This is a genomic window from Marinobacter suaedae, assembly GCF_030519635.1.
In the GTDB taxonomy this organism is placed as follows: Bacteria; Pseudomonadota; Gammaproteobacteria; order Pseudomonadales; family Oleiphilaceae; genus Marinobacter; species Marinobacter suaedae.
The window spans coordinates 922,747-1,150,630 of sequence record NZ_JAUMIS010000001.1; the positions used below are offsets into that span (position 1 = coordinate 922,747).

The following is a 227,884-nucleotide window of genomic DNA, read 5'->3' on the forward strand; positions in this document are numbered from 1 at the left end:
CATCGCCGCCGGGCAGGTCTATGTGGACGGCGAGGTCTGCACGGATGCCGCTAGGGAGGTGTCACGTTTCGAGAGTGTGGTTGTCGGTGATCAAGTCATACAGCGGGCGGTTGCCGCCCACTATCTGATGCTGAACAAACCCGCCGGATACCTCAGTGCCACAAAGGACAAAACACATCCAACGGTGATGGAACTGGTACCCGGGGAGCTACGCCCCCACCTTCACATTGCCGGGCGCCTGGACCGGGCCTCTACCGGCCTGCTCATTATGACCAACGACGGCAACTGGTCTCGACGGCTGACAGAACCCGCCGTCAAGATACCCAAGGTCTACCGGGTAAAAACCCTCCAGCCCATTAGCAAGGAGACAGAACAACGGTTTGCGGAGGGCATATGGTTTTCCTGGGAAGGTCTCACAACCTCGCCCGCGGCAATAGAACAGCTAGCCCCCTGCGAGGCGCGAGTGACCATCTTTGAAGGACGCTACCACCAGGTAAAGCGAATGTTCCATGCCGTTGGCAACCGGGTCACCAGCCTGCACCGCGAACGTATTGGCGGTATCACCCTGCCGGCCCAACTGCCCCAGGGCGCCTACCAGAGCCTGACGCCGGCGCAGGTAGCGTCAGTACGGCGCCGTTAATTACGAAAACACTCCCAAATTCGGCCGCTACCATTCACTCGATGTGTGAGCACCCCATCTACCTCTCCGTGATTAGATAATCCATCACAAAGCCCTGCTCGTTCCCCACAAATATCGGTTTTTTCGACTAACAGAAGCCCGCTCGATGTAGATAGGATTGGAATTATTCGTACCCTATTCAGGAAACATAATCCATGAGAACTCTGCTTCTGACTTTTTTTGCTCTCACCCTTTCCACCCCATTCGCACTGGCGCGGGATGCAAAACCGCTACGAGTTGGAATGGACGTTCCCTACGCACCTTTTGGCGTGCGCGGTCCAGACGGTGTGCTGACAGGATTTGAAGTCGATCTGGGCAATGCCATGTGCCAGGAAGTCACTGGTCAGGACTGCGAGTGGGTAGTACAGGCATGGGACGGCATCATTCCGGGACTGCTTGCTCGAAAGTACGACCTCATTATTTCTTCCATGACCATAACCGCAGAGCGTCGCAACGCTGTGCTGTTCTCTGAGCCCTACTACGCTACCCCCTCAGCGTTCTTCACCCGGGCTTCGTCGGAGTTTGATCTAAGCAATACCAGCAACACTCGTATCGGCGTTCAGCGCGGAACCAACCAGGAACGCTATGTGGCGGAAATTCTTCCGGACGCAGAAGTTGTTCGCTACACCACGACAGACGACATGTACCTCGACCTGATTGGCGAGCGCCTCGACGCCGTTATGCTCGACGCTCCTGTCGGTATTCAATGGGCTGAGGACGACACCAAGGTCGTGCAGAGCGGCGACTTCATCAAGGAACCGGCACGGATTTTTGGTGAGGGTGTGGGCGTGGCCATGCGCAAGCGCGACAGAAAGCTAGCGGAACAGGTTAACGCTGCTCTCGACAAGCTGAAGAACAACGGTGTCTACGACGAGCTGATGGCGAAGTATTTTAGCTTCGATATCAAACTCTGACGTCGCTTTCTCCACCAAACAAGAAAAAGCCCCCGGTCTCGGGGGCTTTTTTGTTTCCTTTACTCGGCAAGACCAACTTACTCCAGCCTTGCTGAGGCCTCTGAACTTACTTGTTCATAATATGCGCCCGAATCCGCGCCGAGATGGCCTCGGAGAAGATCACGGTGAGCAAGATGGCCAGGATGATGAGAGACACCTGCGGCCAGGCCAGGGTGTTGAGGGAGGAAGACAGCTGCAGGCCAATACCGCCCGCACCCACCAGGCCCAGTACGGTGGAGTGACGAATATTCACATCCCACCGGAACACAGCCACCCCAACGAAAATCGCTTTCACCTGAGGCCACACCGCATAAGCCATCACCTGCAAGGGCGAGGCGCCCGTTGCCCTGATAGCCTCTACTGGCGTGGTGTCGATTTCTTCAATGGCTTCATAGATCAACTTTGCAAAGAAACCAATGGAACGAAGCGAGATGGCAACCACACCTGCCAGCACACCAGGCCCCAGAATGGCGACCGTCAGCAGAGCCCAGATCAGGGAATTGATCGAACGGGATGCAACGATGAACACCATGCATATCGGGCGAATGATGTAACGCGATGGGGTGGTGTTATTGGCCGTCAGGAAGGCCATGGGAACACCAAACAGGATCGCGATCCCGGTGCCGATGGTGGCGATATTGAAGGTATCCCACAGCGGCTCCCAGAGTTCGTTGATGTATTCCCAGCGCGGCGGCATCGCCCGCGTGAATATATCCTCGGCAATACGCGGCGCATCGAACACGAAGAACCAGGTGGTGGCCTCCGAGATGATCTGCCAGCAGAGTACAAACAGTACCAGCCCGGCCAGCCAGCCCGACCAGATCATCAGGCTGGTTTTCAGGTCATGGTGCTGCCATTTCTTGGTGTCATCACTTAAAAACTTTACCGCCATGTTTACTGCACCTTAACTCGTAGCCAACTGGAGGTGTATTCCGCCATCAAGACCAGCGCGATGATGATCAGGATGATCGCCGCCGCCGTGTCGAACTCGTAGCGGTCAAATGCGGTATTCAGGGTTGCCCCGATACCACCGGCCCCGACAATGCCCAGTACGGCCGATTCCCGGAAGTTGATATCCAGCCGGTACATCGACAGCCCGATGAATCTTGGAAAAACCTGCGGATGGATGCCGTACAACACCCACTGCGACCAACTTGCGCCGGTCGCGCGAATGGCTTCCGACTGGGACTTGCTGACATCCTCTATTCTTTCCGCCAGCAACTTGGCGAAGAAGCCGATCGTCGCGAACGCGAGAGTCAGGAAACCGGCAAACGGCCCGAAGCCAAAAATGGCCACCATCAGAATGGCAACAATGATTTCCTGCAAGGCCCGCGAGAGCGCAATGATGCCACGGCAAACCAGATAAACCGGCGTTGGAGCCAGGTTCTTTGCTGCGCCCAGGCCAATGGGAACGGAGATCAGAATGCCCACCACCGTTGAGGCAAAAGCCATCACCAGGCTTTCATAAATGCCCTCGTAGATATCATTCCAGCGAGTCGTAAAATCCGGCGACGAGAACGACAGAATGAACTCCTTGGCTCTGGGTAGACCATCGATCACCCGCGCCCAGTTCACTTCCATGCTGCCAAGAGACAACACCACATAGAGCGGCACACCGACCCAGACCAGCGCCCGAAGCCAGGTTCGCTTGATCATCGGTGGGCGACGCCACCTTTTCAATTGAACGGTATCAGTCATTCCTTCTCCACCGCGTATGCTTCTGGGGTCTCTGCTTCGGATACGCCTTCGTCGCCATCTTTCCGGACGGTGGCGGACCAGTCTTCTTCACCGTAGATTTCGGTAAGCACTTCCGGTGTCAGGCCTTCGGGCGGTCCGTCATAGGCCACCTGCCCTGCTTTCAGGCCAATCACCCGTTCCACAAACTGCTGGGCCAGGGCCACGTCGTGAATGTTGATGATGGCAGCAAGGTTGCGCTCGTGACACAGATCCTGAATCAGGCGCATCACCTGGCGGGCGGTTTTCGGATCGAGAGACGCGGTGGGTTCGTCCACCAGCAACAGACTGGGGTTCTGGATCAGGGCACGGGCGATACCGACCCGCTGGCGCTGACCGCCAGACAGGGCATCGGCTCGCTTATCTTCGTAGCCGGGCAAGCCTACTTTCTCCAGCAAACCGAACGCATCGTTCTCGGCTTCCGGACCAAACTTACGGAACAGGCTCCGCCAGAACCCGACATAACCCAGTCGACCGGACAGGATGTTTTCCATCACAGTCAGGCGTTCCACCAGGGCGTAATCCTGGAAAATCATGCCCATCTGGCGGCGCACCTGGCGCAGCTTTCGTGTGGGCATCGCGGTGATGTTCGTCCCGTTTAAACTGGCGGTGCCGGAGGTGGGGTCCACCAAACGGTTGATACAGCGGATCAAGGTCGATTTGCCTGCGCCGGATGGTCCAATCAGCGCGACGACCTGCCCTTTCTCAATGGTGAAACTGACGTCCTTCAGAGCGTAATCACCAGACGTATAGGCTTTGGACAACTTCTCAAGTTCGAGCACGAATTCATTCCCTAACAAACAGGCTTAACAGTGGAAAAACCGGGCAGCGGAACATCCGCTGCCCGTCGACCTCTTGGTAGCTCTTTATTTTTAAGAGCAGGAGTAGGAAACGTCGTTCGCGGCGTCGATCTTGCGAATCACATCCCAGTGTTCCTTGTAGGTAATGGGAACGAACTGAGCTTCGCCGTTACGGGAGAACTCCTCTTCCAACGTGGTGCCTTCCCATGGGAAGTTGAGGAATGCCTGCTGGATTTTCTCCTGCAGTTCCGGCTTCAGGTTATGTGCCACGCCATAGCTGGTGGTCGGGAACGTCTGAGATTTATAGATGGACACCAGCTGGTCATCAGTGACCACATCCCGGGACAGCATGCGCCCCAGTACAGAGTTAGCAACGGCGGCGGCCGGATAGTCCTGGTTGGCAACGCCCAGAATGGAGTTGTCGTGCTTACCGGAGTACACCGGCTCAAAGTCACGCTCAGGCAGCATGTCGTAGTCAGCCTTCAGGATGGCAGACGGAGCCTTGAAGCCAGAGTTGGAGGTCGGTGAGGTAAAGGCCATTTTCTTGCCTTTGATGTCCTCGATGGTTTCGATGCCGGAGCCCGGATAGGTCAGGATTTCCATCTCATATCCGTAACTGCCATCGTCACCGGCCATCATGGTGAACGGACGATAGCCTGCACAGTTGACCGCCAGAGGGTTGGAGCCAGTATTAAAGCCCGCGATGTGCAGTCGGCCAGAGCGCATGGCTTCGATTTCAGCCGCGTTGGACTGGACCGGGAAGAAAACAACTTCTTTGCCGGTTTGCTCTTCCAGATACGTCAGGAAGTCTGCCCAGGCTTCTTTATACACTGCCGGGTCTTCAACCGGAGTGTAGGCAAAAATCAGGGTTTCCGGATCCAGCCACTGGCTGGAATCAGTAGGGATATCCGCAATCAGGTCGTTGTCCGCATCGCAGTAGCGCGCATCCAGCGAGCCTTGATTGGAGCAAGCGGCGCTTACTGCGGTGCTGAACGTTGCCGCAACCCCGGCAAGTGCTACGGCTCTGGCAATTGTTTTTATTTTGCTCATCGCGTGTTCCTTCTCATTCCGTTGTTATTGGTCGTTATATAGAAGGCAGGATGTAGTCCGGCACGATCTCCGATTTAGAAATGTAGGTATCCACATCTTGCCCGGCATAACTGCCATGATCCGTTACCAGGGCAGTTTTAATTCCGGAGGCCTGTCCCCCGAGAATATCCGTATGCAGGGTATCCCCCAGCATAAGAATTCGATCCAACGGCAAAAGCGCGTTGTTTTTCCTTATCCTTTCGATGGCATAACTGAAGGTGTTGCCAAAGGGTTTGCCAAAGAATTCCACCGGACATTGGGTCTGGTCCAGCAGCTCATGGGCGTAATATCCCGGTTCCAGGGAAAAACGGCCCTCTCTTGGGGCTACAAGATCTGGATTACCCACATACACCGGCTTTGGATTTTGCTTGAGATGGGCGAGCAATTCGGCCTGAGCTGCGTCACTCCATTGCGCCGCACTTAAGAAGATATAGCCATCGGCTTGCAGGAACGGTTCGTTGCTGGACACCGCTTCCGCATCGCCCTCGCCGGAAATGGATTCGTACTGAAGATTTTTCGGGAAGTCCGCGAGATTACAGACGTTGATCACTCCCCACGAATTAATATCAGAGCCGGAAAAGATATCGGCGGCAACCAGGGAGTGAATCATCACTTCCCGACTGCTGATGATGTTCCCCGCCTCAACCTCAAAGCCAAGACGGCGAAACTTGGCCACCAGGGAATCTTTCTCGTAGCTGGCCGAGTTGGTCAGGATGTACAGGTCCTTCCCCATCGCTTGCAGCGACCGGAATCGTGAAGCGGCGCCCTCAATGGCTTGTTCACCAACGTTCAATACCCCAAACGCATCAAACAGAAAAGCATCAAATCGGGCTGATATTTCACCCAGATCGTTAACGTGTTCGGGTAACTTTGGCAATGGAGAGGACAGCAGGCCAGAAAGGGGCAGGCGCCAACGAATTTCTTCGTATCGATCGAAAATCGCTTGCGGGGTCATAAATCTACAACAAACCTTTTTTTATTTTTTTCAGGCGTTTAGCGCCTTCTATTATTATTTCTAGCCGTCATAAGCACGTGTACAAGTTCGTATGAAGGCCAACGAAAGTCAAGGAAAAACAGTGATTCGGATCACAGCCCCTATTGTGCTGGGGCGCAGTTGCTCAAGGCGCACCCCGCTGAACTCAGGAAACAACTTAGATCTGTCAAAACTCAATCAACTCCGAGAACAGTTTCTGCGCTCGTTTGTGGGCCACTCTTTGAAGATTTCTTTGTGTTTGCAGAACACAGCGCTTTGCAGTTCTCCAATTTTTTGTATCCAGAGCTATCTCATCTCGATGCGTTTTCAGATAATCCAGCAACACCGACTGATCGTTGGCCTGCCCCTGCACTTCCGTGACATCCCTGAGTTCTCGCACCCATTTCTTGAGTTCCTTACCCATCACCGGCCTCAGCGCCCGGGAGCAGTAAAACAGGTCTTTCGAACATTTCCGAAACCTATGAAAGTCTTCGATGTCGTCGGATTTACGCGCCTGCTTCTCAGCGCACCGGGCTTTCTTGAGGAGTCGCAGGAGTACTGGGGAGAGTTCTTTCGGGGCGCTGGGCAGGTTCCAGCTGCGGGAAGCGGTTCGCTCTGCCTCCACCTCCTGGGCCAACCTCAGAAAGAAATGTTCATCGCCAAGGTTTCTTCGAGCACGTTTTTTGTCTTTGTTCAGAATTCGAGTGACGTTCCTGAACGACTTGGCCTGCAGCTCGGGGTTTTCTTCGACCAAAAACCGCCAGGTCGTCAGGCGCACATCGGCATCGCGGGTGTCCCCAAGTTTCTTCGCCAGTTTGCGATAACGAACACGCCAATCGGCGTACGTGGCCTTGCCAAGCCAGGGCCGAAACAGTCGGAGCAGTGCCCGGATTTCTTTGGTGCGTTTACGGGCTTCATGCACACCGGTTTCCGGATCCCGGGTGGCATGCAGAAGTGACAAAGCAATGTCTTCGTGGACGGACTGGATGAGCCGCTTGAGCTGTTTGTTGAAGTTGCTGTCGCGGCTGAGTCGATAGCGCATGCCTCCTCCTGAGGCGTTACGTGCCCAGCGTTTTCGCAGCGATGATTGTTCCGAAAACGCGGTTTACAGCGACGACCTTACCGCCGCTGCCAGGTTCCATCGGGCTGGCACACCAGGGGCCCAATGACCGTACCTGTTGGGTAGGACTCGCCGTTGTACATGCAATCCGCTGCAGCCGCGGATGCGAAGAAGAAGCTGGCTAACAGAATCATTGTTTTCATTGGTCACCTCCAGTGCCATGAAAAACCATGGACACGCTTGTTGTGCTGTCATTAACGATTGCCTTGACCTGATACCCCAACGGCACCACGAACATGAGCGCCGATTTGATCTGGCCCGTCTCGTCACCCTCTCCGTAGAGCTTCTCAGCGGTATTGGTATTTATGGTGATCAGGGGAGCATTAACCTCTTCACCATCCTGGAAACAAATGAATGGATTTCGCGCGTACACCGACACCATCCTCTCCGCCATTTCCTTATTAGCCAGCACCAGATCATGGCCGATGTACTTGTGCTTGCCCGGCGAGCAGATCGAGGCATGGTTATCGGACAGCCGTGATGCGGGCACCACTGCGATCTCAACTGGCAGGCCAATCTGCCTGAAAATCCCCTCCTGATTGACCGCCGCATCCCTCAGACGAACAGCGGCCGGTGATTCAGGGTCCAGTTTGATGATTTCCAGGGCAGCACTTAGCGTGTGGATATTCCGGTAGGTATGGAACTGATGGTCAAAGGGACCCGCGCCATCAACCAGCAGGCCGATAATTTCTTCGGACACGTCATCCTGCGGGGAAAGGCGGCGGAGGTAGTCGACAAACTCGATGCTTTTGACGTTGTAGAGGTCGTAGTTCTCCCTCAGCGTCGCCCGAACAATGGCCGCGCGCTTCTCGTCTTCCATCACCTTGTCAATCAGTGTGGTTAGCTCGTATTCCTGCTCGGTAAAGGCAAGCTCGAAGGCATTGCCGCCCTTGGTGGTTACTTTCAGGCTGCCCGGAACTTGCTTATTGACCACCATGTACACAAAGAATGAGGCGAACAACAAGAACGCCACAACGATGATGCTGGTGTTGATTTTTACGCCTTCACTCACGAGTCCTCCCCGTGCAGCGTCTGGCCAGGTAAAACCGGAGGAACTCCCCAACGACAAGAGCGGATCTGATAACAGCTCAGGGCTCTATGGAAGGAATCGGGCGAGAGAGAGGCTCGGCGGCTCACCGAAACCCGCCCGCCGCCAGGCTGCATTCTTACTGATGATGTCTCCGCTTAATTTAGATCATCCTGCGGGGATCACAAGTTGGCGGGGGCCGCGCCGACGGGGTCTTTCCAGCGATCCAGGAGGGTTTTCAGCACGGGGATATCAAAATGTCGCTTGGTGGTGATGGCGTAGAAGTTTTCCATCACACCCTCAAGTACCGCGTATTTTTGCAAGGTGCCGTTCTTCAGTTCGTCCTGAACCACCACCTCCGGAACCACGGCGACGCCGCCGGAATCCCGCGCCAGCAGACGAAGCATGGCCATGTCGTCCACCTCTGCGTAGGGTTCGACCTCCACCCCCAGTTGCTGGCACAGCATGTCGAACTGGCTACGGATATTGCTGCTGGGGCCGGGCACCAGCAGGTTAACCTTGCTCAGATCCTCCGGGAACCGGAATTCCTCGCCTTCCGGACCCGCCGGCCCTACCAGGCAGACGTTGCGCTGGGCAATGCGCTGGCAGCGCCAGGGCGTCACCGAGTCGGTGGCAACCGGGCGGTTGGAGAGAATCAGATCCAGCTTGTGCACCTTCAACTGTTCCAGAAGTTCTTCCTGGCTGGCCGAATGAATCACCAGCTTGATCTGCGCCTCGCCCACCACCGGGCGCAGAAAATTTTCCTGAAAGTTCCGCGACAGTGTGGCGACAGCCCCGATGCGCAAACGCTGGACGCGTTCGAGCTTGCCACTCTCCACCGTGGCCAGCATTTCGCCGCCCAGGTTGAAGATGGTGTCTGCATAGGCAAGCACCAGATGGCCCGTTTCCGTCAGACGGAGCGCACGGCCATCCCGGATGAACAGGTCACGGCCCAGCCGCTCTTCCAGCTTCCGGATCTGTGAGGACAGTGCCGACTGGGAAACGTGCAGCTGTTTGGCGGCTCGCGTCAGATTTCCCTCTTTGGCAACCATCCGGAAGTAGTACAGATGGTGAAAGTTCAGACTTCTCATCTTTCAGTTCTCTTTTTAAGAACGTTTCATCCATTTATATATATTTTAAAAAACAACCAACAAGCAACAAAATATAGACAGTTAATCCCCAATCCCACCGAGGCACACAGACACCATGGAACACCTATCGAGCGGTTGGCTGCTCGCCGGCATCTACACAGTTGGATGTTTACTTGCGTTCTTATCCTCCCGAGGCGTCTGGCGCATTGCCCGGAACACCGCCCAGCTTGGACTGGCTGCCGCATTGGTCAGCGGTGGCTGGGGGTTACTGGAGTCAGGTGGCCGACTTTCAGGCACGCAGGATGCCCCGGGTCTGGTGATGACCGTTCTGGTTGCCTTGCTGGGCTGGGTAATCACCCGGTTTTCTTATCGCTACCTTCACGGTGAGCCCCGCCAGCCCCTGTTCGTGCGAGCGCTGTTGTTTACCCTGGCCTGTGCGGGGGTTCTGGTTACCAGCAACCACCTGGCGGTGATCGCTATTGCCTGGTGCGGTACCAGTGTGGGCCTGCACTACCTGCTCACCTTTTACCGGGAGCGCAAGGCCGCGCAAATCGTTGCCCACAAAAAGTTCATTGTCAGCCGACTGGCGGACCTGTCACTGCTGGTCGCACTGGGGCTAATTTACCAAAGCACCGGCACGCTCACGCTCGATGGCCTGAATGCCCACGCGGCCTCCATGCAGACCCTGCCGGCGGGGCTGCATGCTGCCGCCGTCCTGTTCGCACTGGCCGCCATTCTCAAGTCCGCCCAGTTGCCCCTGCACGGCTGGCTGATTCAGGTGATGGAAGCACCAACACCTGTGTCAGCGCTGCTCCACGCGGGTGTAGTAAACATCGGTGGCTTCGTACTGATTCGTCTGGCGGACCTCATCATCCTGGCGCCGATGGCACAGGCCATGCTCGTTGTCGTCGGTGGATTGACTGCGCTGCTCGCCGGCCTGGTGGTGATGACCCGTATCAGTATCAAGGTTCGGCTGGCCTGGTCGACCTGTGCCCAGATGGGCTTCATGCTGATGGAAATCGGTCTTGGGCTCTATGAACTGGCACTGCTGCACCTGCTTGCCCACTCCCTGTACAAGGCCTACGCCTTCCTGAGCTCCGGCGATACGGTGAACGAAGCACGTCGCAAGGATCTGTTCAGCGGGATGGGGCAAACCTCGTCCCTGCCCTGGCTGCTGGCAGCCCCCCTGATCACAGCCGTGTTGATTGCCAGCACCCTGCTGCTCTGGCAAGTGGTGTTGCCGACCATGCACATACCCATGGCCGCGCTGCTGATCGTTACCTTTGGACTGGCTCCCTTGCTCTGGCTGGAACATGGAAAAGGCACCCCCCACCTGCTGCTGGGCACCTTCCGGGTCGTAGGACTGACCCAGCTTTACATGGTCTGGCACCTGCTGTTTGCCGAACTGGCCCCGGCCTCCTCAGAACCTTCCATCCTGCTCACCGCCTGGGTGCTCGCCATGATCGGGGGCCTGTACGTGACCCAGATATGGCTGCGCTGTTTCCCCCGGGGCAAGTTCGCCGAACGGTTTTATCCGTGGGCCTACTGTGGGTTCTATCTGGATGAAAGCTTCACCCGCCTGACGTTCAAGCTGTGGCCGGCGCGCCTGAGCCCGGCGCAGGCTAAAACCTCGGTTAACCGTCATCCTGCACAACTGGGAGCCGTCAAATGAGCGCATCCGCCGTGGCACAAACCAGCATTCAGGCCGAGGTACGCGAAGCCATTCACAGCGCCTGCGACAGCATTGCGCCAACCTGGCCGCTGGACCGGATGATTGCCGTCAATCCGTACTGGCAACACGTGTCTGCCCCCTTCAGTCAGACTGCGGAAACGCTGGACCGGTTGGCCGGAGCACCGATGGCGATGTCACTGACTTACTACCGTGAGCGCTGGCAAGCCGGTACGATTGAACGCGCCCACCTGGCCCGGGCGATTGAGGAACACTCTGCGTCCGTGAGCGCCGGGCAGTTGATTGCCGCGCTGGATGATCAGGAACGGGAGCCAACACCGGCACCCTTGCTATGTGATGCCCTGGATCGACAACGGAACCTGCTCCATGAGCCCGCCTGGTGCGACACCATCACCCTCCAGATCGCACAGTTTTGCGCGGCCTATTTCGACCGGGAACAAGCCGACTGGCACCCCGATCAAACCGCCGAGCTCTACAGCGCCTGGCGCAAAACCCTGGGCAATGACCACAGTGTCGCCCTGCTGATGAAAGCATCGGACATTCCCCACAAAGCACGGCAACTGCCTGAAGACGCTGAAACCCTGATCCAGCAGGCACTGGAACAACTGGTACCTGACCCTGAGCAGTGGCAGCCCTACCTGCAGGCGGTGATCCTGCGAATCAGTGGCTGGGCCGCCGGATGCGCCTACCGACGCTGGCAGGCGCGGCTGGAGGGCAACGATGATCAGACCCTGGTGGACCTGCTCGCGATCCGCCTGAGCTGGGAAAGCCTGATTGACGACGGCAAACGCCACCCCGGTTCGGTGTTCAATCGCTGGCAAAGCGCCTGGCGCGAGCACTTTCAGGCGGAAGACCGCCCCGAACGGACTTGGCGACAACTCTGGCAACGGGCCCACGAGATCAGTTACCAGCAATCGCTGTTCCGCGACCTCGCGAACCATCGCCCGGCATCAACCCCACAGACCTCACCGGACGTTCAGGCGGTGTTCTGTATCGATGTCCGGTCCGAGGTGTTTCGCCGACACCTGGAAGCACAATCCGACCATATCCAGACGTTTGGCTTCGCCGGTTTCTTCGGGTTGCCCATCAGCTACCGCCCCCTCGGCACCGAGGCCCGGCGCCCCCAGTTGCCGGGATTGCTGGCACCGGCGCTGGAGATCACCGACACCTCCGGCGATTCCGCCGCTGATGAGCAGATCGCTCACCAGCGCCAGCAATCGCTGAAAAACCGCCTGAACTGGCGCGCGTTCACGTCGGTCCCGGCCTCCGCTTTTACGCTGGTGGAAACCCTCGGGCTTGGCTATGTGGGGAAACTGGTCAAGCGCAGCGCGCCCGCGGTGAGCGGCGCCAGAAAAAGGGACGGACTAGCGCTGAGTGCTGACCAGAGCGCCCGTCCGAGTCTGGTCACCGCCCTGGGCAGCGACCTGGAAGCCCAGGCAGACATCGCCACCCGTGTGCTCAAGGGCATGAATCTGACCCAGGACTTCGCGCCCCTGGTGTTGCTGGTTGGCCATGGCAGCCAGACGGAAAACAACCCGCAGCGTGCGGGCCTGGATTGCGGAGCCTGCTGCGGCCAGACCGGCGAGGTCAATGCCCGGGCACTGGCCGGTTTGCTGAACGACACGGAGGTGCGCCGCGCGCTCCGGGCGCAAGGGATCAACATACCCGGCACAACCTGGTTTATCGCCGCGTTGCACAACACCACCACCGATGAGGTGACAATGTTCGATACCGGCGACGTGCCGGGGGAACTGAGTGGTGCTCTGGATACGCTGGCCCAGCGGCTTGGACAGGCGGGCGAAGGCGCACGCCGGGAACGATCGCCCGCCCTTGGCCTGTCACACCTGCAGGAAAAACCCGACAAGCTGAAAAAGGCGATCAGGCTGCGCGCCATTGATTGGGCGCAAACACGCCCCGAGTGGGGCCTGGCGAACAACGCTGCGTTCGTGGTGGCCCCCCGGTCCCGCACCCGGGGGCTGTCATTGGATGGCCGCAGTTTCCTGCACGACTACAACCACCACAACGACCCGGAAGGCAAGTTGCTGGAGCAAATCATGACCGCTCCGATGATCGTCACCCACTGGATCAACATGCAGTATTACGCCTCCACGGTGGACAACCATCGCTATGGCAGCGGCAACAAAACCCTGCACAACGTGGTGGGTGGCCGCCTCGGTGTGTTCGAGGGTAACGGGGGTGATTTACGTATTGGCCTTGCCTGGCAATCGGTACACGACGGTGAACGTTTCCGGCACGAACCGCTTCGACTCACAGTGGTGATTGAGGCCCCGAGGGAATTCATTGAGCGGGTTATAAAAAGCCACGAGGTGGTGAGAAACCTCGTGGATAATCAATGGCTGTACCTGGCCCGCCTGGATGGGAATGGCGTTGAGGTTTATCAGCCGGACGATCAGACCGCTTGGCAACGCTTAAGTTAAGCCGGTTTATACCCGAGGACAGAGGTGTAGCAGTTCATGCCGAGGTAACTGAAACGCCGGGTGTCCTTGATACCCAGCCCCTCGGCTTCCATCAGCACCGGGTAGTTGTAGATCTCGTGCACCGCGTTGTCTGAGGCAAAGTAGAAGATGACAGCGGCGGTGTACCAGTACAGCTTCTGCGCAGCCCGCGCCAACAGGTTGCCACTGGGATAAGAGAAATCACCGATCACGAAGCTGCCACCCGGCTTCACGCAGCGCACCAGGTGACTGAGCAGTTTGCGCATGAAGTCTTCACCAAACACATTGAGGAAGAAATTGGCGATGACCATGTCATAACGCTCGAACTCCTCAAACTTCAGGATGTCAGCGTGTACCACCCGCACCTTGAGGTCATCGGGATGCTTGGCAAACGCAGCCTCCAGCTTCTTAAGCATGGTTTCCGAAATATCCACCACGGTTACGTCGGCGCCGATTTCGGCCGCTCGGATGGCGTCCTTCCCATGCCCGACACCGGCGATCAGAACCTTGTCGCCCGGCTGGACGTACTCGGGTGTCAGCATCGCCCGCTTGCAGTTGTGGATGGCTTCACCGCCATAGATGCTGCTAAGGAAATCGTAAAGAGGCCCAATGTATTTGTATTTATCGCGCATGAGACTTCCGTTGTCCGTTCATGAGGTTATCGAGTCTACGATCTCAGCGCGGATTGCGGAAGTTGGGACAAGAGCGTCGGTCCGAAAACCTGACGATGGTCACACCGCCACCATCGAATGACGCGCCATAGCAAGAATTGAGAGTTCCTGCCGGCTTTTGTCGATCACAAACCGGTACTCTCGAAGGCTCTCATTGATTATCGCAGCCAAAAAGGATTGGGCAGCCTCTCATGACAGCACCTTCGAGCGAGTCATCACAGCAACCCCCACAGAATTCCCTCACCCGCAAGGCGCTGGCAGGCAAGCGTATTCTGTTGACGGGGACTACCGGTTTTCTGGGCAAAGTCATACTCGAGAAGCTGATTCGGGACGTGCCTGATCTTGGCGGGTTGGTGCTGCTGATTCGAGGCAATCACAAATACCCCTGCGCCAAGGCCCGCTTTCACGCCGAGGTGGCCACTTCGTCCGTTTTCGACCGCCTGCGCGAGACCGACCCGGCACGCCTGCACGAATTTCTGGATCAACGCATCGAGTGCCTGGGCGGAGAGATCACCCAGCACCGCTTAGGCCTGGAAGACGATACCTATCAGGCGCTGGCCCAATCCGTCGACGTGATTATCAATTCAGCCGCATCCGTGAATTTCCGCGAAGCGCTGGACACCGCCATCACCATCAATGCCATGTGCCTGCATAACCTCGCGGATTTTGCCGAGGATGCCGGGCAGATTCCGGTTATCCAGATTTCCACCTGCTATGTAAACGGCTACAACCGCGGCAACATCGCAGAAAAAGTCGCCGCACCCACCTCAGGACTGATCCCCCGTGATGCCAATGGCCATTTCGCCGTGGAAAGTACCCTGGTGACGCTGCGACACAAATGCAATAACTTGAAGCGCCGCATCCAGGATCCGGAGGCCCTTGCCGAAGCCCTGACAGAACTTGGCCAGCACGAAGCCCACCGGTACGGCTGGGGCGACACTTACACGTTCACCAAATGGCTCGGCGAACAGATTCTCCTCAATCGTTTGAAGGGTAAAACCCTTACCATCGTTCGGCCGTCCGTCATCGAAAGCTGCCTGCAAGGCCCAAAGCCCGGCTGGATTGAGGGCGTTAAAGTGACCGACGCCATCTTGCTGGCCTATGCACGGGGCAAGGTGTCCCTGTTCCCGGGCCGCAAAGCCGGGGTTGTCGATATCATTCCAGCCGACCTGGTGGCCAATGCGACTATTCTGAGCGTTGCCGAAGCGCTACTGGAGCCCGGGCAATCCCGCATCTACCAGAGCTGCAGCGGCACCCAGAATCCCCTGATTGTCCGAGACTACGTACCCACCATCTGTGGCGAAGTGAAGGGCAACTGGCACAAGTACCCGCGCCTCACCCGCAAGGGTCCCAGAAAGAACATGAAACTGGTGAACAAGCATCTGTTCGTGGCCCTGATTCAGGTGCTGCGCGGATTGTTCACGCTCACAGATCGGTTGCGCCTGCGTACCGCCGATAACAAATCGAAGACACTCGAGGCCGTGGAGACCACCCTCAAACTGACGAAAATCTACAGCACCTACACCAGCCCAACCTACATCTTCAGCAGCGACCGGCTGATGGCGCTGGCCGCGCGTATGGGCGAGGCTGACAAGGCTCTGTTCCCGGTGGATGCCGCGCTCATCGACTGGAAGCGCTACTTCACCGAAATTCACGTGGCCGGGTTAAACCGATACGGCCTTGAAGACCGCAAAGTGACGATTCCAAAAGATGCGAAAGCCAGCAGTATGGCCGATGAAGAGGTGGCAGACACAACACCTGCCTGACAGCCTGAAAACGAGTTCCCTGAAACAATAAAAAGTGCGGTAACAAAATGGCGAAGGACAAGTACTGGTTAATGGGCCCGGTCTACGATGCGTTGAGCTGGGTCTTTGCGGGTAATTCCATCTACAAGTGCAAGTGCAGCATGCTGGATGCCCCTTGGCTGAAGCCGGGTGACAAAGTCCTGTTCGCAGGCGTCGGGCATGGCAAAGAGGCGATCTACGCTGCCGAGCGGGGCGCCAGGGTCACCGTGGTGGACCTGTCCGAAGCCATGCTCAACAAGTTCCGTAAAGCCGTGGAAAAAACAGGCAAGAACCTGGACATACGCATCATCCACGCCGACATATTCAAGGTGGAAGAATTTGGCGAGTACGACATGGTGACCGGCAACTTCTTTTTTAACCTGTTCCCGCGGGAGATGATTCCGGAGGTACTCGAACACCTCAAAAAGCTAGCTCGGAAAGACGGCTACATCGTCATCAGCGACTTCGCCTACCCCCAGGGCAACCCATTGGCCAAACTGTTCAAGAACGCCTACTGGTACACCGCCATCCTCATTTTCTGGGCGACCACCGGCGCGGCCATTCACCCGGTCTATGACTACCAGCACTACATGGAACAGGCCGGCCTGAAAATGCGCGACCTCAAGCACACACCCTTCCTGGGTATCGATGCTTACACGTCCATGCTGGGGCAGCGTCTGACCTGAGGCTCGCGGACGTTCTTCACGTACCTTTTCGGTACTTTCTCAAGCACAATGATCCCGTGTGCAAGTACCGCTAAGCTTCCATGCATGCCTGAGCAACGAGGAATGTCGCCCCATGCCCCGGAGCCAATCGCCAGCCAGCCTGACTGACGTGCTGAATCTTCTCCGGGCAAACACCCGGGGCCAGCAACAGGTTTCCATCGGCGATGTGCTGGATGCCGTGGGGCAGCGGTCGTTCGGGCCAGTGGTGTTGATCGCTGGCCTGCTGACCTTGGCGCCACTGGTTGGCGACCTGCCCGGTGTCCCTACCCTGCTCGGGCTTCTGGTACTGCTGACGCTCGGTCAACTGCCGTTTCAACAACAGAGCATCTGGATTCCCTCCCATCTATCCCGGCGCCAAATTGAGCGACATAAACTGACAAAGGGTCTGGACTGGATTGAAAAGCCGGCTCGCTTCATTGATCGCTGGACCAGCCAGCGACTGACATGGCTGGTGCGCGGGCCCGGCCGCTATCTGACGGCACTGATCTGCATGCTGGTTGCGGCTGCCTTGCCGGCCATGGAACTGGTGCCCTTCAGCGCCAATGGCGGCGGACTGGCGCTGACGCTTTTCGGTATCGCCCTGGTGGCCGACGATGGCCTGTTTGCCCTGCTCGGTATTCTGTTTACCGGCGGAACTCTGTGGATGGTTATTTCCGGCCTAATGGGTCTGTGAGACCAGCAAGGCAGCCCGGGATCAGCGACGGCTGTCCTGAAGGAATCCGTTCAGGGCTGTAATACCTTCCGAGACGATCGCTTCGGTTTCGGGCTGATGCTGCCCATAGCGAGTGAGACGAACGGCATACCACAGCAGGCTCAGGTATCGGTATACCACCCGCCCATGCTGAAGCCGCTCCAGATCAGGGGCCGTCACCGGCCGCCGTAAATAGCCTTCCAGAAACCGGGATTGCTGGTTTTCATCCAGGCAGTGTTCTTCGACAATCAACGCAATATCGAAGAAGGGATCCCCCATGGCGGCGTATTCCCAGTCGATGGCCCGCAGCGTCTCCCCCCGACTCAGTACCAGATTCCCGGCAACCAGATCATTGTGACAAAGGGTCCGTCGCACGCAGAGTGCTTCGGCAGCAGCAAGATGATCACTCACCCTGTCTCCGAGGCTGAGCAGGTCACCATAAACAGCGGCAGCAGGATCGATAGCCTGCCAGTAAGTGTCGGCTTTGTCCTGGCACTGGAGATGTGCCCGAACGGCAGGCAAGGCATGGATGTCTGCGGTGAGGTCGGCCAGCAAGTCCAGGTGCCTGGGGTCATCCGGCTGGCAGGTGTCGCCTTCGATAAATTCAGTGACCAGGTAACGATGCTGCGGATCGTTATGAACCACAGGCGCACACAGCTCGGCTCTGTTGGCACGGCCCAGCGCCTCGGCTTCTGCTGCACGGTCGATATCGAGAGCGGCGCTGTCACGGGCATTGAGGCGCAGTACCAGCCGACGGTCGCCAGCAGCCAGCAAGTAACTGCGGTTGGTCAGCCCGCCGGGCAGCGGGCGGATCACCCGGGGTTCGGGTGTGCTCCAGGTTGGCCAGTCTGCTGGCACAATGTCAGTTGAAGGCTGGGGCATGGCATCGCTTCAGGCAGAAATTCGAGGGTTACCGGCGCCCGGGAACAAAACGGAAGCCCGGGATCACGCCTTCTGGATTCTGCCTGAATGACTCAGGGAAGCACAGCAAACGGCTTAAAGCCGAAACCACCTTTGCTTGATGGCTTCGTAGTCGTCGTGAGAGATGAGGCCTTCCCTGGATAGCCGGCGCATTTCTGCGACGGCCAGCGGAATGCGCCCCTTGCCTTCGGGCAACTGATTCTGTCCCCGGAGAATGCCTTTGCACAATGCATCGACAAACGCGGTGACGTGCGCCTCATCATTGGTGAGCGCATCCACCCTGAACAGGACCACATCGCTGTTCAGCGCGGTGAACTCAAAGTAGTGGTTCCGCCAGCGCCACGCCAGCAACATCAGCACGAGCGCCAGTACGACCGGCGCCAGCAACCAGACTGGCGATGACGGCACCAGCGAGTAGATGGCAGCGGGAATCGTCAGCAGGCAGGCGGCCGCGAACCACAGTTTGAGCTGGTAGTTCTTCACTTCCCGGGGCTGTGGCTCCACAAATGTCAGGTCCAGAACCGTCTCAGGCAGTTCTTTCTTGCGGCGGTGGGTCGTGATGGCGAGGTAATGCCCGTTGAAACGCCGGAACAGGGTGCTGGTTTTCTTCCGCAGAAAGGTCTGCCGGAATTTGCCTTCTACTCGCCATTCTTCCCGGGGGGGAATTTCCCAGCCCTGACGCTGAAGGTCAAAGCTGGGGAGATTCAGGGAGTCCAGATTGATGGTATCTGCCTGCTCCGTCGCAACGTTCACTGTGTCTTTCCTTCCTGATCTTACGGCGTCGGGAACTCGAATTTGTCCGGGTCATTGTACATGTGGGCCCCGGAATCCAGCCACTCGGCAATCAGACGCAGTTCGGCATCGGTCAGCATGCCTTTGTGGCTCTGACGGATTGCGGCGGTTTCTGAGGTTTCCACTTCGTACGCATCGTCATCCGGATCGTTATCGAACAGGCTGAAGAAGCGGGCGCTGGCGATGGCGCCGCGGGCACTCATCAGACGACGGGTAAAGCAAATGCCCGGCTCCGGCAGTATGGTCAAATCCCCATCCACACCTTCCGGACATTCCGTGGCCAGGTTGGTCTCGTCCACCTCGACCCAGTCTCCGGTTGAGGTTTCCCGCAGGTAGTAGTCTGCCTCGAACAGTTCAACATAGGATTCGATAAAGCGCGGATCCCAGGAAGCATTGTTGCGACCAAGCCGAAGTCCGTTGCTGGCGCCACTGGAGCCACCACCTGCTGCGCAGGATTTAGTTTCTGCGGCCCGGTGGCAGTTCTGGCAAGAGTTGACGGAACCGTCGTTCGGATTGGTGCGGCACACCTCCCAGATCGGCTGGATGTGTTCCAGATAGTTGATGGTGGCCTTGCAGTCCGGTGTCCAATCGGTCAAGCACGACGGGTCATTCACCGGTGCCGGAGTATCCAGCTCTGCATAGGTGTTCTGGAACGCCAGGGAGTCATCGGGCGGATTGCTCCAGTAATCTTCATACCGCTGGGTGTCCGCTCCCGTAGAGACCAGAGTACCCAGGGAATTTACCAGCGCCTCGGCCATGGTGTCCTTCCAGTTCGCCGCCAGGATCTGCGGGTTAGCGTTCGGGAACGGCATGGCGTCGCCCGGTGCACCCGGGTTGGCGGATGCCAGTTCGACATCGGTCCGTGCGTGTGGAATGTCGATCTCGGGGTCGTGACAGCCGTAGCACTTCAACACCTGGCCATTTTCCAACAGCAGGGACTGGGGATGCTGGATCAGATAGTTGTAGTTGTAGTTGTCTTCGGCAATCAGGTTCACCCGCTTGCCATACTTGTTGACCACTTCGAAGGTAAAGCTGGTATCCGCCGGCACCTTGACCATCGCTGAGCCGTCTGGCTCTACCATGGAGTAAGACAGCACATCGTACAGGGCACGCTTATTGTCAGTACCCAACAGAGGCCACAGGTACAGATTCTCACGAACACCGTCGTTCGGGTTGTAGGTCTCGTCGGCAAGGATGGCCTGTTCCAGTTCAGGCGGAATCTCACGCTTGCCCAGTACGCGGATGAAGCGCTCGGAACGATCGTCCGGACGGGTCAATGAAGGATCACGACGGGTTTCGATACCCCCATCGAACTGCTCGGCCATGTCCGCACCGTCCAGATCGTAGATGCTGCGAATACTGAACACGGCGGTGTTTTCTTCCAGATTCAGATTGTGCTTGTCGCCGGTGTAGGGGCGGGCCAGTTCATTTTCATCCGCGATAACCACGTCGGTGTACAGGGCACGCTTGTAGCTGCGGACCACCGGCAAGCGGGTGTTCTGGTTCGGATCCAGCATCCAGATGCCGTACTGGGGCGCACTGAGGTTGTCTACGGTGGACGAGCCTTCACACACGTCAGTGATCGCATCTTGCTTGGTCAGACACTGGGACCAGCTGGCCAGCAGTCGACCAGAACCATCACCGTAAGGAGCCACGGCACTGTACCAGCCGGACGGAGACACCTGGTTGGGGTAGAAGTTGACCACCCCCGGCGTCATGGACTCTTCTGCCTCGCCCACTACGCTGTCGGCAACCGGCTGGCCGACCGCGAAGAAATTCTGGCTGTTGATGGTGACCACATCACCGCCGTAAATCGGGTTGTAGACGTGGCGCATCACCGTCAGCAGGTTGCCGTCATCCAGCGGGATCGGATCCATGTAGTGGATGAACGAGGCATCGCTGAACTCTTCATTGAGGCTACCGAAATAGCGGTGCACATTACCGCCGCTCGGGGTAATGCGGTAGAGACTGAGCACGTCTTCAACAAAGACACGCTCACCGGTATCACCCTCCAGAGACAGTACGCACTTATCCTGTTCGTTCCACTCTTTGGGCTCTTCCAGACCGGACGGGAAGCTGCTGCCATTGCCCTGACCAAAGCCGTTACCGTTGGTCTGCTGGTTGAAGTCCGGGTCGTCAATGTCGGCGGTGGTGCAGTCTTCGAGGGTTTCGTAGATGCGGCCAAAACGAATGAAGACGATCTGTCCGTCATTCATCGTGCTTGGCTCGATATCGTGGTATGCACCGAAGGTAATCTGAATCAGGTCGCTGCCATCGGGCTTGACCGAGTGCAGCAGGGACGCCGGTTCGTTGAAGTCTTCCAGGTATTCGCGAAGATCCAGCAGGCGCCAGTCACCCCGGGCATGTTGCCGGGAGGACGAGAAAATAATGGTGCCTTCGTTGGTGTAGGCCGGGTTGGTGTCATGGCCCAGGTTCGCCAGATCGTCGTCCGCAAGGATTCGACGGACCTTTCCGGTGGCGAAGGTGTATTCGTAGATATTCCAGCTGCTGTGGGCGGCGTTACCGGCCGGGCCATGGGCGGCAAAGACCATGCGCTCGCCATCCGGCGATACGTCCAGGTCTTTGACGTCATAACCACTGCTGCCGAAGTAACGGGTAAGCACATCGCGCTCTTCCGAGCTGAGCGCGATGCGGTCACGGACCATCAGCTGGGCACCCGGCTCGAAAGCATAGGGTGCGCGCGGGTCGAGGGGCGGTCGCTCATTGGCCGAAGACACTTCTCCCATCTCCGGATAGTCTCTCACCACATAGGCGAAAGGCTGATCCGCAAGGATATCCTGGTCATTACTGCTCAGCTCGCCCTCAAAGCAACCGCTCAGGCTTACCGATACCAGCCCGGCCAGCATCAGGCTGCTGACCTTACGTTGAATTGTCTTCATGATTCTCATCCCCTACTACCCGCACTACCGGGAACGTAAAGACCAGACGCTCAGCCTGGTCTTTCGGTTCCGTTATCCAGGCATAAAGTCAAACTTGTAATTCACCGGCGTTGCCGCGACATCCTCCGGACCGAAGGAAATCATCTGGATACGGGCCAGCAGTTTCAGCTCCAGCTTCTTGTCGCCCAGCTGACTTTCCACCAGCTTGATGCTGGAGATGCTGCCACTGGGTTCGATCACGATGTGGAACACGAACTTGCCTTTCAGGCTCGGATCGCTACGCAATGCACGGTTATACAGCGCGTAAATCGCACCTTTGTGTTGCTCGAATACACGACGGATGGATTCCATGTCGCGACCACCAGCCACGGTGGAGCTCTTGGAACCTCCGCCCGTACCGCCGCCTCCGGCACCGGTGCCTCCGCCGATCGGGCTTTCAACTGCGGTTGAACTGTGTGCCGCCAGCTGGGTACCGCTGCCGGAGTCGTTCATCACCGAGCTGCTCACGCCGCCACTGGTCTTGGTGGCCGAGGATGCACCCAGAACTGAACGTGCGGCCTTGGCGGCTGCCCCGGTCTTCACGTTGGTGTTCTTGGCCTGCAACTTGGCCACATCCAGTGAGCTGCGCAGGGACGCCAGTTCATTGGAGAACGCGGCGACGCCCATTTTGGAAACCTTTTCCCGGGCCTTTTTCACTTCTTTGGCCGGGGCCGGTTTCGGAGCTGCTTCTTTTTTCTGGGCTTCAGGCTTGGCTTCTTCCTGCTTGACCGGTTCGGGCGGCGGCGGTGGCGGAGCCACCTTGCGCTGCTCGATCAACACCTTGGCCAGGCTCGGCGGCACGCGCTCTTTTTCCTCCCGCTCGATTTCCGGAAGAGGCAGCCAGGGAAACACGACCAGGAGCAGGAGAAGCAGCAGCAATGCGCGCTTGAGTATGCGTTTGAAGCGGCTGTCTTCTTCACCAGTTGCGTCCCAGGGCAGCTCGAAGTCGTACGGTTGTGCTGTTATTGCTGTCATTCTTTCCCTCCGTCAGGCGCCGCTGGAACCGGAAACCCGGGACACAGCCATGGAGAGATCCCGGTAATCTGCCTTGGCACAGGTCAGCATCACCCGCTTCAGGAGCTCGTACGGAATTTCCTGGTCACCCAGAATGGTCACCGCCCGGCCGAGTGATTTCTCACGCTCGGTCAGCTCGGTGCGCTTAGCGGCCTGGAAGCGCAGTTCTTCCATCAACCCGTCGATCAGTCCGTTAGACGCAACCACCTCCTCGATGGTCGCAACCGGGCGACCGTCCACCAGGATGTCCTCCTCGGTGATGGTGACCACGGTGGTTTCCTTCGGACGCTCTTCCGCCGTGGAGTCCGGCAGTTCGACGTCGTTCACCTTCAGGATCTCGTTGCTGCCGGAGTTCAGCAGCAGGAAGAACACCAGGATGGTGAAGATGTCCATCAGGGACACCAGGTTCAGCTTGGCCGGCTTTGGAAACAGTTCGCGGTTACCCCGCAGGCCAAAGGATGTCAGTCGCTGGCTCATGACTTACCTCCCTTCTTCGGGGCATCACCCAGGGAGATGTCCGGGAACAGCTCGACTTCAACGGCCTCAGCCACGACGACGGTCTTGGCGGAACGAACAGTATCCATGGTGGAGACCAGGGACTGATAGCTCACGCCCGGCTCAGACATCAACAGAACGTCTTTCTTGGCGATGTTCTTGGCGTTGAGGCGGCGTTTGATTTCCTGCAGGACTTCCGACAGCTGATTGAAGTCGTGACGGGCGTCCTTCTCGTCGGTGGCTTCCTTCTTGGCAATGGTTTTCACCAGGTTGCCGCTGGGGTAGTACACCTCGATGCCCGATTCGCGAATCACCACTTCCAGTTGCCGGTTTTCTTCGGCACTGGCGGTCTGCGCCCCGGTCAGGTCCGGCAGGTTGAGCTCTAGAATGGAGATATGGTTGAACACCATACTCATCAGCAGAACCGGCACCAGTACGATCATGAGGTTCATGAACGCCGTGATGTCGATATCCGCCTCTTCCATTTCTCTTCGTTTGGAAAACATAACGAATTACCTGCTGCGATCAGGCGTCGCTTTCACGGGTGTTAACGAGGTTCCGGTTGTTACGGACGATGGTGTTCAGTGCCTTCACGCCGGCCATTTCGATGCTCTCGACGATTTCCAGGGTCTTGTTCTGCAGCAGAGAGTGGATCAGCAGCAGCGGAATCGCGGCGATCAGACCAAAGGCCGTGGTGTTCATGGCGACCGAGATGGACTGGGACAGCAGCGTGGCCTTGTCCGCCGGATCGGCGTTGGCAACCGCGGTAAACGCAGCGATCAGACCGATGATGGTGCCCAGCAGACCCAGCAGGGTGGATACGTTGGCCAGGATCGACAGGTAGTTGGTGCGCTTGGACAGACGGGGGATGTTTTCCATCACACCTTCCTGCATGGCGGCGTGGATGTCGTCACGACGGGGCGAGGAACGCATGGTGTCGATAGCCACGGCGATCAGGCGGCCAATGGCGGAGCTGTTGTCCTGGGCCACTTTTTCAGCCTCGTCGAACTTGTGTTCCTTCATCAGGGGCAGCAGCTCACCATAGGCACTCTTGTTGGCCATGTAAGCGCGCTTGAGGAAGAACCAGCGCTCAACGGCAATGGCCAGGCCGATCATCAGCACCAGCGCGATCGGGAACATGAACGCGCCACCTTCCTGGAAGAAAGAAACAATGCTTGTGTAAAAATTCATCTTGCTACTCCACACACGTCGCTAAAACGAGTTATTCGGTTTGGTTATTGGTTTACTTGGTCGAGCCGTCTGGCGCTTCCAGTGAAAGTTCGTCGTAGAACTTCATGGTTCTTGAGTGAATGTCCCGGTCCACTACCTCAAACACCCGGCCTGAGACCGAAGTGATTGATCGGTAGAGCCGCTCGGGTCCTTCCGGTGGCTTCCATGGAATGAAATAACTGACCGACGGCTGCTCTTTGTCCCCGACAAAGGTGCTCTCCAGGTCAATACCTTCCTGTCCCCAGACGCCTGCTGAGGCGGCCAGTGCGGCAGTGAAAGCGAGGAAACGAAAACGGACGTTGGCCATAGTGCTCTCCTACCCTTTCTCTTCCACAGGTTCTTCATTGGGTGCCGCATCCGCTGCGACCGGTTCGCCATCACTGCCTTCGGCGGCCGGTTCCTGCTTGGGCGGCGGAATATCGATGAAGCTGGTTTCAATGCCCGTGCGGCGACGAATCTCGATCAGCCAGTCCGCCACCTGCGGGTGGTCTCCCTTCACCAGGAACTCGTAGGCCTCGAAGTGCGGCTGAGCATTCACCGGCTGGTTCATGTACAGGTCGTACAGAATCGCCAGGTTCAGGTGCGCCTCGGGAAAATCCTTCCACAGTTTCAACGCCGACACGTAGGTGTCCCGCGATGCCTCGAAGTCGCCGTTGCGACGCTGGAGCAAGGCCAGCGACAGATAGGCGTTGACGTTCTCCGGGTTCACCTCGATCGCCGTGCGGTAGGACTTCTCCGCCCGCTCCAGGCGTTCGCCAATTTCCGCCAACTCACCCAGCTTGACCCAGGGGCCAGACAACTCCGGGTAATCCCGGGTGATGGCTTCGAAGGCCTTGCGAGCCATGCGGTTCTGTTCCTCCGCCATCAGCTTGCTGGCCGCCTGGAACCGGGCCACCGCTTCCGGTGCTACCGGAACGGACGCCTGGATGTAGGGGTTGGGTTCCGATTCATAGTCAATTTTGTTGCCGGCCACGTCATAGGCCTGCCGCGGCAGGTACTGGTGGCTGGGAGCCTCGCCCTGAACCTCGGGCACGGCCACCGGGGCGGTTTCCACCACGGTTTTCTCCGGCGCTTCCTGGGTCGGCTTGGGGCCGGTCATGGTGCCGAGCCCAGCACAACCGGACAGCAGGATCACCGACATGAGTGCGCCTGTGCGCAAGGGCTTAACGAATACCATCGCCATACGCCACCTGTACTTCTTGCTTGTCGAATCGAGCAGGATTCAGCTTGGCCATGGCGCCAAAGCTCCGCTCGATCCAGGGATTGAATTGCCCGCCCCAGGAGCGGTCGATGTTGGCCTGGTGGACCTCGATCGCCAGATCCTCGAAGGGGATCGCCTGCTCTTCCAGGATCAGCTCGTACTGCATGGCTTCCAGCTCGCTCAGACCCTTGGGCCGCGGCGCGTCCATCAACTCCCGGGCAAACTGGCCGTAGAGATCCGCAATATTGAACGTCGCCCGGCTGGTCTGCCCCTGTACCGCGTATTCGGCAGCCTTGTTGTAACGGTCCAGCGCGTTCTTCAGCTTTTCGTTCTTGCGCGGAATGCTTTTCTGCAGGGGATGACGCAGGCGAACCCGGTCAAACTCGATGCGCCAGTAGTCGCCGTACTCGTTGTTGGCCCAGGCCGCCAGCCACGCGGAGCGGCCAGTTTGCCAGTCTTCCGGTGCCTTGTTGTGGCCATCGATGACCCGGCGCAGCCAGTACAGATGACGATTCAGGTCATCCATGCGCTTATACAGGTAGGCCACGTGATAGCGGGCTTCCATTCGGGTATCGAACGGCTCTTCGTAGTCGAAGGCCCATTTCTTGAAGTACGCCAGCGCCTGCTCGTCTTCGCCGGACTTCTCGTACAGTTCGGCCGACAGGAACAGGGCATCGCGACGGATATCTGCTCGCTTGTCGTTGCGATAGATCCATTCGTATTCACGGGCCGCGTTCAGCCACTGCTCATCCTGTTCGTAGGCCCAGGCAATCTTGTTGGGCAGATCGGTTGCCAGCTTGTGGTTCGGGAACAGCTTGCGCAGCTCCTTCATTTCAGCCAGCGCCGGGTCCCAGTTTTCCAGGGTCAGCAGGTGGGTGGCGGCATCGAACTGGGCAATCACCCGAACCTCAGTGTTCGGCGCCACCGCCTTGATTCGAAGGAACTCGTCGACGGCACCGGCCATGTCGCCGGCCGCCAGTTTCTGCTCGCCCTGCTTGTAGATGGTGACCGCCATGCGCTCGGTGACTTCGGCGTATTGCTTGTCCGTGGTGTCGATGTAGCGCAACTGGTTGCGGTAACCATCCTCGGCCTCGGCCAGGCGACCCAGCTCGTACTGGCTGTGGGCAATCACCCCCCAGGCGGTGCGGTTCAGCTCGCGGTCCACATCGCCGGCACGGCTGACAATGGAGGTGGCCACTTCCAGGGCCTTCTCGTAACGACCGAGGGCGAAGAGTTCTTCCGAGGTCTTGGCCAGCACCGAACCGGAACGCTCGTCATCCCGGTAGGTCTGGACGAACTGCAACTGGCTGTCGACGCCCTTGCTGCGCCACTGGCGAAGCTGCTCGGAACTCTCGCCCACCGTCGCTTTCAGGCGATCCGCCTCTCTCTGGTAGGCGATGATGGCCGCGTAGCCGGCGTCGGGGCCGTACTTGGGATGCTTGAACTCGTAAGCACTGCGCTCGTAATGGGTGATGGCCGTCGGGTAGTCTTCCCCGTCGAAGGCGGCTTCGGCCCGCATGTAGACCATTTCCGGGATGCGCGGATCGTTCGGGAAGGTCTGCTCGTACTCGCCATAGAACTCCGACGCTTTCAGGAAGCTGGTGCGCTTTTCACCCTCGGCAGCTACACTCTTGGCCGCCGCTATCGCACCGTCCGCCAGCTCACGCTTCAGACGCTGACCGGTCGCGTGGTAATGGCGCGCCAGTTCGTCGATGTAGATCTTGAGATTGGGAATGACCTTGGCCTTCACGTCCGCCGGCTTGGTGTTCCAGAACTCGGAACGGATGCCGTAGTTGCGCACGTAGCTCTCTTTTTCCGGCAGCACCTGCTGGTTGAACTCGCCGTCCACGTAGGCACGGATCATGTCCGCATGCATTTCCGGCGCCCGTTCGGAATCCGGGTTTTGCATAACAAAGGCGCGGAACGACTGGGCGGAATCTTCATACCGCTCTTTTTCCAGGTAGTGCTTACCCAGGCTGGAATACAGGATCCAGGTGTACTTGGCCGCCTCCGGACGATTGGCGAACATGCTGTCGATCTTCGCCGCACCACCGGCGTAGGCCAGCCCCACGCTCATGATCCGCAGGGTGTCATCCACCAGCGAGCGGTTCACGTTATCCAGTTTCTCCACCTTGCCGTCTTCCGGCACCAGCCGGTCCAGCACCTTGGAGAAGTTCATCAGGCTGTTGTCGTAGTCCGACAATTTGTACTGCGCCCAGCCCAGCAGGTAGTAGGAGTTGTTCAGGAACGTGGACTCCTGCCCCAGCGCGACCACCGCCTTGTAGGCTTTTTCCGCCTGCTCGTACTCTTCATGACGGAAGTGGATATCCCCTTTTCGGAAGTACACTTCGGCCAGCCGGCCGGAATGGGGATGATCCTCGATGAACTGTTCCAGAACCGTCTTGGCTTCCTGGTCCCGGCCATCCAGGTCGTAGGCCTTGGCCAGCTGGTACATGGCTTCCGCGTTCTGCCTGGAATCCGGGTAGCGCTTGAGGAGTTCGTTGTACGCGGCAATCGCGTCCGGGAAATAACCGTTCTCGCCCGGCAGCACACCCAGCAGCTGGTTGTAGTCGCCCTCGAGCATGTACACACTGGCAATGCGGCGCTCAATCAGCTCACGGAGCTTCTGGTCCTCGATGGTTTTCAGAAGGTCCCGGTATTCTTCGCGCACGTCTTCGTGCATCACCCGTGGCAGGGGAATATCCGCCAGCGGTTCATAGTCCTTCTGCAGCTTGCCGATGGTGGTGCCGTCGTTAAAGCTTGCGCAGCCGCCCACCAGAAGACTCAGGAGAAGTACCTTAGATCGCATGGTCACCCTCCTCTTCGGACTGGGCAGACACGGCAGGCTCAGCATCGGTATCGTCGCTTTCCGCCGGGCCATCCAGGTACTGCAGGGAGCGGTCCAGAATACGCACCTTGGCCAACTGCGCCTCCACCTGGTATTGCTTCAGGCGCTCTTCGTGGATATCCAGCTCGGTGCCCACCAGGTTCAGCATCACATCCTCAAGGTGGGCAATCAGGCCATCGGTCTGAGTCATCTGCTCATCCACCTGGGACATCATGCGGCTGACCGCCATGCTGAACTGGTCACCTTCTGACACTGAATGGGCGCTGCGGAGGGCTTCCAGCATCTGCTCACCGCGGGCGATATCAAACGCCAGGTCTTCCATCTGCCACTGCAGTTTTTCCTTCGCCACCTCTGGCTGGCCGCTGACCCGGCTGGCCAGGTTCTGGTAGCTCTGGCGGGCCTCTTCCAGATAACGGGTCAGACGGGCCACACCCTGCTTATGGCTTTCGCCGTCGAGGCTGCCGTCACGGGCGGCCAGAATCACTTCGAAGTCGTCACGACGTTCCTGCCAGCGCTCCAGATTGTTGCGAATGGCGTACAGGTCCCGGAGGTCCTTCAGGACGGACTGGAAGGCGTGGTCTGACATCAGATCCACCAGAAAGGGCGACAGATGGTTCACCGACACCGACGGCGCGGAACCAAACCAGTCGCTCTCGCCCAGTACCTGATCCAGATTGCGGACGAACAGCTCCAGCACGTCCGCCCCCTTCAGGGAAGTACGGGCTTTTTGCAGCCATTCGAGAGCATCGCGGAACTTCTGATCGGCGTCGATGAAACCCTGGGCTGCGCGACCATTCAGGCCCATCTGCTCATAGACGTGAGGCTGGAGCAGAATGGCTTCCTGCACTTCCGGCAGGGCGATGGAACGGTCGGTCAGCACATCCAGAGGGCCCAGCGCATCCCGGAACGCACCGTCGTTAATGGCCATCCAGCTGGCGCCCAGCAGGCCCCGGTTGGAGTAGGCGCCACTGGTGCTGATCAGCGACAGCTGCAGACTGGCATTGGCCTGGTCATTCTGACCGGCGTACAGGTAGGACAGCGCCATGCGCGCCCGGTCTGACAGGCGACGCAGCTCTTCCGTGTCATCGTTCAGTTCGATGACCTTTTCAAGCGCCGAGATCGCACGCCCGGTTTCCTGCTGGCCGCCATAGGCAATCGCCAGGTTGAAGTAAAAGTAAGGCGCAAAGGGGCTGTCATCGTCGATGGTATCGGCGACCGATTCACCCGCCGAGAAGTAACCCAGCTTCACGTTTACCAGCGCGGCCAGGTAACGATACTCATCGTCCACGGCAGCCGGCAGACCACCCTGGACGCGCGCCAGGTTACGGGCCGCATCGTCCACATCGCCACGCAGGTACTGCATCTTGCCCAGGTAGAACCAGGCCCGGTTACGGGTTTCTTCGTCCAGGTTCTCGCGGGCGACACGGTTAAAAATGTTTTCAGCCTGGGAGTCCAGGCCGTAGGACAGGCTGATCCCGCCCTTCAGCAATTCCGGGTAGGTACCGTGGTTGACGATGCCACCGTGCTCTTCGGCCCAGGCGTATTCCACCAGCGCCTCGAAATAGTTCTGCTGGTAGAACTCAAACAGGATGGCGCCGTATTTCAGGTCCTGCACACTGGTCACCGGCGCAGCCACACTGGCCGGCAGGCACATGGAACCAATCACGATGCCGGCAATGGCTTGCCTGAAGGACTGTTGAGCGGCGCGCACTAGCTTCATCACTTACCACTCCCGAATGGCAAATTCAGGCTGCTGACGGGCCTCGGAGTCGGCGATGCTCAACTCCACGTACTTCGGCCCCTGCCCTTTGGTGAAACGCAGGCTGCTGCCACGCTTGTATTCGCGACCATTCGGACCCTGCCCGATGAAGAACGCAGACAGCGTATGCTCCCCGGCACTGACGTTACCCAGGTGCAAACGGTGCATGCCGCCCTTGGCCAGCGCGGTACGCTCTTCTTCGCTGTAAAGGTAGGAGGCCACGGTTTCGTTATTCAGGCGCAATTCCACACCTTCAAGACGGAAAAACTCGCCCACGTCCAAAGACAGGAACACGTGAAACCGGGTATTGGCCGGGAACAGCAGATCTTCCTCAAGCACGCGGAGATCCTTGTTCAGGGTCACCACAGACTGCTTCAGATCCTGAATTTCCCGCGACAGGTCATTAACGGCACGCTGGGCGCGCTCGCGGCTCTCGCGCACGGACATCGGCGTTTCCAGAATCTGTTCAAGCGGTGCAGCCGGCTTGGCCGCCTGCTCACCGTCCACGACGGACGATTCGGCCTCACTGGCGCTTGCCTGGCCACCCAACAAGGTACACAGGGCCAGCGCCAGGAGCGCGATCAACCCGCTTTTAGTCATTTTTTTCGGTCTGCTCGCAGACCCCTGCATTTGTAAACTCACCATCCTGCTCCCATGACAGCCCGCGTCCGGGCGGCACCGGTCAATAGCATTGAATATTCCGGGAAATAACCTTTGAGATACCGATTCTGCCCAGGGACTCTTGCGGTCCGACTTCTTCTTTGAGCCATCGACTTTGTTGGAATCGTTTCATTCGTAAAATTCTGCAAAATACGCTATCACATCTTCCTTGACGCTAAGGAGACATATTTCGCGTCAATTTTTCATTCTGTGACTGTCTTCCCGAAACGCAGAGTCCTCTATTGCCGAACGCCTGCCCAATCGCCACAGTTCCGACCCATATCTCACTTTTGTTAGCAAAAACATGTGTTTACAATTATTAACATTTGATTACCTTCAGCACTGAAGCCAGCTTCGACATTATGAAAGCAATCACAGACATGACTCTTAGGCTGACGCCTGTCCGGACATTTTCCCGTCATCTTCTCGTCGGGCTGATGCTGGCCACCCCCGTTGCCCCGGTCACGGCACAAACCGGGTTTGAAAACGAGGCCGCCGTGCTGGAAGTGGTGGATCCGTTTATCGAGCTGCACACCGCGCCCGGCCGGGGCTACCCGGTGTTCCACGTGATCGAGAAGGGTGAACAGGTTGAGCTGATCAAGCGCAAAACGAACTGGTACAAGGTTCGCTCTGCGGAAGGCGAAGAAGGCTGGACCAAGGCCGCCCAGCTGGGCCGTACCCTGCAGCCGACGGGACTGCCCGCCGACCTGCCCGAGGTCAGCCACGGCGAGTATCTGGAATCGAGCTGGCGGGTGGGCTTCACCACCGGCCTGTTTGAGGAATCCACCAGTTTCAGTTTGACCGTTGGTTACCGCCCACTGACCTGGGTTGGTGCGGAACTGGAAGCCGGCAAGATCTACAACCGGTCGGTGACCAGTGATTATTACAGCGCCAACCTGATCTTCGAGCCCATGAATCAGTGGGACATCACGCCCTACGCGGTAACCGGCATCTCCACATTTTCCTTCGATGCGCGGCAGAAAGTCCTGCTGAGCGATCTGGGTGATGCCGATGGGTTCAACGTTGGCGGCGGCCTCAGTTACTACATTGGCCGGAACTTCCTCGTACGTGCCGAGTACCGCATGTATTCGGTTTCATCAAATTCAGAAAGCACAGGTTTAAGTGAATGGAAATTCGGTCTGAACACGTTTTTCTAAGTGCCAGCCTGACGGCCCGCTCCGCGACCTCCGCCCTGCTCCTGGCAGGCGCCCTCGCCGCGCCGCAGCTGGCCACGGCACAGGACGCTGATGACAGCGCCAAACCCGCACCGGTCCAGGTCATCGCGCCGGAAGTGGAGCCTCGCAGCATTCGCGAAGCGGATATCGACGCAGAGTTTTTCGAGGTCGGCGCCTTTGCCGGCATGATGACCATCGACAACTTCAGCTCCGAACCGCTTGTGGGCGTGAGCGCGGCATTCCATGCCACGGAAGACTTCTTCCTGCAGTTCAATTACGGCTTCACCGAAGCGGGACTGACGTCCTTCGAGGAGCTGAGCGGTGCGGATGTCCGCCTGCTGACGGACGATGACCGGGAATACAGCTATTACGACTTCCTGGTGGGGTACAACATCTTCCCGGGCGAGGTGTTCTTCAGTGATTCGCTGACGTTCAACTCAGCGTTCTACCTGGTCGGCGGGGTTGGGAATACCGAGTTCGGTGGCGAAAGCAATTTCACCACCACCCTCGGCACCGGTTTCCGTGTGGTCCTGCTCGACTGGCTGACCGTGCACGTGGACTTCCGGGACCACATGTTCAAGAGCGACCTGATTCGTGAGTCGCAACTGACTCACAACATCGAACTGTCCTCCGGGTTCACCCTGTTCTTCTGAGCAGGTGAACCCGAAACGGGTATATCCTAACTACCCGCCTGTGTGCGCTGGCGCAGATCCACGAAAAACGAATCGGTTTCGGCCCGGATCTCTGTCAGCGCCTCATTCCAGTCTTCCCGATAGCGCTCAAAGGTTTCTTCGCTCAGGCGACTGAAGCGCTCGCCGGTGCGGGCCATTGCCCGACTGGCTTCGGCCAGGGAATCCATGGACGGATCATCCAGGGACTCGCTGTTGCCCTCCAGGTCCACTGCGGCTTCCTCAAGCAGGACCTTGTCGTCCCGCGGCATCTGGTCGTTATCTTCCAGTGCCTCGTTGATGGAGTCGGCCAGGTCTTCCATTGCGTTCTGCAGACTCTCACCGAAGTCTTCCATGGCTTCCTCGGCCTGCTGTTCAAGATCCCGGGTGTAGGCTTCAAACTCGGAGGCAAACTCATTCATGCTGGCCTCCAGATCGTTGGAGGACGAGGCAAAGCTGGCCTCCAGCTTGTCCCGGAGCTTGCCGAGCTCGCCCATCAGCTGCCCGAATGGCGACGGATTCATTATCGCCTCACGGGTGCGCCTGTAATCCACCTGCCAGCCCTCCTGCTGACGGACCAGGTAGGTCACCAGCTCCTGGGGATCAGCGTCCGGACCATCTTCAGACGGCAGGCGCGTCACGATCGTGGCCTCGACATCGTCGATCACCACCCGACCGAACGCCGGCGCCACGTCCGTCCAGTCCCGGTCAAAACCATCAAAGTCCTTGGTTTTATCCAATGTCGACAGCTCCGCCATCGAATCCACGTCGTTTTCAGCCACTGACTGCCAGAAGGCTTCGGCCACTTCCTGCGGCGTTTCCGGCCCACTGCAACCAGCAGTGACAACAAGCACGAGTGAAACAGCCAGACTCCGAAGCAGAGCAATTCCCATGATAACAATCCTCACATCTTTCGTTCGGGCGCATCATACCCTGCCTAGAGACGGCATGTCAGGCTTGGCAATTCCTCGTCAAACACCCGGCGGTTCTCGCGGTAGTCCACGGGCACTTCCAGTAACCGGACACCGCCGGCACTCAACGCGGCCCGCAACCGGGGCAACAGGTCTTCGGCCCGCTCTACGCGCTCGCCCGAGGCTCCATATGACCGGGCATAGGCGACGAAATCCGGATTGCCGTAATCCAGCCCAAAGGTTTCGAACCCCTCCTGGGCCTGTTTCCACTTGATCATGCCGTAGGCGCTGTCGTTGATGATCAGCACCACCAGGTTCAGCCCAAGGCGCACCGCCGTTTCCATTTCCTGGCTGTTCATCATGAACCCGCCATCGCCACAGACAGCCACCACCCGGCGATCCGGATACAGCATGGCCGCCATCATGGCGCTGGGCAGCCCGGCACCCATAGACGCCAGGGCGTTATCCAGCAGCACCGTGTTGTTATCATAGGCTGGGTAATTGCGGGCGAACCACAGCTTGTACATGCCGTTGTCCAGGGCAATGATGCCGTCCTCCGGCACGGCCTGCCGCACATCGCTGACAATGCGTTGTGGCAACAGCGGGAAACTGTCGTCGCCGGCCTTGTCCATCAAATGCTCGTCCACGGCCGACTTGACCCTCATAAGCCGGCTGAAGTCGTGCCCGCCACAACGACCACAATGTTCGGCCAGATATTCGACACTGTTGGCGATGTCGCCCACGACCTCGTGCTGGGGAAAGTACACCGCATCGACATTGGCGCCGGAGAAATTAACGTGAATAACCTTCTTGCCGCCGGGGTGCATGAAAAACGGGGGTTTCTCGACCAGGTCATGCCCCACGTTGATCACCAGATCGGCCTCGTCGATGGCACAGTGCACGAAGTCCCCTGAGGACAGCGCCGCATTCCCCAGATAGCGGGGGTGGCGCTCATCGATGACGCCCTTGCCCATCTGGGTGGTAAAAAACGGGATGTCGGTGGAGTTCACCAGATGCAGCAGCGCCCGGGAGACCCGCTTCCGATTGGCACCGGCACCGATCATGATCAACGGGTGGCGGGCTTCGCGCAGCATATCGCAGGCGATATCCAGGCTCTTGGTACTGGCGGTCGGCCGGCGGGCGTCACTGGCGGCAAAGATATGGTTGTCGTCATGGGGACGTTCGGCGGCGATATCCTCGGGCAGCTCCAGGTGCACGGCCCCGGGCCGCTCTTCCGCTGCCAGACGGAAGGCTTCACGAACTTTGGCGGGAATGGTGTTGGCGTTGCTGATCTGACGGGTGTATTTGGTGAGCGGTCGCATCAAATCCACCACATCCAGGATCTGGAACAACCCCTGTTTTGACGATTTGATTGGCTTTTGCCCGGTCACCATCATCATCGGCATCCCACCCAACTGCGCATAGGCGGCAGCCGTCACCAGGTTGGTGGCGCCGGGACCGAGCGTCGACAGACAGACGCCCACCTTACCGGTCAGCCGACCGTAGGTGGCCGCCATGAACCCCGCAGCCTGCTCGTGGCGATTGAGGATCAGCTGAATATCAGACGTGCGCAGGGCTTCGAGCAGGGCGAGGTTCTCTTCACCCGGAACCGCAAAAATGTACTCGACGCCCTCGGTTTCCAACGCCCGGACAAACAGCCTCGCCCCATCGGATTCCGAGATTGTGCGTTCGCTCTCCATGGCTCCCTCCCATCAACGGTGTATCGCCGGTCAGGCAGCATGGCCTGGCCGGCATTGGCTTATCCAAGTGTACGCCAGCACGGCGGTTTGGATGCCCCGGACACCGGATGGAAGCGCTACGAGCCCCTGGGTGGTTCTGCCTGCAATTCCTCCGACGGCAACCGGTCAGCACCCCAGGTGCGGTAGACCCGACCGACGACCCGCTGCAGTTCCTCGTCGGTAACATTGGCGGGCTCCCCCCGTTCCAGGGGATCGTAATGGAAGATGTACAGGCGGGAAGTGAATTGCTCGAAAGGTAACGACGATTCACCGAAGTGCTCGCCATGGCCAGCCGTGCTCACCTCGACATCGTTACCCCAGTGCTGGCCGCTGTCGTTGTTGGGGTTGAAGAAATACACCCGCATCTCGCCTTCAGGGTCCAGCGCTACGCGGAGGATAGTGATCGCATGCCAGCCGACAAACCGGGCCGCCCGGTCGGTCACGGCAACGCCCGCTGGCTGCGGATGCACCAGCGGCTGATTGCCGTTGTAGAACGGATGATAGCTGGCGTAGAAATGCCGGATAAAACCTTCCAGGTCATGCAGTTTTCCGGTCGCCACATCCACGTTGATGGCAAAGCCCCGGCCGGAAGCCCAGCCGTGGAATTCGGGATTCACCCACTGGTGGGGATCGCCTTGCCGATCCGCCACCATCCGACCCATTTCGGCATAGATCCGGTCCAGGTGGGGAACCACAATCAATGAAACGGGGTCCAGATCCAGGGTCACTTCCGAGGCCACGCCACCCAGGCTGTGGGCCGAGGAGACCGGGCGACCTTCGAAATGAATGATGACCTCGTTGTCGCGGGCCGCCCAGGCCACCATCTGCAACAGGTAGTCCGGGTCGTTGTAGGCCCACATGGACAGCGCCCGGGCCGACTGGCAGGTCGGGTTGTTTCCCTGCCCCACCCCCAGGGGCTGACCGAGCATGTTCAGCACGCCCTGAATCAACCAGACGCTGGGCGCTGGCTGATAACCAAAGGCCAGTTGCAGACGCTCCTTGGCAGGTTCGCACAAGGTCAGATTGAGCTGACGCCACAATCCCGGCGCCACCGGTGGCTGGTACAAAATGCCCCGCTCCAGCATCAGGGCGAGCCCGTAAATGCCCTGGGCGGTTTCCGGGAAGACCCCGTCCCGGATCAGCGCGTACACCAGTTCCTGATAGCAGATCAGGCAGTCCTTGCCGGTACTGGAAAGGCCCAGCGCCTCCGGTAGCACCGAGGTCTGGTGCTCCAGGGCAAAACGCAAAAAGGTGGCGTGATAAGGCGACACCAGGCCTGTGTCGTGCATGGATCGGGCAAAGCCGGTGGCCTCGTTCTGTAAGGCCTGGGCATCCAGGGTGGCCAGCCGCTGCTCGTAGACAACGGTGCCCGGATCTTCACTGCTGGCACGGGTTGGCCCGTACAGGCTGGAGATCAGCCGATCGGCGCCTCGTCCCGCACCACCCAGATCTACGTCTGGATCTGCCCGACAAAGGGCTATCTGGGTAATCATCCGGCGAACATCCTCCACCTGAATCGGCCGTTGCTGGAGAATCCGCCAGATTTCTTCAATCAAACTATCGAGCACGTGCTCATAGCCGATGTGCTCGGCCAGGTACTGGACCGCGGACTGGCTCACGACAGCCAGCCGCCCTTGCTTGCGCTCGGCCTCGCCCATCAGCCCAAAGAGAAGTCCCAGGTTAACCGCCAGCACCTGAGTCAGGTGATGACGTGCCTGCTCTGCAGAGACGGTGGGATGCAGGTAAAGCTCCCGGGCAATCGCCAGAAAGCGCAGCTCACTGATGACTTCGATGACCACTGTATCGGCGTTGGTACTGCCGAGTGACTGCGGGGTCAGTGAGGGCAACAGAATTTTGGGGTTCGCCCAGTCCGTGCCCTGATAAAGACCGGCATTTTCCAGGCGCTCAGAGCGTTCTTCAATGATCCGGCAGCCATCGGGCTGGAGCAGAACCCGGCGAGCGATATCAAGCAGGCGAGGAAGCTTGCCCGCTTTGGCAAACGGCCGACTCTGTTCCAGCGATTCAATCGCGTCGTCCAGCCGTTGTACCAGTTTATCGAGGTTGACCGCTGGCGATTCACCAGCGGAATGATGATCACTCAAATCTATTCCTCAGTCCGTGCGGCAACCTCACAAACGGTTGCCGCGCTCGCTGATTATACATAGAAATCGAGTTCTTCCTGATGCTTCAGCAAATCCCGCATCACATAGGGATCATCGCCGAAGAAATACACCAGTCCCCAATGCGTACCGAAAGCGGTTCGCTTGGTAACGGTTTCTTCCATCGGTGGCGTCAGCTCGTGGGACTCGAAATAGTCGTGATTTTCGGTTTCTTCCGGCATTTCGAGGCGGCTGACCACACGACGGCGTGGATACACACCGAAGCAGCCAGCATAACCCTTGGCATCTTCCACTTCTTTCGGGAAGAAGGCTTTGACTTCTTCCTCGGTGGTCTTCGGATCAAAGCACATGATCATGGCCTGGTAGGCGTTGAAGCCGTAGGCACGCTCAAGCAGCTCGAACACCTTGAACCCAGGCGGGCGATAGGCCACCTCACCGAAGTACATGGTGCCGTCGCTGGTGACGAAGTACTCCGGGTGAATCAGGCCAAAGTCGATATCAAAGGTCTTGATCAGCTTTTCGATCTCGCCCCGGATCTGTTCCCGGTACTTTTCGAGGTCCGGAGTGGCTGGCACGAACACGGAATAACCCAGCGTGACGTACTCCGAAATGTTCAGGAAGGCAATCTTGCCATTGTGAATCCAGGCCTCGACGGCAAATTCCCAGCCATCCAGGTGGGATTCCATCAGAACCGGAAATTCCTCCTCGGGGATGCTGTCGATTTCATCCGGCGTACGGATGACCCGGTGGCCGAGACAACCGGCCTTGTCGAAGGCCTTCAGGTGAATCGGATCGTTCGGGTCGCCATCCAGCTTGAGCAGGGTCTGGTTAACCCGCTTGAGGAAGCGAATCACGTCGTCCTTGTCGTGTGCCTCTTCGAAGATACCCACACGGATGCCCCCTAGCTGGGCCCGCCGCTTCATCAGCGCCTTGTCCCGCAGCAGCATGGCCTGGCCGAACAGGCGGGGCTTGTCCATCAGCACCGAGTTAATGGCCCCGGCCCACTCGACGGTTTCTTCGAACAGGGGAATGGCAACATCCACACCCATATCCTGGAGGGTCTGAGCGATTTCCACGGAGCGGTCGTTCAGACGCTCGAAATTCCAAGGCACATAGGGAATGTCGTGTTCTTTGCAGTATGCCTCAGCCCAATCCGGGGCGACCACTACGTAACGGCGGTCAAACTTGTCGGCCGCCTCAACCGCGTTGAGACTCCATCCCAGCAGTGCCACATACCCCTTTTCGGGGTTGTACTCGTGCTCACTCATTAGCTCCCTCCTTTGCTATTTGCTGTACTACAACCGTAACTCCTTGTTAGTAAATAGCAAACCCGAGACTCCCCAGAAAAAGAAAAAGCACCGGGACCACCGGCCGTCAGGCCAGAGTTCACGGTGCTTTCGCGACTGTTAGATCGATTGGGAATATCAGACCAGTTTCAGGGTAGACAGGGTCCGCTCCCTGACTTTAGTCAACAGTGGCTCATCATCCACCAGCGACTCGCCGTAGGAAGGCACCAGGGTTTTCATCCGCTGCTGCCACTCGGGCGACTTGATCTTTTCCGGGAAGCAACGTTCCAGCACATCGATCATTGCGTTGGCCGCTGTTGAGGCGCCTGGAGATGCACCCAGCAGCGCCGCCAGAGTACCGTCTTTGGCCGCCACGATTTCGGTACCGAACTCCAGCTTGCCCCGGCCGTCTTCATCCTGCTTGATGATCTGCACGCGCTGGCCCGCCATTTTCAGTTCCCAGTCGTCTTCGCTGGCGTCGGGGAAGAAGTTGCGCAGGGAGGCCACACGATCACTGTGGGACTGAAACACTTCGCCGATCAGGTACCGTGTCAGATCCATGTTGTTCTTGCTTACCGACAACATCGGGCGCAGGTTCGCCGCCCGTACCGACCCAAACAGGTCAAACATCGAACCCTGTTTCAGGAATCGGGTGGTGAAACCGGCAAACGGGCCGAACAACAAGGCTGGCTCGCCGTTGATGATGCGGGTATCCAGATGCGGCACCGACATGGGCGGAGCCCCGATGGGGGCTTTGCCGTACACCTTGGAGTCGTGCTGTTTCACGATGTCTGGTTTCTGGCACACCAGCCACTGACCACTGACCGGGAAACCACCATAGCCGCGAGCCTCTTTGATGCCGGACTTCTGCAGCAACGGCAGCGCACCACCGCCAGCCCCCAGAAACACAAACCCGGCTTCCAGCTTGGTCAGCTCACCGGTCTTCTGATTGCGCACACGGACTTTCCAGCGTCCGTTGTCCCGCTGATCCAGATAATGAACCGGACTGCTCAGCATCAGTTCGAAATTGGGCTGGCTCTGCAGATAGTCCACCATGCTGCGGGTCAGGGAACCGAAATCCACATCCGCGCCATACTCTACACGGGTGGCCGCAATCGGCTCTCCGGCCTGACGGTTTTTTACCACCAGTGGCATCCACTCGCCCAGCTCGTCGAGGGATTCGGTGTACTTCATGTCCCGGAACAGGTGATGCTTGCTCAGGCGCTCGAAACGGCGCTTGAGGAACTTAACCCCATCCTCGCCCCAGACAAAGCTCTGGTGAGGCGTGCGGTTAATAAACTTGTTTGGCTCGGGCAGCATGCCCTGCTCAACCAGGTACGACCAGAACTGGAGCGACACTTCGAACTGCGCGTTGATCTTCAGTGCACGATCGATGGCCACGTCGCCATCGCCGGTTTCCGGCGTGTAGTTCAGTTCGCAGTAGCCGGCGTGCCCGGTGCCTGCGTTGTTCCAGCCATCGGTGCTTTCATGGGCAACGTGGTCGAGACGCTCCACCATGACGATGTCCAGAGAGGGATCAAGCTGTCTAAGCATCATGCCGAGGGTGGCGCTCATGACACCACCACCGACCAGCACTACGTCTGCCTGTCTAGCGGCCATTGGTTTATACCCTAGCTTGTAATGAGCCTGTCGTGCTCCCCCACGATCAGCAGGGAAGCCTGTTGGAAGCCGGTCTTATGCGAGGTAAAAGCGCGGCCGTTTGCTTCCTGTTTTATACGCGGGCGCAATTATCCTGATTTTCGCTGCAAGAATAAAATGTGATTCGCGAACCCGTGCTTCACCAGTCCAATCTGGCCCTTGAATCAGCAGTCGGGTGGTACGCACACTGGTTTAGTGTGGGTCACGGCGCTACACTTCGCCCGCGTTCGCGTGCGGCCCGACAGCGACCGCCCATTAAGAATTCCGGACTGGATACTCGCCCGATGCCTGCATTTGAAATCGTGTTGATCGCCCTGGCGGTCCTGGCGCTACTTGGCGTCATATTTGAAGAAAAGCTTCATATCAACAAAGCCAAGGTCACACTATTTTTCGGCACACTGAGCTGGATCCTGTTGTTCAGCGCCAGTGACAGCGCTCTGGAAACGGATGCCATTGCCGCCGGACTCTCGGAAAGTATTGCCGAAATTGCCGGGCTCTGGCTGTTCCTGGTCGCCGCAATGACTTTTGTGGCCTACCTGAACAAGAAAGGCATGATCGAGAATCTGGTGTATCTGATCATGCCCGGCCAGGTTAGCGAGCGAAAACTCCTGTTCCTGACGGGGCTGTTTTGCTTCCTGTTTTCTTCTCTTGCCGACAACATCACCGCCACGCTCGTCTCGTGCACACTGATCCTGTCTCTGGACCTACCTCGCAAGAAACGCCTGCAGTTCACCACCCTGGTGGTGTTTGCCGTGAACTCCGGTGGCGTTGCCTTGATTACCGGCGATGTAACGACGCTGATGATTTTCCTGGCCGACAAGGTCGAAATCCTCACCTTGCTGACCCTGTCCCTGCCGGCGGCCATAACGGTTTTCCTGCTCGCCATATTCCTGTCCCGCGGGCTGGATGGCACCGTTACTCTGAAAGCCCACAAAACCCAGATCCGCCCCGTTGATGCCACCATCAGCGCCCTGTTCCTGTTGACGATTCTGGGCACCATTGCCGGCAATGCGCTGCTGGGCATTCCGCCGGTACTCACGTTCCTGTTTGGACTGTCGGTGATGTTCCTGGTGTCCCGCTTCATGAGCGACGATTCGGATCTGGACCCAATTCTGGAATACATCCGTATCATCGAGTTTGAAACGTTGCTGTTTTTCCTTGGCATCCTGCTACTGGTGGGCATGCTCAAGGAGATTCATGCGCTGAACTCGTTCGTCGCGATCTATGATGTACTACCGCCCCTGTATGCCAACTACCTGATGGGCATTTTCTCGGCGGTGATTGATAACGTGCCACTGACTGCAGCGCTGCTGAAGGCCGGCATTACCATGACCCCGGGTGAATGGATGGGGCTCACCTACGCCGTTGGTGTGGGCGGCTCGCTACTGATCATCGGCTCAGCCGCCGGTATTGTGGCCATGAGCAAAATCCCGGGGCTGACCTTCGGTGCCTACATGCGGTATCTTGCCCACCTTCTAGCGGCCTACACACTGGGGTACGCCGGGGTTTTCATGCTGGGAAAATTCATTCACTGAGGTCTTTCTATGTTAATGGCGATTGCCGCGGTTGCTTCCGGGCTGGTTCTGCTGGTCTGGAGCGCAGACAAATTCGTCGATGGGGCCGCCGCGACGGCCAAGCACCTGGGCATGCCTGCCCTGCTGATCGGGATGGTAATCATTGGTTTCGGCACTTCGGCCCCGGAACTGGCGGTATCGGCCATGGCCGCCGCCGATGGCAATCCGGGCCTGGCCCTAGGTAACGGCTATGGTTCCAATATCACCAACATTGCCCTGATTGTGGGCCTGACCGCTGTGATCGCGCCCATTGCCGTGCATTCCCAGGTGATCCGCAAGGAACTGCCGCTGCTGGTGGTACTGACCCTCATTGCCGGCGCACAGCTGATCGATGGTGAATTGTCTCGCCTGGATGGCTGGGTGCTGCTTGCGGTGTTTGCGGCAGTCATGGGCTGGTCGATTTTTCAGGGCCTGCGCAACAAGGCTGACCCAATGACCGGTGCGGGCGACGACGCCGAGGTCCCGGCCATGTCCATGAACAGCGCCATCGTGTGGCTGTTGATTGGCCTGGTTCTGCTGGTCGTCAGTTCCCGCCTGCTGGTCTGGGGCGCCGTGACGATTGCTCAGACGCTGGGCGTCAGTGATCTGATCATTGGCCTGACCATCGTGGCGATCGGCACCTCGCTGCCGGAACTCGCCTCGGCGATCGCCGCGGTACGCAAGAACGAGCACGACCTGATTCTCGGCAACATCCTCGGTTCCGGCATTTTCAACACCCTGGCCGTGGTTGGTCTGGCAGCGGCTATTGAGCCCCTGCAGGTAGACCCGGAAGTGCTTTATCGAGACTGGACGCTGATGTTGGCGCTGACCGTTGGCTTGCTATTGATGGGCTACGGCCTGATCAGCGGCAAGAAGGCCATCAGCCGGCCCAATGGCGCCATCCTTTTGCTGGTCTACGTGGCTTATACAGGCTACCTGCTCTCCACCGTGGTATCCGCCGCAACGGCGTAACCCACTACCAGGCGGAGCCCACGGTCAGTGGGCTTCGCCATCCCCCAGAAGAGTCTCAATCCGGTGGCGCACCTCTGCCATTACCTCCGGAAGTTCCTCCTTGGTTTTGCCCGCGGTATCCAGCGGCTCCCCCACCTGAACCTCCACCGACTGCCCGATGTTGATCTGCATGGTTCTGGCCGGCAACACCCGGTGGATGCCACGAATGGCGACCGGCACAATAACCGCCTGAGTATCCAGGGCGAGATGGAAACAGCCCTTCTTGAACGGAAGTAGCTGCCCATCCGGAGAGCGGGTGCCCTCGGGCGCCGCCCACAAAACGATGCCGCTTTCCATCATCTCCCGCGCCTTGTCCAGATCCTTCAGGGCCCGGGCGCGGTTGGACCGGTCTACCGACGGGAACTCCCCTGCCCGCATCGCCTGCCCCAGCAGGGGAATGGCGTAAAGCTCTTTCTTTGCCAGCATCCGGATGGAGCCAGGCAAAGACACGAAGGCCACGGGAATGTCGTAATGACTGGCGTGTGTAGACATGATGATGTAGCGCCGGCCATCGTTGAAATCAGGCACCTCACCCCGCACCGCCAGATTGGCCCTCACCAGACGCAACAGGGCGGCCGACCATTCCCGGCAATACTTGTCCACAATGGGACGGTGAAGTTTGCCGACCAGCGCTCGCAACAGAACAAGTAACGAATACAAAGCCGTCAGGCCAACGGAGCCCAGCACTACGCCTGCCCGGCGCAACAGTGTCGCCGACTCCGTCAGCGGGTTGAGTTTCAATCGAATCATTACATCCGCACCATCGAGTACCGCGTCCGGAATTGGCTGCCCGGACAGTTGGCCGGATTATACCCACTCGCTCCTGACGGGGATAACCCGCCTACAAACTGGACATTTTTTCACCAACTTCTATAAAGGTAATAAGGATATTACCCACCACGATAGGTCGTGGTGCCATCCCACCGTCCAACAAAAAAAGGCCCAAGGAGACGGAACATGAACAGGGACATCATGCCCCGACAAGCCCCGGCAACACCCGGGCTGGAAAACCCCCGCCGCCGCCAGATCCTGCTTGGCAGTGCCAGCGCTATGGCAGCCGTAACCCTTCTGGGGTTCACACCGCTGGCCCGCGCTGAAGAGCCAAAATCACTGCCCGATTACGCGGCCTGGAAAGAACGCAATGCGCTGATCGTCCACAGCGCCAACACCATGGAAACCCAGCGGGACGCCATTGGTCAGGGAGTGATTACCCCGAGCGACCGACTGTTCATCCGCAACAACCTGCCCACCCCACCCGAGGCCATTGTCGCCGACCGGGATGCCTGGGAAATCCAGGTTGAAGGTGTGAAAAACCCGGGCTCCATCACCATTGGCGAACTGAAAAAACTCGGCGTGACAACCGTTGCCTCGGTGCTGCAATGCTCCGGCAATGGCCGGGCCTTCTTTCCCCACGGTGCCGGAGGGACCCAGTGGTCCGTCGGTGCCGCTGGCTGTATCGCCTGGACCGGCGTGCCACTGAAAGATGTGGTGGAAGCCATGGGTGGCCCGGCCGACGGGGCCGAATACATCACCAGCACCGGAGGTGAGGAACTGCCCGAAGGCCTGGATCCAATGCAGGCCACGGTCGAGCGGTCCGTTCCCATGCGCGCCATGGAACAGGCTCTGCTGGCCTGGGGCATGAACGACGAAGACCTGCCCCTGACCCACGGAGGCCCGCTACGCATGGTCATCCCCGGGTTCTACGGCGTGAACAACGTCAAATACGTGAAAAAGGTGGCCCTCACCGAGGCGCAGACAAACGTGAAGATTCAGGCCTCCAGTTACCGGGTGCGGGATGTGGGCGTCAAAGGCTCCCCTGACCAGCCCTCCATGTGGGAAATGAACGTGAAGTCCTGGGTCACCTCCCCGCTGGAAAGCGCCGGCAAGGGACGCACCATGATTTACGGTGTGGCGCTGGGTGGCACGGTGGACCTCGACAAGGTGGAGGTGTCACTGGACGGCGGCGAGAACTGGCAGCAGGCGAGATTCCTGGGGCCGGATCTTGGCCCGTTCGCGTGGCGGCCATTTGTACTGGCGGCGGACCTGTCACCCGGTGAGTACCGGATTGTCAGCAAGGCCACGGACGTCGAGGGCAACAGCCAGCCCGAAGGCCGCACCGATAATGAACGCGGCTATGGCCACAATGGCTGGAGTGACCACGGGGTTACCCTTGTCGTCAGTTAACCATACCGGGCCGGCGTCCTGCCGGTCCGCTCTTACCCAACCAATCAGGGATATCTCTTCATGATCAAACACGCAGTCGGGCTGCTTATTGGCGCCCTTGTGACCATGAATGGAGTTGCCGACGAGCAGCTTGAACAGGGAAAAAAGATCTTCACCCAGGAAGCCAAGCCTTCCTGCACCGTTTGCCACACGCTGTCGGATGCGGGGTCGGCGGGCACCATCGGCCCCAATCTGGATGACCTTGCGCCGTCTATGGAACAGGTGCAAAACGCAGTTCGCAGTGGCGTCGGAGTGATGCCCGCCTTCGGTGAGTCACTGTCGGCGGAACAAATCGAAGCCGTCGCCCGCTATGTGGCCACGGTCACCGGCGGCGAATAAAAAAACGGGGCCTGCGCCCCGTTCTTTCCTTCCGGCCTTCAGGCCTTTTCGTTGAACACCATGGCAATGGAATTCAGGCAGTAGCGTTTGCCGGTCGGGGGCGGGCCATCCGGGAACACGTGGCCCAGGTGACTGTCGCAACGCACACAGCGAATTTCCGTGCGCACGCGTCCCAGGCTGGTGTCTTCCAGGTACCGGATGTGTTCCGGGTCGTAGGGCTGAAAGAAACTCGGCCAGCCAGTACCGGAATCAAACTTGGAATCGGAGCTGAACAACGGCAAATCGCAAAGGCGGCAGTGGTAGGCCCCCTCTTTCTTGTTGTCCAGCAGCGTTCCACAGAACGGATGCTCGGTACCGTGATCCAGCAGAACTTCCCGCTCCTCGGGAGTCAGATCGGCGGCTTTCTTCTCAATCTCGTCCGCTGTCAGCGGCGTCAGGTCGAAACCTGCTGCAGACACGGCCATGGTTACCTCCTCAGGCTGTGTGTTCGTCTCATTGGTCATTATCAGACTGCACGTATTCCGGTTTCAGCCGATCAGGGTAGTTAGCCACCAGCTTCTCAACCTTCGGCGCTGCAGCGGCCATCACGTAGGGCTGGTAAGGATTACGGGCAGCAAAATTCTGGTGGTACTCCTCCGCCGGATAGAAGGCGTCCAGCGGTTCTAGGCGGGTAACGATAGGCTCCGGATAGACCCCGGCCGCATCGAGCTGCCGAATGTACGCCTCGGTAACCTGTTTCTGCTCATCGGTCTCGTAAAACACCGCAGAACGGTACTGGGTGCCCCGGTCGTTGCCCTGACGGTTGAGCTGGGTGGGGTCGTGTGCAACCGAGAAAAATACTTTCAGCAACTCGCCAAAACTGACTTTGGACGGATCGTAGTGAACGTCAACCACCTCCGCGTGGCCACTGGTACCAGAACCCACCGCCTGGTAATTCGCGGTCTCGGCGCTGCCTCCCGCATACCCGGATTCGACACGGGTCACACCATTGATAGCGAGATATACCGCTTCAACACACCAGAAACAGCCACCCGCCAGCACCAGCCTCGCTTCACTGCCTTGCTGCGAAAGATCCTGTTCCGGATCCGGGAAACGGCTGCGGGGCACCTTGAGGCCCGGAATATCGCATGATGTCACGTTGAAATCCTCAATGATCGGAATGTATTAAGCCGGGGGCATAAAACACCCGGGAATGTCGCTAGTACGCTGCGAGTCTGACTGCGGCTCACGATGACGGTGCAAACATGAACAAATGGAACCGCCGGTTGATTACCGCGGGATGGCAACCATAATGACATAAAGGGTTTGCTGCAACGCAGTCACGCAGTCCCGCACGGCATATCAAGGAAAGAAGTATGACGGCACGGGCTCCCACTCCCAAGAATCATGACGAACTCCTGAGTTATCGCCTGAGTTTGCGACTTGGCCCTGTTCACGCCCGCCAGCGGCTGGGCATCGAGCAGGAAGCGGAGTCACGCATCTTTGACCGGGAACGCTGGTCATTCCATCTGGAAAATATCACCAACGCACCGGGGTTTATACGTTTCTGCCTTAAGCTGGTCGGGCTGCACCAGCGCGGCCAGAATAACAGCCGACAACTGCAAACGGTGCATAACGGATTCTCCCTGCCAGCACTGCCAGAGGCGTTCGAGGGATATCGTATTCTCCACCTGACCGATCTGCACGTGGACATGGACGAAGCCAACCTCCAGGCGGTCATCGACAAAATTACCCCGCTGGAGTACGACCTGTGTGTGCTGACCGGCGACTACCGTCGGCAGACCTGGGGCCCGGTCGACGATGCCCTGGCCGGAATGGCCAAACTGCGGGATGCCATAAAGGGGGATGCCTATGCGGTACTTGGCAACCACGACAGCGTACGCATGCTGCCCGGTCTGGAGGACATGGGCTATACCCTGTTGATGAACGAAATGGTTCCCCTTGAACGCAGCGGCCACCAAATCTACCTGGCGGGCGTGGATGATGCCCACTATTACAAGGTGCATAACCTGCAGCAGGCCGGCGACAAGATCCCCCCGGAAGGCACCAGCATTCTGCTCAGCCATACCCCGGAAATCTGGCGCGAGGCCGCCCACGCGGGCCACGACATCTTCCTGTGCGGGCATACCCATGGTGGTCAGATCTGCCTGCCCGGTGGTATTCCCGTCACCCTGGATTCCGACATTCCACGCCGTCTTGGCCGGGGGCTCTGGCGGGTAAATGGCATGCTGGGGTATACCTCGCCGGGGGCCGGTACATCGGTGGTCAATGTACGGCTCAACTGCCCTCCGGAAATTACCCTTCACACCCTGACGCGAGGCCCCCGTTAGCCCGACGCAATCAAGCCGGTCAGTGGGGATGGCGCCGAATCCCCAGCTGGTAAAGCAGGGGTGAAAACAGGATGTTCGCCACGGTGAAGATGAGCACCAGAACCACCAGCCCCCACCAGGTGGCCAGCCCCCAGAATACCGCCAATATCATGGGCAACAGGGACTCCGGCACCTGATCCAGCCCAACCGCCCGGGCGCTTGAATCGAGCCCCATTCGCCGCTTGGTAAAGCTGCTCAGCAGATCCCCCAGCAGTCCAAGCGCGCCGAATAACAGGCCGAACATAAACCCCAGACCCACGGCCCACGAGAACAGGGCGCAACTGAGGGAGCCCGCGGCCAGGCCACGCCACGTCTTGCTCTTACCCAGAACCCGGCGGCCATCAGACCAGAGCCGGCCACCGTCCACCGGCGCCGCCCATTTACGCCTGAACAGGCGTGCGGCAACAACCGGTGCTCCGTTTGCCAGCACCAGCATCACAAACAATTCCAGCAGTATTTTCAACAGGGAAAGCTCTCCATCAGCCTGGTCCATCAGCGCCTCAGGTAACCTCCTGGTGGGTCAGCTTCAACGGGTCCATCAATTGTTCGAGCCGCTCCCGGCTCAGGCCGCTGCGTTCTTCGGCCACATCGATTACTGGCCGGCCAGAGGCGTAGGCTTCCTTGGCAATATCAGCCGCCAGACTGTAGCCGATTTCCGGGTTAAGCGCGGTCACCAGCACCGGATTCCGGCCAACGCCTTCGTTGAGATTTTTCGCATTGACGGTGAACCCGTGGATGGCCTTATCAGCCAGTAAGTTGGAGGCGTTACTGAGCAGAGCAATCATGTCCAGCAGGTTGGCCGCAACCAGAGGCAGCATGACATTGAGCTGGAAATTCCCGGACTGACCGGCAATGGCTACCGTACTGTCCAGCCCCATGACCTGGGCCGCCGCCATGGCGACCGATTCCGGGATCACCGGGTTCACTTTGCCCGGCATGATGCTGCTACCCGGTTGCAGCGCAGGCAGGCTGATTTCCGCCAGACCGTGGATCGGCCCGCTGTTCATCCAGCGGAGATCATTGGCGATCTTGGTCAGCACGATGGCCACGCCTCGCAACTGGCCCGACAGGGCCACGGGCGCGTCCACCGCACTCTGGCCAACAAACTTGTGCTCCAGCTCGCGGAAGGAATAACCGGTGTTGGCTTTCAGGAAACGGATGAACTGCCCGGCAAATTCGGGGCCGGCATTGACGCCCGTCCCCACCGCTGTCCCGCCCTGGGGCACCGCCAGCAACTCGTCCATTGCCGTTTCAAGCCGTGCCTTGCACGCCAAGATCTGTTCGCGCCAGGTGCGCAGCTCCTGCCCGAGCGTCACCGGCATGGCATCCATCAGGTGGGTGCGACCGGTTTTTACCTGCTCCGCTAACCGGGATTCCTGTCCGTAAATGGCCCCACATAAATGGGTCAGGGCCGGAATCAGACGCTCCTGTACCGCCGTGGCAGCGCTGATGTGGATGGCGGTCGGGATGACATCGTTCGAGCTCTGGCTCATGTTGACGTGATCGTTGGGATGGATGTTCATCCCCTGCTGTTGACGGATGATGGCCGCCACCACCTCGTTCACGTTCATATTGGTGCTGGTACCGGACCCCGTCTGGTACCGGTCCACCGGGAACTGGTCCGCGTACTCCCCCTCGATCAGCGTCTGGCAGGCGGACACAATGGCATCCCGCTGCTCGTTTTCCAGCAGCCCCAAACTGGCGTTGGCTTCGGCCGCCGCCCATTTGATGTGCGCCACGGCCGCGATGAAGCCTGCCGGCATGGCCAGGCCGCTGACCGGGAAGTTCTCGACGGCACGCTGGGTCTGCGCACCCCAGAGTGCGTCCACGGGCACCTGAACATCACCCAGGCTATCGGTTTCTATCCGAAATTGGCTCATGATTCCTGTACTCCTGACTGTCGGTCCCTGTTTGTCCCTCGAAAATCATGATCGTCAGCGTCAGTCGGTGTGTGAATTCAGTCGGACATGATCGCAAATGCCGGTTACGTTGCCGAACTCCAGGATCAGCGTGTGTACCGTGTTGGTGTAGGTGTCGTGCAGATGAAACTTGAAACGATGCTGTTTTTCCCCTTGAAGGTAGGCGTCGTATTCGCGCACAAGTTCCCGGACGTCGCCGCCCTCATTGCGGGTCCAGGTCGCGTTAAACGGCCCCAAGACAGCCCCACCGGCCAGACAGATGGTCACCTCGTGATTGGTCAGTCTGGTATCCTGGCCACTCATGGTCACTCTCCCCTTTTGCTTTTGTCGTGTCACGGGTTAAGTGTAGCCGCTGCCGGCCGGCATGCACTTGCCAACCATACGGAAGATCTCGTTTTTTCCGAACATAAAGCCTCCTCCCGCCGCGTATTGAATCCGATCATGCAATGTAGACAATGAATAAACGAAGACGTGCAGTCACGAACGGTTGCCGTTAACCTGCACACTGCCATCCTCTAGCCCTACCGATGGTTGTTTATGAGCGAGGAAGTCATGACCGATGCACCGCTGATACGAGTCCGTGCCATGACGGCCGTGCCGGACGTTATCCGCGAGCTGGGCGCCGACCCGGAACCTTTCCTTGCCGGTTTTCATCTGCGCGAAGAGATGATCGACGACCCCAAACAAATGATGCCCTACCTCAACCTGATCCAGATGATGGAGCAGGCGGCCGAGGAGTTTGGCTGCCCGGACTTTGGTCTGAGGGTCGGTCTCAAACAGGGCATGACCGTACTTGGCCCCATCGCCGTGATTGCCCAGAACTCGTCCACAGTCGAAGAAGCCCTGAACCATGTTATCCAGTACATCGGTTACCACAGTCCGGCCGTCCTCCTGCGCTTACAGCCCCAGGAAGAGACCAAGGCGCGTAGTCTGCAGTTCGATATTGCGCTGACCGAGGGGCAGCAACGGGCACAGACCGTCGAGATGAGCCTGGTGCTGGCGATCCAGGTGCTCAGGGTCCTGATCGGGAGGGATTTCGTCCCTCGCCACGTGCGCTTTCGCCATAAACTCATCAGCCCCACGGCCCGCTACCGGACCATTTTCGCCGGTCCCGTCAGCTTCGGGGAACCGGTCAATGCCATTGCCATCGCCAATATCGATCTCACCCGCCCCATCCGGCAGAGCGACCCAGCACTGCTCAACGCCATGGAGGAGTTTGTCCGGCAGAAGCTGGCCCAGCAACGATCCACGCTCCGTGAGAACGTCCGATCCCTGGTCATTTCGCTTCTGCCTCTGGAACGGCGCTGCACCATTACCCTGATTGCTCGCCACCTGGCGGTCAGCGAACGCACGCTGCAACGCCGGCTCAAGAAGGAAGACATCGTATTCGAAGAACTGGTGGACGATGTTCGCAGGGAGCTGGCCGAAGACTACTTGCGGGAACGGAGTATGAGCATGAACCAGGTTGCAGGCCTGCTGGGTTACGGTCAGCAGAGCTCGTTCAATCGTGCCTGCTCGCGATGGTTTGGGCAGTCACCGAAGGTGATTCGTGCGCAGTTGCTGGCGTCTCACTGAGTACTGACTCGCCCCGCCCAGAACCCTGCCTTTATTTTACCCTTGGTACAATTTACGAGAAAAATGTCGTGAAAAGCTAAAACCAAGCGTGTCGCCATGAGCCAACATGGAAACTGAACGTTAATAACAAAACGACAACCACCAACAGGAGCGAACCTATGCTTCCCGTGACTGTTCAGGACAATGATACTCTTCTGACAATCAACTCCAACGACGCCCCCGTCTACAAAGATATCCTGGTGCCAGGGCTGGATGTTCAGCCGCTGTATCTGGATCCGACCAAGGGCATCTGGGCACTGCGCGTGTTCTTCCACCCGGGCGTAAAACTGCCGACCCATTACCACACCGGTTCCGTGCATTTCTGGACCCTGTCCGGCCGTTGGAACTATGTGGAACACCCGGACCAGCCGCAGACTGCAGGCAGCTACCTGTTTGAACCGGGCGGCAGCATCCATACCTTCAGCGTGCCGGAGGACAACACCGAAGTCACCGAAACCGTGATGATTGTCGAAGGCGCCAACGTGAACTTCGATGACAACGGCGAGTACCATAGCATCCTCGATGCCAGCTCAATCATGCTGCTGATTGAAGAGTGCATCAAAGAGCGCGGTCTGGACCCCTCCAGCTACATCACTACCGCCAGCGCCAACCATGCGGACAAGATGTCCCGCTGAGGAAGCCTGCCAGCAGGGGGCACTATCTGCCCCCTCATCCTATCTTTATCCTATTGCCAGCAGCCCCGCAAACTGGTTGCATGGCATCGCTGAAGGGCGCTCTGATGCTGCGGCCTAACACCCACGTAGCAATGAGGGCGGAAACGAGAACTGGTTGCTGAATTGGAGAAACGAGCACAATGCAACAACAACCCTGGCTCCAGCACTACCCAGATAATGTCCCCCATACCATCAACCCTGACGAATTCAGTTCCGTGCAGGCGCTGTTCAAACAGGCGGTGGAAAAATTCCCCGATCACATTGCACTTGAGTGCTTTGGCCTCACGCTGACCTACCAGCAGCTGGATGCAGTTTCAGACACGCTTGCCACAGCGATGCAGAAAGAGCTCGGCATCGCCAAGGGCGACCGTGTTGCGGTGATGCTGCCCAACCTGTTCGCCTACCCGATTTCGTTACTGGCGATCCTCAAAACCGGTGCTATCCAGGTCAACGTGAATCCCCTTTACACGCCAAGGGAACTGGAACACCAGCTCAACGACTCCGGCGCAGAACATATCATCATATACACCGGGTCTACTCCGGCCCTGGCCGATATCCGCGACAAGACTTCGATTCGCAACGTAATCACCGTTGGCCCCGGGGATGGTTCCGGTCACGACATCCCTGCGCCGCCCGTGGCGGAGAATCTGGGTGAGCACGTCGCGCTGACCGAGTTACTGGCTCGCCACGATGGCGAAAAGCCCGATATCGTTGAGCTCCACGGCGAGGACGTACTTTTCCTGCAGTACACCGGCGGGACGACCGGCCCCTCCAAGGGCGCCACCCTGACCCACCGCAACCTGGTGGCCAACACGTTGCAGTTCAAAGCCTTCGTTCCGGATGCCAACGAACCCGGCAAGGAGTGCGTGGTGCTATCGCTGCCGATGTACCACATCTTCGGACTGATGATTTACGTGGCGTACGCTGCCATCGGGGCCAAGGCCATTCTGATTCCGAATCCGCGCGACATGGATGCCTACATTGGTGCCATCAAGAATGCAGGTTTCACGGTGATTGGCGGCGTGAATACCCTGTTTGCCGGCATGACCATGCATCCGGAATTCAAGAACGTCGATTTTTCCCGCTACAAGGTGGCCTTCGGCGGTGGTTCCAAGATTTTCCCGAGCACCTCCGAGCGCTGGCACGCGGTGACCGGCTCCCACATTATCGAAGGCTTTGGTCTGTCCGAGACGGCTCCGATCCTGACCCTGAACCTGATGAGCAACAACGAGTTCACCGGAACTGTGGGCTACCCGGTACCCTCCACCGACGTGAAGATCCTCGGCCCGGACGACCAACCGCTCCCTCCGGGCGAGCCCGGTGAGATTTGCGCCAAGGGCCCACAGGTCATGAAGGGGTATTGGAACCGGGAACAGGCAACCGCTGAGGTCTTCACACCGGACGGATACTTCCGCACCGGCGACGTTGCAGTGATGCACGAGGACGGCAAATTCGAGATCGTCGACCGCAAGAAAGACATGCTCATCGTGTCGGGCTTCAACGTCTACCCGAACGAAGTGGAAGGCGTGGTGTGCGAGATGGACAGCGTTGCTGAAGCCGCCGTGGTTGGCGCTCCTGATGAAAAAACCGGAGAACGGGTCAAGCTCTTCGTCTCACCGTCCGGTAAGGGCGAGCTGGACGAAGACGCCATTATCGAGCACTGCCGGGCCAACCTGGCGGCCTACAAGGTACCCAAGGAAGTCGTCGTGTTGGACGAAATCCCCAAGTCCAACGTTGGCAAGATCCTGCGCCGGAACCTGCGCTGATCCTCACACAAAAGTACGGGGCCCCAATGCTGTTCATTGGTGGCCCCAACATCTCTTAAAAAATAAGAATCCACTGCTATGACAGAAACATCTGTGCCGAAAGGCAAAGACGGACAAACCCCTGAACTACCAAAAAAAGTCTTCATCACCGGCGCCAACGGTTTTATCGGCCGCAAACTTTATGACCGCTACAAAGGGCTGGGTTGCGAGGTTGCCGGCATGGACCTGCATTCGGACGAATCCCGAAATGTGGTGCCCGGTGACCTGACCGAACCCGACACCTGGCAGGATCACGCTCAGGGCTGCGATCTGTTCATCAATACCGCCGCCATGGTTTCTTTGGCAGCGGACTGGGACGACTACACTCGGGTATCCCTGGCCGGTGTTCGCAATGCCCTGGATGTCGCCATCCGCGGCGGCGCCAAGCGCTTCGTTCATTTCTCGTCGATTGCCGCCATGGGTTACGACTACCCACCCGGAGCCGATGAAACCGCGCCTGTGGTTATTGGCGAACAGTACCGCTACGGCGTAGCAAAGGGAGCCTCCGAACACGCGGTGCTGGCGGCTCATGCCGCCGGAGAAATCGACTGCACCATCATCCGCCCCGGAGATGTCTACGGCCCAGGCTCGCGCCCATGGCTGCTGGAGCCTCTTAAAATGGCCAAGGCCGGGCAACTGATCCTGCCTGATCAGGGCAAAGGCATTCACACCCCGGTCTATATCGATGATCTGGTGGATGGCACGGTACTGGCGGCTGGCTTGCCAAACGGCAGCGGGCGTATATTCATCCTGTGGGGCGACGAGCCCATCACCTGCCGGGAGTTCTTCTCCAACCACTGGGCCTGGGCCGGTCGCAAAGGCGCACCACCCAGCCTTCCGCTGGCAGCGGCTTTGAAACTGACGTCCAGCATCTGGTGGCTGAATAAGAAGATCCGGCGCAAAGATGAAGTGACGCCGGATACCATGCTGATGTTCTCCCGCAAGGGAGGCTACACCATGACAAACGCCCGCAAGCATTTAGGGTTCGAGCCCAAGGTGAAACTGCAAGAAGGTCTCAAGCGATCGGAAGCATGGCTTAGAGAAATCGGTGAACTACAGTAAATCAACAAATCAACTGGCACGCACGATTACGCGGTAGCCGTGCGGCCAAACCGGAAATCAGACAGGAGACCGACCATGCGCGGAGCCGTCGTAGAAAACAGTAAACTGAAAGTTGCGGACGTACCGGAGCCCACCCCGAAAGAAAACGAACTGCTGGTCAAGTCCATGGTGTGCGGCATCTGCGGCACTGACCTGCACTGCGTCCACCACGCCAACGACATGGCCGAAGCCACACGCCAGATCATTGGCCAGCCACTGGTGGACATCAGCCAGCCCATATCCCTGGGCCACGAATTTGTCGGTGAAGTCCTTGAGAGCAATGCCCCAGGAACCTCGTTCAAGCCCGGCGACCGGGTAGTGTCTTTACCATTCCTGATGCGCGAAGAGGGCATGGCGTTTATTGGCTCCGGCACGCCCAATCTGCCCGGCGGTTTTTCAGAGCGCCTGCTACTGGACAGCCGGCTGACCATGAAAGTGCCGAACGGCCTGGACCCGGACATTGCCTCCCTGACCGAGCCCATGGCGGTCGCCCTGCACGCAGTGAATCGAGGCGAACCCACCCAGAACCACGTTCCCCTGGTCATCGGCTGCGGCCCTATTGGCCTGGCGGTGATTGCCGTACTGAAGATGAAGAACATCGGCCCGATTGTGGCGTCGGACTTCTCTGCAGCGCGCCGCGAACTTGCCAAGCAAGTGGGTGCCGATGTGGTAGTCAACCCGGCTGAACAATCACCCTATGAGAGCTGGCAGGAAGCGGCCAAAGCCAGTTCCGCCGACCAGGCGGGACCATTCTCGCCGCTGTTCGGCGGCGCGGACCTGCGGCCATCACTGATTTTCGAATGCGTTGGCATTCCCGGTCTGATCCAGAACGTCTGTGCCGGTGCGCCCTACGGTGCAAGAGTGGTGGTTGTGGGATTGTGCATGGAGCCAGACAACATGGTGCCGGCCTTCCCGATCCTGAAAGAGCTGGATCTGCGCTTTGCCAGTTTCTATACACCGGAGGAGTTTGGTGCGACCCTGCACCACCTCGCCGAGGGCGAACTGGAAGCCAGCAGCCTGATCTCAGATACCGTAGGGCTGGATGACATTGAATCGGCCTTTGAGCGGCTCGGAAAGCCTGAAAAGGACATCAAGATCCTGGTCAAACCTTCGGAATAACCCTGCCTGCCGGCTCCCACCCCCGGGAGCCGGCCTACTCCTACTGGTGCGCAGGCACCAGCTTCCGGCCCAGACCGATCAATACTGCCCCGAAACCGTACATCATGATGCTGTAGATCACAGCGGGCACCGACATGTCGCTGGATTCCAGCAGGGTCAGGGTCACCATCAGCGCGATCGTACCGTTCTTGATACCCAGCTCGATGGCCACCGCCAGGGACTCCCGCTGGGACAAACCGGCGAGGCGGCTCAGTCCAAGCCCCACGATCAGGCCCGCCAGATTGAGCAGGAAAGCGGCAGGACCGGCCTGGGAGATCAGGGTCGGCAGTCGATCCCTGGCACCCCAGAGAATCACCACGATCAACGCCAGCAACACCACACCCCCAAAGATACTGACAATGCTCTCGGCTTTCTGGGCCGCCTGCGGTGCCCGGGTGCGTATAATCATTCCGAGGGCCACTGGCAGCAGGACGATCACCACCAGCATGGCAATGGTCTTACCCGCTGGGAGGGTAATGTCGGCGCCCTCTCCCATGTAGGTCTGCAACGCAAAGTTGGTGAACAGCGGCAGGGTCAGGATGGTAATCAGGCTGGCCGAGACCGTCAGCAGTATCGACAGAGCGATATTGGCCCGGGCCAGCAGTGCAAACAGGTTGGAGGTAGTCCCGCCCGGGCAGGCGGCAATAATCACCAGCCCCACTGCCAGGGCCGGGGCCAGACCCAACATCTGGGCAATGGCAAAAGCCGCCAGCGGCATCACCAGGATCTGGGCGGCAGTGCCCACCAGAATGCTTTTCGGGTTGCGGGTCACCTGGCCAAAATCCCGCAGGGTCAGAGTCAGTCCAATACCGACCATGATGATGAACAGGGAAACGGGCAAGCCAATCGAGATAAGTGGACTGGATTCCACGGGGATACTCCGGACATTGTTGTTTTTGATGCAGGCATCCAGCGCCGATGGTTTTAATAAATTTTTCGGGGCGGGGCGAGGAAAGGCCGTGCTGCGTTGCCGGTCAGTCTAATGCAAAGACCGCCAACAAAATGTAAACATTTTTACAGTCTTTAGTGAAGCGCGAGACTAGCGGTTGCGTTGAGAGGCAACGAATGTGGAATACTGGTCAAGCTCTCGCAGGCAGTCTTCAAGGAAATCATCCGGGTCACTCAGCACTGCCTCATCCGCCACGACGCCAAATTGCACCTGCCCGGCGTAACTGATGATACTCACCCCCAAGCCGATGCTGCCGGCCTGTGGCACCCAGAACATCTGTTCCCTGATCCGACAGCCGGCGATATAACGGGGTTCCGGCGTACCAGGCACATTGGATACCACCGCGCTGGCTTTGCGGTAGAACACCTCGGCAACAGGGTCGCGCCAGGGCTCCGGAATCACCGAGGCGCTGGCGGCCAGCCCCCAAGCAATGCCCGGTTGCCAGCTTTTCTTCAGGCGCCGGGTTTCATGCTTGATCCGGAACAGCCGCTCCAGGGCGCTTTCACCATCCACCGGCAGCGGCACGAACACGGTGCCAAAATAATTCCCCAGCATGCCGGGTTCCGGCTGCAACTCCTCCGGCAAACGGTCGCGAATATCCACCGGCACGGCTGCGTGCAGGGTGGCATCATCCAGCTCTTCCTCTGTCAGCCCCAGCCGGGAACGCACGGCAGCGGCCACGCAACTGAGCAACACATCGTTAATGGTGACATTGGTGGCCCTGGCCACCGACCGGAAGTGATCCAGTGGCAAGGGCTCGGACCATCGGCAATGGCGACGGCCAAGCAGGTCGCGCCGCAGATCCGACGGGGTATCCTCCGGCTCTGCCAGGAACTCGCTGACTTCATGCACCAGCTTGAGCCCCTGCTGGGCGGTTCTTTCCAGCAGACGTGCGGCCTGCTGGTACTGACTTGTCTGCCCCGCTACCCCGGCCCCGACCTGTTCGCTCGACACCGCTGTTTTCTCCCCGGCCACCAGCCGATCCAACCAGGCTTTGGCGGCATCGGCCCAACGCCCCAGCTCCGGCATTTCCGGCGCGCCATAAATGGCCGGGTGCTGAAGTGGCGAGGGAGGACACAGGCTGTTGAAGAGACCAAGCAAGGAGATCCCATCGGCGTAACAGTGATGCATGCGCAGTAGCAGAACCGCGCCGCCCTCGGCCCTGGGGGCCAGCCAGAATTTCCAGAGGGGACGATACAGGGTCAGCGGCTGATTGAGTCGGGCGGAAACCCAGTCTTGCAGTTGATCCGGGGTAAAACGATCGATCACCACATCCAGATGGTGCTTCAGGTCAAATACCGGGTCAGCTTCCCAGTGCCAGACCGATGAGCGTTTGACCGGCCGATAACGGAAGCGCTCCCACGCCATCCAGTACACTCTCAGGAACTCGCGTAGCCTGGGGGCAGTCAAACCATCAACCCGCATCATGACGGTGATGGTCATCGGATTTTCAGGTCGTTCCAGGGCCAACCAGGCCGAATCGGCAGGCTGCATCAAATGCGAATGCTTGTGGCTCAAACCTGGAATTCCCCGGACAAGTGAAAGATAGCGAGTGCGTTACGGACACTGCATTGTGCCAGACGCCAGACATAGTACAACGGCTCCATAAGCTGCTGATGCACAAGCTTACAGAACGCTACACGTTAATAACCGTTAAATTCTTTACGGAAAACAGGCTACAGTGAGAAGGTAATCACTGCCGAAAAGAGTCATCGATTGGCTGGGGTGCAGCGTAAGTAAGGTTCCCAGCGTCAATAACAGTGTGACCGGTTCGGAGTACAACAGGGCCACCAGCAGGTTCCAACACCAATAACAGACCGACTCGCAGGCTGGACAGGAGCACTGATTATGAAAGCGAGCCATGTTCGCAAACTGATCAAGCCGATCGACAGCGCCTACTCGGAAATGTTTTCCGGCAAAGTTTTCCGCGTTGGCAAAGGGGCTGTGTCCGTCCGCAATCACAGCGGCCGGGCGGAACAGACAGTCATTGGCGTACATGGCTTCCTTGAAAACCACTGCTACTTCACCCAAGCCTACGAAGGTCCCACCACCGAACTGATCCTGCTGACCTGCAGCAATTACCATATACCGGTCAATGGCGTAACGCCGGAAAAACCGGACTGGTCGGTGCCCATCAAGCGACTGGAAGGCACCATCGAATACGATGCCGCCATTCTCAACCAGGCCCTGGCCAACCTACCCTCCACCCGGAACATTCGCATCCACGGCCATTCCCGTGGCGGCGCAGTGATACTGGAAGCGATCAAACAGTGGCCGGAACTCTACGATGAGGTCGAGGTGGTGCTGGAAGCTCCGGTACTGCCGGAAGGCAAGCTGCACGCGCTGGTCACCACCCTGCTCGAACCCGTCAGTCATGGCATGTGGCCCTGGGTGGTTCGTTTGATCAACAGCGCACCCTCATCGGCTTATGGCCAGACCTTCTTCGGCAAGATGAACCCGCGCAAGAAACAGCTGCTCAGCAGCCTGTTCTCGGCCACCAAGGACCACCTGACCATCGTCCGCAACATTGAAAACATCATGGACTGGATGGCACGCACAGACACCAGTGTCTACAGCCATGTACGTCATGGCACCTTCCTGATCCCCGCCGTAGACCGCATCCTGGACCGCAATGCCATGCTGGCCAGCGCCCGCAAGAGTCCCACCACCATGAGGATTGTGGAAACCGAAGCACCCAGTCACTTCATCACGCTGGACAGCAAGGACTGGATACCCGGCTTCGACACCCTGCCGGCCGCCAGCCAGGCATAAGGTGCCTCCGGCGCCCTGCTTCGTTACACTGGCGTCGTTTAAAGGAAGGAAGTAACGGAGCAGAAGCACATGTATCGTCAGCGCCTTGTCGACACCGAGGTTTCATCGGATGGCGCCCGCCGTCTTCAGCGGCTGCTGATCGATTATCACGACTTCCGCCAGCACAAGAAGCAACACCCGTTGCTGGACGACACCTACCGCGTCACCGACTGGCAGGCCCAGCGCCTGAAAGCCACTCATCAGGACCTCTACGAACACCCGGGCTACCACATCGGCCTGGAATTTCTGCTGACCGACCTCTACGCCCCCACCTCCATGACTCAGCGGGATGACAACATCGACCGGGTGTTTCCCAAGATGGTGAAATGGCTACCGGAACGCCAGCTCGATACCCTCGCCGGTCTAGTGGAACTCAACCTTGTCACCCAGCAACTGGACCTGGAATTGACTGAGTACCTGACAGCCCACGACATGCTGGCAACTGACCTATCCGCAGAAGCGTATTGCGAGGCCTACCGCCTGAGCCGGCAACCGGAACTGAGGGAGCGCCAGATTGACCTGGTTGAAGACGTTGGCCTGCAGCTGGAACGCTATGTGCGCAATCGCACCCTCGGCTGGCTGCTCTCAATCGGCAAGACGCCTGCCGAGATGGCCGGTCTGGAGGACCTTCACAGTTTCCTGCATCGGGGATACAGCGCCTTTCGGCAGATGGACAACGTCGAAATCCTGATACGGCGACTGGTGAGGCGGGAAACCCGGGTGATGGAGAATATCCTGCAGGGTCACCCGGACCCGTTCACGCTACCGGGCGACCTGTGAGAGCAGAAGCCTGGTAAAGAATCAGACCTGAATAATCTGATCGAGCTGGGAGTTAATCTCCTGTTCGATCTTGTGCTTGAACGGTCGCAACAGCATGCCGAGTTCCAGGTGCACGTGCAGGTCCGACGGGCTGATGTTCAGGTGCCCTTTCACACCACTGCGCTTGAACTCCATCACATCGCCGTCCCACCGGTAATTGACGTCAAACTGCTGGGACAAATCCTGCGCCAGGGTTTCCGCCACTTCTCGGGCGTGTTCCCGATCCAGGGCGTGCGGACGATGAACGTCGATAACGGACATAGGTCGAATTTCTCTCGCAAAATAGGGGGAATGTAAGTGTAAGGCCGGTTTAAGCTTGTAGCCACCCCCTCAGCCGTTAGAATACGGGGTTTGGAAATCTGACAGGATAGTTTTCATGAGTGAGCAGCAACCGCAAGGCAATCAGGCCCAGACCTCCGAGGAACCGAACGACCTCACCCACTTTGGCTACAGCAATGTGCCCAAGAACCAGAAAGCGGGCCGCGTTGCCGAGGTCTTCCACAGCGTTGCCGGCAAGTACGATCTCATGAATGACCTGATGTCCATGGGCATCCACCGGCTGTGGAAGCGCTTTACCATCGAACTGTCCGGAGTTCGCCCGGGCCACCAGGTACTGGACATTGCCGGAGGCACCGGCGACCTGACCATGAAGTTCTCCGATCTGGTGGGCTCCACCGGCAAGGTGGTGCTGGCAGACATCAACGCCTCCATGCTGCAGGTCGGGCGCAGCCGCCTTACCGATCGGGGTTACGCCGGCAACATCGAGTATGTTCAGGCCGACGCAGAGCACCTGCCATTCCCGGACAACACCTTCAACGCCGTGTCGATCGCCTTTGGCCTGCGTAACGTCACCGACAAGGACCAGGCCCTGCGGGACATGGCCCGGGTGCTCAAGCCTGGCGGCAAGCTGATGATCCTGGAGTTTTCCAAGCCCAGTAATCCGCTGTTGAGCAAGGTGTACGACGCCTACTCGTTCAATGCCCTGCCGCTGATGGGCCAGATGATTGCCGGCGACAGCGAAAGCTACAAGTACCTGGCGGAGTCCATCCGCATGCACCCGGACCAGGACACCCTGAAAGGCATGATGGAAACCGCCGGCCTGGTGAACTGCAAGTATTACAACATGACCGGCGGCATCGTTGCCCTGCACGTGGGAATCAAGCCCTGATGTTTCCCGGCCCTACTCTGCTCAGTGCCATAACGGCCATCATTGAGGGCGGACTGAACCACACCCTGGAGCTGGACCCGGCTGGCCGACAGGGGCTGCTGGATGCCCTAACAGCGCCGGTGAACATTCATGTCACCGCCCCCGTGCCCCTGACTTATTCCCTGTCTCGTGTTGGGGAACGCGTGAGTGTGAGCAGCCAGCCGGCAGAGCAGCCGGCCCTGAGCATCAGCGGCAAGCCCATTGCGTTCGCCGCTTTGGCCATTGGTGACGACAAGGTGTTCGGCGATGGCCGGCTTGGCGTCGATGGCGACATGGGGCTGGCCCATCAGATTCAGCGCGCCATCCACCAGCTAAATCCGGACTGGGAAGCGGCCATGGCCCGGTATCTGGGCGATGTACCGGCTCACTTTCTGGGCACACGCATTCGCAGTGCCGTCAGCTGGAGCCAAAACGCCGTCAGCGCACTGAACGCCAATATTGAAGAATACCTGCACGAGGAAAGCCGCAGCCTGCCCGGACGACGTGAACTGGAAGCCACCTTCGGGGACATCGACCAGTTGCACCTGCGCACCGAACGCCTGGAAGCAAGACTGAACCACCTCGAGAACCGAGCCGACACCGACGAACCGGAGAACCCGTGACCCGCCTGCAACGCCTGTTCCGAATTGCCTGGGTATTCTGCCGCTACCGGCTGGATACGTTTTTGCCCCTGGCGGAACTTCCTGCACCGCTCAAGATTGTGTTTCTTCTGGCGCCCTGGCACCTGTTCCCCAAGCCCAAACTGAGCCGTGGCGACCGTCTTCGTCTGGCGCTGGAAGAGCTCGGGCCGGTGTTCGTCAAGTTCGGACAGATTCTCTCCACCCGGCGCGATCTTTTGCCGGACGACATGGCCGAGTCCCTGAAACACTTGCAAGACCGGGTTCCGCCGTTCTCCAGTGACGTCGCCCGGGAGATTATCGAATCCTCCCTCGGTGCGCCGGTGTCGGAGCTGTTTCTTGAGTTCACGGCGGACCCGCTCGCCTCGGCTTCGGTCGCCCAGGTGCACGGTGCCACCCTGCCCTCCGGCCAGCGGGTCGTGGTGAAGGTTCTGCGCCCCGGTATCGAAAAGGTGATCCGCCAGGATCTGGCGCTCATGTACCTGATGGCAGGGCTGCTGGAAAAATACTGGTCCGAAGGCAAACGGCTGCATCCGGTCGATGTGGTCGCCGATTACGACAGCACTATCCACGACGAACTGGATCTGCAGCGCGAGGCCGCCAACGCCAGCCAGTTACGGCGCAATTTCGAGAATTCGTCACTGATCTATATCCCGGCCATCGACTGGGATTACACCCGCAAATCTGTGCTGGTCATGGAGCGCATCCACGGCATTCCCATTGCCGATGTGCCTGCCCTGAAGGCGGCGGGTGTCGACATGAAAGTACTGGCGGAAAAAGGCGTAGAAATCTTCTTTACCCAGGTCTTCCGGGACAGTTTCTTCCACGCCGACATGCATCCGGGCAATATTTTCGTGGACACCACCAATCCGGCAGATCCCAAGTACATCGCCATCGATTTCGGCATCGTGGGCACCCTGGCACCGGACGACCAGAGCTACCTTGCCCGCAACCTGCTGGCCTTCTTCCGTCGGGATTACCGTCAGGTGGCGCAACTGCACATTCAATCCGGCTGGGTACCGCCGGATACCCGGGTAAACGAGTTTGAAGCCGCCATCCGCACCGTGTGCGAACCCATCTTTGAACGGCCGCTGAAGGACATCTCCTTCGGACATTTCCTGTTGCGCCTGTTCCAGACCGCCCGCCGGTTCAACATGGAAGTGCAGCCCCAGCTGGTACTGCTGCAGAAAACCCTGCTGAACGTGGAAGGCCTGGGTCGCCAGCTGTATCCGGACCTGGACCTGTGGAGTACCGCACAGCCTTTCCTGGAAGACTGGATGCGTAAACGCATTGGTCCATCCGGCCTGTTCAAATCCCTGCAGAGCCACCTGCCGTCCTGGCTGGAGCAATCGCCGGAAATGCCGCAACTGGTGCACGACGCGCTGCTTCAGCTGCGCCAGGCGGGGCCCACCGAGCAACAGAATCAGGCTACACTGGAGCTACTCCGGGAACAGCAAAAGCGCACCGATCGCCGATGGCGACGGGGGTTGACAGCCTCCGCGCTGGTTGCCGCCGCGGTCCTGGTTTCCCTGCCCGAAGCCCGCATCTGGGTAGAACAGGCACCGCCCTGGAGCTGGGGCCTGCTGGCGGCAGCAGGATTGGTCATTCTGCGTGGCAGCCGCTAACTCATTGGCTCAGGATTCATGGAAATGAAAGATTCACCCGATAACGTCAACACCACTGACTGGCTGGACGCGATCCGCTGGAACGACGACGGACTGGTCCCGGCCATTGCCCAGGACGCCGAAACCGGTGACATCCTGATGATGGCCTGGATGAACCGCGAATCCCTGCGCCTGACCGCAGAGGAAGGCCAGGCGATCTACTGGTCCCGTTCCCGGGCCAGGCTCTGGCGCAAAGGCGAGAGTTCCGGCCACCAGCAGCTGGTAAAAGACATCCGGCTGGACTGCGACGAAGACGTCATCCTGCTGAAAGTGGAACAGAAAGGCGGCATCGCCTGTCACACTGGTCGTAAGAGCTGTTTTTATCGCACCCTTGAAGGCGACCAGTGGATCAGCGTGGAGCCGGTGATCAAGGATCCCGATGCCATTTACGGTAAATTATAAGGAGCACAGACGTTGAGTGACGTACTGGAACGACTGGCTGAGGTGCTGGAGCAACGCAAGGCTGCCAACCCGGACACTTCCTATGTAGCCAGCCTGCACGCCAAGGGTCTGAACAAGATCCTTGAGAAGGTGGGCGAAGAGTGTACAGAAACCCTGCTGGCCGCCAAGGACGCCGAGCAGTCCGGCGACACCTCGGAGCTGGTTTATGAAACTGCAGACCTGTGGTTCCACAGCCTGGTCATGCTGTCCAACCTCGGCCTCGGGCCACAGGATATTCTCGAAGAACTGGCCCGACGCTTTGACCTGTCGGGACTGGAAGAAAAGGCCGCGCGGAAAAGTCAGTAATTACATGCGTGTTATCAGCCCATCTATCTGATAACGTGCCATAATAAAAAGCAGAAACCAAAAAGCGAGGGTCCCGTGATGGGTATCAGTATCTGGCAACTCCTTATCGTACTTGGCATCGTTATCCTGCTGTTCGGAACCAAGAAACTGCGCAACATCGGAAGCGATCTCGGTGGCGCCATTCGTGGATTCAAGAAGTCCATGAATGACGAAGAGAGCAAACCTTCCGAGAAGGACGCCATCGAAGAGAGCGCCCAGCCGCAGCAGCAGGCCAAAGCGGAAGAAAAGCCACGGGACCAGTCCCACAGCTGAGACCACGCTGAATGTTCGATATTGGCTTTCTCGAGCTGATCATTTGCGCGGTCATTGCCCTGCTCATTCTGGGTCCCGAGCGCCTGCCCACTGCGGCACGAGCCGCCGGACGATGGGTCGGTGCTGCGCGCCGCATGGTCGGCCAGTTCACATCGGAACTGGACCGGCAGCTGAAGGCGGATGAACTGCGCGAAGAACTTCGCAAGGCGGGCGATGTGGGTCTTGGCGATGTGCAGAAAACGGTGCGCGATGCCCTGAATGAGGCCAAACAATACGAACACATGATCCTGCCGGACAGTGAGATCGAAGCCCCCAGCTCAGCACCGGCAACCCGCCGGACCAGTGGCGAAACACCGGAAAACCCGCTAGCACCACCCGCGAGCCAAGGGACGCCATCCCCGGACACCAGCAAACCTTCAGAGCCGGCCAAAGAACCTTCTGCGGGCCGGAAGTCAGGATCGTCGGATAAGCATTCATGACAGCCAAGCCAGAGGGCAAGCACCCCCCTGAACAATCGGAAATGCCACTCGTTGAGCACCTGCTGGAGTTGCGCGGCCGCCTCCTGAAAATGACGCTCGCCGTGGTGATTTGTTTTGCAGCGATCTACCCGTTTGCCAACCCCCTCTACCTGTGGATCTCCGACCCTCTGAGGGAATTGCTGCCGGTCGGCCAGACCATGATTGCCACGGATGTCACCTCGCCCTTCTTCGCACCGCTGAAACTGGCACTGGTTCTGTCGGTATTCGTCGCCATTCCGTTCATCCTCTATCAGATCTGGAGTTTCGTGGCACCCGGTCTCTATGCCCACGAAAAGCGGCTGGCCTTCCCGTTGCTGTTTACCTCGGTCATCCTGTTCTACGCCGGAGCCGCGTTTGCCTACTACGTGGTGTTCCCTCTGGTGTTCGGATTCTTCACGGCGATCGGGCCCGACGGAATTGTGGAGCTACCCGATATCAGCAGTTATCTCAATTTCGTCCTGAAAATGTTCTTTGCCTTCGGGGTGGCGTTTGAAATACCGGTGGCCACCGTGCTGTTGATTCTCACGGGCGCCACCACGCCGGAAAGCCTCGCGGCCAAGCGTCCCTACGTGGTTGTCGGCTGCTTCATCATCGGCATGCTGCTGACCCCGCCCGACATCATTTCCCAGACGCTGCTGGCCGTGCCCATGTGGATACTGTTCGAGTTCGGTATTCTCTTTGGGCGGCTCGCCAAACGCGAGGTCAACGAACCGCAGCCGGATGAGTCCAGCGGTCAATGAACCTGGCATTACTGTTTGACGAGGATTTCACGGCGTCTGATCGGGTGAAACTGACCGGTCGTCGCCTTGCTCACCTGCACTCGGTGATCAAGGTCAAAGCCGGTGACCAGATAGCGGTTGGAAGGGTAGACGGCGCCATGGGCACCGGTGAAGTGATCCGCCTGTCGGACACCGAAGCCGAACTGACCGTCACCCTGGACCAATCGCCGCCCCCACCCTTGCCGCTGACCCTGGTTCTCGCCATGCCCCGGCCCAAGATGTTTCGACGGGTGTTGCAAACCTGCGCCAGCCTGGGTGTGAAAGACCTCTGGCTGATCAACAGCTACAAGGTGGAAAAGAGCTTCTGGCAAACCCCCTGGCTGTCCGAACAGAGCCTTCTGGACAACCTCACATTAGGGCTGGAACAGGCCAAGGACACGGTCATGCCGCGGGTGCATATCCGCAAGCTCTTCAAACCCTTTGTGGAGGATGAATTACCCGCCCTGCTGGCTGGCAAACGAGCCCTCGTGGCCCACCCGGGCACCGAAGTACCCTGCCCGACACACCTGCCGGAGGCCGCTGTCCTCTGCGTGGGGCCCGAAGGGGGCTTCACCCCCTACGAAGTCGGAAAACTGGAAGAAGCCGGCTGCCAGGCTGTTCATCTGGGCCGGCGAATTCTGCGCGTTGAAACCGCAGTACCGGTGCTGGTCAGCCGACTGTTCGACGCCTGTCTCTAGTTCAGGCCGAGCGCGCTGCCCAGAGTTTCTGCAGCGGGGTAATCACGGCCACCAGAATCGCCCCGGCAATCAGACCAAACAGCCCATCCCCCAAGGTCGGAAGAATGGCGCCCAGTAGGCCACCAAACCCTTCGGCGAAGTGGTGAATGGCGTCATACACCGGCGGCAAACCGTGGGTCAGAATGCCACCGCCTACCAGGAACATGGCGATGGTGCCGAGGATGGAGAGGGTTTTCATCATGTAGGGTGCCAGCCAGAGGATGCCTCGACCTATTGCCTGGGTGAATGCGCCCTCTTTCTGACTCAAATAAAGACCACCATCATCCAGCTTCACGATGCCAGCCACCAAGCCGTAAACGCCAACGGTAATCATGATGGCCACCACCGTCAGCACCGCGAACTGCATGCCGATCGTCTGATCGGTGACAGTACCCAGGGTAATGGCAATGATCTCGGCGGACAGGATGAAATCCGTCCGGATGGCGCCTTTGACTTTGTCCTGCTCCAGAGCCCTCATGTCGACTTCGGGATTTTTCAGCGCCTCGTGAAGATCCTTCTTGTGGGCCGCATCCTCTTCCCGATGAAGAAACTTGTGCGCAATTTTCTCGAAGCCCTCGAAGCACAGGAAAGCGCCACCAAGCATCAACAGAGGCGTCACCAACCAGGGCACGAAGAAACTGATCGCCAGTGCTGCCGGCACCAGGATCGCCTTGTTCTTCATGGAGCCCTTGGCCACCGCCCATACCACCGGCAGCTCACGGGCCGGTTTCACCCCCGCGACCTGCTGGGCGTTAAGGGCCAGGTCGTCGCCCAGCACCCCGGCGGTTTTCTTGGTAGCTGTTTTGGTCATCAGGGCGACATCGTCAAGCACCGTGGCGATGTCATCAATCAGTACGAGCAGACTGCTTGCAGCCATAGTTGAACATCCTTAACAGCAGAGGGGTTAAGTGTGCTAGCGACTCAGTCCCATGGCCTCAGCCGCAATCCGATGTTTGATCGGACCCAGTGTGTCCAACCACCGCATCCCGGCGTTTCGCAGCCAGCGCAGGGGCAGCTCATCCCGCGCAAATAATTGTTTGAAGCCTTCCATAGCGGTCATCATGGCCAGATTGTCGGCCTTCCGGCGGCGCTGATAACGCGCCAGAACCAGAGCCTCGTCCGGGCTCAGGCCAGCCCTTCTGGCGCCGGACAGTTCCTCCAGCAAAACCCGGACATCGCTGTAACCAAGATTAGCACCCTGGCCAGCCAACGGATGGATAGTGTGGGCGGCATCGCCAACCAGCACCACCCCGACAGCCACGTAGTCTTTCGCATGGCGTTGACGCAGGGGAAAACTGAAGCGCCGGGAAATATCCTCCACGGCACCCAACTCCCGTTCAATGGCGTCCTCGAGCTCGGCACGGAATGCGCCATCATCGAGGGCCATCAGACGGCGGGCCTCGGCCGTATCCTGGGACCAGACGATAGAGCAGTAGTGATCGTCCCCGGATTCCGTCAGCAGGGGCAGGAACGCCAGCGGCCCCGTCGGCGAGAAGCGCTGCCAGGCCGTAAATCGATGGCTTTGGGTGGTCCGGACCGTGCAGACGATGGCTTCCTGCCCGTAATCCCATTCGCGGGTCGGCAGCCCGGCCCATTGGCGCAGCCTGGAATTGCCGCCATCGGCCGCCACCACCAGTTTTGACTCAAGGCAGCTTCCATCCGCCAGGGTAAGGCGACGAACGTCTCCCTGCTGGGAAAACGCGGTCACCGAAGTGCCATCCACTATCTCAACCGTGCTGTTTTCCAGCGCCCTGAACAGGGCACTGACGACATGGCGATTTTCGACAATCGTGCCGAGGGCCGGCGCATGCAGTTCCGCGGCATCAAAGTTGATCCGTCCGGTACCATCGCCGTCCCAGACCGTCATCTGCCGGTAGCCGCAATGCCGGGTCGACTGCACCGTCGACCAAACACCCAGGTTTTCCAGTAATCTCTGGCTGGCGGCCGAAATAGCACTCACCCGGGGCTCAAACCCCTCGACGCCGCTTGCCGGCTCAGGGGGACTGATCAGGAATTTACGCTCGCTGGTTTCCACCATCCCTACCTGCCACCCCTGCCGTGACAGCCCGAGCGCCAACGCGGAACCGATCATCCCGCCGCCGACCACCACAATATCCAGGCTCCGGGTCTCACTCATTCCCTGCAGACTCCCCTTCCGCAAAAGCACCCTGGCCGCTGATCAAAGGTTTTCGCCCTCCTATGCCCATGGCGCGCCGGGCAAACCAGCGTTTGGCCCCCGGCAAAAGATCCAGCCCCACAAGTCCGGCATCCCGGGCAGCTGCCAGCGGAGCGGGAGCCTGCCCGAAGATACGAATCAACGAATCGGAAAAACGAACGGTTTGCTGCCAGTCCTGGTGGTGCGCCTGCTGATAGCCGCCGAGTACGCCCAGATCGCCCAGCGAACGCCCCTGCTGAATCGCCGAGCGGAATTGTTCCACCAGCGTCATCAGGCCTCGCAGGGCCAGGTTGAATCCCTGTCCCGCGACTGGGTGCAGGGTATGGGCTGCATTGCCCACCAGGGCCACGCCGGGCCGAACGGGTTCTGCCACGGTGGTCAGCTTGAGGGGGTAGTGGCTGAGCTCGCCCATCCGGGTGAATCGCCCGAGGCGCCAGCCGAACCGATCCTGCAACCGCTGGCATCGACATTCGCTATCCAGCTTAATAAGCGCTTGCAATGCCTGGTCGGTGAGTGTCCAGACCAGCGCGGATTGATTACCGGGACGATCGGGTGCGCCACCGGGTAACAACGCCATGGGGCCGGCGTCGGTAAATCGCTCAAAGGCGGTGAACTGGTGACTGTCACTGGTGGACACGTTGGCGATCAGTGCGTTCTGTCCATAGTCTTCGTGCCGTGCCTGGAAGCCCAGAGATTCCCTCAGGCCGGAACGCCCGCCATCGGCTACCACCAGACACTGCGCCGACATCTGAGCCACCTTGTCGCCGGTTTTCACCGCCACGGAAACGCCATACGGCTGCGGTGTCATTCCCAGCACTTCTGCCGGCGCTTTCCACTGGACAGCTGTGGCCTGCAATTCACGCATCAGGCTCAAGCCCATCCAGCGGTTGTCAGCCACGTAGCCCAGCGCCGGCTGGCCATGATCCTCTGCGCTCAGGCGGGTGGCACCGAATCGGCCCCGGTCAGACACATGAATCCGCCGAATCGGTGTAGCGTGTTCGGATAAGCGGTCCCACAGCCCAAGCTCCTCGAAAATCAGGCGAGAGCCCCAGGCCAGTGCCGTGGAACGGGCATCGTAACTGGGCTGGTAATCCTCTGGCAGGGCATCGGTGGATAACGGGAAGGCTTCCACCACCGTCACCTTCAGAGACGGCAGCACCCGAGACAGGGCGAGGGCCAGGGTTGCCCCCGCGAGGCCACCACCGGCAATGATTACGTCCGTATCCAAACGGTCCACAGGGTCAGTCCGCCATCAGTGCTTCAATCTCGGTGATGGTTTTGGGTACCCCGTCGGTCAGAACACGGCACCCATCCTTAGTCACCACCACATCGTCTTCAATCCGAATCCCGATACCACGCCATTTCTCATCCACATCGGTATTGTCCGGCGCAATATACAGACCAGGCTCGACCGTCAGCACCATCCCCGGCTCGAGCTGGCGCCAGGCATCACCCACTTTGTAGTCGCCCACGTCGTGAACGTCCATGCCCAGCCAGTGGCCTGTACGGTGCATAAAGAAGGGCTTGTAGGCTTCCCCGGCAATGGCTTCCTCCACCGTTCCGCTGAGCAGGCCCAGGTCAATCAGGCCCTGGGTCAGCACCCGCAAGGCGGCTTCGTGTGAGTGGTTCCAGTGGTTTCCGGGGCGCACCGCATCGATGGCCTCGTACTGGGCTGCCAGCACCACCTCGTAGAGTGCCCGCTGTTCCGGACTGAACTTGCCGCTGACCGGAAAAGTGCGGGTAATATCCGAGGCATAGCACTGGTATTCGCAACCGGCATCAATCAGCACCAGGTCACCCTCTTTCAGGGGCGCGCGGTTTTCAATGTAATGCAGGATGCAGGCGTTGGGACCACCGCCGACGATCGAAGGATAGGCGGTGGAACGGGCGCCATGTTCCATGAACGTATGGATCAGCTCAGCTTCCAGGTGATATTCGAAACCACCCTTGCGGGCCCGTTTCATGGCACGACAGTGGGCCTCGGCACTGATTTCTCCCGCCTTGGCCATTACCTTGATCTCGTTGGCGCTCTTGAACAGACGCAGGTCGTGCAGGAAGTGCTCCAGGGACACAAACTCACCGGGAGGATGGGCCCCGGTCCGTACTTTCGCCCGCAGGCTCTTCACCCAGTCCATCACCCGGGTGTCGAACTGATGATCCTTGCCCAGCGGATAATAGATCCGGCTCCTGCCTTCCAGCATGCCCGGCAGGATGTCATCGATATCGGAAATCGGAAACGCATCGTCCATACCAAAGCGCTCGATGGCGCCTTCGGGGCCAGCGAGGAAACCATCCCACAATTCCTTTTCCGGGTTCCGCTCCTTGCAGAACAGGACGGACTCGCCGTGCTCACGCCCCGGAATCAGCACCAGCACCGCGTCAGGTTCGTCAAACCCGGTCAGGTAGAAGAAATCGCTGTCCTGCCGATACGGATGCAGGACGTCCCGGTTGCGCACCCGCTCAGGCGCGGCGGGCAAAATGGCAATGCTGTCCGGCGCCATAACGTCCATCAGCTTACGACGGCGCGCGGCAAACTCCTTGACGGGAACAATGGATGACATAGGGTCTCCAGTGATGATGAACGGGGATCAGTGCAGGGTCGGGGAACCGGACTCCGGTTTCGGCGGCGCGTTGAACTCGGTGAACACCGCCAGCGCGCCCAACCGGACGTACTCGGTGATTTCCAGCAATTGCTGCTCGCTTTCCTCGTCGGCTTCTTCGTCTTCGGCCAACTGGCTGATCGCCACCATATCCTCGATCAGCTCACGAATTTCATCCGGTGCCTCCCCCAGGGAGGCGCCGGCGGTAAGCGCCATACCTTCGAGGAAACCCCGCACCCAGGCAATCAGCGCTTCAAGCCGCTGTTCAATGGCGTAGTCGTCGTCTGGCAGCAGGGGGTGGAAACTCATGTCCGCGGAGCTCAGCAGCGCCAGCGCCTGCTGGTAAGCCTTGTTCATGAACGGTGCGAGGTCTTCGGAATCCTCGACGGCCTGTTCCGGCAAGCCCATGTGCTCGCAGACCATCGCCAGCCAGTCTGCCTCCTGGATTCGCGAGCCTGTGGCCAGGCGACCGCACAGGGCTCCGTGCAACTCGGAGGGATGACTGAAGGCCTGGTGCGCCGTAAATACGTTTGCCCAGCGCTCAAATTCGGCCGCGCGGGCGGCACCGGAAGTATCGGTTTCTGACATGAACCAAGACAATCCTGTGTTGTTGAATGGTGGCTCTATCCTAGCATTCACGGGCCTTTAAAACACGAACCGCTTGCGTTTATCTCCGCCCCATGCAAAATGTTATAACATTGCAAAAGCAACCGAGATCCATCGATGAAACGACCAGCACCATCCCGTTTTCTAGCCACTTTTTGCGTGACCACCATCCTCGGCTCTGGCACGGCGATGGCAGCCTCCGAAGCGCCCCATGTTCATGGGCATGGCACGCTTCAATTCGTCATTGAAAACTCGCAGGTGGACATTGTGTTCTCGTCGCCGGCAGGCAATCTGCTCGGCTTTGAGCACACCGCCCACACCGAGGAAGAGAAAACGGTTGTCCGCGTGGTAACGGAGTGGCTGAGCGCCACCCCATTGCTCAACACCCCGAGTGGTACCTGCACCCTGAAGGCATCTGAGCCGGATGTAGACTCATACGCCGGGCACCAGTATCACGATGGTGAACACAGTGACATCCAGGTCAGCCAGACACTCGACTGCCCGGGTACGGGTAACGCCCCGGAACTGACAACGCCGCTGCTCAAGCAGTATCCGGGGCTGGAAGAACTGGATGTCATGTGGGTAACGCCCACAGGGCAAGGGGGCACGGTGCTGACCGATCCTCAGCAGAGCATCCGCCTGAACTGAACCCCTGATTTACTGCTGGTAGAGGGTGACGGACTCAGCTTCGATGGAGTAAGCGGAGGTACCCAGATCGTTTTCAGTGCGGTCGATCACCAGTTTGCCTTCCACCCAGACGGCATCGTACAGGGCTTGCAGCTTGAACCCCTCCGGGTAACGAACGTGGATGATCTGGTTGGGCGGGGGTGGCGGCACATGAATACAGGCGCCATAGTACGGAACCAGGAAGAACTCGAGGATCTTCATGTCGTTGGTGGTTTTCAGGGGTACGACGAAACCGGGAATACGCCCTTCGGTGTTATTCATCTCCGGCACGACCCGGCCAGTCATGATCTCATCCGGCAGCAATGCCGGGCCATCGCCCTCGTGCTCTACCTCTGGCAGATTTTCCAGCAATGCCAGATCCTCGGCGGGCATCAGTTCCAGCCAGTCAATTTCCGGGACTTCGGCGCGGCTTGCCGACGGCAGCCCAAGACCAAAAGCCAGCAACAAGGCCACAATGATAAACGTCTGGTTTTTTGGCATCCGGAATAAAAACACGGCAATCTCCACAATGCGAAGGACAACTCGATAACACGATCGTCCCTATCATATACGAGGCGAACACGCTCGAACATGAAGATCAGGACACAGCCAGACCCTCAACCGGCAAGTGACACGGAAATCCTGGCCATTCAGACCCGATCACTGGAATTCCAGTGGCAGCCCCGACAAAAGCCTCTGGCGTTCCCTGACATCCACCTGCTGGCTGGCGAGCATCTGTTTCTGCATGGACCAAGCGGCGCTGGAAAGAGCACCTTTCTGAGCCTGTTGTCCGGCATGCTGGCGCCCGTCACTGGCAGCGTCACGATACTGGGAACCGAGCTATCCGCTTTGCCGGCCAGTGCCCGGGACCGTTTTCGGGCCAACCACCTGGGAGTGATTTTCCAGCAGTTCAATCTGGTGCCTTACCTGACCGTGCTGGCCAACGTCACATTGCCCTGCTCGCTCTCGAAGCTGCGCAGCAAGGCCACAGCGCCAAACACGGACGAAGAGGCGCACCGATTACTTTCAGCCCTAGCCATTCCCGAAGGCCTGTGGCACCGAAAGGTCACCCAGCTCAGCATTGGCCAGCAGCAACGGGTCGCGGCCGCACGGGCCCTGATTGGCGCTCCGGGTGTCATCCTGGCCGACGAGCCCACATCGGCCCTGGACACCGACAACCGCGACCGTTTCCTGGAATTGCTTCTGAACCTGGCCGACAAACGCAACACCTCGGTCCTGTTTGTCAGCCACGACCATCGGCTCGCCAGCCATTTTCACCATCGGGTAGAGCTGTCCGGAGGCCACGCATGAACATTCGCCTGACGCTATCGCTGGCCCTGGCCAGCCTGTGGCATCGGCGCCGGGTACTGGCACTGGTGTGTCTGACACTGACCCTGAGCATCTCGCTGCTGCTGGGCATCCAGTATTTGCGCACCGAAGTCCGGCACTCCTTCACCAGCACCGTCAGCGGCACGGATCTCATTATCGGTGCGCGAAGCGGCCAACTGAACCTGTTGCTGTACACCGTGTTCCATATCGGCGACCCCACCAACAATGTGAGTTGGGACACCTTCCAGAGCCTTGAGGACGACGCCCGCATTGACTGGCTGATCCCCATTTCTCTTGGAGATTCCTATCGGGGCTACCGCGTTGTGGGCACCGACGCCCGCTTCCTGGAGCATTTCCAGTACGGCCAGGGCACCGCTCTGGAGCTTGGCGAGGGGCGCTGGTTTGAGGGCGTGTTCGAAGTGGTTCTGGGCGCCCGGGTCGCCCGGGAATTCGGACACGCCACCGGGGATAGCATCGTGCTGTCCCATGGCGCCGGACGAACCAGTTTCTCCAACCACGAACAAACACCGTTCACAGTGTCCGGCATTCTGGAAAGCACCGGAACGCCAGTGGACCAGGCAGTCTACGTCAGCCTGGCCGGCATCGAAGCCATGCATGTGGGGTGGGAGTCCGGCGTCGCCATCCCGGGGCGCACCCTCACGCCGGATCAGGCATCCGAGCGGGACCTGACTCCCTCGAACCTCTCGGCAGCATACGCGGGCCTGAAACAGCGCCTGCTGACATTCCAGGTTCAGCGCGACATCAACCAGTTCAACCGGGAGCCTCTATCGGCCATCCTGCCGGGCGTGGCACTCAGCGAGCTTTGGCGACTGATGGGGCAGTTCGAAAACGTGCTCCTGGCCATCACCGGACTGGTAATTATCACCAGCTTTATCGGACTGGTGGCCGTTCTGCTCTCGATTCAGGCGCAGCGCGCCCATGAAATCTCGATTCTGAGGGCCACCGGAGCATCCCCCCGCCTCATTGCCGCACTCCAGGTTTTCGAGTGCGTCGTGCTGGGTCTTGTTGCCTGCGCCCTCGCCCTGGCGCTCAGCGCCCTGCTGGCGTCAGCCCTTGGCCCCTGGTTACAGAGCCAATACGGCCTGCAGATTCGCCTGCGCCCACTGAACACGTCCGAATGGATGCTGCTGGCTGCCGTTCCGGTGGTCGCGGGGCTGGTTGGGCTCATTCCGGCGCTTGGAGCCTGGTTTCGAAGCCGCTCGATCACACTGGGAAGTGCACCTGGCGAGTGACGGGAGTCACGGCGCCAAGTCTTTAACCTTCCTGTAAATTGACCGACTTAGCGTACCAACTTATAGTTAGTTGCATCCTCAACAACAATGCTGGACGTATAATGGAACAGTCCGATGTACAAGCATTAGCGGACAAGCTGGACAAGCTGATTGAACACTGCCAGAAACTGGAGCAAGACAACGCTGCCCTGCGACAGCTTCAGGACGACTGGAATCGGGAGCGAGCCCAACTGATGCAGAAGAATGATCTTGCCAAGAACAAGATCGAAGCCATGATTGGCCGCCTGCGGGCGCTGGAGCACCACTGATGTCTCAGGAACCCACCACCGTTGAGGTCAAAATTCTCGACAAGGAATACCTCGTCGCCTGCCCGGAAGAAGAACAAGACGCGCTGACCCGGGCTGCCAAGCATCTGGACAAGAAAATGCGTGAAATCCGCGCCAGCGGCAAGGTATTCGGTACCGAGCGCATTGCGGTCATGGCGGCGCTCAACATCACCCACGAGCTGCTTGAACAGGACAGCATGTCCGGGGCTACCAAATCCATTCTCGAGTCCATGGACAGCAAACTCGACAGCGCGCTCGGCAAGCCTTCCGAATAACCGCCAATAGTTTGTGTGCATCGAGGCTTCCCGAAACAGCTATTGCATCAAGCCCGGGGGCTACCCGTATAATGATCCCAACTTCCTGGGCTGTTCGACGGGTCGGATACGTCCTCGAGCCGATGCGCACTACCCAGGTGGCTACTTCAGGGCATTGTGAGCACGTCCCCACAAGGGGAAAGCCTAATATGTCACAGCGGCCACCGACCTTGAACTTTGGGTTCAAGGGCCACATCCGACAACGGCAGCCCGGGAAGCTTATTTTTCAACCAGTTAATCAAAAGCGGTTATTTACGGCCTGCACTCAACACTGAACTGGCACAAAAGGTAGGGTTCAGTGCGTCAAAGCCAGCGGTAGATCTCAGCGCCAGCACCTCTCTCGTGCACAACAAGTCGCCTCAAGAAACCTAACAGTTGAGTTTTGGGATCTGGTAGCCACAGCAAACGGAACTTCTAACGGCTTAGATCCAAATGCCCAACTTCCTCCAATGGGAGCATGACTTGAATTTCGGCGCGCTGGGCTTTCTCAATAACGTCCGATCCCATTTTCCCTTGAGAGACCCAAGCCAACATCTTTAACTCAGTATCCAGGGGAACTCTCCCCAAGGGCAGCTGATAGAACATGAAGGTAGCCGCCTCCTTTGCATTGTATCCTTCCTCAAGTGCCATGCTTTGAACGCACCTTCGGAACGATAAATCAATCTTCGCCGGATCAATGCCAAGAGCTTTTAATGCAGCGTTAAAGCCGAATGTCATGCGAATACTTGCAAACATATATTCCTCTCTAACGTACTTCTTTCTTATTCTCTACCGTGTTCTATTAAACTAAAAATAGCTCACACTATTGATCAGGAGCTTTTAGCGGGATCACGCTCCGATTTATGTTTCAAATTTATGAAACAAATCACAAACAACGACTGGAAAACCGATCCTGAAGACACTTTGAAGCGTCACAATCAGCCAATCCCTGAACCTTGCATTCAGGGGCAACCGAATCAGAGCAGCCCCGGAAGCTTTATTTTGACTCACCTCACCACGCCCCAACCGTTTGACGATCATCCGGACAAGCCAAACCGCGCCCAGTTGCGCAAGTCTTTGCGCCGTCAGCGACGCTCCCTGACCGCCAACGCCCAGCGGGATGCCGCCAACAACTTGGCCCTTAACCTGCTGACCCATCCCGACCTGATTCGGGCAAAACACATTGCGATATATCTGCCCAACGATGGCGAGATAGACCCGCGCATATTCATGCAAATGGCTCACCGGAGGCAGGGACAGTTTTACCTGCCAGTTTTGCATCCGATTCACGATGGCAAACTGAGTTTCATGCGATTTGATGAACAGACGAAACTGTTTCCGAACCGGTTTGGCATACCGGAACCGACGTTTCAGCCGCAGATGACCCGGCCCGTCTGGGCCCTGGATGCGGTTCTGTTTCCACTGGTGGGATTCGATGCCAAAGGCGGCCGCCTTGGCATGGGTGGAGGGTTCTACGACCGGACCTTTGCCTTCAGCCGCTTACGACCGGCAATGGCTCCGAAGCTGATTGGATTGGCTCACGAGTTCCAGCGCGTTGACCGACTGCCCATCGAACCCTGGGACATTCCCCTGCACGGCGTGGTCACCGACCAACAACGTTACCGATTCAGGCGATCCTCGACAGACTGAAGTGTCACTGGTCCCAGGCCCGCCTGCGCGGTTGATGCCTTTTCGGAAAACTCGATGGATGTGAAGCCACTGATAACCAGCCCTACGGCAAAGATCAGCACAATGGCCTTGATGATGTCAGGCTTGGCGCCCATGGTGCGTGCTTCCTTCAGATTTTTGTGATTAGAATTATCTGAAAAACAGTAAGCTACAGAAACTTCTCAGAATTAAAACAAAGATTAACACGTATCTTCACATTGGCAATTCTTGGCGGGTTACAGAGCGGTAATTTTTTGACTACCCCCCTGCCCCGCCTGACGCCACTTACCCCTTACCGTTGCCAGCGCCCAGGAACAGCCGGTAGGCATCGTTATCGGTCATGTTTTCGTAGCGGAATCCAACCTTGTCGAGCATCTTCTCGAAATCGGACACTTCATCAGCCGCCACCTGAGCACCCAGCAGCACTCGACTGTAGGCCGCTCCGTGATTGCGGTAATGGAACATGGAGATGTTCCAGCGGGTACCCAGAGAACTGAGGAATTTCATCAGCGCGCCCGGGCGCTCGGGAAACTCGAACTGGAATACCTGCTCTTCGCCAATATTCGGCGCATGGCCGCCCACCATATGGCGGATGTGCTGCTTGGCTAGGTCACTATCGGTGAGGTCAATAACGCCGTAGCCCGTTTCCCGCAGGTCATGAACCAGTTCCTCACGACCATGGCCACCCGCCTCAATCTGCACGCCAACAAAGATGGTTGCTTCCGCAGAGTCCGAATAACGGTAGTTGAACTCGGTGATGTTGCGCTTGTGCAGCGCGTTGATAAACGTTTTGAACGCTCCCGGCTTTTCCGGAATGGTGACCGCCAGAATGGCCTCGCGCTTCTCGCCCACCTCGGTGCGCTCGGACACGTACCGCAGGCGATCAAAGTTCATGTTGGCACCACTGAGAGTGGCAATCAGATTCTCGCCTTCGATCTGTTCACGCTCGATGTATTTCTTGATACCGGCGACACCCAACGCTCCGGCAGGTTCGGCAATGGAGCGGGTGTCCTCAAACACGTCCTTGATGGCTGCGCAGATTTCATCTGTGGACACGGTGATAACTTCATCCACGTGATCCTTGCAGATCTCCCACGGGTATTCGCCGATCTGCTTCACCGCCACGCCGTCGGCGAAGATGCCCACTTCGTCCAGCACCACCCGTTCGCCCGCCTGCATGGCCGCTTGCAGGCAGTTGGAATCCTCCGGCTCCACACCGATGACTTTCACCTCGGGACGCAGATACTTGATGTAGGCCGCCATGCCTGCAATCAGACCGCCACCACCGACACAGATAAAGATCGCGTGAATTGGCTTGCTGAACTGCCACATGATCTCCATGGCCACAGTGCCCTGCCCGGCAATCACATCGGGATCATCGTAGGGCGGGATATAGGTGTAGCCGTGTTTTTGCAACAGCTCCTGGGCGTGGGCTGCGGCCTCATCGAAAGCGTCGCCCTTGAGCACCACCTTGGCGCCATGATCACGTACCGACCGCACCTTGATTTCCGGCGTGGTCTGGGGCATCACAATCACCGCCTTGATGCCCAGTTTCTTGGCCGCCAGCGCCACGCCCTGGGCATGGTTACCAGCCGAGGCACAGATCACCCCCCGCGCCTTCTGCTCCTCTGACAACTGGGCAATCCGGTTGTAGGCGCCGCGAATCTTGAAAGAAAACACCGGCTGAAGGTCTTCGCGCTTGAGAAAAATATTGTTCGCAAAGCGCTTGGACAAACTACGAGCTTCCGTCAGGGGTGTCTCGTTGGCAACATCATAAACCCGCGCATCGAGAATCTTCTTGATATAGCGTTGCGGCATAACAGTTCCGGTTCGGCGTAAGTGATTGTAAAAACGCACAGTGTAGAAAGTTTGCACCACAGCCGTCTATAAGCTGGGCGCCCCGAACGGCTATAATGTCGCCAAACTCACATTGAATTGCCGCCGGAGTTCAAAATGACCCAGGACGAACTGAAGAAAGCCGTGGCCCAGGCCGCCGTGGATTACATTGCCCCCAAGCTGGACAGCGACAGTATTGTTGGCGTGGGCACTGGCAGCACCGCAAACTTTTTTATCGATCTTCTGGCGGAACACAAAACCGATTTTGATGGCGCCGTTGCCAGCTCCGAGGCCACAGCAGAACGCCTGAAAAGCCACGGCATTCCGGTCTACGACCTGAACAGTGCCGGCACGCTGGAGTTTTACGTGGATGGCGCCGACGAAGCCAACGAACGCCTGGAACTGATCAAGGGCGGCGGCGCCGCCCTGACCCGTGAAAAAATCGTGGCGGCCGTCGCCAAAACCTTCATCTGCATCGCCGACGAATCCAAAATGGTAGGCGTCCTCGGCGCTTTCCCACTCCCGGTGGAAGTCATCCCCATGGCTCGCAGCCATGTCGGGCGTGAAATCGTCAAACTCGGCGGCGACCCGGTGTACCGGGAAGGCGTCGTCACCGACAACGGCAACATCATCATCGATGTCCACAACATGGATCTGTCCCGCCCGCTGGACATGGAAGAAAAGATCAACAACATCGTTGGCGTGGTCACCAACGGCCTGTTCGCCCTTCGACCCGCCGACCTGCTGTTGCTCGGCACCACCGAGGGAGTAAAGACCATCACGGTTGAGAGCTAACTCCATCTATGTTCAAAAAGCCGGCTGGTGCGCCGGTTTTTTTGGCCCCAAACACCAGACCAAGCGCTTGCTTGGCTCATCACTTTAAGCAACACTCCCTGCATAAACACATCAACGAGGGACCGTCACCGTGGCCGAATACTTCAACGAGCTCCATGAGCAAGCTCGCCTGAGCACTCGAAAATTCATCGCCACCGAAGTACTGCCCTACATCGATGAGTGGGAAGAGGCCGGGGAATTTCCCCGCGAGCTTTACCAGAGGGCCGGCAATGCAGGCCTGCTGGGCATTGGCTATCCGGAAGAATTTGGCGGGAGCGGTGAGAATGATCTTTTTCTGCGAGTAGCCGTTTCGGAGGAACTGATGCGCTCCACCTCCGGTGGCCTGGTGGCCAGCCTCGGCTCCCTGGACATTGCCCTGCCACCGGTCGTTAAATGGGCCCAGCCTGGCGTTCGTGAACAGGTGGTTCCGCCCGTACTCCGGGGTGAAAAAATCGCCGCGCTGGCCATCACCGAACCTGGCGGAGGATCAGACGTGGCCAATCTGAAAACCCGAGCCGTGCGGGATGGCGATCACTTCGTCGTCAATGGCAGCAAAACCTTCATCACCAGCGGCTTGCGGGCTGACCACTACACCGTGGCTGTACGCACTGGCGAGCCGGGTCACGGCGGTATCAGCCTGTTGTTGATCGACCGAGACACCCCGGGCTTTTCTACCGGAAAGAAGCTGCGCAAGATGGGATGGTGGGCAAGCGATACGGCAGAACTGTTTTTCGAGGATTGCCGGGTACCCGCGGACCGGCTGATCGGTGCCGAGAATACCGGCTTCATCGCCATCATGAGCAACTTTCTGGCCGAACGCCTGAGCCTGTCGGTGATGGCGTACATGACCGCCCAGCTGGCCTACGAAGCAGCCCTGGACTATGCCGGCCAGCGCCAGGCTTTTGGCCGAAACCTGAGCGGCTTCCAGGTCACCCGCCACAAGCTGGTGGATATGGCAACACAGATCGATGTGGCCCGGGAATACACCTATCGCTGCGCTGCTTTGATGCAGGCCGGCAAGAACCCGATCAAGCAGGTGGCCATGGCCAAGAACTTTGCGGTCGAGGTGTGCGAAAACGTCACCCGGGAGGCTGTGCAGGTATTCGGCGGCATGGGTTACATGCGGGAATCGGTGGTCGAGCGCCTGTACCGGGATGCCAAGATCCTGTCCATTGGCGGCGGCACCACCGAAATTATGAAGGAACTGATAGCCAAGCAGCTCAGGCTTTAGGGCTGCGCCCGACGGTTTGGTTTCGAACTTCCTGAGACTGCCGTATAATTACCGGCCTCAATTTTACAGCAGTCACATTCAAGACTTACACGCCAGGAAGGATTAACTATGCAATTCGCAAACATCCCTGCAGGCAAGAACCCGCCTGAAGATATCTACGTTGCCATTGAAATCCCGGCCAACAGCTCCCCCGTCAAGTACGAGCTGGACAAGGACATGGGCGCCCTGCTGGTCGACCGTTTCATGGCCACGCCGATGTTCTACCCGGCCAACTACGGCTTCATCCCGCACACCCTGGCCGACGACGGCGACCCGCTCGACGTACTGGTTGTTACTCCGTACCCGGTTCAGGCCGGTTCCGTGATCCGCTGCCGTCCGGTCGGCGTTCTGAACATGGAAGACGAAGCCGGTGGCGACGCCAAGCTGGTTGCCGTTCCTCACGACAAGCTGACCACCACCTACCACGACATCAAGGAAATCGACGATCTGCCGGAACTGCTGCGCAACCAGATCCAGCACTTCTTCGAAAACTACAAAACCCTTGAGCCGGGCAAGTGGGTCAAGGTGCAGGGCTGGGACAACGCCGCCGCTGCCAAGAAGGCCATTGAGGACTCAATCAAGGCCTACAACGGCTGATCGGGCCGCACTCGGCACAAAAAAACCGGGCATCTGCCCGGTTTTTTCATACCTGTTTATTCGCTTCGTCAGCCCCGGGACAGCAAGTCACGCATATCACTGATCGCTGCGTTGGCCCGGGATAGGTAGGCCGCCATGGTCAGGGAATGATTCGCCAGCACGCCGAAGCCACTGCCATTCAGCACGACCGGGCTCCACATGGAGCTGTTGGCGCCCTCCAACTCGATGATTACCTGCTTTACGCTCGCCATGGCATTCTTGTCTCGCAGGACCTTACGAAAGTCCACCTCTATAGCCCGGAAGATGTGCAACAACGCCCAGGCACTGCCGCGGGCTTCGTAGAACACATCGTCGATCTCGGTCCAGGGGGTTTGTACCGACATGCCACCCACTTCCTCTTCCAGCGGATTCTCATCGGACACATTGGCTACGGCATCGGACACCGAGGCCTTACCGATGCTCTCACCCAGGGTGCGTGACAGGCTGCCCAGACGGGTTTCCAGGTCCGCCAGCCAGTTGCTCAGGTTATCCGCCCGGGCGAAGAACTGGGCATCCGCCTGCTGGGGATCGGACAGGCGATTCAGGTAGCGTTTGAGCGCCCGGATACCACGACGGTACTCGGCTTCTGTCGAGGGAATCGCCCAGCTACCAGCATTGAAGTGGAACTGGGGCTCGGCAATGCTCAGGTCGCGGTCTTCCGCGGACTGGCTCTGGGACCGGCTAATGTCCTTGCGCATGGCCCGCGAAAAATCACGCAACTGCACCAGGGCACCGTATTCCCAATTCGGCATGTTATCGAGCCAGAGCCCGGGGGGGAAAATATCGTTATAAATGTAGCCGCCGGGTTTATCCAGAAGCGTTTCTGCGATGCGGATCAGGGTGGCCGTGGTAGCGAAACCGGTGATCGGTTCGCGATCCATGCTGTTGGCCAGAGACCGGGTGTGCTCGCGCACCGAGAAGGTATCCGGCTCACTGCTCCAGAACATGCCCAGGACAATGGTCACCAGCAGATACACCACCAGGACAATCATGACGAATTTTCCGAACACGCTGCCTCCGCCGGCGTAATCCTGAACGTCGTTTTTCTTGTCCCTGAAATACTGTCTGATTTTGCCCGGCATAAACTGCGATTCCCCTATCGATTAGTTGTCGGCAACAAACGGTCGTCCCAGATGGTAACCCATGGCTCCGTCGATACCCAATTCAGTGAGTACCGAGTACTCTGCGGCAGTTTCCACACCGGTGGCAAACACTTTCACACCACGGCTATGGGCAATGGAGAGCACCGATTCCACATAGAAGCGATTATCGTCATGGGTGTCGATATCGTGGACGAAGGTGTTGTCGATGCGCAACGCCTGCACGGGCAGGTTCCTCAGGTAACTGAAGGGCACGCCGCCCACACCGAAGCGGTCCACCAGCACCGGCACACCGAGGCGAACCAGTGCCTTCACCAGAATGCCCGCCTCGGTGCGGTGATGGTGAATGGTATGCTCGGAGATACCCACCCACAGGTTGACGCGCTCTTCACCGGCGTCTGACAGCATCGACAGTAAGTTATCCCGAAAAGCCTCACTCGCCACGGACGCGCCGCCCAGCGAAATAGCCAGACCGCGCCCCGGCTCCCTCGCCAGATGGGTGAGCACCTTCCCGACCACCTGACGGTCAATATCGGCGATCAGGCCGAAACGCTCTGCCAGGGGCACGAAGGCACTGGCCTTCAGGGCGACCTCAGGCCCGTCGAGGCGGGAGAATACCTGGTAATACACGGGCTCCGCCTGACCTTCGCTGATCATTGGCTGCATCCACAGGACCAGACTCTGCTCACGAATGGCCTGACTGATGATGGCCCGCCAGGTCTCCAGATTGTGGTGCCCTTCGCTGTCTGGCCCGGACAGCACACAACCGGTGTCGCCTCGCTCCTGCGCCGCCCGCAGCGCCTCATCCGCCGAGGCCAGCATCTCGCGAATGCCCCGCTCTACTCCGGTCGGTGCCACCCCGGCATGAACCGCCACGTCCATGGGCGTGGCGAGATCGGCATAGAGTCCGTCCAGTTGCCTGAGCAGCTCACCACACCAGATTTTCGCATCGGCAGGCAGTACACCGGGTATGTAGATCGAGAACTCGGCACCGTTGCGCCGGCCGGCAAAGGAACCCGCGTGCGCGGCCACAAAGGCACCGATGGACTTCGCCATGGATGACAGCAGGCGATTGGCCTCGTTACGGCCAAAGGTCTGGTTATACTCCGAAAAACCCGCCAACTGCAGCAACACCAGGACACCCGGAGCCGAGCGTTCCTCCGATTCCACTTCGGTTTTCAGGCGCTGATCAAAAGCCCGCTGGCTGGACAACCCGGTGATGGGGTCTTCGTTATTGACCCGGCGCAAATGGGCGATCAGCTTGCCCTGTCCATCGAACAACCGACCGAGGTCGTCCGTCATCTGGTTCATGGCCGAGGTCACCTGATTAAGCTCGCGGGTAGACTGGGCAGTGACCCGATTTCGGAAATTCCTCTGACTCAGGGCCTTGGCATGCTGTTCCAGTGCACGCAAAGGCCTGAGCGCACGGGTAAGCAGTAAAAACAATACCAACAGGCCGAGGCCGCCAATCACCAGGGTTCCGATGACCAACCCCAGGGTGATGCGCCACAAGTCCTGGTAGGCCCTTTGCGGGTTACTGACCACCTCCACCGTGCCCAGCCGGCTCCAGCCCTGCACCACCTCGGCCTGTCCCGGCGTCAGATCCAGGTCTGCCAGTGACTGGAACCAGCCTGGCGTGGGCATTTCTGACATAGGCAGGACGCGACCGGCGATTTCCTCACCGTTGAGATCCAGGTAGCGCACCGACTGGTAGTGGCCACTGTCAAACACAGCGTCGATCAGTGACGCTGAAGCCACCGGATCCCGACCGTCGATGGCGTTGGAAAGCGACAACCCAACGGCTGTGGCGCCATCCTGGGCATGCTCAGCTAACTGCTCCGACACATAGGAACGGAAGTAGCCGAAGCTGGACACAAAGCCAACAGCAAGTACCAGCAGCAGCAAGGCGCCAGTAAATAGCAGAAGGATGACGCGCAGGGAAACAGCCCCACGCTGCGTTTGATGACTGGGAGCCCGGTTAACCACCATTCATGAATACTCTGGCTGATTGAGGGCCAGCCGACCGGCAGAAATGTGACTTACTCCGGGCGGTTGACAAAGATTTACACAGAACAACCTGCGCCCACATAAGTAAACACTATAGACTCTGAACAAAGGACTGACGGGGAAAATTGTCCGAGTGGGAGTGGACAAGGACCTAATAAAAAAGAAATAGGCCGGAACACAATGAACGACGAGAGCCAGAAAGAAAAACTCAGGCAGCATTTCGCGCGACGTGTGACAACACAGGCAAGGGTTGTTCTGGATACCTGGCAGAAAATTCACTCGGACCTGAAAGGATCCGGCGCCCATCGTTCGGACTTCTTCGCAGCCACCGACAAGCTGGTGCGGTATGCACAGCGCTTCGAAATGGCGAACCATGCCGAGTCCGGCACCCGAATCCTCGATCTGATCCGGACCTGGCCCGAGGAGACAACCCTCGACGACACCCTGAGCCAGACGCTCCATGACGCCATTGAAAACCTCTCCCGCAGCACACTTCGTCGCACCGATCACGGCAACACCCAGCCCCCCCGTCAGTTCCGGCGCACCCCGGTCTACATTGCGCTGGCCAGCGAAGATCTGTCGGGCCGGCTGGTACGCCAGCTGGAATTCTTCGGTTTCCGGGCGGCCGCCTTTACCGATCCCGAAAAACTGATCGAAGCCTGCGGGCTGCATAAACCGGAAACCATCCTGATGGATGTAAACTTTGGCGGCGAGGCCAATGCGGGACTGCCCACCATCGAGCACCTTCAGGAGCGTCACGAGACGCCCATTCCAGTCATTTTTGTCAGCGACGAGGACGGCAGTATCGAGACCCGCCTGCGGGCTTCCCGCTGTGGCGGTGAAGAGTTCTTCTATCCCGCCGTCGACCCGGGCCAGCTGATCGAGAAAATCGAAACCTATACCTACGGCAATACGACAGAGCCCTATCGGGTGCTGGTGCTGGATGACTCCCGGGCCCAGGCCAAATACATGGAAACGGTGCTGACCAAAGCCGGCATGAATCCGCACGTTATTACCGACCCGATGCAGATCATGCATGCCCTGGAGGAGTTCTCCCCCGAGATCATCATCCTGGACATGTATATGCCGGGCTGCACCGGCATGGAAATCGCCCGGGTGATCCGCCAGCAGGACAAGCTGCACAGCGTACCGATTATTTACCTGTCCGCCGAGGACGACGTCAGCAAGCAGTTACATGCCATGAGCCTCGGCGGCGACGACTTCCTGACCAAGCCGATCGATCCCAAGCACCTGATCGCCACCATCCATAACCGGGGCCGCCGCGCACGCTCACTGCTGGCGCTGATGATTCGAGACAGCCTGACCGGCCTGTTCAATCACACCCACACCCTGCAACTGCTGGATCAGGAAATCAGCAAGGCCAAGCAGAAACAACACACCCTGTGCTTTGCCATGATCGACATCGATTACTTCAAGAAGATCAACGACACCTTCGGCCACCCGATTGGTGATCGGGTCCTGCGCAGCCTTTCGATGTTCCTTAAGCAGCGACTGCGCAAAACCGACCACATCGGCCGTTACGGTGGCGAGGAATTTGCCATCATCCTGCCGGATACCCGGCCCAGCGATGCCCGCAACATCCTCAACGAAATCCGGGAACGCTTTTCCGAACTGCATCAGCCGGCCGGTGAACGGGAGTTCAACGTGACCTTCAGCTGTGGCATAGCCCAATGGCGAGAAGAAAACTCTCAGGCGTTGTGCGAGCGGGCCGACCAGGCCCTTTACGCTTCCAAGGATCAGGGTCGTAACTGCGTCACCCTCGCCGAAGACTGACCATTCCGCGGCCGGGCTCACCTCCCTGCGTCCGGCGCCCCCCACAGCTATGAAACCAACGTCGTATGGATGCCGGGCCGGCACTTGCCGACAATAGGCACCGCTGGGGCTAACCAGATCCGGCCGCACCCGGTCTGGTTCGCTTCGGGCTACGACCAATTGCCCATTCGAAAACCGCCAAAAAGCATTGATCTGAGCCGAAAAACTGCTCACCATTACAGGAAAATGTCGCGAAATTCCGTGATCCTGCAAAACTTACTAAGGCGCCTCACTCCATGTCGACTATCCTTGTACTCCATGGCCCGAATCTGAACATGCTCGGCACCCGCGAGCCGGAGGTTTATGGACATGAGACCCTGGGCGACATTGACAATCGCCTGCGAGAAGCCGCCTCGGCGCAGGGACACCATCTGCTTCACCTGCAATCCAACGCCGAGTACGAACTGATTGACCGAATTCATGAGGCCAAGGCGGAAGGGGTGGATTACATCATCATCAACCCGGCCGCCTTCACCCATACCAGCGTCGCCCTGCGCGACGCCTTGCTGGCGTCTGGTATTCCTTTCATTGAGGTGCATTTATCCAATGTTCATGCACGGGAAGCCTTTCGCCACCACTCGTATTTTTCAGATATCGCAGACGGCGTTATCTGCGGCCTGGGCAGCCAAGGCTACGATCTGGCCTTGCAGGCTGCCCTGAAACGACTTCACTGATAGAACAGATATAACGGGATCGGAATAACCATGGATATTCGTAAAGTAAAAAAACTGATTGAGCTGCTCGAAGAGTCCGATGTCGAGGAGCTGGAGATTCACGAGGGAGATGACTCCGTTCGCATCTCCCGCCGTCGCGAACAGACTGGCGGCACCCAGTACGTAAGCCATTACGCGCCGGCTGCGCCCCAGCAGTTTGCTGCTCCGGACCCTGCGCCGGCACCGTCGTCAAGCCAGGAAGCTGAGGCGCCGGCCCAACCCAGCGGCCACAGCGTGAAATCGCCGATGGTGGGTACCTTCTACCGGGCACCGTCCCCCACCGCCACCCCGTTTGTGGAAGTGGGCCAGACTGTGAAAGCCGGCGAGGTCATCTGCATTGTGGAAGCAATGAAAATGATGAACCAGATTGAAGCCGACAAGAGCGGTACCATCACGGACATCCTGGTCGAAAACGGCCAGCCGGTTGAATACGACCAGCCACTGGTTGTCATTTCCTGAATTCGGTGAACCTTTCCCATGGCTATGCTAGAAAAAGTTCTGATCGCCAACCGGGGTGAAATTGCCCTGCGCATCCTGCGAGCCTGCAAGGAACTGGGCATCAAGACCGTTGCCGTACACTCCCAGGTTGACCGCGACCTGATGCATGTCCGGCTGGCAGACGAATCGGTCTGTATCGGCCCGAACAATCCGCTGGACAGCTACCTGAACATTCCGTCCATCATCAGTGCGGCGGAAGTGACGGACTCCGTTGGTATCCATCCCGGTTACGGGTTCCTGGCGGAAAACGCCGACTTTGCCGAACAGGTTGAGAAGAGCGGTTTCCGCTTCATCGGCCCGAAGGCTGAAACCATTCGCCTGATGGGCAACAAGGTGTCGGCCATCAACGCCATGATCAAGGCCGGCGTACCCACCGTTCCCGGCTCTGACGGCCCGATCACCGATGACCACGAGCGCACCCTGCGCATCGCCCGTGAAATTGGTTATCCGATCATGATCAAGGCCGCCGCCGGTGGCGGTGGTCGGGGCATGCAGGTAGTGCACTCCGAGGCAACCCTGCTCAAGTCCATCCAGATTACCCAGAGTGAGGCCCGAAACGCCTTCGGTGACCCCACCGTGTACCTGGAAAAATTCCTGGAGCATCCCCGCCACGTGGAGGTGCAGGTGCTCGCCGACATGCACGGCAACTGCATTCACCTGGGTGACCGGGACTGCTCCATGCAGCGCCGGAACCAGAAGGTGATTGAGGAGGCCCCGGCCCCCAACATCAACCAGGAATCCCGGGCCCGCACCCTTAAGGCCTGCGTGGATGCGTGCAAGGAAATTGGTTACGTCGGTGCAGGTACCTTTGAATTCCTGTACCAGGATGGCGAGTTCTACTTCATTGAAATGAACACCCGGGTTCAGGTGGAGCACCCGGTGTCCGAGATGGTCACCGGCGTGGATATCGTGCGCGAACAGCTGCGTATCGCCAGTGGTTTGCCCCTGCAGTACAGCCAGGAGGACATCCGCATCTCCGGCCATGCCATGGAGTGCCGGATCAACGCCGAAGACCCGAAGTCCTTCGTGCCCAGCCCCGGCAAGGTCAAGCACTACCACGCCCCCGGCGGCTATGGCGTGCGGGTCGATTCGCATCTGTACAGCGGCTACACAGTACCGCCCTACTACGACTCCCTGATTGCTAAACTCATTACCTGGGGAGACGACCGGGAAATCGCCCGTCGCCGTATGAAGAACGCGCTGGACGAACTGGTGGTGGAAGGCATTAAGACCAATCAGCCGCTACACCGCCGACTGGTACGCGACGGTGGCTTCAAGCAGGTAGACTTTACCATTCACCACCTGGAAAAACTGATGCGGGAATAATCGCCCCATCGCCAACAGCAGGACCCACTATGCCCTGGATACAACTCCAGATCCCTGCGACCCCGGAGGACGCGGACCAGCTTGAAGACGTGCTCATGGAGATGGGCGCTGACGCCGTCTCCATGGAGGACGCCGCCGACCAGCCCCTTTACGAACCGGATCCCGGCACCACCCCGCTGTGGAGCCAGACGGTCGTCAAGGGGCTGTTCCAGTCTGACCGGGACATCGATCAGTTGTGTGCGGACGTCCGGGATGCCTGGCATCAGGCCACCCAGCAGAGCTTGCCGGATATCGAGGTCAGCCTGATCAAGGACCAGGACTGGGAACGCGCCTGGATGGATGATTTTCAGCCTCTGCAGTTCGGTCAGCGACTGTGGATTGTGCCAAGCTGGCATCAACCACCCGATCCTGAGGCGGCCAACCTGATGCTGGACCCGGGCCTGGCCTTCGGCACCGGCACTCATCCGACCACCGCCCTGTGCCTGGAATGGCTGGACGGCCAGGATGTGCTGGGCAAGCAAGTGACCGACTACGGCTGCGGTTCTGGCATTCTGGGCTTGGCCGCCCTGCTGCTGGGCGCGGACCATGTCGTTGGAGTGGATACCGATCCCCAGGCCCTGGAGGCCAGTCGCGACAACGCCCGGCGCAACAGCGTAGAAGACAGTCGTCTGGACCTGTATTTGCCGGAAAACGAGCCCGATACCCAGGCCGACCTTATGCTGGCCAATATTCTGGCCCAGCCGCTTATTGGCCTGGCCTCCCATCTAGCCAAACTCACCAAGCCCGGCGGCCAACTGGTGCTGTCTGGCATTTTGTCGAATCAGGCCCGTGAGGTCATGGAAGCTTATGAGCCCTGGTTCATCATGGACGAGCCCGAGCAGCGGGAAGAATGGATACGCCTCACAGGACGCCGCCACGACGGGTGACGCAAGGCACGAGAACCTCTAAACTGCCAATTTTGTAGTTAAGTGCCTTTCAGGACGGAAGAATGAGCCAGAGCAGTCTGCAAACCCAGTGCCCCAAATGCGAGACACGATTCCGGGTAACCGAGGACCAACTCAGCGTTGCCAGGGGCAAGGTTCGTTGCGGAAACTGCATGTCGGTGTTCAACGCCATTGAGCATCAGGTAGTGCCAGAGGGCTCGGTGAGCAAGCCACAGACCGAAGCGCCAAAAGCGGAGCAGCCTGGAAAATTTTCCACGGAAGAAGAATTTGTCTTCGCCGACAACCCGGACGAAGACGCCACCGAAGGCCATTACACCGGAAGCACGCTGAGCTTTTCCGACGATGAACTGAGCGACAGCTTCCGCACCATCGACGAAAAACCTTCCAGCACCTTCACAGACATCGACCACGAAGACTCGAACGAAAATATCGATGAAAGCTGGGCCGAGGCGATGCTCAACGAGCTCGGCGATGCCGAACCGGAAGCCCCTCGAAAGCCCACCAAAAGGGAACCCGCCGCCCGGGCCGAGGTACCCCCGAAGCCAGCACCGGAACCCATTGCCCCTGAGCCTGCCAGGACATCTGCGCCCGAGGACACGCCCACGGAGCCGCCTGCCAACGAGCAAACGCCAGCTCCGACCGCACCGCCAACCGAATCCGGTTTTGATTTGATGGACGACACCACGACCTTCCGTGCCACCGACCAGGAAGACCGTCTTGGCGAACCCATGTCCGCCTCCGTCCCATTCAGTGACCTGCGCCGTGAGCCGGTCTCGGTGCCCAGCAGTGGCGGCGGACGGCTGCGCACCTTCCTCTGGAGTCTTGTGGTTCTGGCACTGCTCGGCGTCCTGGTCGCCCAGGTCACCTGGTTCCAGTTCGATCGCCTGTCCGCCATTCCCGAATTACGCCCCTTCTACGAAAAAGGCTGCGAACTGGCAGGATGCGAACTCGAACCGCTGGTCAATGTGGGCGCCATTCAGAGCCGGAAACTGGTGGTCAAAACCAATCCGGAAAACAGGACCCAGCTGCTGGTGGACGCAGTTATCATCAACCGGGCCAAGTTTGAACAGCCGTTCCCGGCCATCGCCCTCACTTTCTCCAACCTGAACGGCGATGTGGTGGCCCAGAGCATCTTTACACCCGAAGAATACCTGGCAGGCGAAGGCCGAAGTCTGGAAGCCATGCCGACCAACACACCGGTTCGCATTGCCATTTCCATTCGCGACCCGGGCAAAGATGCGGTCAACTACAACATTATCTTCCGCCCCCACACACCCTGAGCGGCTAGCAAGTATTTACCCGCAAGTAAATACGGGCCGCCGCTCAGAAGAACAAAAGTCAAACAAAAAGCACGAAAAATAATCACCTTTTTCACCGTCAGGCCCCTTCAATCAGGCCGGCCCCGACGGTATCATTAGCGCCCTTCGGTTCTTGGTCGATCACTAATTGAACAACCATTAAATATCCGAAATTTGCTTAACCCGCTGTGACACGGACTCAGATCATGCTGCCGACGGCAAAAATCGGGCCGTACACCTTGCCCAATCCGCTCATTGTTGCACCGATGGCCGGTGTGACCGACCGTCCCTTCCGGCTTCTGTGCCGGAGGATGGGAGCAGGCCTAGCGGTCTCCGAGATGGTCATAGCGGACAGCAAACTCTGGCATACCCGCAAGTCCAAGTTTCGTCTGAATCATACGGGCGAACCGGAGCCACGGTCGGTTCAGATCGCGGGTGGCGATCCGGAGATGCTCGCCACCGCAGCCAGGAAGAACGCCGAGCTCGGCGCCCAGATAATCGACATCAATATGGGCTGCCCTGCAAAGAAGGTGTGTAACAAGGCAGCAGGCTCTGCACTGATGAGGGATGAAAAACTGGTCGGAGAAATCCTGACCGCCGTCGTCAATGCGGTTGATATTCCGGTCACGCTGAAAATGCGCACCGGCTGGAATCACGATCATCGCAATGCGCCAACAATTGCCCGCATGGCGGAAGAGGCAGGCATTCAGGCCCTGGCGATCCACGGTCGCACCCGTGCCGACAAATACAACGGTGACGCGGAGTACGACACCATTGCCGAGGTGAAAGCCCAGGTCGATATTCCGGTGTTTGCCAACGGCGATATCGACTCCCCGGAAAAAGCCCGGCACGTACTCCAGTACACCGGTGCCGATGGCCTGCTGATCGGCCGGGCAGCACAGGGCAGGCCCTGGATCTTCCGGGAAATCCTGCATTTCCTGGAAACCGGAAAGCACCTGCCCGCACCACCGATGGACGAAGTGGAGCAGATCCTGGCGGAGCATCTGGATGCATTGCACGGTTTCTATGGCGAAACCATGGGCGTGCGGATTGCCAGAAAGCATGTGGGCTGGTACCTGCAGACCCACGAGCAGGGCGAACAGTTTCGCAGACGCTTCAACGCGATCGATTGCGCGCTGGAGCAGAGAGACAGTATTCAACAGTACTTTGAAGATTTACGAAATGGAGAGGTATTCGCAGCATGACCGCTGAGACTTTGGCTTCTGAAAACCTGAACACTCAGGTTAACGATGATATCCATCAGCTGAAAACGCTGAATGGCGGCGGCAACCATGTCACCCTGCGTGACAGCGTCGAAGTTGCGCTGAAAAACTACTTCGCGCAGCTGGACGGCGCACCGGTAACCGACGTCTACCAGCTGGTGTTGTCCGAAGTGGAAGCGCCCCTGCTGGAGCAGGTGATGAAGTACACCCGTAACAACCAGACCAAGGCGTCAGTGATGCTGGGATTGAACCGCGGCACTCTGCGGAAGAAACTCAAGCAGTACGGTCTGCTATAATCCCGACACCCGTTTTAATAAGGGCCTCCCGGACACACTTCGCGAGGCCCTTATTCGTTCATCCCGCAGCAAAAAGAAAGTGACACATGGCAAATCAGGTTAACACCCCGATCCGTCGCGCACTGATCAGCGTGAGTGACAAAACCGGCATCGTCGACTTCGGCCGCGCCCTCACCGAACTCGGCGTCGAACTGCTTTCCACCGGCGGCACCTTCCGCCTCCTGAAAGAAAACAACGTTCCGGTCACCGAAGTTTCCGACTACACAGGCTTCCCCGAGATGATGGACGGCCGGGTCAAAACCCTGCATCCGAAGATTCACGGTGGCATCCTGGGCCGGCGCGGCACCGACGACAGTGTGATGGCCGAACACGGTATCAACGCCATCGACATGGTCGTGGTCAACCTGTACCCGTTCGAAGAAACGGTGGCCAACCCGGACTGTGACCTTCCTACGGCCATCGAGAACATCGACATCGGCGGGCCAACCATGGTCCGTGCTGCCGCCAAGAACCACAACGACGTTGCTATCGTGGTAAACGCGTCCGACTACAGCAGCGTGCTGAAAGAGCTGAAAGACAACGGCGGTGAACTGACCTATCGCACCCGTTTTGATCTGGCCGTGAAGGCGTTCGAGCACACCGCCGGTTACGATGGCGCCATTGCCAACTACCTGGGCGGACGTACGGCCGACAACGAGACTCCCGATTTCCCCCGCACCTTCAACACTCAGTTCGTGAAAGTGCAGGACATGCGTTACGGCGAGAACCCGCACCAGCGGGCGGCTTTTTACGCCGAACGCAACCCTAAGGAAGCCTGTGTTGCGACCGCCAAGCAGCTGCAGGGCAAAGAGCTTTCCTACAACAACGTGGCCGATACCGACGCCGCGCTGGAGTGCGTCAAGCCATTTGCCGATCCTGCCTGTGTCATCGTCAAGCACGCCAACCCCTGTGGTGTCGCCATTGGCGCGGATATCCGTCAGGCCTACGACCTGGCCTTCGCCACCGACCCCACTTCCGCGTTCGGCGGCATCATTGCCTTTAACCGGGAGCTGGACGCCGAAACGGCCAGCGCCATCATCGAGCGTCAGTTCGTCGAAGTGATCATTGCGCCAACCGTCAGCGCTGAAGCCGCCGAACTGGTGTCAGCCAAGAAAAACGTGCGCTTGCTGGCCTGCGGCGAGTTCAATGGCGAGCGTATCCAGAGCATGGACTACAAGCGAGTGACCGGCGGCCTGCTGGTTCAGGATCGGGATCTGGGCATGGTGGCCATGGAAGACGTCAAGGTGGTCACCGAGCGCCAGCCGTCCGAAGAAGAGCTGAACGACCTGCTGTTTGCCTGGGAAGTGGCCAAGTACGTCAAGTCCAACGCCATCGTGTATGCCAAGGCCGGCCGCACCATTGGCATTGGCGCAGGCCAGATGAGCCGCGTCTACAGTGCCCGCATCGCCGGCATCAAGGCCGCCGATGAGGGCCTGGAAGTGAAAGGCTCCGTGATGTCCTCCGATGCCTTCTTCCCGTTCCGCGATGGCATTGATGCCGCCGCCGAAGCGGGCATTACCGCGGTCATCCAGCCGGGTGGCTCCATGCGCGACCAGGAAGTGATCGATGCGGCCAATGAGCACGGCATTGCCATGGTATTCACCGGCATGCGCCATTTCCGCCACTGATTCGGATTTCGCAAAAGGATTATGAGCATGAACGTACTTGTTATTGGCAGCGGCGGTCGTGAACACGCCCTGGCCTGGAAAGCCGCCCAGTGCCCGGACGCCGAACGCGTCTTTGTAGCGCCCGGGAATGCCGGCACCGCTCGTGAACCGGGTCTGGAAAACGTGGCCATCGACGTGATGGACCTGGACGGCCTGGCCAACTTCGCTGCAGCCAACAACGTTGGCCTGACCATTGTGGGCCCGGAAGCGCCACTGGTTGCCGGCATCGTCGACAAATTTGAAGAGCGAGGCCTGCGAGTGTTCGGCCCAAGTGCGGGCGCGGCACAGCTGGAAGGTTCCAAGGCCTTCACCAAGGACTTCCTGGCAAGACACAGCATTCCCACCGCAGCTTACGCTAACTTCACCGATGTGGACCAGGCGCTGGCCTACGTCCGTGAACAAGGCGCCCCGATTGTCGTCAAGGCCGACGGCCTGGCCGCCGGCAAAGGCGTTATCGTGGCGATGACCCTGGAAGAAGCTGAAGACGCCATTCGCGACATGCTGTCGGGCAATAGCTTTGGTGACGCTGGCAGCCGCGTGGTGATCGAGGAATTCCTCGACGGCGAGGAAGCCAGTTTCATCGTTATGGTGGATGGCGAGAATGTCCTGCCCATGGCGACCTCCCAGGACCACAAACGTGTCGGTGATGGCGATACCGGCCCCAATACCGGAGGCATGGGTGCCTACTCTCCTGCGCCTGTGGTCACCGCCGACATCCATAAGCGGATCATGGACGACGTGATCTACCCTACCGTGCGTGGCATGGCCGCCGAAGGGCATCCCTACAAGGGGTTCCTGTACGCCGGCCTGATGATCGACGCGTCCGGTGCGCCAAAGGTGATCGAATTCAACTGCCGTTTTGGTGACCCGGAAACCCAGCCCATCATGCTGCGTATGCGCTCCGACCTGGTCGATCTGTGCAACGCTGCGATTGATGGCAAGCTGGACCAGTGCAGCTCCGACTGGGACGAGCGCGCCTCTGTAGGCATTGTTCTGGCCGCCGGCGGCTACCCCGGCAGCTACAACAAGGGTGACGCCATCAGCGGCCTGCCACAGGCCGAAACCGAAGGCGAAAAGGTGTTCCATGCAGGCACCAAGCTGGACGGCGAACAGGTCGTGACCGCCGGCGGACGGGTACTGTGCGCCACCGCACTGGGCAACACCGTCACCGAAGCCCAGCAGCGGGCCTACAAGCTCGCCGAATCCATTTGCTGGGACGGCGTGTTCTACCGCAAGGACATTGCATATCGGGCCATCGCCCGTGAGCAGGCCTGATACAGCACACGAAATCAAAGCCCGGTCATTGACCGGGCTTTTTTATGGGATACAGTCTGTGATCACACCGGCATCGCCGTCTCGTGATTGATCAGGAGTTGTTCTTATGCCCCGAAAAACCGGCTTCAAGGTTGCCCTGTTAATACTCTCCATGCTGTGGCTGAGCGCCTGCTCCCGGCACAGCATGTACGAGACTGCGATTGGCCTGGAGCGTTCCGGTGCCGGGCTGCAGGTCAAGACCGTGGAGGTCGGGGACTGGCAAATAGCCTATCTGGCTAACAAGGAACCAACCGATGGCGACACCGTGGTGATGGTTCACGGTTTCGGCGCCGACAAGGACAACTGGACCCGCCTGGCCAGGGAGCTGACCGACGACTTCAACGTTTACGCCATCGACCTGCCCGGCCACGGTGACAGCAGCAAGCCGATGGACCTGGGTTACAGCCTGGCCCAGCAGACGGAACATCTGGCCCGCATTCTCGACGCCCTGGCCCTGAACCAGTACCACATGATGGGCAACTCCATGGGTGGCGCCATCACCGCCCTGTATTCGTCCCGTTACCCGGACCGCATCAAGTCCGCCATGCTGCTCAACCCGGCAGGCATCATGGAATACGAATCGGAACTGGTGGACCTGGTTGTCGCCGGTGACAACCCGCTGATTCCAAGCAAACAGGGCGACTTTGAGCGTCTGATCGACTTTGCCCTCGAGGAAAAGCCGTTCATCCCCTGGCCAGTGCTCGGTGTGGTGGAAGAAAAAAAGATCGCTAACCGGGAAATCAACGAAGTGATTTTCGAAGCCATCCGTGACAGTGGCTTCCAGAACGAGTTCCGCCAGCGCATCCAAGGTATACAGGCCCCGACCCTCGTGGTGTGGGGTAAAGAGGATCGGGTCATCAACTACCGTAACGGCGATCTGTTCGTGTCACTGATCGACAACGCCCGGCTGGAAATCATGGAAGACATTGGCCACGCACCAATGATCGAAGCACCCGAACGCTCCGCAGAGCTTTTCAGGGAACTGGCCGACGCGTCGGATTAACCGACGCTCCGGAATAAATTCCGGCGGATTCCACGTTAATCGACTACAACGGGGGCGCGAAAAAGGATAGCCTTGCACTCGTAACCCCGTGATTACAGAAAGAATCCGCCAATGCCTGAAGCTCTCTGGATATCCTTTGCCTTTGTTCTTGGCCTGATGGTGAAAACCGTCGGACTCCCTCCTCTGGTAGGCTATCTGGCTGCCGGCTTCCTGCTGAGTGGACTTGGCTCGGTCACCGACCTGACAATCGAGTCCACACACGCACTGGAAGAATTCGCTCACATTGGCGTTCTGCTACTGCTCTTTACTGTCGGTCTCAAGCTCAAGCTCCGGTCCATTTTCAGCCCGGAAGTCATTGGTGGCAGCCTGCTGCACTTCGCAATTACCTGCACGGTTTTCACTCCGGGGCTGTACCTGCTGATGGACCTGTCCTGGTCCACCGCCCTGCTGCTGGCCATCGCCCTGTCGTTCTCCTCCACGGTGCTGGCGGCCAAGGTTCTGGAATCAAAGCGCGAACTGAGGGCGTTTCATGGTCGGGTCGCCATCGGCATCCTGATCATGCAGGATCTGATTGCCCTGGCGGTGATGAGTTTCGCTGCCGGCCAGACACCATCCCAGTGGGCGTTGATTGTGTTTGGCCTGCCCCTGTTGCGACCGGTGCTGTTCCGCTTGCTCGACGCCAGTGGTCACGACGAATTGCTGGTGCTGCTGGGCCTGTTGCTGGCCCTGGTCCTTGGTGGCTACGGATTTGACATGGTGGGTCTGAGCTCCGAACTTGGCGCCCTGGTGTTCGGGGCCATGCTGGCCAAACACCCCCGTTCTCAGGAGCTGTCCAAGTCGCTGTGGAGCGTGAAAGAGATGTTCCTGGTGGGCTTTTTCCTGCAAATTGGTATCGGCGGACTACCGGATGCCGATTCCCTGATGTTCGCGGTGATTGCTGGGCTGGTGCTGCCCCTCAAAGGGATACTGTTCTTTTTCCTGCTACTCGCCTTCCGGCTACGAGCGCGCAGTGCGTTTCTCTCGTCACTGGCGCTGACCAACTACAGCGAATTCGGTTTGATCGTCGCCAGCGTGGCTCTGCCCGAATGGCTGGTCCCACTGGCGATCTCGGTGTCCATTTCGTTTGCCATCTCTGCGCCACTGAACCGGTTTGCTCACCCGATCTTCGAGCGTTATGGCAACCGGCTCACCCCGTTTGAAGGCAAACAGCATCATCCGGATGAACAGCCGATTTCTCTGGGCACCACCCGGGTCCTGATCATGGGAATGGGCCGGACCGGCACCGCCGCTTATGACTGGATAGCCAGGCACGAGACCGAACTGATGGGGCTGGACTCGGACCCGGCAAAAGCGCAGAAGCATCAGAAGCGGGGTCGCAATGTGGTCTTTGCCGATGCGGAAGATGCCTCCTTCTGGAGTGGGCTGCACATGCCATCCGTGCACTCGGTGATCCTCGCGCTCGGGGATATCGAAGCCAAGCTGGTCGCCGCCCGCATGCTCAGAAAACTCGGCTTCCGGGGCTACATTGTGGCGCACACCATGTACGACGACGAAGCCAAGGCGATTCGTGAAGCCGGTGCCAATGACGCCTACCTGACCATGAGCGAAACGGGCGTGGCTCTGGGCAGCCACATCATCACGCGCCAGGAACAGAAAGAAAGCTGACGCCCGGTTACCGGGCGCAGGTTCGGAAGCCGGTGTAGACGTCGTTGCGCAGCGGCAAATAGGCCTGCCGATAGGTGCCACGAATCAGGCACGAAGAGGTAGCGCAACTGCCTCCCCGGCTCACCTTGTGATCCCCGAACTGCAAGGTGGACATGAACGGATACATATCCACCTTGAAGCCGTCGTAAGGCAGAAACTGGTTGCTGGTCCACTCCCAGACACTACCGATCATCTGTCTGCAACCGAATGGACTGTCGGATTCCGGATAATCAAACACCGGGTTTTGCCCCATGCAAAGGGCGTCCAGATCCGCCAGATGCTTATCGGGATACTCGTTGCCCCACGGAAAACGGCGGAAGGTCTCACCCGGTCGATTGGCCAGGGCGGCCACTTCCCATTCGAATTCCGTTGGCAGGCGCCTGCCCGCCCATTGGCAGTAGGCCTCCGCTTCCCAGTAAGTCAGGTGCTTCGCAGGCGCATCCAGGTTCAGCGGTTGCCAGCGGTCAAACACCCGCTCCTGCCAGGCGTTGTCGTGCCAGCGCCAGTACAGCGGGTGCAATGGTGCCCGTGGCATGGGTTCGGTGCTGCCATGGACCAGTGCAACGTCCACCTCGGTCTCAAGCCACTTGCGACCGCCAAACGACCACAAGCCGGGCTTGCGGTAACCGCCATCTTCCACAAAGGCCAGATACTCCCCGCTGGACACCGGTTGCCGGGCGATCGCAAAGGCGTCCATTTCGACTTCGAACCTCGGCTTCTCGTTGTCAAAAGCAAAGTCTTCCATTGGGTATCGGGGCGAGGCATCTGGCATGCCAATCACCCAGCGTCCGGCGGGAATCTCAGCATCGCCGGGGACCGGAGCGCCTGGCGCAGGACGCTCAAACGTCGCGTCCGGAGTCGCAGGATAACCAACCGTCTGGCGACACCAGGTCATGGATTCGATATGCATGTTCTGGTGGAACACCGAATATCGGTTCAGGTACAAGGCCTGGTTATCCAGCGGCGTTGAACGGATGCGCTCGGCCACCCGGTAGTAAATCGTGTCAAAGTAGGCAAGAGTTTGTTCCCGCCCCGGGAAAAACTCCCGATTCCAGCGGTCCCGGTGCTCGATGTGAAAGGAATCCCACAAATCATCCATGGAAGGGTCAACACTGGGTGTGCCGTCGAGCAGGTTGAACACGAACACTTCGTAAAAGAACGCGGAATGTCCCATCTCCCACAGCGGTGGGTTCACTCCGGGATGGTACGGAACATCCAGTTTTTCATCAGGCAGTGAGGTAATCAGCGCCCGCGTGCGCTGCCGGGAGCGTTCAAGATCGGCCAGTAACGTGTTGCGCCAGGTTTCCACCGCATCGATCGCGTTCATCTCACCCATAGATCACCAGACTCCTTCGGTTTTCCCCAGCATAGCAGAAGGTCCGGTTCACAAACGTCAGCAGTAAAACGTCAAGATTCTTTACGACTTTACGAACGGCGTTTTGGATCGGCCTTGCCAACCAGTTGAAACAAAGCCACATTGAAAGATTGGCACACAATGTGACTCCCGTCACAAATCCGGGGTGCGACAGGATCGAAGCCCGGGATCTGGAAGCTCACCTTCCAGCGCATCGCCCCACCAGGTGAATTGGGCATATTCTGTTCAGTTGGCAGTCCCGTTTCCCCATGGGTCAAACTTTGGAGGTTTGGCATGTCGGAAAAGAGACCGCTTGTCTGGCTGTCAGCGGCAAACGGAAGTACTACGCTGCGCCGGGCATTGGACGCCCACTGGCACATCACAGGCTATAGCTTGCAGGACCCTGTTCCGATCATGATGTCGGTACCTGAGGATACCCGTGTTGGCATTCTCGATCTCACCAACCTTCCTCCCGAGGCGGCTCTGGCAGCGGAACAGTGGCTGGAAGCACTGAGCCTTGATGTATGGGTAGGCATTGTCGCCCACCGCCCCGTTAGCGGCATGCCCGCGGCCCAGCTGATCGCCCGCTACTGTTCCGATTTCCACACCACACCCGTGCATGTGGACCGGCTCAATACGGTGCTCGGTCATTTATGGGGCATGGCATCCATTCGTGCATCCGCACCAGATCCGGTCGGAGACAACTACCACGCCCTCGCGATGGAGGGCGATTCGGAAACCATTCGAAAAATACGCGGTTTACTGAGACGGTTTGCGGTAACGCCTGATCCCGTGCTGATTACCGGGGAAAGCGGATCAGGCAAATACGCGGCGGCCCGGTTTCTTCACCAGACCTCCCCCCGTGCGGCCGGCCCGCTCATCAACGTCAACTGTGCCGCACTGCCAGACACCCTCGCCCGGAGCGAACTGTTTGGCGTTGAAAGCTACTCCTCGCAAGACGACGTGGAAACCATCCAACCGGGTCGTATTGAGCAGGCCAATGGCGGATCGCTGGTGCTGTCGTCTATCGATGAACTGGACGACAACCAGCAGTCGGCCCTCCTGGGATTCTTGCAGGAGGGTCAGATTGAGCGGGTTGGCAGCACAACGCCGATTCCCATCAACTGCCGAATCATCACCACCGCGACCCGTCCACTGCGAGCTCTGGTAGACAGCGGTCAATTCCGCAGCGATGTCTACTACCGGCTCGGGGGGCTGGAGATTCGCATGCCCCCGCTGCGGGATCGCCGGGAGGATATTCCCGCCATTGCCAGCGCTCTGCTGGCAGCAACGGCGAACCGTCAGAAGCCCAAGCAGCTGAGCTTGGCCGCCATCGAGTGCCTGGTCAAACACAATTGGCCTGGCAACTTCCGGGAACTGCAGAACCGGCTGCGCCAAGCCTCGCTGCTGTGCGATAAGGGCACCATTGAACCCGAGGATTTGGGCTTGGATGAAGGGGGTACTGATGCCACCCAGATGGCGAGCACCAATCTCAGTCTGGAAGAGTTTCGTGCCCGAGCCGACCGGCAAGCGCTGTCTTGCAGTCTGGCGTTAGCCCACCACAACATCTCTGCCGCGGCACGAATTCTGAAAATCTCCCGGGTATCCTTTTACCGCCTGATGGAAAAGTACAACCAGGGCCATCACGCAGATCCCTGATCTTCTCTGCACCGCTTTAACAGCGCCCGTTTTCAGTGCCCCGTCACAGTTTCCCGTAAAATTGCACAATTTGACACTTAACCATCGGAAAAGTCTGTTAATTTCGGTCCATCCACAGCACCACCGAAAGGAACCGACATGTCCGTTGATCGCTACCAGATCCTGTTTTCCGGCCAGATTCTGGACGGCTTTGAGGAAAACCAGGTTAAAGCCAACCTGCAGGAGCTGTTCAGAGCCACCGAGGCTCGCATTGAACGCCTGTTTCTGCCCACCGCCACACCGGTCATCAAGTCTGACCTAAACCATCAGGACGCTGAGATCTATTACCAGAAGCTGACCCGCGCAGGCGCCAACGTCCGGATTTCAGCCCAACCGAGAGCGGCAGCCAAGCCGGTGGTCGATTCTGAAGCCAACGCCCCAGCAACCGCAGATACTCCACCTCCGGCCACCCCCAATGCAGGTCGGGAACAACCGGGAGACGATGACCGTCGCCGTGCGGGCCTGGAGTTCACCGGTAAGGGTGGCGAATACTTCGGCATCTGGATCGTCAACATACTGCTGACCATCCTCACCCTCGGTATTTATTCCGCCTGGGCCACCGTTCGCAACAATCAGTACTTTTATGGCAACACCCAGTTGGATGGTGCGAGCTTTCAGTACCTGGCCAGCCCGATCACCATTTTGAAGGGACGCCTGATTGCCCTGGCAGTCCTGATTGCCTATGTGGCCATCACTAACCTCGTTCCGGAAGCAGCCATCCTGTTCGTTGCGGTATTCCTGGTCGCAACGCCCTGGATCATGATTCGCTCCCTGCGTTTCAATGCCATCAACAGCGCCTACCGGAACATTCGTTTCGATTTTGTGGGTAGCTATGGCCAGGCGTTCATGGTCACTTTCGTGTGGCCGCTGCTGAATCTGGTCTGCCTGCTTCTGCTGACCCCGCTGGTGCTGAAGAAGACTCACCAGTTCATCGCCGATAACAGCCGTTATGGCACAACCGCCTTTGAACTCCAGGCCACCACCAAGGCCTATTACCGGTTCTTCGGCATGGCCCTGCTGATGGTTCTCGGTTTTGCTGCTGCAGCATTCGGACTGATGCAGGTTGGTCAGGAAATCCTGGCAACGCTGGTTGCCGTCGCAGGCTACATCGCTCTGATTGGCTATTTCATGGCCGGTGTGACCAATCTTTTCCTGGGTTCCACCACTCTGGCCGACCATCAGTTCGAATCTGAGTTGAGTCCGGGCAAGATGGTCTGGATCTATGCCAGCAACGTTATCCTGATCGTGCTGACGCTGGGCCTGTTCACGCCCTGGGCGAAGGTCCGGATGGCACGCTACCGCGCCAACTGTTCAGCGATGTGGATTGCCGGCGACCTCGATCACTTCAACGCCGCTGAACAGAACCGGACCAGCGCCGTAGGCCAGGAACTGGGAGACGCCTTTGATGTCGCCTTCTCCGCTGTCTGAGCTGGCGATTGAGGGCCAGTACTACACCGGCCAGAACTCCCGTCGCCAGAGCGCAGTCCTGTGCTCTGGCGACGGAGTGGTAGAGCTGAAAACCGACATTGAACAGCGGATTCTTACCTGGCAGGACCTGACCATCTCCCCAAGAGTGGGTAACACGCCACGCTACCTTCACCTCCCGGACGATGGTGTTTTCGAAACCACCGACAACGACGGTGTCGACCAGCTTAGCCGGCAATCCTCCGGCAGCGTTTTTTCGCGACTGGTGCACCGCCTTGAACGCAACCTCGGACTGATTCTGATTGCGGCAGTGGTGACCGTCGCTGTCGCCGGCCTGACGCTCACCTACGGCGTCCCTCTGGCCTCCAAAACCATCGCCTACAGTCTGCCAGACAAGGTGGCACAAACAGTCGGCGAAACCGCGCTGCAGTCGCTGGACGACACCTGGTTCGAACCCTCGACCCTGTCACAACCGCGCAAACAGGCCCTGCTCCAGCACTTCGCGCCGTATCTGGGCACGGCAGGAGGTCAGGAGCTTGCCGTTGAATTCCGTGATGCGCCATTGCTTGGTGCCAATGCCCTCGCGCTGCCCGATGGCACGCTGGTGTTTACCGACGACCTGATCGCCCTGGCTGAACAGGACGACGAGCTGGTGGCCATAGTGGCCCATGAGATCGGCCATATCGAGCATCGCCATGGCATGCAGGGGATGGTGCAGTCATCGCTGTTGTTCTGGCTGATGGTGATGATGACCGGAGACCTGTCAGCGTTCTCCGACCCCACCCTGGCGCTTCCCGCCTTCCTGATGAGTCTGTCGTATTCAAGGGACATGGAGCAGCAGGCCGATGACTATGCGCTGGAAACCCTGCTCAGTCACGACCTGGATCCGATGCTGTTCGCCAACATCATGGCCCGTCTGACGGAAGAGGATCTCACCGAAGAAGAAACCGATGAGAGCACCTTCCTGCTCGAGGTGATGCTGTCGAGCCACCCGATCTCGAGGGAGCGCATCGAACAATTCAGGAACGCCTCCGAGGCGTGGCTCGGGACCCGTGACTGAAAGCTCTCCAGAAGGGTAAAAGAGCCCTAGCCAGGGCGGTTCGGCGGTATGGAATAGGTGCCCGTCGCCTGAGCAACGGGCTCACTCAAGCCGTCGGAATAGATCAGCACATCGCCGACGGCGAGCGCCTTCCCCACCTTGATCAACCGGCATTCCGCAATAATGTCACGATCTGCGGCCGGCCTACGGAGGAAATTGACATTCAGGTTTGTGGTCACCGCCAGTGCCACCAGGCCTATCTCGCCCAGAATCGCCACGTACAGGGCCACATCCGCCATGGCCATCAGAACCGGACCGGACACAGTGCCGCCGGGCCGGAGATGATCGAAGTTAATCTGCTTGCGGACCGTGGCCGATTTGTTGCCCACAGACTCGATCACAAAGTCCGCCTGAGGAAACTCGTTACGGAAAAATTCCCTGAGTTCTTCGGTCGTTACCATCATCTCTCCTGCACGCTAATGGGACCTTCGGATCGCAGGCCACACTCACCTGGCGGTTTCTGCCTTGATCCAGGCAATGAAACTTTGAACAAGCATTGTTCGGGCGGCTCTCTCCGAGGCGATGATATCGTAGCCGATACTCGTTTCCACCACGTCCGTAAAGGGCCGAACCAGAAGACCTGCAGACACCAGGTCTCGCATAATCGGCAGGCTGCCAAGCACCACTCCCTGCCCCGCGATGGCGGCCTGGACGGCCAGGTTATAGTCGCTGAAACTGATTCCCCGGCGCGCATCAATACGTTCAACACCCAGTTGGCTGAGCCAGGACTGCCAACTGACGCAGTCCCGGGTCGCCGTCGCCCAGGTCAGGGCCGAGGTATCCCAGTGAATCAATGTGGCACGGGACAGGTCTGTTAACTGTTTCAAGCCATCCGGCCCCCTGGTCAATGACGGGCTACAAAACGCGCAGAGTGTTTCGTCAAATAGCCGATGGGCCACCATGCCCTTCTGCGGCGCCGCTCCGAAACGTATCGCCACATCAGCCACGCCCGCCTCCAGGTCCGCGAGGCGCAACGACGAGTCAATCAGCACATCCACATCGGCGTGCAGCGCCCGAAAACGTTCAAGCCGGGGCACCAGCCAGGCAGTGGCAAAAGAGGGTTCGGCCGAAATAATCAGTCGCCGGGGCTGCCTGTATCCACGAATCTGACCAACCGCATCCTCAATCTGCTGGAAGCCAGCGGCCAGAGCCTCCAGCCCTGCCCGACCTGCCGGTGTTACCTTCAGTCCACGGCCACTACGTTCCACCAGTGCAATACCCAGGTGCTCTTCCAGCTTCCGGACGAGCTGCTTCACAGCAGCCGGGGTCACATGGAGTTCCTCGGCCGCTTGAGCAAAACTCAAGTGGCGACAGGTGGTTTCAAAGGCGCGGAGCGCGTTGAGGGAGGGTAGCGGCTGACTCATTAGAAGTTAGATTAGCTAACCCCTCGGGGTAGATCAAATGAATTGCATAGACTAAAAAGATAAGCAAAATAACGCCGCTCGCGTGCTCACGCGTTAGAAAAGGTTTTCCTCTCCGGGACACCGTCCGAGCTGTCATCGTTAGCCGGCCTGCGGCCTGTGGAAGACCACCGTCTGGCTCCCCTGAATTGCGAGGCCTGTCTTATGAACGATGATCACCACACCCTACTTGCCTCCGCCATCGTCCTGTTTACCGGCGTACTCTGGGGTATCTACTGGTTACCGGTTCGAGCCCTCGGTGACATGGGGCTGACCGGTGCCTGGGGCACCGCCGCCATTACGGTGGCAACCGTTCTACTGCTGTTACCCATTGCGATTCGGCACCGTCGTCAGCTGAGGCAAACTCATCCCATCGCCCTTGTCTCCATTGCTGCGGGGGGAGCCGCCTTTGCCCTCTACTCCGTGGGCTTCATGTATGGGCGGGTCGCAATCATTATCCTGCTCTGGTTCCTGAGTCCGGTCTGGAGCACACTGATCGGCCGCTATGTAATGGGCTGGCCAACACCCCGGCTACGGATTGTTGCCATCGTGTTGGGCCTGATGGGTCTGTTGATAATGCTCGGGGCTGACGGAGGACTACCCTTACCCCAGGGTATTGGTGAGTGGATGGCGCTGATCGCCGGCATCCTGTGGTCATTCTCGACCACCGGCATTCGCGTGAAATCCAACATTGAGGCCATGCCCGCGACCTTTATCTTTGCCGTGGGTGCGGCCATAACAGCGCTGGTTCTGGCCCCGATACTGGAGCCGGTTCCAACCCTAACCAGCACCGAGGCTCCAGCTATTGCCGGGCTGGCACTGGTCACAGGGGGGCTCTGGTGGGGTCTTAATCTGGTGGCATTGATGTGGGCAACGGCCCGGCTGGAGCCGGCTCGAGTGTGCATCCTGTTGATGTCAGAGGTGCTTTTTGGTGCATTGTCCGCAGCCGTTCTGGCGGGAGAAACCCTGCATCCGGCCGAAGTGATTGGCGGCGTGATTGTGTTGATTGCCGGGCTTCTGGAAGTCCTTCCGGTTCGCCCCAAGGTTAACCACAAACCGGGCCTGTAAGCGGCCCGGTTACAGGTAACCACTCCGCACTACCGGTTTTTCAGAGCGCTCAAACCGCGCCAGTCCTCCAGATCCTGCTCCGGCTTTTCGGCGCGAAAGCGCGCGTAAAGATCGATGCCAGCCTGATCTTCCAGAATATCCACCTGAACGCCTTTTTCCCGTAGCAGCGCTTCCGTGCCAGAAGCATTCGTCACATCGCCGACCACAGCCCGATGGAATCCGCGCATATGAATGAGTGTCGCGCACACATCACAGGGGCTCAACGTACTGAATATCGTGGTGTTGCTGAAATCGATGCGTCCCGCATCCCGAATAGCAGAGGTTTCCCCATGATTGTACGGGTGCCCTTCCTGGACAAGGGTATTGTGCCCCTTACCCAGAATCTGGTTGGTATCCTTATCAACGATGACTGCGCCAATCGGGCAACCTCCTTCGTCATAACTCTTTTGCGCAAGCATCACAGCGATCCGCATGAAGTCCGCATCGGTAAGCGTTCGCGCAAAGTCACTATCCATCAACACAGGCAAACTCTTGGTCGGCATGTGGGCAATCGCCCTCAGTGCCTGTTCCGATTTCTGGGATTGCCTGCCGAGAAGGGTTTTCATAGGTCCGGGCCATCAATCATGAAGGGGTAGTATAGAAGGAGTTATCCGATCACCGCTGCCTCTTCGCCTTCATCGTGCGCTTCGCGATCAGAATGGCGTTGAGCACATAAAACGCGCTCCCTGACAGGATCAGGTGAAGAGCATACTGATCAGCCATTTCAGCATAACCACCAAATACCGGCTGAATGTCTTTAACAGGCATAAAAAACGCAAACATGCCAAAGCCCAGAAGTAGGGTCCCCAGCAGGGAAAAGAAATGAAAACTCACTGGAACGGAACGCTCTTGTGGCAATGTGTATTTTTCTTCCATGGTTACTCCAAGTTCAGTCAATAAATCAGATGAATACCCACACTAATAAGGCCCAGAGTGGTGTTTAAACAGATCGGAAGTTTTCGTTAAGCGATAAACATCTAAGCCCTACTCCCTCTCGCCTGCATGCCTACATCTTCCACAAAACGGGACATATGACGGGAGAACCAGGGCACAAAATTCGAGAGTTTTGTAGTGTTTTGCGCTCCAAGGGCCCTGTGACGTCTCACAAATTTTTACGCGCACCGGTCTCTGACGCAGCCCTCAACCTCCCAGACACAAAAAAAGCCCCATCAAACGATGGGGCTTTTCGGGGGCTTCCCGATCACTCCGGAAGCGACAACCCAGAACCGTCGATTAGCCGAACTGGTTCATGGTGTTGTCTTTACCACCAGCCTTCAGAGCCGCTTCACCAGCGAAGAACTCTTTGTGGTCGTCACCGATGTTGGAACCAGCCATGTCCCGGTGCTTAACGGTGGCGATACCCTGACGGATTTCCTTACGCTGTACGGCTGCGGCAAACAGGCCAGCCAACAGTACATGAGGCAGGATATGGGGAACGACCGACCCTTTCCAGGCCAGCATGGGCCCGAGAGCACCGGGACGATCATGACAAATAAAGCCAGGCAGCGTGAGCGGCATGTTAACACTGCTTGGAGATCTGAGGGTCAGATGATAGGTATGGCCGAAAACGACATCTGACTGGCCAAACCTATGTTAGATGGATTCAAAATGGAATGGGCCAGCGACGACAGCGACCAATCCTACACCAACGAAAATCCATTGCTAGCAATAGCGCAGCTGTTGATATCAGCGACAGGGAATGCAACCACATTTTGCCGCTGTTTATGCCAGACAACGGACTCATTCAGTCTTGAGCGAATAGGATATATCCACTGCTTGCGAAATATCCTTGCCGACAGGGGCATGAGCAATCACCCAGTCAACCAGCTCCTGAATTTCTTCCCGAGGGGCATTTTTAGCTCGAATATCAAAACTGACTCGCATTTCAGAAGACCCCGGAGATATCCCCTCATCCAGAAACATTCCACGACCGTCAGACATGGCATCAACTCTCACGGCTATCGAATCCAGATCAATCCCACATCGGGCAGCTCTCATCGCCAACAACGTAGCATCACAGCTGGCAATTGCAGCCCGCATCAACCATCCCGGCGAATTACAGGTGGCAGTACCACCGACCTCTTCGGGCATGTCGGTATAAACAAATCTGCCGTCTGGCGATTGAATACGGCACTTGAGCCCATCCTCAACCACTGCCGTGGCACAAACATCGGGCTCTGGTCCGGTTCTGGTCCTCATGTAGGTTTCGACGTTCTCAACTGCTTTTCCAATGTGCTGGGTAGTCATCGTTGTCTCACGAAGTAAGTTTTCGTTGTTTCGCACAGAGTCTGGGCAAACCCGGGAAATCCTCACTGGCGTTGCCCTCGCTATAAGCACTTCCGACGAGCAAAACTGCCTTCTCAGTATGGACCACCCCTGTCGAAGCGCCCGCCTCGAAACCACTTGTCAGGATCAAACATGAGGAAACACATTGGGGCATCGTCCTGCTGGATCATTGTTTCGTTGTGAGACCGAAACTCCAGGATTTCCAGAGTGAGCACCCGAAATTCGAAGCACAGTTGACGCCCACACTATTCTGGCCCTTACAAGCACAAAAAAAGCCCCATCAAACGATGGGGCTTTTTGGGGCCTCCGGATCACTCCGGAAGCGACAACTCAGAACCGTCGATTAGCCGAACTGGTTCATGGTGTTGTCTTTACCACCAGCCTTCAGAGCCGCTTCACCAGCGAAGAACTCTTTGTGGTCGTCACCGATGTTGGAACCAGCCATGTCCTGGTGCTTAACGGTGGCGATACCCTGACGGATTTCCTTACGCTGTACGCCTGCAACGTAGGCCAGCATGCCTTCGTCACCGAAGTAGCCCTTGGCCAGGTTGTCGGTAGACAGGGCCGCAGTGTGGTAAGTCGGCAGAGTGATCAGGTGGTGGAAGATACCCGCTTCGCGAGATCCGTCACGCTGGAAGTTCTGACACCACTCGTCGGCCAGCTGGCCCAGTTCGGTGTTGTCGTACTCTTCGCTCATCAGCTTGGCGCGGTCGTAAGCAGATACGTCCTTGCCTTCTTCCTGCCATGCGTCGAATACCTGCTGACGGAAGTTCAGGGTCCAGTTGAAGGACGGGCTGTTGTTGTACACCAGCTTGGCATCGGGCACCACTTCACGGATGCGGTTAACCATGCTGGCGATCTGGCCAACGTGAGGCTTCTCAGTCTCGATCCACAGCAGGTCAGCGCCGTTCTGCAGGCTGGCGATACAGTCCATAACAACACGGTCTTCACCAGAGCCCGGCTTGAACTGGAACAGGCCAGAAGGCAGACGCTTCGGCTTAACCAGCTTGCCGTTTTGCTTGATAACAACGTCGCCGTTGGCAATGTCGTCAGCGCTTTCAATAACGTCGCCGTCGATAAAGCTGTTGTACTGGTCGCCCAGGTCGCCCGGCTCGTTGGTTACAGCGATCTGCTTGGTCAGGCCAGCACCCAGGGAGTCGGTACGAGCAACGATAACACCGTCGTCCACACCCAGCTCCAGGAACGCCAGACGAACAGCGTTGATCTTGGCCAGGAAGTCAGCGTGAGGAACGGTTACTTTACCGTCCTGGTGGCCACACTGCTTCTCGTCAGAAACCTGGTTCTCCAGCTGGATGCAGCAGGCACCGGCTTCGATCATTTGCTTGGCCAGCAGGTAAGTCGCTTCGGCGTTACCGAAACCAGCGTCGATGTCGGCAATGATCGGCACAACGTGGGTTTCGTGGTTGTCGATCTGAGCTTCGATTTCCTTGGCCTTGGCGTCGTCACCGGCTTGCTCAGCTTCGTCCAGAGCGCGGAACAGGTGGTTCAGTTCCCAGGCGTCAGCCTGACGCAGGAAGGTGTACAGCTCTTCGATCAGGCCAGAAACGGCAGTCTTCTCGTGCATGGACTGGTCAGGCAGGGGACCGAATTCTGAACGCAGGGCGGCTACCATCCAACCGGACAGGTACAGGTAACGACGCTTGGTGCTGCCGAAATGCTTCTTGATGGAGATCAGCTTCTGCTGACCGATGAAGCCGTGCCAGCATCCCAGAGACTGGGTGTACTGGGAAGTGTCCTTGTCGTAGGCTGCCATGTCTTCGCGCATGATCTTGGCGGTGTACTTGGCGATGTCCAGACCAGTCTTGAACTTGTTCTGGGCGCGCATACGAGCGGCGTGCTTCGGGTTGATGGCGTTCCAGGTCGGGTTCTGCTGAACCAGGGAAGCGATGTGGTCTACATCTTGTGCAAACGGCATGGTTTCGATCCTTTCTAGATGATGTACCGATAAGGTCTGGAGAAGCAGATGCTGCTCCTGCCAACGGGTCGGTTTCTACGTACCCCGATGGCGATGGGGCTACTTTAGTGGTTTCATTTTTATAATTGAAATTTATATGATCTATTTCCAGCATTTTTTTGGTGAATGGCAAACCATCACCGCATAGCAGTGCTCACGGAATGAACAGGCGGAGTCATTCGAAAGGACCAAGGGTTCAAAAAGATCATTCAGTTAGGCACAGGACCACGAGTTTGTCGGCCTCCTGAAGATCCAGAAAATGCTGCCTCGGCGGATTGAGAATCAGGTGGCGGCCTTGTTCATCGGGCCGAGCCCGAAACACGCCAAGAGCGATTTCCCCACCCTCGGCCAGCATTTTCTCCAGATGGTGAAAATCGACACTGTCCGGCAACGGGTAATCGGCCGGGTCCCGGAACTGGATCTCGGCCCCTCCGGCCGTATAGAGTTCATCCAGAACAACCCTGAGCTCCCGACGCAGCGCCACCTGGGCCAGCACATGGGACAATATCACCGGGCTCACCAGCATTTCCGCGGGGCTGCCATCCAGAAGGTGTCGGTTGGCGGGATCACTGAGCTCCAAAATCACCTGAGGTCTGTGCGCCGACGCCGAAAGAACATCTTCCAGCTGCAGATAACCGACCATGGCTCTGGCGTCCGCCTCTTCCCCGGAAGGCAGGCGATCACTGCTCAGCAGAATCACAGAGTCGTATATCGATGGCTCCAACTGCCGCAGCTCCCCTTCGAGCATGTAATCGGCCTCGATATGCCGACAGATCACTGGCGGTGTCCCGCTGTATCTCCGAATAGCCAGCTCCCTTTCCTCAGCTGGAACCACCGACACACAGGTCAAATGAAAGCCAGCACACGGATAACTGGCCAGCTCTGACACCAGGCTGGGAACCCGTCGATTCCACCCGAGAACCAGGATGCGTCGGGGTTCAGAGCTTCGCTCCAGCGTCACCGCTCGGGGTTCCTGCAGCCGGACAGCCGCCATACGTTGGCGTTCTGGACTGGCCTCGGTGTCCGCATAGTCCCGGGCCATCAGGATGACACGGTCGTCAGTGTCGACGCGGGTATCCGAGGATGCTACAAGCTGAACATGCCATTCGTGGTGGTTATGCTTGAGTACACCAAGCACAATGGCGCTTGGCCTGGCGGCAGCAATCTCAGCCAGAGTAAGGCCGGCCATCGACTCGCCCCCTCGAACGAATATTTCGTTACCGCTTCCAGCGGTCAGGAGCTCGTTGTAGACCTCGGAAAGGCCCGGGTGAAGAAGGTTCTGAGCCATCAAACGGCTGATGGTGGCATCACCGGCAACCACTTCCGCAGCACCCGGGTAGGCCCGCTCAATCACAGCCCGTTTGCGGATATCCTGGATTTCCGCCACCACGAAGGGCAAGGGGGAGCGGGACTGGCGTGCCAACGCTGCTATCGACAATAACGCCTTGACCGTTTCAACGTCAGAAGTCACCAGATGGCTGACAGAATCATTGGGCGCGCTGGGCAGAATCACCACCGACGCATCCAGACAGGCCACCCGGTTCAGGGCCTCGGGCTGGATCGCTGTGCCCGAGCGCAGGATCACCCTACGCACACGGCGACCGATGCCCGGCTGGTTTCGAAGTTCGATCAACTGATCTGCCGAAGCTTCTTCCGACAGCACCACAAGATTAAGCCGCTGGGTTTCGTGTTTTTCGAGAAAACGCTTCATGCGACCGGAGGAGGCCAGCAACTCGGACACCAGCGGCAGGCTCTGGCGGCTCATTCCCAGAACCACCAGATGGTTCTTCAGTGTCACCGGTGTCAGGCCACGTTCCAGATCGGCCATCTTGGCGATCAACCAGCGGGTGAGAATGGCCACCAGGGTGCCCATAAACACCACATAGCCGCTGATGGTCAGCAGAGTCGAAACAACCCGCTGCCAATTGCCGACGTCATCGCCCAGATAACCCGGGTCGGTGAGACGAAGGAACGCCCACCAGATGGCCGAGCCTACGCTATCGAACGCCCCTCCAACAGGCAGGACCAGCAAGCCGCCCACCAGCGATATCAGGGCGATAAACAGGGCGACCACCATTAGTTGAAAGCCAGCGCCTTTGACCAGTTGGCGTTCTATTACAAACTTGAGTCGATCAAGAATCCTCAACGGCTGCATCGCTGCCCCTTTCCAGCAAACTGAATGACATCAGCTTATCCGATACCCGGATGATTTCACGAAACTTTTTCTTGCCAAAGTCTCATTTTGACGGGTTGCCGTATACTGCCTGTATGAAAACATCCTTCTCCGCCCTGTTTCTGATCGCTCACCTGCTCGGCACACTTGGCTGCTCAACCATGAAAACCTCTTCAAACCCGGCTCTCCCGCACGACACGCTCTACGATGCCAGTGTGTTCGATGCGTCTACCGCAACTGCGCTGTCGATCGAACAACTGGCGCAGCAACTGAAAGACACCGACGTCGTCGTGGTTGGCGAGTACCACGGCCACCAGGGAGCCCACCTGCTGCAATCCCGCCTGCAGGTGGCGTTGCACAGCCAGCGGCCGGAACAGGTGTTGACCATGGAGCAGTTCAACCTGGATCACCAGGCCGATGTCGATCGTTACCTGAGGGGGGGAACCGGCGAAACAGAGATGATCGAAGATACCGATGCCTGGCCAAACTACCGGGCGTCCTATCGCCCGCTGGTTGAGTTCGCACGTCAACACAGCATCCCGGTTGTCGCGGCCAACGCGCCAGCCGATGTGGTTCGCTGCGTGGGCAGGAGAGGCGCCGACTATCTGCAAACCCTGTCCTCAGAGGCCCGCATGCAACTACCGGAGACACCTTTCGCCGACACGGAGGGCTACCGTGAGAAATTCCTGGAGGCGATAGGCCACAGCCACGGGGAGTCCTCTGGCGAGATGAGTGCCCGCATGCAGAACACCTATCGCGCGCAGCTCCTTCGCGACAACACCATGGCCATGCAAATCCGTCAGGCCCGGGAGCAACACCCCGGGCATCAGGTACTGCATGTCACCGGCACGTTTCACAGTGAGGACCGCCTTGGCACCGTCGGCCTGCTCGAAGCCATGGCTCCGGATGTGTCAGTCGCCGTTATTTCGCCGGTGTTCCGTGCTGAAAATGGAACGGAGCCAGATATGAAGGAACACGGCAGGAAAGGCGACTACCTGTATCTCATCCACCCCCTGCCGCCGGAGTTCCGTGATTCGGAGCGGGAAAAAAAGGCCATGCGGGCACGATTCAACCGCAGTGCTGATACCGAGTGCGATTGATTCGGAATCTAGCCGGCAGGCACCAGTCCCGCCTGGGAAAACGCGTGTCGAAAGGTGCGGTAATCACCTGATCTGAACAGTACCAGCCGAACCTGTTTGACGCTCTTCAGGCGGGGAAGCGTATCAGCGATGGCCTGCGCCGTGACCTCGGCGGCCTCCCGCAGCGGATAACCAAACACGCCGGTGGAAATGGCCGGGAAAGCCACCGAGGACAGGCTGTTCTGCTCCGCCAGCATCAGCGCCTCCCGGTAGCAGGAGGCCAATAATTGGTCCGATGGCTCATCCACACCATACACAGGCCCCAGGCAATGGATGACGTGACGGTTGGGCAGTGCATGGGCCGAACTGATCACCGCCTGCCCACACCGGATCGGCGCCAGTGGGCGGCACTCCTGCGCCAGTCCCGGTCCGGCAGCGGAGTGAATCGCACCCGCCACCCCGGCACCGGGCATGAGCTGGGCATTCGCCGCATTCACGATGGCATCCATGTCCGGCTGATCCGCAATATTCCCTTGCACACATTCGACAGTCACCTGACTCATGGCAACGCCTCCTCGGTGCTTGAAATCACCGGCAAACCAACGCCGTTTGATGTGATTACTGGGTCTGGACCATTTCGTCGGTAACCTGGTAATCACCGTTCAGCCAACGCACCACCTCTCTGGCCGCCGGATGCTCGAATCCCTCGTAGCGGGTCTTCAGCGATCGCTTTTTCTCATCGCTGATTCGACCCAGGCCAGCATCCTGCAGCACCAGCAAGTCGGCGTGAATCTGATCTGCCAGCTCCAGGCCCAGCACTTCCCGTGCTGCGTGGCGGAAGGAATGCACGTACTGGTAGTCGGGCCCCAGACGATAGGATTCCGCCAGGGTGATGGCCGGTATCTGGCTCAGTGTGGGCTGCAAGGCCGGATTGATGCCGTGGCCATGAAGGTAGGCCGCGTTGGCCGCCGGCCGGCCGGTAAAACCACGCAGGTGCAGATGACGGGACATCCGATCGCCATCGTTGACCGGGTAGTTGTCCCACAGCACCGGCTTGCGCCCGAGCAGGTCACCCACCTTGCGAAGATGGCCCGGCGTAATCTCCCGGGAACAGACTTCTTCGCCGGTCCAGAACACATCGATGTCATGGTCCAACAGGCGGCCGAAGTTATGAAGGTAATCCGAAGGCCGGTCCCCGAATACCCGGTCCAGTACCGGGTCGTCCGAGTAATAGCTGGGGCACACGCTGAGGCGCTGAACCGACACCTGGTCCCGCACCCAGTGAACAATATCCGCCTGGGTCTGGGCCAGGTCTGGCGTGTCAGCGCGCATGTCGTCGAACAAAATGGCGAGTTCTTCGATACCGATGTGCTCCAGCCAGATCAGTTTCTGGGCCAGTGCCTCCCGGGCAGCATCGTCGAAGTGATTGAAGATCTCATAGGGGCTCAACCCAACGCCAAAGCGGACGCCCTGTTCCCGACAGGTCCGGGCAAAATGTTTCAGCTCCGCCCGGGCTTCTGGCGGATGGGGTTCCTGCCAGCGCCGGCGCAGGAACGGATCCGCCTTGGGAGCGTACAGATAAAACCCATAGCCATGGGGTGCCAGGGCCTGTACCAGATGGCGCCGATCCTTCCAACTCCAGAGCGGCCCGTAGAACCCCTCGATCACGCCCAGTGTGATACTCATGGCTACACCTCCTTGTATGAATTGGCGTGGAAACCGGGCCACGCCGACAGCTGCGGACAATAACATCGGCCAAGGTTAGGGCCTGTCACCAAAGCCGGCTATTATAGCCACAGGCCCCGGGAATTATTTATGACCGCATTCACTCAACGACTTGCCAGCCTTGATGCCCTGCGGGGGCTGGCCGCACTGGCGGTGGTGCTGTTTCACTACCTGCCCTATTACCACACGCTCTACGGCCATTCCTTCAATTTATCAGACAACAGCGAATGGCTGCTAAGCTTTGGCCGTTACGGGGTCCACGTGTTTTTCATTATCAGTGGCTTCGTTATTTTCATGACCCTTGAAAAGACCAGCCACGCTCGCTGGTTTGGCCTGGCACGCGCGTTTCGACTGTTACCGGCCCTGTGGGCTGGCATTGCACTCACCTACCTGTCGGTCCAGTGGCTGGGTCCTGAAGATCGGGCCGTCAGCTTTGGCACCGCACTGCTGAACACCACCCTGATGCACGAATACCTGGGGGCCGAACATGTAGATGGCGCCTACTGGAGCCTGGTGATCGAGGTAACCTTCTACGGCTGGATGGCACTGTTGTTCTTCGGCCTGCGCAGCTGGCATCAACTCAGAACCCTGCTGACGCTCTGGGTCGCCATCAGCTACGCTGGCGTAATCTGGTGGAAACAGATTCCCGAGCCACTGGAACTCCTGATCAAAGACCTGCTGTTCGTCAAATACGCTCCGCTGTTTGTCACCGGCATGCTGATCTACCGCCGCTACCGTCACGGTTCGGGCAGCCATTGGGACACGCTCCTGCTGTTGATGAGTATCGGCCATGGGCTGGTTGCCTACAAATCGCCCTATAACATCTTTGTCCTGCTCTGCCTCGGGCTGTTTACCCTGGCCGTATTCGGGTGGGCCAACTGGCTGGCCAACCGTCCGCTGCTCTGGCTGGGCAGTCTCTCCTACAGCCTCTATCTGCTGCACCAGAACATCGGCTATGGCGTTATGGACCTGAGCTACGCGTCCGGACTGCCCGGCTGGCTGGGGGTGGTGCTGGCGTTGACCACGGCCCTTACGCTGGCAGCACTGGTGCACTACACCATTGAAAAACCCGCCCTTTCAGCTTTCCGCCGCTGGCGACGCCGAAGCGAGAAGCCGACGGCATCCGTCCTGACGGAATGACGTGCCTCAAACGCAGTCGTTCCGATTGTTGTCTAGACTGTCTGTCATCGCCAATGGTCACCCCGTTGCCCGGACAACACCCGCTGTAGGAGCCCACCATGGAAATAAAAACCTATGAGGAGCTGATTGACTGGACGCGCCAGCTGCATGCCCACCTGGCAAGAAGCCTTCAGGCATCGGCCGAGAAAGCCACGGATGAACGAGCCCGCGCCCTGCTGGATTACATCAGCACCCATGAAGCCAAGCTGGAACAGGCAGTGGCTGAATTCGAGAAACAGGCCGACCCCAAGGCCATGCATACCCGGCTGTACGATTACGCGAATCACAAGCCCATTGAATCCCACCGGACCATTGATACCCACTACGCCGAGCTGGGCTTCTCCGACATCGAACGGGAAGTCTTTGATTTTCATGACCAGGTTATGGAACTGTATGACACCTTGATCGGCAAGGCAGAAATCCCCGAGGCCAAAGCCCTGCTGGAAGACCTCAAGGCCCTGGAAGAGCACGAGGCCATGCGCCTTGCCCGCCAGATCGGTAGCGCTGATGACCTGTAGCCGCCTAAGACCAAGGTCGTAAACCGCCCTCTTTTGATTCAGTTTTCCTACTACAATTGCTAACTTGAAGGCCCGACAAGCGCTGGCTCTTTCCCAACGGAATGGGCTTATAAATAAAACGAGAAGAGGTAAGAAGAGCAATGAAGATTCGTTCTGTTCTTTCCGCGGCCGTGCTGGCCGTGAGCACTGTGTTCGCGTCCACGCAGGCCCTCGCACAGGAAAAATTCACTCTGCGTCTGGCAGAAACCTGGGGCCCGAACTTCCCGATTTTCGGCGAAGCCACCAAGAACATGGCCGAGATGGCCGAAAAGATGTCCGATGGCCGCTTGCGCATCCGCATCGATTCCTCCAACAAGCACAAGGCTCCGTTCGGCGTCTTCGACATGGTCAAGGCCGGTCAGTACGACATGGGCCACTCGGCGTCCTACTACTGGAAAGGCAAGGTGCCCAACACCCTGTTCTTTACTAGCATGCCATTCGGCATGACCGCACAGGAGCAGTACGCCTGGTTCTACTACGGCGATGGCATGGAGCTGATGCAGGAAGTGTATGAGCCCCATAACCTGATGTCCTTCCCGGGTGGTAACACCGGCATCCAGATGGGCGGCTGGTTCCGCAAGGAAATCAACTCCGTTGACGACCTGCAGGGCCTGAAAATGCGTATTCCGGGCTTTGCCGGCGAAGTCTTCGCCGAAGTGGGCGTCAGCCCCACCAACATCGCCCCGGGCGAGCTGTACACCGCGCTCGAGCGTAACACCATCGACGCCGTTGAATGGGTAGGTCCGGCTCTGGACCTGCGTCTGGGCTTCCAGCAAATCGCCGACTACTACTACACAGGCTGGCACGAGCCTGCCACCGAACTGCAATTCCTGGTGAACAAGAAGACCTGGGAAAAGCTGCCGGCTGACCTGCAGGAGATCCTGCGTATCTCCATGCGTACCGCCGCCTACGACATGCTGATCCAATCCCAGCATGAAAATGCCAAGGCCTGGGCCACCATCAAAGAAGAGCATCCGGAGCTGCAGGTCAAGCAGTTCCCGGAAGAGGTGTTTGAAGCCATGTACAAGGCTAACCAGAAGCTTCTGAAAGAAGCGGCTGAAGGTGACGAACTGGCTTCCCGGATTGTTGCCTCCCAGGAGGAATATTTGGAGAAGTCCCGCGCTTACACGGATATTTCCGAGCGCGCATACCTCAACACCATGGCTGAAGTCGAGTAAGATTAAGGCCATCAAGGAGCCGGGATCGCTCGCCGAGTGATCCCGGTTTTGTTGTTTATGGGGAGTCGATCGACGACGACCAGATAGCAAAACGCACCAAACCGCGAGGCGGAGGGTTTTTGATGCGGTGGATAATTAAACTCGACGAAGGCCTCGGCCGTTTATCCACATTCTGTGGGTGGATTGCCTGTATTGCCATGATCCTGATGACGGCCAACGTGTTTTACGATGTGGTCGCCCGATACCTGTTTAACTCGGTTTCCATCGGAATGCAGGAAATGGAGTGGCACCTGTATTCGGTTGTCTTCCTGTTGGGTATCCCCTACGCCCTGCGGGCCGACGGCCATGTTCGGGTGGACGTGTTCTACGCCAGATGGGGTAACAAGGCCAAGGCCTGGGTCAACCTGATCGGCGCCGTCATTTTTGTGCTGCCCTTTGCTTACCTGATCGGCACCTACGGTTACGAGTTCGCCCTGGACTCCTACAAGATGGGCGAAAGCAGTGGCGACCCCGGTGGCCTGCCGCATCGCTTCATCATCAAAGCGGTTATTCCTTTTTCTGCCTTTTTCATCGCCACCGCCGGCCTGGGCATGATCACCCTCGCTCTGCGGGTTATGTCCGGTGAGAAAAGCTACGAAGTCGAGCACAGCGCAGGAGGCCTGGCATGATCGGAATCATCATGTTCGGCGTGGCCCTGGTCATGCTGATGCTGGGCTTCCCGGTAGCCTTTACCTTTGGCGGCGTGGCCCTGTTCTTTGGTGTCTTCGCCGAGGGCATGGATCTGTTTGCCTTCATGCCCTTCCGCATCATGAGCGTCATGCAGAACACCGTACTGATGGCCGTGCCCCTGTTCATTTTCATGGGCGTGGTGCTGCAGCGTACCCGACTGGCTGAACAGCTGCTGACCTCCATGGGCCGGTTATTTGGCGGGCTCCCCGGTGGCCTGGCCATCTCCACCATCCTGGTAGGAGCCCTGCTGGCGGCATCCACCGGTGTGGTCGGCGCCAGTGTCGTCGCCATGGGCCTGATTTCCCTGCCGGTAATGCTGGCTCACAAATACGACAAGCGCCTGAGCACAGGCACCATCTGCGCCTCCGGCACTCTGGGGCAAATCGTGCCGCCATCCATCATCCTGATCATTCTGGGGGATGTGCTGGGCCTGCCCGTGGGCGACCTGTTCAAGGCGGCCGTCTGGCCCGGCGTGGTGCTGATCGGCCTGTACATCATCTACATCCTGATCCTTACCCGGCTCAAGCCGGAAACCGCGCCGGCCATGCCCGAAGACCCCACCCGCTCCCGCAAGCAGGAAATCGTCTCTGCCCTGCTGGCGATCATTCCGCCTCTGGCACTGATCATTGTGGTGCTGGGTTCCATCTTCAGCGGCATCGCCACGCCGACCGAGTCTTCGGCCCTGGGCGGCGTTGGTGCGATCATCCTGGCGATCATCTACCGCCAGTTTTCGTTCAAGATGGTGTGGGACAGTGCCAAGGATACGGTGAAGGTCACAGCGATGGTGTTCGCCATCCTGATCGGGGCGACGGCTTTCTCCATGGTGTTCAGCTACACCGGTGGTGACTACATCCTGGAAGACTGGCTGCACGCGCTGCCGGGCGAGCAGTGGGGCTTCATCATCCTGGCCATGCTGGTCATCCTGGTGCTGGGTTTCTTCATCGACTTCGTGGAGATTTCCTTCATCATCGTGCCAATCCTGGCACCGGTGGCCGAAGCCATGGGCATCAACATGCTGTGGTTCGCCATCCTGATTGCCATGAACCTGCAAACCAGCTTCCTGACCCCACCCTTCGGGTTCTCGCTGTTCTACCTGAAAGGGGTGGCCCCACCGGAAGTACGAACGGTGGACATCTACCGGGGCATTATTCCGTTTATTGCCATACAGATACTGGTCCTGGCACTGATCGTGATCTTCCCTGAATGGTTCGGGATGAGTTCGACCTACTGACGCCAACCGGAACCGGGCTCCTGGAGCCCGGTTTTTTTTGGCCTTGAGCACCCTGCCCTTGCACTACCGGCATTCCTTTCTGGCCTCTTCCAACCTGACAAAACTGGACCTTTTTCTATACTTAACTTAGACATGGCGATTCTCAGACCCGTAGTCGGGACAAGCCCTTACGCAGTGTCCTCCGCCAGCACGGCGTTGAGATCAGGAAGGGAGAAATGGATTTATGACCGAGAATACCGCTCAGAAAACCGAGCAGACGAGATCGACAGGCAAGACCCACGTGCTGACCCTGCCCACCGAGGCGAGCAACGCTGATCGCCAGCCCCATACGTACGAACGCTGGCTGGTTGCCAAGCTCATGCGTATGGCGGGCTCGCCGCCCATCCGCTTCCGGCTGTGGAATGGCGATGTGATCGAGCCCGAGAAGGCCGAGGCCCAGTTCGTCATCCATTTAAAAGATCCCAAAGCCCTCTACTCCCTGGTGGCCAATCCCAACCTGGCATTTGGCGACCTGTACAGCGCAGGCCGACTGGACGTGGAAGGCGATTTGCCCGAATTAATGGAAGCCCTGTACCGTTCGGTACACCGGGCCAAACAACAGTGGCCACGCTGGCTGGATGCCGTGTGGCGCAACCACAACCCGCGCTCCACCGGCATCAGTGAAGCCAAGGAAAACATTCATCACCACTACGACCTGGGCAACGAGTTTTACCGCCTTTGGCTGGACCAGGCCGCCATGCAGTACACCTGCGCCTACTACGAGAAACCGGACCTGACACTGGAACAGGCTCAGCTGGCCAAGCTGGAACATGTATGCCGGAAACTGCGCCTGAAACCCGGCATGACCGTCGTGGAGGCCGGTTGCGGCTGGGGTGGTCTGGCTCGTTACATGGCCCGCCACTATGGCGTGAAGGTGTACTCCTATAACATCTCCAGGGCGCAACTGGCTTATGCCCGCGAGGAATCGCGCCGGCAGGGACTGGATCATCTGGTGACCTACGTCGAGGACGATTACCGGAACATTGCGGGCGAATACGATGCCTTCGTCTCCATCGGCATGCTGGAACACGTTGGTAAGGACAACTTTCCCGCCCTGGCCGAGCTGATCAAACGCAGCCTGAAGCCGGGGGGGCTGGCACTGCTGCACAGCATCGGCCGAAACCGCCCCATGCTGATGAACGCCTGGATCGAGAAACGCATCTTTCCCGGCGCCTACCCGCCGAGCATCGGCGAGTTCATGTCCATTTGCGAACACTCGGATTTCTCCGTACTGGATGTGGAGAACCTTCGGTTGCATTACGCCCAGACGCTTAGGCACTGGATGGAACGCTTTACCGAGAATCAGGCCCGGGTCACTGACATGTACGACGCCCATTTCACCCGGGCCTGGCAGATGTACCTGGCCGGCTCCATCGCCGCCTTCCGGGCGGGTTCCCTGCAATTGTTTCAGGTGGTGTTTACCCACGGTGACAACAATCAGCTGCCGCAAAACCGGTGTGACATTTACAGCTCGCCTGCCGCGCCGGAGGATGTCTGATGGAGTACTACGACCTGATCATCGTGGGTGCGGGCCCCGCGGGCTCCACCCTTGCCCATCGGTTGAAAAACACCGGCAAGCGGGTGCTGATCATCGACAAACAGACTTTTCCCCGGGACAAGACCTGTGCCGGCTGGGTCACCCCGGCGGTCTTTGAATCCCTGGACATCGACCTGAACGATTACCGGAAGGGCCGGACCCTGCAGCCTATCCAACGATTCCGCATTGGCATGATGGGGCAACCGGCGGTGGAAAATGACCACCACAAAGTGGTCAGCTACGGCATCCGGCGGTGTGAATTCGATGCGTACCTGCTCGACCGGGTGGCGGCTCCGAAAGCACTTGGCACACCGGTCAAATCGATTGAACGCCAGTCTGGCAATTGGGTGATCAACAACTCCTGGGAAGCGCCCCTGCTGATTGGTGCCGGCGGTCATTTCTGCCCGGTCGCCCGTTTGCTGGGTGAGGGCCCCGGCAGCCATGAGACCATCGTCGCCGCCAAAGAAGTCGAGTTCGAAATGACCCACGAGCAGGCCGAGAAGTGCCAGGCCCGGGGCGACACGCCGGAACTCTGGTTTTGTAAAGACCTCAAGGGCTACGCCTGGGTATTCCGTAAGGGCAACTACCTGAACATCGGACTGGGCCGGGAGGATAACCAGAAGCTGACCGACCACCTGGAAAGTTTTGTTGAAGAAATGAAAGCCTCCGGACGCATACCGAACGACCTCCCCGGCCGCTTTAAAGGCCACGCCTACCTTCTGTACGCCCACGCCGAACGCCCGCTGGTGGACGACGGCATTATGCTGATTGGTGATTCCGCCGGACTGGCCTACACCCAGAGCGGTGAGGGCATCCGCCCTGCCATTGAGTCCGCCATGATGGCCGCTGACGTCATACGCGATGCCTCGGACTACTCGGCGGCGTCCCTGCAGGTTTACGGCGACGCCATCGCCGAGCGGTTTGGCACCCGGGCCACCGACATGGAACCTGTCTGGCAAGTACCGGACTGGGTCAAAATGCCCCTGGCCAGCGCGCTGATGCGCTCACACTGGTTCACTCGCAAGGTGGTAACGGAGAAATGGTTCCTGCACCAGGAAACACCGCCGCTGAAACGGGCAGTGTGATCTCCTCCCGCAATCAACGTAAAAAAAGGCGGCCCCATGGCCGCCTTTTTGTTAGATCATTGGATCGTAGGTATTACTGGCCTAGATAACTGCGATACATCCACACGGTTTTTTCCTGCTGGGAAATGTAATCACTCATCAGAGCGACGGTACCTTCATCTTCCGCCTCGCCGGCAAGACTGAGCAGATCGCGTTGTTTGGCAATCAGCGTCGCAAAACTCTCTGCGATGTAGCCGACCGCCTCCTTGCCGTTCGACACGTCTTTGCGCTCGGGAACGGCTGACGCCTGGATGTAATCACTGTAAGCGTGGGCCGGTGTGTGCCCGAGCGTCAACACCCGCTCTGCGATCTCATCGATCTTCAGCAGCAAATCGGTGTAGAGCTCTTCAAACTTCACGTGCAGTTCGAAGAAGTTATCCCCTTTGATGTTCCAGTGATAACCGCGCACGTTCATATAGAAGATCTGATAGTTCGCCAGCAGATCGTTCAGGGCCTCTGTCAAACCGGCTGTTTTGTCCGTATCCAATCCGATGAAATTCTTGGTCATGGTTGGCTCCTTCTGTTTTCCGCTGAATCAATGACCCTCACATTACGGACCCAAGGCTTGTTGAGCCAGTGAAGTTAGCCAATCCAAAGAATAGCTTAACCCTATTGCAAACGCGCTTTAAATAGATTTATTGGTACTTTTATCAGAATCATCAGACGCCGGGACCACACTCCATGCAACCTTCTGCCGGCTCCTGTCCGATACTCAGGTTGCGGTTCAGCTGCTTCAAAGCGGTCCTTAAACCCTCCTCCACCACCGGATGGTAGAACGGCATCTCGAGCATCTCACTGACCGTTAATCGCCGTTGCACGGACCACGCCAGCAGATGGGCCATATGCTCGGCCGCCGGTGCAAACAGCTCAGCGCCCAGAAACTGTCCGGTTCCCTGCCGGGCGTACACCCGCAGCAAGCCCCAGTTCTTGCCCATGATCAGGCTCCGGCCCTGGTCTTCAAACGACACTTCCCCTACCGCAAAACAGCCTTTGCACTCCTCATCCACCTCATCCAGCGTCAGCCCCACGGAGGCAATCTGGGGATCGGTAAACACAATCGCCAGCGGCGTGCGGCGGAGCCCGGCGCGCACCTCCGGATAGGCAGCGGCATTGTCCCCGGCAATACGTCCTTCATCAGCGGCCTCGTGCAACAGCGGCTTCAGCTGGTTGGCATCGCCGGCGATGAAGATATGACTGTCGCCACACCGCATGGTGTAGCGATCAAAACTTGGTACCCCGCTGTCCTCCAGATCAACACCAGCGTTCTGGATATCCAACCCATCCACATTGGGCTGCCGCCCGGTAGCCGCCAGCACGTAGTCAAAGGTTTCGGTAATCTGGCCCTGTTCCGGATGCCGGTAAGTGATGGCGACCCCATCGCCTGTGCGTTCCAGGTGTTTTACGTCCGCATCGGGGTCGAGAGGAAATTCTTGATTGAAGGTTTCCAGGGCGTAGTCCCGGATCGCATCATCCCGGATCGGTCCGACCGCGCCACCGATGCCAAACATGCGCACCCGAACCCCAAGCCGGCTTAACGCCTGGCCCAGTTCCAGCCCGATCACGCCCGGGCCAAACACCGCGACGGAGTCCGGCAAATCCTGCCATTCAAAGATATTGTCATTGATCACCAGACGGTCCCGGGCTTCCTCGAGCATTTTGGGAACCGCTGACCGGGACCCGGTGGCGATAATGATCCGCTCGGCCTGGATTTCCAGATCAGACGTACGGTCACGTTCCACCATCAACCGATGTGGATCCACGAACCGGGCATGGCCCAGCACCCGATGCTCCTTCGGCAGCTTCTCGACCGAGCGGATCACGCCCTCCACAAACTGATCCCGCTCCCGGCGAACCCGGCTCATAACCGCTTGCCCGTCGATGCGAACCTGTCCGGCCGTGACACCAAAGAGCGAGGCATTCGCCATCTGATGCGCGCTATCAGCGGCGGCGATCAACAGCTTGCTGGGCATACACCCCACCCGGGCGCAGGTAGTACCGTACTGGTCCGCCTCGATCATCACCACCCGGTCGGTTACCTTTCGCACACGCTGGTAGGCCACCAGGCCAGCCGTGCCCGAGCCAATAATCGCGACATCCACATCACGCTTTTCCATCCAATACTCTCCTTGCCGGTGATCCGGTAACGGGATGCTGGTCGGCAACCCGGGTGTCTTTTCAGTATAGAAGCCGTTGCAACCCATCCGGAGATCCGGGGCGGACACGCCCGGCGAATTGGCTTAAGCTGTCGCCCTGCTAAAACGACGGCCAGAGGAGATGGAAACGGCGTGCAAAACTATTGGGCGGAATTCGTGACGGTAGCCGTGGTGCACTTGCTGGCAGTGGCCAGCCCGGGGCCGGATTTTGCCGTGATGCTGAGGCAGGCGCTGAGCCAGAGCCGCAGCAACGCCCTGCTAACGGCTGCGGGAATTGGCTTGGGCATTCTGGTGCACGTAAGCTATTCGCTGCTGGGAATAGGGCTGCTGATACAACAGTCGGTATGGTTGTTTAATGTGCTCAAGGTCGTCGGCGCCCTCTACCTCACCTGGATCGCCCTTCAATGCCTGAAGGCCAGGGCTGGCGATGTGCAACTGGAAAGCGCAACGGGACGCGGACAGACCGGCTTCGCGGCGTTTCGGCTGGGGTTCCTGACCAACACCCTCAACCCCAAAGCGACCCTGTTTTTTGTATCCCTGTTTTCCGTGGTGATCAGTCCGGATACCCCGGTGCTGATGCAGGCCGGCTACGGTCTATACATGGCGCTGGCCACAGGCCTGTGGTTTTCCCTGGTGGCGGTTTGCTTCACCATGCCCAGGGTGCGACAGCAGTTCACGCGCTTCGGCCACTGGCTCGACCGCCTCATGGGTGGCGTGCTCCTGCTGCTTGCCGGGCAGCTCCTGCTGGCTACAGTGAGCGGATCAGAGACTCCGTCTGCGCCCAGCCCAGACACGGATCGGTAATCGAGCAGCCGTAGATCAGGTCCTCGCCATCGTTCTGGCGGCCTGGCTCGAGGAAGCTTTCCAGCATCAAACCCCGAATATGGCGCAGTCCGTTACGCTGCTGGTCCATCACCTGCCGGGCAATATCCACCTGACGCTCGGCCTGCTTGCAGGCGTTGTCATGACTGCAATCGACCATGACCGACGTCAGCAGTTCGTGTTCGGCAAGATTGGCCGCAGCCGCAGCAATACTGTCAGCATCGTAGTTGGTGATGCCCCGACCGCCCCGCAACACCAGATGGGTGTCCGGGTTGCCACTGGTGCTGATCATGGCTGGCGCACCGGTGGCGGATACGCCCATATGATGATGGGGATGCGCCGCCGATTTCATGGCGTTGATGGCAACACTGACCCCGCCATCGGTTCCGTTCTTGAAGCCCACGGGCATTGGCAAGCCGCTGACCATTTCACGGTGTACCTGGGATTCTGTGGTGCGGGCACCGATGGCCGTCCAGCTCACCAGATCACCCAGGTAATCCATAGCGAAGGGACTCAGTGCTTCGGTGGCGAGTGGTAAGCCCATGGCAGACAGGTTACACAGCAGCCGGCGGGACCGCACCAGACCACTGTGTATATCACCGCTGCCGGTGCGCTCAGGATCGTACAGCAGACCTTTCCAGCCAACACTGGTACGGGGCTTTTCCAGGTAGGCCCGCATCACGATAAGGAAGCGGTCACTTACCTCGTCCGCCAGGCGCTTGAGCTTTTCACCGTATTCCAGCGCCGCCACTTCGTCGTGAATGGAGCAAGGCCCGACCACCAGCAAGGTACGGTGATCATCGCCCCGAAGGATGTTTCGAATCGCCGACCGATGCTTCGCAATCCGTTGCGCCACGCCAGCTTCCAGTGGCATGGCCGCCCGCAGGGCTTCCGGTGTCGGCAGTGCAGTTTCCGTGCGCCGTCCTTTCATGGCTTCAAACGCTACCTCGTTCAGTACCTCGGTGCTTGGCGGCATGTTCATGTCAGTGGTCCCATTTCCCTGTGTCAGAATCAAAAAAGCCCCGGCTGGGCTACCAGTCGGGGCTTTTTGAATCCGGTGGCAGCCTGGTTTGTCTGCCGGGCTGCCTTCCTCGTTGTTCGTTTGATGAAGATCTTACGGGCGGCCCGGGCTCTGGCTAAAATAAAAGCCATAACCAAACCACCAAGAAAACACAGCAGCGCCTGCCGCCTTCAGGTTTTCACCGAAAGCGCTCAGAACGTTCAATTGACAGGTAGCGTGTGTCGTCTTCATGCTGATCAATATATACCCTGCATTTCGGGCTTGGCAACCCCGAAAGCCCAAAGATCCGAATTCGTCGACCAAAGACGGGACCGCTCATGACTGATGTTCAAAACGTTCGCCTATGGAACCGGCCTTCGATTCTGACCCTGGCCACCGCCCTGCTGCTCGCACTCTCCCTGACGGGAAACACGGCTCAGGCGCAAACAGACACACGAATCTACGACGTACAGAATCGCGCTGCTGAAGACATCGCAAGCCAGATCCGTGATCTCTACCAGGACACATCCATGACCGTCACCGCAAGGGGGCAGCGGCTCGTGGTTCGGGGGGACAGGCAGATTCTGGAGGAAGTTGGCACACTGGTCACCGTGCTGGACGTGGCGCCGGTTCAACTGAGAGTGACGGTTCGATCCAGGGAGGATATTGGCGGTAAACGCTCCGGCGCGGGAGTCTCCGGCTCCTCCAACCAGCTGACACTGAATGCCGAACGCAAGGTCATCAGCACCAGCAGCTCCCGTCAGCGAAGCCTGATTGTGCAGGACGGTCAGTCCGCCCACATCACCTCCGGCCAGGTCCGTACCCTGCCCTTCTCCATTCAGGGCGGGCGCAACCCGGCGGCCATACTGGAACGGGTTGAGACCCGCAGCGGTTTCCTGGTCAGCCCGCAGATGATTTCCGACCAGGCGATTGAGTTGAACATTATGTCGTTCGAGGAAGACCCCGCGGCCCTACCGGGCTACGACACCGAAGCGGTGGTTACCATGCGGCGGGTAGAGCCCGGCCAATGGGTGTCACTGGGCAGCACATCAACCCAAACGAGCAATCGGCAATCCGGCATAACGTACAGTGTGAATGGCAATCAGGCCCAGTCCATGAGCTACGAAGTGAAAGTAGATATCCTGCCCTGACGGTCAGGCATGAAGTTCATGCAGAAGCACGTCCCGGGCCTCGTTGATCTTGGCCGCTAAATAGTCGTTTCCGCCGCGGTCCGGGTGGAGCTTCTGTATCAGCCGGCGGTGGGCAGCAACGATCTCGTCCTCGCCACAACCAGGGGCGACGCCAAGAACCTCGCAAGCCTCCGACCGGGTCATCATCGAACGGTCAACCGGACCCTGTTGCCGGCCCTGCCTGGGGCCATGACTACCCGGCCCCAGATGTTCTTTGACGCGGGGCACCAGCGACAGCAACCCCGGCAGTTTGCGCAATAAGGGAATAAGTGCTGCGACGGCGGCAGTTAACACGTGCACCCTGCCGGTCAGCACCATAAACAGCAGCAGCGCCCCACCAGCCACCAACGCGATTTTCCAGACAGCGTCCTTTTTCTTCTCCGGGCTGAGCGCCCCCCACTTCTTGAGGATAACGAAGGCGGCGGCCGTCAGTGCGATGCCCAGAATCCAGTGCATGGTCAATCCCTTGGAAACAAACAGATGCTTATTGTGTCACTTGAAGATGCCACGGTTCCAGCACAAAGCCAATCGCACAACCAATCCATCCGTACTGGTCTGTACGTAATGGGGCGGGCAATCGAGTGACAAAACCAGGCCCGTTTTGTAGGATGCTACCCTTTTCAGGGCAGATGCCAGTCAGCAAAGACCTTGAGGTGGTTGCGGTTACCAGGCCGTGACAGCGCCGGTCTGTTGATTGGCCTGAACTCTTAACCAGACTGAACTCCGTTTTTCAGGACCCGTCATTATGCGCACAGCTTCCCGCTTCGTGATCGTACTCATTTTTCTCGGTGCCGTTCTCGGTGGCATCTTTGGCTACAAGTTTTACCAGTTCGGCCAGTTCAAGGAGATGATGAGCAAGCCGCAGCCGCCGGTTCAGATTTCCGCGGTTGACGCGACAAAGGAATTCTGGACTCCGGCCATCAAAGCCGTTGGCAGCATCGAGGCGGTGAATGGTGTTCAGGTGGCCAACGAGGTGCCGGGTGTTATTCAGTCCATCAATTTTGAATCCGGCGACTCCGTCAAACAGGGCGACGTCCTGATCCGACTGAACACCGACATCGATGAAGCGGCGCTGAGAACCCGTCGTGCAGAGGCGGAGCTGGCCGCTCAGGAATTCAAGCGCGTGTCGGACCTGCTACCCAAGCGGGCAGTATCCCAGTCCCAGTATGACGAAGCCAAGGCCAACTTTGACGCAGCCCGGGCCAGGGTTAACGAAGCCGAGGCCACGCTGAGCAAGAAGGTGATTCGCGCTCCGTTCGACGGCACCCTCGGCATTCGCATGGTGGACCAGGGCGAATACATCGCCACCGGCACGCCGATTGTCGAGGTCAACATGCTGGCCCCGATCTACGTGGATTACACACTGTCTGAAAAGAACCTGCCGGAAGTGGCCACCGGCTACCCGGTGGTTGCCACCGTAGCAGCGGTACCGGACCAGCAGTTTGCCGGTGAAGTCAGCGCCATTAACACCTCGGTGAACCCGGAAACCCGTACAGTGCGTATCCGCGCCACCCTGAGCAACGACGGCAACCAGCTGCGCCCGGGCATGTTCGCCACCGTGATGACCCGCCAGCCGAAAGACGACGAAGTGATTACCGTGCCTCGTACTGCGGTGTCCTACAACACCTACGGTGACTTTGTCTTTGTGGTGGAGGAAAACGGCGAGGGCACTCTGGTGGTGAACCGTCGGACCGTGGACACCGGTGAGACCCGAGAAGGCCGTGTCGCGGTTCTGTCCGGCCTGGAAGAAGGCGAGACTGTGGTGTCCAAGGGTCTGCTCCGCCTGCGCGCCGGCCAGTCGGTGGAAATTCAGCAGGAGGCGGATGCCGCCACGGAGGCCACTGACTGATGAAATTCACCGACATATTTATCCACCGTCCAGTATTGTCGACGGTGGTCAGCCTGTTGATCCTGCTGCTCGGTGCCCGGGCCGCATTGGAAATGGAAATCCGCCAGTACCCGGAGCTGGAAAGCACTACAGTGACGGTGACCACCGCCTATCCTGGCGCCAGCTCGGATCTGGTCAAGGGATTCATCACTACACCGCTGCAGCAGGCCATTGCCGAGGCCAGTGGCATTGATTACCTGACCTCGACCAGCTCCCAGGGCGTTTCCACCATCGAAGCAAATATGGTGCTGAACTACGATGCCAACGATGCGCTGGCGGAAATCCAGGCCAAGGTGGCCAGTCAGCGCAACGTGCTGCCTGCCGAAGCCCAGGATCCGGTGATCACCTCCACCACTGGCAATTCCACGGCCCTGATGTACATCGCCTTTTACAGCGAAGAGCTGGCCGTACCGCAGATCACCGATTACCTCACCCGGGTGGTTCAGCCCCGCTTGCAGGCACTGTCCGGCGTGGGCAAGGCCGACCTGATCGGCCGCAAGTACGCGCTGCGAGTCTGGCTGGATCCGGAGCGGTTGGCCGCGGTGGACATGACCCCACCGGAAGTGGCCGCCAAACTGCGGGCCAACAACTACCAGGCAGGCGTCGGCAACACCAAAGGCAAGTACACGGAAATCGCCCTGACCAGCGACACCGATGTCGCCGATCCGGATCAGTTCCGCCAGCTGGTAGTGAAGCAGTCCGGCGGCACCCAGATCCGCCTGCAGGACATTGCCCGGGTGGAACTGGGCTCGGAATCCTATGATCAGCTCGCGCTTTATAAGGGCCAGCCCGCTACGTACGTGGCTATCGAACTGGCCCCCGGCGCCAACCCACTGACCGTCGCCGGACTGGTGAAAGATACCCTGCCGGACATTGAGAGCCAGCTGCCTTCAGGCCTGAAAGTACGCCTGTCTTACGATGCCTCCGAGTTTATTGACGACTCCATCAACGAGGTAATCAAGACGCTGCTGGAAGCCATGGTTATTGTGTTGGTGGTGGTGTTTCTGTGCCTGGGTTCAATCCGGGCGGCCATCGTTCCCTCTGTGGCGGTTCCCCTGTCGCTGATCGGGGGCGCCTTCGTCATGTTGCTGCTTGGTTTCTCCCTGAACCTGCTGACTCTGCTATCCATGGTGCTGGCCATCGGGCTGGTGGTGGACGACGCCATCATCATGGTGGAAAACGTGCACCGGCACATCGAGCAGGGAGCCTCCCGCTTCGATGCAGCGATTCAGGGCGCACGGGAAATGGCCGTTCCCATTATTGCAATGACCACCACCCTGGTGGCGGTCTATGCCCCGATTGGTTTCATGGGCGGCCTCGTCGGTTCCCTGTTCACCGAGTTTGCCTTTACCCTCGCCGGTGCGGTGGTCATTTCCGGTATCGTAGCGCTGACTCTCTCACCCATGCTGTCCGGCAAGGTGCTCAAGCCTCACGGCGAATCCGGCAAGTTCGAGCAGGTAGTCGAACGCTCCTTCAACGGCCTCGCCAACGGCTACAAGAAAGCGCTTGGTTCCATGATGGAAACCAAGTCGGTGGTGGTGTTCTTCGCCCTGGTCGTCCTGGCATCGATCTACTTCATGGCGATGATGAGCAAGAGTGAACTGGCCCCCACCGAAGACCAGAGCATTTTGTTCTATCAGGGCCTCGGTCCTCAGACAGCAACCCTGGATTACTTGCAGGAACACGGTGATGAGATGCAGGATCGTATGTCCAAGCTACCGGGGTACAGCGAGGACTTCATGATCATCGGCTTTACCGGACCGAATGCCGTGTTCGGTGGTTACAAGCTCGAGCCCTGGAGTCAACGAGAGGTCTCGCAGTTCGAGGTTCAGCCCATGCTGGATGCCGAACTTAAGAAAGTAACGGGGCTGCAGACGGCCGTGTTCCCGCGCCCCTCCCTGCCGGGTGCGGGCGGCGGCCTGCCGTTCCAGTTCGTGATCACCACCGGCAACGATTATGCCCAGCTCGATCAGGTGGCCAGTGAAATGCTCGGCGAGGCGATGGGCAGTGGCAACTTCATGTTCCTGCGCAAGTCGATCAACTTCGACCGTCCCGTCACCCGTATTCATGTGGACCGGGACCGGGTCGCGGACCTTGGCCTGTCCATGCAGGATGTCGGTCAGGTACTTTCCAGCATGCTTGGCGGCGGCTACATCAACCGCTTCAGCATGGAAGGTCGCTCTTATCAGGTGATTCCTCAGGTGGAGCAAAGCTTCCGTCTGGACGAACAGGCCCTGAACGACTACTACGTACGAGCCGATTCGGGCGAACTGGTTCCGCTCGGCAGCGTGGTCAGCTTCAACCGGGACATCGAACCCTCGAGCCGAACCCAGCTGAACCAGCAGAACTCGGTCACCCTCGAAGGCGTGGTTATGCCGGGCGTGGCAGCCGGTGACGCCATGGCGTTCATGGAAAGCACCGCAGCGGAAGTTCTGCCCCAGGGCTTCACTTACGATTACACCGGCCAGAGCCGCCAGTTGGCGAATCAGGGCAGCGCCCTGGTGGTGACCTTCTTCCTGTCACTGCTGGTCATCTACCTGGTGCTGGCCGCCCAGTTCGAAAGCTGGCGTGATCCGTTCATCATCCTGGTGTCGGTCCCCATGTCGGTGGCGGGCGCCATGGCCTTTATCGTGCTCGGCTTTACCAGCATGAACATCTACAGCCAGGTAGGTTTGATCACCCTGATCGGGGTGGTTTCCAAGAACGGCATCCTGATCGTTGAGTTCGCCAACAAGCTGCAGATTGAGCAGGGCCTCAGCAAAACCAAGGCCGTGGTGGAAGCGGCAGCCATCCGGCTGCGTCCGATCATCATGACCTCACTGGCGCTGATCTTCGCCATGATCCCGCTGCTGATCGCCATCGGCCCCGGAGCGGAGAGCCGGTTTGCCATCGGCCTTACCATCAGCGCGGGCCTTGGCATAGGTACCCTGTTCACCATCTTCGTGCTGCCAGCGTTCTACATACTGCTGGCCCGGGACCACAGCAAAACGGCTCACTGATCAAGGTCGAACTAAAAGCCCGGTCACTGCAAAGTGCACCGGGCTTTTTTTCAGCATTCAGAAAAGGACAAGCACCTTTCTACCCTCTGGCCAATAAGTTAGGCTGTTATCGCATCCTCCCATGCATTACTGAGAGCAAGCCAACGTCGTGACTCTGGGTTCCCTATTCTGGCTTTTCCTGGCCGGCTTTGCCGTCTGGTACTGGTGGCGGGCCAAGGCCATCAAGGATTTTGTCCTGCAAGCCGCACATCGATACTGCAAGAGTATGGATGTGATGCTGCTGGACGATGCCGTCTACCTGCGTGGCTTGTGGTTCAAGCGGGACGACAACGGTCGTATCCGGGTCTGGCGCCGTTTCCTGTTCGACTTTACCTCCACCGGCGAAGAGCGCTACACCGGTCGGGTCATCATGCTCGGCCAGCGCATCCTGCACATGGAACTGGACCCCCACCGCTTTTCCTGAGCCCTCCCCCAAATGGGCGATACCCGCCTCTCCCCCATCGGCGAATACTTGATCCCGCATTAAAGACCGATGGCTGCATGGGCAGCCGTTACAAAAACAACAGGAGTCAATTATGCGTTCCCGTATGACCGCAGCGATTACGCTGGGGCTCGTATTGCTGTCAGCCTCATTCTTTTCACACGCAAGCTATACCAACACCCGCTACCCCATCGTGCTTGTCCACGGCGTTACCGGATTCGACACCATCGGCGGCCTGATCAACTATTTCCACACCATTCCCTGGAACCTGAGACGCAGCGGTGCCACCGTGCATAACGCCAGCGTCTCGTTCGTCAACAGCAGTGAGAAGCGCGGCCAGCAACTGGCCAGTTTCGTCAACAGTCTTGGCTACTCCAAGGTCAACCTGATGGCACACAGCCAGGGCGCGCCCACCTCCCGGGTCACCGCCTCGCTGATTCCTCACAAGATCGCCTCCATCACCTCCATCAACGGGGTGAACAAGGGTTCCAAGGTAGCCGACGTAATTCGCGGCATCATTCCACCTGGCAGTTATGTGGAGGGTGGCGCGGATGCCATTGCCCGCGCCCTGGGCGACATTGTGAACGAGCTGTCCGACGCCAATAACCCGCAGGATGGTGTTGCTGCGCTGGAAACCCTGACCACACGAGGTACCACCGCGCTGAACGACGCTCTTGGCTGGAAAGGCGTGAACAAATCCTCTTGCTCCGGCACGTCCGAAGACGTCTGGATCAACGGCAACAAGATCAAGTTCTTCTCCTGGACCGGCCGGGGCATCTGGACCAACATTCTGGACGTTTCCGACCCGTTCCTTGGCATCACCTCCAAGGCTTTCGGCAGTGAGCCCAGCGATGGTCTGGTTGGCGTCTGCGCAACCATGATGGGCCGTGTCATCGGCACCCATTACGACATGAACCACGTGGATGCCATCAACCATATCCTGGGCAATCGTTCGATCTGGGTAAACCCGGTCTCCCTGTACCGCAACCAGGCTAATCGTCTGAAAAACCGCGGCCTGTAATTCGAGGTAGGCATGAGACATCGTCCGTTGTTAAACCGTCGATGGCTCTCCGGCATCGCACTGTCAGCCCTGGTGGCTGGCAGTGCCATGTGGTTCCACCTGTCGGAGACCCGTACCGAAGTTCCGTTCGAACCGGGCGTCACCCGTGAGGTTCCCCAACCGGCGACCACCCCAGCCAAGTCAGCGCCGGAAACGCTGGAAGCCTGGCTGGGGAATCCCGACAAGTTTGCCGACGTGGTGGCAGCACGCACCCCGGCATCCCTGGGGCCCAGGCCCTTCGCCACCTCTCTTGAGGGTACCGAAATCGATGGCGCCCTGAAGGCTGACCACAACGGCGAACTGATCGTCGATCTCGAAACCCGGGATTTTTTCGACTACTTCATGAGTACCGTCGGAGAGGTGCCGCCGGAGGTTGCCCTGGAACAGGTCCGTGCACTTGCCTACAACAACTTGCCGGAATCAGCCGCCAGGCAGGCGATGGCAATACTGGATCAGTACCTGCATTTCAAAGAACAGGCGGTACTGATGCAGCAAAGGCCGCTCGACCCATCACGACAGAGTGATCCTGCCTACCAACGGGAGATGCTGCAGCAGGCGTTTGCCGAACTCAGGCAACTGAGGCAATCCATTTTCAGTCCGGATGTTCGTCAGGCCTTCTTTGGCCTGGAGGAAGCGTATGGCGAATACACCCTGGCAACGATCGACCTCGCCAGCCGCGAGGACCTCGGTACCGAAGCCAAAGCGGCGCTCGCCACCTGGCACCGGAACCAGTTACCGGAACCCCTGCGTGTCACCGAACAGGAAATGCTGGCAAGCCAGCAGGAAAATCTGCAGCGCATGGACATCATCGAAAGCTCGGTGTCCGCGGAATCCGCAGGTCAGCAACTGCTGGAGCGCGGCATGTCGCCGGTCGCTGCCGCCGAAGTGACCTCTTACCTGAACGAACGGGATGCGTTTGAAAAGCGCTTTGACCAGTTCAAGATCGCACTGTCTCAACTGGAGACCTCTGGCCTCGCCCCGGAAGATGAGGCCAGCCAGACCGAGGAACTGATTCAGCGTCACTTCCCGGACCAGAAGCTTCAGACCTGGGCCAGGCTCCAGATTTTGAGCAGTAATTGATCAGAATGTGCACCCACTCCCGCCCAAGGTTCGACGGCCAGCGTACACTGACAAGGCCAGGGACAGGGCAGGCACACGTGGACACGCAGGTTATTCGATCTCAGCAGGCAGCGGGCTTCCGCCGCCTGCACTTCAGTCAGGAACTGGAACCCCGGTATCAGGAGTTCCGCGCTTCCGTGGTTCGTGACCGGGCCAGGCTGGTGTCTGCCGCTGGCCTGATGCTGTTCTCGTCCTTCATCCTCGCCGATCTGTTGCTCCTTCCTGCCGAGCTGGCAAGCGTCACTATCGCTATCCGGCTGTGGCTGACACTGCCAACGATTACGGTGGTCTGGTGGCTGTCCTTCTGCCAGAAGCCGGCCAACATCCTGTTCGAACATCTTTACACCCTGGCCTATCTCATCGGCGGGCTGAGCGTTGTGGCCATTATTGCCGCGGCCCGGGTCCGGGACTTTCCCCTGCCCTACGAGGGTATGCTGCTGATACTGATGTTCGGCTACTTCGCCATGGGCCTGCCGTTTTTCGCGGTGTCCATTGCCTCGGCCCTCATCATCGCCGCCTATGTTGCCGCGGAGTTAGCCACCGGGCATCCCGTCACGCCCCTGCTGGTCAACCTGTTTTTCATCCTGACCGCCAACACCATTGGCATGGTGGGTTCCTGGCTGAGCGAATATCGGCACCGCGCCCACTTCCTCGACCAGAAGCTGATCGAGTTACTGCACCAGAGTGCAAAAGAAGAGAGCGAGCAAAAGGGACGATTGATTTCCGTGGCCAGCCACGACCTGCGGCAGCCGCTGAATGTCATCGCATTGATGCTGGACAATCTCTCACAGGCCCGACTGTCGGCCACTCACCTGTCCCTGATCCAGCGGCTTCAGCGCACTGTGGGGCATTTCCGCCAGCTGCTGAGCAACGTGCTCGACGTTTCCAGGCTGCATGAAGGCATGGTTTGTCCCCAGAACGAAGGTTTCACACTTACCCCGCTGATCGGACAACTGATCGACCTGACCGTGGATCAGGCAGCGATCCACCGAATAACCCTGGAGCAGGACACCATCCCGGCCAACCTGAGGGTCCATGCCGATCCGGATCTGCTGCTGCGGGTCCTGCAGAATCTGGTATTCAATGCCATTGATCACAGCGGGGGCCGTAATATACGTGTCTCTGCCAATCAGCGCGGCGATACGGTGCGGATAGAGATCAGCGATGATGGCGGCGGGCTGGATGACCGAATCAAACCGGACGTATTCAAACCCTACATCCGTGGCGAACATGGGCCGGACCACCCCGCCGGACTGGGTCTCGGACTGGCCATTGTGCAACAGCTGACACAGATGATGGGAGGGCGCTGCGGCGTTCGTTCATACCCTACCCAGGGCAGCAGCTTCTGGGTGGAACTGGCGGTCGCACCACCCCCTGACGAAACGGCGGCGACCGCCGATGCGGCGGGTGACGTGCCCCTCAGATCCAACCCATCTGCCGTGCCTGATTAACACACTCGGTTCGGTTGTGAACGCCCATGAGGGTAAAGATGGCCTTCAGGTGGGTTTTAACCGTGTGCTCGGTCAGATTCAGGCTCTGGCAAATTCGCTTGTTCGGAAACCCCTGCGCCAGCAAAAACAACACTTGCGTCTGACGAGGCGTAAGACCATGGACCTGATCCGTCGTCCGAGCACGGCCCGGGAAATAATCGGCTCCCTGACTGATACTCCGGCACATGGCGACCAGTGCCGTTCGGCCCGCCGACTTGGGCACAAACCCTCGCGCTCCGGCCGCCCTGGCAGCCCGGACCGTGGTTTCATCCTCGGAACTGGAAATGACCACCACCGGTACATCCAGCCCACGAGCCACAACCCGTGGCAACAACATCAGGCCGGTTTCCCCCTGTAGGGAAACATCCAGCAACACCAAGTCGACAGCCTGGCTTGATAAAACGTTTACCGCCTCGTCGACGGAGCTGGCTGTAGATACCGCACCCGTCAGGCCGGCCTGTTTCATCAGGCCACCCAGCCCCTGGGAAAACAACGAGTGATCATCAACAATCAGAACCCGGCCCAATGGCAGGCCCGGCCCAATCCCCGGGTTCCCTTTGGGTTGGGTTTCGGCCATGGAGTGTCTCATGATACCTCCGCATATTGTGATTGTTAGATACTGCGGACCACCCACTATAGGCCAGCACCGTGTTTATCACCCGGAGCCATTTAACACTTTTTGACAATTCATCAAGCAACCCGTCATGACGAGTGTCAGCCCTTGGATACCGACCAAAGTCTCACTCGAAATACGGCAACCACGTACCCCGGCCTTGCTAACAAGCGGCGCTTGGTTTCATATACTGATTCGGTCACTTTTTCACCACAGGCTGGGAATATGGATATCCACACCGAACATCGCTATGCCATTAACCTGAATGTCCGGGGCATTCAGCCGTCTTCCACCCTTCGCATCAATGAACTGAGCAACCACCTGAAGGCGGAGGGCAAGGACATCATCAAGCTGGGCCTGGGGCAGTCGCCCTTCCCGGTACCCGAACGGGTAGTCAGGGCACTGCAGGACCACGCACAGGAAAAGGACTACCTGCCAGTTAAAGGACTGAAGGGCCTACGCCAAGCGATTTCCGGATACATCAACCGGAAAGCCAAACTCAGCAGTAGCTGGGAGGACGTACTCATTGGCCCGGGCTCCAAGGAGCTGCTGTTCATCCTGCAGCTGGCCTACTACGGTGACCTGCTCATTCCCCGGCCAAGCTGGGTCTCCTATGCCCCGCAAGCGCGGATCATTGGCCGCTCCGTGCACTGGCTGCCAACCCACGCCGAGAACAACTGGCAACTGACCGCTGAAGAACTGGATATCATCTGCCGGGATGACCCCACACGCCCCCGCATCCTGATTCTCAATTACCCGTCCAATCCCACGGGCTGCACCTACACGGAAGAACAGCTACTGGCGATTGCCAACGTAGCCCGCAAGTACCGGCTGATTCTGCTGTCGGACGAAATCTACGGTGAGGTGCATTTCGAGGGCAAACACAAATCCATCGCCCGCTATTACCCCGAGGGCACCATCATCAGCACCGGCCTGAGCAAGTGGGCAGGGGCTGGTGGCTGGCGCCTGGGCACCTTCATCTTCCCGCCCGAGCTGCGGCCACTGCTGGACGCCATGGCCATTATTGCCAGCGAGACGTTCACCTCCACCAGCGCCCCTATCCAGTACGCCGCCATTCCGGCGTTCGAGGGCGGCGATGACATCGAGGAATACCTGGTTCAGTCGCGACGGGTGCTCAAGGTGATCGGGGAGTATGTGCATCGAAGACTCTCTGACATGGGCGCCGAGGTTCAGAAACCCGAGGGTGCCTTCTACCTGTTCCCGAACTTTTCCAGCTTCCGGGAGATCCTCGCCAAACGGGACATCAAGACCAGCCAGGCCTTTTGTCAGGCGCTGCTTGAAAGCACCGGCGTGGCGACTCTGCCCGCCAGTGATTTCGGCTTCGTGCCCGATCATCTGGGGGCCCGGCTGGCGTTCGTCGACTTTGACGGCGCACAGGCACTGACCATGGCAGCGTCCGAGTTTGGCGATTACGAGCTGAACGATGAATTCGTCCAGAAAGCCTGCCCGCGCATCGTCATGGCCATGGACAAAATGGAGCACTGGCTGGGCAGCCTCTGACCCGCCCGTGCTAGACTGGTGCCCTCAATTTGACTGCATTCTGGGGGCACCGTGACCAACCCGACATCCGTCACCGAGATCACCGATTTCGCCGAAACCATCGCCCGGGAAGCGGGTGAGCTGATTGTTCGTGAACGGGAACAGAATACCCTGCGCACGGATTACAAGGCACAAACGGAACTGGTGACCCACGCGGATGTGCTGGCGGATCAGCTTATCACCGACGCCATCCGGAAACGTTTTCCCGGGCACAGGATTCTGTCCGAGGAAACCATGCCGGACCTGAGCCAGGCCGAGCATCTGGACACGCCGCTGTGGATCGTCGACCCCATTGACGGCACTGTTAACTACGCCTACGGACACCCCCAGGTGGGGGTGTCGATAGCCTATGCGGAAATGGGGCGGGTTCAGGCGGGTGTGGTGCATGCGCCCTTCGCTGGCGAGACCTTCCGGGGTACACGCGGCGATGGCGCGACACTGAACGGCAAAGTTATACAGCACAGTGGCGCGACCGAACTGCGCCAGTCTCTGTTTGCCACTGGCTTTCCCTACACCAAGGACAACCTTGAGCCATTGGTCAAACGGCTGGATGCGATGATTCACCAGTGTCGGGATCTGCGCCGGATTGGCTCAGCGGCACTGGATATCTGCTGGGTGGCGTGTGGCCGACTGGATATCTACTACGAAAACGTCAGCCCCTGGGACTTTGCCGCTGCCCGCCTGATCGCGCTGGAGGCGGGAGCAACCGCAGGGCATTTCAGCGACGTTCCGGACGGCTACCCGGCAGACCTGTGGGGACGGGATATCCTGATCTCCGCCCCTGACATCTGGCAGGGCGCGCGCGAATTGCTAAGATCCGCGTCCGGTTACGCGTAGGCCGGTTGTTCCCAGACACTGTCGACCATCAGGCCCCAGCTCTCGTCCAGATCAGCCGATGGTAGGCGGCTGAAGGATGAGCGGATAAAGCGCTGGATTTTACCTTCGACAAACACCAGCACGAACTCGGCACCCCGTGCCGGACTGGTCCGGGGCCGAATGCCCTGGCGAATCTCGCCTTCCTTCAGAACCTGCCGGACCTGGGTTTCGAGGCGCTCGAAGAACTGGGATGCCCGTTTGCGTAGGGCCTCGTTCTCGCCCATCAGGGCATCACCGGTCAGCACGCAGCACAGGCCCGGATTCCGCTCGGCAAACACCAGGACCAGATGCACCAGCTGCTGCAGACGCACGGCAACATCGTCCTGCTCCTGCAGAATCGTCTGGCAACGGGTAAACACTGCCTCTTCCGCGAATTCGATCAACGCCTCGAACATCTTTCGCTTGCTGGGAAAGTGCCGGTACAGCGCGGCCTCGGTAACGCCAACGGATTTGGCCAGGCCAGCGGTGGTAATGCGGGCGCCCGGGTCGTTTTCTAGCAACTCCACCAGGGCGTGAAGAATCGCCTCGCGGCGACTGGTTTTTTGGTCGGTCATGACAGGACTGCAGTGCTCTGTTGTTCGTTGGCCGAGCCGACTCAGCAGCCGGCCCAGAAATTCTTATGAGGGGAATTGTGCACCAGATCAGAAAAAGGTGCCATCAATGGGCGACGATGCACTGGCATAGAGTTTCTTGGGCATGCGCCCGGCAAGGTAAGCTTCCCGTCCTGCATCAATGGCATAGCGCATGGCACGGGCCATCCGGACGGGATCTTTGGCCTGGGCAATAGCGGTATTCATCAATACCCCATCACACCCCAGTTCCATGGCAATGGTCGCATCCGAGGCCGTTCCCACGCCCGCATCCACCAGCACCGGCACCCGGGCATTCTCGACGATCAGGCGAATATTGTAACGGTTCTGGATACCCAGCCCCGAGCCAATGGGGGCGCCCAGCGGCATGATAGCGACACACCCCATTTCTTCCAGCCGCTTGGCCAGCAATGGATCATCGGAGCAATAGACCATGACCTTGAAGCCATCGTTCACCAGCGCTTCGGCCGCCAGCAGGGTTTCCGTCATGTCCGGATACAGGGTTTTCTCTTCCCCCAGCACTTCCAGTTTGACCAGGTCATGGCCATCCAGCAGTTCACGGGCCAGTTTGCAGGTACGAACGGCGTCTTTTGCGGTGTAGCAGCCGGCGGTATTGGGCAAGATGGTGTATCGGGCCGGCGAGATCACATCCAGCAGGTTGGGTTCGTCCGGGTTCTGGCCAAGGTTGGCCCGTCGCACGGCCACGGTAACAATGTCTGCTCCACTGGCTTCGATGGCCTGTCCGGTTTCGGTCAGGTCCCGGTACTTTCCGGTACCCACCAGGAGCCGGGAAGCGAACGTCTGGCCGGCAATGCGCAACGGATTGTCTTCAGGCAACGTATTCGATTGGGATTCACTCATAACCTTCCTTGCGTCTTCGAATGTATTGAGGGGCACTGCATGTGGGAAAGAGCTCAGGAATCAGCCGCCACCAATAGCCTGGACCACCTCCACCCGGTCGCCCTCGCTGAGGGTAAAATCACCATGTTGGCTACGCGGCACGATGTCCTCGTTAACCTCCACAGCCAGACGTTTTCCGGCGAGCGCCATCTGTTCTATCAGCGTCGAGACGGTCGCGCGGGAAGGTAGCTCCATCGATTCGCCATTCACGTGTACCAGCATCCGGTTTACCTCGTCGCCATCGTATCCAGCCAGCGGCTGAACCATCACGGTGCCCGGCGTAACGCCGCCACAATAATCAGTGCCCAGCCGGCCATCAAGCAAACCCCGCCCAGGGGAGTTACCGGGCCAACCCAGCGCATGTCGGTCAGCACCAGCAAATACAAACTGCCGCTAAACATCAGGATGCCCGTCAGAAACAAACCTGCGGCCATCATCAGCAAACGCCGGCTCAATCCGTTGGCCGACAGCAGCGCGACCAGCACCAGCGCAATGGCATGGTAGAACTGGTAAGTGACTGCGGTGTCGAATACCTCAAGCCCACGTCCTTCGAGTACCCCCCGCAGGGCATGGGCACCCATGGCGCCGGCAATGACCGACAACAGCGCCAGAAATGCGCCCAACACCAAAGGCAAACGCATCAGACGAGGGTTGTCGGCGGCCACAGGTTCAGCAGTCACAGTGCAGCTTCTCGCCGGTATCCAGATTCATGATGGTCAGGGCCCCGCCCCAGACACAGCCCGTGTCCAGGCCGATGAAGCGATCCTGCCCGGTCTCTCCTTCCAGCGCCGCCCAGTGACCAAACACGATCCGGACGTCGTCCTCCCGGGGGAACTCGAACCAGGGGGCATAGCCTTCGGGGGCGGTGTCGACACCCTCCTTGGAACTCAGTTCCAGCGCGCCGTGCTCGTCGATAAAACGCATTCGGGTGAAATAGTTGGTGACAACCCGCCAGCGCTCGGCACCCTCAAGCTTCTTGCTCCACCGGTCCGGCTCGTTACCGTACATGTGTGTGAAATACTCTTCGGCTTGCCTGCTCCGAATCACCGACTCCACCTCTTGCGCCAACGATACCGCCTGTTTGACGCTCCAGATATGGGGAATACCGGCATGGGCCATTACCAGGTTTCGTTTCTTGTCGTGGATACACAGCCGTTGTTGCCGGAGCCAATCCACCAGCCTGTCATGGTCGGGGGCGTCAAGAATGTCAGCAAAGGTATCTTTCTTGCGGGGCTGATGGCCGCCGATGGCAACCGCCAGCAGATGCAGATCGTGATTACCCAGCACCACCTGGGCGGACTCACCCATCTGCTCGATAAATCGCAGGGTTTCCAGGGACGACGGCCCGCGGTTAATCAGGTCCCCGGCCACCCAGAGCCGGTCCCGGGACGGCGAGAAAGACACCTTGTCCAACACTTCCCGAAGCCGGTCATAGCAGCCCTGAATGTCGCCAATGGCGTAGTCAGTCATTACTTACATCCGATACGTCTTCACTATCGCCTTTGTGTTCAGCCAGAAAGTCGGCAATACGCACATAATCCGCCAGTGTGAGGTTCTCCGGACGCAGCCCGTCATTGATGCCCATGCCCTGGAGCTGCTCGGCGGTCACCAGGCCACCCAGGGCCTTGCGCAGGGTCTTGCGGCGGGCGTTAAAGGCGGTGCGGACCACGGCCTGCAGCACCGTGAGGTCTGTGGCCGGATGAGGCAAGGTTTCATGGGGCACCAGCCGGACAATGGCGGAATCCACTTTCGGCGCCGGTCGGAAGGCCCCTGGCCCCACTTCGAACAGTGGCTGAACCTTGCAGAAATACTGGGCCATGATACCCAGCCGGCCATAGTTGTTATCGCCGGGTATCGCCGCCAGCCGCTGTACCACTTCCTTTTGCAGCATGAAATGCATGTCTTTCACCACGCCGGCCTGCTCAAGCAAATGGAAAATCAAGGGCGTGGAGATGTTGTACGGCAGGTTGCCGACGATCCGAAGCGGCTTGCCATCCCGAACCAGCTGGCTGAAATCGAACTTCAGCGCGTCGGCTTCGTGGATACGGAACTCCGGGTAATTGAAAAACTTGGTGCGAAGTACCGGGATCAGGTCGCGATCCAGCTCCACCACCTGCAGGGACGGATTGACCGCCAGAATCTCCTCGGTCAGGGCGCCCAGCCCGGGCCCGATCTCCACCATGGTGTCGTCGGGTTTGGGGTTGATCGACCGGACGATGCGTTCGATCACCCCGGGGTCATGGAGGAAGTTCTGGCCAAACCGTTTTCTGGCCTGGTGGCCGCCTTTGTTACTCACGAATCCAATCCTCGGTTCACGTTTTTTCGGCTTCGGGCCATGTGGGCGCCAACACGGATGGCGGTGTGCAGGCTGCCGGCATCGGCCTTGCCAGTCCCGGCCAGATCCAGTGCGGTACCGTGGTCCACCGACGTCCTGACAATGGGCAGGCCGAGGGTGACATTCACCGCGCGGCCAAAACCCTGGTACTTCAGCACGGGCAGGCCCTGGTCGTGGTACATCGCCAACGCCGCATCGGCCTGGTCCAGCCAGTGGGGCGTGAACAAAGTATCCGCCGGCAACGGCCCGATCAGCTTCAGACCCTCGGAACGCAGACGCTCCAGAGTAGGTTCGATGGTATCCAGCTCTTCGCGACCGAGGTGTCCGCCCTCACCCGCATGGGGATTCAGACCAGCCACCAGGATGCGCGGCTGTTCGATGCCGAAGAAGGTTCTAAGATCGGCATCAAGGATTCGGGCCACCTGTATCAGCCGCTCCGGGGTAATGGCCGCAGGCACATCCTTGAGCGGCAGGTGAGTCGTCACCAGCGCCACCCTGAGGTCGTCGGTAGCCAGCATCATCACCACCCGCTCCACACCACACAGTTCCTGCAGGAACTCGGTGTGGCCACTGAACTCGATACCTGCCTCGTTGATCACACCTTTGTGCACTGGCGCCGTCACCATGCCGTCGAACTCACCCTTCAGGCAGCCGCGGGCTGCAGTCTCCAGGGTTTCCAGTACATAAGCGCTGTTGGCGGGATCCAGTTTGCCGGCATCGACAGAGTGGCAACCGGCAATATCCAGCACCGACAGACTGCCGGCAGCCTGGGAGGGCGCATCACCTGGCGCCCAGTCATGCCAATTGACCGTCACACCCAGCAAACGAGCGCGGGCAGCCAGCAGTTCTTTGCTGGCCACCACCACAAGCCCTGCCTCACGGGGCTCGGCCGCAAGCTGCAGGCAAAGCTCCGGGCCTATGCCACCGGGCTCGCCGGCGGTCAGCGCCAGGGTCACAGGATCAGTCATGATTCGCGGCCGGCTTCCTCAGCAGTATCGTTATCAGCGTACTCACCCTTGAACTCGATAAAGGCCTCGTCCTGGATTTCTCTCAACCAGTTCTGCAGTTCGGCCTCGAACTTGCGACGATAGATCGCCTGACGCGCTTCGGACTGGCGCATTTCGCCACTCACATCCTTCTGACGGCGTTCCTGAACCTGAAGAATGTGCCATCCGAACTGGGACCGGAATGGCCCCTTCAGTTCACCGATGTTGGCTTCCAGCATGGCCTGCTCAAACTCGGGAACCATCTGCCCGCGGCTCACCCAGTCCAGATTTCCGCCATCGGAGCCTGAGACCGGATCGTCCGAAAATTCCCTGGCCAGCTCCGCAAAGTCGGCGCCCTGCTCCAGTCGACGGTACAGGTCGCGAATTTTGGCTTCAGCCTGAGCGTCCGTCACCGCCTCGGATGGACGAATCAGGATGTGGCGCGTCTTGTGTTGTTCTACCAGCTGCGCCTGATCACCACCGCGACGGTCCAACACCATCACCAGGTAAAAACCGCTGTTGTTCTCAAGGACTCGGGAAGGAACACCCACCGACAGGTCCGGTACCACCGGCGCAATCAGGGAGGGCAACTGGCTCTCTGTCCGCCAGCCCATATCACCACCCTCAAGGGCGTTGCTGGCATCGGATTCCGCCACGGCAACCTCACGGAAATCCCGTCCGTCGATAATCTCCTCGCGCAGGGCCTCGGCCTTGGTCCGGGCTTCGGCCACGGACTCCTCACTGCCCGGATCTTCCGCTTCAATCAGGATATAGGCCAGACGGTACTCGGCACTGCTCTCACCCCGACTTTCCAGGGCGGCCAGGTAATTGTCGACTTCCCGGTCCGTGACCCGCACCCGATTGCCCACCCGGCGCTGCTGGACGCGGCTGATCAGCATCTCGGTGCGAATCTGGTCCCGGGCCTGGCGAAAAGTCACACCTTCGGTGGCCAGTTGCTGTTCGAACTGGTCCATGCTCATGCCATTGCGGCGCATGATGTTGGCCATGGTTTCGTTCAGTTCGTTGTCGCTGATGCGCATGCCCATTCTGTCGGCCATCTGTAACTGAATGGACTCGACAATCAGCTGGTCCAGCACCCGACTCTCGAGCACCTCCCGTGGCGGCAGACCGGTGCCCTGAGCCTGCAGGCGGCTGACAATGGTGCCGATTCGATTTTCCAGCTCGGTCTGGAGGACCACGTCGTCATCCACGATAGCAACCACTTGATCCAACAGCTTGCGCTCTGCCTGTGCATACACACTCAGCGAGGTCAGCGCGATCAGCAATAATGTTTGGACAACGTGGCGAACAGTCGCCTTCATAGACACCTCTTGTAAATAATGAACTGCGGGCGGAATACCCGGTTTAGTCATGACGGGAATCAGGGAGTTCCAAACCGGCGACGTTCCCGCTCATCAAACCCGTATATGGCATCGGCGATGTTGCTGGAAGCACCTCCGGTGCCGCCCAGCCCCTTGAGCTGAATCTGGAACAACAGACGCGTATCCAGTTCGCGATCGTCGGTCAGGTAATTCTGGTGCACCACCTGGAAGCTCCAGCAACAGTTGTTGTACTCCAGGCCAGCCAGCGATCCGACGGTGCGATCCAGCCTGGAGTCATACACCCAGCGGCCGATCAGACTAACACGATCTGTGACCGGAACAACCGCCGCCAGATCGGACTGTTCAATCTCGCTCTTGCGATAGGTGTGCCCCACACTGGCCAGGTACCGGTAGTCGTCGGAATAATAGACAAGCTGGCTGCGGCCTTCTTCGGTTTCACCGGTTTCAGCATCCCAGAGGCCGGAGGAACGTATCTCGAGATTATCCACCGGATACACGGCCAGCTCGCCGGCCAAGGGTGACCGACTGCGAGTCGCATCGCCCTGGCCGAATAACGTGACCTCGCGGTCCCGGAAATACTGGACCTGACCAATGCTGAACCGGGCCCGCTCGGCCCCCGTCATCAGGTCGTTGAAGCGACTGGTGAGTGCGACAGTCAGCTGATTGGCGTCACCAACCCGGTCGCCGCCGGTGAAGCGGTCCGGCCGGAACAACTGATCGAAGCGGAAGGTCTGCAGGTCGGTATCGAAGTCCGGGATGTCGTTCTGGTCAGCATCGGCATCGGCCCAGGCGTAATACAGACGCGGCTCGAGGCTCTGGTTGTACGGCGTACCAAACAGGCTGGACCGGCGGTCGAAGTAAAGACCGCTGTCCCACTCGGCGATGGGCACGGTACGGTCGAAACTGCTGTCACCCAGCGTGTAATCCTCCAGGTCGTAACGGGTGTAGTCCACGCTGACCGAGGGCCGGGCAAAGCCCCAGATCGCGCGCATGGGCACCGCCAGCTCCGGCACCGCGCGAATGCGTTGTCCGTTCGCCCGGTCCAGCCCGGCGAGGTTCTCGTTTTCCCGTTCGAACCAGGTGTACTGACTCTCCAAACCGGCCTCCAGCCAGCCGATATCCCGGACCGTGCCGTACAGCACATCCGGCAGTTGGGCATAGGGTTTGTCCACATCGGTAATGCGGTCGGCGATGGTCTGATAATCGCTGAGGTACGCATCAAAATACTGAACCCGGTCCCGATAGCGGAAGCCGCCACGGCGCTCAAGATGGGTGGCCTGATTGATGTCCAGACTCCGGTTCAGGTCACTCAGATAATCCTCGTCGCTGACCACCGAGTAGTCACCATAACCAACCCAGCCGCTGCTGAACCGGGCCCGTGTGGTGGCATCCAGAGCCCAGCGCCCCCCCCCTTCCCCCGGGTTCTCCTGCTTGAAATAGGAGTCATTGCCGATGTAACCGACCTGCAGGGTGGTTTGCCCCAGCGAAGTCAGGTAACGGCCTTCCACCTCGGTAAACAGGCCCCGGCCGTGAATGTACTGGGGTGTCAGGGTGGCATCGTAATGGGGGGCCAGGTTCAGGTAATAAGGCAGCGCGATGAATCCACCGCTGTCGGCGCTCGACGAGCCAAACTGGGGGTACAGGAAACCGGTCTTGCGACGGTCATCGATAGGAAAGCTGGCCCAGGGCCAGTAGAACACCGGCACATCCAGCACCTCCAGGCGCAGATGCTTTGCCGTGCCGAAGCCTTCGGCCCGATCCAGCTCGATGTCCGACGCCACAATCGCCCAGTCATTCTGGCCCGGACCGCAGGTGGTAAGCATGCCATCCTGAATCAGTACCAGATTATTGCTGAGCCGGGTAAGGCTACCGGCGCTGCCCCGCATTTCCTGTTCGTGGAGAAGGAAGGTGGCGGTATTCAGATCGAATTGCCCGGAGTCCACATCGTACCGGGCCGAGTCACCGGTCATCAGGAAGCCTTCACCCCGGCTGACCAGGCCGCCATCCACCGACACCGTACCTTCGGTCTGGCTGTATCGCGCCTGGGAGCCCTGCACCTCAAAGCTGCCCTGCCGTACCCGAACATCGCCTTCCAGGTAGAGCGTCTGGTCAATCTCATAACGCGCACTCAAACCGCTGGCCTGCAGCGGTTGGCCACTGTTGTCCACGCGCCCCTGCGGGGTATCCGTCACCGCGCCCGACGGCAGATAGCCGCCCTCGCAAAACACTGGCAGTTCCGCACGAACGGATTCCGGCAATTCGGCCCTCGGCCGCCAGTCAATTTCTGCCGCCGACGATGACGTTTGTTCCTGCGCCAGGGCAACCGACACTCCGCCCAGCGCAGCCAGCGCAAGGCTCCCTAACCGGGACACTGAGGTCAGCAGACGGCGTTGTGAGGTTGGCACAGTAACAGGTCCCTGTTGCAGAAAAGTGGGCCGGGTAAGAAATTCAGGCGCCTAGTTTACACGGGCCCTGAAGGCTTGTTAACGGAAACACCACCACTTGTGTATCGCCGTATTCCGCATGGTGTACCTGCCACCTGACGCGACTGGTCAGCGTCCGGCCGGTCTGCTAACTTTCGCTGACAGCGATTCGCCAACACTTCAGGATAGCAGTCCCCACCATGGATTCCCGTCTGCAGATGCTGACCGACTGGGTCAGACAGTTTTCCGGCCTTGAGCAGGCCGAAGCCGAGCCGGTTTCCGGCGATGCCAGTTTTCGCCGTTACTTCCGGGTTCATCGCCGCGGGGAGGCAGGGCAGTCCACGCCCCTGATCGTCATGGACGCACCGCCTGAACACGAGGATTGCGTACCGTTCGTGACACTGGCCCGGCACTGGCACCAGCATGGTGTTGGTGTGCCCGATATTCTGCAGGAGGACCTGGACCTGGGCTTCCTGCTGCTGGAGGACCTGGGCGACGACCTGATGCTCGGCCAGCTCAACGAACAGACCGCCGACCGGCTTTATCGGGGTGCGCTGACCGAACTGGTGGACATCCAGCGGCTCAAGTCACCGAAAACCTACCCTCTGCCCCGATACGACGAAGCCTTGCTGGATCGTGAAATGGCCCTGTTTCCGGACTGGCTGCTGGAGCAATATCTGGGGCTCTCGCTGGGCAACAGTGAACGCGCCCTGCTGGACACCACCTTTGCCTTTCTGCGGGAAAGTGCCCTTGCCCAGCCCGAGGTAACCGTGCATCGGGACTACCACTCCCGCAACCTGCTGGTTCGCCCCGGCACCGACCGCCCTGGCGTCATCGATTTTCAGGATGCCGTCACCGGCCCGATCACGTACGACGCGGTCTCTCTGTTAAAAGATTGCTATATCCAGTGGCCCGAAGAAAACATCTGCGACTGGCTGGAGATCTTCCGCACTCAAAGTGCCGATGCTGGCCTGCACCGGGCGGATCCGGAGACCTTCCGTCAATGGTTTGAGCTCATGGGTATGCAGCGCCACCTCAAAGCCGCCGGCATTTTCGCCCGCCTGTGCATCCGTGACGGCAAGCAGGGCTACCTGGGCGACATCCCCCGAACCGTGGGTTACCTGAAGACCGCCAGCAGTCGCCAGCCTGCGCTCCGGCACTTCCATGAATGGCTGGTAGACAAGGTGATCCCGGCGATCGAGCAACGCATTGCCCCGCTGCCGGAGCAGCCATGAGAGCCATCGTCCTGGCTGCGGGCAAGGGCGAACGGATGCGACCGTTAACCCTGACCACCCCCAAGCCCCTGCTGGAAGCCGGCGGCAAACCGCTGATCGTCCACCATCTGGAGCACCTTCAACGGGCAGGCTTCCGGGACGTGGTCATCAACCACGCATGGCTGGGTTCAAAAATCGAGCAGGCACTCGGTAACGGTGAACAGTTTGGCCTGCAACTTCATTACTCCCGCGAGGGCGAACCGCTGGAAACCGCCGGTGGCATTGCCCGGGCACTGCCCATGCTGACAGACGAACACAACGAGTGGTTTCTGGTGGTGAACGGCGATGTGTGGAGCGACTTTGAATTCGCCCGCCTGAGCCCGCCTGCACAGGGCGATGCCCTGCTGGTGATGACCGACAACCCCGACCACCATCCCGACGGGGACTTTCACCTTGGCGAAGACGGTCTACTGGTTGAAGATAAGTCGCCGAAACTGACATATACTGGCATCAGCCTGCTGCATCGGCGACTGTTCGATGGCCTGGACGACCAGTCCGGCAAACTGGGACCCGTGTTGCGCCAGGCGATGAACAATAAACGTGTACACGGCCTCTACCATTCGGGAAAATGGGTGGACGTTGGCACCCCGGAACGACTCAGGGAACTGGACGAACAACTCCAGCACAGGGAGCTTTAAGGAATGGAGGAAAGCCCGCAGCAGCCGGCCCTGCCGCGCCGCCTGGAGGCGGAATTTACCAGTCTGTTGCGGGAGCTGTCCGCCTGCGGGCACCAGACCACCACACTGCTGGAACGAGTCGGCCTGCCTTTCTGGTGCCGTCAGTCACTATTCTTTTTTCTCGGTTACATTGCCAAATCCGAAGGCCGGGTGACCGAAGCCGACATCACCTACGCCGAGGGACTGATCAAGGCGCTCCGCCTGTCTCGGCGCCAGCGCCGGAAAGCCATAGGCTGGTTTCAGGACGGAAAAGCCGTTGAGGATCTGCCTGCGCGAAGCGGCCTTGCCGTGCGGATCACCCGACGACTGATGCCGGTGCCCGCGCTCATTACAGCCTTCTGTCTTTGCCATGCCTCGCAACTGAAGGGCCGCCCCACCCGAGCCCGCCGTTACCGCTGTGAAGACGCCATTGACCAGATGGGCCTGCCCGTTATCGTCAGCGACGACATCTTTGACAGCTACGCCCGCAAGATCTGGATTCGCCACGCCGAAAACCTGGCCCCACCGGTCAGTTACGAACAGGCCTGCAATCTTCTGGGCGTAACCCGGCGGGACTCACTGCCCATTATCAAACGCGCCTACAAAAAGAAGGTGTCAGGCTGCCATCCTGACAAATTGTCACAACAAGGTGTCACTCCCGAAGAAGCCGAACTGGCGAAACAACGCTTGCTGACCTATCAACAGGCCTGGGAACTGGTCAAGCGCCGTCATCGTATTGCCAGGTGAACGGCGCTTTTTGCCCATCCGGCACTGAGAAATCACCGGGCATGCTGTTAAACTAAGCCGCGATTTCACATGGCATGGACGGCCGACCACTGATTCTGAACGGATTCGCGCACACAGTTATCGAGAGAGCCTTCATGAACCCATATCTCATCGCACCATCTATCCTGTCTGCCGATTTCGCCCGACTCGGAGAAGAGGTTGATCACGTTCTCGCGGCCGGCGCGGATATCGTTCATTTCGATGTCATGGACAACCACTACGTCCCCAACCTGACCATCGGCCCCATGGTGTGCGAGGCCCTGCGCAAGCACGGCGTTACCGCCCCCATCGATGTACACCTGATGGTCTCCCCGGTCGACGACCTGATCCGCATGTTCATTGATGCTGGCGCCACTTACATCACCTTCCACCCGGAAGCCAGCAACCACATCGACCGCTCCCTCCAGCTGATCCGTGACGGTGGCTGCAAGGCAGGACTGGTGTTCAACCCGGCCACACCACTGCATTACATGGACCACGTCATGGACAAGCTCGACATGGTGTTGCTGATGTCCGTCAACCCGGGCTTTGGCGGGCAGAAGTTCATTCCGGGCACCCTGGACAAACTGCGGGAAGCGCGCCGACGAATCGATGAGAGCAACTTCAACATCCGTCTGGAAATCGATGGCGGGGTGAAAACCGACAACATCCGTGAGATTGCCGAAGCCGGCGCAGACACCTTTGTCGCCGGCTCGGCAATCTTCAACACCGATGACTACAAAGCCACCATCGATGCCATGCGCCAGGAACTGGAGCAGGCCCGCGGGAGCCTTGCCTGATGAGTCTGTCTGGCCTGTTCAACCCCCGGTGGCCCGGTGTCGCCCTGTTTGATCTGGACGGAACTCTGGTCGACAGCGCACCAGACCTGACCGCCGCCGTCGACCAGATGCTGGCACATTTGGGTCGGTCTCCCGCCGGCATTGACCGTGTCCGCCAGTGGGTGGGGCTGGGCTCACCGATCCTGGTTCGCCGGGCTCTGGCCGGCGACATTAACTGGGAACCGCCCCGGCCCAAAGACGATGCCCTGTTCAACGATGCACTGAACATTTTCTACCACTGCTATGGGCAGATAAACGGCCAGCACGCCAAGGTCTACGAGGGTGTTGAGTCCTGCATCTACAGGCTCAAGGAACATGGCTGTCGACTGGGCGTGGTCACCAACAAGCCAGAGCAGTTTGTGTCACCTCTCCTGAAACGACTGAGACTTGACCACCATTTCGACATCCAGATCGGTGGCGACACCCTGCCCCAGAAGAAGCCCCATCCATCGCCCCTGCTCCATGCGATGAAAGTGCTCGGCGGCACCCGGGGCACCACGGTGATGGTGGGCGATTCGGCCGCGGACGTGTCGGCGGCGCAGGCTGCAGGCATCCCCTGCGTGGCGGTTCGATACGGGTACAATTTCGGCAAGCCGGTGGACTCGCTGGGCGCCGACGCTGTTGTTGATTCACTGGCCGAGCTTTTGTAAGCTCCCGAGACACTTACACTGACCTTCTGATCTGGGAGATTCCTGCCGTGCAGGGACTGAAGCTGACAGCGAGGCGAGGCGTTCTGACCTCCCGCGCAACACGATGGTGGCGATGGCGCAACGGCTGATGAAAGCCCTGCGGCAGACCGGCACGCGCCCGTCTGTTGCGCACTCACCCGGCAGGCACCGGCACAGGCCGACCCGCCAAGGAAAGCAGTTCAGACTCCAGGAAACCCGATCATGACACCCGAGCAGTTTGCCAAGCTCACACAAGACGGCTTTAACCGCATTCCCGTTCACCGCGAAGTCCTCGCGGACCTCGACACACCACTGAGTACCTACCTGAAACTGGCCAGCGGCCCCTACTCCTACCTGTTCGAATCCGTTCAGGGCGGTGAAAAGTGGGGCCGTTACTCGATCATCGGCCTGCCCAGCCAGGAAGTGCTGAAAGTGTTTGATCAGCGGATTGAAGTGCGCCGGTACGGTGAGCTGGTGGAAGAAGCGGAAGTCGAGGATCCACTGGCTTTTGTCGAGCAATACCAGGCTCGGTTCCGGGCACCGGATCTGGACCACCTGCCCCGATTCAATGGTGGCCTGGTGGGCTACTTTGGCTACGACACCGTTCGCTATATCGAAAAGCGGCTTCGCCAGACCTGTCCGCCGGACAAGATCGGCACGCCGGACATCCTGCTGATGGTGTCTGATGAAATCGTCGTATTCGATAACCTGCGGGGCAAACTGCACCTGATCGTGCACGCCGATCCCGCCATTGAGGGCGCCTTCGAACACGCCCAGGCTCGCATCAACGAACTGGAAAACCGCCTGCATCGCCAGACCTCTGACGCACCGCGTACCCCCGAGCACCTGCGCGGCAAGGCTGTGGATGAGAGCGACTTTGTGTCCGGCTTCAGTCAGGAAAAATTCGAAGCCGCCGTGGGCAAAATCAAGGAATACGTGCTGGATGGCGATGTCATGCAGACCGTCATCTCCCAACGCATGTCCATCCCCTTCGAGGCACCACCACTGAACCTGTACCGCTCGCTTCGGGTGCTGAATCCGTCACCGTACATGTACTTCCTCGACCTGGAAGACTTCCACATCGTCGGCTCCTCGCCGGAGATCCTAGCCCGGGTCGAAGACGACGAAGTCACCGTGCGGCCCATTGCCGGCACTCGCAAGCGCGGCGCCACCGACGCCGAAGACAAAGCCCTGGAATCTGAGCTGTTGGCGGACCCGAAAGAGATCGCCGAGCACCTGATGCTGATTGATCTGGGGCGTAACGATGCCGGGCGCGTGTCGGAAACCGGCACCGTCAAGCTAACCGACAAGATGATCGTCGAACGCTATTCCCACGTGATGCACATCGTCTCCAATGTGACTGGCCGATTGAAGGAAGGCACCAGTTGCCTGGACGTACTGCGGGCGACCCTGCCGGCCGGCACCCTCAGTGGCGCACCGAAGATCCGCGCCATGGAGATCATTGACGAGCTGGAACCGGTCAAGCGGGGCGTTTACGGCGGTGCTGTCGGCTACCTGTCGTTCAACGGCAACATGGACACCGCCATTGCCATCCGCACCGCGGTGATCAAGGACAACACCCTGCACATTCAGGCAGGGGCCGGCGTGGTGGCGGATTCCGTGCCCCGCCTTGAGTGGAAGGAAACCATGAACAAAGGTCGCGCCATTTTCCGCGCAGTCGCCATGACCTACAACGATTTCGACCACTGAGGCGGAGGAAAGATTATGTTGCTGATGATCGATAACTACGATTCCTTCACCTACAACGTGGTGCAGTACCTGGCGGAACTGGGCGCGGACGTGCAGGTATACCGGAACGACGAAATCACCATCGAAGAAATCGAAGCCCTGGCGCCGGAGCGTCTGGTAATTTCACCGGGACCCTGTACGCCCAACGAGGCGGGCATTTCCATGGAGGCCATCCGTCACTTTGCAGGCAAGCTGCCGATTCTGGGTATCTGCCTGGGGCACCAGTCCATCGGACAGGTGTTTGGCGGTGACGTCATCCGTGCCGGCAAGGTCATGCACGGCAAGGTGTCCCCGGTGTATCACCAGGACACCGGCGTGTTCCGTGGCCTGAACAACCCGCTGCAGGCCACCCGCTACCACAGCCTGGTGATCGACAAGAACACCCTGCCCGACTGCCTGGAAGTGACCGCCTGGACCCGCCACGACGACGGCTCCGTCGAGGAAATCATGGGTGTGCGACACAAGACCCTGCCCATTGAAGGGGTGCAGTTCCACCCCGAATCCATCATGACCGAACAGGGACACGAATTGCTGCGCAACTTCCTGCGAAGCTGAACCTGACCATCAAGAGGCCGCAACACATGGATATGAAACAAGCACTCAATCGGATCGCCTCAAACCTGGACCTGTCCCGGGACGAAATGAAACAGGTGATGCGCGTTGTCATGCAGGGGGAAGCCACCGACGCCCAGATTGGCGCCTTCCTGATGGGGCTGCGCATGAAGAGCGAGACCATCGACGAAATCACCGGGGCCACCGAAGTGATGCGCGAGCTGGCCACCGGCGTTGACGTCAGCGCCGAGCCGCTGATCGATATCGTCGGCACCGGCGGCGATGGCGCCAACCTGTTCAACGTGTCCTCGGCTGCCGCGTTTGTCGTTGCTGCGGCAGGCGGTCACGTGGCCAAGCACGGTAACCGGGGCGTGTCGTCCAGCAGCGGCAGCGCCGACCTGATCGAGAAGGCCGGCATCAACCTGAACATGACGCCGGAACAGGTGGCCCGCGCCATCGAGGAAATCGGTGTCGGCTTCATGTTTGCTCCGGCCCACCACGGCGCCATGAAGCACGCCATCGGCCCGCGCAAGGAAATGGGCTGCCGGACCATCTTTAACATCCTCGGCCCAATGACCAACCCGGCCGGGGTCAAGCGCCAGCTGCTGGGTGTATTCACCCGCGAACTCTGCCGCCCGATGGCAGAGGTTCTTCAGCGCCTCGGTTCCGAGCACATCATGGTGGTGTGCGCCCGGGATGGCCTGGACGAAATCAGCCTGGCCAGCCCGACGTATGTGGCCGAACTGAAAGACGGCGAAATCATCGAATACGAAATCACCCCGGAAGATCTGGGCATCCAGAGCCAGTCACTGGTAGGGCTCAGTGTGGATTCGGCCGAGGAATCCCTGAAACTGATCCGTGCCGCTTTCGGCCGCGGCCACGACGACATGGCCGAAAAGGCCCGCGACATGATCGCCCTGAACGCCGGTGCTGCTATTTATGTGGCTGGTTTGGCGGACACCCCGAAAGCGGGCGTGGACATGGCCCTGGACGCCATAGGTTCCGGCCTGGCGGCGAGCAAGATGTCCGAGCTGGCTGATTTTTCCAAGTGTTTTTGAGCGACAGCTGACATGACCGACCGACACAACGACCGTACCCCCACCATCCTGCGCAAGATCGTCGAGCGCAAATGGGAGGAAATCGCCGAGCGTAAACCCCGGGCATCGCTGGAAGATCTAAAAGCTCGTTCCGGAGACCAGCCACCAGCCCGCGGGTTCGCAGCTGCCATGGCACAGCGCATCGGTGAGCGTCAGCCGGCGGTCATTGCTGAAATCAAAAAAGCGTCCCCCAGCAAAGGCGTACTCCGGGATCCGTTTGAGCCTGCCCCCATTGCGGAGAGCTACGAGCAAGGCGGCGCCACCTGCCTGTCCGTGCTGACCGACAGGGACTTTTTCCAGGGCAGTGAAGACTACCTGCAGGCCGCACGCGCTGCCTGTTCATTACCGGTCATCCGCAAGGACTTCATGGTGGCGCCCTATCAGGTCTACGAAAGCCGGGCCATCGGCGCCGACTGCATCCTGCTGATCGCCGCCTGCCTGACCAAAGACCAGATGCAGGAACTGGAAGGCATCGCCCACGAGATCGGGCTGGACGTGCTGGTGGAAGTCCACAACGACGAAGAAATGGACGACGCCCTGACCCTCACCACTCCATTGGTGGGTATCAACAACCGCAACCTGCACACCTTCGAGGTGTCACTGGACACCACTTACACATTGCACGAGCGGATTGGTTCTGAGCGACTGGCGGTCACCGAAAGCGGCATCATGACCCGCGAAGACGTCGTGGCCATGACTGACAGAGGGATTTACGGTTTCCTGGTGGGCGAATCGTTTATGCGGGCCCAAGAGCCCGGACAGAAACTAAAAGAACTGTTTTTCCCGGCAGACTGAAAACCATAGTCTGCACAAGCCAGAGGGTCAGGCCTTCGAAATCGTACTGCGCCAAGGATGGCGCAGTCGAGCGTACAAGGATGTATTCACAGCGTATTTTCGAAGACCTGACCCTCTGGCGTTACCTCGATTCTTTAATTACACAGTGCCTAGCCAACCTCAACTCTCCGGCTCCGCCAACGCCTCCTGCAACAATGCCAACAAATGCTCCGGCATACCCTCTGCCAGCGTCAAAGCTGCCTCATGGCCCCGCGGTGACATTTTGCCCCAGGTCCGGCGCACAATCCGTAGCCATTTCTCCCGATCGTAGTCCGCCTTCTCCTCGTAGAAACCGGCGAAATACTTCTCCAGAAACACCATGCACGCCACGTCCTCCAGCAACTGGGTGTCCGCATCCTTGCGCAGTTCCCGCTTGGTCAGAATGGTTTCCACCCGCTCACACTCGGCGGCGTCATAGCCGCACTCGGCCATAATCTCCGCCGCCCGCTGGCCATGCATGCGACCACAGGCCTGACGCCACTGGTAATAGGCTTTGCGCCCTTCCGGGTAGTCACTGCGCGGCATGGTCCAGCGCTCAATGTGCTGGGCCCGGCAGGCAATCTGCATGCGCTCCGACGGGTTGGGCTCCAGGGCAAACAGCCAGCGGGTCATATGCTCACTGTAAGCCAGCTCACGTGGCACCGCCTCGCCATCCAGCAATTCCTCGTTGGGGTCTGCCCGGTTGGCTCTGTCGATTTTTTCCAATGCACAGGTCAGTTGTGCCGAGGCGGTCATGCCTTACTCCTGGTCGTTCGCTGTTTGGATATGTAAGCCCGGATTTACCGGGTCACCATGGTCTGGGCATGCTTGATCAGTTCATCCGGCTTCTTCGGCCGTTCGGGGCGGTGAATCCCTCTCTGGCAACCCGGACGCTCATAGAGCTCGTCCATCCAGCGCTTCAGATGTGCCAAGCCGTCGATGGAGACCCCGGACCAGTTGTAGGTCCGCACCCAGCACCAGTTGGCAAAGTCAGCGATGGTAACTTCGTCTCCCGCCAGATACGGGGATTCTGCCAGCCGGGTGTCCAACACCTCAAACAGGCGCCGGCACTCGTGGTGGTAACGATCGATGGCCGCCGGTATTTTCTCCGGAAAATACCGGTAAAACACATTCGCCTGCCCCATCATCGGACCAACGCCGCCCATCTGGAACATCAGCCACTGCAATGCCCGTGAACGCACCTTTGGGTCAGCCGGGTAAAACTGGCCGTATTTTTCGGCCAGATAAATCATGATGGCCCCGGACTCGAATACCACAAAGTCGTCGTTATCCCGATCCACAATCACCGGGATCCGACCATTCGGATTCATAGCCAGGAATTCTGGTGTCTTCTGATCGCCCTTGGACAGATCAACCGGAATCAGGTTGTACTCAACCCCTAACTCCTCGAGCAAAACAGACACCTTGTAGCCGTTCGGCGTGGGTGCGGTATACAGATCAATCACAGCGTCCTCCTGTGGACAACTCAACATCAAACCTGGGCGGATGGTCGTGCGCTGATACGCTCATACCAGGCCTGGAGATTCGTTTGCTCGGGCTTGATACGGACCCTGATCACCCGGGCAAAGGCAACGGTGACAAAAGCATTGATATCGGCGGCTGTGAACCGGTCCAAACAGATGTACTCTTTTCCCTCAAGCTGGTCGTTCAGAAACGCCATGAACTTCTCAACCTGCTGCACACACTCCGCACCCCATTCCTTGACGGGATTCATTCGATCCTTGAAGTAACCGGTACTGTGCTGGAAGCCCATGCCGGTAGGCAGGAAGAAAAACAGCTCAATCCAGCGCAGCCACTGTTCCAGATGGGCCTTTTCCAGGGGGGTGTCACCCAGCAAGCTGGGAGCATCGGGGTAGGCCTCTTCAAAGTAGCGGCAGATGGCCATGGTTTCGGCGATGCAGGAGCCATCGTCCAGCTCCATGACCGGGACTTTCTTCATCGGGTTACGGGCGACATATTCCGGGGTCAGGTTTTCGCCTTTTTCGATATCCACCTGAATGAACTCGGCCTGATCCAGCAGACCTTTTTCCGCCATGAACATGCGAACGCGGCGGGGATTCGGTGCGGTACTGGTTTCGAATATTTTCATTGTTTTTGACTCCATTCCGGGCAGGTATCTGATGGACAGACGTTCAAATCAGGCTTGAGCCTGCCGGGAACCAGCGGGCGCGTCAAGCGGGGGAAAACGGCCCCGTGGCCCCCGAATCTTTTACATTTCAAAAAATCTTTAGGGTTGTAACTTTTTTCAGGTTCTCTATCCTGAAGAGTGAACATTCAAAACGGGATCAAAGACTTGAGCGAACAATCCTGGTTTCTCACAAGACGTCTTCCCCTGATCGGTTCCGATCACAGTCCCGTAATTTCCCTACACCTCAACATAAATTCAAGAGTGACAGGAGAAGTCATGCGTAAACTTACATCTGCTGTATTGCTATGCGCCGCTGCTGCACCGTCTATGGCACAAGCCAACGAGTGTGGCCAGGTTTCCATTACCGAAATGAACTGGGCTTCCGCCTCGGTGGTAACCAACGTGGCAAAATTCATCATGGAACAAGGCTATGGCTGCGACGTCGCCGTGGTTCCGTCTGACACTGTGCCTGCCGTCACCTCTGTTGCGGAAAACGGAGAGCCGGACATCGTCACCGAGCTGTGGCTGAACTCTGCTGGTGAGGCGTATACCCGTCTTGAAGATGCCGGCAAAGTAGAGCGACTGAGCGAGGTTCTGTCTCCCGGTGGAGTCGAGGGCTGGTGGATCCCGACCTACCTGGTGGAAAAGCACCCGGAACTGAAAACCATCGAAGGCATCATGGCCAATCCAGAGCTGGTTGACGCGCAGTTCAACAACTGCCCGGACGGCTGGGGCTGCCGTATCGTCAACGACAACCTGGTTGAAGCCCTGGACCTGGAAGCTTCCGGTATCGAAGTGTTCAACCACGGCTCTGGTGAAACCCTGGCGTCCTCCATGGCCGCTGCGGTACAGGACGGAGAACCCTGGTTCGGCTACTACTGGGGCCCGACCGTTCCGCTGGGCAAGTTCGACATGACCCGCGTAGATCTGGGTGAGTACGATGCCGACGCGCATCTTGCCAACCAGAGCAAAGACAACGAAAACCCGAAAGTGTCTGACTTCCCGGCTGCGCCGGTTCTGACCTCCGTCACCACTGACTTCCGCGAGCGGGAGCCGGCGGTTGCTGACATGCTCAGCAAAATGACCTTCAAGACCGACACCATGAGCGCTGTCCTGGCCTGGAAGAGCGAAAACAACGCTTCCGCCGAGGAAGCCGCGGTGTACTTCCTGAGCAACAACACCGATACCTGGAAGGAGTGGCTGAACGATTCAGCCCAACAGAAGCTTGCCTCGATTCTGGGCAACTAATCCTTCCACTCCAAGACAGGGCCTCTAACGGCCCTGTCTGCTTCCAAGCGATCCCATTGATGCTTACCTGGCGACTCTCACGCGCAGGAAACGGATAGATCATGGCTACTTACGATTTTGTTTTTTCATCACTGGGTCTGGATGACTGGTGTTCTGCGGGCAAGAGTGAAGGCCCCATGTCCATGGCGGACCTGTTATCCAAGGCCAATGGTGGCAAGCAGGAGGACACGTCGATCTGGGACCTGCCGTTCCCCTCCATGGACGCCTTGAACGAAGCTTGCCCCGCGTTCCCCCAATCCCGGGAACTGACCAAAGGGCTGGAGCAAGGCTTCCTCGACATCAAGGACAGCCTCAGCGTTGTACTCGACCCCATTACCCAACCACTGAGCTGGGCACTGGATGGCACCCTGTATGCCATGCTCAGCGCGCCCTGGTGGATTGTGATTCCCCTGTTGCTCGCCGTGGTGTTTGTGGTCAGTAAATCCTGGAAGCTGGTCACCTTCGTTGCGATCAGTTTTTTCACCCTGGCGTTTATTGATTACTACGAATACGCCATGCAGACCCTGGCCATCATATTCGTCTGCGCCTTCATATGTGTGTTACTTGGGGTGCCGATCGGTATCGCCATGTCCCGAAGCGACACGCTGCAGCGCATGACCATACCGATACTCGACATGCTGCAGACCCTGCCGCCCTTCGTGTACCTGATTCCGCTGATCTTCCTGTTCAGCGTGACCGAGTCCAAGCTGTATGGCATTGCCATCATCCTGTACGCCATCGTTCCGGTTATCCGCCTGACCAACCTCGGGATACGACTGGTGGACAAGGATGTGATTGAGGCCGCCGATGCCTTCGGTATGACCCCGCGACAGAAACTGTTCAAGGTACAGATCCCTCTCGCACTGCCGAACATCATGGCAGGGGTAAACCAGACCATCATGATGAGCCTGGCCATGGTGGTGATTGCCTCACTGGTATCGGCACCGGGTCTGGGTGTACTGGTACTGCGAGGCATCCGCAATCTTGAGTTGGGTGTAGGCCTGGTTTCCGGCCTCGGCATCGTAGCGCTGGCCGTCATTCTCGACCGCGTCACCAAGGCATCTCTTGCGCGCATCAATGCCGCCCAGAAGCAGTAAGGATCGAGACATGGCAAACAACATCAAGATTTCCATCAAGAATCTGTACAAGATCTTCGGTCCGACACCGGACGTGGGACTGGAATACGTCAAGCGCGGCATGGACAAGAACGACCTGCTGGAGAAGCAGAATCACGTGCTTGGCCTGAAAGACATCAACGTGGACATGCGAGAGGGCGAGATCACCGTGATCATGGGGCTGTCCGGCTCCGGCAAGTCCACGCTGATCCGCCACCTGAACCGCCTGATCGAACCCACGGCTGGCGAAATCCGGTTCGACGGCGAGGATGTGCTGGACTACGGCGAGGAAGACCTGCGCAAGCTCCGCCGCGAGCGCATGTCCATGGTATTCCAGAAGTTCGCCCTGCTGCCCCACCGCACGGTTCTGGAGAACGCCGGCATGGCCATGGACGTTCGTGGTTTCAAGACGGCGGACTTCGAGAGCGAGGCCCGCAAGTGGCTGGCCCGGGTCGGTCTGGAAGGCAACGAAAACCAGTACCCCCACCAGTTGTCTGGCGGTATGCAGCAGCGGGTCGGCATCGCCCGTGCCCTGGTGTCCAACGCGCCGGTGATGCTGATGGACGAGGCCTTCTCGGCGCTGGACCCGCTGATCCGCTCGGACATGCAGGACCTGCTGCTGGAATTGCAGGAAGAGTTGCAAAAAACCATCGTGTTCATCACCCACGACCTGGATGAGGCCCTCAAGCTGGCTGACCACCTGGTCATACTGAAGGATGGCGAAGTAGTCCAGCAGGGCGACCCGCAGGATATCCTGCTGAATCCGAACGATCCTTACATCGTCGACTTCATCAGTGACATCAACCGCGCCCGCGTACTGCGGACCCGGTCGGTGATGACCGAAGGCGTCGATGACAGCCTGCAATTCGCCGGGGATGTGTCTGACCAGGACAATCTGGAAACCGTGCTTTCCCGCTCCGGCGGCGATACTTCGCTGACTTTCCGGGTCATGCGAGAGAATGAACCGGTGGGTACCCTGGACATGAAAGCTCTGACCAGGGCCTTGGTGCCAACCGAAGCCTCCAGCGAACGGGAAAAGCGCTCAGCCTGAGTGCTTTCCCCGAACAAAAGCCCCCGACGTTCCGGCGCCGGGGCTTTTTTATGTATTCAGCCCGGGGGATCCGGCGCTATCGAAGCTGGCTGTCTTTGCTGCCTCTGCGATTGATGCCCCCGGCGCGGGTATCCTGCTTTTCATGGGCCGACTGGCAGTCTATGCACAACCGGACGCCGGGAATCGCCTTGCGCCGGGCCTCCGGAATCGGGGCGTCACATTCATCGCACTGCGTGGCGCTCTCGCCCCCGGCCAACTGACGGCGTGCGCGCTCAATCTCGTCTTCAACGCTTGCGTCGATCTGCTCCTGAACCGCGCCATCACGCGACCATCCGCCAGCCATAGTTCCCCCATACTCTGGATGCCTGTATCCATTAAAAGGTAGCATCCAGATGCGAATGCACCGGAGTTAACGCTGCCGTCATCAGGAGACATCATGTCGTATACCAGCCACTACACACCCGAAACCCTGAGCCGTGACGAGCTGGACCAGAGTTCTGGCCCCATGGTGATCGAGTTCGGAGCTAACTGGTGCGGGATCTGCCGGGGTGCGCAGGCGGCGATCAAGGCGGCCTTGGACAATCACCCCGACGTTCCGCATGTAAAGGTTGAAGATGGCAAAGGCCGCAGATTGGGGCGGACGTTTGGCGTTCAACTGTGGCCGTCGCTGATTTTTTTGAAGGATGGTGAAGAAATGGCGCGGGTCGTCCGCCCGGAAAGCAGCGGCGACATCGAACGTGCACTGCTAAAAATTTAGTGCTGCTGCCAGAATGACTGGCCCCTGGCCAAAACCTGGCGGCAGTCAGTCAAAACCTCCGTTTGCCTTTGCAGGAGTAACAGCGGCCTCATCACTCGCCGGCCCGATCAACCTGGTCGGAGGGAAATGCCTTGATCACGTCCCCTTCCGGGGTCGCCAGCAGGAGTTCGCCAAAACGCCCGATCCGAATGGAGGATGCCCGACTCAGGAGCTCCAGGAAGCGTTCTTCCTGCAACATGAGCTCCGGGGAACAGGCCATTCGTGAGCTGGCCATCTGACTGAAGCTCACACCACCTTCCTGATCCATCAGGTAGGTTCCGGAATACCGATTACAGGAAGCCGTGCCGGCTACCCGGTTACCGTTCAAAAAGCTGATGCTCATGCGCGAACGATTGATGATGTCAGCACCCGCCAGCTTACCCACCACCCATTCAGCCCCCATATACAAGCGTTCTGGATTGCCGCCACAGCCCACGTAGATGTCCTCGTCCACCGACAACCACACCTGATTGGGATACTGGGCACCCGACATAGAGTCCTGACAAACCTGCCGGGTCACCGTCAGCTTCACGTTCATGCCTGCGCCGGCCGCGATGAACTGGCGACCGTATCGATCCGTTTTGTCCAGCTTGGCGGGCAAGCGCAGTGTGGTGTCCCGCTCAAATGGCCGGTTGAGGATTAACTCGGCCCCGATCACCCGGGCCTGCCAATAGGGCTCATTGCCCACGGCCCGGAACGGCATCTCTATGGCCCCCGGGGGGAGGCATTCCGGATATTGCTGGCCTCGAATGGTCAGCAAGGCGGTATCGCCGGTGCGCAGGAAGCGGGTACTTTCGTTGCCCGGGGCCACGAACAGTTCGCCCGCATCGCTTTCGGCGGGCTTCACGAGCAGCTGGTTGTCCTGATACACAATAGTGAGCAGTGGATTCTCATCGTTCGACAGAACCGTGATATCCAGCTGACCACAGGCGTAGCCTTCTTCCACCTTGATCTCGGGTTCCGGCGAGCTCTGGCAGGCAGACAACAACAGGCCAACCATGGCGAGAAAGGGAAACGCCCGAAGGCCTGGTAGGTGCATAATCGGATTCCTTGATGTCGAAGCCATTGGAAACAGTGTAAGACCCATACCCGCGGCAAGCCATTTGTTCGACGCTGGCGATACTACCGGTCGGGGCCTTCTTATCTTCCGGCAAGCCGATTAAGCTAGTACCAAAGCATCAGGAGGTTACCCATGGCTATCAAGCTGTACCAGTTCGCCATTTCCCATTACTGCGAAAAAGTCCGCTGGGCACTGGACTTTAAGGGTCTCAAGTACCAGACCGTTACGCTCCTGCCCGGCCAGCACATCAAGACCATCCGGCAGTTGACCGGGGGGAAGACCTCCTCGGTACCGGTATTGGAGCACGATGGCCATGTTGTGCAGGACTCCCCGAAGATTCTGGACTACCTGGATGAAACCTTTCCAGACAATCCACTGACCCCAGCCGATCCGGAGCTCAGGGAACAGGCGCTGGCCTGGGAGCAGCGGCTGGACGCCGAGGCAGGCCCGGCCGTACGCTGCTATGCCTACCACCATTTCCTGAAGCGCCCGAAAGTGGTCATCCCGATGCTCGCCGCCGGTACCCCCTTCTACAACCGCTATCTGCTGAGCCTGATCTTCAGTCGGGTGGAGGAGATGATGCGCCAGTGGATGAAGATCAACGAGAAAACCTCAGAACAGTCTCGACTGGTCATGGAACAACTGCTGACGGACCTGACGGAAGCCTATCAGAACAGCCCGTTCCTCGTGGGCGACAGCTTCACCCGTGCAGACCTGACGGCTTCGGCCATGTTTTCCCCCATGTTCCAGCCAGCTGCTTTCCCGGTGCCCTGGCCCAAGCCCGAGAAGATTCCGGCGGATGTCTCCGGCTGGCTGAACCAATGGCAGCAGCAGCTCCAGGTACTGTCCAACCTGTACGAACGGAATCGCCAGGCCGGGTAAACCCGCCCGGGTGTCGCAAACCGCCACCGGCTGTGTCGGAAAACGACAACGCAGCCGGAGCGTGTCCGTGCCAGAATAACACCACATAATAAGAGTAAAACGGATACACCCCATGGCCATCACCGACATGTTGCTGGCTGTCCTTGAGGACAGCGGACTGATGCCTCTCTGGCAGATGGTTGCCCCCTGGCTTGCCCTGGACGAACGCCAGTTGATCTTTGTGATCGCGACACCGGTGTTCATCGCCATCACCCTGTGGGAATACCTGCGCATACGGCATAATCCGGCGCTGATGGACGGGCGCGAGGCCATACGCAATTTTGCCCTGGGCGCCGGCTACCAGACCACGGAACTACTGTTCGCCGGGCTGATTGCCTTTCCGGTCTATGCCCTGTGCTATCACTACCGCTTGTTTGACCTCGAATTGAACGCGCTGACGGCGTTTCTGACCTTTATCGGCGTGGAATTCTGCTTTTACTGGATGCACCGGACCAGTCACCGGGTGCGCTGGTTCTGGGCGGCGCACATTGTCCACCACTCCTCGGAGCGCATGAACTTTTCCACCGCCATGCGCCAGAACGCCACCAATATTTTCAACGGCAACTGGCTTTTCTACCTGCCCCTGGCTCTGCTGGGCTTCAATCCGGTCTGGATAGGCGTGGCCTACGCCCTGTCGCTGGTCTACCAGTTCTTCATCCACACCACCCTGGTTGGACAGTTGCCGGGCTGGATTGAACTGATCTTCAATACGCCAAGCCACCATCGGGTCCATCACGGCCGAAATCGGGGCTATATTGACCGCAACTTTGGCGGCGTACTGATCATCTGGGACCGTCTCTTTGGCACCTTTACTGCCGAGGACAGCCAGGAGGCGCCAACATACGGCGTCACTACACCGCCCCCGTCCAACAACCTGCTGGTTCTGTGGACTCACGAATACGTCGACCTGTTCCGTGACATGGCTCAGCCGGGAAGATTAATGTTAAGGATCAAACACCTATGGAAACCGCCGGAATGGAAACGCCCGGCTTCGCCAAACTCAGGGACCGCCCATGCACGAACACCCGTTAACACTGACCAGTGAGGACGATCACCTCATCAAAGGCACGACCTTTACCCCCGATCGCCCTCAAGCCGTTCTGGTCATTGCCCACGGCATGGCTGAACACAATGGACGATACGCGGATTTTGCCCGCTGGCTGGGCCAGCACGGAATTGCGGCAATTACCTTCAATCACCGGGGCCACGGCCCGGACTGCTCACCGAAAGATCTGGGACATTACAGCGACCGGGACGGCTGGCACAAGGTAACGGACGACTTGCACCGGGTGCTGACCCATGCCCGGCAGCAGTTTCCGGGAATACCGGTCATCCTGCTGGGACACAGCATGGGCTCGTTCATCGCCCAAAGCTGCCTTCAGCAGCACGGCAATGCGGCGGATGCCCTGATCCTGAGCGCCACCAACCGGATCAACAAGCCCGAACTACTGGCCTACCGGACACTGATCATCGGGCTGAAGAAGGTGTTCGGCAAACGCCATCAAAGCCCGATACTGGCCAACCTGTCCTTCGGTCGCTTCAACAAGCGCTTTGTTCCGGCCCGAACGGACGCGGATTGGCTTAGCCGTGACCCAGACCAGGTGGATGCCTATCTGGCCGACCCCCTGTGTGGCTTTAATTGCACCAACGGCCTGTGGCACGACCTGGTTCAGGGCATGCTGTCTATCAACCCCAGAGCCTGGCGCAAGGATCTGCCGGTGCACCTGTTTGCCGGCACCGACGACCCGGTGGCAGAGATGGGCAAAGGGGTCACCCGGCATTTTCGGACCATTCGCAATGCAGGGGTAAAACGGGTTACCTTCCGGTTGTTCAATGGCGGCCGACACGAAATGCTGAACGAAACCAATGTGGAAGAAGTTCGCGAGTACATCCTGGCACTGTGCCAGTCTCACCTGCCCAAGGAGGCTCCCGAAAAACAGACCACAGCACCGACAGCCTGATCCGCAACAGCGCCCTATGATGTCTTTCCTTGCCGCCGATGAAGAGCGCCCCCGCCCGGCTGGAGGATGAGGGTGGCGGTGTGGATGCAGATAAAGTCAGTGGCGATTGTGGCTTAGGTGGAGAAAGGAAAGGGAGGTCTGGGAGCACGCCGTGCGTAATGGGAACAGCCCGGCGAATGATGCCGGCCAGCTCCCTTCCCGGAGCCAGCCTTGCGCCATGCAGAAAGAGCGGTTAGCGGGTGCCGAACACCACCATGGTTTTACCTTTGACTCGAACCAGCCCCTGGTCTTCCAGGGTTTTCAGAACCCGACCAACCATCTCGCGGGAACAACCCACGATACGGCCGATTTCCTGCCGGGTGATTTTGATCTGCATGCCGTCGGGGTGAGTCATGGCATCTGGTTCCTTGCACAGATCCAGCAGGGTGCGGGCCACTCGTCCGGTCACGTCGAGGAACGCCAGGTCGCCCACTTTGCGAGTGGTCTGGCGCAGACGCGATGCCATCTGTTCGCCGATAAAGTAAAGGACGCGGGGATCCTGCTGAGCGATTTCCCGGAACTTGGTGTAGGAGATCTCTGCGACCTCACACTCAGTCTTGGCCTTAACCCAGGCACTGCGGGAATCCAACTTATCGAACAGCCCCATCTCGCCAAAGAAGTCTCCGGCGTTGAGGTAGGCCATAATCATTTCCCGGCCATCATCATCCTCAATGATAACGGTGACCGACCCCTTGACGATGTAAAACAGCGAATCGCTTTTGTCACCTGCGTAGATAATGGTGCTCTTCGCCGGATAACGACGACGGTGACACTGAGAGAGGAAGTAGTCGAGATGCTTGGTCTTCTGCTCAACCGGCTTGATGATAGTGGCCATAATGCGAGCTGTGCCTCCTGAATGCGGGCGCTTCCCAATGGTTATTGTTTATCCCGCCTTCCATGCGGGTTCATTACATTTCGTTCAAAATCACGCACACTTATAGCAAGAAGGCCCACACTGAGCAACAGCAAAACCACTACAACATGTGCTCGCAAGCCCGTCCATTGGCTGTTCGCACCGTTGGTCTGTGCTAGCATCCCGCCAAACCCTGGCAGTACTGGTCTTGCACCGGTATTTTACTGATTGATCATGGAGTGTTTTCGATGAAAGCAACTGTTGACTGGGCGGGTAACGTCAGTTTCAAGGCCACCAGTGGCACCGGACACGAGGTCCAGATGGACGGACCACCAAACGATGGCGGTCAGAATCTTGGTCCCCGTCCGATGGAAATGCTGCTGATGGGCGTGGGCGGCTGCTCTTCCTACGATGTGGTCACCATCCTGAAAAAGAGCCGTCAGGATGTCACCGCCTGCCACACCGAACTGGAAGCCGAGCGTGTCGATGCCGTGCCGGCCATTTTCACCAAGATTCACCTTCACTTTGTGGTCACTGGCCGGGGCCTGAAGGAAAACCAGGTCAAGCGCGCAGTCAGCCTGTCTGCCGAGAAATATTGCTCCGCCTCCATCCTGATGGAAAAGGCGGGTGTGGAGATCACCCACAGCTACGAGATCCGCGAGGCGGAATAACCGCCCAAACAACCATCTTACGGCCGGGCGGCGCTCTGTCTGCGAGCACGCCTCCCGGCACCACGTCAAAATGTTCACTTTCGGTACTATTCACGCCCGATGGCTGTGTGCATAATACGCAGCCTCTAAGCCGACCTGATCAAAAGACGTACAGCTTGATCAGGGACGGCCTCGGCAGGGCTCCGGCGAGCTTACTGTTGTCATTCAATCTTTTGCACGGAGGGGGCTGAACATGGAAAACAAACTTCAGCTACACGGGTTCAACAACCTGACCAAATCCCTGAGTTTCAATATTTACGATATTTGCTACGCCCAGACCGAAGAGCAGCGCGAAGCCTATATCGATTATATCGACGAGATGTACAACGCCGAGCGTCTGACCCAGATTCTGACTGACGTGGTCAAGATCATTGGAGCCAATGTACTGAACATTGCGCGCCAGGACTACGACCCCCACGGCGCCTCCGTGACCATGCTGATCGCCGAACATGAGCTGACCAGTCCCGGCGAACGGGATAATGAAGAATCACCAGGCCCCTTGCCTGACGCCATCGTGGCGCATCTGGACAAAAGCCACGTAACGGTTCACACCTATCCGGAAAGCCACCCGCACGACGGCGTCAGCACGTTCCGCGCTGACATCGATGTATCCACCTGTGGCCTGATTTCACCCCTCAAGGTGCTCAACTACCTGATCCACAGCTTCGATTCCGATGTAGTCACCGTCGATTACCGGGTACGCGGCTTTACCCGGGACGTGGACGGCACCAAGCACTACATTGATCACGACATCAACTCGATCCAGAACTACCTGACCGAAGATACCCGGAACGCCTATCAGATGATCGATGTGAACGTGTATCAGGAAAACCTGTTCCACACAAAGATGATGCTGAAGGAGTTCAACCTTGAGAACTACCTGTTCGGTTTGAAGCCCAGCGACCTGGATCCGGAAGAAGCGCGGTCCATTGAAGATCGCCTGCGTACTGAAATGCTGGAAATTTTTTACTCCCGCAATCTGGGTTAATCGTCCCGGCGGGCGGGTCACCTCCAGACCCGCCCAATCATTCAATTATTTTGAATATTCCTGCCAGTTTTCTCCGTTTTATACCATCGTCCAGAGCGCGTTAAATAGCCTCATATCCTGTCATTCTCACTTGGGAGAACGCATATGAGCCACACCATTCTTGTTGTTACCGCCAGCATGTTTGGCAAGCAAGGCCAGTCATCTCAACTGGTTTCCCGCACACTGGAAAGCTTGAAGGACAACTATCCGGACGCCGAAGTAAACTATCGGGACCTCGCCAGCGAACCCGTACCGCATCTGGATGCAGAACGGTTTCAGTCCTTCCTGACGCCGGAAGAGGATCTCAACGCGGAGCAGAAAGCAGCCCTGAACCACTCAAACGAACTGATTGATGAACTGAAGCAGGCCGATGTCGTTGTGCTTGGCGTTCCCATGTACAACTTCGGCATTCCGTCAGTGCTAAAGGCTTACTTCGACCACATAGCCCGGGCCGGAATTACCTTCCGCTACACGGAGAACGGCCCTGAGGGATTGCTTGAGGATCGTCCGGTTTACATTCTGGCGGCCCGTGGCGGCATGTATGCCAACACACCGAACGACAGCCAGACTCCTTATCTGCGTTCGTTCCTCAATTTCCTTGGCCTGAAGGACCTCCACTTCGTTTATGCCGAAGGGCTGAACATGGGCGACGACCAAAAGCAAAACGCGCTGGAGGAAGCCCACGAACGTATCGAGGCCGTCACGGTCTGACAATACATCTATGGAGGACAGCGTATGACCAGTCGTACCGTGCAAAGAGTCATTCCAGCCCTGGAAACCTCCGATGGCGCCGGCGTTCGCATCAAGCGTTCGCTGGGCCAACACCCGAGCGTGCGGCTGGACCCCTACCTGATGCTGGATGAGTTCGGCTCCGACCAGCCCCAGGACTACATCGCCGGCTTCCCGGCGCACCCGCACCGGGGCTTTGAAACGGTCACCTATATGATTGAGGGGCACATGCTCCATGAAGATCATCTGGGCAACCGCGGCCATCTGCGTAACGGTGGCGTGCAGTGGATGACGGCGGGCCGGGGCATCGTGCACTCGGAAATGCCGCAACAGGAATCCGGCCTGATGCGGGGCTTCCAGCTCTGGCTCAATCTGCCTTCGTCCGAGAAGATGCAGCCAGCGGGATATCGGGATATCCAGCCTGAGGACATTCCGCAGATCCACCAGAAGGGCGCAACGCTGAAGCTGATTGCAGGCTCCCTGAATCTGGCGGAGTCCACGCTCGAAGGCGCCGTTTCAGGTGGCTCAACACGCCCCCTGTATGCAGATGTGCAGCTTGAGGCGGGCGCCGACATCCGTATTCCGGTTCAGGCTGGCCATAACGCCGTGGTCTACCTCTACGAGGGCGGGGCCTCGGTCGTAGCGGACAGCGAGAGCAAATCGTTACAGGGCTCTGCCGCCAGCGTGCTGACGGACGGCGACGAGGTGCACCTGCGGGCGGGAGACCAGCCAGCGAGACTGCTGGTGATTGCTGGCAAGCCCATCGGCGAGCCGATCGTGCAGTACGGTCCGTTCGTGATGAACACCCGCGAAGAGATCGAACAGGCCCTGCAAGACTATCGGGATGGACGCCTGACGGCCTAGGCGAAAGGCTTTCCGGCAATCAGCCGCTGTACCATGGGCCTGACCATCAGGTCCATGGCCAGCGGCATCTTTGTACCCGGAATCACCATGGTGTCGTGGCGGGATAAAGTGCTGCCGGGAATAACCTGCAGCAGGTAAGGCAAGTCCACTTCCGAGGGATCACGGATGTGGATCACCAGCAGGCTTTCATCCTCGGTCGGCACATCCCGAACCACAAACGGATTGGAGGTATCCACCAGCGGAATTCGCTGGAAGTTGATGTGGGTATGGGAGAACTGCGGCACGATATCGTGCACGTAGTCATCCATCCGGTTAATGATGGTCTCCACCACCGCATCCTGGCTGTAGCCCCGCTTGTGGGTGTCCCGGTGGATTTTCTGGATCCACTCCAGATTGACGATCGGCACCACGCCAATCAGCAGGTCGACGTACTGGGCGATGTTGTAGCTCTCGGTTACAACCCCACCATGCAATCCCTCGTAGAACAGCAAGTCCGTGTCTGCCGGCAGGGACCCCCAGGGGGTAAAGGTGCCCGGTTTGTGTCCCAGCTCCATCAGCTCCCTGTCTTCATCATGCACGTACTGCCGATAACGTCCGTTGCCGGTGTGAGCGTAGTCGTAAAACAGGGCTTCGAGCTTATCGATGTGATTGGCCGCCAGCGCGAAGTGGTTGCGCTCACCGAACTGCCCCTTGGCCGCCAGTCGCGCCATTTGCTCCCGGTTGTACCGATGGAAGCTGTCACCGGTCACCATGGCGGCAGTCAGGCCTTCGCTGGCAAACATTCGGCTGAAAATCTGGCCTGTGGTTGTGGTTCCAGCTCCGGATGAACCGGTTACCGCGATAATCGGGTGGCGTTTGGACATAATTCCTTGGTCCGAAGGTCAGGTCAGGCTCTCCAGTAGCCTTGGCTTTTCGATGGCGAAACCCTGAGCGTAGTCCACACCCAGCTGGGTCAGGATATCCAGTACCTCGCGGGATTCCACCTGGGCGGCAATCACCTCGCGCCCCATGTAATGCGCCATATCCACCATGGATTTCACCATGGCCCGGTCAGTTTCGCTCAGATTGAGCTGGTTGGTAAAGGTGCCATCGATCTTGATCATGTCCACCGGCAGGGAGCGCAGGAACTCGAAAGACACCGGGCCACTGCCAAAATTACCGAGGCAGAACCGACAGCCCAGTTCCTTGATCTCCCGCATGAACTCCACCACAGACTCGATATCCCGGATCGCCGATGCTTCGGTCAACTCGAACCACAGCCGCTCGATAGGCGCGTCCTTGTGGCTGAGCTTTTCGTAGATGAACTCGAGCAAGGATTTGTCATTCAGGGAATAGCCGGACAGATTAATGCAGATACCACCCAGGTGACGCGGATCCGGCGCGGTTTCCTGAACCCAGTCCAGCATGTGCCCCACCACCCAGCGATCCACCGCCTGCATCTGGTCATACCGTTCAGCCATGCGGATAAAGTCCCGGCCCGAAATCAGATTGCCGACATCGTCGTACATGCTGATCAAAATCTCGTACTGGGGCGACATACTGGCTTTGGCGTGCAGGGGGATGATCTTCTGGCAGCGCAGGAGCATGCGCTCCTCATCCAGGTTGCCCAGACTCGCCACGCGGGCGGCGATCTGCGCCTTGCGCGCTTCATCTCCGGCATCGATGGGAGCCACGTTCACTTTGCCAGCGCCCTCGTGCTTGGCGTCCTTCAGTGCCTGCTCACAGGCTCTCATCCAGCGCTCCGCGCTGACCATCGAGGGCACTTCCGGTACCACGCCAATGTTTGCCGACAAATGATAGGTCCGGCCTTCGAACTCGAATTCCGCGCTCTCTACCGCCTGCACCAACGCCTGTGCGATCGACTCCGCGTTATCCGAAGGCACCAGCATGGCAAATTCGTTGCCGGCCAGGCGGGCCAGTGAAACCTGCTCGCCCGCCAGCTTGCGGAACACCTCAGCGATTTCTTTCAGCACCGCGTCGCCGGCTTCTTCACCCGCAGTGTCATTGAGCAGGCGGAAGTGCCGGAGGTCGATTCTCAACAGGGCCTGGAGGCTCTCACGCTGGACCAGATGCTGATTGACGGTACGTTCGAATTCCCGGCGTCCCAGAACGCCAGTCAGTTCATCGTGGGTAGCAGCCCAGGAAAGCTGGTCATACACCTTTCGCACCATCCGATCGATGCTTTCATCCACCAGTGGCCGCTCGTACTGGTCATCCTCGACGATCGTGCCGTCCCGCATCCGCTTGGCCAGCGCATCCAGATCCAGATCCACCACCCGCATACCCTGGTGGTTTACAAACACGTAGCGGCTACTGCCGCGGGCAATCCACACCAAACGAATGTACTGGGGTGTGTCTGGTTTTTCCTGGTCCCGCAGCCAATCACCAACCTTGAGATGCTGAACGCGCTGCACCCAGCGCTGCAGATCTTCCTTGCCCTGACCGGACGCCTCGCCGGCATCGGCGTCCCCACCGATGCCGGCGGCAGGCACGTCAACCATCTCCGGCGTCTCCCCCGGGGTCCGCACAAGGAAACGTTTCAGGTCTTCGCGGATTTGTGAGGCCGGCATCTGATTGCTGGAAATGGACGCCAGGCCGTCCTGAATCACCCGCAGCATCTCGGCCATGTTGGGCGCGTTTTCCGGATCATCGGCAAAGGTCAGCAATGAATCAATCACGGCCAGGTAGTCGACCCACAACTGGCTGTCCGGCCCCTGGCGAATCCAGGTCAGCGACAGCAGATCCCGCCAGCCGCCCTCAACCAGGGTCATCACAGCCCTGGGCACCCGACGACCCGCCAGTCGCTCATCCAGGATCTGGGCGACCGCCTCCTTGGATTCCGCAACTTTCTGTGCGCCCTCGGCCGCCGCGGTTACCCGCTCGACGTTACGACGGTACACCAGATTCTGGCGCTCAATCAGGGCATCCAGCTCATGCACGGTTTGTTCGAAAACACCGATATCCTGCTCAAATTCGGTGGTGATCCGCTGCACCAGTTCATCGACCCGCCGTTGCAACACAGGATTGCTACGCCCGCCCTTCACACCCAGCTGGGCAAGACGGTTCATCACCCCGCGCACCGGGCTGTTCTGGTCATCGAAAAAGGCCGGATCCCGCATAACCACTTTCAGTACCGGAACTTCCAGCTGACGTACCCGTTCGCGGGCATCGTCGCTGAGTTTCGGGCTCTCCACCACAGACCGGAAAAACCGGTCAACCACATCCAGGGTTTCCTGCTGGGCATCATCCAGCTTGGCCGGCCCACTGGCACGAACGCGTTCTACCACGCGCTCTTTGAGCGTTCCACTGCCCTCGGCAGCTTCCACCGGCTCAACCTGAAGACCCTGCAACTCCCGGAACAGCTCCCCGCTCGACAATGGCTTCGCATCAGCGGCGAAGGTCGCCTTTTCTTCTTTTACCTGAGGCGAACGACTGGCCGACAGGCTGGCAAGCAGATTGCGCACCGTAGCAAAGGCAGACTGGGCAGCTTGCGTCTGGCTGTTCCATTCACCGCTGAGTTGTGATGCCGATTTCGCTCGCCCGGCCCGCTGGCGAACCGGAGCTTCCACGGTGTCAGTGGCGTCAGCTGCCTCAGACCTGGCAGACACCGAAGTAGCCTGTGGCTTTGGCGCGCTGGCTGCCTTCGGTGCGGGCTTGGGTGCCGGTTTTGGAGCAGGTGGCGAGCGGCGGGCCGGAGCAGCGTTTGCTTCCTTACCACTCAGGTATTTACTCAGATCGAGATCGGGCAAGACGCCCTGACGAATCAGGATGTCATTCAATTCTTTATACAGGGGGGCCAGTTTCTGCAGAACGGTCTGCTCAAAGACTTTCAGGCAGACCTTCTCAACATCCCTGGACAGTTTGAGCTGACTGAGCCCGGTATGGAAGGCCTCACACACCAGCGAGGGTCCAAGGGGATTATGATGACCAGTCGCATTGGCGACCCCGAGCTTGTCGAGTCGCAGCTTGAGCTGAAGCAGGTCACCACGGTACTGGGTGTCCGCCTTGGTCACCATCACCCGAATAGTGAGCCAGTCCTCGAACTCCCCCTTATCGACAATGGACAATTCAGAACCCGGAAAGCCCTTTGGAACGGGCTTCATGGGTGATTCGAGATTGCGGGACATCTGGTGCCAGATGACACGCTGACGCGCCTGCAGCTGACCACTGGCATCCATCAATTCGTTGGCCTGCTGGTCATTCAATGCTTTCTGGGCGGCGCTATTCAACGCCTCGACCGTTTGTGGAAAGCAGTTCTCCATCAACGGCTGAATGTATTGAACCACCGCCTTCGCCGTCTGATGCAAAACAAACTGGAGATTATCGGTCGGTGCCTTGAGGCTCGGACGATCCTGCTCTTTCGACGCACCACAAAGCTGGAGCATCGCGTCCACAGCTTCTGGATTGGGGCGGGTGAAGCACACACCCATGGCACCCTCTATGCGACGGACAATCGACACATGGAGTTCATGGCGGCGACCGTCCGGGCTGCGGAAACGAACCAACACCTCGGGCAACTCGGTTCCGCTAAGCGCACGCTCAAGATGACGGGAAGTGTCGCCGGAAAAACGAACAAACAGCCCTTCGGCGCAGAAGTCAGCAATCTGGCATGGCCAGGACTGGCCAGCACCAAGTTCCAACTGGGCAGCCAGCTTGATCGCTTTTCGGGGGCTGCCTCGGCGTTCTCTCGGATCCATGAACATCCTGATGATATGAACAACGGGCCGAAAGGAATGACCGTTTCCTGGTCCCCGGCCCTCGTCCCTGAAAACGGTAGTAATCGTCTGCTGCTACTGTGAAAACTTTCCCTGTACTGCAGCCTCAGGCTTCCACCTTACCACCTCACCAGTATAGCATTCGGACACATGAACCCCCTTAGCGTTTGCATCATTTTGCTAATTTTTACCTTTGTCAGCGGATGCTCGACAGTGGCGTATTACGCCCAGGCCATCGGCGGTCACACGTCCCTGATGATGTCGGGCGATTCGATCGACGATCTGATCGACAGCCCCGCGACGGAAACGACTCTGCGCAACAGGCTGGTACTCGTCCAGCAGGCCCGGAAGTTCGCCCGTGACGGGCTCTCACTCCCGGTGGGCGACGCGTTCACCGACTACGTGGAACTGGAGCACCCCTGGGTGGTCGTCAATCTGGTGGCCGTGCCGGAGTTTTCCCTGAGTCCACACCAGTGGTGCTATCCCGTGCTGGGGTGCCAGGCCTATCGGGGTTATTTCCAGCTTGAGGATGCCCGCAGAGAGCAGAGGCAGTTCGACCAGTCCGGCTACGACACACTGATCGGCGGCGTGACGGCCTACTCCACACTCGGCTGGTTCGACGATCCCCTTCACTCCGGCTTTATCGCCCTGCCGGAAGAACGGATGCTGGCCCTGATGTTCCACGAACTGGCCCATCGGGTGGTGTACATCGGCGGCGATACAGCGTTCAACGAGAGCTTTGCGACGGCGGTTGAGCTTGAAGGTTTGGCGCTCTGGGTCAGCCGGCATGGCAACCCCGAATGGTTTGAACGGGCCAAGGAACGGCTGCAGCAACGGGAACAGACACTTGCCCTGGTAAAACACACCACCAGTCGCCTGGACGAACTTTACCGGCAGGCGGGCCAACGCCCCGACGCAGAACTCCGGGCTGAGAAAACCGAAGTACTGGATCAGCTTCTGGCCGAGTACGACCGCTTATCCGAGCAATGGCAACAACCCGGCCCTTTCGGCACTCAGCCAGAGAGCCTGAATAACGCGAATCTGGCGCTCTTCCGGCAATACAACCAGTACGTCGACGGATTCCGCCAGCTGCTCAGGGACCATGACTACGATTTCCCCGCCTTCTATGACGCAGTGGCAACCCTGGGAGCCCTGCCAGAGCCCGAACGCCAGCAACAACTGACGGCGTTAGTTGAGCGGTTTGAAGAACACCTTTGAGTTTCGGTTGGTGTTGTAGACCGCGAGTTTCGGGCCGGGCAACTCCTGAACGGTAGACGGTTCGAAGCCCCGCTCCCGGAACCAGTGCTCGGTTTGGGTGGTCAACACGAACAGTTTCCGGAACCCATGGCCCCGGGCCAGCTTTTCGATCATGGCCAGCAGTTCGTCGCCCCTACCGGAACGACGATAGGCGGGGTCCACTGCAAAACATGACAGCTCGCCCGCCTGCTCGTCCGGATACTGGTACAGGGCCGCGCAACCCACAATGCTGCCATCCCTCTCGGCCACCACGAATCCGTCAATCTCCGTTTCCAGCATTTCCCGGGAACGTCGGATCAAAACGCCCTGCTCTTCGAGTGGTTGAATCAGCTCGATGATGCCGCCGATATCCTCGACCTGGGCCGGACGAATCTGCTCATAGAGGTCTCCACTGACCAGCGTTCCGGAACCGTCCCGGGTAAACAGCTCTTCCAGCAGCGCGCCGTCATCCACATAGCTGATGATGTGCGCCCGCCGAACGCCCTTCACGCAGGCCTCGCAAGCCGCCCGCAACAGCGTCGCATTCTCATTGGCCATGGTCTCCTGTGCGAGACGCTCCGAGGCCTGCCGGGCCGACAACTCCCGAATCAGCTCTCCGCCGTTATCCAGCACGCCCTGACCGTCAATGAAGGCAATCAGTTTTTCCGCCTTCAGGGCCGCAGCCACCTGACTGCCGACATCTTCATAGGACAAGTTGAACGCATCTCCGGTGGGCGAATAGCCCAGCGGCGGCAATAAAACGATATGCCCTAACTCAAGCAGGCTTTCGATCCCGGACACATCCACACGGCGGACTTTACCGGTGTAGCCGAAATCGGTTCCATCCAGCACGCCGACGGGACGGGCAACCACATAATTGCCGCTGCTGACCCGGATTCGTGCGTTGTGCATGGGTGAATTCACCAGTCCCATGGACAGCTGGCTTTCAAGCACCGCCCGCAGGCCGCCGACCGCTTCCAGCACCAGTGGCAACTGCTGCTCCGGGGTAACACGCAGCCCCTGTGAAAAATCAGACGTCAAGCCAGCCGAATCCAGCCGTGCCTGAATCTGGGGCCTGGCGCCATAGGCCACCACCAGTCGAACCCCCAGACTGCTCAGCAGGGCAATATCATGGATGATGTTAATGAAGTTGCCGTGGGCAATGGCGTCGCCTGGCAGCGTCAGTACCACGGTTCGGCCCCGATGGGCATTGATATAGGGTGAGGAATGGCGGAATCCGTGCAGCCAGTCGTTCGATTTCAATCCGGTCTCCCTATCAACTCAATTACAGGCAAAACTGCCTGATCAATCCTTTCAGAATGCGTACCGCCGGCTCCAGCTGAGCCAGCTCCAGAAACTCATCCGGCTGATGAGCCTGATCGATGGAACCGGGCCCCATGACCAGGGTTTCCATGCCCGCCTTCTGTAACCACGGAGCCTCGGTGGCAAAGGCCACGGCCTGCGCCGAATGCCCGGTCAATGCCTCACAAGCCTTGACCAGAGCCGCATCTTCCGCAGTTTCAAAGGGCGGCACCCCTTCGAACAGGGGCTCAAATTCCAGCTCAAGCTCACGCCGCTGGGCGATGGGTTGGACCTGTTGCAAAATGGCCTGGCGCAATTCCTCCATACTCATACCGGGCAACGGGCGCAGATCAAAATGCAGTTCGCACTGGGCACAGATCCGGTTCGGGTTATCACCACCATGAATGCAGCCCAGGTTCAGCGTGGGCACATCCACCTTGAAGTGAGGATTGCGGTACGTCTCCTGCCACTGACTGCGGAGTGCAAGTAACTCGTTCAATGCCTCGTGCATCCCCTCAAGCGCGTTGCGCCCCAGAGCCGGATTCGAGGAATGGCCGGAACGCCCCTCAAACCTGAGGCGTTCCATCATGATGCCCTTGTGCATGCGAACCGGTCGAAGCCCGGTCGGTTCACCAATAACCGCATACCGAGCTTTGGGCTTACCTGCGGCCGCCAGCGCGCGAGCCCCGCTCATGGAGCTTTCTTCGTCCGCGGTGGCCAGGATAATCAGTGGCTCTTTCAGAGGCTGGTCAACATACTCCCGGGCCGCCTCAATGGCCAAAGCGAAAAAGCCCTTCATGTCGCAGGTGCCGAGGCCGTACCAGCGGTTGTCCCGCTCGGTCAGCTGGAATGGATCACTTTGCCAGCGCTTGTCGTCAAACGGCACGGTGTCGGTATGGCCCGACAGCACCAGCCCACCCGGCCCGGACCCCAGCGTGGCTATCAGGTTGAACTTGCCGGGCACGCCGGGCACCGGCAGGATTTCCAGGTCAAACCCGAGCGGCTCCAGCCAGCTGGCAAGCAGATGGACGACCGCCTCGTTGCTGTAATCCCACTCAGCAGACGCGCTGCTGATCGATGGGATGGCAATCAACCGCTCCATCATGGTTTTCACACCGGGAACGGTAGCGGCCTTCTCATTCATCTGGGACATACTCCCTCCGGATCTACCCCGAGATCACTGTGTCTGGCCGCGGCGCCAGACTTCAAAACCGGTCACGGCGCGGATCAGCATCGGATAGGCGACCTCACCGCCACCCACCTTGCGGGCGACTTCCAGCTCACGCTCGCCAACCTTCACCAGCCGCCCCTCAACCACATTGTCATTCGAGAGAGTCACTCTGACGGTATGGCCAATCCAACGGTCGGCCGTCTCTAACGACTGAGCATACCACCTTTGCTCCCGGGCCGATTCACCCGACTCGACAACCGGTACTGCGGCCCGGGAAACCGGCGCAGCCGGGGCCTGAGTCTTCTGCAGGTACACGTCAGGCACAACGGCACTGTTATAGGTGACATCCCAGCCAGGCCCGGCAACACCGGCGGGATACACAGGAATACCGGCAAACTCACCATCCGGCCGGAGCACCGCCGTCACCTCACCACCGTCCAGTAACCATTGACGGTAGAGCGCTTCAAACTGATCACTGGGCAGCAGACCACGGGCCTTCAGGGCACCCTCGAGGACCTGGACGGTTCGGCGAGCCCAGTCAGCTGGCTCAATACCCGCCCGTTCGCTGCAGTAGGCGGAAATGCGTCGCATCAGGCCGCTGTCCCGCAGCGTGACGGTAATAAGCTGGCTGGAACTATCCAGCACGGCCTCGGGATCATGAGGCTGGAAACGAGCACCTGGCCAATCGATCTCAATGCTCCCGGTGCCGGCGGTATTGAGCTCAATCAGCAAGCCATCGGGACGCTGGTGCATCAGGAGCTCACCGCCGGTGAGCCCTGGAATGCCAATATTCATCAAATCCTGACTGCTGATAGGCTGGTTTGGATCCTCGGAACAGGAAAGTACAAACAGCGGTGGCAGACTCGCCTGCGCAACGGTTTCATCGGTCACCCAGTTCCGCAGCATCGGACTGGTCAGGCTCATTTCCAGGCCTTCCGCCTGGAGTGTCCAGCCACCGGATAAAGACGCGGGATCCATCAGCGCTTCGATCAGTTCGAGAGGCGATCCGGCGTCGAATTCAAAGCGGCCAATCGCCAGCGGACTGGTCAGGCGAAAGTCCTGCCAGCTGGCATTCGACAACACGAGCTGCCCCTCCAGCCCCGACCTGATAGTGCCACGGTCAAAGACGCCAAGAGGCTCCAGAGCCGTACGCGCATCAGCCGCTCGCTGATCCGCCAGCCACCACACTCCCGCCTTGAAGGCCGCCACCCCGACCAGACCGAGAACCACCAGCCATTTCAACAGACGCAACATCCGGCAACTCCTACCTCTGTCTGATCAATTGCGCGATATCAGGGTACCCACACCCTCATCGGTGAAGATTTCCAGCAAACAGGCATGGGCAACCCGGCCATCGATGATGTGGGAGGTGCGCACGCCGTTTTCGACCGCGTTCAGGGCGCAACGGATTTTCGGCAGCATGCCTCCGTGGATAGTCCCATCGTCGATCAGGTCGTTGACCTGCTGGGCGGTGAGGCCGGTCAACACCTGACCTTCCTTGCTCTTCAGGCCGGACACGTTGGTCAGCAGAATGAGCTTCTCGGCTTTCATGGCTTCTGCCACCTTGCCCGCCACCAGATCCGCGTTGATGTTATAGGAGGCGCCATCCGGTCCCACGCCAATCGGCGCAATCACCGGGATCACGTTGCTTTGGGTCAGCATGTCGATGACGTCCACGTTCACACTGGCCACTTCGCCCACATGACCGATGTCGATGATTTCCGGGCGCTCAAGTTCCGGCGAACGGCTGACCACTTCCAGCTTGCGAGCGCGGATCAGGTTGGCGTCTTTGCCGGTCAGACCGACAGCCGTACCACCGTGGGCATTGATCAGGGACACGATTTCCTTGTTGACCTGGCCACCCAGCACCATCTCAACCACATCCATGGTCTGGGCATCGGTGACCCGCATGCCGTTGACGAAGCGGGACTGGATATTCAGGCGATCCAGCAGGTCGCCAATCTGCGGGCCACCGCCGTGCACCACGATCGGATTGATGCCCACCAGTTTCATCAGCACCACATCGCGCGCGAAGCTGCTTTTGAGCTCCTCGTTCTCCATCGCGTTGCCACCGTACTTGATGACCACTGTCTTGCCAGTGAAGCGCTGAATGTAAGGCAGCCCCTTACTCAATACCGACGCTACCTGAATTGCCGAATCACGATCCAATGCCATGCTGATGCCTTACCTTTCCATGCTGATAAAAATGACCGGCCGATACTCAGAGCTCGACCGTTACCTCCGGTGCGACTTTGGCCAACTGCGCCCGGAACACATCCTTGATCCGTTCCAGAGCCGCCTCGGTTTCTGCTTCAAACCTCAACACCAGAACCGGCGTGGTGTTGGATGCCCGGCACAAGCCCCAGCCATCGGGATAATCCACCCGCACACCATCGATGGTGCTGATGCGGCCATCGCCAAACTCACCTTCCTGTGACAGGCGCTCAACGATGGCAAACTTGGTGCTTTCCGTTACGTCCACGTTCAGCTCCGGGGTGCTGACGTCTTCCGGGAAGTCCTCAAAGACTTCACTGCTGTGCCGATCCTCAGCGCCCAGAATCTCCAGAAGACGGGCCGCCGAGTAAAGGCCATCATCAAAGCCGAACCAGCGCTCGCCAAAGAAGATATGACCGCTCATTTCGCCCGCCAGCAAGGCGCCGGTCTCCTTCATCTTCGCCTTCATCAGGGAGTGGCCGGTTTTCCACATAATCGGTCGCCCGCCTGCTTCGCTGACGGTATTCGCCAGCCGTCGGCTGCATTTTACGTCATACAGGACGTCCGCACCGGGATTGCGGGAAACGACATCCCGGGCAAACAACATCAACAACCGGTCCGGCCAGATGATCTTGCCGGTATTGGTCACAACGCCCAGGCGGTCGCCATCGCCGTCAAAGGCCAGGCCGATGTCCGCGTTTTCCTCTTTTACCCTGGCAATCAGGTCCGCCAGATTGGCAGGCTTGCCAGGATCCGGATGATGATTAGGGAAGTTACCGTCCACGTCACAGTAAAGCGGGATAACCTCGCAACCGAGCTCATCAATCAGCATTGGTCCCAGTTCTCCGGCAATACCGTTTCCTGCATCCACCACGACTTTCATGGGCACAGCCACGCCAACATCCTGCAGGATGCGATCCAGGTAGGCGCGACGAACATCCTGCCGGGAGGCGTTGCCCTGACCAGTCGCCAGATCGCCGGTCTGTACCCGCTGGTACAGTTTCTGAATCGCCTCGCCCGAGAGCGTTTCGCCACCCAGCATGATTTTCAGGCCATTGTAGTTGGCCGGGTTATGGCTGCCCGTCACCATCACACCGGAGCCGGTCCCAAGTTCATGGGTGGCGAAATAAAGTACCGGCGTGGGCACGGCGCCAACATTGATGACATCACACCCGGTCGCCATGATGCCCTCGCCCAGCGCTGCGGCAAGGCTTGGGCTCGAATGACGACCATCGTAACCGATGCAGATAGCCTGTACGCCTTGGGCGATAGCCTCAGAACCAATGGCCTGACCGATAGCCCGCACCACCTCTTCCGAGAGGCTTTCACCAACAATACCGCGAATGTCGTAAGCCCGGAAAATCTCCGGAGAAAGATTCACCGACGGCCGGGCAATTCCCCCCACCCCCGGTGCATCGTCGCCCAAGAGCGAGTCATCGCCGCTGCCCAGATTGAGCACATCCTCGTCTTCACTGAGCACGTCGATATCCAGGGAATCCTCCCCTTGGAACAATGGTTCGTCATCCTCAGGCAGTGTTGAATCAAGACTGGCTGGCTTTCGTGGTTTGGCGGAACCCGCGGCCTTGGCAACTCGCTTTTCCACCATCTGGGCCATGCGGTTCATGGCCTCACCGGCAGAGCCCACCATCTCCCAACGAGCGATCGGCGGAGCGGCCCGTTCGCCAGCGAGGGCTTTCTGGGCCCACTGGATCAACCGGGACACATCGGTCCTCAGGCTACGCTGAGCCCCGGTCAGCAATACCCAGACCAAAACAGCAGCGAGCAGGACAGGAACCCCGATCAGACCAGCAAGCATGATGATATTGACCGGTGCCCGGGGGCCACTGGCGGGCGTATAGACCACGGACCAGTCCGGATTGATCAGTGCCCGGGTTTCTGAAGCCGCAGAGACCTGGCCATTGCCCGCTACGGTACGAACCGTACCGGAAACCGACTGGGTCAACGCCAGCGTCCCGCCAAGGTCCGCATTGACCACCTGCAACAGCGGCTGCAACCGGGCAGCCTCAAAAATCACCAGCAGGCTGCCAAGAGTCTCGTCACTGCCCGTACGCTGGACCGGTGCGGCCATCTGAAGGTACCAGCGACCGTCGCGGGGGAAGGCATCCGCCACCAGCGCTTGCCCCTCCTGGGCTTTGCGTGCCAGCTCCAGACCGGCAAATCCCAACAGCCCACTGCTGCCCGCCGACCGGGGGATTTTCTTGTTGGCAAACAGATGGGCGTCCTTCACACCGGGAAGCGCATGATCCAGGCTGTCCAGAACGGCTTCGACACCACGCCCCGAGGTGACCGCAGACACCACATCTGGACGGGTTGCCAGGCTATTCACACTCTCCTGCAATTGAGTCAGGTGCAGATTCAGTCGCTGGGCAGCGGCATCCGCTTCGACGGTTTTCTGCGCCGCGTGGTGGGTCTGGGTGGCAGGCTGAACCACCAGAAAGTGCACCAGTACGACCGCAACAATGCCTGCCAGCAACACCGCCAGGGCCTGCTTGAGGGCAACGGAATCCAGGCGTTTCTGTTTCAGACCCGGCCCGGAACTCCCGACCTTGCCACTCTTCGCCTTCTTTGTGGAAGGCTCGGACGCTTTGTCTTTACCCAACTTCATAATGGTTCCCGTCTTTGTCGTTGTTGTTCCGAGTTATGTTTTTCTTGAGGTTCTGTACGTTATCGCGGGCGTATCGCCCGTTCAGTGCTTGCCGGTAGAGCCAAATCCACCTTCGCCGCGTTCACTGGAATCAAATTCTGAAACCACTTCAAAATCCGCCTGAACTACCGGGACCAGCACCAGTTGGGCGATCCTCTCACCCACCTCAACCGTAAAGGTCGTATCGCCCCGATTCCAGCAAGATACCATCAGCTCGCCCTGATAATCAGAATCGATCAGTCCAACCAGGTTGCCCAGCACGATACCGTGCTTGTGTCCCAGACCGCTGCGGGGGAGGAGCATTGCCGCCAGCGAAGGGTCGGCGATATGGATGGACAAGCCCGTTTTGATTAGCTGGGTCTGGCCCGGCTCCAGGGTCAGCGGCGCATCCAGGCACGCGCGCAGGTCCAGCCCAGCGGAACCATCGGTCGCGTACTCGGGAAATGGAATGTCCTTTCCGATACGGTCATCCAGTACACGCACTTGCAACTTCTTTCTGGTCATAACGTTTTCCACAACAATGAAACAGGGCAACCAGGTAGTCAGCCGGCCGCCTCGAGGTGATTACGGATCAGGGCCATCAGGTGCCCGGCGATCTGCCGTTTTGAGTCCGGTCCGAAGGACTCACGCCCCTCCGGCCAGAACACCGTGACAGCGTTATTTTCGCTGTTGAACCCCAGCCCGGGCACCGACACATCATTGGCAACGATCATGCGCAACTTTTTGCGCTGGAGCTTATCCAGGGCGTACTTTTCAACATCCGCAGTTTCCGCCGCAAACCCCACCGTGAAGGGTGGATTGTCCCGGGCGGCAATGGTGGCCAGCGTATCGGGATTGCGAACCAGTGGCAGCGCCATCTCCTGGCTGGTTTTCTTGATCTTGTCCCCGGCGCAGGTTTCCGGGCGATAATCCGCAACCGCCGCACTGGCGATAAAGACATCGCAACCCTCATCGACGGCAGAGGAAGAAACCCGCAGCATATCCTCCGCGGTTTCGACCGTTCGGACCTCCACACCGGCAGGCGCAGTCAAATTGACCGGCCCGCTGACCAGCACCACGTCGGCCCCGGCATCGCGAGCGGCTTCCGCGAGGGCATAGCCCATCTTGCCGGAACTGTGGTTACTGATGTAGCGGACCGGATCGATGGGCTCGCGAGTCGGGCCGGCGGTAATCACCACCCGGCGGCCAGCCAGCGGGCCGGTGTCGCCAGACTGCTCAATCAGCCCGGCAAGTTCCACCGGCTCCAGCATGCGCCCGGCGCCCACATCACCGCAGGCCTGCTCACCCCGGTCCGGACCCCAGATCGAAATCTGAGGGTCTTCTTCCAGCAATCGAATGTTTCTCTGAGTCCGGTGGTTGCCCCACATGGCCTGATTCATGGCCGGCACCACAGCAATCGGAGCTTCGGTCGCGCTGCAGAGCGTCGCCAGCAGATCATCCGCCATGCCCTGAGCCAGGCGTGCGATGAAGTCTGCGGAGGCAGGCGCGATCACTACCTGATCGGCCCACTTCGCCAGCTCGATATGCCCCATGCCGGATTCCGCCTCCGGATCGAGCAGCGAGGTTCGAACCGGCTCGCCACTGAGCGCCTGAAAGGTAAGCGGGGTAATAAATGCCTCCGCGCCCGCCGTCATCACCACGCGAACGCTGTGGCCGGCTTTTTTCAGCAAGCGAACCAATTCGGCACTCTTATAGGCGGCAATACCGCCGGTGATGCCAAGCAGAATGCGTCTGGCAGCCATAAGGCCCCTATCCTCATAAAAATAAAGGCTTATAAGATAGCATGCCCGGCCCTTGCAGACAGCCTGCCCACGGCCCCGGACGTTTACCATTTGTTACTGTTTCCAGTAACCTTTGTAATCCTCAGACCTCGCGCCAGCCAAGGACAGGCTGGTTAGTCAATTCGCTGCAAGGAAGACAGCCATGGCAGACCCAAACTGGCCCTCGGACGAGCGCCCCCGGGAACGATTACTCCAGCACGGCCCGCAGTCCCTGTCAGACGCCGAACTGCTCGCCATTTTTCTTCGTACCGGCACCGCCGGCACGCCGGTTCTGACCATGTCCCGGGATCTGGTGATCCGCTTTGGCGGACTCCGGGGATTGATGACCGCTTCCCGGCAGCAGTTTTGCAGCATCAAGGGACTGGGACAGGCCAAATACGCCCAGGTACAGGCCGCCATGGAAATGGCCCGAAGAGTGATGGACGAACCCCTGCGACAGGGCGACCCTCTCAAATCCCCGGACGACACCCGACGTTTTCTCACCAGCCGGCTGGCCACCTACCCTCACGAAGTGTTCGCCGGCCTCTTTCTGGACAACCGTCACCGCGTCCTGCAGTACCGAGAGCTGTTTCGGGGCACCATCGACAGCGCCGCCGTCTACCCCCGCGAAGTGGTGCGCCAGGCTCTGGAAGACAATGCCGCGGCGGTCATTTTTGCCCACAACCATCCCTCTGGCGCAGCCGAACCGAGCCAGACCGACATCGAACTCACCCGCCGACTGAAAGATGCACTGGCATTGGTGGATATCAGGGTTCTTGACCATATGGTTGTCGGCCACGGTGAGGTAATATCGCTTGCCGAACGGGGACTGATGTGAACAACCGGACACCACCGCCGAAAAGTTGGCCAAATTCCCAACAATTTTTTGCGTTGGGGCATGAGTTCTGGTATAAAAGCGTCCCTTTCTGGCGGCGTCTGGCGAGCAGCGTTCAGTTTTAGCGGCGCGAACAGGAGCTTGAAGCTCCTCAGAAACCAGAGACGCATTAAAAACGAATTCGTATGATTGAGACCATTGCTCAGGTCGGAGGCAAGTATGTCCAGAGTTTGTCAGGTTACCGGTAAGCGCCCGGTCACCGGTAACAACGTATCCCACGCGATGAACCACACCCGTCGTCGCTTTCTGCCGAATCTGCAGAACCACCGTTTCTGGGTTGAAACCGAGAAGCGTTTCGTGAAGCTGCGCGTATCTACTAAAGGCATGCGCATCATCGACAAGAAAGGCATTGACGCTGTGCTGGCCGACATCCGTGCCCGCGGCGAGAAAGTATAAGGAGCCGCATCATGCGCGAGAAGATTAAGCTGGTATCATCAGCAGGCACTGGTCACTTTTACACGACCATGAAGAACAAGCGTAACACCCCGGAAAAGATCGAGATCAAGAAGTACGATCCGGTTGTCCGTAAGCACGTTGCGTACAAGGAAGCCAAGATCAAGTAATTGATCCGGCATCCAAGAAAAAACCCGGCCATGCCGGGTTTTTTTGTGCTTTCAATACGCTTTACCCAAAGACCGTATCGCCGGGACGATTATTAGAACGTTTTTACATAGCCCTTCGGCAGCGCAATATCCATAGCAATAGGCAGGTGGTCTGAAACCGGGAAACTGACCACCTCAGAACGCCGGATTTCCAGGGACGGGCTCACCAGAATATGATCCAGCGCTTTCTCCGGACGCCAGCTCGGAAAGCTATGCGCAGACTCCGGCAGAGGCACCAGATCGGTCTCTTTCAGGGGCGTCTGGGTCAACAACTCTTCCGCATGGTTATTCATATCGCCCATCAACACCACGTGCTGATAGTCCGCGATCAGCTCCCGGATATACCCCAACTGCCGCTGCTGCCCGGACTTGCTAAGCGACAAATGCATCAGCACCAGCACCAGCGGATCATCCTCTGCACCGTAGCGGGCAATGATGGCGCCGCGGCCGGGAATCAGCCCCGGCAACTTGTGCTCCGTCACATCCAGAGGCCGATAACGGCTCAGTAAGCCATTACTGTGCTGGGCAATCTGCCCCAGGTTCCGATTGAGTTGCTGGTACCAGAAAGGGATGCCCGCGGCTTCGGCCAGATACTGCACCTGATTGATGTAACCACTGCGCAGGCTGCCGCCATCACATTCCTGCAGCGCCACCACATCGTAATTGCCAATCAGATGGGCAATGCGATCGAGATTCTGGATGCGGTGCCGATGGGGCAGCACATGCTGCCAGCTGCGGGTCAGGTAATGTCGATAGGAAGACGTATTGATGCCCACCTGGATGTTGAAGGTGAGCAACCGGATGTGGCGATGAGGCTCGAAATCGGGCACATGCTCCACCCCGGAGGAGGTGCCACGGGGCTCACCGGCAACATTGAGAAACTCGCTCACCTGCTTGCGGATTCGCTTGTACATGGCACCTGTTCCACCGTCATACCGGACATCAGCTCAACCGCATCCCTTGCAGCTTATTCGGCCGCCTCGCCCTGCTCTTTGGCCACCAGATAGTCAACGACCTCAAGCACCTGCTCGTGACCGCCAGCCATGGAGGCACTGGTTTTGTATTTACCGTTAACCAGCATAGCCGGAACCCCGGTGATACGCGCCCCACGAATTTTCGCCTGCGCCTGCTGCATCCGGGCATTCACACCGAAGCTCTTGTAAGTACTGAGGAAAGTATCGGCATCCACACCGTAGCCCGCGACGAAGTCTGCGATCTCTTCCGGCGTATTCAGCGGTCGACGCTCGCCGGCCAGACGGTCGAACAGGGCATCGTGCACCTTATCCAGCTCACCCATGGCTTCCAAGGCGTAGAAGGCCCGGGCATGCGGCTCCCAGGAACGCCCCAGCGCAGCCGGCATCAGGACGAACTCAACACCTTCAGGCAGATCCTGTTCCCAGGCTTCGACCAGCGGCTTGAAACTGTAGCAGTGCGGACAGCCGTACCAGAAAATCTCAGCAACCTCGACATCACCCTCGGTGGCGGTTCTGACCGGCGTTGTGAGGGTTTCGTAGTGCGTGCCCTCTTCCCAGGTCTCGGCGCCGGCCTGCGCACCGAAGCCGACCGTCACCGCGAGAACAGCTGCTTGTCCGAGTTTTCTAATCATCAGGCATCTCCACTTTTATTGAGTAACTTGCTAACGGGTGATTATGACCCAGGCGCTTGAAAAAGTTCCACCGCACCAACAAATCATCAGGTTACAGATTGGAAAGCAACAAAAAACCCCGCAAGTTGCGGGGTTTTTGACGACGAACGAACGATCAATCAGTTCAGTCCAGACACGTAGCTGGACACTGCCTCGATTTCAGCATCGGTCAGCTTGGCCGCCACGTCCATCATGATCGCGGCGTTCGCGCCATTGTTACGCTCGCCGGCACGGTAAGCTTTCAGCTGCTTGGCCACATACTCGGCATTCTGGCCACCCAGGGCCGGATAACCGCCTGGCTCGTTGCCCTTACCTTGCGGGTTATGACATCCGGCACAGGCTGGCACACCAGAGGCCAGGTTACCACCACGGTACAATGCAGCGCCCTGCTCAACCAGTTCGGGATCCGCCTGACTGACGACCATCTCGTTGCTGTTGAAGTAAGCGGCCAGGTCCTGCAGTTCCTGGTCAGACTTGCCGTCCAGCAAACCCGTCATCTCGGCAATGACGCGCTCACCATCGCGAATAGCCGCCAACTGGTTGTACAGGTATTTCTCGCCCAATCCAGACAATTTGGGGTACGCGCCCATCACCGGCTTCTGGCCACCCTGACCATGACAGCCCGCGCAGACGGCGGCATTCTGCTCGCCCGCTTGAGGATCTCCTGCCCCGTGCGCCATCGCTGTGAGGCCAACACCGAGAACAACTCCTGCGATCAGTTTTTTCATGCTCGCTCCGCTTCTCTCATCCATCTATAAAGGTAGTCTTCATCGTGCAGCCGGCAGGCACTGATCAGTCAGGCTCAAAACCGGGGCTGTCAGCGGCCGCGCTCAGCGCGCCGCCCGGAATTGGTGTAGCATTATACATTAATCCCTGATAACTGAAATCCAAAGGAAAGCCGACCGCTGTGGACCCCGATCTGACTCCGAAAGCCATCTCCTATAACAGTGCCCGTTTCCTCATCAGCGCCTCCCGCCTGGACGAATGTCCGCCCGATATGGGCTCGGAGGTAGCCTTTGCCGGTCGCTCCAACGCCGGCAAATCCAGCGCACTGAACGCCATCACAGCAAACGGAAAACTGGCCAGGACCAGCAAGACCCCCGGGCGCACCCGGTTGATCAACTTCTTCACCCTCAACCGTGAAGGCTGCCGCCTGGTGGACCTGCCCGGGTACGGCTACGCCAAGGTATCCCGGGACATGAAGGACGACTGGCAACAACACCTGGGCCACTACCTGAACGACCGGCGGTGCCTGCGCGGCCTGGTGCTGGTAATGGATATCCGCCACCCGCTGACCGATTTCGACCAAATGATGGTGGATTGGTGCGAGCATAACAACCTGCCACTGATGATTCTGGCCACCAAGGCGGACAAACTGAAGTTCGGACAGGCCAAAACGGCCATGCTGGGCATTGCAAAGAAGCTGAAGCCGTTTGCTTGCGTGAAGCACCTGATCATGTTCTCGGCCACCTCGAAACGAGGCGTGGAGGAGTGCCGGGAAGCCCTGACCGACTGGCTGGAAAGCGCCGACCCCGCCGAATAATTTGCATCGTCCATACAAAAAGCCGGTCTGCCCAAGGACAGACCGGCGAAACGTCAGGGTTTGCGACGTGTGCTAAAACCTGAGAACTCACTCAGGAGACGCAGAAAGTCCGAATTTTCTACGTCACGAGTTTGGATAAGAGCACTCGGTGAAAGTTCCCAAGATCGCCTAATAATTGACTATAGTTTCGGTTTTTACCTAGCCCGATGTCTCACTTTCGTTCCGATCTGGCAACGTCGGCCGATACTTTTCCCTCAGAGCGAGCACTTGGTCACGATACCCGGACGTGAGATAGGGAACCTCAAGCGTCAGAACCTGGTAAATACCCTGCTTCAACTCGTTGATCGTCAGGTTTGCGTAGGTCTCCTTGGCGTGCGCCGTCTTCAGGAAGGCCATCCAGTTGGTGACCACCAGCCAGACGTTCAGCGACATGGCCGTGCGCAAATCCTCTGGCTGAGCCTCAATGATGCCGGCTTCGGCCAGCTTCTCGAAAATACGATGGATGGCCTTCAGGCAGCGGTTGGTGAACTCACGATAGTCCTGACGCAGGCGCGGATCGCTGTCCAGCAGATACTCCAGATCCCGGTGAAAGAAGCGATAGCTCCATAAACCATCGAACACCGACTCCAGATAGAACATCATGTCCTCCACAGTCATCGCCCGGTCTTCAGGAATATCCAGGTAATAGTCCACCAGCTTTTCGTACTCGAGGAAAATCTCGTAGATGATGTCCGACTTGTTTCGGAAGTGGTAGTAAAGGTTGCCCGGCGAAATCGCCAGGTGGGCTGCGATGTGATTGGTGGTGACATTGCGCTCACCCCGCTCGTTAAATAGCTCAAGGCTCGCAAGTATGATCTTGTCTCTTGTTTTCATACACCTGCCGGCATGGGTAACGGTCGTATTTCTGGATGGCCCGATTGACCACCGCCTTAACTTGACTGGCTAGAGTATATACTCTAATAATACAACCAAAGGCAAGTTGAGCATTTTTCCAACAACATTAATCAGCGCCTGCCGCAACAAAAAAATTGGAGACTCGAGTATGGGAGCCACCGTCGTCCAGCTCACCGAGAGCAAGAAGCAGATCCAACATACCCACCGGACGTTCGACGATCAAACCAAGGCGTTCCGTAAGAATCCCATGCCGCCGATCTCCGAACGCAAGGAAAACCTGAAACGGCTTAAGCGCCTGATCCTCAACAATCAGGATCGGCTGATCGAAGCCATCGACCGCGATTTCAGCTGCCGCTCAAAAGATGAGACGCTGATCGCCGAGGTCATGCCCTCGATCCAGTCCATCAACTACACCCTCAAGCACCTGGACGCCTGGATGAAGCCGTCCAAGCGACACGTATCCATGCTGTTCCGGCCGGCCAGCAACCGGGTTCATTATCAGCCCAAGGGCGTCGTCGGCATTATCGTGCCCTGGAACTACCCGCTGTATCTGGCTGTTGGTCCGCTCGTAGCCTCTCTGTCTGCCGGCAATCGCAGTATGATCAAGATGTCGGAATACACTCCGCACACGTCGGCTCTGTTCAAGGAAATCATCGAAGGTTCCTTCGCCGGAGACCTGGTCACCGTGATTACCGGCGAAGCCGATGTGGCCGCCGATTTCTCCGCCCAACCTTTCGACCACCTGCTGTTCACCGGCTCCACATCCGTGGGCCGTATGGTCATGAAGGCAGCCGCGAAAAACCTGACTCCGGTGACTCTGGAACTGGGCGGCAAGTCGCCCGCCATCGTTTCACCGGACGTACCGATGGAAGATGCCGCCCAACGCATCGCTTTTGGCAAGGCGTTCAACGCAGGCCAGACCTGTGTCGCGCCGGATTACGTACTGTGCCCGGCGGATCGGGTCCAGGCCTTCGTGGACGAATTCCGGTCTCGTTTTTCCGAAATGTACCCGACCATTCGGGACAACGACGACTACACCGCCATCATTAATGAGCGGCAGTACGCACGCCTGCAAAGCTACCTGGACGACGCCCGCGCAAAAGGTGCAAAAGTCATTGAAATCAATCCCGGTCGGGAAAACCTGGGAGATGGTACCCGCAAGATTCCACTGACTCTCCTGCTCAACACCACTCCGGACATGAAGGTCATGCAGGACGAAATTTTCGGCCCGCTGCTCCCGGTTGTCGGTTACACCGACCTGGAGGATGCCATTCATTACATCAATGAACGGCCGCGCCCCCTGGCCCTGTACTTCTTCGGGTACGACAAGGAGCAGCAGCAATACGTGGTGCACCAGACTCACTCCGGCGGCATGTGCATCAACGATGCACTGATGCATGTGGCCCAGGACGACCTGCCCTTCGGAGGAATTGGTGATTCGGGCATGGGTCACTACCATGGCAAAGAGGGTTTCCTGACCTTCTCCCATCACCGGGCCATTTTCACCAAGCAGAAATTCAACAGTGGCCAGTTTGTCTACCCACCGCACGGAACGCCACTCCACAAGATGATATACAAACTGTTCATACGCTGACTTTTCTGCGCGGCCACCGGCTTGTTCGGTGGCCGCCCGGCAAAGCAATAACAACAAGACAGGACGTCATGACACAGTCATCTTCCCGCCCCGACACCCCCACCGATGTCGCCAAACTCGACCGTCGAAGCTTCCTGAAAACCAGTCTGGGTGGCACCCTGTTCCTTGGTGCCGTCAGTACCACCATGACGCTTACCGGCTGTGCCTCACCCCCCTCTGAGCGCCTGCCAGCGGTGGGAACCCGGATGGATGCGCGCTATCAGTTCCGCTTCCTGACCGACACCGATATCGAGATTTTCGAAGCGCTGCTTCCGGCCATTCTGGGCCCCAGCTTGCCAGAGCAGCCACAATCCCGGCGGCTGATCATCGCCCACACCATCGAGCGCATGGATGCTGGCATCACCCAGTTTGGCCCGGCCAACCAGAGCGAGCTACGGCGCCTGCTTGATCTGCTGGGATTCAGCTTCACCCGCATCACCATTGCCCGGGTCTGGTCCAGCTGGCCAGACGTGACCACTGGCGAAGCCGAAGCCTTCCTCCAGCGCTGGCAAAACAGCAGCATCGGGCTGTTCAACAATGGCTACATGGCGCTGGTGAAAATCAGCAACGTCGCTTTTTATGGCCATCCGGGCCAGTGGCACCTTTCCGGCTACCCGGGGCCACCTCAGTGGGCTGTCGAGGCCCTGCCCCAATTCAAAAACGCCTGATCCCACCATCCGCCCAGAAGTAATGGAGTCATCATGTCAGTAAATGATCCTTTCACCGAAGGCCTGGAGTCAGGCTGGAAAGTCACGGACGGCGCCTCGCTTACCGAGAATCAGACCCTTGAGGCCGATGTGGTGGTCATCGGTACCGGCGCCGGCGGTGGGACCAGCGCAGAAATCCTGGCGCGGGCCGGACTTTCTGTGATCCTTGTGGAAGAAGGCGGGCTGTACCACCAGAAAGACTTCAAAATGGACGAATTAACGGCCTACGCCAGCCTGTACCAGGATGGCATGAGCCGGGTAACACAGGATGGAGCCATCGCGATACTCCAGGGCCGCTGCGTCGGAGGTTCCACCACCGTGAACTGGACGTCCAGCTTTCGCACCCCGGACGAAACGCTGAATTACTGGGCCAACCAGCTGGGCATGGGCGACCTCACCCCGGACGCGATGGCGCCCTGGTTTGATGGGCGGGAGCAACGCCACAACATCGAACCCTGGGCGGTTGATCCGAACACCAACAACGATGTCCTGCGGCAAGGCTGTGAACAGCTCGGCTACGCCTGGCAAATCATCCCCCGCAACGTAAAAGGCTGCTGGAACCTGGGTTACTGTGGTGTTGGCTGCCCAACCAACGCGAAACAGGGCGCCCTGACCACCACCATCCCGGGTGCTCTGGCGAATGACGCCACCCTGATTCACCGCCTGCGGGCGGATCGGCTGGTCATGAACCAGGATCGCATTGACCACCTGCTGGCCAGCGCCATGAGTGCTGACGGGGTATCACCCTCGGGAGTAACCGTCACACTGAAAGCGAGGCACTTTGTTGTGGCCGCCAGTGCCATCGGCTCGCCCGGCTTGCTGTTGCGATCGGACATTCCCGACCCCTTCAACCGCATCGGCAAGCGCTCCTTCCTGCACCCCGTGAATGCCACCACGGCAATCATGCCCGAGAAGGTTGAGCCGTATTATGGCGCGCCTCAATCCATCTATTCCGATGAGTTCAACTTCAAGGAAGGTGTCGATGGGCCGGCAGGCTTCAAGTTAGAGGTTCCTCCCCTGCATCCCGCCATGTCAGCGGGCGTGATCCCTCACCATGGCCAGAAACAGACCGATGCCATGACCAACCTGCCGTGGACCCAGTCGACCCTTGCCCTGGTACGGGACGGATTCCATCCAGACAGCCCTGGCGGCACCGTGAGCCTTCGGGGTGATGGCAGCCCGGTTCTGGATTATCCGATCTCCGACTATCTATGGACCGGCCTGCGCAAGGCGTTTGGTATTATGGCGGAGCTTCAGTTTGCTGCCGGTGCCAGGAAAGTGAGTTTCGTACACATGGATTCCGACTGGTACAGCAGTTGGGCCGAGGCCAGTGCCGCACTCGACAAACTGCCTATGGAAGCTCACCGCGTCCGGCTGTTCACCGCTCATCAAATGGGCGGTTGTGGTATGGGGCGGCATCCCGAGAATTCCGTGGTCAGCAGCTTTGGCGAGCATCATCACGTCAGCAACCTGAGCGTGCACGATGCCTCGATTTTCCCCACCAGCATTGGCGCAAACCCCCAGCTGTCGGTGTATGCTTTGGCAGCAAGGAACAGCAGCCGACTGGCAAGTAAACTCACCGGATGATCTTCACCGTTTTGGGAAATCGGGCAAACTGGTATCCTATGCAGCCCGACGAGAGGAGCGATGAATGCGGAAAGTCATCTACCCGGGCACCTTTGACCCAATTACCAACGGTCATACAGATCTGATCGAACGTGCCGGACGCATGTTCGACGAAATTGTGGTTGCCGTTGCCTACAATCCGAACAAAAAGCCACTGCTCGATCTTGAGGAACGCTGCGAACTGGTACGACTGGCAACCGCCCATCTACCCAATGTCACCGTCACCGGATTCAGCAACCTGCTCGCGGACTTTGTTCGGCAACAGGGCGCCACGGTGATCCTGCGGGGCCTGCGCGCGGTGTCGGACTTCGAGTTCGAATTCCAGCTGGCCGATATGAACAGGCGCCTGGCTCCAGAGGTAGAGAGTGTGTTCCTGACCCCGGCCAATCACCTGTCCTACATTTCGTCGACACTCATTCGTGAGATCGCATCACTGGGCGGAGAGATATCGGAGTTTGTCGATCCGGCCGTTGAAGCAGCCATGAAAAAGAAGTTTAACCAGTCCTGAGGTATCCAGCAGATGGCCCTGATCATTACTGACGAATGCATCAACTGCGACGTCTGTGAGCCTGAATGCCCGAATGAAGCGATTTCAGCGGGCGAAGAGATTTACGTGATTGATCCGAACAAGTGCACCGAGTGCGTGGGGCACTACGATGAACCCCAATGCCAGTTGGTGTGTCCGGTGGACTGCATCCCCCTGGATCCGAACCACAAGGAAACCCAGGAAGAGCTGATGGAGAAATACCACCAGCTGACCGGCCAGTAAAGGTCGCACTCAGGGGACGCTGATTTACAGCAGGGGCGGCAGCGGAAACTCCGTCCCGTTAACATCCAGAACCAGATCTTCCATCTTCCCGTTCATCACCAGCCGGTCACCTTCGGACACCAGCAGGCCCTCTTTGATCAAGGGCGCCATCTGTAGCCGTAAATCCGGATAATTGTCGATCAACGCCCGTGGCAGACTCAGCCCGAAATCCCCGGTCAGCTGCTGCATGACCAGCAGCATTCCAGCCTTCTGCTCCCCGGAGAGTTCCGGGTGGCGGATTTCTGCGTGCCCGGTGATCTCACCCTCCGGGGTCGTTACCATCAGCTCCGGCATAGCCAGCGAAAAACCCGCTGCTGCAACATCCCGCAAGGAAGAGCTCACCTGATCCATAACCGCATACCCCTGCTCCTGAGCCGCCGGACTTCCGCCGGCATGCAGAGCCTGCATACTGGAAAAGGCGTCCAGAAAGGCATTCCAGCTGGCGATATCCAGATTATTCAGTGACAAGCCAAGCCGGTGAGGGCCGTACGACTGGTCACCCTGAATAACCTCATCCACATTCAGGGCAACTGACGAACTCAGACGAGTATCGTTGTGCTGCGCCTCTGCCTGAGTGTTCATGCGCAGGCCCTGTAACCGGGTAGCAGGAAGGCCCGGTTGAGCCATCTCAACGGAACCAACCGAAAAATCCATCTGACCGGTCCATACATCACCGGCCAGGTGCTCCATGTCCTGCTCCATGTGCAGGTCAGCAAGCCGGATATCCAGCTCGGGACCCGACAGGCTGACGGACGGCCAAACCATCAGCGCCCGCGACCTTGCCCCGGCACCGGCCAGTTCCAATCGTGCGAGACCTCCGCTTGTCGTCAATGACTCGCCGGTACTGGCATCACTGATGGTCATCAGCGGCGCCTCCAGCTCCAGCGTGGCCTTGCCCCACAGGCGAGTTTCCAGCGTCAGCTTTGGCTCCGTCTCCGGAAACCAGTCAGTGCCAGCAGGTGACCAGCCACCCTCGGGCTCAAACGACAACAGGCTTCCGACTACCCCATGACTCACCCGGGCATGGTAGTGCCAGCGATGGGATTCCCCGGTCTCCGGGTTGGAAAACACCAGAACGCCTTCGACATCCGAACCCAGCACACCCCGGCGATAATCGGCCGTTTCCATCTGTAAAAATGGCTGTGCCCGATTCATCTCCTCAGTGGCTTGCTGCCACTGGATTTCAGTGACATAGCCCACCACCCAGGGCAAGGCGCCGGCCACCGCGAGGGTAACGGCACCAGCAATCATCCATGATTTTTTCACAGCGAATCTCCGTATCACGGTTTGCCCGCCAGGCGCTCCAGCAGCACCAGCTGGGAGGCGAACCGATCCTCCCCTTCGGCTGGCTGGTTCTGGACATACTGACCATCCGGTTGCAGCTCCCAGGACTGGCAGTTATCCGCCAGGTAGGTATCCAGATCTTCCCGCAGCCTTGCGACCAGATCCGGATCCTCTATCGGGAATGCCACCTCAACCCGGCTGAGAAGGTTTCGTTCCATGCCATCCGCACTGGAGCAATACACCTGCGGGCGACCGCTGTTGCCAAAGTAATACACCCGGGTGTGCTCCAGGAACCGGCCAATGATGGAGCGTACCCGGATGTTCTCCGACAAGCCGGGCACGCCGGGCCGCAAACAGCAGATACCGCGAATGATCAGGTCAATTTGGACACCAGCCTGGGAGGCCCGGTACAGGGCTTTGATGAGCTGGGGTTCGGTCAGGGAGTTGAACTTGAAAACCAGACGACCTTTTTCGCCGAGGGCGGCCTCGCGCTCGATCAGTTCCAGCAAACGCGAATGCAAGGTGAATGGCGCGTGGAAAAGCTTTTTGATTTTCAGCGCCTTACCCATACCGGTGAGCTGCTGGAACAGCTTGTTCACGTCATCACCGATGGATTCATCGCAGGTCATGTAGCTGTAATCGGTATACAACCGCGCGTTACCAGCGTGATAGTTGCCGGTTCCGAGATGCACATACCGACGCAAACGGCCCTCTTCCCTTCGTACCACGAGAATCATCTTCGAGTGGGTTTTGTAACCCACTACCCCATAGACCACGATGACGCCGGCTTCCTGCAACCTTGAGGCAAGCTCCAGGTTCTCCGCTTCACTGAAGCGGGCCCGCAACTCGATCACCGCAGTGACTTCCTTGCCCCGCTGGGCAGCATCGGCCAGGGCGGCGACGATTTCCGAATCGACGCCGGTCCGATACAAGGTCTGCCGGATCGCCAGCACGTGCGGGTCTTTGGCCGCCTGGCGGAGAAGATCCACCACCGGGCTGAAGTTCTCGAACGGGTGCAGCAACAGAATAGGGCGCTTGCTGATGCTGTCGAACATCGAATCCTTGCTGCGGATCTGTTTCGGAATACTCGGGGAGAATGCGGAATAGTTCAGATCCGGGCGGTCCACCAGGCCACTCACCGCCATCAGGCGGGTCAGGTTCACCGGTCCATGCACCCGGTACAGATCCCGCTCGGTCAAGCCGAACTCGGTGAGCAGGAACTGGGTCAGTTCCTCCGGACAGTTATCCGCAACTTCCAGCCGGACACCATCGCCAAAACGACGACTGAGCAACTCGCCGCGCAGGGCGGAGGCGAGGTCTTCGAGATCATCCTCCAGCTCCAGGTCGGCATTCCGGGTCAGGCGGAACTGATAACAGCCCTTGACCTCCATGCCCGGGAACAGCTCATCGGCATGGGCGTGAATCATCGACGACAGGAACACCAGGTTCTCACCGCCAGTGCATACTTCATCTGGCAAACGCACCAGCCGCGGCAGGGAACGGGGTGCCGGTACAATGGCCAGGCCGGTTTCCCGGCCAAAGGCGTCCTTGCCGTCCAGCTCGACAATAAAGTTCAGGCTCTTGTTCACCAGCCGTGGAAACGGGTGAGAGGGGTCCAGCCCAATGGGGCTGACCACCGGCAGGATTTCATCTTCAAAGTAATTGCGCACCCATTCGGCCTGGGCAGGCGTCCATTCGCGCCGGCGGACGAAATGGATGTCTTCTTTCTCCATTTCAGGGATCAGTACATTGTTCAGGATCTCGTACTGCTCCTGAATGTACTCGTGGGCCACGCGGCTGATCTCTGCCAGCGCCTGTTCCGGCATCAGGCCATCCATCCCGACGGTTTCCCGGCCATACTTCATCTGCTGACGCAGCCCGGCAACACGGATCTCAAAAAACTCGTCCATATTGCTGCTGAAGATGCAGCAAAAAATCAGCCGGTTGATCAGCGGATGCGTGGTATCCAGCGCCTGCTTGAGTACCCGGTAATTGAATTGCAGCAGGCTGATTTCCCGGTTGAAATAGTTTTCGCTGGCGTCCAGATCAATGACGTTGAGTTCAGAGTCCTCGGACTCCGCCCCGGCGACCAACCCCGTGCCGGCTTCCGCGCCCGGGTCTTGCGTGATTTCCGTTGCCATAGTTACATCCTTTTTCACTGCGCCCATGCTTTGGCCTGAGCCAGGCACTCCAGAATCTTAACGGCGCTGATCGCGCATCAGGCGAGCAGCCCGAACCGCAAAGTAGGTCAGAATGGCGTCCGCACCTGCCCGCCGCATGGCCATCAGGCTCTCCATCATCACGGCATCGCCGTCCAGCCAACCATTTTGTGCCGCAGCCATGTGCATGGCGTATTCGCCGCTGACCTGATAGACAAACGTCGGCGCCTGCAGCTCCGTTTTAACCCGGTGCACAATATCCAGATACGGCATGCCGGGCTTGATCATCACCATATCCGCCCCTTCAGACAGATCCATGGCCACCTCGTGAATGGCTTCGTCCGAGTTCGCCGGGTCCATCTGGTAGGAAAACTTGTTGCCCTTGCCGATGTTGCCGGCAGATCCCACCGCATCGCGGAATGGACCGTAGTAACTCGAGGCATACTTGGCAGAATAGGCGAGTATGCGGGTATTCACGTGGCCCGCAGACTCCAGTGCTTCGCGAATGGCCGCCACCCGACCATCCATCATGTCCGAGGGCGCAACCACGTCGGCACCGGCATCCGCATGGGACACCGCCTGTTTGACCAGTGCTTCAACGGTCACATCATTGAGTACATACCCGTCATGATCGATGATGCCGTCCTGACCGTGGGTGGTAAACGGATCCAGCGCGACATCGGTGATCACTCCCAACTCGGGCTGCGCCTGTTTCAGGGCTCGCACCGCTCGCTGGGCCAGCCCATCCGGGTTCCAGGCTTCGGAACCCGACAGGTCTTTCTGTTCGGCGGACACTACGGGGAACAGGGCCACGGCTGGAATTCCCAGCGCCACCAGCTCGCCGGCCAGCTCCACCAGCAGGTCGATGCTCAGGCGCTCAACCCCGGGCATGGAGGGCACCGCCTCTCGCTGTTGCTCCCCTTCCAGAACAAACACCGGATAGATCAGGTGGTCTGGAGTCAGTTGATGTTCCCGCACCAGACGACGGGAAAAATCGCTGGCCCGATTACGGCGAAGTCGGGTTGCCGGGAAAACACGGGGCGTCAAACGGGGCACAGATAACCTCCTGGGATGATAACGGGTGAGTAAATCTGCCACCATCATACACCGCCACAGCCCGTTGTTGCAGGCTGACCGGAGACTCTGGGGGATGGGTATGACGAGCGTATTACCGGATGGAATCGGTAAAGAAATGTGCGGCGAACACAATCATAAACCGGCCGGACAGTTCTGCCCGGCCTGAAAAGACAAGGCTTACAGTGAGCGATTATTGAATCCGACACCGACCTTGCGAGGCGTATCAGAACGAAGCGTGGTATCCACTTCCTGAATCCGACCACCGCCACTGAGGAACGCCTCGATATCTGCCTCTAATTGGGCGCGGACCCTGGCCCGACTGGCGAGGGAATGGCCGCCGTCATTGTCACCGCTCCAGCTCCCGGATTGCTCCAGGTTGCTTTCGTCGAATTCGCTCATGAACCTCTCTCCATCAACGAAAACAGTCGTTGGAGTGCCGCCCGCTCCAGAGAGGGCTACACTCAGTCTCGGCGACGCGCCCTTTGGCATCACCTTGGCGACTTTATAATCCGGTTTTTTGGGCCGCGCCATCCACCGTTAATTAATTTTTTGTTAGGTTTTAACAGCAATTACAACCTGTTGATTTTTTTAGGCATCAAATCCGGAGATAATAGGCAGTCGGACGTTGACACAAAGAATGAATATTGATTCACTATTTCCAAGGGAGCCCCATGGCCTACCGGGAAACTGAGAAGATGCGCCAGCGCAAGGCGATGGCGCGACAAAAAATTGTTGACTGCACCTACGCCTGCGTCTCAGACGGTGGATTCCGAAGTGCACGAATCACTCGGATCGCGGCTCTGGCAGACGTTGCAACGGGAACCATTTACCGGCACTTCGAGTCCAGAGAAGACCTGTTCGCCGAAGTCTTTCGCCTCGCGACTCAACGTGAAGTGGACAAGGTAGCGGAAGCACTGGCAACTGAAGGCGATGTAACTGCGCGTCTTGAACATGCCCTTCGCCAGTTTGCCGAGCGGGCCATTCGTGGCCCGGTCATGGCCTGGTCGCTGATCGCAGAACCCGTAGACCCGAAAGTGGAAGAGGAACGACTGAAGTACCGAAGGGCGTACGCAGCCTTGTTCGAAGGAGCGATCCGGGAAGGCATTCAGAACCAGTGCATTCCCGACCAGGACGCCAGCCAGAGCAGTACCTGCCTGGTGGGCGCCATCGCGGAAAGCCTGGTCGGACCATTATCCCCGGCGCAAGCAGACGGTAACGTCTCCATTGCAGCGGAAGACAAAGACAGGCTGGTTAACTCCATCATTCGCTTTTGCATGCAGGGGTTAACGGGCGCACGGAACTAAAACGAGGCACATGATGGACGCTCAGCGGTCTGACTATGACACCTTCACCACCGGTACGGACCGCTGTCTGGCGACGACCCACGAGGTCATCAACCAGCCACCGGTGCTGCAAGACTACAACCTGTTCGAGCAAGACACCGCACTGCGCGAGGCCGCCTCTCGCGAAGGGGCCGACTGGGCCCGGGAGGAGCTGAACCGATACGGAGCGATGACCGGGACCGCTGAGATGATCCATCGGGGTTTCGAGGCCAACCGATTCAAACCGGTTTTCCACAGCCATGACCGCTTTGGCCATCGCATCGATGCCGTCGAGTTTCACCCGTCCTACCACGACCTGATGCGCACAGGCCTGGAACACGGGCTTCACAGCAGCCCTTGGACCCGGAGCGGAAACGGCGCGCACGTTGCCCGAGCGGCCAAGTACTACATGCATTCGCAGGTCGAGGCGGCTCACTGCTGCCCGATTACCATGACCTTCGCGGCCATCCCCACCATCCGCCACCAGGCTTCGCTGGCCCAGATATGGGAAACCAGGATCCTGGCAAATCGGTACGATCCTGCCAACAAACCGGACAGCCAGAAAGATGCCGTGACCATCGGCATGGCGATGACCGAAAAACAGGGCGGCAGTGATGTGCGCGCCAACACCACCAAAGCTTTTGCCATCGGTAAGGAAGGCCCGGGCGAAGCCTATGAACTGGTCGGTCACAAGTGGTTCATGTCAGCACCTATGTGCGACGCTTTCCTGGTGTTGGCGCAATCCCGGGGTGGATTGTCCTGCTTCCTGATGCCGCGCTGGCGTCCGGATGGCAGCAAGAATCCCTGCCAACTGCAGCGTTTGAAAGACAAAATGGGCAACGTCGCCAACGCTTCTGGTGAAGCCGAGCTGCGTGGGGCTCTGGCATGGATGGTTGGTGAAGAAGGCCGTGGCGTCCCCACCATCATCGAGATGGTCGCCCTGACTCGCTTCGATTGTATGATCGGCAGTGCCGCCGGCATGCGGCAAGCGATCGCCCAGGCCAGCCACCACGCCCGTCATCGCAGTGCCTTTGGCCACAAACTGGCGGACCAGCCACTGATGCAGAACGTACTCGCAGATCTGGCCATAGAAAGCGAAGCTGCGCTGGCCTTCACCATGCGTATGGCCCGTGCGCTGGATCACCAGGACCAGGAACACGAACGACTGCTGACACGACTCGCGACCCCGGTTGGCAAGTACTGGATCTGCAAGCGCTCGCCCAATCTCGCCTATGAAGCCATGGAATGCATCGGCGGCAATGGCGTGATGGAGGACTCCATCATGCCCCGGCTGTTCCGGGAATCACCGGTTAATGCCATCTGGGAAGGCAGTGGCAACATCCAGTGCCTCGACACCCTGCGAGCCATGCACAAGGCGCCGGAAACCCTCGACGCCTTCCTGAGTGAGGTATCACTGGCCCGGGGCGCGGACGCCCGATTCGACCGCTTCCTCGATCATCTGCAAAAGGATACCGGCGATCTGAGCGACGCCGAATACCGGGCCCGCAATCTGGTGGACCGCATGGCGCTGGCCCTTCAGGCGGCACTGCTGCTTCAGCACTCCGATCAGGCAGTGGCCGACGCCTTCTGTGCCACCCGCCTCACCCCACACGGTGGGCTGAACTTTGGCAACCTACCGGCTGGCACCGACGCCAAAGCCATTCTCAAACGGGCGACACCTGTAGTAGATTGAAACTTTGACGCGGTAAGTGTGAAGCACTATGTCTGAAGCCCTGAGAAAACTCCTGAACCAGCCAACGGCCAAGCCGGTCATCACGCCCCACGTGGGCGTTCTTACCCTGCATTTCCAGCTCTATGGCTGCGAGGATCTCAAAGCCAAGCGCAAGGTCTTCACTGCACTCCGGGCGGTATGGGGCAAGGAGCCGGATCTGGCGGTGTCCGAAACGGCGGACCAGGATTCCCTGGACTGTGCCACTTGGACCATCGCGGCCCTAGGCACCTCCTCCCAACTGATCACCCAGCGCCTGGACCAGGTCGAAAAGGCCATCGCCGACCGGGTGGATGCGGCCATACTCGACATCCACCGGGAGATTCTCTGAACCCCGTCCAGCCCCGGTCCGACCTGTAGCGAAGCCGGTGATCAAAACGTATACTGAGAAGCTTCAGGAACGCCGCTGTGCCTGCACTTTTTCGGGCCTAAGAGAACTCTGCGCCGGGAATCGAGCCCGGCATCTCCCGCGGGCATCGGACATCCGCCCGGCGAAGCAACACTGACCACGCGTGCCACCTATGACCGGAAAGAAAAAATCCGCCCAGGCTTCCGTGGAGGCCATGTACCGTGTGTTCACGGTGCCCGAGGCACCCGACTCTACACTCAGCCGGATTGACCAGAATATCTCCCAGAACCTTGCAGGCTTTTTGCAGGAGCACATTGTCGCGATTGAACGGGATCTGGCTGAGGTTGAGAAGGACTTTGCCGATCCCATAATCCCCGAGAAGCCGGTGTTCGTGTCGGAGCAGGCCCAGTTCCTGCTCGACAAACTGGTGGCAAACTCGGTTCATACGGCGTCCCCGGCGTTCATCGGCCACATGACATCCGCACTGCCCTATTTCATGCTGCCGCTGTCAAAGATCATGATCGCCCTGAACCAGAATCTGGTGAAAACCGAAACCTCCAAGGCGTTTACGCCCATGGAGCGCCAGGTGCTCGGGATGATTCATCAGCTGGTGTACGAACAGGACGGCTCGTTCTACCAGAAGTGGATGCACAACCCCCAGTACGCTCTGGGCGCCATGTGCTCCGGCGGCACTATCGCCAACCTGACCGCCCTGTGGGTGGCCCGAAACCGCGCCTTCCCCGCCGAGGGCAGCTTCCGGGGCCTGCATCAGGAAGGGCTGTTCCGGGCCCTCAAGTATTACGGCTACGAAGGCGCGGCCATTGTGGTATCCCGCCGTGGACACTACTCACTGAGGAAGGCCGCGGATGTGCTGGGACTGGGCCGCGAATCCCTGATCGCGGTGGATACCGATGATGAGAACCGCATCGAGATCGATGCGCTCCGGGACAAGTGTCTGGAGCTGCAGCGCCAGAAGATCAAGGTAATGGCCATTTGCGGCATTGCCGGGACCACCGAGACCGGCAACGTGGACCCCCTGGAGGCCATGGCGGACGTGGCCCGGGAATTCGGAGCCCACTTCCACGTGGACGCGGCCTGGGGTGGCCCCACACTGTTCTCCCGCCGTTACAAGGCGCTGCTTCGGGGCATCGAAAAAGCCGATTCCGTGACCTTCGATGCCCACAAGCAACTCTACGTGCCCATGGGCGTGGGCCTGGTGGTGTTCCGGGATCCGAGCCTGGCCAGCGCGGTGGAACATCACGCCCAGTACATCATCCGGAAAGGTTCGCGGGATCTTGGCAGCAATACCCTGGAAGGTTCGCGGCCGGGCATGTCGATGCTGATCCATTCCGGCCTGAAGATCCTGGGCCGGGAGGGCTATGAGATCCTGATTGACCAGGGTATCGACAAGGCCAAGACCTTTGCCGGGCTGATCGAGGCGGATGCCGACTTTGAGCTGGTTACCCGCCCCGAGCTGAACATTATGACCTATCGGTATTGCCCGGAGAACGTCCAGCAGGCGCTGGCGGTCGCCGATCCGCTGCAGGCTGAAAAGCTCAATGCCTCCCTGAACCGGATCACCAAGTTTCTCCAGAAAACCCAGCGGGAACGGGGCAAGGCGTTTGTCTCACGAACCCGGCTGGAACCGGCCCGTTACTATCACTTCCCCTGCATTGTCTTCCGGGTGGTGCTGGCGAACCCGCTGACCACAAGGGAAATCCTGGGCGAGATACTCGAGGAGCAGAAAGGACTGGCTGAAGAGCCAGGCATTCAGGAAGAGATGGGCTTGTTGCAGAAAACGGCCCGGGAAGTACTCAAGAAACACCAGCCGGACGCCCGGCTGGCGTGACCCCACGCGGGGATTAGCGCAGGGTGCCGGTCGCGCTTAGTAAAGCGCCTCTTCGTCTTCCAGAACCTCGTGAATGATATCGAGGAACATCCGGTCAGCTTCGCTCCACTGTTCCGGAATACGAATGTTGGTGTTGGCGCTGATTTCCTGCGCAATCAATTCGTTGGCGTTGGGTTCCGAGCGATACTTGCGGGCGATTTCCATGGACTTCACGGCGATCGTCGGCTCACTCAACACTTTCTTGATGAACACCCGAAGTTCATCAATCATCCGGGCCTGACGGCTTTCAACAGATGTACTCATTACTTCACTCCACGAATACGGTCTTAGCCGGGGGCAATTCCGCCCCCGTTTTTCAGCAAGTATGACCCAAACCGGCGGGCCTCCACCAGCCCCGACTTAGATCAACATGCCCCGCAGGGTGAAGAACAGAAGAGCCGCCATGAGGGCAGACGCCGGCACGGTAATGATCCAGGCGGCAGCGATTTTCATCAGGTGGGAACGCTTGACCAGCTCTTCCCGGTAAATCTTCTTCAGGCGACGACGCTCGGACTTGGCCAGTGGCACCTGCTTCTTCTGTTTGCGGGCCTGCTTCAGCAAGTCCTCCATTTCCTCAACGGACGCGTCCCGGAAGTTATCGAGGAACGGCTTCAGGCGCCTCTGTTCTTCCTCGTCGTGCTGCTCCATGATCTTGTGCAGCTTGGAAGCATAATTGGACTTCAGGTATTCGCGCAGGAAGCCCACACCGAACACGCCACCGATGGCAATGTGGGTGGAACTGACCGGCAGACCCAGCTGGGAGGCCAGAATGACGGTCAGCGCGGCAGACAGGGCGACACAGAAGGCCCGGGTCTTGTCCAACTCGGTAATTTCGCTACCCACGGTTTTGATCAACCGGGGACCAAACAGCGTGAGGCCGACAGCGATACCCAGAGCACCCACCATCATAACCCACAGAGGAATCGACGCCTTGGTCACCACACCACCGGACGACAGTGCGTCATTGATGGCCGCCAGGGGGCCGATGGCGTTGGCCACGTCGTTGGCACCGTGGGCAAAACTCAGCAGGGCCGCGGCAAAGATCAGCGGCCAGGTGAACAGGGTATTCACACCGGCGGAACTGTTTTCCATGGTGGCGGCCTTGCGGTTCACCAGCTTACGAACCAGGAAGTAGACAATACCTGCCGCCACGAGGCCAATCAGGGCTGCTTCATAAAAGTCCACCTTCACCACTTTCTTGACGCCTTTCACCATCAGGTAGGTGCCAAACGCCCAGGCCATGATCCCAACCAGCAAGGGAACAAACGTTCTTGCCGCCGGTACCACGTCCTTCCGGTACAGAACGGTCTTCTTGATCAGGAACAAGAACAGCGCTGCCAGAGCACCGCCCAGAACCGGGGAAATCACCCAGCTGGCGGCAATCTTGCCCATCACACCCCAGTCGGCGATCGCCCAGCCACCCGCGGCAATACCAGCACCCAGCACACCGCCAACAATGGAGTGGGTGGTGGAGACCGGCGCGCCCATCCAGGTAGCCAGATTGAGCCACAGGGCGCCCGCCAGCAACGCGGCGGTCATTACCCAGACAAAGGCCTGTCCCTGTCCAAGGGTAGACGGATCGATGATGCCACCTTTGATGGTCGACACCACATCACCACCGGCGATCAAGGCCCCGGAGGCTTCGAAAATAGCCGCAATGATCACCGCCGCGCCCAGCGACAGTGCGCCAGAGCCCACCGCTGGGCCAACGTTGTTGGCCACATCGTTGGCGCCGATGTTGATGGCCATATAGCCGCCGATAACGGCCGCAGCCATCAACAACATGCTATTGGGCAGATCTTTGCTGATGGCGCCTACCACCAGCCAGATACCCAGTAGGAACAGAAGACTGATACCCACACGGTAACGTTCGGTGGTGGGACTGGTCAGCAGTGTATCGACGAATCCTGCGGAGGAACGGGCCATGGCGAAAAATCTCTTGTTGATCGGGTGAACAAATCAATAAACACAACGCGCCGCGAACTATAGGACCTTTGACATAAAAATGAAACGGCGGTCGTGGTATCCCTTACAACCAAACATGTCACATTCATGGATATAAATTCTGGACAATTTGACCCATAATCGGGCCAAATTGCGTCAAAATAAGAAGCTGGAACGTCCATGTCGGAATTGCTCCCGATCGACCACAGATACGCCGGAGAACATGAGGAAGCCCAGGTCTCCCGTGTGCTGACGTGGCTGTCCGTCATGGCAACGGCGTTCCTGATTGTAATCGGGGCAAAATCCTGGGCCAGTGACCACATGGTTCATGCATGGGTACTCTGGTCTTTCGCCATCGCCCTCAGCATCAACATGGCCTATTTTGCCCGAACCGGAAATCTGGCCTTTCAGAAGTTTAGCCTGCTGCTCATTGTCAGCATCCTGTTCGCCTACCTGGTTGCTACCGGCGGCGAAAGCAATACCGGCCCACTTTGGCTGTACGCGTTTCCGCCGCTGCTGTTTTATGTCACCTCCCTTCGGGTTGGCACCGTGGTACTGGTGTTATGCACGGTGATCGCGTTCATCGTCTTTTCCTTTCCGGAACTGCCTTTTGTCACCGCCGAGTACCACACCGATTTCAAGATCCGGTTCTTCTCCACCCTGATTTTCGAGTCCATGTTTTGTTACATCCTAGAGGCCAGCCGCCTCAAGGCCCGCAACGAATTGGTAAAACAGGCCGACAGTCTGGAAAAGGCCGCCCGTACCGACGAACTGACACGCTTGCCCAACCGGCGAGATATGCAAAGCCGACTGCAGATGGAGTTCTCCCGCTACCAGCGTGCAGGCCACCACTTCTCCATTGCCCTGCTCGACCTGGACCTGTTCAAGAACATCAACGACAGTGCCGGCCACGACGCTGGCGACGACGTACTGAAACAGTTCGCCACCCTCGCCCAGTCTATCGTTCGCCAGACCGATGTGATCGCCCGCTGGGGCGGCGAAGAATTCCTGATTCTCCTGCCGGACACCTCCCTCCTCCAGGCCCTGTCACTGGCGGAGCGTTTGCGATCGGAGGTAGCCAGTTACCCCTTCGAGTTCCGGGGCAAGGAACTGCCCGTGACCATCAGTGCCGGCGTCTGCACCATTGCCAAGGCGGGCACACTGGAAGAACTGCTCCGACAAGCCGACGCCAACCTCTATAACGCCAAAGAATCCGGTCGTAACCGCATCGCGCCCCGGGTCCGTACCCGCGACGAGCCAGTGGCAGAACCAGCCGATGCTTGAGACCACCCTGCCCCGCCAGTAAGATCGGCCACCAGACCTTTTCGACATAGCCAGACGACAGGACACACAATGACGACAGCCATTCGAATTCTGGTGGGCAGCGTCTATGGCGGCGCACTACTCACCGCCCGGGAAATCAAGAAAGACCTCGAGAGCCAGGGCCATCAGGTAACGGTGCTGGAAAATCCGGCACTGTGCGATATCACCAGCAATGACGATGCATTACTGGTCTGCACCTCGACCACCGGCCAGGGAGAAGTGCCGGCGAACCTGCTGCCTTTTTATGTCGAACTAAGGGATCAGCTGCCACAACAGCCGGGACGCCCGTTCGGCGTGATTGTGCTGGGCGACAGTTCCTATGGAGACACCTTTTGCGGGGCCGGCGACCTGATGGAAGAAGCACTGTATGAAACCGCCGCGCGTAAAGTGGGCGACACGCTGAAAATCGATGCTCTGGAAACCATGGAGCCGGAAGCCGAGGCACTCCCCTGGGCCAGAACCTGGGCCGAACAAATCTGATACAAGCGCCCCAAATTCGAGCATTGTTTGATTTACAGCTATTGAGTGGCCCGTTCAGACAGGTGATAATTTAACCAACTAAACCATGGAAATGGGTGACCGATATTTTCTGGCCGCGAATTCTGACAGCCTTGCTGTTGCTCTCGGTGCTGGCCCTTCCCTGCCAAGCTGCTGGCAATTCAATAGACCGGGCACGCATGCTCCTGGTACCGGCAGACGCTCAGTTGCTGCTGGAGGATGTGCTGTCATCCGAAGACTGGCAGCACCTCAAGGGTGGAAGCCCCAACTTCGGCTATATCGACGAAACGGTATGGCTGAGGTTTCCTGTGCCCGATGAGTCGTCACTGAACCTTCTCGAAATCAGCTACGCGCACCTGGACCAGATTCGGTTTTTCCTGCTGGCAGACGGCAAGGTGGTTGACCGGATCACCGCCGGGGACCGCTTCCCCTTTGACCAGCGCCCAATCCTGCACCGCCACTTCCTGTTTCCTTTCGAGCGCACCGAGCGGGCCGACTACGAGATTCTGCTTCAGATCCGCACCAGCGGGGCCATCCAAGTACCCCTGAGGTTCTGGAACGACAAGGCCTTCTTCGAAGAAGCGTTCATTGAAGATCAGGTGCATGCCATCTACTACGGCATCCTGACCACCGTCATCTTTTTCAACCTGTTTGTCTTTGTCGCACTCCGGGAGCGGGTCCACCTGCTGTATTCGCTCTCCACCATGGGCTATCTGCTGCTGATCGGAACCCTCAACGGCATTGCCTTCCAGGCCCTGTGGCCCGACAGCCCGATGATCCAGAATCAGGCCATGCTGCTCAGCATTCCGGCGGCCCTGCTGTTTACCCTCTGGTTTGCCCGCGCCTACCTGAATATTGGCGCTACCAGTCGGGCATTGGAGAAAACCGTTGATGCCGCCATTGGCATCAATGCCGCTGCCGCAGTGGCTACGTTCATGCTGGACTACAGCATCGCGATTCAGCTGGTGGTTGGTCTGTCCATACCCAGCAGCCTGCTGCTGACCATAGTCGGGCCCCAACAGTGGCTGCGAGGAAACCGGCAGGGGGTCTATTACACGCTGGCCTGGGGCCTGCTGACGCTGGGCAGCGCGATCACCGCTGCCAACAAGCTGGGCTTTCTGCCCAACAACTTCCTCACACTCTATGCCATGCAGATTGGCTCGGCCCTGCAGGCCATCCTGCTGGCCATGGCAATGGCCATCAAGCTGCTGCAGGAACGTCAGGACAAAATCGAGGCGCGTGATGCTGAGCTCCGGGCTATGGCAGCCCGCCGTGATGCGGAACTCAGGTTGATGGAGCATGCCCTGCACAACCCGCTCACCGGCCTGCCCAACCGGGCCTGTTTCGAGATGGCCCTGAACGACCTGATGCTGCGAAAACCGGGACACCGGCACGGGGTGACGGTGATTCACCTGAATAACCTGGATGCCATCACCAAGACCCTGGGCCACAACAACAGCGAAGAACTGCTGACCCTGGTGTCCCGTCATTTCAACAGGACCATCAGCACCATTCCCGGGGTCATCGCCGTTGAGCAGGCCGAAAATCAGTCGCACTTCCTGGCGTCGCTCGACCCGAAGACCTTTGCTTTCCTGGTGGATGCGGATGTGGCTGAAGGCGCGCCGGATGACGTGGTCCGGGTACTTGAAGAGCTGCGAACACCCGTTGACTACCTTGGCATGCAGGTACCGCTGGATGCCCGCATGGGCGTGGCCATCTTCCCGAATCATGGGCGAGACGCCAGCACCCTGATTCGCCGTGCGGCCATCGCGGAAGGCTCCGACCGGGCCCTGGAGCGAGGCATGGCCTACTACAAACCCACTCGCGACTCCTTCAGCGCTGACCGCCTGACCATGGTGTCGGAACTTCGCCACGCCTTACGGGAGCAACAGCTTGAACTGCACCTCCAGCCCAAGCTGTCCCTGAGCACGAACGAGGTGGTGGGGCTTGAAGCGCTGATTCGCTGGCCGGACAGGCAACCCACTATCCGACCCGATGAAATCATCATTCTCGCCGAGCAAACCGGGCTGATCAAACCGCTCACCCGCTGGGCCCTGGAAGAGTCACTTGCCATGTGCAAAAAGCTCAGTGAACAGGGCTGGCCGCTGGGAATCTCGGTGAACATCTCGCCTAACAATTTACTGGAACCCGATTTCCCGCAGTTCGTCCAGCAACTGATGGACGAGCAGGCGCATCAGCCGGGCCAGATCACCCTCGAGATCACCGAGACTTCGATGATGCGGGATCCCACCAACTCCCTGGCCGCCCTCCGCCAGCTGGAGGCATTTGGCAACCCGTTGTCGATCGACGATTTCGGCTCGGGTTATTCGTCACTGTCGTACATCAAGCAGCTGCCGGCCAGTGAAATCAAGATTGATCGCTCACTGATTTCGGACCTAATCAACGAATCGGAAGACCGTGTGATCGTGCAGACCACCATTAATATGTGTCACGACCTGGGTTATCAGGTGGTTGCCGAGGGGGTCGAGGACGATGAGACGGCCAGCCTGCTCAAAGACATGGGCTGCGACATCATCCAGGGTTACCTGGTGGCACCGCCACTGTCTTTTGAAAACACGCTTAACTGGCTGGATCACTACTCCGGCCAGCAGCGGAAACTGGGCTGATTGTCAGCCGCTACGCTGACGGATCAACGCCTCCTGCACCGTGGAGGCTACCAGCACTCCCTCCTGGTTGAAGAAATTCCCCCGATTGAACCCACGACCGGCCGAAGCGCTTGGGCTGTCCTTGTCGTACAGCAACCATTCGTCCATGCGAAAATCCCGGTGGAACCAGATGGCGTGATCGAGGCTGGCCACCTGCATGTTCCGGCTCATAAAGGTTTTGCCATGGGGCCTGAGAGACGTGCCCAGCAACTGGAAATCCGATGCGTAGGTCAGCAGGCAACGGTGCAATACCGGATCGTCTGGCAGAGGTCCCTGGGCGCGAAACCAGCTCTGCTTGTAGGGGGGGCGTTTTTCAGGATTAAACGGGTCCACCGGATTGACCGGACGAATTTCAATCGGGCGATCCCGGGTGGCGGTCTCCCGCATGTGCTCCGGCAGCTTCGGCGCTAACAGTCGCCCCATCTCCTGCTCGGACTTGAGGGTTTCCGGCGCCGGTGTTTCCGGCATGTCCAGCTGGTGCTCCAGGCCCTGTTCATCCACCTGGAACGACATCGAACCGGTCAGGATTTCCTTGCCGCCCTGCCGGGCAATGACCCGACGAACCGTGAAACTGCCCCCGTCCCGGACCCGCTGTACTTCGTAATCAATAGGCATGCTGTGGTTGCCGGGACGCAAGAAATAGGCATGCAGCGAATGGCACAGACGGTCTTCGACAGTGCGACTGGCGGCCATCAGGGCCTGACCCAGCACCTGTCCGCCGAACACATTCGGAAACCCCAGGTCTTCGCTGTCGCCCTGGAAATGATCATCGCCAATGGGCGACAGGTCCAGCAGCTCCAACAGTTTCTTCGTCACCTCTAGCATCTTCGCTCTCGCTTAATTCGTTAGCACACGAATTACTTTTCTACCCCATGAACGGAGAATTCGCAATCTCCGTCATGAAACACAAAGCCGGCGCAAAGGCCGGCTTTGTATTGCAACACTACGAAAAACAACAATCAGGAATGGATGGGGGGCATTTCCTTTGACAGCGCCTGCTTCTCAACCGCATAACTGCCGGTGACGGCAAAGCCAAGCAAATCCCCCTCCGGGCTCCGGAACAGTGCCTTGACGTTACTGCCATCCTGTTCGATTTCCCAGTCGCCGGCGGCATCATGGGGCGGCGGCGCCACGGCAGTGGGACAGCAGGGTGTTTTCACCATGACCGGCATCACTCCATAACGCACCTCTGTGCGCTCACCGGTCAGGGTCCTGGCCAGTGCCCGTGCACAGGCCATCAATGGCAGCACGTACAGCAGGACGTGGCCATCCACCTCGGCACAATCGCCCAGGGCGTATACATCAGGCGCCGATGTTTCAAGCGCACGGTTCACCTGGATACCACGACCCACCTCAATACCTGCCGCTTTGGCCAGCTCGGTACGAGGGCGTAATCCCACGGCCGACACCACCAGGTCCGCCTCCAGGGTATCGCCGTTGGCCAGGGTCAGGCGCACGCCCTCACCCTCACGGTCGACCCGGGTCACTTCGGTGCCGAGATGGAATCTCACCCCGAGGGTTTCCAATTCGCCCTGCACGGCACCGGCCGCAACTTCCGGCAGCAGGCCGGGCATCACCACCTCGGACGGTGCTATCACATCGACCTCGTAGCCACCGTTGCGCAGGTCATTGGCAAACTCACAACCAATCAGGCCGGCCCCCATCACCGCCACGCGCTTGCCACCATGAAGGGCGTCGCGGAAGGTCCGGTAATCGATCAGGTCATTGATGGAAAACACGTGTTCAAGACCATCACCAGCCAGGGACAGACGAATCACATCCGCCCCCCACGCCAGCACCAGGCGTGAGTAGTTCAGGCGATCATCCCCCAGCAACAGTACCTTGGCATCGGTATCAATACCGGTCACGGTGGTAAAGGTCCGCACCTGGACGTTCAGTTGCTCCGACATCGCCTCGTTGGAGGCCTGGGCCAGGCCATCGGCGTCCTTGTCCTTGGTGAACCCGGTGGACAACATGGGCTTGGAATAGCTGACACCGTCGTCCGCCGTAACCATGACAATGGGCGTGTCCTTGTCTACCTTGCGCAGTTCCCGGGCCAGCGAATAACCGGAAAGCCCGGTACCCACAATGACGATAGGGGCCTGATCAGTCATAACGTTACTCCGTGGCGGTTAGCCAATTTCAATCATTTCGAAATCTTCTTTACCGACACCGCAGTCGGGGCAAACCCAGTCTTCCGGCACATCTTCCCACTTGGTGCCGGGTTCGATACCGTCCTCCGGCCAGCCCTCGGCCTCGTCGTAAATCAACCCACACACCACACACTGCCACTTTTTCATCGGTTCTCTCCTATGTACTTCGCGCGCCATCATAATTGTCGAACAATATTGCACGCAAGAGCTTGATTCTCAATTTCGGGCCCGTGACGCAGAACCAGCCCGTGTAGAACGTCGAAGCCATGATACCCATCCGCCAGACATTGACCAATGCCAACACAGACCGCGGCTTGCAAGAACTTCTGCCAATAGCCATAAATACAGACACGGTTCCCGGGCAAAGGCCCTCCCTTCGCCGGAATCACTCCGGTATAATCGACCGTTTTCTGACTGGATCCGACCGCTATGACCGATACCGTCGCCGAAATGAACCAGGTAATGGCCGAAGCTGACTGTCTGGTGAATGAACAGCAAGTGCAGGTAGCCATTCAATCCATGGCCGATGAGATTACCGGCCGCCTGAAAGACAGCGACCCTCTTCTGTTCTGCGTGATGAATGGCGGACTGATTCTGACCGGGCAACTGCTGCCGCTGCTGAAGTTCCCGGTTCAGGCCGAGTACCTTCACGCGACGCGGTACCGGCAGGAAACCACCGGCGGCATCCTGGAATGGAAGCTTCGCCCGGAAGCGGACATGCGGGACCGCACCATTCTGATCGTGGACGACATCCTTGATGAGGGCACAACCCTGTGCGCCATTGCCGATTACTGCCTCGCCCACGGAGCGAAGGAAGTCCTGACTGCGGTACTGGTCGACAAACAACACGACCGCAAGGCAAAGCCCAACCTGAAGGCCGATTTCACTGGTCTGGAAGTCGAGGATCGCTTCCTGTTTGGCTTTGGTATGGATTACAAAGGCTATTGGCGCAACGCGCCGGGAATTTATGCCGTCAAAGGACTTTGACCCACCCCAGAAGCTGCCCACCGCCGACCGTGCTCAATGGGATCTGAGCATTCCTGCGACCGACTGGTACGACTCCCTCGCTGCCGCCGGCCTGCGTAATCCGGACGTCCACGGCCCGGCCCGTCACTGGCTGCAAGTCGAGGGCTCGTTCACGCGGGCTCTGCAAAGCCGATGCACCAATTCTTTCCACGTGGAAGTCCAGCACGAAGGCTTTGCGGTACCCACCCTCGAAGAAGCCAGACATCTGAACATCCCGATTCGGCAACGGGCATGGATCCGCGAGGTGCGTTTGTGTGGCGATGGGACACCCTGGGTACTGGCCCGCACCGTCATCCCTCTCAGTTGCCTGGAGGGTCGGGGGCGACGACTCCGACACCTGGGCAACCGCCCGCTTGGCGCCTACCTGTTCAGCAGTCCCGACTGGCAGCGGGGCCCACTGGAAACCGGCCTGTGCCAACGGACCGTGCAGGGCCAGCCGGAAATCGCCCGGCGCTCGGTGTTCCACCACGACGATCGGAAGCTGCTCGTGGGTGAGTACCTGCTCCCCGTTCTGTATCGCTGACCCCACCTTTCATCAGCGACCCGCCACTGTATAATCAGGCAGCAACTGTCGACTCATCCGCATTACCCAACGGATCAATAACCTATGCATCAGAACGTCATGCCCGAACACGTACAGCAGCGGCTAGGAGAGTACGCCAAACTTCTGCGTATCGATCGCCCCATCGGCACCCTGCTGCTGCTCTGGCCGACGTACTGGGCACTCTGGCTGGCGGCCGATGGCATGCCGGATGTGGGCAACCTGATCGTGTTCACCCTGGGCGTGATTTTCATGCGCGCGGCGGGCTGTGCCATTAATGATTACGCGGACCGGGACTGGGACCGGCACGTCGAGCGCACCAAGGATCGACCGCTGACCGCTGGACGGATCCGATCCTGGGAGGCCGTTGCTCTGTTCGTCGGACTGTGCCTCGTTTCCTTCCTGATGGTGGTGCTGTTCACCAACACCCTGACCCTCTACCTGTCCTTCGGGGGTGCGCTGCTGGCCTTCATCTATCCCTTTATGAAGCGCTACACCCACCTGCCCCAGCTGTTTCTGGGTGCGGCCTTTTCCTGGGCCATTCCCATGGCATGGGCGGCGCAGGCCAATGAAGTCAGCCAACTCACCTGGCTGCTGTTTACAGCCAACGTTTTATGGACCGTCGCCTACGACACCTTCTACGCCATGGTCGACCGGGACGACGACCTGAAAGTCGGCATCAAATCCACCGCCATCCTGTTTGGCGAGGCAGACCGCCCCATTATCGCCACCCTGCAGGCCATGGTGGTCATCATCCTGCTGATGATCGGAATCCGGGGCGAACTGGGTTTCTTCTATTACCTCGGCGTGACTGGCATGGCTGCCTTGTTCATCTACCAGCAACTCATCACCCGCGATCGTTCCAGGGCAGCGTGCTTCAAGGCGTTCCTGAACAACAACTGGGCCGGACTGGCGGTCTTTGTCGGGCTGGCGATTGATCGGTTGCTGAACTAAACCTGTCATATACTTGTCACACTTGGGCGCTGTAATGGTCTGGCAACATTCAAGGACTGACACAGGTTGAGTTTATGTCTGGTAAAACCGTGCTGATCGTCGATGACGAGGCGCCGATTCGGGAAATGATCGCCGTGGCCCTGGAAATGGCCGATTACGATTATCTGGAGGCCGCCGACGCAAGGGAAGCCCACGCTCTGGTCATCGACAAACACCCGGATTTGATTCTCCTCGACTGGATGCTGCCCGGAACCAGTGGTGTGGAACTGGTTCGTCGGCTGAAAAAGGACGAAACCACCACCGACATCCCCATTGTCATGCTCACCGCCAAGGTAGAGGAAGACAACAAGATCCAGGGGCTGGAAGTGGGAGCAGATGACTACATCATTAAACCCTTCAGCCCAAGGGAGCTGGTCGCACGATTGAAAGCCGTGCTGCGACGGACCACCCCACCGGGCGTGGATTCCCCCATCGAAATCGAGGGGCTGACCCTGGATCCGATCGGGCACCGGGTATCGACCAAGGAAGGCCCGCTCAGCGTCGGGCCAACGGAATACCGATTACTGCAGTTTTTTATGACCCACCCGGAAAGGGTTTATACCCGGTCCCAGCTGCTGGACCAGGTGTGGGGCGGAAACGTGTACGTTGAGGAACGCACCGTCGATGTTCACATCCGCCGGCTACGCAAGGCGCTGGGTGACAACTACGATCACCTCATACAAACTGTTCGGGGAACCGGCTACCGGTTTTCCACACAGTCAGCCTGAGCCGGATGCCTTCGGGGCAGTCGTTCGCACATAGATACAAGGCAGTGTTTGATGCAGAACAGCTGGTCACACCATTTACGGCAGCTACTGGGCGCCCTTACCGGCTGTCTGATTCTGGGTTTTATGCTCGGCTACCCCCTTCAACTACTGTGTCTGGGCCTGCTCGGCTACCTGGGCTGGACCATGGTGCAGTCCCGTAAGATGTACGACTGGCTGCTCAATCCCGACGCGTCCAAGACGCCACCCCACAGCGTCGGCCTCTGGGGCGACCTGTTCGATAACCTTCACAAGCTGCACCTGAAGAACCGAAAAACCGAAGAGAAACTGCTCACCCAGATCAACCGTGTGCGGGAATCCACCAACGCCATGCGCGACGGCGTTGTCATGACCGACAGCCAGGGCACGATTGAGTGGTGGAATGGGGCGGCCCAGCAACTACTGGGATTCAGACCCGAAACCGATCTGGGCCAATACATCCAGAACCTGATTCGGTCCCCCGACTTCAAGCGCTACTTCGATTCCCGAAACTACGAAGAGCCGCTGGAGCTGAACTCCCCCGCCCGACCTCATATCCGACTTAACTTTCAGATCAGCCTGTTCGGCGATAACGACCGCATGATCGTCGCCAAGGACGTTACCCGCCTGCACCAACTGGAGCAGATGCGCCGGGACTTTGTGAGCAACGTATCCCACGAAATGCGCACCCCCCTGACCGTGATCAGCGGATACCTGGAGACGCTCGAGGACAACGCCGATGATCTTCCCCCCAAGTGGCGTCGCGCGGTAAACACCATGTCGATCCAAGCCTCACGCATGGAGGCCCTGATCACCGACCTGATCCTGTTGTCCAGGATTGAAATCGGCGAACAGGCCTACGACGACCACCTGAATGACATAAGGCCGATCCTGGAAAAAATTGTTCATGACGCTCGCGCACTGAGCGGCAGCCAGGAGCACGATATCTCCCTGGAGGTAAAGGACCACCGGAAGCTGCGCGGAGACGAGGGTCAGCTACGAAGTGCCTTCTCCAACCTGGTGTTCAACGCCGTCAAGTACACCCCCGCCAAGGGCAAGATCACGATCACCTGGAGTGCCGATTCAGAAGGCGGACACCTGTCCGTTAAAGACAACGGCATCGGTATCGACCCGATTCACATCCCCCGGCTGACAGAGCGCTTCTACCGAGCCGACCCCAGCCGACATCTCGACACCGGGGGCACCGGATTGGGCCTGGCCATCGTTAAACACGTGCTGCTGAACCACGACGGAAAACTGGACATCCGCAGCCGCATCGGCGAAGGCAGTGAATTTATCTGCCATTTCCCCGCCGACCGCCTGGTGGGCAGAGCGCCTGAAACAGTGAACATCGCCGACCTCGCAACCGGAGAAACGAGCAAGGCGCCTCGCACGCCCGAGGCATCTGGCAAGCGCCCGGACAGGGCGGAACCCCGAGGTTAAACAATTGTCACCTCGATAAGTCCCAAACGGTATTTTCGACGTGGAAAAACGCGCTACCATGGGCTCCAGAGCTTCCACAACCGCTATCCTGACAGAGGTTTCGCGTGCCTAACCCCTTTACATGGATTCTTCCGTACCAGCGATTCATCCGCAGCCTGCCCTTAGCCACGGCGCTGGTATCGCTGCCCCTGTCGGCACAAGCCGCCGATAGCCCGCAGCCACCGCTCGCCAATAGCTTCGACACCTGCAAGGCCCAACTCCAGCAGGAGGCTATCCAGTCCGGCGTCAGCCGGGAGACAGCCAGCCAGGTCATGGCCCAGGTGGAATACCTGGACCGGGTCATCGAACTGGATCGTCGCCAGCCGGAGTTCACCACTACCTTCGCCGATTACCTGAACCGGCGCGTGAACGACGACAGGGTCAGCAAGGGCCGCGCCCTGCTGCTCGAGCACAGCGAGCTACTGGAGCGCGTTACCCGGGAGACCGGGGTTCCAGCACCCTATCTGGTAGCCTTCTGGGGCCTGGAAACCAACTTCGGCAGCTATTTCGGCAAGATGTCAGTGCCCAGCTCACTGACCACCCTGGCCTGCGATCCCAGGCGAAGCACCTTCTTCACCCGACAACTGGTCGCCGCGCTGCGCATCATCGATGAAGGCGCCATTCCCGTTGAGCAAATGGAAGGCTCCTGGGCCGGAGCCATGGGGCATGTCCAATTCATGCCAACGGTGTTCCTGGAGCACGCGGTGGATGCCGATGGCGATGGCCGCCGTGATCTCTGGAACAGTATCCCGGATGCCATGATGTCGGCCGGTAAGTTTCTCCAGTCCATGGGCTGGGACCCGGACTATCGCTGGGGCCGGGAAGTCATCCTGCCGGACAAATTTGACTACTCGCTGGCCGACGGGCGCCGTCTGCCGCTCTCCGAATGGCGTGGCAAGGGCATCACCGATGCCTTCGGCAAACCACTGGCCAATGCCCCGATCAAAGCAGCCCTCGTTGTTCCATCCGGTCACGAAGGCCCCGCCTTCCTGGCGTACAAGAATTTCCGGGTCATCATGGGCTGGAACCGATCGGAGTTCTACGCCATCTCGGTGGGCCACCTGGCTGATCGGGTTGCCGGTGCCGGCAAGTTGCAGAATCCGCCACCCGAGGATCTTCCTGCGCTGTCCCGGGATTCCATCATGGCGATGCAGGAATCGCTCAACGCCCGCGGCTTCGACAGCGGCAAACCGGATGGCATCATGGGTCCGGGAACCCGGTCTGCCATTCGTCGCTTCCAAGCCTCCAATGGCATGGTGGCTGACGGTTATCCGGGCGATACGGTGCTGCAAGAACTGGGTGTGAGCACAGAGCGGTAACCGTCTATGGATTCAGTAACGCAGATTGCCCTGGGCGCATCCATCGCTGGCGCGGTAGCCGGCCCGCGGCTTGGCCGCTCGGCCCTGGCCATCGGCGCGGCTCTGGGCACCTTGCCGGACATGGATGTGCTGATTGATTACGGCTCGGCCGTGGCGAACTTCACCCAACACCGGGGTTTCAGCCACTCGCTGTTTGTCCTGGCACCACTGGCAATTATCCTAGCCTGGGCCTTGTGGCGCTGGAAGCCACAGCTAAGTCTGGGGCGCTGGCTGACACTGACGGGGCTGGTCCTGCTTACCCATCCCCTGCTGGACTCCTTCACCACCTATGGCACCCAGATTTTCTGGCCCTTTGGACCACCGGTGGCCATCAGCAGTATTTTTATCATTGATCCGGCCTACACCCTGCCCCTTCTGGCCGGCTGCCTGTTTTTCCTGATACGGCCACCAGCGCGCACGGCCGTCACCATGGGGCTGCTTCTATCCACGCTCTATCTGGGCTGGACAGTAGCAGCCAAGCAGATCGTTACCGAACGGGTCACGCCTGCTCTGGCTGACGCGGGCCTTGAGCAGCCAAGCCTGCTCGTGCAACCCATGCCGTTCAACACCATCCTCTGGCGGGCAACCGCCATCACGGACACCGAACAGGTAGAGATCGTCACAGGATTCCTGGATGGTGACCGACCGCTTAACCTGGAATACTTTGCCCGCGACCCCGCACTGGCCGAGAGTGTGGCTGAACTGCCTGAAACCCGAAGACTGGAATGGTTCACGAATGGATTCCTTTCCTATCAGCGCCGGGATCAGCAGGTGACTGCCACGGACATCCGCCTCGGTCTGCCCGGTGCCCATCCCTTTACGTTTATCCTGGCCGAAGGCAGGGGTGAGCAGCTGGCCCCGGTCATCAGCACCCGCACACCCCGGCCCTCGGTCAAGCCGGAAATGCTCAGCCTGCTCTGGTCGCGCCTGACGGGAGAGGCCCCCACCTTGTGCCTGGCCAGCCTGTCCATTCCCGCTCCCGAGCAAACCTGCTCATGACCATGACCCGGCTGGACCAGTTCATTGCCCTCAGTACACCGTTATCCCGGAAGGAGGCCCGGCGCGCCATCCATGCCAGCCGGGTGCAGGTGGACGGAGAGGTTTGCAAGGCAACCAACACCAAGGTTTCGGAGACTGCCAGCGTCACCCTCGATGGCCAGCCCTGCACCATTCCGGGGGCGCAATACCTGATGTTGTATAAGCCCGCAGGGGTTGTGAGCGCGACCCGTGACAGCGAACACCCCACGGCGCTGGACCTGCTTCCGCCGGAATTGCTCCGGGATCTGCACATTGCCGGTCGACTGGATATCGACACCACGGGCTTATTGCTCCTGACCACGGACGGGCAGTGGTCACACCGGATCACCTCGCCCCGGGTGGAATGCCAGAAAACCTACCGAGTCACCCTGAGCGAGCCGATTGAACAGCCGGCGATCAGCGCCCTTGAAAGCGGCGTGGAATTACGGAATGAACCGAAGCCGATCCGGCCAGCCGGAGTAACCGTCCTGGAACCGAAGGTGATCGAGCTGACGATTTCGGAAGGACGGTACCACCAGGTCAAACGGATGCTGGCAGCGGTGGGTAACCATGTGGAAGCCCTGCACCGGATCCGGATTGGCGAAATTGCCCTGGACCCGGCGCTGGGTCCGGGCGAATTCCGCCCGCTGACCCAGGCTGAAATAGACAGCGTCGGTTGAGCTCAGACCCGCTCGAAGCGCTTCGCTTCCAGGTTTTTCCGAACCGAGCCGGCTTCAAACACCTCACCATTCATCGCAATGTACACCCCGGGTGGCAGAAGACTGACCGCCGACCAGGCAAACCCAAGGTTAAACAAGGCGTCCGTACGGCGCATCCGGGCTGGCTGCATGGCGCCAAACAGCACAATGGTTTTACCCTCCAAGGTGGACAGAACCGAGGCGGTTTCCGCCATGGTGTCCGTACCATGGGTAATCAGGATCCGGTCAAAGGAGGACTCGCTGGCCGCCTGAAAGACGACTTGCCGATCCTCATCTGTCATTTCAAGGCTGTCCTTGCGCAACAGTTCCCTGAGCTCGTATCCATCGTGGATATTGGACTCGGTCAACATTTCAGGCACGGTAGGGTCACCCACGGAGAATTCCGAGTTGGCGTCAAAGTACACCTTGTCGATGGTGCCACCGGTAGTAAGAATCTGGATCATCGCGACGGACCTTTTAGTCTGGGTTAGTTGGCACTGACGGTATTGTTGGCGGTAGCGGCATAAGCGGCGTTCTTCTCCTGCTCGTAGCGACGGGCAGCCTTAGCCACCTGGCCACGATCACCGGTATCCAGCCAACGTTTGATACGTCCGGCATCCCCCATGGGAGAACGGGTACCCAGGGAGTCCAGCAACACGGTAACCACCGGCTCGCCGTTCATGCGGGACACCATCACCAGACAGCGCCCGGCCTCCTCAAGATAACCGGTCTTGCTCAGAGACACGCCCCAGCTATCCCGGTGAACCAACGCGTTGGTGTTACCGAACGACAGGCTGTATCGGGGCTTGCGGAACTTGGCCCGATAGTAACGGGTGGTTGAATACTCCTCAAATTCCGGGTGCCGGGAGGCGGCATTGACCAGCTTCACCAGATCGGCGGCGGTCGACACGTTATCCGCTGACAGCCCGGTTGGGTCCACAAAGTGCGTTCCGGTCATACCCAGCGACCTGGCTTTTTCATTCATGGCCGCGACAAAGGCATCGAAGCCTCCCGGGTAACTGCGGGCCAAGGTATACGCCGCAAAATTCTCCGACGACATCAGGGCAATACGCAACGCATCGGAACGACGCAACTGGGAGTCGACGCGAATCCGCGTATAGGCGTTGGCAGCAGGGGGCGTATGCCGTTTCCTGAAGGTCAGCCACTCATCCAGCGGCTGGTCTGACTCAAGAACAACCAGTGCCGTCATCACCTTGGTCAGAGACGCGATCGGCACTGACCGATTCGCATTTTTGCCAAATACCAGTGAATCTTCCCCGACGGCGGCCACAGCGGCATTGACCGAGGCCAGGTTAGGCCCTTCGGACCTCTGACTGGCAACAGCCAGTCCGGAGAAACCCAGGAACAGGGCGAGCATTAAGGCCAGGCCACCACGTACTATCATAAGATCTGAATCCTGCAATTGCTTAAAAAAACGCCAAGTTTAAGATAATCATCATAGAGCGCCAATGCGGTCAGACCCGTACAGACGCCTTTTCGGACACAAGACCGCTCTGTCGTCCCCGCCGGCTTACTGACTTGAATCAATTACACCTGCACCTCTCACTCCTACAATTTCCTCCAGACTCGACGCCATGGAGGCAGGTGAAACCATGCAGAATAACATCCCTCAGCCGGCATCCGAGCCCACTCAGGCCGTTGACGGGTGCGCCTATGACCTTTGGCAAAAAGGCTACGGCGTCATAGAACACAGTGAAGCCACCTGCGGCCGTGTCCAGAGCCTGGCCCATCGGCTGGTCAAAGCGGGCCTGCAGCCCGATGAGACGACCGTTTACCAGAAGCTCGCCGCGCTGGACCGACTGGCCAGTGCGGGACTCTGGCTGGTGGCACACATGACCTATGCCAACCGGGTCGATGTGAGCGGCGATCCGCTGAAGCCACATGATTTCAAACTCCAGCCCCAGGGTCACACCGGCGGGGCCCTGAACATGGTCCCGGCCTACGCCGCTTATCTTGCCCTCAACAATCTGACCGGCCAAACCCGGAGTTGGCTAATGGGGCAGGGGCACTGCGTAGCCGCCATAGAAGCAATCAACGTGCTGACCGGCAACCTGCACCCCGAACAGGCGCAACGCTACGGGTCAGCGGATGGCCAGTCACGCCTTGCCAGGGATTTCTACAACTACCGGCAGTGTACCGACGGAACGGTCAGTACGCCCCTGGGTAGTCATGTTACCCCCTACACCGCTGGGGGCATTATCGAGGGCGGGTATCTGGGCTTCGCCGAACTTCAATA

Annotated in this window: 220 protein-coding genes, 1 other RNA gene and 1 pseudogene (2 of these 222 running past the window's edge); 120 read left to right on the top strand and 102 right to left on the bottom strand. The window is 58.9% G+C overall.

Annotation, left to right across the window (positions count from 1 at the left end; translation table 11 throughout):
• Window positions 1-640, top strand: the 3' portion of a protein-coding gene (locus QVZ43_RS04250; RefSeq protein ID WP_302908993.1) for a pseudouridine synthase. The gene continues 62 nt to the left of window position 1, outside the view; the window shows 640 of its 702 coding nt (coding positions 63-702); the start codon falls outside the window, past its left edge; its stop codon occupies window positions 638-640.
• 194 nt (window positions 641-834) lie between these two features.
• Window positions 835-1,593 (top strand): transporter substrate-binding domain-containing protein, encoded by a 759-nt coding sequence (locus tag QVZ43_RS04255; protein ID WP_302908994.1) that lies wholly within the window; start codon window positions 835-837, stop codon window positions 1,591-1,593.
• A gap of 106 nt (window positions 1,594-1,699) precedes the next feature.
• Here QVZ43_RS04255 and phnE (QVZ43_RS04260) read toward each other — a convergent pair whose 3' ends face one another.
• The 9 genes from phnE (QVZ43_RS04260) to QVZ43_RS04300 all read right to left on the bottom strand — a co-directional run bounded on the left by phnE (QVZ43_RS04260) (window position 1,700) and on the right by QVZ43_RS04300 (window position 9,466).
• Window positions 1,700-2,524 (bottom strand): phosphonate ABC transporter, permease protein PhnE, encoded by an 825-nt coding sequence (phnE, locus tag QVZ43_RS04260; RefSeq protein ID WP_302908995.1) that lies wholly within the window; start codon window positions 2,522-2,524, stop codon window positions 1,700-1,702.
• A 2-nt stretch (window positions 2,525-2,526) separates the two neighbouring features.
• On the bottom strand, window positions 2,527-3,330 hold the full coding sequence (gene phnE / locus QVZ43_RS04265) for a phosphonate ABC transporter, permease protein PhnE (protein ID WP_223794570.1): 804 nt from the start codon (window positions 3,328-3,330) through the stop codon (window positions 2,527-2,529).
• Window positions 3,327-4,148, bottom strand: coding sequence for a phosphonate ABC transporter ATP-binding protein (phnC, locus tag QVZ43_RS04270; RefSeq protein ID WP_302908996.1), 822 nt, complete (start codon window positions 4,146-4,148; stop codon window positions 3,327-3,329). The genes phnE (QVZ43_RS04265) and phnC overlap by 4 nt, the downstream gene beginning before the upstream one ends.
• A gap of 90 nt (window positions 4,149-4,238) precedes the next feature.
• Window positions 4,239-5,216 carry a phosphate/phosphite/phosphonate ABC transporter substrate-binding protein gene (gene phnD, locus QVZ43_RS04275; RefSeq protein ID WP_302908997.1) on the bottom strand — a complete coding sequence of 326 codons (978 nt, stop codon included), beginning with the start codon at window positions 5,214-5,216 and terminating at the stop codon, window positions 4,239-4,241.
• A 34-nt stretch (window positions 5,217-5,250) separates the two neighbouring features.
• Window positions 5,251-6,210, bottom strand: a complete 960-nt coding sequence (locus tag QVZ43_RS04280; RefSeq protein ID WP_302908998.1) for an HAD-IIA family hydrolase — start codon at window positions 6,208-6,210, stop codon at window positions 5,251-5,253.
• A 205-nt stretch (window positions 6,211-6,415) separates the two neighbouring features.
• Complete coding sequence (locus QVZ43_RS04285; protein WP_302908999.1) at window positions 6,416-7,270, bottom strand: CHAD domain-containing protein; 855 nt, start codon at window positions 7,268-7,270, stop codon at window positions 6,416-6,418.
• 77 nt (window positions 7,271-7,347) lie between these two features.
• A complete protein-coding gene (locus QVZ43_RS04290; protein ID WP_223794575.1) occupies window positions 7,348-7,491 on the bottom strand; it encodes a hypothetical protein in 144 nt (47 codons plus the stop codon).
• Window positions 7,488-8,360 carry a hypothetical protein gene (locus QVZ43_RS04295; RefSeq protein WP_302909000.1) on the bottom strand — a complete coding sequence of 291 codons (873 nt, stop codon included), beginning with the start codon at window positions 8,358-8,360 and terminating at the stop codon, window positions 7,488-7,490. Before QVZ43_RS04295 ends, QVZ43_RS04290 begins: the two co-directional genes overlap by 4 nt.
• 197 nt (window positions 8,361-8,557) lie before the next feature.
• Window positions 8,558-9,466: a LysR substrate-binding domain-containing protein gene (locus QVZ43_RS04300; RefSeq protein ID WP_302909001.1), complete on the bottom strand. Its 909-nt coding sequence runs from the start codon at window positions 9,464-9,466 to the stop codon at window positions 8,558-8,560.
• Window positions 9,467-9,581: 115 nt separating this feature from the next.
• Between QVZ43_RS04300 and QVZ43_RS04305 the strand changes: the two genes are divergently transcribed.
• Both QVZ43_RS04305 and QVZ43_RS04310 read left to right on the top strand, forming a co-directional pair.
• Entirely contained in the window at window positions 9,582-11,138 is a 1,557-nt protein-coding gene (locus QVZ43_RS04305; RefSeq protein WP_302909002.1) for an NADH-quinone oxidoreductase subunit L, read from the top strand.
• Window positions 11,135-13,594 (top strand): YbcC family protein, encoded by a 2,460-nt coding sequence (locus QVZ43_RS04310; RefSeq protein ID WP_302909003.1) that lies wholly within the window; start codon window positions 11,135-11,137, stop codon window positions 13,592-13,594. Before QVZ43_RS04305 ends, QVZ43_RS04310 begins: the two co-directional genes overlap by 4 nt.
• Here QVZ43_RS04310 and QVZ43_RS04315 read toward each other — a convergent pair.
• Window positions 13,591-14,244, bottom strand: a complete 654-nt coding sequence (locus QVZ43_RS04315; protein WP_302909004.1) for a class I SAM-dependent methyltransferase — start codon at window positions 14,242-14,244, stop codon at window positions 13,591-13,593. The two genes, QVZ43_RS04310 and QVZ43_RS04315, sit on opposite strands and share 4 nt — an antisense overlap.
• Window positions 14,245-14,474: 230 nt before the next feature.
• On the opposite strand from QVZ43_RS04315, the gene QVZ43_RS04320 reads away from it, so the two are divergent.
• The 3 genes from QVZ43_RS04320 to QVZ43_RS04330 all read left to right on the top strand — a co-directional run bounded on the left by QVZ43_RS04320 (window position 14,475) and on the right by QVZ43_RS04330 (window position 17,465).
• Window positions 14,475-16,049, top strand: a complete 1,575-nt coding sequence (locus tag QVZ43_RS04320) for a fatty acyl-CoA reductase (RefSeq protein WP_302909005.1) — start codon at window positions 14,475-14,477, stop codon at window positions 16,047-16,049.
• A 47-nt stretch (window positions 16,050-16,096) separates the two neighbouring features.
• Window positions 16,097-16,753, top strand: a complete 657-nt coding sequence (locus QVZ43_RS04325; protein ID WP_302909006.1) for a class I SAM-dependent methyltransferase — start codon at window positions 16,097-16,099, stop codon at window positions 16,751-16,753.
• Window positions 16,754-16,865: 112 nt separating this feature from the next.
• A complete protein-coding gene (locus tag QVZ43_RS04330; protein ID WP_302909007.1) occupies window positions 16,866-17,465 on the top strand; it encodes an exopolysaccharide biosynthesis protein in 600 nt (199 codons plus the stop codon).
• A 21-nt stretch (window positions 17,466-17,486) separates the two neighbouring features.
• On the opposite strand, the gene QVZ43_RS04335 is transcribed toward QVZ43_RS04330, so the two are convergent.
• The 12 genes from QVZ43_RS04335 to QVZ43_RS04390 form a co-directional block, all read right to left on the bottom strand.
• On the bottom strand, window positions 17,487-18,365 hold the full coding sequence (locus QVZ43_RS04335; protein ID WP_302909008.1) for a choline/ethanolamine kinase family protein: 879 nt from the start codon (window positions 18,363-18,365) through the stop codon (window positions 17,487-17,489).
• A gap of 114 nt (window positions 18,366-18,479) precedes the next feature.
• On the bottom strand, window positions 18,480-19,157 hold the full coding sequence (locus QVZ43_RS04340; RefSeq protein WP_223794589.1) for a hypothetical protein: 678 nt from the start codon (window positions 19,155-19,157) through the stop codon (window positions 18,480-18,482).
• A gap of 20 nt (window positions 19,158-19,177) precedes the next feature.
• On the bottom strand, window positions 19,178-22,096 hold the full coding sequence (locus QVZ43_RS04345) for a hypothetical protein (RefSeq protein WP_302909009.1): 2,919 nt from the start codon (window positions 22,094-22,096) through the stop codon (window positions 19,178-19,180).
• Window positions 22,097-22,168: 72 nt separating this feature from the next.
• A complete protein-coding gene (locus tag QVZ43_RS04350) occupies window positions 22,169-23,110 on the bottom strand; it encodes an AgmX/PglI C-terminal domain-containing protein (protein ID WP_223794591.1) in 942 nt (313 codons plus the stop codon).
• Between the two features lie 12 nt (window positions 23,111-23,122).
• The gene (locus QVZ43_RS04355; protein ID WP_302909010.1) at window positions 23,123-23,626 is read right to left on the bottom strand and encodes an ExbD/TolR family protein; all 504 of its coding nucleotides are present in this window, start codon (window positions 23,624-23,626) and stop codon (window positions 23,123-23,125) included.
• A complete protein-coding gene (locus tag QVZ43_RS04360; RefSeq protein WP_223794593.1) occupies window positions 23,623-24,150 on the bottom strand; it encodes an ExbD/TolR family protein in 528 nt (175 codons plus the stop codon). The genes QVZ43_RS04355 and QVZ43_RS04360 overlap by 4 nt, the downstream gene beginning before the upstream one ends.
• A 19-nt stretch (window positions 24,151-24,169) precedes the next feature.
• Window positions 24,170-24,835, bottom strand: coding sequence for a MotA/TolQ/ExbB proton channel family protein (locus QVZ43_RS04365; RefSeq protein WP_223794594.1), 666 nt, complete (start codon window positions 24,833-24,835; stop codon window positions 24,170-24,172).
• A gap of 52 nt (window positions 24,836-24,887) precedes the next feature.
• Window positions 24,888-25,181 (bottom strand): hypothetical protein, encoded by a 294-nt coding sequence (locus QVZ43_RS04370; protein WP_302909011.1) that lies wholly within the window; start codon window positions 25,179-25,181, stop codon window positions 24,888-24,890.
• A gap of 9 nt (window positions 25,182-25,190) precedes the next feature.
• The gene (locus tag QVZ43_RS04375) at window positions 25,191-26,057 is read right to left on the bottom strand and encodes a tetratricopeptide repeat protein (protein WP_302909012.1); all 867 of its coding nucleotides are present in this window, start codon (window positions 26,055-26,057) and stop codon (window positions 25,191-25,193) included.
• A complete protein-coding gene (locus QVZ43_RS04380; RefSeq protein WP_302909013.1) occupies window positions 26,038-28,884 on the bottom strand; it encodes a tetratricopeptide repeat protein in 2,847 nt (948 codons plus the stop codon). The genes QVZ43_RS04375 and QVZ43_RS04380 overlap by 20 nt, the downstream gene beginning before the upstream one ends.
• Entirely contained in the window at window positions 28,874-30,646 is a 1,773-nt protein-coding gene (locus QVZ43_RS04385; RefSeq protein WP_302909014.1) for a tetratricopeptide repeat protein, read from the bottom strand. The genes QVZ43_RS04380 and QVZ43_RS04385 overlap by 11 nt, the downstream gene beginning before the upstream one ends.
• Window positions 30,647-31,282 carry an AraC family transcriptional regulator gene (locus QVZ43_RS04390; protein WP_302909015.1) on the bottom strand — a complete coding sequence of 212 codons (636 nt, stop codon included), beginning with the start codon at window positions 31,280-31,282 and terminating at the stop codon, window positions 30,647-30,649.
• A 440-nt stretch (window positions 31,283-31,722) separates the two neighbouring features.
• Between QVZ43_RS04390 and QVZ43_RS04395 the strand changes: the two genes are divergently transcribed.
• Complete coding sequence (locus QVZ43_RS04395; protein ID WP_223794600.1) at window positions 31,723-32,499, top strand: SH3 domain-containing protein; 777 nt, start codon at window positions 31,723-31,725, stop codon at window positions 32,497-32,499.
• Complete coding sequence (locus tag QVZ43_RS04400) at window positions 32,469-33,170, top strand: outer membrane beta-barrel domain-containing protein (RefSeq protein ID WP_223794601.1); 702 nt, start codon at window positions 32,469-32,471, stop codon at window positions 33,168-33,170. The genes QVZ43_RS04395 and QVZ43_RS04400 overlap by 31 nt, the downstream gene beginning before the upstream one ends.
• A 26-nt stretch (window positions 33,171-33,196) precedes the next feature.
• Here QVZ43_RS04400 and QVZ43_RS04405 read toward each other — a convergent pair whose 3' ends face one another.
• The 5 genes from QVZ43_RS04405 to mqo form a co-directional block, all read right to left on the bottom strand.
• Window positions 33,197-34,078: a hypothetical protein gene (locus QVZ43_RS04405; RefSeq protein WP_302909016.1), complete on the bottom strand. Its 882-nt coding sequence runs from the start codon at window positions 34,076-34,078 to the stop codon at window positions 33,197-33,199.
• 44 nt (window positions 34,079-34,122) lie between these two features.
• Window positions 34,123-35,796 (bottom strand): acetolactate synthase large subunit, encoded by a 1,674-nt coding sequence (locus QVZ43_RS04410; RefSeq protein ID WP_302909017.1) that lies wholly within the window; start codon window positions 35,794-35,796, stop codon window positions 34,123-34,125.
• A 116-nt stretch (window positions 35,797-35,912) separates the two neighbouring features.
• A complete protein-coding gene (locus QVZ43_RS04415; protein ID WP_302909018.1) occupies window positions 35,913-37,937 on the bottom strand; it encodes a hypothetical protein in 2,025 nt (674 codons plus the stop codon).
• A gap of 53 nt (window positions 37,938-37,990) precedes the next feature.
• Window positions 37,991-39,223, bottom strand: a complete 1,233-nt coding sequence (locus QVZ43_RS04420; protein WP_302909019.1) for an ATP-grasp domain-containing protein — start codon at window positions 39,221-39,223, stop codon at window positions 37,991-37,993.
• A 156-nt stretch (window positions 39,224-39,379) separates the two neighbouring features.
• Window positions 39,380-40,861, bottom strand: coding sequence for a malate dehydrogenase (quinone) (mqo, locus tag QVZ43_RS04425; protein ID WP_302909020.1), 1,482 nt, complete (start codon window positions 40,859-40,861; stop codon window positions 39,380-39,382).
• A 323-nt stretch (window positions 40,862-41,184) separates the two neighbouring features.
• Here mqo and nhaD point away from each other — a divergent pair, with 323 nt between their 5' ends.
• Both nhaD and QVZ43_RS04435 read left to right on the top strand, forming a co-directional pair.
• The gene (gene nhaD, locus QVZ43_RS04430) at window positions 41,185-42,435 is read left to right on the top strand and encodes a sodium:proton antiporter NhaD (protein WP_302909021.1); all 1,251 of its coding nucleotides are present in this window, start codon (window positions 41,185-41,187) and stop codon (window positions 42,433-42,435) included.
• A gap of 9 nt (window positions 42,436-42,444) precedes the next feature.
• Window positions 42,445-43,425, top strand: a complete 981-nt coding sequence (locus QVZ43_RS04435) for a calcium/sodium antiporter (protein WP_302909022.1) — start codon at window positions 42,445-42,447, stop codon at window positions 43,423-43,425.
• Window positions 43,426-43,449: 24 nt separating this feature from the next.
• Here QVZ43_RS04435 and QVZ43_RS04440 read toward each other — a convergent pair whose 3' ends face one another.
• Window positions 43,450-44,214 carry a lysophospholipid acyltransferase family protein gene (locus QVZ43_RS04440; protein ID WP_302909023.1) on the bottom strand — a complete coding sequence of 255 codons (765 nt, stop codon included), beginning with the start codon at window positions 44,212-44,214 and terminating at the stop codon, window positions 43,450-43,452.
• A 207-nt stretch (window positions 44,215-44,421) separates the two neighbouring features.
• Between QVZ43_RS04440 and sorT the strand changes: the two genes are divergently transcribed.
• Both sorT and sorU read left to right on the top strand, forming a co-directional pair.
• On the top strand, window positions 44,422-45,648 hold the full coding sequence (gene sorT / locus QVZ43_RS04445) for a SorT family sulfite dehydrogenase catalytic subunit (RefSeq protein ID WP_302909024.1): 1,227 nt from the start codon (window positions 44,422-44,424) through the stop codon (window positions 45,646-45,648).
• Between the two features lie 60 nt (window positions 45,649-45,708).
• Entirely contained in the window at window positions 45,709-46,026 is a 318-nt protein-coding gene (gene sorU / locus QVZ43_RS04450) for a SorU family sulfite dehydrogenase c-type cytochrome subunit (protein WP_223794611.1), read from the top strand.
• Window positions 46,027-46,064: 38 nt separating this feature from the next.
• Here sorU and msrB read toward each other — a convergent pair whose 3' ends face one another.
• Window positions 46,065-46,490: a peptide-methionine (R)-S-oxide reductase MsrB gene (gene msrB / locus QVZ43_RS04455; RefSeq protein ID WP_223794612.1), complete on the bottom strand. Its 426-nt coding sequence runs from the start codon at window positions 46,488-46,490 to the stop codon at window positions 46,065-46,067.
• A gap of 28 nt (window positions 46,491-46,518) precedes the next feature.
• Window positions 46,519-47,163 carry a peptide-methionine (S)-S-oxide reductase MsrA gene (gene msrA / locus QVZ43_RS04460; protein ID WP_302909025.1) on the bottom strand — a complete coding sequence of 215 codons (645 nt, stop codon included), beginning with the start codon at window positions 47,161-47,163 and terminating at the stop codon, window positions 46,519-46,521.
• Window positions 47,164-47,381: 218 nt separating this feature from the next.
• On the opposite strand from msrA, the gene QVZ43_RS04465 reads away from it, so the two are divergent.
• Window positions 47,382-48,356, top strand: a complete 975-nt coding sequence (locus QVZ43_RS04465) for a metallophosphoesterase (RefSeq protein WP_302909026.1) — start codon at window positions 47,382-47,384, stop codon at window positions 48,354-48,356.
• Window positions 48,357-48,375: 19 nt separating this feature from the next.
• On the opposite strand, the gene QVZ43_RS04470 is transcribed toward QVZ43_RS04465, so the two are convergent.
• The 3 genes from QVZ43_RS04470 to QVZ43_RS04480 are packed head-to-tail and all read right to left on the bottom strand — an operon-like array spanning window position 48,376 to window position 50,617.
• A complete protein-coding gene (locus QVZ43_RS04470) occupies window positions 48,376-48,888 on the bottom strand; it encodes a CDP-archaeol synthase (RefSeq protein ID WP_302909027.1) in 513 nt (170 codons plus the stop codon).
• 7 nt (window positions 48,889-48,895) lie between these two features.
• Window positions 48,896-50,275, bottom strand: a complete 1,380-nt coding sequence (locus QVZ43_RS04475; RefSeq protein ID WP_223794616.1) for a class II fumarate hydratase — start codon at window positions 50,273-50,275, stop codon at window positions 48,896-48,898.
• 60 nt (window positions 50,276-50,335) lie between these two features.
• A complete protein-coding gene (locus tag QVZ43_RS04480) occupies window positions 50,336-50,617 on the bottom strand; it encodes a hypothetical protein (RefSeq protein ID WP_223794617.1) in 282 nt (93 codons plus the stop codon).
• A gap of 234 nt (window positions 50,618-50,851) precedes the next feature.
• On the opposite strand from QVZ43_RS04480, the gene QVZ43_RS04485 reads away from it, so the two are divergent.
• The 5 genes from QVZ43_RS04485 (at window position 50,852) to QVZ43_RS04505 (ending at window position 56,627) form a co-directional block, all read left to right on the top strand.
• Window positions 50,852-51,889: an AraC family transcriptional regulator gene (locus QVZ43_RS04485; RefSeq protein WP_223794618.1), complete on the top strand. Its 1,038-nt coding sequence runs from the start codon at window positions 50,852-50,854 to the stop codon at window positions 51,887-51,889.
• Between the two features lie 158 nt (window positions 51,890-52,047).
• Window positions 52,048-52,563: a 2,4'-dihydroxyacetophenone dioxygenase family protein gene (locus QVZ43_RS04490; protein ID WP_302909028.1), complete on the top strand. Its 516-nt coding sequence runs from the start codon at window positions 52,048-52,050 to the stop codon at window positions 52,561-52,563.
• A 179-nt stretch (window positions 52,564-52,742) separates the two neighbouring features.
• On the top strand, window positions 52,743-54,368 hold the full coding sequence (locus tag QVZ43_RS04495) for an AMP-binding protein (protein ID WP_302909029.1): 1,626 nt from the start codon (window positions 52,743-52,745) through the stop codon (window positions 54,366-54,368).
• Window positions 54,369-54,446: 78 nt separating this feature from the next.
• A complete protein-coding gene (locus tag QVZ43_RS04500; protein WP_302909030.1) occupies window positions 54,447-55,469 on the top strand; it encodes an NAD-dependent epimerase/dehydratase family protein in 1,023 nt (340 codons plus the stop codon).
• A 75-nt stretch (window positions 55,470-55,544) separates the two neighbouring features.
• Window positions 55,545-56,627 carry a zinc-binding dehydrogenase gene (locus QVZ43_RS04505; RefSeq protein WP_302909031.1) on the top strand — a complete coding sequence of 361 codons (1,083 nt, stop codon included), beginning with the start codon at window positions 55,545-55,547 and terminating at the stop codon, window positions 56,625-56,627.
• Window positions 56,628-56,667: 40 nt separating this feature from the next.
• On the opposite strand, the gene QVZ43_RS04510 is transcribed toward QVZ43_RS04505, so the two are convergent.
• Together QVZ43_RS04510 and QVZ43_RS04515 are read right to left on the bottom strand one after the other, a co-directional pair.
• A complete protein-coding gene (locus tag QVZ43_RS04510) occupies window positions 56,668-57,537 on the bottom strand; it encodes a bile acid:sodium symporter family protein (protein WP_302909032.1) in 870 nt (289 codons plus the stop codon).
• 168 nt (window positions 57,538-57,705) lie between these two features.
• The gene (locus tag QVZ43_RS04515) at window positions 57,706-59,133 is read right to left on the bottom strand and encodes a WS/DGAT domain-containing protein (RefSeq protein ID WP_302909033.1); all 1,428 of its coding nucleotides are present in this window, start codon (window positions 59,131-59,133) and stop codon (window positions 57,706-57,708) included.
• 330 nt (window positions 59,134-59,463) lie between these two features.
• On the opposite strand from QVZ43_RS04515, the gene QVZ43_RS04520 reads away from it, so the two are divergent.
• Together QVZ43_RS04520 and QVZ43_RS04525 are read left to right on the top strand one after the other, a co-directional pair.
• Complete coding sequence (locus tag QVZ43_RS04520) at window positions 59,464-60,387, top strand: alpha/beta hydrolase (RefSeq protein WP_302909034.1); 924 nt, start codon at window positions 59,464-59,466, stop codon at window positions 60,385-60,387.
• A gap of 69 nt (window positions 60,388-60,456) precedes the next feature.
• Window positions 60,457-61,206 (top strand): DUF8198 family protein, encoded by a 750-nt coding sequence (locus QVZ43_RS04525; protein WP_223794626.1) that lies wholly within the window; start codon window positions 60,457-60,459, stop codon window positions 61,204-61,206.
• 21 nt (window positions 61,207-61,227) lie between these two features.
• Here QVZ43_RS04525 and QVZ43_RS04530 read toward each other — a convergent pair whose 3' ends face one another.
• Window positions 61,228-61,506, bottom strand: a complete 279-nt coding sequence (locus tag QVZ43_RS04530) for a polyhydroxyalkanoic acid system family protein (RefSeq protein WP_223794627.1) — start codon at window positions 61,504-61,506, stop codon at window positions 61,228-61,230.
• A gap of 115 nt (window positions 61,507-61,621) precedes the next feature.
• Between QVZ43_RS04530 and ubiE the strand changes: the two genes are divergently transcribed.
• From ubiE to QVZ43_RS04575, 9 genes are all read left to right on the top strand, one after another.
• The gene (gene ubiE / locus QVZ43_RS04535) at window positions 61,622-62,413 is read left to right on the top strand and encodes a bifunctional demethylmenaquinone methyltransferase/2-methoxy-6-polyprenyl-1,4-benzoquinol methylase UbiE (protein ID WP_302909035.1); all 792 of its coding nucleotides are present in this window, start codon (window positions 61,622-61,624) and stop codon (window positions 62,411-62,413) included.
• Window positions 62,413-63,054 carry a ubiquinone biosynthesis accessory factor UbiJ gene (locus QVZ43_RS04540; RefSeq protein ID WP_223794629.1) on the top strand — a complete coding sequence of 214 codons (642 nt, stop codon included), beginning with the start codon at window positions 62,413-62,415 and terminating at the stop codon, window positions 63,052-63,054. The genes ubiE and QVZ43_RS04540 overlap by 1 nt, the downstream gene beginning before the upstream one ends.
• On the top strand, window positions 63,051-64,694 hold the full coding sequence (gene ubiB / locus QVZ43_RS04545) for a ubiquinone biosynthesis regulatory protein kinase UbiB (RefSeq protein WP_302909036.1): 1,644 nt from the start codon (window positions 63,051-63,053) through the stop codon (window positions 64,692-64,694). The genes QVZ43_RS04540 and ubiB overlap by 4 nt, the downstream gene beginning before the upstream one ends.
• A 24-nt stretch (window positions 64,695-64,718) precedes the next feature.
• Window positions 64,719-65,135, top strand: a complete 417-nt coding sequence (gene hisI / locus QVZ43_RS04550) for a phosphoribosyl-AMP cyclohydrolase (protein ID WP_302909037.1) — start codon at window positions 64,719-64,721, stop codon at window positions 65,133-65,135.
• Window positions 65,136-65,147: 12 nt separating this feature from the next.
• Window positions 65,148-65,480 (top strand): phosphoribosyl-ATP diphosphatase, encoded by a 333-nt coding sequence (locus QVZ43_RS04555; RefSeq protein WP_302909038.1) that lies wholly within the window; start codon window positions 65,148-65,150, stop codon window positions 65,478-65,480.
• Window positions 65,481-65,558: 78 nt separating this feature from the next.
• Window positions 65,559-65,792, top strand: a complete 234-nt coding sequence (gene tatA / locus QVZ43_RS04560) for a Sec-independent protein translocase subunit TatA (protein ID WP_223794633.1) — start codon at window positions 65,559-65,561, stop codon at window positions 65,790-65,792.
• Window positions 65,793-65,803: 11 nt separating this feature from the next.
• Entirely contained in the window at window positions 65,804-66,271 is a 468-nt protein-coding gene (tatB, locus tag QVZ43_RS04565) for a Sec-independent protein translocase protein TatB (protein ID WP_223794634.1), read from the top strand.
• Window positions 66,268-67,050 (top strand): twin-arginine translocase subunit TatC, encoded by a 783-nt coding sequence (gene tatC, locus QVZ43_RS04570; RefSeq protein WP_223794635.1) that lies wholly within the window; start codon window positions 66,268-66,270, stop codon window positions 67,048-67,050. The genes tatB and tatC overlap by 4 nt, the downstream gene beginning before the upstream one ends.
• Window positions 67,047-67,766 carry a 16S rRNA (uracil(1498)-N(3))-methyltransferase gene (locus QVZ43_RS04575; RefSeq protein ID WP_223794636.1) on the top strand — a complete coding sequence of 240 codons (720 nt, stop codon included), beginning with the start codon at window positions 67,047-67,049 and terminating at the stop codon, window positions 67,764-67,766. The genes tatC and QVZ43_RS04575 overlap by 4 nt, the downstream gene beginning before the upstream one ends.
• Before the next feature lies 1 nt (window position 67,767).
• On the opposite strand, the gene QVZ43_RS04580 is transcribed toward QVZ43_RS04575, so the two are convergent.
• The 5 genes from QVZ43_RS04580 to QVZ43_RS04600 are packed head-to-tail and all read right to left on the bottom strand — an operon-like array spanning window position 67,768 to window position 73,169.
• The gene (locus QVZ43_RS04580) at window positions 67,768-68,682 is read right to left on the bottom strand and encodes a DUF808 domain-containing protein (protein ID WP_302909039.1); all 915 of its coding nucleotides are present in this window, start codon (window positions 68,680-68,682) and stop codon (window positions 67,768-67,770) included.
• 36 nt (window positions 68,683-68,718) lie between these two features.
• Entirely contained in the window at window positions 68,719-69,942 is a 1,224-nt protein-coding gene (locus QVZ43_RS04585; RefSeq protein ID WP_302909040.1) for a UbiH/UbiF/VisC/COQ6 family ubiquinone biosynthesis hydroxylase, read from the bottom strand.
• On the bottom strand, window positions 69,935-71,218 hold the full coding sequence (gene ubiH, locus QVZ43_RS04590) for a 2-octaprenyl-6-methoxyphenyl hydroxylase (RefSeq protein ID WP_302909041.1): 1,284 nt from the start codon (window positions 71,216-71,218) through the stop codon (window positions 69,935-69,937). Before ubiH ends, QVZ43_RS04585 begins: the two co-directional genes overlap by 8 nt.
• Window positions 71,219-71,222: 4 nt before the next feature.
• On the bottom strand, window positions 71,223-72,542 hold the full coding sequence (pepP, locus tag QVZ43_RS04595) for a Xaa-Pro aminopeptidase (RefSeq protein WP_302909042.1): 1,320 nt from the start codon (window positions 72,540-72,542) through the stop codon (window positions 71,223-71,225).
• A 27-nt stretch (window positions 72,543-72,569) separates the two neighbouring features.
• The gene (locus tag QVZ43_RS04600) at window positions 72,570-73,169 is read right to left on the bottom strand and encodes a UPF0149 family protein (protein ID WP_223794641.1); all 600 of its coding nucleotides are present in this window, start codon (window positions 73,167-73,169) and stop codon (window positions 72,570-72,572) included.
• Between the two features lie 135 nt (window positions 73,170-73,304).
• Here QVZ43_RS04600 and QVZ43_RS04605 point away from each other — a divergent pair, with 135 nt between their 5' ends.
• On the top strand, window positions 73,305-73,835 hold the full coding sequence (locus tag QVZ43_RS04605; RefSeq protein WP_302909043.1) for a ZrgA family zinc uptake protein: 531 nt from the start codon (window positions 73,305-73,307) through the stop codon (window positions 73,833-73,835).
• Between the two features lie 9 nt (window positions 73,836-73,844).
• Here QVZ43_RS04605 and QVZ43_RS04610 read toward each other — a convergent pair whose 3' ends face one another.
• Complete coding sequence (locus tag QVZ43_RS04610) at window positions 73,845-74,354, bottom strand: DUF3299 domain-containing protein (protein WP_411722675.1); 510 nt, start codon at window positions 74,352-74,354, stop codon at window positions 73,845-73,847.
• 90 nt (window positions 74,355-74,444) lie between these two features.
• Between QVZ43_RS04610 and QVZ43_RS04615 the strand changes: the two genes are divergently transcribed.
• The 5 genes from QVZ43_RS04615 (at window position 74,445) to ssrS (ending at window position 77,296) form a co-directional block, all read left to right on the top strand.
• Window positions 74,445-75,164, top strand: coding sequence for an ABC transporter ATP-binding protein (locus QVZ43_RS04615; RefSeq protein WP_302909044.1), 720 nt, complete (start codon window positions 74,445-74,447; stop codon window positions 75,162-75,164).
• Window positions 75,161-76,435, top strand: coding sequence for an ABC transporter permease (locus tag QVZ43_RS04620; RefSeq protein WP_302909045.1), 1,275 nt, complete (start codon window positions 75,161-75,163; stop codon window positions 76,433-76,435). The genes QVZ43_RS04615 and QVZ43_RS04620 overlap by 4 nt, the downstream gene beginning before the upstream one ends.
• A 101-nt stretch (window positions 76,436-76,536) precedes the next feature.
• Entirely contained in the window at window positions 76,537-76,743 is a 207-nt protein-coding gene (locus QVZ43_RS04625) for a TIGR02449 family protein (protein WP_223794645.1), read from the top strand.
• Entirely contained in the window at window positions 76,743-77,036 is a 294-nt protein-coding gene (locus tag QVZ43_RS04630) for a cell division protein ZapA (RefSeq protein WP_223794646.1), read from the top strand. Before QVZ43_RS04625 ends, QVZ43_RS04630 begins: the two co-directional genes overlap by 1 nt.
• A 79-nt stretch (window positions 77,037-77,115) precedes the next feature.
• Window positions 77,116-77,296, top strand: a non-coding RNA gene (gene ssrS, locus QVZ43_RS04635) — 6S RNA.
• A 193-nt stretch (window positions 77,297-77,489) separates the two neighbouring features.
• On the opposite strand, the gene QVZ43_RS04640 is transcribed toward ssrS, so the two are convergent.
• Window positions 77,490-77,810 (bottom strand): hypothetical protein, encoded by a 321-nt coding sequence (locus tag QVZ43_RS04640; RefSeq protein ID WP_302909046.1) that lies wholly within the window; start codon window positions 77,808-77,810, stop codon window positions 77,490-77,492.
• Window positions 77,811-78,056: 246 nt separating this feature from the next.
• On the opposite strand from QVZ43_RS04640, the gene QVZ43_RS04645 reads away from it, so the two are divergent.
• Window positions 78,057-78,704, top strand: coding sequence for a 5-formyltetrahydrofolate cyclo-ligase (locus tag QVZ43_RS04645; protein WP_420890886.1), 648 nt, complete (start codon window positions 78,057-78,059; stop codon window positions 78,702-78,704).
• Here the strand turns inward: QVZ43_RS04645 and QVZ43_RS04650 are convergent.
• Together QVZ43_RS04650 and ilvA are read right to left on the bottom strand one after the other, a co-directional pair.
• Window positions 78,674-78,838 carry a hypothetical protein gene (locus QVZ43_RS04650; protein WP_223794649.1) on the bottom strand — a complete coding sequence of 55 codons (165 nt, stop codon included), beginning with the start codon at window positions 78,836-78,838 and terminating at the stop codon, window positions 78,674-78,676. The genes QVZ43_RS04645 and QVZ43_RS04650 overlap by 31 nt on opposite strands.
• A gap of 169 nt (window positions 78,839-79,007) precedes the next feature.
• Window positions 79,008-80,540 (bottom strand): threonine ammonia-lyase, biosynthetic, encoded by a 1,533-nt coding sequence (gene ilvA / locus QVZ43_RS04655; RefSeq protein ID WP_223794650.1) that lies wholly within the window; start codon window positions 80,538-80,540, stop codon window positions 79,008-79,010.
• A gap of 135 nt (window positions 80,541-80,675) precedes the next feature.
• Between ilvA and rpiA the strand changes: the two genes are divergently transcribed.
• From rpiA to ppa, 3 genes are all read left to right on the top strand, one after another.
• On the top strand, window positions 80,676-81,353 hold the full coding sequence (gene rpiA / locus QVZ43_RS04660) for a ribose-5-phosphate isomerase RpiA (protein ID WP_302909047.1): 678 nt from the start codon (window positions 80,676-80,678) through the stop codon (window positions 81,351-81,353).
• A 130-nt stretch (window positions 81,354-81,483) separates the two neighbouring features.
• Complete coding sequence (locus tag QVZ43_RS04665; RefSeq protein WP_302909048.1) at window positions 81,484-82,623, top strand: acyl-CoA dehydrogenase family protein; 1,140 nt, start codon at window positions 81,484-81,486, stop codon at window positions 82,621-82,623.
• 108 nt (window positions 82,624-82,731) lie between these two features.
• A complete protein-coding gene (gene ppa, locus QVZ43_RS04670) occupies window positions 82,732-83,259 on the top strand; it encodes an inorganic diphosphatase (protein WP_223794653.1) in 528 nt (175 codons plus the stop codon).
• Between the two features lie 68 nt (window positions 83,260-83,327).
• On the opposite strand, the gene QVZ43_RS04675 is transcribed toward ppa, so the two are convergent.
• Together QVZ43_RS04675 and QVZ43_RS04680 are read right to left on the bottom strand one after the other, a co-directional pair.
• Window positions 83,328-84,380: a DUF2333 family protein gene (locus QVZ43_RS04675; protein WP_223794654.1), complete on the bottom strand. Its 1,053-nt coding sequence runs from the start codon at window positions 84,378-84,380 to the stop codon at window positions 83,328-83,330.
• A 21-nt stretch (window positions 84,381-84,401) separates the two neighbouring features.
• Entirely contained in the window at window positions 84,402-86,387 is a 1,986-nt protein-coding gene (locus tag QVZ43_RS04680; protein ID WP_302909049.1) for a bifunctional diguanylate cyclase/phosphodiesterase, read from the bottom strand.
• Between the two features lie 198 nt (window positions 86,388-86,585).
• Between QVZ43_RS04680 and QVZ43_RS04685 the strand changes: the two genes are divergently transcribed.
• From QVZ43_RS04685 to QVZ43_RS04740, 12 genes are all read left to right on the top strand, one after another.
• The gene (locus QVZ43_RS04685) at window positions 86,586-88,199 is read left to right on the top strand and encodes a diguanylate cyclase (RefSeq protein ID WP_302909050.1); all 1,614 of its coding nucleotides are present in this window, start codon (window positions 86,586-86,588) and stop codon (window positions 88,197-88,199) included.
• Between the two features lie 275 nt (window positions 88,200-88,474).
• Entirely contained in the window at window positions 88,475-88,912 is a 438-nt protein-coding gene (gene aroQ, locus QVZ43_RS04690) for a type II 3-dehydroquinate dehydratase (RefSeq protein WP_302909051.1), read from the top strand.
• Between the two features lie 30 nt (window positions 88,913-88,942).
• The gene (gene accB, locus QVZ43_RS04695; RefSeq protein WP_302909052.1) at window positions 88,943-89,410 is read left to right on the top strand and encodes an acetyl-CoA carboxylase biotin carboxyl carrier protein; all 468 of its coding nucleotides are present in this window, start codon (window positions 88,943-88,945) and stop codon (window positions 89,408-89,410) included.
• Window positions 89,411-89,428: 18 nt separating this feature from the next.
• The gene (accC, locus tag QVZ43_RS04700) at window positions 89,429-90,775 is read left to right on the top strand and encodes an acetyl-CoA carboxylase biotin carboxylase subunit (RefSeq protein WP_223794659.1); all 1,347 of its coding nucleotides are present in this window, start codon (window positions 89,429-89,431) and stop codon (window positions 90,773-90,775) included.
• A 29-nt stretch (window positions 90,776-90,804) separates the two neighbouring features.
• Window positions 90,805-91,701 (top strand): 50S ribosomal protein L11 methyltransferase, encoded by an 897-nt coding sequence (prmA, locus tag QVZ43_RS04705; protein WP_302909053.1) that lies wholly within the window; start codon window positions 90,805-90,807, stop codon window positions 91,699-91,701.
• Window positions 91,702-91,763: 62 nt separating this feature from the next.
• On the top strand, window positions 91,764-92,999 hold the full coding sequence (locus QVZ43_RS04710; protein WP_302909054.1) for a DUF3426 domain-containing protein: 1,236 nt from the start codon (window positions 91,764-91,766) through the stop codon (window positions 92,997-92,999).
• Window positions 93,000-93,223: 224 nt separating this feature from the next.
• On the top strand, window positions 93,224-94,222 hold the full coding sequence (gene dusB / locus QVZ43_RS04715; RefSeq protein WP_420890887.1) for a tRNA dihydrouridine synthase DusB: 999 nt from the start codon (window positions 93,224-93,226) through the stop codon (window positions 94,220-94,222).
• Window positions 94,219-94,536, top strand: a complete 318-nt coding sequence (fis, locus tag QVZ43_RS04720; RefSeq protein ID WP_223794663.1) for a DNA-binding transcriptional regulator Fis — start codon at window positions 94,219-94,221, stop codon at window positions 94,534-94,536. Before dusB ends, fis begins: the two co-directional genes overlap by 4 nt.
• 86 nt (window positions 94,537-94,622) lie before the next feature.
• Window positions 94,623-96,203 carry a bifunctional phosphoribosylaminoimidazolecarboxamide formyltransferase/IMP cyclohydrolase gene (gene purH / locus QVZ43_RS04725; protein ID WP_223794664.1) on the top strand — a complete coding sequence of 527 codons (1,581 nt, stop codon included), beginning with the start codon at window positions 94,623-94,625 and terminating at the stop codon, window positions 96,201-96,203.
• Between the two features lie 27 nt (window positions 96,204-96,230).
• A complete protein-coding gene (purD, locus tag QVZ43_RS04730) occupies window positions 96,231-97,517 on the top strand; it encodes a phosphoribosylamine--glycine ligase (RefSeq protein WP_302909055.1) in 1,287 nt (428 codons plus the stop codon).
• Window positions 97,518-97,623: 106 nt separating this feature from the next.
• Window positions 97,624-98,559 (top strand): alpha/beta fold hydrolase, encoded by a 936-nt coding sequence (locus QVZ43_RS04735; RefSeq protein WP_302909056.1) that lies wholly within the window; start codon window positions 97,624-97,626, stop codon window positions 98,557-98,559.
• 111 nt (window positions 98,560-98,670) lie between these two features.
• Complete coding sequence (locus QVZ43_RS04740) at window positions 98,671-100,224, top strand: cation:proton antiporter family protein (RefSeq protein ID WP_302909057.1); 1,554 nt, start codon at window positions 98,671-98,673, stop codon at window positions 100,222-100,224.
• A 7-nt stretch (window positions 100,225-100,231) separates the two neighbouring features.
• Here the strand turns inward: QVZ43_RS04740 and senA are convergent, their stop codons facing one another.
• A complete protein-coding gene (senA, locus tag QVZ43_RS04745) occupies window positions 100,232-101,599 on the bottom strand; it encodes a selenoneine synthase SenA (protein WP_302909058.1) in 1,368 nt (455 codons plus the stop codon).
• A gap of 312 nt (window positions 101,600-101,911) precedes the next feature.
• Here senA and QVZ43_RS04750 point away from each other — a divergent pair, with 312 nt between their 5' ends.
• The 3 genes from QVZ43_RS04750 (at window position 101,912) to QVZ43_RS04760 (ending at window position 105,800) form a co-directional block, all read left to right on the top strand.
• Window positions 101,912-103,276, top strand: a complete 1,365-nt coding sequence (locus tag QVZ43_RS04750) for a sigma-54-dependent transcriptional regulator (RefSeq protein ID WP_302909059.1) — start codon at window positions 101,912-101,914, stop codon at window positions 103,274-103,276.
• A gap of 138 nt (window positions 103,277-103,414) precedes the next feature.
• Entirely contained in the window at window positions 103,415-104,743 is a 1,329-nt protein-coding gene (locus QVZ43_RS04755) for a YjgN family protein (RefSeq protein WP_302909060.1), read from the top strand.
• Complete coding sequence (locus tag QVZ43_RS04760; protein WP_302909061.1) at window positions 104,721-105,800, top strand: M48 family metallopeptidase; 1,080 nt, start codon at window positions 104,721-104,723, stop codon at window positions 105,798-105,800. The genes QVZ43_RS04755 and QVZ43_RS04760 overlap by 23 nt, the downstream gene beginning before the upstream one ends.
• 26 nt (window positions 105,801-105,826) lie before the next feature.
• On the opposite strand, the gene QVZ43_RS04765 is transcribed toward QVZ43_RS04760, so the two are convergent.
• Together QVZ43_RS04765 and QVZ43_RS04770 are read right to left on the bottom strand one after the other, a co-directional pair.
• Complete coding sequence (locus QVZ43_RS04765) at window positions 105,827-106,243, bottom strand: PaaI family thioesterase (protein ID WP_302909062.1); 417 nt, start codon at window positions 106,241-106,243, stop codon at window positions 105,827-105,829.
• A gap of 42 nt (window positions 106,244-106,285) precedes the next feature.
• Window positions 106,286-107,203, bottom strand: coding sequence for a LysR substrate-binding domain-containing protein (locus QVZ43_RS04770; RefSeq protein WP_302909063.1), 918 nt, complete (start codon window positions 107,201-107,203; stop codon window positions 106,286-106,288).
• A 201-nt stretch (window positions 107,204-107,404) separates the two neighbouring features.
• Here QVZ43_RS04770 and QVZ43_RS04775 point away from each other — a divergent pair, with 201 nt between their 5' ends.
• Entirely contained in the window at window positions 107,405-108,307 is a 903-nt protein-coding gene (locus tag QVZ43_RS04775) for a DMT family transporter (protein WP_302909064.1), read from the top strand.
• Window positions 108,308-108,336: 29 nt separating this feature from the next.
• Here QVZ43_RS04775 and QVZ43_RS04780 read toward each other — a convergent pair whose 3' ends face one another.
• The 6 genes and pseudogenes from QVZ43_RS04780 to QVZ43_RS04805 all read right to left on the bottom strand — a co-directional run bounded on the left by QVZ43_RS04780 (window position 108,337) and on the right by QVZ43_RS04805 (window position 114,762).
• The gene (locus QVZ43_RS04780; protein WP_302909065.1) at window positions 108,337-108,912 is read right to left on the bottom strand and encodes a nucleoside deaminase; all 576 of its coding nucleotides are present in this window, start codon (window positions 108,910-108,912) and stop codon (window positions 108,337-108,339) included.
• Between the two features lie 49 nt (window positions 108,913-108,961).
• Complete coding sequence (locus QVZ43_RS04785; RefSeq protein WP_302909066.1) at window positions 108,962-109,222, bottom strand: hypothetical protein; 261 nt, start codon at window positions 109,220-109,222, stop codon at window positions 108,962-108,964.
• Between the two features lie 357 nt (window positions 109,223-109,579).
• Window positions 109,580-109,744 (bottom strand): annotated as a pseudogene (locus QVZ43_RS04790) (isocitrate lyase); the annotation flags it as partial.
• Between the two features lie 342 nt (window positions 109,745-110,086).
• Window positions 110,087-110,593, bottom strand: coding sequence for an OsmC family protein (locus QVZ43_RS04795; RefSeq protein WP_302909067.1), 507 nt, complete (start codon window positions 110,591-110,593; stop codon window positions 110,087-110,089).
• A gap of 382 nt (window positions 110,594-110,975) precedes the next feature.
• Window positions 110,976-112,568, bottom strand: a complete 1,593-nt coding sequence (locus QVZ43_RS04800; RefSeq protein ID WP_223794678.1) for an isocitrate lyase — start codon at window positions 112,566-112,568, stop codon at window positions 110,976-110,978.
• Between the two features lie 244 nt (window positions 112,569-112,812).
• The gene (locus tag QVZ43_RS04805; protein WP_302909068.1) at window positions 112,813-114,762 is read right to left on the bottom strand and encodes a CASTOR/POLLUX-related putative ion channel; all 1,950 of its coding nucleotides are present in this window, start codon (window positions 114,760-114,762) and stop codon (window positions 112,813-112,815) included.
• Between the two features lie 113 nt (window positions 114,763-114,875).
• Here QVZ43_RS04805 and QVZ43_RS04810 point away from each other — a divergent pair, with 113 nt between their 5' ends.
• The gene (locus QVZ43_RS04810) at window positions 114,876-115,880 is read left to right on the top strand and encodes a ChaN family lipoprotein (protein ID WP_302909069.1); all 1,005 of its coding nucleotides are present in this window, start codon (window positions 114,876-114,878) and stop codon (window positions 115,878-115,880) included.
• 8 nt (window positions 115,881-115,888) lie between these two features.
• Here the strand turns inward: QVZ43_RS04810 and QVZ43_RS04815 are convergent, their stop codons facing one another.
• Complete coding sequence (locus QVZ43_RS04815) at window positions 115,889-116,422, bottom strand: macro domain-containing protein (protein WP_302909070.1); 534 nt, start codon at window positions 116,420-116,422, stop codon at window positions 115,889-115,891.
• A gap of 55 nt (window positions 116,423-116,477) precedes the next feature.
• Window positions 116,478-117,545 carry a beta-N-acetylglucosaminidase domain-containing protein gene (locus QVZ43_RS04820; protein ID WP_302909071.1) on the bottom strand — a complete coding sequence of 356 codons (1,068 nt, stop codon included), beginning with the start codon at window positions 117,543-117,545 and terminating at the stop codon, window positions 116,478-116,480.
• Between the two features lie 129 nt (window positions 117,546-117,674).
• On the opposite strand from QVZ43_RS04820, the gene QVZ43_RS04825 reads away from it, so the two are divergent.
• The 7 genes from QVZ43_RS04825 to QVZ43_RS04855 all read left to right on the top strand — a co-directional run bounded on the left by QVZ43_RS04825 (window position 117,675) and on the right by QVZ43_RS04855 (window position 125,119).
• Window positions 117,675-118,724: an acyltransferase family protein gene (locus QVZ43_RS04825; RefSeq protein ID WP_302909072.1), complete on the top strand. Its 1,050-nt coding sequence runs from the start codon at window positions 117,675-117,677 to the stop codon at window positions 118,722-118,724.
• A gap of 98 nt (window positions 118,725-118,822) precedes the next feature.
• Window positions 118,823-119,281 carry an ATPase gene (locus QVZ43_RS04830; RefSeq protein ID WP_302909073.1) on the top strand — a complete coding sequence of 153 codons (459 nt, stop codon included), beginning with the start codon at window positions 118,823-118,825 and terminating at the stop codon, window positions 119,279-119,281.
• Between the two features lie 140 nt (window positions 119,282-119,421).
• Window positions 119,422-120,498: a TRAP transporter substrate-binding protein gene (locus tag QVZ43_RS04835; protein ID WP_302909074.1), complete on the top strand. Its 1,077-nt coding sequence runs from the start codon at window positions 119,422-119,424 to the stop codon at window positions 120,496-120,498.
• A gap of 122 nt (window positions 120,499-120,620) precedes the next feature.
• Window positions 120,621-121,166 carry a TRAP transporter small permease subunit gene (locus QVZ43_RS04840; protein WP_302909075.1) on the top strand — a complete coding sequence of 182 codons (546 nt, stop codon included), beginning with the start codon at window positions 120,621-120,623 and terminating at the stop codon, window positions 121,164-121,166.
• The gene (locus QVZ43_RS04845) at window positions 121,163-122,458 is read left to right on the top strand and encodes a TRAP transporter large permease (protein WP_302909076.1); all 1,296 of its coding nucleotides are present in this window, start codon (window positions 121,163-121,165) and stop codon (window positions 122,456-122,458) included. The genes QVZ43_RS04840 and QVZ43_RS04845 overlap by 4 nt, the downstream gene beginning before the upstream one ends.
• A 223-nt stretch (window positions 122,459-122,681) precedes the next feature.
• A complete protein-coding gene (locus tag QVZ43_RS04850) occupies window positions 122,682-123,995 on the top strand; it encodes an SAM-dependent methyltransferase (RefSeq protein ID WP_302909077.1) in 1,314 nt (437 codons plus the stop codon).
• Window positions 123,995-125,119 (top strand): NAD(P)/FAD-dependent oxidoreductase, encoded by a 1,125-nt coding sequence (locus QVZ43_RS04855; protein ID WP_302909078.1) that lies wholly within the window; start codon window positions 123,995-123,997, stop codon window positions 125,117-125,119. The genes QVZ43_RS04850 and QVZ43_RS04855 overlap by 1 nt, the downstream gene beginning before the upstream one ends.
• Before the next feature lie 73 nt (window positions 125,120-125,192).
• Here the strand turns inward: QVZ43_RS04855 and QVZ43_RS04860 are convergent, their stop codons facing one another.
• Both QVZ43_RS04860 and QVZ43_RS04865 read right to left on the bottom strand, forming a co-directional pair.
• Window positions 125,193-125,666: a Dps family protein gene (locus QVZ43_RS04860; protein ID WP_223794690.1), complete on the bottom strand. Its 474-nt coding sequence runs from the start codon at window positions 125,664-125,666 to the stop codon at window positions 125,193-125,195.
• Window positions 125,667-125,817: 151 nt separating this feature from the next.
• On the bottom strand, window positions 125,818-127,272 hold the full coding sequence (locus QVZ43_RS04865) for a dihydrolipoyl dehydrogenase (protein ID WP_302909079.1): 1,455 nt from the start codon (window positions 127,270-127,272) through the stop codon (window positions 125,818-125,820).
• Window positions 127,273-127,443: 171 nt separating this feature from the next.
• On the opposite strand from QVZ43_RS04865, the gene QVZ43_RS04870 reads away from it, so the two are divergent.
• Window positions 127,444-128,115, top strand: coding sequence for a LysE family translocator (locus tag QVZ43_RS04870; protein ID WP_302909080.1), 672 nt, complete (start codon window positions 127,444-127,446; stop codon window positions 128,113-128,115).
• Here QVZ43_RS04870 and QVZ43_RS04875 read toward each other — a convergent pair.
• Window positions 128,060-129,115 carry a 3-deoxy-7-phosphoheptulonate synthase gene (locus QVZ43_RS04875; RefSeq protein WP_302909081.1) on the bottom strand — a complete coding sequence of 352 codons (1,056 nt, stop codon included), beginning with the start codon at window positions 129,113-129,115 and terminating at the stop codon, window positions 128,060-128,062. The genes QVZ43_RS04870 and QVZ43_RS04875 overlap by 56 nt on opposite strands.
• Before the next feature lie 356 nt (window positions 129,116-129,471).
• On the opposite strand from QVZ43_RS04875, the gene QVZ43_RS04880 reads away from it, so the two are divergent.
• Window positions 129,472-130,284 (top strand): secretin N-terminal domain-containing protein, encoded by an 813-nt coding sequence (locus QVZ43_RS04880; RefSeq protein WP_302909082.1) that lies wholly within the window; start codon window positions 129,472-129,474, stop codon window positions 130,282-130,284.
• Window positions 130,285-130,287: 3 nt separating this feature from the next.
• On the opposite strand, the gene QVZ43_RS04885 is transcribed toward QVZ43_RS04880, so the two are convergent.
• Complete coding sequence (locus QVZ43_RS04885; protein WP_223794695.1) at window positions 130,288-130,779, bottom strand: DnaJ domain-containing protein; 492 nt, start codon at window positions 130,777-130,779, stop codon at window positions 130,288-130,290.
• A 289-nt stretch (window positions 130,780-131,068) separates the two neighbouring features.
• Here QVZ43_RS04885 and QVZ43_RS04890 point away from each other — a divergent pair, with 289 nt between their 5' ends.
• The 6 genes from QVZ43_RS04890 (at window position 131,069) to QVZ43_RS04915 (ending at window position 139,321) form a co-directional block, all read left to right on the top strand.
• Window positions 131,069-132,172, top strand: coding sequence for an efflux RND transporter periplasmic adaptor subunit (locus QVZ43_RS04890; RefSeq protein ID WP_302909083.1), 1,104 nt, complete (start codon window positions 131,069-131,071; stop codon window positions 132,170-132,172).
• Window positions 132,172-135,210, top strand: a complete 3,039-nt coding sequence (locus QVZ43_RS04895; RefSeq protein WP_302909084.1) for an efflux RND transporter permease subunit — start codon at window positions 132,172-132,174, stop codon at window positions 135,208-135,210. Before QVZ43_RS04890 ends, QVZ43_RS04895 begins: the two co-directional genes overlap by 1 nt.
• Window positions 135,211-135,358: 148 nt before the next feature.
• The gene (locus QVZ43_RS04900) at window positions 135,359-135,673 is read left to right on the top strand and encodes a DUF3301 domain-containing protein (RefSeq protein WP_223794698.1); all 315 of its coding nucleotides are present in this window, start codon (window positions 135,359-135,361) and stop codon (window positions 135,671-135,673) included.
• A gap of 112 nt (window positions 135,674-135,785) precedes the next feature.
• Window positions 135,786-136,712, top strand: coding sequence for an esterase/lipase family protein (locus tag QVZ43_RS04905; RefSeq protein ID WP_223794699.1), 927 nt, complete (start codon window positions 135,786-135,788; stop codon window positions 136,710-136,712).
• Window positions 136,713-136,724: 12 nt separating this feature from the next.
• Window positions 136,725-137,831 (top strand): lipase secretion chaperone, encoded by a 1,107-nt coding sequence (locus QVZ43_RS04910; protein WP_302909085.1) that lies wholly within the window; start codon window positions 136,725-136,727, stop codon window positions 137,829-137,831.
• A 77-nt stretch (window positions 137,832-137,908) separates the two neighbouring features.
• Window positions 137,909-139,321 carry a sensor histidine kinase gene (locus QVZ43_RS04915; RefSeq protein ID WP_302909086.1) on the top strand — a complete coding sequence of 471 codons (1,413 nt, stop codon included), beginning with the start codon at window positions 137,909-137,911 and terminating at the stop codon, window positions 139,319-139,321.
• On the opposite strand, the gene QVZ43_RS04920 is transcribed toward QVZ43_RS04915, so the two are convergent.
• The gene (locus QVZ43_RS04920) at window positions 139,290-139,949 is read right to left on the bottom strand and encodes a response regulator transcription factor (RefSeq protein WP_302909087.1); all 660 of its coding nucleotides are present in this window, start codon (window positions 139,947-139,949) and stop codon (window positions 139,290-139,292) included. The two genes, QVZ43_RS04915 and QVZ43_RS04920, sit on opposite strands and share 32 nt — an antisense overlap.
• Before the next feature lie 249 nt (window positions 139,950-140,198).
• Between QVZ43_RS04920 and QVZ43_RS04925 the strand changes: the two genes are divergently transcribed.
• Together QVZ43_RS04925 and QVZ43_RS04930 are read left to right on the top strand one after the other, a co-directional pair.
• On the top strand, window positions 140,199-141,494 hold the full coding sequence (locus QVZ43_RS04925; protein WP_302909088.1) for a pyridoxal phosphate-dependent aminotransferase: 1,296 nt from the start codon (window positions 140,199-140,201) through the stop codon (window positions 141,492-141,494).
• Window positions 141,495-141,545: 51 nt separating this feature from the next.
• Window positions 141,546-142,370, top strand: a complete 825-nt coding sequence (locus QVZ43_RS04930; protein ID WP_302909089.1) for an inositol monophosphatase family protein — start codon at window positions 141,546-141,548, stop codon at window positions 142,368-142,370.
• On the opposite strand, the gene slmA is transcribed toward QVZ43_RS04930, so the two are convergent.
• The 9 genes from slmA to QVZ43_RS04975 form a co-directional block, all read right to left on the bottom strand.
• Window positions 142,361-142,963 carry a nucleoid occlusion factor SlmA gene (gene slmA, locus QVZ43_RS04935; protein ID WP_302909090.1) on the bottom strand — a complete coding sequence of 201 codons (603 nt, stop codon included), beginning with the start codon at window positions 142,961-142,963 and terminating at the stop codon, window positions 142,361-142,363. The genes QVZ43_RS04930 and slmA overlap by 10 nt on opposite strands.
• An 87-nt stretch (window positions 142,964-143,050) precedes the next feature.
• A complete protein-coding gene (locus QVZ43_RS04940) occupies window positions 143,051-143,860 on the bottom strand; it encodes a thiazole synthase (RefSeq protein ID WP_302909091.1) in 810 nt (269 codons plus the stop codon).
• 60 nt (window positions 143,861-143,920) lie between these two features.
• Window positions 143,921-144,121: a sulfur carrier protein ThiS gene (gene thiS, locus QVZ43_RS04945; protein WP_223794973.1), complete on the bottom strand. Its 201-nt coding sequence runs from the start codon at window positions 144,119-144,121 to the stop codon at window positions 143,921-143,923.
• A gap of 44 nt (window positions 144,122-144,165) precedes the next feature.
• Window positions 144,166-144,579 (bottom strand): DUF423 domain-containing protein, encoded by a 414-nt coding sequence (locus tag QVZ43_RS04950; protein WP_420890888.1) that lies wholly within the window; start codon window positions 144,577-144,579, stop codon window positions 144,166-144,168.
• Window positions 144,569-145,369: a symmetrical bis(5'-nucleosyl)-tetraphosphatase gene (locus QVZ43_RS04955; RefSeq protein WP_302909092.1), complete on the bottom strand. Its 801-nt coding sequence runs from the start codon at window positions 145,367-145,369 to the stop codon at window positions 144,569-144,571. The genes QVZ43_RS04950 and QVZ43_RS04955 overlap by 11 nt, the downstream gene beginning before the upstream one ends.
• Window positions 145,362-146,195 (bottom strand): 16S rRNA (adenine(1518)-N(6)/adenine(1519)-N(6))-dimethyltransferase RsmA, encoded by an 834-nt coding sequence (rsmA, locus tag QVZ43_RS04960; RefSeq protein ID WP_302909093.1) that lies wholly within the window; start codon window positions 146,193-146,195, stop codon window positions 145,362-145,364. Before rsmA ends, QVZ43_RS04955 begins: the two co-directional genes overlap by 8 nt.
• Entirely contained in the window at window positions 146,192-147,202 is a 1,011-nt protein-coding gene (gene pdxA / locus QVZ43_RS04965) for a 4-hydroxythreonine-4-phosphate dehydrogenase PdxA (RefSeq protein ID WP_302909094.1), read from the bottom strand. Before pdxA ends, rsmA begins: the two co-directional genes overlap by 4 nt.
• A complete protein-coding gene (locus tag QVZ43_RS04970) occupies window positions 147,199-148,542 on the bottom strand; it encodes a peptidylprolyl isomerase (protein ID WP_302909095.1) in 1,344 nt (447 codons plus the stop codon). Before QVZ43_RS04970 ends, pdxA begins: the two co-directional genes overlap by 4 nt.
• 59 nt (window positions 148,543-148,601) lie before the next feature.
• The gene (locus tag QVZ43_RS04975; RefSeq protein ID WP_420890889.1) at window positions 148,602-150,968 is read right to left on the bottom strand and encodes an LPS-assembly protein LptD; all 2,367 of its coding nucleotides are present in this window, start codon (window positions 150,966-150,968) and stop codon (window positions 148,602-148,604) included.
• Between the two features lie 218 nt (window positions 150,969-151,186).
• Between QVZ43_RS04975 and QVZ43_RS04980 the strand changes: the two genes are divergently transcribed.
• From QVZ43_RS04980 to trpC, 9 genes are all read left to right on the top strand, one after another.
• A complete protein-coding gene (locus tag QVZ43_RS04980; protein ID WP_302909096.1) occupies window positions 151,187-152,221 on the top strand; it encodes an aminoglycoside phosphotransferase family protein in 1,035 nt (344 codons plus the stop codon).
• On the top strand, window positions 152,218-152,898 hold the full coding sequence (gene murU, locus QVZ43_RS04985) for an N-acetylmuramate alpha-1-phosphate uridylyltransferase MurU (RefSeq protein ID WP_302909097.1): 681 nt from the start codon (window positions 152,218-152,220) through the stop codon (window positions 152,896-152,898). The genes QVZ43_RS04980 and murU overlap by 4 nt, the downstream gene beginning before the upstream one ends.
• Window positions 152,899-152,901: 3 nt before the next feature.
• Entirely contained in the window at window positions 152,902-153,663 is a 762-nt protein-coding gene (locus QVZ43_RS04990; RefSeq protein WP_302909098.1) for a co-chaperone DjlA, read from the top strand.
• A 134-nt stretch (window positions 153,664-153,797) separates the two neighbouring features.
• A complete protein-coding gene (rpe, locus tag QVZ43_RS04995) occupies window positions 153,798-154,481 on the top strand; it encodes a ribulose-phosphate 3-epimerase (protein WP_302909099.1) in 684 nt (227 codons plus the stop codon).
• Complete coding sequence (locus QVZ43_RS05000) at window positions 154,481-155,170, top strand: phosphoglycolate phosphatase (RefSeq protein WP_302909100.1); 690 nt, start codon at window positions 154,481-154,483, stop codon at window positions 155,168-155,170. The genes rpe and QVZ43_RS05000 overlap by 1 nt, the downstream gene beginning before the upstream one ends.
• Window positions 155,171-155,410: 240 nt before the next feature.
• Window positions 155,411-156,898: an anthranilate synthase component I gene (gene trpE, locus QVZ43_RS05005; protein WP_302909101.1), complete on the top strand. Its 1,488-nt coding sequence runs from the start codon at window positions 155,411-155,413 to the stop codon at window positions 156,896-156,898.
• A 15-nt stretch (window positions 156,899-156,913) separates the two neighbouring features.
• Window positions 156,914-157,492, top strand: coding sequence for an aminodeoxychorismate/anthranilate synthase component II (locus tag QVZ43_RS05010; RefSeq protein WP_223794717.1), 579 nt, complete (start codon window positions 156,914-156,916; stop codon window positions 157,490-157,492).
• A gap of 26 nt (window positions 157,493-157,518) precedes the next feature.
• Window positions 157,519-158,547 (top strand): anthranilate phosphoribosyltransferase, encoded by a 1,029-nt coding sequence (gene trpD, locus QVZ43_RS05015; protein WP_302909102.1) that lies wholly within the window; start codon window positions 157,519-157,521, stop codon window positions 158,545-158,547.
• A gap of 12 nt (window positions 158,548-158,559) precedes the next feature.
• Window positions 158,560-159,381, top strand: a complete 822-nt coding sequence (gene trpC / locus QVZ43_RS05020) for an indole-3-glycerol phosphate synthase TrpC (protein WP_302909103.1) — start codon at window positions 158,560-158,562, stop codon at window positions 159,379-159,381.
• Window positions 159,382-159,540: 159 nt separating this feature from the next.
• On the opposite strand, the gene QVZ43_RS05025 is transcribed toward trpC, so the two are convergent.
• The 3 genes from QVZ43_RS05025 to QVZ43_RS05035 are packed head-to-tail and all read right to left on the bottom strand — an operon-like array spanning window position 159,541 to window position 161,509.
• A complete protein-coding gene (locus tag QVZ43_RS05025; protein ID WP_223794720.1) occupies window positions 159,541-160,155 on the bottom strand; it encodes a DUF4202 domain-containing protein in 615 nt (204 codons plus the stop codon).
• Between the two features lie 44 nt (window positions 160,156-160,199).
• Entirely contained in the window at window positions 160,200-160,865 is a 666-nt protein-coding gene (locus tag QVZ43_RS05030; RefSeq protein WP_302909104.1) for a glutathione S-transferase family protein, read from the bottom strand.
• Between the two features lie 26 nt (window positions 160,866-160,891).
• Window positions 160,892-161,509, bottom strand: coding sequence for a glutathione S-transferase family protein (locus tag QVZ43_RS05035; RefSeq protein ID WP_302909105.1), 618 nt, complete (start codon window positions 161,507-161,509; stop codon window positions 160,892-160,894).
• A gap of 315 nt (window positions 161,510-161,824) precedes the next feature.
• On the opposite strand from QVZ43_RS05035, the gene QVZ43_RS05040 reads away from it, so the two are divergent.
• The 3 genes from QVZ43_RS05040 to QVZ43_RS05050 all read left to right on the top strand — a co-directional run bounded on the left by QVZ43_RS05040 (window position 161,825) and on the right by QVZ43_RS05050 (window position 165,001).
• Entirely contained in the window at window positions 161,825-162,796 is a 972-nt protein-coding gene (locus tag QVZ43_RS05040) for an ABC transporter substrate-binding protein (RefSeq protein ID WP_223794723.1), read from the top strand.
• A 101-nt stretch (window positions 162,797-162,897) separates the two neighbouring features.
• Window positions 162,898-163,932 (top strand): ABC transporter permease, encoded by a 1,035-nt coding sequence (locus tag QVZ43_RS05045; protein ID WP_302909106.1) that lies wholly within the window; start codon window positions 162,898-162,900, stop codon window positions 163,930-163,932.
• Window positions 163,933-163,942: 10 nt separating this feature from the next.
• The gene (locus QVZ43_RS05050) at window positions 163,943-165,001 is read left to right on the top strand and encodes a betaine/proline/choline family ABC transporter ATP-binding protein (protein WP_302909107.1); all 1,059 of its coding nucleotides are present in this window, start codon (window positions 163,943-163,945) and stop codon (window positions 164,999-165,001) included.
• 76 nt (window positions 165,002-165,077) lie between these two features.
• Here the strand turns inward: QVZ43_RS05050 and QVZ43_RS05055 are convergent, their stop codons facing one another.
• On the bottom strand, window positions 165,078-165,344 hold the full coding sequence (locus QVZ43_RS05055) for a DksA/TraR family C4-type zinc finger protein (protein ID WP_223794726.1): 267 nt from the start codon (window positions 165,342-165,344) through the stop codon (window positions 165,078-165,080).
• 93 nt (window positions 165,345-165,437) lie between these two features.
• Between QVZ43_RS05055 and QVZ43_RS05060 the strand changes: the two genes are divergently transcribed.
• The gene (locus QVZ43_RS05060) at window positions 165,438-165,758 is read left to right on the top strand and encodes a thioredoxin family protein (RefSeq protein ID WP_302909108.1); all 321 of its coding nucleotides are present in this window, start codon (window positions 165,438-165,440) and stop codon (window positions 165,756-165,758) included.
• A gap of 91 nt (window positions 165,759-165,849) precedes the next feature.
• On the opposite strand, the gene QVZ43_RS05065 is transcribed toward QVZ43_RS05060, so the two are convergent.
• Window positions 165,850-166,836 (bottom strand): META domain-containing protein, encoded by a 987-nt coding sequence (locus QVZ43_RS05065; protein WP_302909109.1) that lies wholly within the window; start codon window positions 166,834-166,836, stop codon window positions 165,850-165,852.
• Between the two features lie 153 nt (window positions 166,837-166,989).
• Between QVZ43_RS05065 and QVZ43_RS05070 the strand changes: the two genes are divergently transcribed.
• From QVZ43_RS05070 to QVZ43_RS05080, 3 genes are all read left to right on the top strand, one after another.
• The gene (locus QVZ43_RS05070) at window positions 166,990-167,739 is read left to right on the top strand and encodes a glutathione S-transferase family protein (protein ID WP_302909110.1); all 750 of its coding nucleotides are present in this window, start codon (window positions 166,990-166,992) and stop codon (window positions 167,737-167,739) included.
• A 112-nt stretch (window positions 167,740-167,851) separates the two neighbouring features.
• A complete protein-coding gene (locus tag QVZ43_RS05075) occupies window positions 167,852-168,823 on the top strand; it encodes a sterol desaturase family protein (RefSeq protein ID WP_302909111.1) in 972 nt (323 codons plus the stop codon).
• Window positions 168,792-169,739, top strand: a complete 948-nt coding sequence (locus tag QVZ43_RS05080) for an alpha/beta hydrolase (RefSeq protein ID WP_302909112.1) — start codon at window positions 168,792-168,794, stop codon at window positions 169,737-169,739. The genes QVZ43_RS05075 and QVZ43_RS05080 overlap by 32 nt, the downstream gene beginning before the upstream one ends.
• 232 nt (window positions 169,740-169,971) lie before the next feature.
• Here the strand turns inward: QVZ43_RS05080 and crp are convergent, their stop codons facing one another.
• Window positions 169,972-170,613, bottom strand: coding sequence for a cAMP-activated global transcriptional regulator CRP (gene crp, locus QVZ43_RS05085; protein WP_223794732.1), 642 nt, complete (start codon window positions 170,611-170,613; stop codon window positions 169,972-169,974).
• Between the two features lie 266 nt (window positions 170,614-170,879).
• Between crp and QVZ43_RS05090 the strand changes: the two genes are divergently transcribed.
• From QVZ43_RS05090 to QVZ43_RS05105, 4 genes are all read left to right on the top strand, one after another.
• A complete protein-coding gene (locus QVZ43_RS05090; RefSeq protein WP_302909113.1) occupies window positions 170,880-171,302 on the top strand; it encodes an OsmC family protein in 423 nt (140 codons plus the stop codon).
• A gap of 232 nt (window positions 171,303-171,534) precedes the next feature.
• On the top strand, window positions 171,535-172,329 hold the full coding sequence (speD, locus tag QVZ43_RS05095) for an adenosylmethionine decarboxylase (RefSeq protein ID WP_223794734.1): 795 nt from the start codon (window positions 171,535-171,537) through the stop codon (window positions 172,327-172,329).
• 144 nt (window positions 172,330-172,473) lie between these two features.
• A complete protein-coding gene (locus QVZ43_RS05100; RefSeq protein ID WP_223794735.1) occupies window positions 172,474-173,079 on the top strand; it encodes an FMN-dependent NADH-azoreductase in 606 nt (201 codons plus the stop codon).
• Window positions 173,080-173,103: 24 nt separating this feature from the next.
• Entirely contained in the window at window positions 173,104-173,961 is an 858-nt protein-coding gene (locus QVZ43_RS05105; protein ID WP_302909114.1) for a pirin family protein, read from the top strand.
• On the opposite strand, the gene QVZ43_RS05110 is transcribed toward QVZ43_RS05105, so the two are convergent.
• Both QVZ43_RS05110 and QVZ43_RS05115 read right to left on the bottom strand, forming a co-directional pair.
• On the bottom strand, window positions 173,958-174,824 hold the full coding sequence (locus tag QVZ43_RS05110; protein WP_223794737.1) for a phosphoribulokinase: 867 nt from the start codon (window positions 174,822-174,824) through the stop codon (window positions 173,958-173,960). The two genes, QVZ43_RS05105 and QVZ43_RS05110, sit on opposite strands and share 4 nt — an antisense overlap.
• Before the next feature lie 18 nt (window positions 174,825-174,842).
• Window positions 174,843-178,658: a DUF1631 family protein gene (locus QVZ43_RS05115; RefSeq protein ID WP_302909115.1), complete on the bottom strand. Its 3,816-nt coding sequence runs from the start codon at window positions 178,656-178,658 to the stop codon at window positions 174,843-174,845.
• A 231-nt stretch (window positions 178,659-178,889) separates the two neighbouring features.
• On the opposite strand from QVZ43_RS05115, the gene QVZ43_RS05120 reads away from it, so the two are divergent.
• Entirely contained in the window at window positions 178,890-179,894 is a 1,005-nt protein-coding gene (locus QVZ43_RS05120) for an aminopeptidase (protein WP_338140885.1), read from the top strand.
• Here QVZ43_RS05120 and argA read toward each other — a convergent pair.
• From argA to coaBC, 7 genes are all read right to left on the bottom strand, one after another.
• On the bottom strand, window positions 179,865-181,175 hold the full coding sequence (argA, locus tag QVZ43_RS05125; protein WP_302909117.1) for an amino-acid N-acetyltransferase: 1,311 nt from the start codon (window positions 181,173-181,175) through the stop codon (window positions 179,865-179,867). The two genes, QVZ43_RS05120 and argA, sit on opposite strands and share 30 nt — an antisense overlap.
• A gap of 22 nt (window positions 181,176-181,197) precedes the next feature.
• The gene (gene argE, locus QVZ43_RS05130) at window positions 181,198-182,367 is read right to left on the bottom strand and encodes an acetylornithine deacetylase (RefSeq protein WP_302909118.1); all 1,170 of its coding nucleotides are present in this window, start codon (window positions 182,365-182,367) and stop codon (window positions 181,198-181,200) included.
• A gap of 24 nt (window positions 182,368-182,391) precedes the next feature.
• On the bottom strand, window positions 182,392-183,639 hold the full coding sequence (locus QVZ43_RS05135; RefSeq protein ID WP_302909119.1) for an acetylornithine deacetylase: 1,248 nt from the start codon (window positions 183,637-183,639) through the stop codon (window positions 182,392-182,394).
• A 24-nt stretch (window positions 183,640-183,663) separates the two neighbouring features.
• Complete coding sequence (gene argB / locus QVZ43_RS05140) at window positions 183,664-184,560, bottom strand: acetylglutamate kinase (RefSeq protein WP_223794743.1); 897 nt, start codon at window positions 184,558-184,560, stop codon at window positions 183,664-183,666.
• A 46-nt stretch (window positions 184,561-184,606) separates the two neighbouring features.
• Window positions 184,607-187,225, bottom strand: a complete 2,619-nt coding sequence (locus QVZ43_RS05145; protein ID WP_302909120.1) for a phosphomannomutase/phosphoglucomutase — start codon at window positions 187,223-187,225, stop codon at window positions 184,607-184,609.
• 81 nt (window positions 187,226-187,306) lie between these two features.
• Entirely contained in the window at window positions 187,307-187,768 is a 462-nt protein-coding gene (dut, locus tag QVZ43_RS05150) for a dUTP diphosphatase (RefSeq protein WP_223794744.1), read from the bottom strand.
• A gap of 38 nt (window positions 187,769-187,806) precedes the next feature.
• On the bottom strand, window positions 187,807-189,006 hold the full coding sequence (gene coaBC / locus QVZ43_RS05155; protein ID WP_223794745.1) for a bifunctional phosphopantothenoylcysteine decarboxylase/phosphopantothenate--cysteine ligase CoaBC: 1,200 nt from the start codon (window positions 189,004-189,006) through the stop codon (window positions 187,807-187,809).
• Window positions 189,007-189,187: 181 nt separating this feature from the next.
• On the opposite strand from coaBC, the gene radC reads away from it, so the two are divergent.
• From radC to rpmG, 3 genes are all read left to right on the top strand, one after another.
• Entirely contained in the window at window positions 189,188-189,862 is a 675-nt protein-coding gene (radC, locus tag QVZ43_RS05160; protein WP_302909121.1) for a RadC family protein, read from the top strand.
• Window positions 189,863-190,078: 216 nt separating this feature from the next.
• Window positions 190,079-190,315 carry a 50S ribosomal protein L28 gene (gene rpmB, locus QVZ43_RS05165; protein ID WP_206644468.1) on the top strand — a complete coding sequence of 79 codons (237 nt, stop codon included), beginning with the start codon at window positions 190,079-190,081 and terminating at the stop codon, window positions 190,313-190,315.
• A gap of 11 nt (window positions 190,316-190,326) precedes the next feature.
• The gene (rpmG, locus tag QVZ43_RS05170) at window positions 190,327-190,482 is read left to right on the top strand and encodes a 50S ribosomal protein L33 (protein WP_071263342.1); all 156 of its coding nucleotides are present in this window, start codon (window positions 190,327-190,329) and stop codon (window positions 190,480-190,482) included.
• Window positions 190,483-190,574: 92 nt separating this feature from the next.
• On the opposite strand, the gene QVZ43_RS05175 is transcribed toward rpmG, so the two are convergent.
• The 3 genes from QVZ43_RS05175 to QVZ43_RS05185 form a co-directional block, all read right to left on the bottom strand.
• Window positions 190,575-191,435 carry an endonuclease/exonuclease/phosphatase family protein gene (locus QVZ43_RS05175; protein WP_223794747.1) on the bottom strand — a complete coding sequence of 287 codons (861 nt, stop codon included), beginning with the start codon at window positions 191,433-191,435 and terminating at the stop codon, window positions 190,575-190,577.
• Window positions 191,436-191,488: 53 nt separating this feature from the next.
• On the bottom strand, window positions 191,489-192,127 hold the full coding sequence (locus tag QVZ43_RS05180) for a thiol:disulfide interchange protein DsbA/DsbL (protein ID WP_223794748.1): 639 nt from the start codon (window positions 192,125-192,127) through the stop codon (window positions 191,489-191,491).
• Between the two features lie 158 nt (window positions 192,128-192,285).
• Complete coding sequence (locus QVZ43_RS05185; RefSeq protein ID WP_223794749.1) at window positions 192,286-192,894, bottom strand: c-type cytochrome; 609 nt, start codon at window positions 192,892-192,894, stop codon at window positions 192,286-192,288.
• A gap of 179 nt (window positions 192,895-193,073) precedes the next feature.
• On the opposite strand from QVZ43_RS05185, the gene yihA reads away from it, so the two are divergent.
• Entirely contained in the window at window positions 193,074-193,709 is a 636-nt protein-coding gene (gene yihA, locus QVZ43_RS05190) for a ribosome biogenesis GTP-binding protein YihA/YsxC (RefSeq protein WP_223794750.1), read from the top strand.
• A 198-nt stretch (window positions 193,710-193,907) separates the two neighbouring features.
• Here yihA and QVZ43_RS05195 read toward each other — a convergent pair whose 3' ends face one another.
• Complete coding sequence (locus QVZ43_RS05195) at window positions 193,908-194,582, bottom strand: TetR/AcrR family transcriptional regulator (RefSeq protein ID WP_302909122.1); 675 nt, start codon at window positions 194,580-194,582, stop codon at window positions 193,908-193,910.
• Window positions 194,583-194,751: 169 nt separating this feature from the next.
• Here QVZ43_RS05195 and QVZ43_RS05200 point away from each other — a divergent pair, with 169 nt between their 5' ends.
• The 5 genes from QVZ43_RS05200 (at window position 194,752) to QVZ43_RS05220 (ending at window position 199,338) form a co-directional block, all read left to right on the top strand.
• Entirely contained in the window at window positions 194,752-196,197 is a 1,446-nt protein-coding gene (locus tag QVZ43_RS05200) for a coniferyl aldehyde dehydrogenase (protein ID WP_302909123.1), read from the top strand.
• Between the two features lie 68 nt (window positions 196,198-196,265).
• Window positions 196,266-196,904 carry a hypothetical protein gene (locus QVZ43_RS05205; protein WP_302909124.1) on the top strand — a complete coding sequence of 213 codons (639 nt, stop codon included), beginning with the start codon at window positions 196,266-196,268 and terminating at the stop codon, window positions 196,902-196,904.
• A 33-nt stretch (window positions 196,905-196,937) separates the two neighbouring features.
• Complete coding sequence (locus QVZ43_RS05210) at window positions 196,938-198,530, top strand: GMC family oxidoreductase (RefSeq protein ID WP_302909125.1); 1,593 nt, start codon at window positions 196,938-196,940, stop codon at window positions 198,528-198,530.
• Window positions 198,531-198,594: 64 nt separating this feature from the next.
• Window positions 198,595-199,077 carry a pantetheine-phosphate adenylyltransferase gene (gene coaD / locus QVZ43_RS05215; protein ID WP_302909126.1) on the top strand — a complete coding sequence of 161 codons (483 nt, stop codon included), beginning with the start codon at window positions 198,595-198,597 and terminating at the stop codon, window positions 199,075-199,077.
• A 12-nt stretch (window positions 199,078-199,089) separates the two neighbouring features.
• On the top strand, window positions 199,090-199,338 hold the full coding sequence (locus tag QVZ43_RS05220; RefSeq protein WP_223794756.1) for a YfhL family 4Fe-4S dicluster ferredoxin: 249 nt from the start codon (window positions 199,090-199,092) through the stop codon (window positions 199,336-199,338).
• A gap of 24 nt (window positions 199,339-199,362) precedes the next feature.
• On the opposite strand, the gene QVZ43_RS05225 is transcribed toward QVZ43_RS05220, so the two are convergent.
• The 4 genes from QVZ43_RS05225 to QVZ43_RS05240 form a co-directional block, all read right to left on the bottom strand.
• Complete coding sequence (locus tag QVZ43_RS05225; protein ID WP_302909127.1) at window positions 199,363-200,643, bottom strand: DUF945 family protein; 1,281 nt, start codon at window positions 200,641-200,643, stop codon at window positions 199,363-199,365.
• Between the two features lie 14 nt (window positions 200,644-200,657).
• On the bottom strand, window positions 200,658-202,829 hold the full coding sequence (ppk1, locus tag QVZ43_RS05230) for a polyphosphate kinase 1 (protein WP_420890890.1): 2,172 nt from the start codon (window positions 202,827-202,829) through the stop codon (window positions 200,658-200,660).
• A gap of 30 nt (window positions 202,830-202,859) precedes the next feature.
• Entirely contained in the window at window positions 202,860-203,876 is a 1,017-nt protein-coding gene (gene hemB / locus QVZ43_RS05235; RefSeq protein WP_302909129.1) for a porphobilinogen synthase, read from the bottom strand.
• Window positions 203,877-204,074: 198 nt separating this feature from the next.
• A complete protein-coding gene (locus QVZ43_RS05240) occupies window positions 204,075-204,296 on the bottom strand; it encodes a hypothetical protein (protein WP_223794760.1) in 222 nt (73 codons plus the stop codon).
• 272 nt (window positions 204,297-204,568) lie between these two features.
• Here QVZ43_RS05240 and QVZ43_RS05245 point away from each other — a divergent pair, with 272 nt between their 5' ends.
• The 4 genes from QVZ43_RS05245 (at window position 204,569) to panP (ending at window position 209,146) form a co-directional block, all read left to right on the top strand.
• Window positions 204,569-205,201: a TetR/AcrR family transcriptional regulator gene (locus QVZ43_RS05245; protein WP_223794761.1), complete on the top strand. Its 633-nt coding sequence runs from the start codon at window positions 204,569-204,571 to the stop codon at window positions 205,199-205,201.
• 10 nt (window positions 205,202-205,211) lie between these two features.
• Window positions 205,212-206,912, top strand: coding sequence for an isovaleryl-CoA dehydrogenase (locus QVZ43_RS05250; RefSeq protein WP_420890891.1), 1,701 nt, complete (start codon window positions 205,212-205,214; stop codon window positions 206,910-206,912).
• A gap of 28 nt (window positions 206,913-206,940) precedes the next feature.
• Window positions 206,941-207,279, top strand: a complete 339-nt coding sequence (locus QVZ43_RS05255) for a DUF503 domain-containing protein (protein WP_223794762.1) — start codon at window positions 206,941-206,943, stop codon at window positions 207,277-207,279.
• A gap of 190 nt (window positions 207,280-207,469) precedes the next feature.
• Entirely contained in the window at window positions 207,470-209,146 is a 1,677-nt protein-coding gene (gene panP, locus QVZ43_RS05260) for a pyridoxal-dependent aspartate 1-decarboxylase PanP (protein WP_302909130.1), read from the top strand.
• 36 nt (window positions 209,147-209,182) lie between these two features.
• On the opposite strand, the gene QVZ43_RS05265 is transcribed toward panP, so the two are convergent.
• Together QVZ43_RS05265 and QVZ43_RS05270 are read right to left on the bottom strand one after the other, a co-directional pair.
• Window positions 209,183-209,449 (bottom strand): hypothetical protein, encoded by a 267-nt coding sequence (locus tag QVZ43_RS05265; protein ID WP_223794764.1) that lies wholly within the window; start codon window positions 209,447-209,449, stop codon window positions 209,183-209,185.
• Window positions 209,450-209,545: 96 nt separating this feature from the next.
• Window positions 209,546-211,111: an inorganic phosphate transporter gene (locus QVZ43_RS05270; protein WP_302909131.1), complete on the bottom strand. Its 1,566-nt coding sequence runs from the start codon at window positions 211,109-211,111 to the stop codon at window positions 209,546-209,548.
• A 198-nt stretch (window positions 211,112-211,309) separates the two neighbouring features.
• Here QVZ43_RS05270 and QVZ43_RS05275 point away from each other — a divergent pair, with 198 nt between their 5' ends.
• The 3 genes from QVZ43_RS05275 (at window position 211,310) to QVZ43_RS05285 (ending at window position 215,577) form a co-directional block, all read left to right on the top strand.
• Window positions 211,310-212,413 carry a GGDEF domain-containing protein gene (locus QVZ43_RS05275; protein ID WP_302909132.1) on the top strand — a complete coding sequence of 368 codons (1,104 nt, stop codon included), beginning with the start codon at window positions 211,310-211,312 and terminating at the stop codon, window positions 212,411-212,413.
• Window positions 212,414-212,482: 69 nt separating this feature from the next.
• A complete protein-coding gene (locus tag QVZ43_RS05280) occupies window positions 212,483-212,932 on the top strand; it encodes a flavodoxin (protein WP_302909133.1) in 450 nt (149 codons plus the stop codon).
• Between the two features lie 95 nt (window positions 212,933-213,027).
• A complete protein-coding gene (locus tag QVZ43_RS05285; RefSeq protein WP_302909134.1) occupies window positions 213,028-215,577 on the top strand; it encodes an EAL domain-containing protein in 2,550 nt (849 codons plus the stop codon).
• Window positions 215,578-215,580: 3 nt separating this feature from the next.
• On the opposite strand, the gene tesB is transcribed toward QVZ43_RS05285, so the two are convergent.
• From tesB to QVZ43_RS05300, 3 genes are all read right to left on the bottom strand, one after another.
• Complete coding sequence (gene tesB / locus QVZ43_RS05290) at window positions 215,581-216,441, bottom strand: acyl-CoA thioesterase II (RefSeq protein WP_302909135.1); 861 nt, start codon at window positions 216,439-216,441, stop codon at window positions 215,581-215,583.
• A 134-nt stretch (window positions 216,442-216,575) separates the two neighbouring features.
• Complete coding sequence (locus tag QVZ43_RS05295; protein ID WP_302909136.1) at window positions 216,576-217,730, bottom strand: NAD(P)/FAD-dependent oxidoreductase; 1,155 nt, start codon at window positions 217,728-217,730, stop codon at window positions 216,576-216,578.
• 18 nt (window positions 217,731-217,748) lie between these two features.
• Entirely contained in the window at window positions 217,749-217,916 is a 168-nt protein-coding gene (locus QVZ43_RS05300; RefSeq protein ID WP_008173532.1) for a rubredoxin, read from the bottom strand.
• Window positions 217,917-218,198: 282 nt separating this feature from the next.
• Between QVZ43_RS05300 and QVZ43_RS05305 the strand changes: the two genes are divergently transcribed.
• The 8 genes from QVZ43_RS05305 (at window position 218,199) to QVZ43_RS05340 (ending at window position 225,609) form a co-directional block, all read left to right on the top strand.
• On the top strand, window positions 218,199-218,756 hold the full coding sequence (locus QVZ43_RS05305) for a hypoxanthine-guanine phosphoribosyltransferase (protein ID WP_223794771.1): 558 nt from the start codon (window positions 218,199-218,201) through the stop codon (window positions 218,754-218,756).
• The gene (locus tag QVZ43_RS05310) at window positions 218,737-219,318 is read left to right on the top strand and encodes a chorismate--pyruvate lyase family protein (protein WP_302909137.1); all 582 of its coding nucleotides are present in this window, start codon (window positions 218,737-218,739) and stop codon (window positions 219,316-219,318) included. Before QVZ43_RS05305 ends, QVZ43_RS05310 begins: the two co-directional genes overlap by 20 nt.
• Window positions 219,319-219,402: 84 nt before the next feature.
• Complete coding sequence (gene ubiA, locus QVZ43_RS05315) at window positions 219,403-220,290, top strand: 4-hydroxybenzoate octaprenyltransferase (protein ID WP_302909138.1); 888 nt, start codon at window positions 219,403-219,405, stop codon at window positions 220,288-220,290.
• A 74-nt stretch (window positions 220,291-220,364) separates the two neighbouring features.
• A complete protein-coding gene (gene phoB / locus QVZ43_RS05320; protein WP_302909139.1) occupies window positions 220,365-221,057 on the top strand; it encodes a phosphate regulon transcriptional regulator PhoB in 693 nt (230 codons plus the stop codon).
• 51 nt (window positions 221,058-221,108) lie between these two features.
• A complete protein-coding gene (gene phoR, locus QVZ43_RS05325; RefSeq protein ID WP_302909140.1) occupies window positions 221,109-222,515 on the top strand; it encodes a phosphate regulon sensor histidine kinase PhoR in 1,407 nt (468 codons plus the stop codon).
• Between the two features lie 146 nt (window positions 222,516-222,661).
• Window positions 222,662-223,873: a lytic murein transglycosylase gene (locus QVZ43_RS05330; RefSeq protein WP_420890903.1), complete on the top strand. Its 1,212-nt coding sequence runs from the start codon at window positions 222,662-222,664 to the stop codon at window positions 223,871-223,873.
• A 6-nt stretch (window positions 223,874-223,879) separates the two neighbouring features.
• Window positions 223,880-224,911 carry a metal-dependent hydrolase gene (locus QVZ43_RS05335; RefSeq protein WP_302909141.1) on the top strand — a complete coding sequence of 344 codons (1,032 nt, stop codon included), beginning with the start codon at window positions 223,880-223,882 and terminating at the stop codon, window positions 224,909-224,911.
• Window positions 224,908-225,609 (top strand): pseudouridine synthase, encoded by a 702-nt coding sequence (locus QVZ43_RS05340; RefSeq protein WP_302909142.1) that lies wholly within the window; start codon window positions 224,908-224,910, stop codon window positions 225,607-225,609. The genes QVZ43_RS05335 and QVZ43_RS05340 overlap by 4 nt, the downstream gene beginning before the upstream one ends.
• A gap of 2 nt (window positions 225,610-225,611) precedes the next feature.
• Here QVZ43_RS05340 and QVZ43_RS05345 read toward each other — a convergent pair whose 3' ends face one another.
• Both QVZ43_RS05345 and pbpG read right to left on the bottom strand, forming a co-directional pair.
• Complete coding sequence (locus QVZ43_RS05345; RefSeq protein WP_302909143.1) at window positions 225,612-226,091, bottom strand: asparaginase domain-containing protein; 480 nt, start codon at window positions 226,089-226,091, stop codon at window positions 225,612-225,614.
• 23 nt (window positions 226,092-226,114) lie between these two features.
• The gene (gene pbpG / locus QVZ43_RS05350; RefSeq protein ID WP_302909144.1) at window positions 226,115-227,032 is read right to left on the bottom strand and encodes a D-alanyl-D-alanine endopeptidase; all 918 of its coding nucleotides are present in this window, start codon (window positions 227,030-227,032) and stop codon (window positions 226,115-226,117) included.
• Between the two features lie 208 nt (window positions 227,033-227,240).
• Here pbpG and QVZ43_RS05355 point away from each other — a divergent pair, with 208 nt between their 5' ends.
• Window positions 227,241-227,884, top strand: the 5' end (the start) of a protein-coding gene (locus QVZ43_RS05355) for a phosphoketolase family protein (protein ID WP_302909145.1). 1,771 nt of this gene lie beyond the right edge of the window; the window shows 644 of its 2,415 coding nt (coding positions 1-644); its start codon is at window positions 227,241-227,243; the stop codon falls past the right edge of the window.

What these genes read in the sequence shown, in the direction of transcription:
- QVZ43_RS04525 (WP_223794626.1), top strand. Translation starts at nt 60,457, where the DNA reads ATGTATCGTCAGCGCCTTGTCGACACCGAGGTTTCATCGGATGGCGCC.
- QVZ43_RS05335 (WP_302909141.1), top strand. Translation starts at nt 223,880, where the DNA reads ATGGATTCAGTAACGCAGATTGCCCTGGGCGCATCCATCGCTGGCGCG.
- QVZ43_RS04625 (WP_223794645.1), top strand. Translation starts at nt 76,537, where the DNA reads ATGGAACAGTCCGATGTACAAGCATTAGCGGACAAGCTGGACAAGCTG.
- QVZ43_RS05280 (WP_302909133.1), top strand. Translation starts at nt 212,483, where the DNA reads ATGACGACAGCCATTCGAATTCTGGTGGGCAGCGTCTATGGCGGCGCA.
- QVZ43_RS05195 (WP_302909122.1), bottom strand. Translation starts at nt 194,582, where the DNA reads ATGAAAACAAGAGACAAGATCATACTTGCGAGCCTTGAGCTATTTAAC.
- QVZ43_RS04280 (WP_302908998.1), bottom strand. Translation starts at nt 6,210, where the DNA reads ATGACCCCGCAAGCGATTTTCGATCGATACGAAGAAATTCGTTGGCGC.
- QVZ43_RS04630 (WP_223794646.1), top strand. Translation starts at nt 76,743, where the DNA reads ATGTCTCAGGAACCCACCACCGTTGAGGTCAAAATTCTCGACAAGGAA.
- QVZ43_RS04395 (WP_223794600.1), top strand. Translation starts at nt 31,723, where the DNA reads ATGACTCTTAGGCTGACGCCTGTCCGGACATTTTCCCGTCATCTTCTC.
- QVZ43_RS04860 (WP_223794690.1), bottom strand. Translation starts at nt 125,666, where the DNA reads ATGACCAAGAATTTCATCGGATTGGATACGGACAAAACAGCCGGTTTG.
- QVZ43_RS04740 (WP_302909057.1), top strand. Translation starts at nt 98,671, where the DNA reads ATGCCTGAAGCTCTCTGGATATCCTTTGCCTTTGTTCTTGGCCTGATG.
- radC (WP_302909121.1), top strand. Translation starts at nt 189,188, where the DNA reads ATGGCAGACCCAAACTGGCCCTCGGACGAGCGCCCCCGGGAACGATTA.
- QVZ43_RS05090 (WP_302909113.1), top strand. Translation starts at nt 170,880, where the DNA reads ATGAAAGCAACTGTTGACTGGGCGGGTAACGTCAGTTTCAAGGCCACC.
- QVZ43_RS04355 (WP_302909010.1), bottom strand. Translation starts at nt 23,626, where the DNA reads ATGAGCCAGCGACTGACATCCTTTGGCCTGCGGGGTAACCGCGAACTG.
- pepP (WP_302909042.1), bottom strand. Translation starts at nt 72,542, where the DNA reads ATGTCATCCATTGTTCCCGTCAAGGAGTTTGCCGCGCGCCGTCGTAAG.
- QVZ43_RS04970 (WP_302909095.1), bottom strand. Translation starts at nt 148,542, where the DNA reads ATGAAGGCGACTGTTCGCCACGTTGTCCAAACATTATTGCTGATCGCG.
- ubiE (WP_302909035.1), top strand. Translation starts at nt 61,622, where the DNA reads ATGAGTGAGCAGCAACCGCAAGGCAATCAGGCCCAGACCTCCGAGGAA.
- QVZ43_RS04435 (WP_302909022.1), top strand. Translation starts at nt 42,445, where the DNA reads ATGTTAATGGCGATTGCCGCGGTTGCTTCCGGGCTGGTTCTGCTGGTC.
- QVZ43_RS05340 (WP_302909142.1), top strand. Translation starts at nt 224,908, where the DNA reads ATGACCATGACCCGGCTGGACCAGTTCATTGCCCTCAGTACACCGTTA.
- thiS (WP_223794973.1), bottom strand. Translation starts at nt 144,121, where the DNA reads ATGCTGGTACACGTGAATGGCGAATCGATGGAGCTACCTTCCCGCGCG.
- QVZ43_RS05040 (WP_223794723.1), top strand. Translation starts at nt 161,825, where the DNA reads ATGCGTAAACTTACATCTGCTGTATTGCTATGCGCCGCTGCTGCACCG.
- ubiA (WP_302909138.1), top strand. Translation starts at nt 219,403, where the DNA reads ATGCATCAGAACGTCATGCCCGAACACGTACAGCAGCGGCTAGGAGAG.
- QVZ43_RS05270 (WP_302909131.1), bottom strand. Translation starts at nt 211,111, where the DNA reads ATGGCCCGTTCCTCCGCAGGATTCGTCGATACACTGCTGACCAGTCCC.
- QVZ43_RS04465 (WP_302909026.1), top strand. Translation starts at nt 47,382, where the DNA reads ATGACGGCACGGGCTCCCACTCCCAAGAATCATGACGAACTCCTGAGT.
- tatC (WP_223794635.1), top strand. Translation starts at nt 66,268, where the DNA reads ATGACAGCCAAGCCAGAGGGCAAGCACCCCCCTGAACAATCGGAAATG.
- QVZ43_RS04845 (WP_302909076.1), top strand. Translation starts at nt 121,163, where the DNA reads ATGATCGGAATCATCATGTTCGGCGTGGCCCTGGTCATGCTGATGCTG.
- QVZ43_RS05045 (WP_302909106.1), top strand. Translation starts at nt 162,898, where the DNA reads ATGGCTACTTACGATTTTGTTTTTTCATCACTGGGTCTGGATGACTGG.
- QVZ43_RS04530 (WP_223794627.1), bottom strand. Translation starts at nt 61,506, where the DNA reads ATGTCCGTTATCGACGTTCATCGTCCGCACGCCCTGGATCGGGAACAC.
- QVZ43_RS04375 (WP_302909012.1), bottom strand. Translation starts at nt 26,057, where the DNA reads ATGGCGATGGTATTCGTTAAGCCCTTGCGCACAGGCGCACTCATGTCG.
- QVZ43_RS05175 (WP_223794747.1), bottom strand. Translation starts at nt 191,435, where the DNA reads ATGTACAAGCGAATCCGCAAGCAGGTGAGCGAGTTTCTCAATGTTGCC.
- accB (WP_302909052.1), top strand. Translation starts at nt 88,943, where the DNA reads ATGGATATTCGTAAAGTAAAAAAACTGATTGAGCTGCTCGAAGAGTCC.
- fis (WP_223794663.1), top strand. Translation starts at nt 94,219, where the DNA reads ATGACCGCTGAGACTTTGGCTTCTGAAAACCTGAACACTCAGGTTAAC.
- QVZ43_RS05255 (WP_223794762.1), top strand. Translation starts at nt 206,941, where the DNA reads ATGTCTGAAGCCCTGAGAAAACTCCTGAACCAGCCAACGGCCAAGCCG.
- QVZ43_RS04675 (WP_223794654.1), bottom strand. Translation starts at nt 84,380, where the DNA reads ATGCCGGGCAAAATCAGACAGTATTTCAGGGACAAGAAAAACGACGTT.
- QVZ43_RS04390 (WP_302909015.1), bottom strand. Translation starts at nt 31,282, where the DNA reads ATGACTAAAAGCGGGTTGATCGCGCTCCTGGCGCTGGCCCTGTGTACC.
- QVZ43_RS04325 (WP_302909006.1), top strand. Translation starts at nt 16,097, where the DNA reads ATGGCGAAGGACAAGTACTGGTTAATGGGCCCGGTCTACGATGCGTTG.
- QVZ43_RS04685 (WP_302909050.1), top strand. Translation starts at nt 86,586, where the DNA reads ATGAACGACGAGAGCCAGAAAGAAAAACTCAGGCAGCATTTCGCGCGA.
- QVZ43_RS04320 (WP_302909005.1), top strand. Translation starts at nt 14,475, where the DNA reads ATGACAGCACCTTCGAGCGAGTCATCACAGCAACCCCCACAGAATTCC.
- QVZ43_RS05250 (WP_420890891.1), top strand. Translation starts at nt 205,212, where the DNA reads ATGATGGACGCTCAGCGGTCTGACTATGACACCTTCACCACCGGTACG.
- QVZ43_RS04315 (WP_302909004.1), bottom strand. Translation starts at nt 14,244, where the DNA reads ATGCGCGATAAATACAAATACATTGGGCCTCTTTACGATTTCCTTAGC.
- QVZ43_RS04310 (WP_302909003.1), top strand. Translation starts at nt 11,135, where the DNA reads ATGAGCGCATCCGCCGTGGCACAAACCAGCATTCAGGCCGAGGTACGC.
- phoB (WP_302909139.1), top strand. Translation starts at nt 220,365, where the DNA reads ATGTCTGGTAAAACCGTGCTGATCGTCGATGACGAGGCGCCGATTCGG.
- QVZ43_RS05300 (WP_008173532.1), bottom strand. Translation starts at nt 217,916, where the DNA reads ATGAAAAAGTGGCAGTGTGTGGTGTGTGGGTTGATTTACGACGAGGCC.
- QVZ43_RS04830 (WP_302909073.1), top strand. Translation starts at nt 118,823, where the DNA reads ATGGAAATAAAAACCTATGAGGAGCTGATTGACTGGACGCGCCAGCTG.
- QVZ43_RS04495 (WP_302909029.1), top strand. Translation starts at nt 52,743, where the DNA reads ATGCAACAACAACCCTGGCTCCAGCACTACCCAGATAATGTCCCCCAT.
- senA (WP_302909058.1), bottom strand. Translation starts at nt 101,599, where the DNA reads ATGGGTGAGATGAACGCGATCGATGCGGTGGAAACCTGGCGCAACACG.
- coaD (WP_302909126.1), top strand. Translation starts at nt 198,595, where the DNA reads ATGCGGAAAGTCATCTACCCGGGCACCTTTGACCCAATTACCAACGGT.
- QVZ43_RS04785 (WP_302909066.1), bottom strand. Translation starts at nt 109,222, where the DNA reads ATGGAAGAAAAATACACATTGCCACAAGAGCGTTCCGTTCCAGTGAGT.
- phnE (WP_302908995.1), bottom strand. Translation starts at nt 2,524, where the DNA reads ATGGCGGTAAAGTTTTTAAGTGATGACACCAAGAAATGGCAGCACCAT.
- QVZ43_RS04770 (WP_302909063.1), bottom strand. Translation starts at nt 107,203, where the DNA reads ATGAGTCAGCCGCTACCCTCCCTCAACGCGCTCCGCGCCTTTGAAACC.
- QVZ43_RS04820 (WP_302909071.1), bottom strand. Translation starts at nt 117,545, where the DNA reads ATGAGTATCACACTGGGCGTGATCGAGGGGTTCTACGGGCCGCTCTGG.
- QVZ43_RS04760 (WP_302909061.1), top strand. Translation starts at nt 104,721, where the DNA reads ATGTCGCCTTCTCCGCTGTCTGAGCTGGCGATTGAGGGCCAGTACTAC.
- QVZ43_RS05110 (WP_223794737.1), bottom strand. Translation starts at nt 174,824, where the DNA reads ATGTCCAAACGCCACCCGATTATCGCGGTAACCGGTTCATCCGGAGCT.
- QVZ43_RS04380 (WP_302909013.1), bottom strand. Translation starts at nt 28,884, where the DNA reads ATGCGATCTAAGGTACTTCTCCTGAGTCTTCTGGTGGGCGGCTGCGCA.
- QVZ43_RS05295 (WP_302909136.1), bottom strand. Translation starts at nt 217,730, where the DNA reads ATGACTGATCAGGCCCCTATCGTCATTGTGGGTACCGGGCTTTCCGGT.
- QVZ43_RS04615 (WP_302909044.1), top strand. Translation starts at nt 74,445, where the DNA reads ATGAAGATCAGGACACAGCCAGACCCTCAACCGGCAAGTGACACGGAA.
- QVZ43_RS05210 (WP_302909125.1), top strand. Translation starts at nt 196,938, where the DNA reads ATGTCAGTAAATGATCCTTTCACCGAAGGCCTGGAGTCAGGCTGGAAA.
- sorU (WP_223794611.1), top strand. Translation starts at nt 45,709, where the DNA reads ATGATCAAACACGCAGTCGGGCTGCTTATTGGCGCCCTTGTGACCATG.
- ppa (WP_223794653.1), top strand. Translation starts at nt 82,732, where the DNA reads ATGCAATTCGCAAACATCCCTGCAGGCAAGAACCCGCCTGAAGATATC.
- QVZ43_RS05345 (WP_302909143.1), bottom strand. Translation starts at nt 226,091, where the DNA reads ATGATCCAGATTCTTACTACCGGTGGCACCATCGACAAGGTGTACTTT.
- QVZ43_RS04605 (WP_302909043.1), top strand. Translation starts at nt 73,305, where the DNA reads ATGAAACGACCAGCACCATCCCGTTTTCTAGCCACTTTTTGCGTGACC.
- tesB (WP_302909135.1), bottom strand. Translation starts at nt 216,441, where the DNA reads ATGCTAGAGGTGACGAAGAAACTGTTGGAGCTGCTGGACCTGTCGCCC.
- QVZ43_RS05065 (WP_302909109.1), bottom strand. Translation starts at nt 166,836, where the DNA reads ATGCACCTACCAGGCCTTCGGGCGTTTCCCTTTCTCGCCATGGTTGGC.
- QVZ43_RS05185 (WP_223794749.1), bottom strand. Translation starts at nt 192,894, where the DNA reads ATGAAAAAACTGATCGCAGGAGTTGTTCTCGGTGTTGGCCTCACAGCG.
- QVZ43_RS05080 (WP_302909112.1), top strand. Translation starts at nt 168,792, where the DNA reads ATGCACGAACACCCGTTAACACTGACCAGTGAGGACGATCACCTCATC.
- QVZ43_RS04335 (WP_302909008.1), bottom strand. Translation starts at nt 18,365, where the DNA reads ATGCCCCAGCCTTCAACTGACATTGTGCCAGCAGACTGGCCAACCTGG.
- QVZ43_RS04680 (WP_302909049.1), bottom strand. Translation starts at nt 86,387, where the DNA reads ATGGTGGTTAACCGGGCTCCCAGTCATCAAACGCAGCGTGGGGCTGTT.
- QVZ43_RS04650 (WP_223794649.1), bottom strand. Translation starts at nt 78,838, where the DNA reads ATGGGCGCCAAGCCTGACATCATCAAGGCCATTGTGCTGATCTTTGCC.
- crp (WP_223794732.1), bottom strand. Translation starts at nt 170,613, where the DNA reads ATGGCCACTATCATCAAGCCGGTTGAGCAGAAGACCAAGCATCTCGAC.
- msrB (WP_223794612.1), bottom strand. Translation starts at nt 46,490, where the DNA reads ATGGCCGTGTCTGCAGCAGGTTTCGACCTGACGCCGCTGACAGCGGAC.
- ilvA (WP_223794650.1), bottom strand. Translation starts at nt 80,540, where the DNA reads ATGCCGCAACGCTATATCAAGAAGATTCTCGATGCGCGGGTTTATGAT.
- QVZ43_RS04405 (WP_302909016.1), bottom strand. Translation starts at nt 34,078, where the DNA reads ATGGGAATTGCTCTGCTTCGGAGTCTGGCTGTTTCACTCGTGCTTGTT.
- QVZ43_RS04840 (WP_302909075.1), top strand. Translation starts at nt 120,621, where the DNA reads ATGCGGTGGATAATTAAACTCGACGAAGGCCTCGGCCGTTTATCCACA.
- QVZ43_RS04925 (WP_302909088.1), top strand. Translation starts at nt 140,199, where the DNA reads ATGGATATCCACACCGAACATCGCTATGCCATTAACCTGAATGTCCGG.
- accC (WP_223794659.1), top strand. Translation starts at nt 89,429, where the DNA reads ATGGCTATGCTAGAAAAAGTTCTGATCGCCAACCGGGGTGAAATTGCC.
- QVZ43_RS05240 (WP_223794760.1), bottom strand. Translation starts at nt 204,296, where the DNA reads ATGAGCGAATTCGACGAAAGCAACCTGGAGCAATCCGGGAGCTGGAGC.
- QVZ43_RS05305 (WP_223794771.1), top strand. Translation starts at nt 218,199, where the DNA reads ATGACCGATACCGTCGCCGAAATGAACCAGGTAATGGCCGAAGCTGAC.
- speD (WP_223794734.1), top strand. Translation starts at nt 171,535, where the DNA reads ATGGAAAACAAACTTCAGCTACACGGGTTCAACAACCTGACCAAATCC.
- QVZ43_RS04585 (WP_302909040.1), bottom strand. Translation starts at nt 69,942, where the DNA reads ATGAGTGAGACCCGGAGCCTGGATATTGTGGTGGTCGGCGGCGGGATG.
- QVZ43_RS05205 (WP_302909124.1), top strand. Translation starts at nt 196,266, where the DNA reads ATGACACAGTCATCTTCCCGCCCCGACACCCCCACCGATGTCGCCAAA.
- QVZ43_RS04805 (WP_302909068.1), bottom strand. Translation starts at nt 114,762, where the DNA reads ATGCAGCCGTTGAGGATTCTTGATCGACTCAAGTTTGTAATAGAACGC.
- ppk1 (WP_420890890.1), bottom strand. Translation starts at nt 202,829, where the DNA reads ATGGGCGCAGTGAAAAAGGATGTAACTATGGCAACGGAAATCACGCAA.
- QVZ43_RS04580 (WP_302909039.1), bottom strand. Translation starts at nt 68,682, where the DNA reads ATGGCTGCAAGCAGTCTGCTCGTACTGATTGATGACATCGCCACGGTG.
- QVZ43_RS04880 (WP_302909082.1), top strand. Translation starts at nt 129,472, where the DNA reads ATGACTGATGTTCAAAACGTTCGCCTATGGAACCGGCCTTCGATTCTG.
- QVZ43_RS04285 (WP_302908999.1), bottom strand. Translation starts at nt 7,270, where the DNA reads ATGCGCTATCGACTCAGCCGCGACAGCAACTTCAACAAACAGCTCAAG.
- QVZ43_RS04620 (WP_302909045.1), top strand. Translation starts at nt 75,161, where the DNA reads ATGAACATTCGCCTGACGCTATCGCTGGCCCTGGCCAGCCTGTGGCAT.
- QVZ43_RS05055 (WP_223794726.1), bottom strand. Translation starts at nt 165,344, where the DNA reads ATGGCTGGCGGATGGTCGCGTGATGGCGCGGTTCAGGAGCAGATCGAC.
- QVZ43_RS04750 (WP_302909059.1), top strand. Translation starts at nt 101,912, where the DNA reads ATGTCGGAAAAGAGACCGCTTGTCTGGCTGTCAGCGGCAAACGGAAGT.
- QVZ43_RS04255 (WP_302908994.1), top strand. Translation starts at nt 835, where the DNA reads ATGAGAACTCTGCTTCTGACTTTTTTTGCTCTCACCCTTTCCACCCCA.
- QVZ43_RS05060 (WP_302909108.1), top strand. Translation starts at nt 165,438, where the DNA reads ATGTCGTATACCAGCCACTACACACCCGAAACCCTGAGCCGTGACGAG.
- nhaD (WP_302909021.1), top strand. Translation starts at nt 41,185, where the DNA reads ATGCCTGCATTTGAAATCGTGTTGATCGCCCTGGCGGTCCTGGCGCTA.
- QVZ43_RS04735 (WP_302909056.1), top strand. Translation starts at nt 97,624, where the DNA reads ATGCCCCGAAAAACCGGCTTCAAGGTTGCCCTGTTAATACTCTCCATG.
- QVZ43_RS04540 (WP_223794629.1), top strand. Translation starts at nt 62,413, where the DNA reads ATGTTTCCCGGCCCTACTCTGCTCAGTGCCATAACGGCCATCATTGAG.
- rpmB (WP_206644468.1), top strand. Translation starts at nt 190,079, where the DNA reads ATGTCCAGAGTTTGTCAGGTTACCGGTAAGCGCCCGGTCACCGGTAAC.
- QVZ43_RS05245 (WP_223794761.1), top strand. Translation starts at nt 204,569, where the DNA reads ATGGCCTACCGGGAAACTGAGAAGATGCGCCAGCGCAAGGCGATGGCG.
- QVZ43_RS04795 (WP_302909067.1), bottom strand. Translation starts at nt 110,593, where the DNA reads ATGACTACCCAGCACATTGGAAAAGCAGTTGAGAACGTCGAAACCTAC.
- QVZ43_RS05050 (WP_302909107.1), top strand. Translation starts at nt 163,943, where the DNA reads ATGGCAAACAACATCAAGATTTCCATCAAGAATCTGTACAAGATCTTC.
- QVZ43_RS04980 (WP_302909096.1), top strand. Translation starts at nt 151,187, where the DNA reads ATGGATTCCCGTCTGCAGATGCTGACCGACTGGGTCAGACAGTTTTCC.
- QVZ43_RS04940 (WP_302909091.1), bottom strand. Translation starts at nt 143,860, where the DNA reads ATGAGTGAATCCCAATCGAATACGTTGCCTGAAGACAATCCGTTGCGC.
- QVZ43_RS05070 (WP_302909110.1), top strand. Translation starts at nt 166,990, where the DNA reads ATGGCTATCAAGCTGTACCAGTTCGCCATTTCCCATTACTGCGAAAAA.
- prmA (WP_302909053.1), top strand. Translation starts at nt 90,805, where the DNA reads ATGCCCTGGATACAACTCCAGATCCCTGCGACCCCGGAGGACGCGGAC.
- murU (WP_302909097.1), top strand. Translation starts at nt 152,218, where the DNA reads ATGAGAGCCATCGTCCTGGCTGCGGGCAAGGGCGAACGGATGCGACCG.
- QVZ43_RS04520 (WP_302909034.1), top strand. Translation starts at nt 59,464, where the DNA reads ATGAAAGCGAGCCATGTTCGCAAACTGATCAAGCCGATCGACAGCGCC.
- QVZ43_RS04885 (WP_223794695.1), bottom strand. Translation starts at nt 130,779, where the DNA reads ATGCACTGGATTCTGGGCATCGCACTGACGGCCGCCGCCTTCGTTATC.
- QVZ43_RS04905 (WP_223794699.1), top strand. Translation starts at nt 135,786, where the DNA reads ATGCGTTCCCGTATGACCGCAGCGATTACGCTGGGGCTCGTATTGCTG.
- phnD (WP_302908997.1), bottom strand. Translation starts at nt 5,216, where the DNA reads ATGAGCAAAATAAAAACAATTGCCAGAGCCGTAGCACTTGCCGGGGTT.
- QVZ43_RS04600 (WP_223794641.1), bottom strand. Translation starts at nt 73,169, where the DNA reads ATGTCAGAAACCGATACTTCCGGTGCCGCCCGCGCGGCCGAATTTGAG.
- QVZ43_RS04475 (WP_223794616.1), bottom strand. Translation starts at nt 50,275, where the DNA reads ATGAGCCAATTTCGGATAGAAACCGATAGCCTGGGTGATGTTCAGGTG.
- QVZ43_RS05100 (WP_223794735.1), top strand. Translation starts at nt 172,474, where the DNA reads ATGAGCCACACCATTCTTGTTGTTACCGCCAGCATGTTTGGCAAGCAA.
- QVZ43_RS05075 (WP_302909111.1), top strand. Translation starts at nt 167,852, where the DNA reads ATGGCCATCACCGACATGTTGCTGGCTGTCCTTGAGGACAGCGGACTG.
- QVZ43_RS04500 (WP_302909030.1), top strand. Translation starts at nt 54,447, where the DNA reads ATGACAGAAACATCTGTGCCGAAAGGCAAAGACGGACAAACCCCTGAA.
- QVZ43_RS05275 (WP_302909132.1), top strand. Translation starts at nt 211,310, where the DNA reads ATGTCGGAATTGCTCCCGATCGACCACAGATACGCCGGAGAACATGAG.
- rpmG (WP_071263342.1), top strand. Translation starts at nt 190,327, where the DNA reads ATGCGCGAGAAGATTAAGCTGGTATCATCAGCAGGCACTGGTCACTTT.
- QVZ43_RS04370 (WP_302909011.1), bottom strand. Translation starts at nt 25,181, where the DNA reads ATGGCCAACGTCCGTTTTCGTTTCCTCGCTTTCACTGCCGCACTGGCC.
- QVZ43_RS04345 (WP_302909009.1), bottom strand. Translation starts at nt 22,096, where the DNA reads ATGAAGACAATTCAACGTAAGGTCAGCAGCCTGATGCTGGCCGGGCTG.
- QVZ43_RS04835 (WP_302909074.1), top strand. Translation starts at nt 119,422, where the DNA reads ATGAAGATTCGTTCTGTTCTTTCCGCGGCCGTGCTGGCCGTGAGCACT.
- argB (WP_223794743.1), bottom strand. Translation starts at nt 184,560, where the DNA reads ATGGCATTGGATCGTGATTCGGCAATTCAGGTAGCGTCGGTATTGAGT.
- rpiA (WP_302909047.1), top strand. Translation starts at nt 80,676, where the DNA reads ATGACCCAGGACGAACTGAAGAAAGCCGTGGCCCAGGCCGCCGTGGAT.
- QVZ43_RS04440 (WP_302909023.1), bottom strand. Translation starts at nt 44,214, where the DNA reads ATGATTCGATTGAAACTCAACCCGCTGACGGAGTCGGCGACACTGTTG.
- QVZ43_RS04480 (WP_223794617.1), bottom strand. Translation starts at nt 50,617, where the DNA reads ATGAGTGGCCAGGATACCAGACTGACCAATCACGAGGTGACCATCTGT.
- QVZ43_RS05035 (WP_302909105.1), bottom strand. Translation starts at nt 161,509, where the DNA reads ATGAAAATATTCGAAACCAGTACCGCACCGAATCCCCGCCGCGTTCGC.
- tatA (WP_223794633.1), top strand. Translation starts at nt 65,559, where the DNA reads ATGGGTATCAGTATCTGGCAACTCCTTATCGTACTTGGCATCGTTATC.
- argE (WP_302909118.1), bottom strand. Translation starts at nt 182,367, where the DNA reads ATGTCCCAGATGAATGAGAAGGCCGCTACCGTTCCCGGTGTGAAAACC.
- QVZ43_RS05220 (WP_223794756.1), top strand. Translation starts at nt 199,090, where the DNA reads ATGGCCCTGATCATTACTGACGAATGCATCAACTGCGACGTCTGTGAG.
- dut (WP_223794744.1), bottom strand. Translation starts at nt 187,768, where the DNA reads ATGACCAGAAAGAAGTTGCAAGTGCGTGTACTGGATGACCGTATCGGA.
- QVZ43_RS05105 (WP_302909114.1), top strand. Translation starts at nt 173,104, where the DNA reads ATGACCAGTCGTACCGTGCAAAGAGTCATTCCAGCCCTGGAAACCTCC.
- QVZ43_RS04755 (WP_302909060.1), top strand. Translation starts at nt 103,415, where the DNA reads ATGTCCGTTGATCGCTACCAGATCCTGTTTTCCGGCCAGATTCTGGAC.
- phoR (WP_302909140.1), top strand. Translation starts at nt 221,109, where the DNA reads ATGCAGAACAGCTGGTCACACCATTTACGGCAGCTACTGGGCGCCCTT.
- QVZ43_RS04420 (WP_302909019.1), bottom strand. Translation starts at nt 39,223, where the DNA reads ATGAGTGAGCACGAGTACAACCCCGAAAAGGGGTATGTGGCACTGCTG.
- QVZ43_RS04875 (WP_302909081.1), bottom strand. Translation starts at nt 129,115, where the DNA reads ATGAACATGCCGCCAAGCACCGAGGTACTGAACGAGGTAGCGTTTGAA.
- tatB (WP_223794634.1), top strand. Translation starts at nt 65,804, where the DNA reads ATGTTCGATATTGGCTTTCTCGAGCTGATCATTTGCGCGGTCATTGCC.
- QVZ43_RS04990 (WP_302909098.1), top strand. Translation starts at nt 152,902, where the DNA reads ATGGAGGAAAGCCCGCAGCAGCCGGCCCTGCCGCGCCGCCTGGAGGCG.
- purH (WP_223794664.1), top strand. Translation starts at nt 94,623, where the DNA reads ATGGCAAATCAGGTTAACACCCCGATCCGTCGCGCACTGATCAGCGTG.
- QVZ43_RS05200 (WP_302909123.1), top strand. Translation starts at nt 194,752, where the DNA reads ATGGGAGCCACCGTCGTCCAGCTCACCGAGAGCAAGAAGCAGATCCAA.
- QVZ43_RS04410 (WP_302909017.1), bottom strand. Translation starts at nt 35,796, where the DNA reads ATGGAGAGCGAACGCACAATCTCGGAATCCGATGGGGCGAGGCTGTTT.
- QVZ43_RS05135 (WP_302909119.1), bottom strand. Translation starts at nt 183,639, where the DNA reads ATGTTGCGTCTGTTGAAATGGCTGGTGGTTCTCGGTCTGGTCGGGGTG.
- QVZ43_RS04505 (WP_302909031.1), top strand. Translation starts at nt 55,545, where the DNA reads ATGCGCGGAGCCGTCGTAGAAAACAGTAAACTGAAAGTTGCGGACGTA.
- coaBC (WP_223794745.1), bottom strand. Translation starts at nt 189,006, where the DNA reads ATGGCTGCCAGACGCATTCTGCTTGGCATCACCGGCGGTATTGCCGCC.
- QVZ43_RS04780 (WP_302909065.1), bottom strand. Translation starts at nt 108,912, where the DNA reads ATGAAAACCCTTCTCGGCAGGCAATCCCAGAAATCGGAACAGGCACTG.
- QVZ43_RS04365 (WP_223794594.1), bottom strand. Translation starts at nt 24,835, where the DNA reads ATGAATTTTTACACAAGCATTGTTTCTTTCTTCCAGGAAGGTGGCGCG.
- pdxA (WP_302909094.1), bottom strand. Translation starts at nt 147,202, where the DNA reads ATGACTGATCCTGTGACCCTGGCGCTGACCGCCGGCGAGCCCGGTGGC.
- QVZ43_RS05000 (WP_302909100.1), top strand. Translation starts at nt 154,481, where the DNA reads ATGAGTCTGTCTGGCCTGTTCAACCCCCGGTGGCCCGGTGTCGCCCTG.
- trpD (WP_302909102.1), top strand. Translation starts at nt 157,519, where the DNA reads ATGGATATGAAACAAGCACTCAATCGGATCGCCTCAAACCTGGACCTG.
- QVZ43_RS04810 (WP_302909069.1), top strand. Translation starts at nt 114,876, where the DNA reads ATGAAAACATCCTTCTCCGCCCTGTTTCTGATCGCTCACCTGCTCGGC.
- purD (WP_302909055.1), top strand. Translation starts at nt 96,231, where the DNA reads ATGAACGTACTTGTTATTGGCAGCGGCGGTCGTGAACACGCCCTGGCC.
- aroQ (WP_302909051.1), top strand. Translation starts at nt 88,475, where the DNA reads ATGTCGACTATCCTTGTACTCCATGGCCCGAATCTGAACATGCTCGGC.
- QVZ43_RS04490 (WP_302909028.1), top strand. Translation starts at nt 52,048, where the DNA reads ATGCTTCCCGTGACTGTTCAGGACAATGATACTCTTCTGACAATCAAC.
- QVZ43_RS04815 (WP_302909070.1), bottom strand. Translation starts at nt 116,422, where the DNA reads ATGAGTCAGGTGACTGTCGAATGTGTGCAAGGGAATATTGCGGATCAG.
- QVZ43_RS04800 (WP_223794678.1), bottom strand. Translation starts at nt 112,568, where the DNA reads ATGCCGTTTGCACAAGATGTAGACCACATCGCTTCCCTGGTTCAGCAG.
- trpE (WP_302909101.1), top strand. Translation starts at nt 155,411, where the DNA reads ATGACACCCGAGCAGTTTGCCAAGCTCACACAAGACGGCTTTAACCGC.
- QVZ43_RS04775 (WP_302909064.1), top strand. Translation starts at nt 107,405, where the DNA reads ATGAACGATGATCACCACACCCTACTTGCCTCCGCCATCGTCCTGTTT.
- pbpG (WP_302909144.1), bottom strand. Translation starts at nt 227,032, where the DNA reads ATGATAGTACGTGGTGGCCTGGCCTTAATGCTCGCCCTGTTCCTGGGT.
- QVZ43_RS04765 (WP_302909062.1), bottom strand. Translation starts at nt 106,243, where the DNA reads ATGATGGTAACGACCGAAGAACTCAGGGAATTTTTCCGTAACGAGTTT.
- QVZ43_RS04470 (WP_302909027.1), bottom strand. Translation starts at nt 48,888, where the DNA reads ATGGACCAGGCTGATGGAGAGCTTTCCCTGTTGAAAATACTGCTGGAA.
- QVZ43_RS05310 (WP_302909137.1), top strand. Translation starts at nt 218,737, where the DNA reads ATGCCGTCAAAGGACTTTGACCCACCCCAGAAGCTGCCCACCGCCGAC.
- QVZ43_RS04850 (WP_302909077.1), top strand. Translation starts at nt 122,682, where the DNA reads ATGACCGAGAATACCGCTCAGAAAACCGAGCAGACGAGATCGACAGGC.
- hisI (WP_302909037.1), top strand. Translation starts at nt 64,719, where the DNA reads ATGAAAGATTCACCCGATAACGTCAACACCACTGACTGGCTGGACGCG.
- sorT (WP_302909024.1), top strand. Translation starts at nt 44,422, where the DNA reads ATGAACAGGGACATCATGCCCCGACAAGCCCCGGCAACACCCGGGCTG.
- QVZ43_RS04305 (WP_302909002.1), top strand. Translation starts at nt 9,582, where the DNA reads ATGGAACACCTATCGAGCGGTTGGCTGCTCGCCGGCATCTACACAGTT.
- QVZ43_RS04855 (WP_302909078.1), top strand. Translation starts at nt 123,995, where the DNA reads ATGGAGTACTACGACCTGATCATCGTGGGTGCGGGCCCCGCGGGCTCC.
- QVZ43_RS04330 (WP_302909007.1), top strand. Translation starts at nt 16,866, where the DNA reads ATGCCCCGGAGCCAATCGCCAGCCAGCCTGACTGACGTGCTGAATCTT.
- QVZ43_RS04290 (WP_223794575.1), bottom strand. Translation starts at nt 7,491, where the DNA reads ATGAAAACAATGATTCTGTTAGCCAGCTTCTTCTTCGCATCCGCGGCT.
- QVZ43_RS04895 (WP_302909084.1), top strand. Translation starts at nt 132,172, where the DNA reads ATGAAATTCACCGACATATTTATCCACCGTCCAGTATTGTCGACGGTG.
- QVZ43_RS04575 (WP_223794636.1), top strand. Translation starts at nt 67,047, where the DNA reads ATGAACCTGGCATTACTGTTTGACGAGGATTTCACGGCGTCTGATCGG.
- trpC (WP_302909103.1), top strand. Translation starts at nt 158,560, where the DNA reads ATGACCGACCGACACAACGACCGTACCCCCACCATCCTGCGCAAGATC.
- QVZ43_RS04920 (WP_302909087.1), bottom strand. Translation starts at nt 139,949, where the DNA reads ATGAGACACTCCATGGCCGAAACCCAACCCAAAGGGAACCCGGGGATT.
- QVZ43_RS05265 (WP_223794764.1), bottom strand. Translation starts at nt 209,449, where the DNA reads ATGAGTACATCTGTTGAAAGCCGTCAGGCCCGGATGATTGATGAACTT.
- QVZ43_RS04825 (WP_302909072.1), top strand. Translation starts at nt 117,675, where the DNA reads ATGACCGCATTCACTCAACGACTTGCCAGCCTTGATGCCCTGCGGGGG.
- QVZ43_RS05025 (WP_223794720.1), bottom strand. Translation starts at nt 160,155, where the DNA reads ATGACCGCCTCGGCACAACTGACCTGTGCATTGGAAAAAATCGACAGA.
- QVZ43_RS04300 (WP_302909001.1), bottom strand. Translation starts at nt 9,466, where the DNA reads ATGAGAAGTCTGAACTTTCACCATCTGTACTACTTCCGGATGGTTGCC.
- QVZ43_RS05145 (WP_302909120.1), bottom strand. Translation starts at nt 187,225, where the DNA reads ATGAAGTTGGGTAAAGACAAAGCGTCCGAGCCTTCCACAAAGAAGGCG.
- rpe (WP_302909099.1), top strand. Translation starts at nt 153,798, where the DNA reads ATGAACCCATATCTCATCGCACCATCTATCCTGTCTGCCGATTTCGCC.
- mqo (WP_302909020.1), bottom strand. Translation starts at nt 40,861, where the DNA reads ATGGCCGCTAGACAGGCAGACGTAGTGCTGGTCGGTGGTGGTGTCATG.
- QVZ43_RS04640 (WP_302909046.1), bottom strand. Translation starts at nt 77,810, where the DNA reads ATGTTTGCAAGTATTCGCATGACATTCGGCTTTAACGCTGCATTAAAA.
- QVZ43_RS04485 (WP_223794618.1), top strand. Translation starts at nt 50,852, where the DNA reads ATGAGCGAGGAAGTCATGACCGATGCACCGCTGATACGAGTCCGTGCC.
- phnE (WP_223794570.1), bottom strand. Translation starts at nt 3,330, where the DNA reads ATGACTGATACCGTTCAATTGAAAAGGTGGCGTCGCCCACCGATGATC.
- panP (WP_302909130.1), top strand. Translation starts at nt 207,470, where the DNA reads ATGACCGGAAAGAAAAAATCCGCCCAGGCTTCCGTGGAGGCCATGTAC.
- QVZ43_RS04910 (WP_302909085.1), top strand. Translation starts at nt 136,725, where the DNA reads ATGAGACATCGTCCGTTGTTAAACCGTCGATGGCTCTCCGGCATCGCA.
- slmA (WP_302909090.1), bottom strand. Translation starts at nt 142,963, where the DNA reads ATGACCGACCAAAAAACCAGTCGCCGCGAGGCGATTCTTCACGCCCTG.
- QVZ43_RS05115 (WP_302909115.1), bottom strand. Translation starts at nt 178,658, where the DNA reads ATGGATCCGAGAGAACGCCGAGGCAGCCCCCGAAAAGCGATCAAGCTG.
- QVZ43_RS04865 (WP_302909079.1), bottom strand. Translation starts at nt 127,272, where the DNA reads ATGGAAAAGCGTGATGTGGATGTCGCGATTATTGGCTCGGGCACGGCT.
- QVZ43_RS04710 (WP_302909054.1), top strand. Translation starts at nt 91,764, where the DNA reads ATGAGCCAGAGCAGTCTGCAAACCCAGTGCCCCAAATGCGAGACACGA.
- QVZ43_RS04955 (WP_302909092.1), bottom strand. Translation starts at nt 145,369, where the DNA reads ATGACTGACTACGCCATTGGCGACATTCAGGGCTGCTATGACCGGCTT.
- QVZ43_RS05010 (WP_223794717.1), top strand. Translation starts at nt 156,914, where the DNA reads ATGTTGCTGATGATCGATAACTACGATTCCTTCACCTACAACGTGGTG.
- QVZ43_RS04890 (WP_302909083.1), top strand. Translation starts at nt 131,069, where the DNA reads ATGCGCACAGCTTCCCGCTTCGTGATCGTACTCATTTTTCTCGGTGCC.
- QVZ43_RS04350 (WP_223794591.1), bottom strand. Translation starts at nt 23,110, where the DNA reads ATGACAGCAATAACAGCACAACCGTACGACTTCGAGCTGCCCTGGGAC.
- QVZ43_RS04610 (WP_411722675.1), bottom strand. Translation starts at nt 74,354, where the DNA reads ATGCCAAAAAACCAGACGTTTATCATTGTGGCCTTGTTGCTGGCTTTT.
- QVZ43_RS05180 (WP_223794748.1), bottom strand. Translation starts at nt 192,127, where the DNA reads ATGATTAGAAAACTCGGACAAGCAGCTGTTCTCGCGGTGACGGTCGGC.
- dusB (WP_420890887.1), top strand. Translation starts at nt 93,224, where the DNA reads ATGCTGCCGACGGCAAAAATCGGGCCGTACACCTTGCCCAATCCGCTC.
- QVZ43_RS04400 (WP_223794601.1), top strand. Translation starts at nt 32,469, where the DNA reads ATGGAAATTCGGTCTGAACACGTTTTTCTAAGTGCCAGCCTGACGGCC.
- QVZ43_RS04360 (WP_223794593.1), bottom strand. Translation starts at nt 24,150, where the DNA reads ATGTTTTCCAAACGAAGAGAAATGGAAGAGGCGGATATCGACATCACG.